This is a genomic window from Methylobacterium sp. BI1 (assembly GCF_056680125.1).
This window is the reverse complement of record NZ_CM155267.1, coordinates 224,207-446,269: the sequence shown is the minus strand read 5'-3', so window position 1 is coordinate 446,269 and position 222,063 is coordinate 224,207. Positions and strand designations below refer to the sequence as shown.

Here is a 222,063-nt window from a genome sequence, read left to right as displayed (position 1 = left end):
AGGGGATCGAGGCGCAGGTCCAGGGGCCGGTCCAGGATGAAGCCGATGCGCCCGCGCAGGTCGCCCAGGGCGCCCGCCTGCTCCGCGTCGAGGCTGCGCCAGCTCACCTGCGGCAGGGCCAGCATGACCCGGCCCGACAGGTCCGGCGCCCCTTCGACAAGGCGTCCGAGCGAGCGCAGGAAGCCCGGCTCGAACAGGGAGCGCGGTGACAGGCCGTAGGCCACCGCCGCCTGGCTGCCGCGCCCGGCCAGGTGCTGGGCGATGGTGGCGACGCGCTGGAGCATACGGCGGTCGAGGTCGGTGGTGCGCCCGTGGCGCTCCAGCACCGGCACGAACGCCTCCGGCATCAGGGTCTCGCCGGCCAGGCGCAGGCGCGCCATCGCCTCGTAGGACACCACCTTGCGCTGGGGAAGGGACACGACGGGCTGGAGGTGGACCTCGAGGCCGGCGGCGTCGAACGCCGCGATCAGGGCCGCGTCGCGTGCGGGATCGCGCACCGGACTCTCGGCCCGGCCGAGGGCGCGCGGCGTCCAGGGCGCGACCGGCGGCGGATCGGGGCGCCGGAGGGGCGGCGCGTCGAAGCGCGGGTCGGGGCGAATCTCAGGGCGCGCATCGGGCTCCGGGGCGGCGACCCGCGGCGCGGGGCGGAGCGGGAGGGCGACGGGCGGAGCGACCGGGGCGGGCGCGGCCTTCAGGCCGGCGATCTCGCCGTCCTGCGCCGCGACCACGGCCGCGAGTTCCCGCACGATGCCGCTGAGGAGACCGATCTCGGCCGTGACCTCCTCGATGCCGGCGCTGAGGTCGCGGGTGTCCGGGCCGGGTGCGCTCGCGGGAAGCCCCGCATCGACGGCACGAACCTGCTGCTCGGCCAGGGCGCGGGTGACCGTCTCCAGCCGGACCAACCGCTGCGACAGCACGTCGACCTCGCCCGACAGCTTCTCGCACCGGACGGTGAGCGTGCCCGCGCGGCGATCGGCAACCAGGGCCGCCACGAGCCCGAGGCCGGCGAGCCCGAGGCTCGCTCCGAGCGGGGAGAAGACCGCGAGCGGCCCGAGAAGGCAGAGCCCGAGCAGACCGAGGGCCCACAGGCTCGTACGCCGGCCGATGATCCGGGCCATCGGAGTCTTCGATCCTCGAAACGACAGGGAAACACGGGTGCCGGTCCGGCCTCGGCCGGTCCGGCGTTCTTTTGTTGCCGAGACGCTGCCGGCCCACAAGCCACCGGACGGCCCTGCAAACGGATTTTCCCGAACTGTGACTTGTGCTTCCGGGTCGTCCCGCACCGTGCGCACCGTGCCGCTTGCATCGGCGTTGCGAGGCGCCACAATGCGCCCCGCGGAACGAGAAGCCCGGAGCGAACCTCATGGACGCGACGCCATCGGACCTCCTGATGCAGGTGGAGGGCATGACCTGCGACGGCTGCGCCGCGGCGGTGTGCCGGGCCATCCAGCGCCTCGACCCCGAGGCCAAGGTCGCGGTCGACCTCGACCATGGACGCGTCGCGGTGACGACCACCGCTCAGGCCCTGAGCATCGCCGAGGCGCTGAACGAGGCCGGGTACACGGCGAGTGCCATGACGGGCTGACACAGGTCTGATCCCAAACAAATTTTTGCCTGCAAATTCAAAATTTCCGACGCGCTTTTGCTTGTCCCTTCACGCAAACTGATGCGATCGATGATGCGTGGCCGCTCGGCCGATCCGCACGGCCCAACGTCGGCGGATCCGGTCCTGGCGGCGAACGACGAAAGCCAGCGGACGGAATGCGGCCTCGCCGGACCCGACCGCGCAAGAACAATCCGGGAGAAACGCAACCATGCCCTCAGATATCGAGATCGCGCGCGCGGCCACGCTTCAGCCGATCACCGAGGTCGCCGCCAAGATCGGCATCCCGGACGACGCGCTGCACCACTACGGCAAGCATATCGCCAAGATCGACCACGCCTTCATCAAGGGTCTGGAAAGCAAGCCCGAGGGTAAGCTCGTCCTCGTGACGGCGATCAGCCCGACGCCGGCCGGCGAGGGCAAGACCACCACCACGGTCGGCCTCGGCGATGCGCTCAACCGCATCGGACAGAAGACCGTGATGTGCCTGCGCGAGCCCTCGCTCGGCCCCTGCTTCGGCATGAAGGGCGGCGCGGCCGGCGGCGGCAAGGCCCAGGTCGTGCCGATGGAGCAGATCAACCTGCACTTCACCGGCGATTTCCACGCCATCACCTCCGCGCACAGCCTGGCCGCCGCCCTGATCGACAATCACGTCTACTGGGCCAACGAGCTCAACATCGACGTGCGCCGCATCCACTGGCGCCGGGTGGTCGACATGAACGACCGGGCCCTGCGCGCCATCACCCAGTCCCTCGGCGGCGTCGCCAACGGCTTCCCCCGCGAGGACGGCTTCGACATCACCGTGGCCTCCGAGGTCATGGCGGTGTTCTGCCTCGCCAAGGACCTCGACGACCTCGAGGCGCGCCTCGGTCGCATCGTCATCGCCGAGACCCGCGACCGCAAGCCGGTGACGCTCAAGGACGTCAAGGCCACTGGCGCCATGACGGTGCTCCTGAAGGACGCCCTGCAGCCCAACCTCGTGCAGACCCTGGAGGGCAACCCGGCCCTCATCCACGGCGGCCCCTTCGCCAACATCGCCCATGGCTGCAACTCGGTGATCGCCACGCGCGCGGGCCTCAAGCTCGGCGACTACGTGGTCACGGAGGCGGGCTTCGGCGCCGATCTCGGTGCCGAGAAGTTCATCGACATCAAGTGTCGTCAGGCCGGCCTGAAGCCTTCCGCGGTGGTCATCGTCGCCACCGTGCGCGCCCTCAAGATGCATGGCGGCGTCTCGAAGAAGGAGCTCGGCTCCGAGAACCTCGACGCCCTGGAGAAGGGCTTCGCGAACCTGGCGCGCCACGTGGCCAACGTGCGCAGCTTCGGCCTGCCCGTCGTCGTGGGCGTCAACCACTTCTACGCCGACACCGATGCCGAGCATGCCAAGCTGAAGGCGCTGTGCCGCGACCAGCTCCAGGTCGAGGCCATCACCTGCAAGCACTGGGCGGAGGGCGGCGCCGGCGCCGAGGAACTCGCTCACGCGGTGGTCAAGCTCGCCGACGGCGAGCAGAAGCCCCTGAACTACGTCTACGAGACCGAGACCAAGCTCACCGACAAGATCCGCGCCATCGCCACCAAGCTCTACGGCGCCGGCGACATCCAGGTGGAGTCGAAGGCCGCCACCAAGCTCGCCCAGTTCGAGAAGGACGGCTACGGCCACCTGCCCGTCTGCATGGCCAAGACGCAGTACTCGTTCTCCACCGACCCGAGCCTGATGGGCGCGCCCTCGGGCCACCTCATCGCGGTGCGCGACGTGCGTCTCTCGGCGGGTGCCGGCTTCGTCGTGGTGATCTGCGGTGAGATCATGACCATGCCGGGTCTGCCCAAGGTCCCGGCCTCGGAGGGCATCCACCTCGATGCCAACGGACAGATCGAGGGGCTGTTCTAGGGGCTGTTCTAAGAGCTTCGCGACGGCCCCCTGTCCGACCGACAGGGGGCCGGCCGCGTGATCCGGCGGGCGGACCGTGCTAGCCGGAGCGGATGACCCTGCGCCCCGAGTCCCGATCGTGATCCCCTGGGTCGTCCTTGACACCGCGCCCGTGCCGGGCGGATCGGAACCCCTGCGCCTGCTGCAGCGGGGCAGCGAGTTCTCGATCCAGCTCGGCCACAACGAGCTGATGAACAGCCGGCTCAGCGGTTCCGAGGAGGCGCTGGCGACCCTGACCGCCGCGCGGCTCGGCAACCGGCCGGAGGTCTGCTGGCTGATCGGCGGCTACGGCATGGGCTTCACCCTCCGGGCGGCCCTCAACGCCCTGCCCGCCGAGGCCCGGATCGTGCTGGCCGAACTCGTGCCGGCGGTTCTGGACTGGGGCCGCGGCCCCTTGGCCGGCGTCTCGTCGGAGGCGCTGTCCGACCCGCGCGCCGAGGCGCGGGTGGCGGACGTCGCCGCGGTGATCCGCGCCGGGCGCGGCAGCTACGACGCGATCCTGCTCGACGTCGACAACGGCCCGGACGGCCTGACGCGCCGCGCCAACGACCAGCTCTACGATGCCGCGGGCCTCGCCGCCGCACGGGCCGCCCTGCGCCCCGGCGGGGTGCTGGCCGTGTGGTCGGCCCATCCCGATCCGGCCTTCACCCAGCGCCTGGCGCGGGGCGGCTTCCGGGTGGAGGCGGTGGGCGTGCGGGCCGGGCGCTCGCGCGGGGCGCGCCACACCATCTGGCTCGCCGAACGACCGGCCGGATGACGGGATCTTGGACGGGATCTCAGGCGGAGGCGCCCCGGCGCTCGCGCTGCCGGCTGAGGCGGGTCGCGCCGTAGACCGCGGCGAGTTGGCGCCGGGCGGCCTTGACGGGGGCTTCGTTCCGCTCGTCGCAGGCGGCCCTGATGATGCGCAGGGCATCGGCCACGGAGCGCTCCAGGCGCGCTTCGGCCGGCCGGCTCAGCGGGCGGAGGGTTTGGGTGGTTTCGGTCCGGTCCATGCTGGGGCCCCTCGTCGGCGAGCCCGTCCTCTCCTGGGGCGGGTCCCGACGGCGACCATCGGCAGCGGGCGGGGCGGCAACAAGGCAGCTTGGCCGTAAGCGCCGGCCCGGGGCGGCGTGGGGAGACGGAGCCCCCGGACCTCAGTCCCGGCCCTGGCCCTCGTTGAACTTGTCGCGACAGGTATAGCCGACGAAGCACTTGGGCTGGTCCCGGGTCGTCTCCCAGGACGGCTGGGTCGTCTCCGGCAGCGGGCAGAACCCGCCATCGCGCACGAAGCGCGCGTAGGTCACCGGCCCCGTACTCAGCACGATGGCGCCGGCCCGGGCCACCAGCGCCGATGCTTCGGCGCAGGTCATCGCGCGGGTGTCGGGACGGGCCTGGGGGTCGGCCTGGGCCAGGGCCGCGCCCGGCAGAAGGGCGGTGCAAGCGAGGAGGACGGACAGGCTCCGCCGCGAAACGTCCATCATGGTGCCCCTTGGCCGAAGCCGGACGGAGGAACCCGTCCGGGCGGCGTCATCGCGGTCACGATACCGCCCGAACCCGGAGCGGCATAGCCGGACTCACGCCGCCGTGAGGGCGAGGGTGAAATCCACCGCCTCGGTGACGCCCTCCTGCCACAGAGAGATCGGGGTCGGGCGGGCGAGATGCAGGGCGCCGTCCGCCTCGCCGCCGGTGATGTGCAGGTCGGCGCCGACCTTGGTGGCGAGTCCCCGCATGGGCCGGTTCCAGGCCAGGCAGCGCACATGCAGGTCGCGCACGCCGCGGTTGCGGGCCGCGGCGGCGATCCGCCGGAACAGTCCCTGGCCGAGGCCGTTGCGGCGAAAGGCCTTCTCCACCGCGAAGGCGGCCTCCGCCTCGGTACCGAGGACGAAGCCGGGCGGCGGCGCGGAGGCGGGACGCAATTCGCCGAGCCCCCGCAGGGTGCCGTCGACGAAGCTGCCGAACATCAGGCCCTCGGCACCCAAGGCGTTGCGCGCATAGGTGAGGGCGGCCGCATCGCTCAGCGCGCCCATGAAGCGGTTGGCCCGCGTCTCCGGGTCGAGCCGCAGGAAGTAGGATTCCACCGCCGGGCCATCGTTGGGCCACAGGCGGCGGATGATCGGTTGAAGGGTCGGATGCGTATCGGGCATCGGGTGCCGGTCTCCGGTTTCGAGGCACGCAGGGCGTGCCGGTTCCGGGCGTAGCCTCCCTCAAGGCGGATCTGATCTGGCATCGCTGCCACGGTTGTGCAATGCAGCAAAGTGACCGGCTGCCGCGCGTCCGGCGCCGGAACCGGGTCCGGGGCTTGATCCCGCGAAGGGGCCGCGTCAGACCGGCAGACCCGCCGGCCGTCCGATCCCCTTATCCTCCGCGAACAGGTCGCCCACACCGTGAACGCCCCCTCCTCCTCGGGCCTCGAGCCATCGAGCCAGGCCAAGGCCGGCGCCGTGTCCCCCGGCCCGGTTTCCGACCGCTACGAGGCCCTGGTGCGCACCGCGGCCATCGAGCGCGACCCGGCGCAGGTCCACCTGGTGCGCGCCCTCGACCGCCTGGTTCTGGAGCTCGGCCGCCGCAAGCGCGCCCGCAAGGGCAGCGCCCTCGGCTGGCTGTTCGGCCGCCGTGACGATGCCGCGACGCCGCCGAAGGGCCTCTACATCTGGGGGTCGGTGGGACGCGGCAAGACTATGCTGATGGATCTCTTCCACGAGGCCGCGCCCGAGCCGAAGCGCCGGGTGCACTTCCACGGCTTCCTCGCCGACGCGCACGAGCGCATCCACGCCCATCGCCAGGCGCTGAAGGCCGGCACCGCGAAGGGCGACGACCCGATCCCGGTGGTGGCCGATGCCCTCGCCGACGAGGCGACGCTGCTCTGCTTCGACGAGTTCACCGTCACCGACATCGCCGACGCGATGATCCTCGGCCGCCTGTTCGGTGCCCTGTTCAAGCGCGGCGTCACCGTGGTGGCGACCTCCAACGTCGAGCCCGACCGGCTCTACGAGGGCGGCCTGAACCGCGCCCTGTTCCTGCCCTTCATCGCCGAACTGCAGGAGCGGGTGGAGGTCCTGCGCCTCGATTCCCGCACCGATTTCCGGCTGGAGAAGCTCGGGGGTGCCTCCGTCTATCACGTGCCCGCGGACGCCACGGCGGCGGCGGCCCTGGCGGCCGCCTTCAAGGGCCTCACCGGCAAGGCCAGGGGCCGGCCCGCGACCCTGCGGGTGAAGGGGCACGACGTGCCCGTGCCCGAGGAGACCGGCGGCGTTGCCCGCTTCAGCTTCGCCGACCTCTGCGCCCAGCCCCTCGGCGCCGCCGACTACATGGCGGTGGCCCGCGCCTTCCACACCGTGATCGTCGCGGACATCCCCGTGATGGGCCCGGATAACCGCAACGAGGCCAAGCGCTTCATCACCCTGGTGGATACGCTCTACGACGCCCACGTGAAGCTCGTCGCCTCGGCCGCGGCCGAGCCCCACGACCTCTACACCGCCACCGAGGGACGTGAGGCCTTCGAATTCGACCGCACGGTCTCCCGCCTGATCGAGATGCGCTCGTCGGAATACCTGGCCCTGCCGCACGGGGCCGGCGATTCCGGTGCGAGCGGGTCGAGCGCCGGCTTGGTGGAAACCTGAGGGTCGTCCATCGCCGGTTGGGAATTGTGGGAAAGGCGGCAAAGGCAACGCACGACCCCTTAGTGGGATCACCCGTCCGGCACCGCCCCGTGCGCAACGGCACATGGAGGCCGGATCGTCCGTCCGGGGGCGGATGACGGAGGCGGCCTGCGGTTGCGCCGCAACAGGCCGGACGTTTAATTGGATTCATTCCGAGGTGCGGGGCGTGGGGGCTTCGTGCGCTGCGACGGCCCTCCCGACCGGAGAGGCCGGATCCGCCGCCGCATCTCAGGACCCTTCCGGGGGGCGGCCCACGCTCCCGACGCCCGACATGTGACCCCGACGGCTTCCCGACGGTTGATGGATTGGCGTGACGCCGATCCCGACCGGCCCGTGGCCTGATCCATGACAGGATACACCGATGATCAAACTGACCGTGAACGGAGCTGAACGCAGCTTCGACGGCGACCCCGACATGCCGCTGCTGTGGTACCTGCGCGACGAGGTCGGGCTCACCGGAACCAAGTTCGGCTGCGGGCAGGCCCTCTGCGGCGCCTGCACCATCCACGTGGGCGGCACGGCCGTGCGCGGCTGCGTCACCCCCGTCTCGGCCGCCGAGGGGCAGGCCGTCGTCACCATCGAGGGCCTGTCCCCCGACGGCAACCACCCGGTCCAGGTCGCCTGGCGCGACCTCAACGTGGCGCAGTGCGGCTACTGCCAGTGCGGGCAGATGATGCAGGCCGCCTCCCTCCTCACCGATACCCCGAAGCCCACCGACGCGCAGATCGACGAGGCCATGAGCGGGAACCTGTGCCGTTGCGGCACCTACCCGCGCATCCGCGCCGCGATCCACCAGGCCGCCGGCCAGACGTCCGGTGCCGGCCAGAAGCCCGCCGCGAACAAGGGAGAGCGCCTGTGATCCACGACGCGCAGACCATGGCGGACAACGCCAACTCCACCGTCGAGGCCGGCCCGAGCGCCCTCGCCAATGTCAGCCGCCGCGCCATGCTCGGCGGCATGGGCGCCCTCGTGCTCGCCCTCTCCTGGCGCGATCCGGCGCGGGCCGAGGACAAGAAGGACGAGCCCAAGAAGTACGGCGCCGATGCCATGCCGCACGGCTGGCAGGACGACCCGAAGGTGTTCGTCGCCATCGCCCCGGACGGCACCGTGACGGTGACCTGCCATCGCTCCGAGATGGGCCAGGGCGTGCGAACCTCGGTCGCCCTGGTGGTGGCCGACGAGCTCGACGCCGACTGGTCGAAGGTGAAGGTCGCCCAGGCCTGGGGTGACGAGGCCCGCTTCGGAAACCAGGACACCGACGGCTCGCGGTCGCTCCGTCACTTCTTCCCGCATCTGCGCCATGCCGGCGCCGCGGCCCGCGCCATGCTGGTCCAGGCCGCCGCCAAGCAATGGGGCGTGCCCGTCGCGGAAGTGAAGGCCGAGAACTCGATCGTCACCCACGCCAAGTCGAAGCGCAGCCTTGGCTACGGCGAGGTCGCGGCCGCCGCCGCCGATCTGCCGGTGCCGGCCCGCGAGAGCGTGACGCTGAAGAAGCAGGAGGCCTTCCGCTATATCGGCAAGGGCAAGATCGGCCTCATCGACAACCACGACTTCACCGTCGGCAAGGCGATGTACGGCATCGACACCCGCCTCGACGGGATGCTCTACGCCCTCGTCGCCCGCCCGCCCGTCTTCGGCGGCAAGGTCGTGAGCTTCGACGACACCGAGGCCAGGAAGGTCGCCGGCGTCGTCAAGATCTTCAAGATCGATGCGCCCGAGATCCCGTCCGAGTTCCAGCCCGTCGGCGGCGTCGCCGTGGTGGCCAAGAACACCTGGGCGGCGATGAAGGCCCGCGAGGCCCTCAAGATCACCTGGGACGACGGCCCGAACGCCGGCTACGATTCCGTCGCCTTCCGGGGCGAGCTGGAGAAGGCGGCGCGCGCGCCCGGCAAGGTCGTGCGCGACCAGGGCGACGTCGCGGGCGCCATGGCCAAGGCGAAGACGAAGCTCGAGGCCGAGTACTTCGTGCCTCACCTCGTCCAGGCCCCGATGGAGCCGCCGGCCGCCACGGTGCGGATCAAGGACGGGTTCTGCGAAGCCTGGGCCTGCACCCAGGCGCCCCAGGCGACCCATGACCGCCTCGCCAAGAAGCTGAACCTGCCCGCCGACAAGGTGCGGGTGAACGTGACGCTGCTCGGCGGCGGCTTCGGCCGCAAGTCCAAGCCCGACTACGTGCTGGAGGCCGCCCTCTGCAGCCAGGCCGTGGACGGCGCGCCCGTCAAGCTGATCTGGACCCGCGACGACGACCTGCACCACGGCTACTACCACACCATCTCGGTGGAGCGCCTGGAGGCCGGGCTCGACGACAAGGGCATGCCGGTCGCTTGGCTGCACCGCTCGGCGGCGCCCACCATCGGGTCGATCTTCGCGCCCGATCCGAAGCACGAGCTGCCCTTCGAGCTCGGCATGGGCCTGACCAACACGCCGTTCGCCGTGCCCAACATCCGCCTCGAGAACCCGGCGGCGGATGCCCACGTGCGCATCGGCTGGTTCCGCTCCGTCTCGAACATCCCGCACGCCTTCGCGATCCAGTCCTTCGTCTCCGAACTCGCCCACGCGGCGGGCAAGGACCCGAAGGAGTACCTGCTCGCGCTGATCGGCCCGGACCGGCTCATCGACCCGACCAGCATCAGCGACGTCTGGAACTATGGCGAGGATCCCGCCCGCTACCCGATCGACACGGGGCGCCTGCGCCGCGTGATTGAGACGGCCGCCAAGGGCATCGGCTGGGGTCGCAAGATGGAGAAGGGCACCGGCCTCGGCATCGCCGGCCACTACAGCTTCGTCACCCATACGGCGGTGGCGGCGGAAGTGGCGGTCGGTCCCAAGGGCGAGGTGCAGGTCAAGCGCGTCGACATCGCCGTCGATTGCGGGCCGCAGGTCAATCCGGAGCGGATCCGTTCGCAGATGGAGGGCGCGGTCGTCATGGGCATGGGTCTCGCGCTCTCGGCCGAGATCACCTTCAAGGACGGACGCGCGCAGCAGAACAACTTCGACGGCTATGAGATCACCCGCATCGATGCGGCGCCGAAGGAGATCCATGTCCACCTGCTGCCGAACCCGGACTACAGCCGTCCCCTCGGGGGCGTCGGCGAGCCCGGCGTTCCCCCCGTGGCGCCGGCGATCGCCAACGCGATCTTCGCCGCCACCGGCCGGCGCATCCGGCAGCTGCCGATCCGCGACCAGCTGAGCGCCTGATCGGGCCTGATCCGACCCTCCCGGGTTCCGGGAGGGTTCGGGGTGCAGGACGCTGTCGTACCGTCCTGCACCCCGATTTTTCTTCGACCCCACCCCCTTCGAACGCCCCCCGAAGGGGGCGAAGGCGTCCGGGCGCCGGCGCGCGCGCGTGCTGATTCGGCCATGATCGGCTTCGGCTATGATCGGCGAACCGCGTGTTCCCCCGACGGTTTTCCCGCCCGCGAAGGGAGCCCGGCCTCGTTCCCGCGGGTTGACCCGCGAGGGAGGCGGCCCTCGTCGGGCCGACCCCAGCTTCCGAATCAAGGACAATCATCGATGACGCGTTTCCTGTGGCCCGTTGCCGGGTGTCTCGCCGCCGGTCTCCTCGCGGCGGGTGCGGCGCCCGCCCTCGCCTCTCCCTGCGGCGACCGCATCGCCAAGCTCGAGGGACCGGTGAAGGATCTGGCCAAGGAGGCGATCTCTGCCAACACCAGCGGCAAGGCCGCGGCCAGCGCGCGCGGCGGTCAGGGCATCACCGGAAGCGGCGGCAGCGCCTCGGCCGAGGCCGCGCCCCCGGAAAAGTCGGCGGAGGCCGGCGCGGGCGGGGACAAGGCGATGCAGGCGAAGGTGGCCCTCGACGAGGCGCGCACGGCCGACAAGAAGGGCGATGCCAAGGCCTGCAGCGAAGCGGTCGATCGGGCACAGAAGCAGGTGGACAGCGCGCCCTGAGGCACGGCCCCCCGGCCTTGGGGCTCGGGGGAGCGCTGGCGCCGTCATCAGGGGCCGGCGCGGGTCTTGCGGGTTGGGTGGATCGGGGCGGCGACGGCTTCCGCCCCATCTGCGGGCTACGCGCCCGCAGGATTTCAGGCGCTGGTGACGGCCGCGAGCGCGTGGTCGTTGCCGTTCAGGCCGGCACAGAGATCATCAATCTCTGCAAGATCAAGGGCTTCTCCGGAATCACTCGCAATAGCATCAATCAAATGATCCTGATGCGGGCTGAAGGGATGACCCTGCAAACGATAAAATTGATAATAGCGAAGCGCGGCTAATACAGCATCACGTTCTCGATCAGTAATGGTAATATTCTGCATGCCGGTTATAATTCCCGTTGATGGTTGCGGGATCTCGAAAAACAACCACTCTGCGGCGCCGTGAGCTTGAATGTTGTAAGCGAATCCGTGCGGATTCGTCCATCACCGGAAAACCTTCGTTAGCCGTTTCAACATCGACCTGAACCGGTCCCGAACGGCCAAGTCTTTGTGCGATCGCCATTTCCGCCGCGGGGTGCGCGCCGAGGTTTTTTTTAGCCTCGCGATTCTATCCTATGCGCTTGACAACGTTTGATAAGGCCCGCCGCGCTCTCGACGGGCGGCTCTCTCGGCCCGTCGCGACGTCAGCTTATCCTTAACCGATCGGTGCCATTGTGGCGCTTCGACCGCCTTGCCGCGTGCGGAGTGCGGGAAGCGGAGGCCGGGGTCCGATTCATGCCCAAGACCTTCATGTCCAAGTCCTCCATCCCCAAGTCCTCCATACCGAAGACCCGAAGCGATTATTCGTCCGGCGCGGATGCGGTGCGGCACGCCACGCCGATGCTCGGCCCCAGCGTCCGGCGCCATCTCGGGCACACCCTCCGCTCCTTCTACGCCGACATCCTGTCCGACCCGCCGGGCGCGCGGCTCGAAGCGCTGTTGGCCCGACTCGGCAAGGGAAAGCGCTGAGCCCACGGGTGTGACCCGTTTACCCCGTTTCTGAATGTTTCCCTCGTGTGTGCGGGAATTCACGGACGGTTCACGCCGGGATCGCTAGTGGTGCGTTGATCCGATGAGCGCGTGCACTCCGCCGTGCTCTCACATGAAGCAGTTCCATGATCACGCTCGCCCTCGTCGTCGTCGGCAACATTCTGCTGGCGTCCCTGTTCTCGCTCATCGCCGTCGCGGCGGACTGAGCGTCCGGACGTCCCGCGCCGAAGCCTGGAGCCGGCGCGCTTTCTTCCTTCGCCTTCCTCACACGCCCGCCTGCCTCCCGCGGCGGGCCGGATCGATGCGGCCGTGATGCGACCGCCGAACGCCCCGAGGCTCTCGCCTGCGGGGCGTTCGGCGTGGCTTCGGCCCGGACCGGGCCGCCCTCGTCCTCATGCGGGACGCGGCGGGCATCGGAGATCCGCGTTCCGGGCTGAAGCCGCCCGATCGGTGTGATCGCCGCCCACCCTGTGCCGGACACGGTGAGACGATTCGAACCCCACTCAAAATGTCCTTTCTATAGAACCCTCGCGAACCCAACACGTTCTTCTCCCGATGGGTACTTGGGGAGTATTCCCTTCTCACGCCGGATAAAATCGTTCTCGAACGCGGGGGATTTGGGGAACGAAGTGACCTCTGCCGCCTTATCCGAACCCGTCCCGACACTTGACAATGTTCGTTAAAACGAACGAAACCAGCGTCGCCGGGGCCGCGATGCGGATGCCTCCGCTCCGGCTGCGCGAGCCAGATTCGGAGCCCCCCGTGAGCCAGACCCCTTCCCGGACCACCGGACGCACCCGCCGCCACGCGGCCCTGCTGGGCGCCGGCCTCGCGGCGGCCCTGCTCGCGCCGACCCTCGCCTGCGCCCAGACGGAGCTTCTCAACGTCTCCTACGATCCGACCCGCGAGCTCTATCGCGAGATCAACGCGGCCTTCTCCGAGGAGTGGAAGGCCAAGACCGGCGAGACCCTGACCGTGCGTGCCGCCCATGGCGGCTCGGGCTCGCAGGCCCGCACGGTGATCGACGGCATTCCGGCCGACGTGGTGACCCTCGGCATTCCGTCCGACATCGACGCGATCAGCCGGATCTCGAAGAAGATCGTCCCCGACTGGCGCACGAAGCTGCCGAACCAGGGCCTGCCCTACACCTCGACCGTGGTGTTCCTCGTGCGCAAGGGCAATCCGAAGGGCGTGAAGGACTGGGGCGACCTCGTGAAGCCCGACATCAAGGTCATCACCCCCAATCCCAAGACCTCCGCCGGGGGCCGCTGGAACTTCCTCGCCGCCTGGGGCTACGCCTACGAGAAGGAGGGCAAGGACGCCGAGAAGGCCAACGCCTTCGTGGGTTCGGTCTACAAGAACGTCCCGGTCCTCGACACCGGCGCGCGCGGCTCCACCGTGACCTTCGCGCAGCGCGGCCTCGGCGACGTGCTGCCGACCTGGGAGAACGAGGCCTACCTCGTGTTCGAGGAGTTCGGCCGCGACAAGTTCGATGTGGTGGTGCCGCCGACCTCGATCTACGCCGAGCCGCCGGTCGCCCTGGTCGACGTCAACGTCGACAAGAAGGGAACCCGCAAACAGGCCGAGGCTTATCTTCAGTTCCTCTATTCCGATCGGGCGCAGGCCATCTTCGCCAAGCACCATTACCGCCCGCTGAACCGCGCGGCGGCCAAGCCCGAGGATCTGGCACAGCTGCCCGAGCTGAAGCTGTTCAAGATCGAGGACCTGCAGGGCGACTGGGACGAGATCCAGAAGAAGAATTTCGACAACGGGGGTCTGTTCGACCAGCTGAGCAAGGCGGGGCGCTGACGCGGCCGCCCTCCCCGCCCCCTCCCCTCTCCGGGAGGGGCCGAGACCTGAGCAGGACACCACCATGGCCCCGCCCATCCGTGCCGAACCCCTCCGCGCCGAACCCCTCCGCGCCAAGCGGCGTTTTCTCCGCCCGAGCGTGATCCCCGGCTTCGGGCTCGCCTTCGGCTACACCCTCACCTGCCTCGGCCTGATCGTGCTGCTGCCGCTCGCCGCCCTGGTGACGCGCGCCTCCGGCCTCGGCTTCGCGGGGATCTGGGAGGTCGCCACCGATCCGCGCGTGGCCAGCGCCCTGCGCGTCAGCTTCGGCGTCTCCCTGGTGGCGGCGCTGACCGCCTCGGTGTTCGGCTTCCTCATCGCCTGGGTGCTGACGCGCTACCGCTTCCCCGGCCGCAAGATCGTCGACGCGGTGGTGGACCTGCCCTTCGCGCTCCCGACCGCGGTCGCCGGCATCGCGCTGGCCGCCCTCTACGCGCCCAACGGCCTCGTCGGCGCGCAGCTGGCGCGGATCGGAATCGAGGCCGCCTACACGCCGGTGGGCATCTACATCGCCATGGTGTTCATCGGCCTGCCCTTCGCGGTGCGCACCGTGCAGCCGCTGATCGCCGAGATCGACAAGGAGATCGAGGAGGCCTCCGCCACCCTCGGGGCGGGGCGCGTCCACACCCTGGTCCGGGTGGTGCTGCCGCCGCTGATCCCGGCGGTGCTCACGGGCTTCGCCCTGGCCTTCGCCCGCGGCGTCGGCGAATACGGCTCGATCATCTTCATCGCCGGCAACCTGCCCTACGTCTCCGAGATCGCGCCGCTCCTCATCGTCATCAAGCTGTCCGAGTACGATTACGGCGGCGCCTGCGCCATCGCCACGATCATGCTCGGCATCTCGTTCCTCACCCTCCTCGCCATCAACCTGATCCAGGCCTGGAGCCGGCGGAGATTCGGCTATGTCTGAGACCTTCGCCCCCGTCGCCCTGGCCGAGGCCCGCCCGGCCAGCGTCGTCACGGAAGGCCGCTGGATCCGCTGGCTGCTGATCGGGATCGCGATCCTGTTCCTGGCGCTGTTCCTGGTGCTGCCGCTGCTCACCGTGTTCGCGCAGGCCTTCGCCAAGGGCTTTGCCGCCTATCTGGCCGCCTTCACGGAAGCCGACGCCCACGCGGCGATCCGGCTGACGCTGCTGACCGCCGCCATCGCGGTGCCGTTCAACCTCGTCTTCGGAATCATGGCCTCCTGGGCCATCGCCAAGTTCGAGTTCTGGGGCAAGAACCTGCTCGTCACCCTGATCGACCTGCCGTTCTCGGTCTCTCCGGTGGTCTCGGGTCTGATCTACGTGCTGGTCTTCGGGGCGCAGGGGCTGCTCGGCCCCTGGCTGCTGGCCCACGACATCCAGGTCATCTTCGCGGTGCCCGGCATCGTGCTGGCGACCATCTTCGTCACCTTCCCGTTCGTCGCCCGCCAGCTCATCCCGCTGATGCAGGAGCAGGGCACGGCGGAGGAAGAGGCGGCGCTGACCCTCGGGGCGTCCGGCTGGCACGCCTTCCGGACGGTGACGCTGCCCAACATCCGCTGGGGCCTCCTCTACAGCGTCCTCCTCTGCAATGCCCGCGCGATGGGCGAGTTCGGCGCGGTCTCGGTGGTCTCGGGCCACATCCGGGGCCTCACCAACACGCTGCCGCTCCACGTGGAGATCCTCTACAATGAGTACAACTTCGTTGCCGCTTTCGCCGTCGCCTCCCTCCTGGCCGGCCTCGCCCTCGTCACCCTCTGCGTCAAATCCCTCCTCGAATGGCGCTACGCCGACGAGATCGCCGCGGGCGCCCGGGGCCACTGAGCGGGTGGGCGGCTCCACCGCCATCCGCGTCGAGGCGCTGTCGAAGACCTTCGATACGGCCGCCGTGCTGCACGACTTCTCCCTCGACGTGCGGGCGGGCGAGCTGTTGGCCCTGCTCGGCCCCTCGGGCTCGGGCAAGACCACGCTGCTGCGCATCATCGCCGGCCTCGACTTCCCCGATGCGGGCCGCATCGTGTTCGGGGCCGAGGACGCGACCCGGCTCCCCGTGCAGCAGCGCGCGGTGGGCTTCGTGTTCCAGCACTACGCCCTGTTCAAGCACATGAGCGTGGCCGAGAACATCGCCTACGGGCTCAACGCCCGGAAGCGTTCCGAGCGCCCGGCCAAGGCCGAGATCAAGCGCCGGGTCGGCGACCTCCTCGACCTCATCAAGCTCTCGGGCTTCGCCGACCGCTATCCGAGCCAGCTCTCCGGCGGCCAGCGCCAGCGCATCGCGCTCGCCCGGGCCCTCGCGGTGGAGCCCCGCGTCCTGCTGCTCGACGAGCCCTTCGGCGCCCTCGACGCCCAGGTGCGCAAGGACCTGCGCCGCTGGCTGCGCGAGATCCACGACCGCACCGGCCAGACCACGATCTTCGTCACCCACGACCAGGACGAGGCCCTGGAGCTCTCCGACCGGGTCGCGGTCCTCGACAAAGGCCGCCTGGAGCAGGTCGGCACCCCGGACGAGGTGCAGGAGGCGCCGGTCTCCGCCACCGTGCTGAAGTTCCTCGGCGACACCATCGAGGTCGAGGCGATCGCGCAGGGCGGCGAGGTCCGCGTCGACGGCCGCCTGACCCCCGTGCGGGCGCCCGTCGGTCTCGTCGGCCCGGTCAAGCTCTATGCCCGGCCCTGGCAGCTTCAGTTCGCCGAGGGCGACCAGGCCCATCTCCAGGGCGTCGTGCGCTCGTCCTACCGGACGCAGGGGCGCCAGCGCATCGAGGTCGACCGGCCCGAGGGCAAGACCGTGGTGGTGGAGGCCGCCGACACCAACCGCTTCGCCGCCGGCAGCCCGGTGGGCCTGCGGATCATCGGCGGCCACGTGTTCCCGAATTAGCGCGGGTGTCTCCGGTGAGCGCGGGTTTCCCGGGCTGACGGGAAAGCGTCTTGCGCTCGCCGGTGCGATCGGGTGTGACTGCCGCCATTCAAATCAGGAGGGGGCAGCATGTCGGGTGGTCATGGGGCGGGCGGCAGTTCGAACAAGCGCGTGGCGCTGCTGATCTCGGTGCTGGCGCTGTTCCTGGCGCTGGCCGAGACCCTGGCCAAGGGCGCGCAGACCGATGCCCTCGGGGCCAATGTCGAGGCCTCCAACCAATGGGCCTACTTCCAGGCGCGCACCATCCGGGGCACGGTCCTCAAGACCGCCGACGAGACCCTGGCGCTGCTGCCGCCGGAGGTCGCGAATTCCGAGGCCGTCAAGGCCAAGCGCGCCGAGTGGGCCAAGACCATGGCCCGCTGGGACAGCGAGCCCGCGACCGGTGAGGGGCGCAAGGAGCTGGCCGAGAAGGCGCGGCACTCCCAGGAGGTGCGCGACCTCGCCCTGCACCGCTACCACCATTACGAGTTCGCCTCGGCCGCCTTCCAGATCGGCATCGTGCTCGCCTCGGCGGAGGTCATCACCGGCATCTTCGCCCTGGTGGTCGGCGGCGGGCTCCTGGGCATCGCCGGCCTGGCCCTCCTGGGCTTCGGCCTCTACGCGCCGCACGCCCTGCCGTTCTTCCACTGAAACCCTGGGCCGGCCGCGGGCCATAGGGCCCGCCGGGCGAATCTGCCCGGAGAGTCGGCCGGGCCTTCAACGCTTCGGCATCCCCTTGGCGAGGGCCGCGCGCCGCAGGGCCTCCGCCATGGCGCCCCCCGCCTCGGGCGCGGGGGCCGCCCGGGGGGCGGGTCTCGCCGACGGAGCGGCCGGCGCCTCGCGGCGGGCGGCGGGACGCGGCGCACCGGCCTCGTCCGAGCGCATCGTGAGGGCGATGCGCTTGCGGTTCGGATCCACCTCGACCACCCGTACCTGCACGACGTCGCCGGGCTTCACCACCGCGCGCGGGTCCTTCACGAAGCGGTCGGCCAGCATCGAGATGTGCACCAGCCCGTCCTGGTGAACCCCGACATCCACGAAGGCGCCGAAGGCGGCCACGTTGGTGACGACGCCCTCGAGACGCATGCCCGGCTTCAGATCGGAGATCGTCTCGACCCCCTCCTGGAAGGTCGCGGTCCGGAAGGCCGGGCGCGGATCGCGACCCGGCTTCTCCAGCTCCGACAGGATGTCGGTGACGGTGGGCAGGCCGAAGGTGGCGTCGGTGAAGGTCTTCGGGTCCAGGCTGCGCAGGGCGCCGGTATTGCCGATCAGCGCCTGGATCGGCTGGCCGGTGGCGGCCAGGATCCGGCGCACCACCGGGTAGGCCTCCGGATGCACGCCCGAGGCGTCGAGCGGGTCGCTCCCGTCGCGGATGCGCAGGAAGCCGGCGGCGAGCTCGTAGGCCTTGGGCCCGAGCCCCGCCACCTTCTTCAGGCTGGCGCGGCTGCGGAATGGGCCGTGGGCGTCCCGGTGCACGACGATGCTGGAGGCGACCCGCGCGGTCAGGCCCGAGACCCGGGCGAGCAGCGGGGCCGAGGCGGTGTTCACGTCGACCCCGACGCCGTTCACGCAATCCTCCACCACCGCGTCGAGGGAGCGTGCGAGCTTCCCCTCGGCCAGATCGTGCTGGTACTGGCCGACGCCGATCGCCTTCGGCTCGATCTTGACGAGTTCGGCCAGGGGATCCTGCAGGCGGCGGGCGATGGAGACCGCGCCGCGGATCGAGACGTCGAGCTCGGGTAGCTCCGCGCTGGCATAGGCCGAGGCCGAATAGACCGAGGCGCCGGCCTCCGAGACCATCACCTTGGTGAGCCTCAGCTCGGGCTGCTTGGCGATGAGCTCGGCGGCGAGCTTGTCGGTCTCCCGCGAGGCGGTGCCGTTGCCGATGGCGACAAGCTCCACCTTGTGCGCCCGGCAGAGTTTCGCCAGGGCGATCAGGGCGCCGTTCCAGTCGCGGCGCGGCTCGTGCGGGTAGATCGTGTCGGTGGCCACCACCTTGCCGGTGGCGTCGACCACCGCGACCTTCACGCCGGTGCGGAAGCCCGGGTCCAGTCCGAGGGTCGGCCGCGCGCCTGCCGGGGCCGCGAGCAGGAGGTCGCGCAGGTTGCCGGCGAAGACCGTGACCGCGCCGGCCTCGGCCACCGCCCAGAGGCGGGCGCGCAGGTCGGTGTCGAGGGCGGGCTTCAGGCGGGTCCGCCAGGCGCGCCGCACCGTCTCCATCAGGAAGGCGTCGCCCGGCCGCCCCTGGTCGCGGATGCCGAACGTCCTGGCGATGCGCAGTTCCTGCGATCCCGGCTGGCCCTTGGCCGGCGCGTCGCCCACCGCATCGGCGATGGCGAGGTCGAGCACCTCCTCCTTCTCGCCGCGGAACAGGGCGAGGATGCGGTGCGAGGGCAGCTTCGCGAGGGCTTCCGCGAAGTCGAAGTAATCCGAGAACTTCTCGCCGGCGACCGTCTTGCCGGCCTTCACCGTGGCGACCATCCGGCCGCGCTGCCAGCCGGTCTCGCGCAGGGAGCCGACCAGTTCCGGGTCCTCGCTGAAGCGCTCGATCAGGATGGCGCGCGCGCCCTCCAGGGCCGCCTCGACGTCGGCGACGCCCTTGCCCGCCTCCACGTAGGCCCGGGCGGCCCCCTCGGGGGACTGGTCGGGGCGGGCGAGAAGCGCCTCGGCCAGGGGTTCGAGGCCGGCCTCGCGGGCGACCTGCGCCTTCGTCCGGCGCTTCAGCTTGAAGGGCAGGTAGAGGTCCTCGAGCCGGGCCTTGGTGTCGGCGGCGAGGATGCGGGCCTTCAGCCCGGCCTCGAGCTTGCCCTGTGCCTCGATCGCCTCCAGCACGGCGGCCCGGCGGGCCTCCAGGTCGCGCAGGTAGGCGAGGCGCTCCTCCAGGGTGCGCAGCTGCGCGTCGTCGAGGGTGCCGGTGACCTCCTTGCGGTAGCGCGCGATGAACGGCACCGTCGCGCCGCCGTCGAGCAGGTCGACCGCGGCCTTCACCTGCCATTCCGCGACGCCGAGTTCGGCGGCGAGACTCGTGTTGATGGCGGCCATGGGGCGTCTCCGGGTGGGGCCGGGTGTCTACAGGGCCGCCCGCGGCCTGGTCAAACCCGGGACCGGCGTGGCCGGATCGTCAGGCGGCCGCGTCCCACGTCTCCGTCACGGCCCGGCCGTCCCGCACGAGGCGGGCGCGCAGGATCACGTCGCCGGGCGGGAGCGGTGTCGGCGGCCGCCACTCGACGTAGAGCCGCCAGCCGCCGGTCTGGGGGACGAACTCCACCACCGGGTCGACCATCGTGCCGGCGCTGGCGGAGACGTCGGCGGACAGGGTCGCCCCCCGGTCTGACGGCAGGCCCGGCCCTTCGAAATCCACGACGTAGAGGCGCCGGCCCGGGCTCGGCGGCGTGGTCGGGCGCAGGCGCTCGGCCGAACCCACCCGTGTCGAGACGACCCGGCCGAGGGTGCCGGGCACGACGCTCGCCGGCTCGGCCCCCACCGTCGTCAGGCTGTAGGACAGGCTCCGCTCGCGCCCGGCCGGCACGGGGGCGCCGGGCACGAAGGCCGCCACGACGTTGTCCATGTACTCCTCGCGCGAGGGGATCTCGAAGAGCCGGACCGCACCGGCCCCGAACCCCGATTCGGGCGTGACCCAGAGCCCGGGCCGGGCCTCGTGCCGGGCCTGCACGTCGAGATAGGCGGGGAAGTCGCGGGCGCGCTGGAGCAGGCCGAAGCCCTCCAGCGGGTCGACGCCGAAGGCCGAGATCTGCGGCTGCGCCCGGCCGTTGACCAGGGGCCGCCAGAGCCGCTCGCCCCGGGTCGCCACCGCCAGCCCGTCGGAATCATGCACCTGCGGACGGAAGTCGTCGAAGGGCTCGGCGCCCCGGGCGCCCGGCCCGTTCGCCCCGTGCAGGAACATGCTGGTGAGGGGGGCGAGCCCGAGATGCTCCAGGGTCGTCCGGGGATGCAGGGACGCCTCGACGCGCATCACCGAGGGATCGCCCGGCGCCACGCGGAAACGGTAGGCCCCGGCGAGGCTCGGGGACTCAAGCAGCGCCCAGATCTCGATGGCGCGGGCATCGGCCTCCGGCTCGCAGATCCAGAAGGCGGTGAAGTCCGGGAACTCCTCCGGGCCCGGCCCCCCCGTGCGGATCGCGGCGCCGCGGGCCGAGAGCCCGTATTCCTGGCCGAACCCGCGCAGCCGGAAGTAGGAGGCGCCGAGGAAGACCAAGAATTCCTCCTGCTCCGCCGGGCGGTCGGCCGCGAAGGCGTAGTGCAGGCGGAAGCCGGCAAAGCCGAGATCCGGCGCGAAGCTCTGGCCCTTCAGGTCCGGCCCGAGGTCGAACAGGTCGGGGGCGTAGGGGATGGGCCGGGCCGGGCCCTCGCGCGGCTGCAGGGAGAGGGCGACCCGCTTGCGCTGCAGGAATCCGCGGTGGAACAGCTGTACCGAGAAGAAGCGGCCGAGGGGCAGGCTCGCCTCCGGCCGGAAGGTGATGGCGCGGTAGCCGTCGTAGGACAGGCCGGCCAGGGCCGGCGGCAGATCGTCCTGCGGCGCCGCATAGGGCTGCGCCGCAAGGGCCCGCGCCTTCGCCTTCACCGCATCGAATGTTATGGGTTCGGGGGCCGCGGCGCGCGTTCGGCCCGCATTCAGATCATGCGCGGTAGGGAGGATCATCCCGACGGCCACGCTCAGCGTGGTCCGCAGGGCCTGCCGCCGCGAGAAGGGTTCGGTCCGCCCGCATCCTTCGAGACCCTCGCCATCGCGCATCGCTTCCCCTTTGCCGGCATCGCGCCCGGTGGTGGATCGCGGTGTCCCTCCTTCGAGTTTCCCGCGCCCCATGTCCCACAGGTTGTCGCACGACGCCCCGGCGGCCGAAATCCCGGGTCCGCTGGAAATCGCACCCGAGGCGTCCGCCGCCCGGCCCGAGCGCTTCCTGGGCCGCCGCCTGCTGCTGGCCCTGCCGCCCCTCGTCCTGGGCGCGGCGGTCACCGCCTTGGCGCTGGCCGCCTACGGGACGCCGTCCGGCCTCCTCGGCGGCGCAGTGCTCGGTCTCTTCGCCCTCGTCATGACCTGGCAGGCCTTCGTGGCCTGGCAATACGTCTACGGCCTCGTGGCCACGGCCTTCGGCGACCGGGCGAAATCCGCCCTGGAGCGGCGCTCCCTCACCGTCCCGGCGGAGGCCTCGGGCCTGAGCCGCACGGCGGCGGTGGTGGCGATCCACGCCGAGGACGCGGTGGCGGTGTTCGCCGCCCTGCGGGTCATGGCGCGCTCGCTGCAGCGGACCGGGGGCGACGGCGGCGACATCGACATCTTCGTCCTCTCCGACACCCGGGACGGCGCCATCGCGGCGATCGAGGAGCATGAATTCGCCCGCATCGAGGCCTGGAGCCGCCAGCACGGCCCCGGCCTGCCGCGCATCCGCTACCGCCGGCGCCGGGACAATGCGGGCCGTAAGGCCGGCAACATCACCGAGTTCTGCAAGACCTACGGCCCCGAATACGACTTCATGATCGTGCTCGACGCCGACAGCCTGATGACCGGCAGCGCCATGCGCCGCCTGGCCCGGCTGATGGAGGAGAGCCCCCGGGTCGGCCTGATCCAGACCGTGTCCTACGCCACCGGGCGCGACACGCTGTTCGCCCGCATCCAGCAATTCGCCGTGCGGCTCTACGCGCCCCTGGCGATCCGCTGCCTGGAGACCTGGCAGGGGCCGGACGGCAGCTACTGGGGCCACAACGCGATCGTGCGGATCGCGGCCTTCGCCGACAACGCCGAACTGCCGGTGCTGCCCGGCAAGGCGCCGCTCGGCGGCGAGATCCTGTGCCACGACATCGTCGAGGGCGCGCTCCTGCGCCGGGCCGGCTGGGAGGTCCGCCTGCTGCCGGAAATGGGCGGCACCTGGGAAGAGATGCCGACGAACCTCGTCGACCTCCTCGGGCGCGAGCGCCGCTGGTGCCAGGGCAACATGCAGCACCTGCGCGTCACCGCCATTCCGGGCCTGCGCCCCGCCAGCCGCTGGCACCTCGCCGTCGGCATCCTGTCCTACATGGCCTGCCCGCTCTGGGTCCTGTTCCTCGCCCTCGGAACGCTCCAGGCGGCGCGGACCGGCGAACTCGGGCTCCTCGGCTACGGCCTCACCGGCACGGGTGCCGCCGCCCATGCCCTCGCCGCCCTCGTCCTGACGATCCTGGCCCTGCCGAAGCTCCTCAGCCTCGGCCATGTCCTGGCGTCCCGCGAGCGCCGGGCGGCCTTCGGCGGCACCGCTTCGCTCCTGAAGAGCGCCGCCCTTGAGCAGGGGATCTGGGTCCTGCTCTGGCCGGTGATGACGCTGTTCGCGGCGGGCGCCGTGGCCACCACCTTCGTCGGCCGCGTGGTGCGCTGGGACGCCCAGGTGCGCGATGATCGCCGGGTGCCGTGGCGGGAGGCGTGCCGGCTCCAGGTCGACACCCTCGTGGCGGGCGGCCTCCTGGCGGGCGGCCTCGCCTGGGCGGGCGACCCCTGGCTCGCCCTGTGGATGGCACCGGTGGCCCTGGGCCTGCTCTCGAGCCCGGCCCAGAGCGTCCTGACGAGCAGCGCGCGGCTTGGCCGGATGTCGCAAGGCCGGTGCCTGTTCCTGACGGTGGACGACACCGCCCGGGCGCCCGAGCTCACCGCCCTGGCACAGAGCCGGGGCGGGGCGGCCGAACCCGGTCGCGGCCGGCCGCAGCCGGCCTGGATCGCCGACGAGGTCCCGGCCTCGTCGAGCTGACCCGGGATCGTCGGCCTACTGGTTCTCGAGCACCTTGATCGGGTCCGTGCGCTGGGCGGGGCTCGGCTCCTTGGTGGCGCTGCTGGTGCCCCGGCCCGCGCGCGAATCATCCGACTGCTTGGGCAGGCCGGTACCGCTCGCGAGTTCGAGGCAGGTCACCATCTCGACGTAGGACGGAAACCCGCCGGCCTCGAACTGCTTCTCGCACTGGTTCTTGGCGGCCGGGGTGAACTCGTTCCAGCGGCGCTTGACCTCGTCGCGCGAGGCGCGCTCGGAGCGCAGGCATCCCTCCTGGCTGGCATTGTCGCTGACGCTCGCGGAGGCCGCCGACTGGCAGGTCCGCTCGATGTTCAGGTCCGGCGGGCCGCTCTCGGCCCGGGCGGCGGTCGCGAGGACCAGGAGGGCGAGGGTTCCGGAAAAGAGGAGGGGCTTCGTCATGGGGAGCGGTCTCTCGCAGCAGGGTCCTGCGCCGCTGTCGGACGGCAGGATCGGGATTTGCCCCACCAACGCGCGAGTTCCGCCCGCGGCACCACCGAAAACGTCACGGCCCCCGCAGGGCGGCGTCGAGATCGGCGAACAGGTCGTCCACCGCCTCGATCCCGGTGGAGAGGCGCAGGAGGTCGGGGGGACACGGGGAATCCGGCCCCTCCACCGAGGCCCGGTGCTCGATCAGGCTCTCGACGCCCCCGAGGGAGGTCGCCCGCTTCCAGAGCCGCACCCGCGCCGCCGTACGGATCGCCGCCGCTTCGCCGTCCCGCACCCGGATCGACAGCATGAAGCCGAAGCCGCCCTCCATCTGCCGGGCCGCGACCGCGTGCCCGGGATCGTCCGGCAGGCCGGGATAGAGCACGTGGGAGATGGCGGGATGCCCCTGGAAGCGGCGGGCGAGCGCGGCGGCGCTCGCGGCCTGCGCCGCCGCCCGCAGCGGCAGGGTGCGCAGGGAGCGCAGCAGCAGATAGGCCTCGAACGGACCCAGGATGGCGCCGCCCCCGGACCGGATCGCGACGAGGCGGTCCCAGAACGCGTCCGCCCGGGCTCCGGCCAGCACCCCCGCCACCACGTCCGAGTGGCCGTTCAGGATCTTGGTGGCCGAGTGCATCACGATGTCGGCGCCCAGCGACAGCGGCCGGGTGTGGATCGGCGAGGCGGCGGTGGAGTCGACGGCGAGCCGCGCCCCCGCCGCGTGCGCGAGGCGGGCCGCCTCCGCGATGTCCGTGATCGTCCAGAGGGGATTGCCCGGCGTCTCGATCCAGACGAGCTTCGTGGCACCGGGCCGGATCGCCCGCGCCAGGGCGGCGAGGTCGTCCATGGCGACGAAATCGACCGCGATCCGCCGGCGCGGCATCTCGGCGTTGAGCCAGCGCTTCAGGCCCCAGTACATCACGCGGGGCGCCACCACGTGGTCGCCGGGCTCCAGGGCGTTGAACACGGCCGTGGCGGCCGCCATGCCGGAGCCGAACAGCAGCGCCCCGGCCGCCGCGTCCTCCAGCATCGCCAGCACCGCCTCCGCCTCGCGCACGGTGGCGTTGTCGGGCCGGGCATAGGAGAAGCCGGAGCTGTAGCCGTTGTCGGGATCCCGCAGGAAGGTGGTGGCCACGTGCAGGGGGGCCACCACGCCTCGCGTCACCGGGTCGACCCGGCCGAGGGCCTGGGCGGCGAGGCTGCGCTTGGTGAAGGCGGGGGCGGCATCCGAAGGGCCGGTCGGCGCGTTCGGTTCTGACTGGGGATCCGGCATGGAGCATGTCCGCGAGGTCGGCGTTCGATGGACCCGGCCTCGCAGACCGGTGCATGGACCGCAAGCCGGAGGCTTCGGGACCCGGTCCCGGGATCCGATTCAGAGGAAAGGAAATCCGTTCGTCATGTCCCGCGCGCCCGCATCGTCACCAATCCACGTCCCCGCCGAGCCCGCCCTCGCCCTGCCCTGGCGGCTGGCGGCGGCGATCCTGCCCGTGGCGCTGACGGCCGTGCTGGGCTCGGCCGCCACGGGGCCGAACATCGAGGGCTGGTATGCGGGCCTGACGAAACCGTCCTTCAACCCGCCGAACTGGGCCTTCCCGGTGGCCTGGACGATCCTCTACGCGATGATCGCGGTCTCGGCGTTCCGGCTGCTGGGGGCGAAGCCCCGCACGGGTCCGACGCGGGAGGGCTGGCGCCTGGCGCTGGCTGCCTTCGCGGTGCAGCTCGCCCTCAACGCCGCCTGGACGCCGACCTTCTTCGCCGCCCACGCGCTGGGGGCCGCCCTGGTGGTCTCGGCCGCGATGTGGGTGATGATCCTCTGGACGATCCGCCTGTCCTGGCGCTTCGACCGGGCGGCGGCGTGGCTGCTGGTGCCCTACGCCGCCTGGGTCGGTTTCGCCACCGTGCTCACCGGCGCGATCTGGCGCCTGAACTGAGGGTGGGCCCGCGGGCGGCCTACTCGGCCGCCTCGACGAAGACGGTCCCGGCCCGGGGCAGGTCCAGGGTGTCCCAGGTCTCGGTCAGGGCCGCCGTGAGCCGGGCGATGCGGGCATCGTCGTGGAAGGGCGACGGCGTGATGCGCAGGCGCTCGGTGCCGCGGGGCACGGTGGGGTAGTTGATCGGCTGGATGTAGATGCCGTGGTGCTCCAGCAGGTGGTCGGCCGCCGCCTTGCACAGCTCGGCGTCGCCCACCATCACGGGGACGATGTGCGTGTCGGTGTGCAGCACCGGCAGGCCGGCGGCTTCCAGGGCGGCCTTGGTCCGGGCGGCCTGGCGCTGGTGCGCCTCGCGCTCGCCGCTCGAGCGCTTGAGATAGCGCACCGAGGCGATGGCGGCCGCCGCGATGGCCGGCGGCAGGGCAGTGGTGAAGATGAAGCCCGGGGCGTGGCTGCGGACCGCGTCGCAGAGGACCGCCGAGCCGGTGATGTAGCCGCCAACGCAGCCGAAGCCCTTGGCGAGGGTGCCCTCGATCACGTCGACCCGGTGCATCACCCCGTCGCGCTCGGCGATGCCGCCGCCGCGGGGACCGTAGAGGCCGACCGCGTGGACCTCGTCGAGGTAGGTCAGGGCGCCGTACCGGTCGGCGAGATCGCAGATCGCGGCGATGTCGGAGACGTCGCCGTCCATCGAGTAGACGCTCTCGAAGGCGATCAGCTTCGGGCGGTCGCCCGCCGCGATCAGCAGCTCCTCGAGATGGGCGAGGTCGTTGTGGCGGAAGACGCGCTTCTCGCAGCCCGAATGGCGGACGCCCTCGATCATCGAGTTGTGGTTGAAGGCGTCCGACAGGATCAGGCAGTTCGGGATCAGCTTGGCGATGGTGGAGATGCCGGCCTGGTTCGAGACGTAGCCCGAGGTGAAGACGAGGCCCGCCTCCTTGCCGTGCAGGTCGGCGAGCTCGCGCTCCAGGTCGACAAGGGGTGAATTGTTGCCCGCGATGTTGCGGGTGCCGCCCGCGCCCACGCCGCAGCGGGCGGCGGTACGGGTCATGGCGCCGACCACGTCCGGGTGCTGGCCCATGCCCAGGTAGTCGTTCGAACACCAGACGGTGATCTCGGAGGTGCCGCCGTCGGGCTTGCGCCAGTGCGCCGTCGGGAAGCGCCCCGCGATGCGCTCGATATCCGCGAAGACCCGGTAGCGGCGCTCGCCGTGCAGGCGGTCCAGCGCGGTGCGGAAATGCGACTCGTAGTCGGTCCGGCCCCGGCCCGACGTCCCAGTGTTGCACCCCTGCCCGGCTTCCTGGCCCGCTCCCTGCTTGGTGTCGCTGATCTTGATCGTCGCGGGCATGCGGTTCACGGGCATCCGTCCTTCACGCTTGGGCTGAGGGGCCTGCGGTAGGGTCGCGGCCTCTGGCGGGATCGTTTCCACGCGGACCCTCGTGCGGGGGCCCTCGATGCAATCGGTCTCGTTGGCGAGCCTGGCGCGCACTCCTGAAGGAGTCGCTGACGACGCTCGCCCTCTGACGCGGGTTTCCCCGGCGCGGTCGCGACGATACAGGTGAACTTGGAATTGGTTCAAGTCGACAACCGCATTCCTGCTTTGCATCCTTCGACCCGAGGCTGCAAAGCCGACACAACGACGTGGCGACGATGCGTCGCGTCGGCCCTCTCCGACCCGGCGCGCTGGGCGCGACGCTCGACCCCCGCACACAGACCGACGCGGCGCATGATGGACGACGAGACCGAGGCCGGAGCATCCCCGCGGGCGACGCCCAAGAATGCGGCCGAGTTCAAGAGTGTGGCCGAGCCCAAGAATGCGGCCGAGCCCAAGAGTGCCGCCGAGCCCAAGAGCGCGGCCGGGCAGCGGGCCGAGCGCCTGAAGGCGGCCCTGCGCGACAACCTGCGCCGGCGCAAGGCGCAGCTGCGCGACCGCGCGGATCCTGCCAAGCCCGGCGAAACACCCGACGAAACATCTGAGACCGGCGAAACACCCGAGCCCGGCGGCGAAGCATAATCGCGCGCCGAAAACCTCCTTTTCGACAAAACTTGGCTATAACGGTGCCGTTTCCACGGGGACGGCTCGCGTCCCGCCAGGTTTCGAGTTCGGAAGTCTCCCGCTCGCAGCGCCGCAGGCGCACCGGGCGCGCAAAGATTTGGGCAAGGTTTTAGAAACAATGGACCGCATCAACATCATCGGCGGCCGGCCGCTGCACGGGGTCATCCCGATCTCGGGCGCCAAGAACGCCGCGCTGCCCCTGATGATCGCCAGCCTGATGACCGGCGAGACGCTGGAGCTCGGCAACGTGCCGCGGCTGGCCGACATCAATGCCCTGCTGCGCATCCTCGGCAATCACGGCGTCGACCACATGGTGGTGGGCAAGCGCCCGGGCCAGACCACCGAGACCGGCCAGACCATCCGCCTCACCGCCTCCAACGTCATCGACACCACGGCGCCCTACGAGCTGGTCTCGACCATGCGGGCCAGCTTCTGGGTGATCGCGCCGCTCCTCGCTCGATTCGGCGAGGCCCGAGTCTCGATGCCGGGCGGCTGCGCCATCGGCACACGCCCCGTCGACCTGCTGCTGATGGCGCTGGAGCGCCTCGGCGCCACCGTAGAGGTCGATGGCGGCTACGTCGTCGCCCGGGCCAAGAACGGCCTGCGGGGCGGCGAGATCCACTTCCCCAAGGTGACGGTGGGCGGCACCCACGTGGCGCTGATGGGGGCGGCCCTGGCCAACGGCTCGACCCTGATCGAGAACGCCGCGCGCGAGCCCGAGGTCGTCGATCTCGCCGCCTGCCTCACCAAGATGGGTGCCCGCATCGAGGGCGCCGGCACGCCCCGCATCACCGTCGAGGGCGTCTCGCGCCTGCACGGCGCCCGCCACGACGTGCTGCCCGACCGGATCGAGACCGGCACCTACGCCATGGCGGTGGCGATGACGGGCGGCGACGTCACCCTCGAGAACACCCGCGCGGACCTGCTGCATTCGGCCCTCGACGTGCTCGCCACCACGGGCGCCGAGATCACGACGGGCACCGACACCATCCGCATCCGCCGCAACGGCGGGGGCATCGCCGCGGTCGACGTCACCACCGACCCGTTCCCCGGCTTCCCCACCGACCTGCAGGCGCAGTTCATGGCGCTGATGACGCTGGCCAAGGGCCAGTCCAACATCCGCGAGACCATCTTCGAGAACCGCTTCATGCACGTGCAGGAGCTGGCCCGCCTCGGCGCCCGGATCCGGCTCGAGGGCGACCTCGCCATCGTCGAGGGCGTCGAGCGGCTCAAGGGCGCGCCCGTGATGGCGACCGACCTGCGCGCCTCCGTCTCCCTCGTCATCGCGGGCCTCGCGGCCGAGGGGGAGACCAGCATCAACCGGGTCTACCACCTGGACCGCGGCTTCGAGGCCCTGGAGGCCAAGCTCGCCCGCTGCGGCGCCGAGATCACCCGCGTCCGCAGCTGACGGCAGCGGCGCTCCGCCCTCCGGGGGCGGCGCGCCGCGGGCGGATCAGCCGCCGATCTCGCCGTGCTTGCGGCCGAAGCCCGGGATGTCGCAGCCGCAGCGCGAGCCGTAGGGCTGCGGGCGGGTGATGCAGTTGCCGCGCTGGGTCAGGCAGAGCCGCCCGAATCCGCCGCCGTAGCCGCGGGGGCGGCGATCGTACCGGTCCTCGTCGTAGCGCCGGCGCTCGTAGCGATCCTCGTCGTAGCGGCGCTCGAAGCGGCGCGGCCGGTCGTCGTCGCCGTAGTATTGCGCCCGCGCCTCGAAGGCTCCGAAGCCGGTGCCGAGCGTCGCCGCCGTGGCGAAGGCGAGAATCGTGGTCTTGATGGTCGTCCTGGACGTGCGGGTCATGGATGGCTCCCCTCGGATGTGCCGTCTCGTCACGGTCCGATCTAGCGCGTCCGGGCTGAACGCTCCCTGAGGGGCCTGCCGTCCTTCGCGGGCTCTCGTTTCAGCCGAGAAATTCAGCCGAGGAACCGCGTGAGGACACGCACCAGCGGAAGCACGGCCCGGGCGAGCCGGATCTGCCCGGGCAGCTGCCGCGGCCCGAGGGGGCGATGGACGAGGCGCGGGCTGGCGCGCTCGGCCTCGGCCACGGCGTGGCCGGCGAGGGGATGGGCCGCGACGCGGGCGGCGTCCGCTTCCGCGATCCGCAGGGCCCGGGCCCAGCCCCGCTCGGTGCCGAGCCGGCCCGCCGCGTGCAGCCGGCGCAGGCGGCGGCGCCAGGCGTAGCGGACGAGCGCCCGCGGCACCGATTCGAGGCGGGCGTCGCACAGGCTCTCGGGCTTCTCGCAGCGCGCCCGGATGGTGTCTGCGACGCCGCCCGGCGCCCGGCCCACGAGCCGCCCCGAGACCGTGACGAGGATGGAGGGGTCGTGCCGGACGTGCAGGCCCTGCGCCAGCAGCAGCGCCACGAAGGCGCCGTCCTCGCCCAGGGCGATGGCGGGCATGCCGCCCACCGCCCGGTAGGCCGCGACGCTGACGCTCAGGGTGGCGCCGATGGTGGTGCGGTGGCAGGGCCAGGGGTCGTGCGGATCGGGGTCGATGCGCGCCTCGGCCTCGGTCAGGAGATCGCTGTAGAGGTCCTCCCGGTCGCCGCGCCAGTGCAGGGACGGCGGCAGCAGGGCCCGCTCGTCCGGATCGAGCTGGATGCGGCCGGCCACCGCGTCGGCGCCGCGGTCGAGGGCGGCCCGGTTGCGCGCCACCCAGTCGGGCGGAACCCGGCTGTCGGCGTCGGTCGAGAGGATCATGCCCGAGAGGATCATGCCCTCGGCGCCGAGCCAGTCGGCCGCCTGGTCCATCGCCGCGCGCCGGGCCCAGCCCGCATGGGCCCCGGCATAGTCCACGTGCGTGACCCGGACCGGCACCGACATCCGCGGCACGAGGTCGGCGACGATGGCCTCGGTGGCATCGGTGCAGTTGTTGAGGAACAGGACCACCCCGAGGCTGCCCGGAGCCAGGCCGGTCTGGGCGTCGATGGCGCCGAGGCAGGCGGCGATGCGCTCGGCCTCGTTGCGCACCGGGATCGCGACCACGGCACGGACCGCGGCGACGGCCTCGGAAGGCGGGCGGGTCTCGCCGGGAAGGGACGGGCCGGCGAGGGACGGGCCGGAGGGAGACAGGGATGCGGCCGACACGTCACGACTCCGTTCGCCGGGGAAGGGGCCGGCGCAGCGCCGGGTCCCTAGCAGGTTCGGCCGGGGCGACAATGGCCGAGCCTCGCTGTGGCTGAGCCTCGCTGTGCCCGAGTCTCGCTGTCCGGATCCTGAATGACGTCCCGGTCCTGGAATGCCGCCCGCCAGTTGCCGTGGGCGGGCCGCCTCGCTACCTACGGCTCCCATCCCCTTGAAGGGTCGAGCCCGCGCCCGGGCCGGCCCGCCGACAGGAGCGCGACACCCGATCATGGAGCTTCTCAGGCTCGCCGCCCTCGATGCCGAAGACCTGGCGGTCGTCTCCGCTCACCTGCAGGACGCGATCCTGAAGGCGAGCGACCTCGCCTATCTGGCGGGCCAGCACCGTTTCGTCCTGGTGGCGCGCCGCTTCGACTGGTCGGCCGAGGAGGGCGCCCCGCCGCGCCGCCGCCTGACCGGGATGCATTTCGACCGGGTGCTGCGCGTGCGCAGCCGCGGGATCACGCCGGGGGCCGAATCGGACGCTCCCCTCGAACTCCTCGCCATCACCTTCGCGCCCACCGAGGCGCCCTCCGGCACCGCCACCCTGGTCTTCGCCGGCGGCGCGGCGATCCAGCTGGACCTCGAATGCATCGAGATGCAGCTCAAGGATCTCGGGCCGGTCTGGGAGGTGGAGGGGCGGCCCGACCACGAGGCCGTGGCCGCCGGCCGCGCCGCGATCGCGGGAAACCCCTCCCGGGAAACCTTCTCCGGGGAAAACCTCTCCCGGGAAACCCTCTCCGGGGACAACGGCTCCGGGGGAACCGCCCCCAAGGGAAACGCCTGATGGTCCGCCTCGATTCCCGCGACGAAGCGTTCGCGGCCGCCTTCGCGCGCCTGCTCAGCGTCAAGCGCGAGATCTCGGAGGATGTCGACGAGACCGTGCGCGGCATCATCGCCGGCGTGATCGCGGGCGGCGACGCGGCGCTGGTCGACTACACCCGCCGCTTCGACCGGTTCGGCGAGGATTTCACCGTCGCCTCCCTGCGGGTGACCCCGGCCGAGATCGAGGCGGCCCTCGCGGCCTGCCCGGCCGAGGCCCTGGAGGCCCTGCGCTTCGCGGCCGAGCGCATCGAGGCGTTCCACGCCGCCCAGGTGCCCGGCGACCACATGGCCACCGACAGCCTCGGGGTCACCGCCGGCTGGCGCTGGACGGCGCTGGAATCCGTCGGCCTCTACGTTCCCGGCGGCACCGCGAGCTATCCCTCCTCGGTGCTGATGAACGCCATTCCCGCCCGCGTCGCCGGGGTGCCCCGCGTCGTGATGGTGGTGCCGATGCCGGAGGGCACCCTGAACCCGCTGGTCCTCGCGGCCGCGCACCTGGCCGGCGTCGACGAGGTCTACCGGGTCGGCGGCGCCCAGGCGGTGGCGGCCCTGGCCTACGGCACGGACACGATCGCGCCGGTGGCCAAGATCGTCGGCCCCGGCAACGCCTGGGTGGCGGCGGCCAAGCGCCGGGTGTTCGGGCAGGTCGGCATCGACATGATCGCCGGCCCGTCCGAGGTGCTGATCCTGGCCGACGCGCATGCCAATCCCGACTGGGTGGCGGCCGACCTCCTGGCCCAGGCCGAGCACGACGCGGCGGCCCAGTCGATCCTCATCACGGATTCCGAGACCCTGGCCGACAACGTCGCCGAGGCGGTGGAGCGCGCCCTGACCACCCTGCCCCGGGCCGAGATCGCCCGGGCGAGCTGGCGAGACTACGGCGCCATCGTGGTGGTGCGCAGCTTCGACGAGGCGGTGCCGCTGGTGGACCGCCTCGCGCCGGAGCACCTGGAGATCGAGACCGTCGACGCCGAGGCGCTGGCCGCCCGGGTGCGCAATGCGGGAGCGATCTTCCTCGGCTCGCACACGCCGGAGGCCATCGGCGACTATGTCGGCGGCCCCAACCACGTCCTGCCCACCGCCCGCTCGGCGCGGTTCTCCTCCGGGCTCGGCGTCCTCGACTTCATGAAGCGCACCACGATCCTGCGCTGCGACCCGGCGGCCCTCCGGGCGCTGGGCCCCTCGGCCATCGCCCTCGGACGGTCGGAGGGCCTGGAGGGCCACGCCCGCTCGGTGGCGATCCGCCTCAACCTGTGAGGGCCTGATGTCCGGCGCGGCCAATTCGAGCGAAGCGAAATCCCGGGACGCCAAGGCGGCGGAGGCCAAGGCGTCGGAGATCAGGGCGGCGGAGGGCAAGGCGGCGGAGGGGAAATCGCCGCATCGCCTCGCGGTGGTGACCCTCGACGAGGAGTCGATCGGGCGGGGCAATCCGGATCAGGAGCACGAGCGCGCCATCGCGATCTTCGATATCCTGGAGGACAACAGCTTCACGGTCCCCGGCCGCGAGGGCCCCTACGCCCTCACCCTCGGACTGGTGGAGAGCAAGCTCGCCCTCGTCATCAAGCGGGAGGACGGCGAGCCGGTGATGACCCACCTCCTGTCGCTGACCCCGTTCCGCCGGGTGATCCGCGACTACGAGATGATCTGCGAGAGCTACTACAACGCCATCCGCACCGCCTCGCCGACCCAGATCGAGGCGATCGACATGGGCCGGCGCGGCCTGCACAACGAGGCGTCCGACCTGCTCCGCCAGCGCCTCGAGGGCAAGGTCGACCTCGACCACGACACCGCGCGCCGCCTTTTCACCCTGGTCTTCGCCTTGCACTGGAAGGCTTAGAGCCGGGACCCCTCTCGAAGTGCGAGGCTGAGACGACCGGATGGCGGACGCGACCGGCCCGAAGAAGACGCGCGTGCAGTCGGCCCTGTTCATGTGCAACTTCAACGCCGTGCGCTCGCTCGCGGCGGAGGCCATCGCGCGCCATTACTTCGGCAAGTCGATCTATGTGCAATCGGCCGGGGTGCGCTCCGGAGAGCCGGCCGACCCCTTCATGGTGGCGGCCCTCGACGAGATCGGCATCGACGCGACGCGCCACAAGCCGCGCACCCTGGCCCAACTCGAGGAGTGGGAGGGTCTGAACTTCGACCTCATCGTCACCCTGGCGCCGGAGGCGCACCACGCCGCCCTGGAATTGACCCGGACCAACGCGGTCGAGGTCGAGTACTGGCCGACCCCCGACCCGACCAACATCCAGGACGGCACCCGCGAGCAGCGCCTCGACGCCTATCGCGACGTCCGCGACGGCCTGGTCTACCGGATCAAGATGCGGCTGAAGGGCTGAGCCGCCGGAGCGAGGTCACCGGGCCGTAGCTCTTCTCCCGGATGCGGGCGACGGCTTCGGCGAGGGGCTCCACCGCCACCGCCATGTGGTGGCCGTTGGCGTGGAGGAGGCGGGTGGCGTCGAGCATCAGCCCGACATGGCCGCGCCAGAACACGAGATCGCCGCGCTCCAGCCCGTCGAAGTTTAGGGGCAGGGCCTCGCCGAGCCCACGCTCCTGCTGGTCGGCGTCCCGCGGCGCCGCGATCCCGGCCTGCGCGAGGCAGAGCTGGACGAGGCCCGAGCAATCGAGGCCGAGGCTCGTACGACCCCCCCAGAGATAGGGCGTGCCGACGAGGCGCTCGGCCGTGGCGGCGTAATCGGGTTCGACCGCGTCGAGGGGCGCGCAGTGCCCGGCATAGACGTAGCCGCCCGCGATCCGCAGATAGTCGCCGTGGGTCTCCGTCGGGCGGAGGCGGGCGCCCAGGGTCAGCCAGCCGCTGGCGGGCTGCTTCAGGTCGGGGCCGGGGTAGAGGAAACTGCGCAGGGCGGTGACGCGGTGCGTCGGCGCCTGCGCGGGCCCGAGGGCGGCCTCGGGCAGGTAGCCGACATAGCCGTCATGGGCGAACTGGACGAAGGCGAAGCCTTCCTCCGCACCGTAGGCGGTCACCGCGTCGCCCATCACCGCCTCGGTCTCGAGACCGGCATCGAAGCGCGGCGTCCTCCGCAAGGGGGCGGCTGGCACCACCACCGAGCGCGCCTCGCCCACGACGTAGCGCTCCGCCGCCACCTGGCCGCGCAGGCGTGCATCGGCGATCTCCGGCCGGGCCGGAACGAGACGCGGGTCGGAGAGATCGAAGAGAGAATCCGCCATGGGCCCACCTGTCATCGCCCCGACTATCGGCGTCTGGCGACCGCATCGCAACAGCGCCGAGGCTTCCGGGGCGGACGCGGCATTTCGACGCCCGGACCTGCCCAATCCCCCGGCAGGACGCCTCACACCCGGGCAGGATGTCGATGCAGGCCCCTCGCGGGCGCGCGAAGGGAGCTGATCGAAAATCCATCACGCCGCCGCGATGCGCCGAACGCGCGGCTCGCCCGCGCAAGTGTGCACTGCACAAATGGCCGGATCGCGCGTATGGTCCGGTGATGCCCCAAGCGAGTCGCGCCGTGAAGAAGCCCTCGAAATCCTTCCAGGATCTCCCGCCGATCCGCGTCCGGCGCGAGCCGCCGACCATTCCCGAGGCCGTTGCCGCGGCCCAGGACCTCGCCGACGACATCGAGCAGCAGGTGGAGATCGCCGCCGGGCTGATCGGCTTGCCGGCGGAGGCGGTCCGCGAGCACGTCGTCGCCGCCGCCAAGGTCCGGTCCGAGGCCAAGCCCGACAGGGTCTCCGAGCGGATGCCGGAGCGCATCCTCACCGCCGCCAGCCCGAGCCGGGCGCCGCGCACCGTCATCGTCGAGCGCCGGACCCGGCCACCGGTGGTGGTCGAGCGGCGCGGACGTCCGCCGATCGGACGCCCCTGAGCCAGAGGGCCGGCGTTCCCCCGGTCCCAGGTCTTTCGCCGTTCTACCAATCCAAAGTCTTGCCGGTGTAGTCGAGATAGGCCGTGCCGGTCCGTCCGAGCTGGGCCGTGATCACGTCCGCCATGCCGGTGACGCTGGTGGCCACGTCGATATCGGCATCGGCCCCGCCCATCTCGGTGCGGACCCAGCCCGGATGCAGCAGCAGCACGCCGAAGCCGGCGTCCCGGTGGCGGATCTCGAAGCTGCGCACCAGGGTGTTGAGGGCGGCCTTGCTCGCCCGGTAATTCTCCCAGCCGCCGGATTCGTTGAGGCCGACGCTGCCGAGGATCGAGCTCATGAAGGCGACGAGGCCCTGGGGGGCGAGCCGGTCCAGGAAGGCCTCGGCGAAGCGCACCGGGCTGATCGCATTGGTCTGATAGACCTGGGCGGCGACCGCGCGCGGCACCCGGTGGAGCGGCTCGTGGGCCTGGGTGGCCACGCCCGCCACCACGAAGATCAGGTCGAAGCTCTGGCTCGCCAGGCGCGCGTGCAGGGCGGACACCGCGCGATCGTCGTCGATGTCGGCCGTCTCGACCGTGAGGGCGTCGGAGGCCAGCGCGGCGAGGCCCGGGGAGGCCGAGCGCTGGGTCGCGGTCACCCGCCAGCCGCGCTGGAGGAAGGTCTCGACGAGGCCGAGGCCGAGGCCGCGGGAGGCCCCGACGATGAGGGCGTTCTTCTGGGATGCCATGGTGATCCGTGTCCCTGGTTCGTGGAAGTGGTTCGTGAAGGGCCTGGCGCCCGGGGGCAGCGCCGCCCGTCCCTGTCCGGGGAGGTTGGACGCATGCGCCGGTCCGGCAATCCGGGCTCCCTGCGCCGAGGTGTGCGGGCGCACCCGCGCGGGCCTCAATCCGCCGTCTGCACCGACCAGGTCGCGTGCTCGATGCCGGGCATCCGGGCCAGGCCCGCCACCACGGCGTCGAGCTCGGCGCCGGCCACCGCCGTCGCCACCAGGGTCGCCACCACCTCGACGGTGTCCTCGCCGCGCTCCACTACCTCGATCCCGCCGACGGGGTACTGCGCCGCCTCGAGGCGCTCGACCAGGAGGTCGCGGGCGGGGCCGGCGCCGTCCGCCTGCACCGTCACCTGGACCTCGTAGGTCGCTTCGGTCTGGCTCTCGTCGATGGGCGCGCGGTTGATGGCGTTGACGAGGGGCCGCAGCAGGGTGTTGCCGGCGAGCACCGCGGCGGTGACGAAGGCCGCCTCCAGGGGAAAGTCGGCCCCCGCGAAGGCGCCCACGGCGGCCGAGCACCACAGGGTCGCGGCGGTGTTGAGGCCGCGGACGTTCATGCCCTCCTTCATGATCACGCCGGCGCCGAGGAAGCCGACGCCCGAGATCACGTAGGCCACGGTGCGGGTGCCGCCGGCCGCCCCTTCGAGGCGCATGCCGAGGTCGACGAAGGCGGCCGCCCCCACCGCCACCAGGACGTTGGTGCGCAGGCCCGCCGTGCGCTGCCGGTACTGGCGCTCGGCCCCGATCAGGGTGCCGAGCCCGAAGGCGACGAGGAGGCTGATCGCCGAATTGACGGCTTCGGGCATCGGCCCGGACAGGAAGGGAATCATCCGCCTGCCCTGCCGCGGTCCCGTGACGGGACCATGACGGCGCGACCGGGCTCAGGCCTGGGGATAGTCGGAGATGCCGCCATGGGCCGCCGACCATTGGGCGGGCTGGTGCAGGAAGCTCTCGACCTCGGCCAGGATCTTCGGATCGAAATGGCCGCTCTCCTTGGCCACCGCCAGCACGTCCCACCAGGTGGTGAGGTAGTGCAGCTGGATGCCGAGGTCGGCCATGAGTTCGCGGCTGTTGGGGAAGATGTCGTAGAAGAACATCACGAAACAGTGGTCGACCTGGGCGCCGGCATCCCGCAGGGCCTTGCAGAACAGCGCCTTGCTGCGCCCGTCGGTGGCGAGGTCCTCCACCAGCAGGGTCCGGGCGCCCTCCACCACCTCGCCCTCGATCTGGGCGTTGCGGCCGAAGCCCTTGGCCTTCTTGCGCACGTACTGCATCGGCAGCATCAGCCGGTCGGAGATCCAGGCGGCGAAGGGGATGCCGGCGGTCTCGCCCCCGGCCACGTGGGTGATCGACTCGTAGCCGATGTCGCGCACGATGGTGGCGGCGGCGAAGTCGTTCAGGGTGGAGCGCAGGCGCGGATACGAGATGATCTTGCGGCAGTCGATGTAGACCGGGCTCGCCCAGCCCGAGGTGAAGGTGAAGGGCTTCTCCTGGTAGAAATGCACCGCCTTGATCTCGAGGAGCATCTTGGCCGCCTCGCGGGCGATCACGGCGCGGTCGATCGGCAGGAAGGAGGTCGTCATGCGCGGGGTTCGCTCTCGTGCGGGTGGCGGCCGCGGTCCCGTCCCGCTCCCGGGAGAGGCCGCGCATCCGTCTGGAGGATGGGCTCTCCTTCCCGCCAACCGCCAGGGGCGTCAACCCTGGAGATCGACGGGAGAGGGGCGCCGTCCCCCGAGCCCTCCTCAGGCCGCCTTCACGTCGGCGAGGAATCCGCCGACCTCGCGGGTCAGGTTCTCGGAGTGCCGGGCGAGCTCCTGGGCGGCGCTGAGCACCTGCGAGGCGGCCGCCCCCGTCTGGCCGGCGCCGTCGCGCACGCCGGCGATGTTGGTGGTCACCTCCTCGGTGCCGCGCGCCGCCTCCTGCACGTTGCGGGTGATCTCCTGGGTGGCGGCCCCCTGCTCCTCCATGGCGGCGGCGATCGAGGCGGCGTAGCGCGACATCTCGGCGATGATCCGGCTGATGGCCTCGATGTCGGTGACGGCCTCCTGGGTCGCGGTGCGGATCTCGGTGATGCGCTCGCCGATCTCCCCCGTGGCCTTGGCGGTCTGGCCGGCGAGCTCCTTGACCTCGGAGGCGACCACGGCGAAGCCGCGCCCGGCTTCCCCGGCCCGGGCCGCCTCGATGGTGGCGTTCAGCGCCAGCAGGTTGGTCTGCGCGGCGATGCTGGAGATCACCTCGACGAAGGCGCCGATGCGCTCGGTGGTGCCGGCGAGGCGGCGCACGGTGGCATCGGTCCGCTGGGCATTCTCCACGGCCTGGTCGGCGATCCGGGCCGACAGGCTGACCTGGCTCACGATCTCCTGCACCGAGGCCGACATCTCCTCGCTGGCCGCGGCCACCGTCTGGACGTTGGCGGAGGTCTGCTCGGCGGCGCCCGCGACGATCACGGTCTGCTGGTTGGTCTGGCCGGCGACGCTGCTCATCGACTGGGCCGTGGCCTCCATCTCGGTGGCGGCGCCCGCCAAGCCCTGGGTCAGGATCGAGACGTTGCGCTCGAAGGCTCGGGTCAGGGCGTCGAGGCGCTGGGCCCGGCGCATCTTGGCCGCGTCCTCGGCCGCCTGCGCCTCGGCGAGGCGCCGGGCCTCCAGGGCATTGTCCTTGAAGACCTGGAGCGCGCGGGCCAGGAGACCGACCTCGTCCCGCCGCTCGGTGCCCGACACCGCCACGGCGAGGTCGCCGGCCGCAAGGCGGCCCATCGCCGCCGTCATGGCGGCGAGCGGACGCGTGACGCCGTAGAGGGTGATCAGGGCGAGCAGGCCGACCGCGACGCCGAGGCCCAGGACGGCGGTGACGACGAGGGTGCGCGTGGCGCTCTCGGCCGTCTCGGTCGCCGCCTGCTTGGCGGCCTCGAGGTCGCGCAGGTTCGAGGCGACGCGGGCCGCCACGCTCTGGGCGATCTTGAGCCGGGCCGGGCGGACCTCCCGCTTCGAGATCTGGGCGGCCGCCTCGTTCTCGTTGCGCAGGCCGAGGGCGATCGAGCGGTCGGCGGTGGCGAAGAACGCCTCCAGCTCGCCGTGCACGCCCTGCAGGATGCCGCGGCGCTCGGGCGTGTCCGCCAGGGCGAGCAGGCGGTCGCTGGCTTCGAGGGCGGCTTTGCGGCTCGCCTGGTAATGGGCGAAGTCCTTCTGCATCAGCGCGTCGTCGGTCTCGATGATGGTGTTCTTCTCGGCGATCACCGCCTCGTCCACGGCCAGGGCCAGTTGCTGCGCCACGGAGAGCCGGGCGGCCCGGACATCGACGATCTGGGTGGTGTTCCGCCCCAGGGTGTCGAGGTTGGCCCGCGCGAGGACCACCAGTCCGATCGCCACCAGGATCAGGATCAGGCTCGGGACGGCGAGCTTTCCCAGAAGCTTGAGGTTGTTGAACGCGCGCATGAAGGCCCCCTCGATCGGCGCCGGCGCGGGACCTTGATCGGTCTCTCAGGACGCGGCGTCGTGCTCACATTTCTGTGATGAGGCGCTGAAATAAGGATTAACGGATGCCGGTTTTGCCGCCGCTGATGGAAATTCGGCGGCATCGTGGTTGTATTCCGAAGCTTTCCGATCCGGCGGGACGATCCCTCATCGGTCATGTCCCCGAAGCCCGCCGAGCATCCTGGCGGGCCGAGTGCGCGAAACCCTTCCCTCGATCTCCCACGGCCACGGAATACGGCTCGAACGCGGGCGAGGATCACGCATGGGAAGCGCAGGTGCAGGGCGTATACGACGCTCTGCCGGTCGTCCCGCTGGCTCACCCGAGGAAGGCTTGCAGGGCCGCCAGGGTCGCGGCGGGGTTCTCCTCGGCCAGGAAATGGCCGGACGTGACCTCGGCGGCGACGGCGCCCGGCGCGAAGGTGCGCTGCCAGGCAGCCAGGGGCGTCTCGGTGCTGCGGTCGAGGTAGCTGTCGCCGGTGAGGATCAGGGTCGGGCAGGCCAGCCGGCGCCCGGCGGCGAGGTCCGCGAGGTCGGCCTCCCGGTCCCGGGTGGCCCCCGCCCGGTAATCCTCGCAGAAGGCGTGGATGCGCTCGGGCACGCCCCAGGCCTGCCGGTAGAGATGCAGGGCGGCGGGCGCGAAGGCCTTGAGGGACGTGTCCCCGCTCCAGTCGCGCAGGAGCCCCTCGAAATAGGCGTCCGGGTCGCGGCCGATGGCCCGCTCCGGCCCCGGCGCGGCCTCGGCCAGGAAGTGCCAGTGCGAGGGCTTGCGCGGGTTGGCCTCGATCCGCTCCCACTGGACCAGGGTCGGCAGGATGTCGAGGAGGGCCAGCCGGGCGATCCGCCCCGGCTCGTCGAGGGCGAGGCGGTAGCCGATGCGGGCGCCGCGGTCGTGTCCCACGAGGGCGAAATGGACGTGGCCGAGGGATTCCATCACCGCCACCACCTCGGCCGCGAGGGTCCGCTTGGCGTAGGCCTCGTGGCGCGGATCGCCCTCGGGGGCGGCCGACCAGCCGTAGCCCTTGAGGTCGAGGCAGATCACGCGATGCCGCTCGGCGAGGGCCGGCGCGATGCCGTGCCAGCAGGCATGGCTCTGCGGGAAGCCGTGGAGGAGCAGCACCGGACTCCCGTCCTCCGGCCCGCCGATGCGGGCGAAGAAGCGGCCGGCCGGGATGTCGATCCACGGGGCGGCGAAGCGGGGGAAGAGATCGGTGGTCACGGGCGGCACCTCCGGGAGGGGCCGGGGGAACGCGCGGGGCGGGGCGCCGGTTCGCGGTCGCGGACGGCGCCGGTCCGACTGGAAGCGGACGGTTTTCCCACTAGATCCGCCCCATCCTCTCCTCCCGACAGGCCTTTCCCGCCTCCCGACAGGACTTTTCCCGATGCAGACATGTGTGACCGCCCTCGCCCTGGCCGCCGGCCTCGCCCTGGCCAGCCTCATCCCCGCCCAGGCCGCCGGGTGCTGCGGAGGCGGCGCCGGCATGATGTGCGGCAAGGGCAAGATGGACATGCGGGCGGGCGCCATGAAGCCGTCCCGGACGAAGAAAGCCGCCTGCTGCTGCGAGGGCATGGCCGGACACGGCGCGGCCCCGATGTCGAAGAAGCTCTGAGCGGGACCGGGCTCGAAGACGAGGCGGCACTCGGCAACGCGATCGGGCCTGCAAGTCAGATCGGGCCTGCGAGCGATATCGGGCTTGCGAAGTTGTGTCCGGACCGGGTGCCCCGGGGGACGCCCTGCGGCCACGCGGATGCCGGGGCGGGATTGACGCCCGCCCCGCGCAGCGGGCACACCCGAAGGCTGCGGATCGCTCAAGAATCCGCACCATAAAAATGTCACCGAGGAGACGCGCATGGACCGGCCCACCGTTCCTGCCCCTGACACGATCCGGGCGCTCCGTCCGGCCGGCGCGAGCCCCTGCGCATGAGCGGCATGGCCCTCGCCGAACGGCCGGCGACCGGCGCCCCGCCCGTGGACGCCGCCCTGCGCGGCCGCATCCTCGCGCTCCGCGACGGCCTTCTGCACGGGCTCATCGGCGCCGACGCGATGGTCGAGCGCCTCCTCATCGGCCTCCTCACCGGCGGCCACCTCCTGATCGAGGGCGCCCCCGGCCTCGCCAAGACCCGCGCGGTCAAGCGCCTGTCGGACGGCCTCGACGGCAGCTTCGCCCGCATCCAGTGCACCCCCGACCTGATGCCCGCCGACCTGACCGGCACCACGGTCTGGCGCCAGGATGCCGGCGACTTCGAATTCCTGCCGGGCCCCCTGTTCCACTCCCTCGTCCTCGTCGACGAGGTGAACCGCGCGCCGCCGAAGGTCCAGTCGGCCCTGCTCGAGGCCATGGCCGAGGGCCAGATCACGGTCTCGGGCCACACCCATGCCCTGCCCGACCCCTTCATGGTGGTGGCGACCCAGAACCCGATCGAGCACGCGGGCACCTTCCCGCTGCCCGAGGCGCAGCTCGACCGCTTCCTCCTCCACGTCCTGGTGGAGATGCCGGACGAGGCCGCCGAGCGCCGCATCCTCGACCTCGTGGAGGGCGAGCTCAACCACCACGCGGAGGCGATGCCGGTGCGGCTCTCCGTGGCGGAGATCCGCGCCGCCCGGGAGGCCGCCCTCAACGTCTACGTCTCCCCGGCGCTCAAGGACTATCTCGTGCGGCTGGTCGCCGGCACCCGCACCGACGCGGCGGCCCCGGACCTGCGCGCCGCCATCGAGCACCCGGCCTCCCCGCGCGGCACCCTGGCGCTGATGCTGGCCGGCAAGGCGCGGGCCTACCTGCACGGCCGCGACCACGTCATCCCGGAGGACGTGGCGGACCTCGCCGCCGACGCCCTCGCCCACCGCATCGGCCTGACCTGGCGCGCCGCCGCCGAGGGCCAGACGGCCCGGGGCATCATCCGCGGCCTCGTCCAGCGGGTGCGGGCCCTCTGAGCGCGACCATGACCGTGCCGAGCCCGGCCCCCGCCGCAGCCGCAGCCCCCCTGCCGGACACCGACCCGCTGATGGCGCCGGGCATCCACCTCTCGGGCGAGGCGCTGATGGGCCTGCGCCATCTCGCCCGGCGCGGCTCCGGGCCGGCCACCCGGACCCTGGCGGGCCTGCCCGGCGGGATCGTGACCCGGCGGCGGGGGCGCGGCTCCGAGCCGGACGACGTGCGCCTCTGGTCCGAGGGCGACGACCGCCGGCACATCGACCGCAACGCCACCGCCCGCACCGGCATCCTGCACGTGCGCACCCATCACGACGAGCGCGACCGGGCCGTGGTGCTCCTCGCCGACCTCCGGCCCTCGATGCTGTTCGGCACCCGGCGCGCCCTGCGCTCGGTGGCGGCGGCCGAGGCCCTGGTCCTGCTCGGCTGGCGCATCGTCGGCGACGGCGGCCGCATCGGCCTCGTGGCGGCGGGGGCCGGCGAGCCCGTGGTGGTCCGCCCGGCCGGCGGCGAGCGGGCCATGACCGCCCTCACCGGCGCCCTGGCGCTGGCCCATGCCCGGGCCCTGGCCGACGGGGCCGCCGCGGACCCGCCCCTGGCGCCGGCCCTGACGCTGGCCCAGAGCCTGCTGCCCTCGGGCGGTCACCTCGTCATCGGCAGCGCCCTCGACGCGCCGGGCCCGGATTTCGAGCCCCTGCTGACGATCATGGCCGAGCGCCTGTCGATCCGCCTCGTCCTGGTCAGCGACGCCTTCGAGCGGGCCCGGCCCCCGGGCTTCTACCCCTTCGCCACGCCGGACGGCCGGCGCGGCACCGTGCAGGCGAGCCGGGGCGACCGGGCCGCCCCGGGCACCGATGCCCGCCTCGTCGCCTATGCCCAGCGCGGCATCGAAGGCCTGCGCCTCGACGTCGAGGCCGGCCCGGAGGCCTACGCGCCGCTGATGGAGCGCCTCGATGCGATGCTGTAGGGCGCCAAGCTCGTCGCGACCGATCTCTTCGGGACCAAGCTCTTCGGGACCGAACTCTTCGGGACCTAGCTCACGGGTGCCACGTCGTCCGGGAGAGGCCCGGTGACGCCCGACGCCCCGCCGGGCCTCGACCAGCTGCGCGGCCTGCACCTGCCCGCCGAGACCGGCGGGGCGCAGGGGGCGGTGATGCTCGCCATCGCGCTGGGCTTCACGGCGGCCCTCGTCCTCGGCCTGCTCCGCCTGTTGCGGGCGCGCCGGCGCGGCTCGGTCCGGCGCGCGGCCCTGGCCGACCTCGCCGCCGCCAACGCCCTGCCGCCGGAGCGCCGCCGGGTGGCGCAGGCGCAGCTCCTGCGCCGCCTCGCCCGCACCCTCCAGGGCGACGCCGCGGCCGACGCCCAGGGCGCCGCCTGGGCCGCCGCCCTCGACCGGCTCTTCGCCACCACCTTCTTCAGCGCCGGCGCGGGCCGGATCTTCGCCGAGGGCCTCTACCAGCGCGGCGCGCCCGAGGCCGGCCCGGTGGAGGCCGAGCTGGCGCGGCTGTTCGCCCGGATCGGGGCCTGAGCCATGCTGACGGGATTCTTGCCGACGGACGTCCTGCCCCACTGGCTCACCGCCCTGGCCTCGGCCTTCGACCTCGCGAGCCCCTATGCCCTGCTGCTCCTGGCCCTGCCGTTCCTGGCGGCCCGGCTGATGCCGCCCGAGCGGGTGGGGGCGAGCGGCGCCCTGCGGGTCCCGCCCTCCCTGGTGGCCGAGGCCGCGCGGGGCGACAGCGTGGCGGCCCGCGGTCGCGGCCGCACCCTCCTGGTCTGGACCCTGTGGACCGCCCTGGTGGTCGCGCTGGCGGGACCGCGCCTCGTCCTGCCGGCCACCGCCCTGCCGGCCTCGGGCCGCGAGATCATGCTGGTGATGGACCTCTCGGGCTCGATGGAGCGGCGCGACTTCGCCCTCGACGGCCAGACCGTGACCCGCCTCGCCGCGGTCAAGCGCGTCGGCACCGACTTCATCCGCCGCCGGGCCGGCGACCGCATCGGCCTCGTCATCTTCGCCAACGAATCCTACGTCGCCGCCAGCCCGAGCTTCGACACCGCCACGGTCGCCCGCGCCCTCGACGACGCGACCATCGGCCTCGTCGGCCGCTCCACCGGCATCGGCGACGGCCTCGGCCTCGCCCTCAAGCGCCTGACCCCGGCGGGGCCGGAGGCCGAGGGCGTGCCGGCCGCCACCGCCAAGGTGGTGATCCTGATGACCGACGGCGCCAACAATGCCGGCCAGACCACGCCCCGGGACGTGGCCGGCCTCGCCAAGGAGCTCGGCGTCCGCGTCCACACCATCGCCCTGGGCCCCCGCGACCTCTCCAACGCCGAGGGCGAGCAGGACGTCGTCGACACCGAGACCCTGCGGGACATCGCGGACCTCACCGGCGGCCGGATGTTCCGCGTGAAGACCACCGACGACCTCATCGCCATGGCGGAGGCCATCGACGCCCTCGAGGGCGGCCGCGCCAAGGCCCCGCCGGTGCCCCTGCGCAAGGACCTCTGGCCCTGGCCCGCCGCCCTCGCCTTCCTGGCCGCGGCTGGCCTCCTCGCGTCGCGGCGAACCGCATGAGCCTCCTCGACACAGCCCTCGACACCGTCGCGGTCCTGCGGCCCTGGTGGCTGGTGGCGATCCCCGTCGTGGCCGCCCTGGCGCTGCGCGCCGCCTGGCGCTCGGCGCCCCTCGGCGACTGGACCCGGACCGTCGATCCACCGCTGATGGCCCTGCTGGCCCGGCGCGGCGCGGTGCTCGGCGGACGCCGGCAGGCGAACCTCGCCGCGGCGATCACGGCCGGACTCGTCGCCCTGGCCCTCACCGGACCGGCGGTAGAGCGCCCGGACGCCGTCACCTTCCGCAACCTCGACGCGACCGTGGTGGTATGCGACCTGTCGCGCTCCATCGCGGAGGGCGGTCATCTCAAGGACGTGCGCCAGGTGGCGCAGGGGGTCGCGGAGGCCGCCGGCACCCGCAGCGTCGCCGTGGTGGTCTATGCCGGCGACGCCTATCTCGCCGCTCCGCCCACCACCGACCGGGACGCCCTGTCCTCGACCCTCTTCGCCCTCGACGGCGACACCGTGCCGGACCGGGGCACCCATCCCGAGCGCGGCCTCGCCCTGGCCCGCCGCACACTGGAGGAGGCCGGCGTGATCGCGGGCGACGTGGTCCTCGTCACCGACGGCGACGGCATCGGCGACGCGGCCCTGCGCGAGGCCACGGCGATCCGGGCCAAGGGCTGGCACCTGCACGGGCTGTTCGTGCCCGCCGGACCCGGCCTGCCGGCGGGCTCGCCCAAGCCCGACCGGGGCGCCCTCGAGCGCCTGGCCGACGCCGGCGCGGGCCGCTTCGCCCTCCTCGACAGCCCCGCCCCGGTGCTCGACGCAGTGGGGGCCAGCACGGCCCAGCACCTCGCCGCCGGGGGCTACACCGTCCTGGCCTTCGCCGATCTCGGGCGCTGGCTCGTGCTGCTGGCCCTGCTGCCGGCCCTCGTCCTGTTCCGCAGGAGCGCCTGATGGTCCTCGGTGTCCTGTCCGACCGCCGGCCCGCCCTCCCCCGCGACTGGACCCGCTGGGCCCGCCTCGCCGCCCTGGGGCTCGCGGGCGCCGGCATCCTGGCCCTCACGGCGACGGCGCAGCCCCGCACCAGCCTCGGCCGCGCCCTGCTGGGAGCCGGCCTGCCCGGGGCCGCCGCCTGGGTGCTCGACGATCCGGCCTGGCGCGGCCCGGCCCTCTACCAGGCGGGGCGCTACGACGAGGCCGCCGCCCTGTTCCGCAACGGCGGCCGGCGCAACGCCTACAACCTCGGCAACGCCCTGGCGAAATCCGGCGACCTGCAGGGGGCGCTGGACGCCTACGACGCCGCGCTCCAGTACAACCCCCGCGATGCCGACGCGCAGGCCAACCGCTCGCTGATCGCCCGCCTCGTGGACGAGGGCGCCGGCGATCCCGGCAAGGGCGGCGGCGTGGCCAACGCCACCGCCACGGTGGGCGCGCGCTACAACAAGACCTCGAACCAGGATCCCAACGACGACACCCAGGCCACCTCCAGCGGCGAGGGCCTGGCCGGCAACAAGGAGGGCGGCACCACCTCCTCGACGCCGGGCAACAGCAAGGTCGCGCGGCGCGGCAAGGCCGAGCAGGTCTCGGTGGATTCCGGCAAGGGCGAGGCCCGCGGCTCGGCCAGCGACGCGGCGGGACGCGGCCGTACCGGGGCGGGCTCCGCCATGGTCGCGGCGGCCCCCGAGCGGGAGGTGCGCCGGGTGACGAAGAGCTTCGAGGCCCACGAGATCCGCCCGGACCGCCTCTGGCTGCAGACTCTGCCGGACGATCCCGGACGCTATCTCAAGCTGCGCCTGAAAGCGGAACAGGCGGCCCGCATCGAGGCCGGCACAGCGGTGCCCGGCGGGAGCAATCCATGGTGAGCCTGCCGAATCGAGACGCGCGATCCCTCTCCCCCCTGCGGGAGAGGGTACCTGCGGAGCAGGCGGGAGAGGGGACGACCTCTCCGGCACCGTCGCTCCCCTCTCCCGACCCGCTGACGCGGGCCCCCCTCCCCCGCGGAGGGGGGAGGGGTTTTGCGGCGTGTCTCACCCTGGTCCTGGCTCTGTTCCTCCCCCTCCCCCTCCGGGCCGAGATCGGCCCCGGCGACCTCACCCTCACGGTGACCCCGGAGCGCAACGGCAACGCCGATCCGTTCTCCCGCGAGATGGTGCTGCTGCGCATCCACGGGGTCTATCGCCAGCCGATCCTGCTGGAGGAGGTGATCCAGCCGTCGCTCGCCAATTTCAGCTGGACGCAGCTCGGCCGCGACGCCTGGTCGAAGACCCGCCTGCCCGACGGGCAGGTGGCCATCGCCTTCGACCGGGTGGTGGCGATCTTCCCGCACCATCCGGGCGACTTCACCATCGATCCGTTCCTGCACCGCCTCACCGTCAACGACGGCGGCAAGCGGGTCGTCGTCGACGTGCCCTCGGCTCCGGTGACCCTGCCCGTCGCGACCTGGACGAAGCCGGTGGGCGGCCCCGACGCCAAGGAGCCCTGGTGGCTGCCGGCCAAGGACGTGACGATCACGGATTCCTGGAGCCCCGACCCCGAGACGGTGAAGCTCGGCGAGACCACCCGGCGCATCGTCACCTTGGAGGCCCAGGGCATGGTCGCCGAGGGGCTGCCGCCCCGCCCGGTGATGCGCACGCGCGGCATCCTCACCTTCGCGGGGCCGGTGACCCGCGAGACGATCATCACCCCCGCCGGCCCGGTGGCGCGGGCAACCTACCAGTGGGACGTGCGCCCGGCGATCGAGGAGATCATCCCCCTCGACGCGATCGTGATCCCGTGGTTCGACACCGTCTCGCGCACCCTGCGCGAGGCCGAGATCCCCGCCCGCCAGATCGGCGGGGGCCTGCCCGACCGGGACGACGAGGCGAAACCCGTCCTGCCGGCCTCTCCCGTCGTGGTGGCGACGGCCGCCCTGGGCGCCTTCGGCCTCGGCCTCGCCCTGCTGGGCTTCGGCACCGGCGGGCGTTCCGGACGGCGGCGCCTCGACGCGCGGACGCGCCGGGCCCTCGGCCGGGCCGCCTCGGCCCGGGATGCCCGGGCCTTCCGCACCCATCTCGACCCCGTCCTCCTGGAGCAGCCCGACCTCGCGCGGGCCTGGCGGGGCCGGCCGGAGATCGCCGCAGGCCTCGACGCCCTCGACGCCCACCTGTACGGCCCCGGCACCGTCGCGGCCCCCGACCTGCCCGGCCTGGCCCGGGCCCTGAACCGGCCGGTGGCTGCGCCAGCGCAGCCGACGGAGGCGCCCTCGCGCCTCGCCCCCCTCGACGGGCCGGCCCGGACCGCACCCTGACCGCGCCACGACACCCCGAGCCCCATCGACCGGAATCGCATGAGCCTGACGCGACGGACTGTCTTCGGAGCGGGTGCCCTCCTGCCCCTGCTGCCACGGCCGAGCTCGGCCCAGGATCGAGGTCGAGACCGGAGCAAAGACCAGAGCCAGACCGATCCCGGATCCACCGACCGGTTCGCCGAGGCCGGGGCGGCGCTGGCGCGGATCGCCCGCGACATCGGTGGACGCGTCGGGATCGCGGTCCTCGACACGGGTGGCCGCCCTGCCCTGCTGCACGACGCCGAGAGCACCTTCCCGCTCTGCAGCACCTTCAAGCTGCCACTCGCCGCCGCGATCCTGGCCCGGGTCGAGGCGGGCCGCGAACGGCTCGACCGGCGCCTCGCCTACGGGGAGGCCGACCTCGACAGCTACGCCCCCGTCACCACCCGCGCCCTGAGGGCGGGCGGCCCGGAGGCCGGGGCGATGTCGGTGGAAGCCCTGTGCGCCGCCGCCCTGGTCTGGAGCGACAACACCGCGGCCAACCTCCTGCTCGGCGCCCTCGGCGGCCCCGCGGCCCTGACCGCCTGGTGCCGGGCGCTCGGCGACCCGGCGACCCGCCTCGACCGGACCGAGCCTGACCTGAATTCGGCCGTGCCCGGCGATCCCCGCGACACCACCCGGCCCGCCGCGATGGCGGCGACCGTCGAGACGATCCTGCTCGGGCCTTCGCTGACGGAGGCCGGCCGCGCCCGGCTCGAGGGCTGGATGACGGCCTCCCGCACCGGAACGAAGCGCCTGCGGGCGGGGCTTCCGGCCGATTGGGGCGTCGGCGACAAGACCGGCAGCGGCGCCTACGGCACCGCCAACGTGGTGGCGCTCCTGCGCCCGCCGGCCCGGGCGCCCCTGGTGGCGGCCGTCTACCTGACGGGGTCGGAGGCCACGAGCGAGGCCCGCGACGCGGCCCACGCGGCGATCGGCCGAGTCATCGCGACGATCTATGGTTAACGGTCGGTTCACGCCTGCCTGCCACCGTCGCCCCGCGAGGAGTGGACCCGATGCGGCGTGGCTTTGTGGCGATCAGACGGGGCGGGCCGGTGCTCGTGCTCCTGGCCGGACTGGCGCCGATCCCCGCCGGGGCGGCAGATTTCGGCGGCCTCGCCTATCCGACGCCCGGCCGCGCGGTGGAGGGCTACGCGGCGGAGCCCGAGGGCCTGCCGCGCTACTTCCCGCGGGCGGAGGAGGAGGGCGGCGTGGTCCACCGCGCACCGGTGCCGCGCCGGCGGCTGGCCGGCTGCATCCCCCGGCGGGTTCCCATCCCCACCGATGCCCCCGGCGACCCGAGCTATGTCGGCTCGGCCTACGGCCTCGGCAAGCCGAGCTATTACGGCTTCACCCCGCCCCTCGGGGTCGACGATCCCTACGGCCGCCCCCTGAGGCCCTATTGTCCCTGAGGCGTCTGGCATCCACGCGGCGGTGCGATTAGGTCTCCCGCCCGAGGCGCGATTCCCCGCCGAGGTTCTGCCGAGGACGACCCGCCGATGTCCGATCCCACGCCCCTGCTCCGGTTCACCGCCGTTGCTCCCCTGCGCGCGGAAGTCACCGCCTGGCGCCTCGCCGGCGAGCGAGTGGTGCTGGTGCCGACGATGGGGGCGCTCCATGCCGGCCACCTCGCCCTGATGGCGCGGGCGCGCAGCCTCGGCCGGCGCGTCGTGGCGAGCATCTTCGTCAATCCGACCCAGTTCGGCCCGAACGAGGATTTTTCGCGCTATCCGCGCGACACCGAGACCGACCTTGCCCTGCTGGCGGAGGCGAGGGTCGATGCCGCCTACCTGCCGGAGGTCTCGGGCATGTATCCCGAGCACTTCTCGACCCGGATCGAGGTGGAGGGGCTCACCGAGGGCCTGTGCGGCGCCTATCGGCCGGGGCACTTCTCCGGTGTCGCCACGGTGGTGACCAAGCTCCTCAACCAGGTCCAGCCGGACTGCGCCCTGTTCGGCGAGAAGGATTACCAGCAGCTCCTAGTGATCCGCCGCGCCGTGCGCGACCTCGACCTGCCCGTGGAAATCCAGGGCGTGCCGACCCTGCGTGAGGCGGACGGCCTCGCCCTGTCGTCGCGCAACCGCTACCTCGCTCCCGAGGAGCGGGCGCGGGCGCCGCGCCTGCACGCCGTCCTGTCCGAGATCGCCGCGGGCCTCGCGGCCGGCGGACGCGCCGGCCCCCTGGTCGCGGAAGGCCGGGCCGCCCTGGCGGCGGCGGGCTTCGCGCCCGTGCAGTATCTCGAGGTCCGCGATGCCGAGACGCTGGCGCCGGTGGAGCACGCCACCCGCCCGGCCCGGGTGCTGGCGGCGGCCTATCTCGGCCGCACGCGCCTCATCGACAACGTCGCGGTGGGCTGAGCCCGCCGGACGCTCAGGCCCGCCCCGCCGCCAGGGGATTGACCCGGAAGAAGTCGAGCATCGCCCGCGTGGCATCCGGCCCGCGCGGATCGGTGTAACTGCCGGCCGCATGGCCGCCGGACCAGGCATGGCCGAGGCCGCGCACGATCCAGCCCTCCACCGCGACCCGGCCGTCCGCATCGGCGTAGCGGGTGCGGGTGTAGGGCAGGCCGCCCGGGCTTACCGCCTCCGCGGCCTCGGGCGTCAGGCCGTCGATGCCGGCCTGGGCCAGAGCCTGCTCGCCGTTGCGCGGGTTCACGGTGCCGTCGCTCTCGCCGTGGAACACGATGGTGGGCACCCGCACCGTGGAGACCGCACCGTCGGTGGCGGCCACGGGGCCGAGGCGCATCACCGTGAGCGCGGTCGAGACGTCGCGGGCACAGCCGGCCGCGAGGCCGGAATGGATGCCCACGGCCGCGTAGAGGTCCGGATAGGCCCGGGCGATGTTCACCGCCGCGGCGCCACCGGCCGACAGGCCGGCGATGTAGACCCGGGTCGGATCGACCCGATGCTCGGCGATGATCGCGCGGGTCAGCCCGGCGATGATCCCGGCCTCGCCGGACTCCCGGCCCTGGTCGACGGGCTGGAACCAGTTCCAGCAGCGCTGGCCGTTGGCGCGCCCGCTCTGGGCCGGGTAGGCCACGAGGAAGCCCTCGGCCTCCGCACGGGCGTTCATGCCGGTGCCGGCGGCGAAATCGTCCGGCGACTGGGTACAGCCGTGCAGCATTACCACCAGGGGCAGGTTCGGACGGGCGTCGCTGGGGACGAACAGCTTGTAGTCCCGTGCCCCGGCCGCGTTGGAGAAGCTGTGCTCCGTGAAGCGGCCGCCCTCGGTGAGGGGCGCGCGGGCCTGGTTGAAGCCCGACGCCCCAAGACCGCCGGCCAGCCCTGAGACCAGACTGCCGAGATTGCCGGCAAGGCCGGAGGGGGTCGCCCCGCCGTGACCGGCCTTGCCGAGGCTCCCGAGCACCGGGGCGATGCCCCGCGTCACCGTGTCCACGACCTTGCGCAGCTTCTCGGGGAGGAGCGCGGCGAGGCGCGCCTCCTCAGCCGCGGCCGAACCCGGCTTGGGTTCGGATTCGAGCCCGGTCTTGAAGGCCGACCGGGATGTCGGCCCGGCCGATGCGCCGGACCGGTCGGATGCCGGGCCGGTCTCGACGCGCTCGGCCACGAGGTCGATGGTGTGGGGCTGGGGCGCCGGAGCGCCGTGGTCGGCCGGAGAACGGGTGGCCGTACCGGCGAAGCCGCGCTGCAGCAGGTCCGTCGCGTCCTGCAGGCGTCCGGCCGCCGTGAGGCGCGTCGCCTCCATCATGTCGGCGAGGCGGTCCTGCATCCGGTTCGAAGAGTCGGTCATGGGGTTCGCTTTCCGGCTCGACGACGGGTCGAACCATGCGAGGTCGGGAACGCGGTTCGTGGAAATCGTCAGAGGAGGCGGTCGGCGAGGGCGGCCTTCACGGCCGGGGTCGCCTGCAGGCTGCCCATGACCTCGATCGACGCGATGGCGTCGCGGGCCAGTTCCGGGGTGACGTCGGGCGCGATGCTGGCGAGCCCGAGGACGCGGATGTCGAGGCGGATGCCGCTGGCGCGCGCGGCCTCGAGTTCGGCCCGGTCGTAGCGGCGCAGGCCGAGTTCGACCCCCTTCCGCGCCACCGACTGCCGGGTCACGTCGCCGTGGCGGGCGATCTGGTTGCGCACGGCGGTGCGGATGAAGTCGCTCCGGTTGGCGTAGACGCTCTCGGACACGAGAAGATCGATATGGCCGAGATCGACGTAGCCGAGATTGATCGTGATCTTCTCGGTGTCGCCGACCCGGATCGGCGCCCTGGGCTTATCTTCGAGATCGAGCATCGGACCTTCCCGTGACCATCCAGTGGGATGGTATATGGGAGGTTTTTGCTGCGATGCAATAAGGGGCCTCGTGCGTCGCAGCATCGGGGCGGCGACGGACTGACCAACCCGCACCGGTCCAGGACGGTTCGCCCGGCCTTCAGGCCGTCTCCTCCTCGCCGAGATAATCGCGCCAGACCGCCCCGCCGCCTCCCAGGGTCGCGATGAAGGCGGCGTGCCGGGTGCGCTCGGCCTCGCTGAGCCGATGGCGCAGCTGGCGCGGGCCCACCGGGACGACCTCGCCGCCATCCCCGATCACCACCACCGCCTCGACCTCCGTCATGGCGAGCCCGAGGCTGGTCTGCTTGCCGCCGAGAAGCTCGACATAGACCTCCGCCAGGATCTGCGCGTCGAGAAGCGCGCCGTGCTTGGTCCGTCGCGTGGTGTCGATGCCGTAGCGCGAGCACAGGGCGTCGAGGTTGTTGGCCGCCCCCGTATGCTTGCGGCGGGCGAGTTGCAGGGTGTCGACGACGGCGGCGAGGTCGATCGGCGGCGGCGCCGCCGCGCCGAGGCGGGCGTATTCCATGTTGAGGAAGCCGACGTCGAAGGGGGCGTTGTGGATCACCAGGGGCGAGTCGCCGCAGAAGTCGCGGAAGGCGTCGACGATGTCGGCGAAGAGCGGCTTGTCGGCCAGGAAGGCGTCGGAGATCCCGTGCACCGCGAAGGCGCCCTGGGAGACCGGCCGGGTCGGGTTGATGAACTGGTGGTAGGACCGGCCGGTCTGGACGTGGTTGATCAGCTCGACGCAGCCGATCTCGATCAGGCGGTCGCCGTTCTTGGCATCCGTGCCGGTGGTCTCGGTGTCGAGGACGATCTCGCGCAGCATCGAAGGATCCTGGAGGGTGGCGTTCGGCCACCGGACCATGCGCCCACTTAAGGCCGCGTCAAGGCGCGGCCGGCCCCGGTCCCGCGGTGAGGTGCCGGATGATCGCCGCCACCTCGGCCTCGGCGTGCTCGAAACCCAGGCCGGTATCGAGGACGAAATCGGCGCGGGCCCGCTTCTCGGCATCGGGCAGCTGCTTGGCGCGGATCGCCTCGAAGGTTGCCGCATCCATGCCGGGCCGGGCGAGCACCCGGGCGCGCTGCACGTCGGGTGGGGCGGTGACCACCAGGACGCGATCGCAGCGGGCCTCGGCGCCGGTCTCGAACAGGAGCGGGATGTCGAGGAGCACCAGGGGCGCCTCGGCGTGGCGGGCGAGGAAGTCCCGGGCCGCGGCCTGGGCCAGGGGATGGACCAGGGCCTCCAGGGCGGCGAGGCGCTCGGGCGCGCCGATCACGGCCTCGCGCAGGCGCGTCCGGTCGACGGCGCCGTCCGCATCCAGGGTACCGGGGAAGGCTGTACCGATGGCGGCCGCCGCCGCGCCGCCGGCGCCGTAGAGGGCATGCACGGCCGCATCCGCATCGTGGACCGGCACGCCATGGCGCGCGAACATCGCCGCGGTGGCGGACTTGCCCATGCCGATGGAGCCGGTGAGCCCGAGGATGACCGGCCGGCTCATGCGGGCACGAGGTCGGCGACGATCCGGGCGCGCAGGGCCGGGGTCACGCGCGGGGTGGTGCGGAACCAGCGGGCGAAGCCCGGCACCGCCTGGTGCAGCAGCATGCCGAGGCCGTCGACGGCGGGCAGGCCCCGCGTCCGCGCCGCGGCGAGGAGGGGCGTCTCCAGGGGGGCGTAGACGATGTCGGCCACCGCCGCGTCCTCGGGCAGGGGCAGGAGGTCGAGGTCGAGGGGCGGATGGCCGACCATGCCGAGGGAGGTGGTGTTCACGAGGAGCCCCGTCCGCGCCAGGGCGTCCGGCAGGTCGTGCCAGGCCACGGCCTCGACCCGGGCCGGATCGAGCGCCACCAGGGCCTCGGCCCGGGCCAGCGTCCGGTTGGCGACCCGGATCCGGGAGAGGCCCCGCTCCAGCAGGCCGACGACGATGGCCCGGGCGGCGCCCCCAGCCCCGAGCACCAGGGCGGTGCCGGCGCCGCGTTCGGTCCAGCCGAGGCCGAGGCTCTGATCGAGATGGGCGACGAAGCCCGGGGCGTCGGTGTTGTCGCCGCAGAGGCGCTCGGAGCCGTCGAAGAACAGGGTGTTGACCGCCCCGATCTTTTCCGCCCGCGGCGTCAGGGACTCGACCAGCCCGAACGCCGCCTCCTTGTGCGGGATGGTGACGTTGCCGCCGGCGAAGCCGTTTGCGCGCAGCCCGGCCAGGAACCCCGGAAAGGCCTCGGGCGCCACGTCGATCCGCTCGTAGCGGCCGTCGATGCCGTGCTCCGCGAGCCAGTGGCCGTGGATCAGGGGCGAGCGCGAATGGGCGATGGGATGTCCGACGACGAAGGCACGGATCATACGGTGCAGTCTCCGGCGAGCGCGCAGGCGGGGCCGCCCGCCTCTTCGATCTGCAGGGTGGCGTGGCCGATGCCGAAGCGGGCCTTCAGCTCGGCGGCCGTGGCGATGAGGAAGCCGTTGCCCGGATGCCCCTCCGCCATGACGAGATGCGCCGTCAGGGCGATGTCGGTGGTGCTCATGGGCCAGATGTGGAGGTCGTGCAGGTCCGCGACGCCGGAGCGCCCGCGCAGGTAGGCACCCACCGCCCCCGGGTCGATGCCGGGGGGCACCGCCGAGAGGGACATCACCACGCTGTCGCGCAGGAGCCCCCAGGTCGCCCAGATGATGAGCCCGGCGATGACGAGGCTGACCAGCGGGTCGATCCAGGCCGCACCCGTCAGCACGATGATGAGGCCGGTCACCACCACGCCGGCCGAGACGGCGGCATCGGCCAGCATGTGCAGGTAGGCACCGCGGATGTTGATGTCCTGGCTGCCCGAGGCGAAGAGCCAGGCGGTGACGCCGTTGACGAGGATGCCGAGGCCGGCCACCACCATCACGGTCAGGCCCGCCACCGGCTGGGGCTCGGGGGCGACCAGGCGGGCGACCGCCTCCCAGGCGATGGCGCCGGTGGCCACCAGCAGGAACACCGCGTTGAACAGGGCCGCGAGGATCGAGGAGCCGCGCAGGCCGTAGGTGAAGCGCGCGGTGGGCGCGCGCTTCACCAGCACCGAGGCGATCCAGGCGACGAGGAGCCCGAGAACGTCCGAGAGGTTGTGGCCGGCATCCGCCACCAGGGCCATGGATTCGCTGGCGAAGCCGTAGATCGCCTCGATGACCACGAAGGCGATGTTCAGGCTGATGCCGATGGCGAAGGCCCGGCCGAAGGTGGCCGGCGCGTGGGCATGGCCGCCATGGGCGAGTCCGCCCCCATGCGAATGACCGCCATGGGAATGGCCGTGCCCGGCAGGGGCGGTGCCGGGCACGGGCGTGGGGGCATGCCCGTGATCGGCGTGGTCGTGGTGATCGTGCCTGTGCTCAGCCATCGGTCCCGCTTTCCGTCCCGCCCCGGGCCCTGTCGGATCGCCGGTTCGCCCCTCGTTGCAGGTTCACCGCATCCCGGCATCCTGTGATCCCGGGATACAGGGCGAACGCCCTCACCAGATAGCCGGCTTCACCGCCGCCAGGATCACGATCAGGATCATGAGGAGCGTCGGCACCTCGTTGAGGACGCGGTAGAATTTGTGTCCGCGCGTGTTCCGGTCGGCGGCGAAGTCCTTGACCATCCGGGCGAGCCAGCCGTGGATGCCGCTCATGGCCAGCACCAGGACGAACTTCGCCTGGAGCCAGCCGGCGGCGTAGTAGCCGCTCATCCAGGCCAGGATCAGCCCGAAGAGCCAGGTGACGATCATGGCCGGGGTCATGATCGCCTTCAGCAGGCGCCGCTCCATGACCTTGAAGGTCTCGGACTGCGCCGCCGCGTGCGGTCCCGGCACGAGGGAGGCGTGGTAGACGAACAGGCGCGGCAGGTAGAGCATCGCCGCCATCCAGGAGATGAGCGCGACGAGGTGCCCGGCCTTGAGCCAGGGATAGAGGCCGTCCATCGCCGCCTCAGCCCCGCAATCGGGCGAGCATGCGCTCGACATGGGCGATCGGCGTCTGCGGCGTGATGCCGTGGCCGAGGTTGAAGATGTGCGGCAGGCCCTCGGTGGCGGCCAGCACCCCGTCCACCGCCGCGTCGAGCGCCGCGCCCCCCGCGATCAGGGTCTCGGGATGAACGTTGCCCTGCGTCACCGTGGTGGCGGGCACCCGGTCGCGCAGGGCCTTGAGGTCCACCGACCAGTCGACGCCGACCGCGTCGGCGGCGGTCTCGGGCACCACCCGGGCATGGCCGTCGAGGCCGGAGCCGCGGGCGAACACGATGATCTTCGCGCCCGGCACCCGGGCGCGGACCCCGGCGATCATCCGGGCGATGGGCTGGAGCGACCAGCGGGTCAGGGCGTCGCGCTCGCCGGCCTCCGGCAGAGCGCTCTCCGAGACGTCGTTGACCGTCTCCTCGGAGGCCTCCTCCGCGCCGCGGGCGTCGGGCAGCGCACCGGCGTGGGATTCGAAGATCTGCACCGCGTCCGCCCCAGCCTCGAGCTGGCGCACCAGATACTCGGTCTGCACGGTGACGAGGCGGTCGATCAGCGCCTCCACCAGGGCGGTGTCGTGCCGGGCCAGCGCCCGGGCCGGGGCGAGATCCGGCGTGCCGCGCCCGCCGATCATGTAGCTCGCCACCGTCCAGGGCGCGCCGCAGAATCCCAGCAGCGTGGTCTCGTGGGGCAATTGCGCGCGCAGGCGGCGCACCGTTTCGAAGACGGGCTCGAGATGGGCGAAGATCGCCGGGTCGCCGGCCTCGCGCAGGCGCTCGAACTCGGCCCGGCCGGCCAGTGCGTCGAGGCGGGGCCCCTCGCCTTCCACGAAGCGGACGTTCTGACCCAGCGCATCCGGGATCACCAGGATGTCCGAGAACAGGATCGAGGCCTCGAAGCCGAAGCGCCGGATCGGCTGCAGCGTCACCTCGGTGGCGAAGTCGGGATTGTAGCAGAGGTCGAGGAAGGACCCGGCCCGGGCCCGCACCTCCCGGTATTCCGGCAGGTAGCGCCCGGCCTGGCGCATCATCCAGGCGGGCGGACGGGGCTGTGCCTCGCCCGCGAGAACCCGCAGGACCGTCCGATCGCCTGAAAGACGGTCCCCTGCAACTGCCTGGCTCATCCGATCTCCGCCGTCCCGTTCTCCGATGGCCGGTATGTAGCACCGAAGCGTCGGATGTCCCTCTCTCGAAAACCCGTGCTCCCGAAAACCTCTCCGCGCTTCCGGGTGCCGAAGGGGAGCTCACGTCGTCATCCCCACACCGGCCCTCTGAAAGGAAAGAGAGATTCTAGGACTCTGTTTTTTCTTTTAGAGGGGCGGATGGCGGGAGCGAAAAACCGTCCACAGGGCGTCCCCGCGGCCGCGGCGTTAATCAGGCTTTAACGGATTGGGTCCAATGTCCCGGATAGGTGATGGCCTACAGTGCCTTGCCCCTGCCCGGCGGTCTCCGACCGGGCCTCGGTCCCGGATTCTCCCAAAACCGTGCGGGAATCGCGCCGGTGTGATCGCGTGTTGACGCCGGAGTCGACAAGCCGGCTGGGCCTCCCGCTGGACCGCCCGGGCAAGCCGGCTTATCCACCCTTATCGACTCCCCTGACCGAGCCCGGTGGACAAGACCCTGCGGCGCGCCGTCGGGGATCCTCTCCGCCGGGCCGGAGGAGACTGCCCCTCGATGAGCCGTAGCTATTTCCACCTGCACCTCGTCTCGGATTCCACCGGCGAGACGCTCATCAACGTGGGCCGCGCGGCCGCCGCCCAGTACGAGGGCGTCTCGGCGATCGAGCACGTCTATCCCCTGGTGCGCTCCGCCCCCCAGCTCGAGCGGGTGATCTCCGAGATCGAGGCCGCGCCCGGGCTCGTGCTCTACACCCTGGTGGGGCATGACCTCACCGAGCGGCTGGAGGCGGCCTGCCGCGAGACCGGCTCGCCCTGCCTCTCGGTGCTCCAGCCGGTGCACGCCCTGCTGCAATCTTATCTCGGAGCGGATTCGACGGCCCGGCCCGGCGCGCAGCACATGCTCAACGCCGAGTACTTCAAGCGCATCGACGCGATGAACTTCACCCTGGCCCATGACGACGGCGTCCTGCCCCTCGACGTGAACGAGGCCGACGTGATCCTCGTGGGCGTCAGCCGCACCTCGAAGACCCCGACCGCGATCTACCTCGCCAATCGCGGCCTGAAGACCGCGAACTTCCCGCTGGTGCCGGGGATGCCCCTGCCCGAGAGCCTGGAGACGGCGCGAAAGCCGCTCCTGGTCGGGCTCCTCGCCAGCCCGGAACGCATCGTCCAGATCCGCCAGAACCGGCTCCTCAGCCTGAAGGCCGACGATTCCTCGCTCTACGTCGATCGCGGCGCCGTGGCCGACGAGATCGCCGCCTGCCGGCGGCTCTGCGCCAAGCACCGCTGGCCGACCATCGACGTGACCCGGCGCTCGATCGAGGAGACGGCGGCCGCCATCCTCGACCTGCACCGGGAGCACCGCCTGAAGTTCATCGCCTCGTGAGCGCCCCGCGCCAGCCGGAGGTCGCCTCGCCCTGGCGCGGGGGCCTGCCCCTCCTCCTCGCCTCCACCAGCGCGACGCGGCGCGCGCTCCTCGAGAGCGCCGGCCTCGCCGTCGACACCGAGAGCCCCGGCGTCGACGAGCGCGCGGTTGAGGCGGACTGCGCCGGCCTGCCACCGGAGGCCCTCGCCCGGCGCCTCGCCGAGGCCAAGGCGGGGGCCGTGGCGGGCCGCCGGCCCGGGCGCGTGGTCGTCGGCGCCGACCAGGTCCTCGCCTGCGACGGCACCCTGTTCCACAAGCCGTCGGATCTCGCTGCCGCCGCCGCGCAGATCGGCGCCCTCGCGGGCCGGACCCACGCGCTGCATGCGGCCGTGGCCCTGGCCGTCGACGGCGCCGTGGTCGAGAGCTTCGTCGAGACCGCACACCTGACCATGCGGCCCCTCGATGCCGCGGCGATCGCGGCCTATGTCGCTCTCGCCGGGCCCGACCGGGTCTGCGCCAGCGTCGGCGGCTATCAGCTGGAAGGCCTCGGCATCCACCTGTTCGCGGCGATCGCGGGCGACCAGTCCACCATCCTCGGCCTGCCGCTGCTGCCGCTCCTGGCACGGCTTCGGGCCCGGGGCTGGCTCAGCTTCTGACGTTTCTTCCGACTTCGCGAGGCCCGCTCCATGGTGACGCTTCTCCGACCGCTCCTCGGCGGCCTGCTCCTCGTCCTCGCGGCCGGCTCGGCCGAGGCCGCCAGCTTCTCCTGCGAGAAGGCGGAAACCGCCGACGAGAAGGCGATCTGCGCCCACCTCCCCCTCAACGACCTCGACGTGGAGATGGCGACCCGCTTCGAGATCCTGCGGGCGATGCTGCCCATGGGCGGCAACGCCAAGCTGCGCGAGGACCAGGAGGCCTGGCTCACCGAGCGCCGCGCCTGCGGTGCCGACGTGGCGTGTCTGAAGCAATCCTACGAAGGCCGGCTGACGGTCTTGCGGGCCGTGTTCTCGGAATTTGCCAAGCAGGGCCCCCTCTGAGGCCGGAACCCCGGCGCTTCAGCCGAGCTGCCAGTCGATCGGGGCGATGCCGTGGGCCGACAGCCAGGCATTGGCGGCGTCGAAGGGGCGCGAGCCGGGAAAGTCCCGCGCGCGGTTGAGCGGCGAGGGATGGCCGCATTCCACGATGCCGTGGCGGCCGGCCTCCACCAGGGCGGCGCGGGCCCGCGCCTGGGCACCCCACAGCAGGAACACCGCCGGCTCCGGGCGGGCCGAGACCGCCGCCACCGCCTGGTCGGTCAGGGCCGCCCAACCGTAGCGCAGGTGCGCGCCGGCCTTGCCGGCCTCCACCGTGAGGGCGGCGTTGAGGAGGAGCACGCCCTGCCGGGCCCAGGGGGTGAGGTCGCCCGTCCGGGGCTTGGCCGGCGGGACGCCCGGTTCGGCGAGCTCGGCCAGGATCACCTTGAGCGAGGCCGGGAGCCGCCGCGGGCCGACATACGAGAAGGCGAGGCCGTTGGCGTCGCCCGGGGTCGGATAGGGATCCTGGCCCAGGATGACGACCTTCACCCGGTCGAGGGGCGTGAGCGCCAGGGCGTTGAAGATGTTTTCCGGCGCCGGCAGCACGGTGGCGCCCGCGGCGATGCGGGCATCGACCCGGGCGGCCACCGCATCGGCGGCCCCGTCGTGGAAGAACGGCAGGGCGAGCCAGGGCGAGCCCGAACTGCGGAAGCGGGTCAGGGCGTCGGCGACGGGCGTCTCGGACATCAGCGAACCAGGATGCGGCCCTCCGCGGGGGCGGGGAGCGGGGCGTTGGCGCGGATATAGGCCATCACCGCATTGGCCACGAGCTGTCCGTCGGTCCGCCCGATCAGGGTCCGGCCCCGGGCGAGGTCGCCGTAGCCGTTGCCGCTGTCGTACAGGAAGTTGTTCGACGCGACCGTATAGGATGCGTCCGGGTCGACGGGGCTGTCCGCCGCGGTCAGCGACAGGATCCGCTTGCCCACCGGCGCGGCGGGATCGAGAGTGACGACGAGGCCGGAGACCTGGGGGAAGCGGCCCGCCGGGCGGCCCCAATCGGCCAGCGCCCCTTCGAGGAGGGCGCGGAGCCGCGCGCCCGTCAGCGAGACCAGCACGACGGTGTTGCCGAACGGCAGCTCGGTGAGGATGTCCCGGCGGGTCAGGGTCGCGCCGGCGGGATAGAGCCGGTTGCCCCGGATGCCGCCGCCGTTGGTGATCGCGATCTGCGCCCCGGTGGCGGCCCGCAGGGCGTCGGCCACGAGGCTGCCGAAGCTCGCCTCGCGGACCCGCACGGCGGCGATGCGGCTGTCGAGGGGCGCGCGGGTCACGCCCACCGGCACGTCGAGTTCCCGTGACAGCGCACCCTGGAGGCGCTGCACCACCGCCAGGGTCTCGGGGTCGGGGGTGACCTGGGCCGAGTCGTGGATGCGGAAGCTCGGGCGCCAGTCCACGCGCCGCTCCCGCCCCGTGCCGGTCACCGTCGCGGTCACGTCGATGGCGGTGACGTAATGGGCGTCGAAGCTCGATTCCGCCATCACGGTCTGGCCGTCGTAGCGCACCACGAGGTCGTGGTCGTGGCCCGAGAGCAGGATATCGACGAGGCGGGCGGCCACGATGGCGTCGTCGGTGGGGCGGGCCGTGTGGCAGACGCCCACCACGAGGTCGACGCCCGTCTCCCGCAGGGCCTGGACCTCGCGGGCCAGGGTCTCGATCTCGGGCGCGAAGCGCAGGTCGCCCGCCTGCGATTTCTCCGGCGTGCTCGCCAGGGCGATCCCCACCACGCCGACCCGGATGCCCCCGAGGGTGACGACCATTCGGTCGCGCAGGCCCGGCAGGGGTTGGCCGGCCCCGTCGCGCAGGTTGGCCGCCAGGACGGGGAAGTTCGCCTCGCCCATGCGCTCGGCGAAGGTCGCCGGGCCGAAATCGAACTCGTGGTTGCCGGGCACGAACACGTCGGGCGGGGCGCGGTTGAGCAGTTCGACGATGTGGGCGCCACGGTCGAAGCCCGACAGCAGCGAGGGCGAGAGGGTGTCTCCCGCATGGGCGTAGAGCATCGGCACGCCCCGGGCCCGCTCGGCCTTCACGATGGCGGCGAGGCGCGCGAAGCCGCCCCGGCCGTCGACCTCGGCCATCTGGTAGAGGTCGTTGACGAGGAGCAGGGTGAAGGTCGGTTCGGGCGTCGCCGCGGGCGCGGCCGCGGCCGTGCCGCCCAGACCGACGGCGAGACCCGCCCCGAGGCCGAGGGTCTGGCGGCGGTTCGGGATCGTCCTGGGGGGATTCGTCACGGCGGCGTCTCGGGCGTCGGGCATGCGGCCGGATGCCGCCTGACACCGCGTTCTAGAACGCCGTTCACGAAGGGGCTACGACGGCCGCGACCGCCGCGCAGGCTTCAGCGCGACACGAAGGTGTCGCGCACCGCCTTGGCGTTGCGGCGGACCATCGGCCAGAGCCAGGCGCCGGAGGCCAGGAAGACGGCGGGCGGCATCGGTTTCAGCTCCACGGCCAGGCGCTCGGCGAGGCCGGGATTGGCCAGGGCCACGGGCGGGGCGTCGGTCTTGGCATAGACCACCGCGGTGTTCTCCCGCGGGTAGTCCGGATGCGGCACGAGGCCGGCCCGGCGGGCGGTGAGGTCGAAGGTCTCGCGTACGAAGCCGTGGACATGAGCGAAGTGGAAGCGCTCGTGCGCCGGCTTGCCCGTGGTGGCCATGTCGGGCACCGCGGCGAAGAGCACGCCGTCCGGCTTTAGCCAGCGGGACAGCCGATCCATCACGTCGGCGGGGTCGCGCAGGTGCTCCAGCACGTGCCGCGTGGTGATGACGTCGAAATGCGATTCCGGGAAGCGCTCGTCGCCGGCATCGTCCAGCACCTCCACGCCGTGATGGGTGCGGGCGTAGTTGGCGTAGTCCCGCCCCGGCTCGATGCCGATCGCCTCGCAGCCCTTCGCGCGGGCCTCGGCCAGGAACTCGCCCGAGCCCGAGCCGAAATCGAGGACCCTGGCGCCGGGCTTCAGCTTGGGCGCCAGGAGGCCGGCGCGGAAGGCGGCCTCGCGGGCCGAGCGCTTGAGGTGGACCCGCGGCGGGCCGCCCGCGAAGGCGAGCTGGTAATCGGCCCGGTAGGCACTGGCGTAGTAGTCCGCGAGCTCGGCCGGCGTCGGCATCGGGTCGGTGCGGATCAGGCCGCACTGGCGGCAGGCGATGGATTTCAGGGTCTTCAGCCGGCGGTCGCTCTCGGCCACCACCACGGACTCGGCCGAGCCGCAGAGATTGCAGGCGGTCGGCCCCCCCGTATAGGGATAACCCGTGAAGGGCATGAAGTGGTTGAGGAAGTACCGGGGAGACGGCATGTCGCGCCTTCATCCATCGCAGGATCGCTGGAAGGCTCCGTGCTCTAGATAGATATCCCCAACGACACAACCTTTGTGAACCCGCCGCTCTCAAGCGCTCACCTCCAGGGCGATACGGAAACCCGATGAACGAACGCGTCGCACCGCCGCTCCCGCAGGACGGCCTGTCGCTCCCGACCCAGACGAGCGTGCCCGGAGGCGCCCCCGCAACGGCGCCTGGAGCCGCTCCCGGGCCCGGACCTGCCACCCTGCCGGCCGAGCATCCGCCGGTGCGCTGGGGCCGGGTCGGCGTCCTCCTGATGAATCTCGGGACGCCGGAGGGCACGAGCTACTGGCCGATGCGCCGCTACCTCAAAGAATTCCTCTCCGACCGCCGGGTGATCGAGGTGCCGCGCCTGATCTGGTGGCCGCTCCTCAACCTCATCATCCTGACGAAGCGCCCGGGGCCCAAGGGCCGCGACTATGCCAGCGTGTGGAACAACGAGCGCGACGAGGGCCCCCTGAAGACGATCACCCGCGGCCAGGCCGAGCGCCTGCAGGCGGCGATGGGTGATTCGGTCGTGGTCGACTGGGCCATGCGCTACGGCAAGCCCGAGGTCTCCGTGCGGATCCAGGCCCTGCTCGACCAGGGCTGCGACCGCATCCTCCTGGTGCCGCTCTACCCGCAATACGCCGCCGCGACCTCGGCCACGGCCTGCGACCAGGCCTTCAAGGCCCTGATGCAGATGCGGTGGCAGCCGACGGTGCGGGTCTCGCCGCCCTATCACGACGACCCCGTCTACATCGACGCGATGGCGACCTCGATCCGCGAGGGCCTGGCCAAGCTCGACTTCGAGCCCGAGGTGATCCTGACCTCGTTCCACGGGGTGCCGAAGAGCTACCTCCTCAAGGGCGACCCCTACCATTGCCAGTGCGTGAAGACCGGGCGCCTGATCCGCGAGGCGCTGGGCTTCTCGCCGGAGACGATGCGCACCACCTTCCAGTCGCGCTTCGGCAACGAGGAATGGCTGCGGCCCTACACCGACGAGACGGTGCAGACGCTGGCCAAGAGCGGCGTCAAGCGCATGGCGATCGTGGCGCCCGGCTTCACCGCCGACTGCCTCGAGACTTTGGAGGAGCTCGACGGCGAGAACCGCCACTACTTCGAGGACAATGGCGGCGAGCAGTTCGCCTACATCCCCTGCCTGAACGACAGCGACCTCGGCATGCGGGTGATCGAGACCGTGGTCCGGCGCGAATTGCAGGGCTGGGTCTAGCGTCCCGGGCCGGAGGGCGGCGCCGAAAGCCATCGCCAAGTGCAGGCCCGGTTGCTACTAGAGCCCGCGACGAGGCGGCAGGCGAGACGATGACGAGACCGGAGGCAGGCGGGGGCACCGCGGGCGAACGATCGCAGGAGCACCTGCGCCTGCTCGCTCATTTCCAGGAGGCCGGCTACGGCGCCGTGACGCCGCCGGTGCTCCAGCCGGTGGAGCCGTTCCTCGAACTCTCCGGCGAGGACATCCGCCGGCGTATCTTCGTGACCCAGGACGCCGGGGGCAGCGAGCTCTGCCTGCGCCCGGAATTCACGATTCCGGTCTGCCGCCACCACCTCGCCCATGCCCCGAAGTTGTCCGCGCCCCGGGACTCGCAGGGGGCCGACTACAGCTATCTCGGACCGGTCTTCCGGCTCGCCGGCGACGAGCCGGACGAGTTTCTCCAGGCCGGCATCGAGTCGGTCGGGCGCACCGACACGCCGGCCGCCGACGCGGAGGTGATCGGCCTCGCCCTGGAGGGCCTCGCCCTGCTCGGGCGCAGCGACGTCGCCGTCCGCCTCGGCGACATGGGCCTGATCGACGCCCTGCTCGACGCCCTCAACGTGCCGCCCACCGCCAAGCGCCGCACCCTGCGGGCGCTGGCGGCCGGCCGTTCCCTCGACGCGGTCACCAACGGTCTGCGCACGGAAGACCCCCATGCGGGTCTCCTCGCGGCGATCCAGGGCCAGGATCCGAAGGGGGTTCGCGCCTTCGTGGAGGACGTCCTGTCGATCGCCGGCATCTCGCGGGTCGGCGGCCGCAGCGCGGGCGAGATCGCCGAACGCTTCCTCGCCAAGGCGTCCGCGCAGGCGAGCGGCGGCTCCGGGCTCAACCCCGAGAACCGCGCCGTCATCGACCGCTATCGCGCCATCGCGGGCGATCCCGACAGCGCCGCCGCCGCGGTGCGGGCCCTGGTGCAGGAGGCCGGCCTCGACCACCCGCCTCTCGACGCGGCCCTCGACCTGTTCGAGGAGCGCACCGGCTTCATGGCCGCCCGCGGTCTCGCCGTGGAGCGCTTCCGCTTCTCCGGCGGCTTCGCCCGCAACCTCGACTACTACACCGGCTTCATCTTCGAGGGCACGGCCCCCGATGCGCCGAAGCTGCCGCTGGTGGGCGGCGGCCGCTACGACGGCCTGCTCCAGCACCTCGGGAGCCCCGTGCCCGTGCCCGCCGTCGGGTGCGCCGTCTGGCTCTCGCGGGTCGTCGCGGACGCCCCCACCGACAAGGACGCGACCGTTGGCTGAACCGGATTCCCTCGTCCTCGCGGTCCCCTCCAAGGGCCGGCTGCAGGAGAACGCCGCCGCCTTCTTCGCCCGGGCCGGCCTCAAGCTCGCCCAGAACACCGGCGCGCGCGACTACCGCGGAAAGCTCGTGGGCGTGCCCGGCGTCGAGGTGCGCTACCTCTCGGCCTCCGAGATCGCGGCGCAGCTCGCCAGCGGGGCAGCCCATCTCGGCATCACCGGCGAGGACCTGATCCGCGAATCGCTGCCCGACGCCCGCGGCCAGGTCGAGCTCCTGACGCCGCTGGGCTTCGGCCAGGCCACCGTGGTGGTCGCCGTGCCCCAGGCCTGGATCGACGTCCGCGCCATGAGCGACCTCGACGAGGTCGCCGCCGAGATGCGGGTCCGCCACGGCAAGCGCCTGCGCATCGCCACGAAGTACATCAACCTCACCCGCCGGTTCTTCGCCGAGCACGGGGTGGCGGATTACCGCATCGTCGAGAGCCTGGGTGCCACCGAGGGGGCGCCGGCGGCCGGTTCGGCCGAGATCATCGTCGACATCACCACCACGGGGGCGACGCTGGCCGCCAACGCCCTGAAGATCCTGGAGGACGGGATCATCCTGCGCTCGGAGGCGAACCTCGTCGCCTCCCTGAACGCGCCGTGGGGCGAGTCCCAGCGCCGGGCCCTGCGCGCCGTCCTCGGCCGCATCCAGGCGGAGGAGCGCGCCCGCACCACCCGGGAGGTCCGCGCCGCCATGCCGGACGACGGCGACATCGACCTCGCCGGCATCGCCGCCCTGCACGACGCGGCCCTGCCCTACGGCGCCCCCGAGGGCCGCGGCGAGATGGTGCTGCACTGCCCGGTCGATGCGGTGTTCGACCTCGCCGACGCCCTGGTGAAGGCCGGGGCGGGCGCCGTGAACGTGCGCAAGATCGACTACGCCTTCACGCCGGACAACCCGCTGATGGACCGGCTGCTGAGCCGCCTCGGCTGAGTCTTGCATCTGAAAGACTCCCGTTCGGAAGACTCGCATCCGGGCCGGCGTTTGACGCGCCGCGCCCGGGGCCTATCTCAGCGCGCAAGCGGAGCGTGAAGCCTCCGCGCCTGAGGAAACCCCACGCATGTCCGCTCGCCTCCCGCAGGCCGCAGGCCTCCTTGCCTGCCTCGCCACCAGTCTCGCGCTGCCGCTCGCCGCGCAGGCCCAGATCCGCAACGCGCCCGCGCCTCGCGCCCTGGAATTCGCCGCCTACATCTTCGCGGCCGCCAACGTCTGCGGCTACCGCATCGGCACGGAAGAGTTCGACGCCCTCCTCGAGAAGCAGAACGTGCGCGCCGCCGACGTCAGCCCGCGCGGACCGTTCGGCGGGCGGGTGCAGACCATGTTCGCCCTGATGTCGAACCAGATGCAGCTCAACCGCGAGAAGGCCTGCGTCGCGGTCGCGGGGGAGTACGGTCCCGAGGGCAGCATCAGCAAGAACGTCCTCCTGCCCGCCCCGCCCGCCGAAGCGCCCGCCGCCGGCGCATCCCCGAGCGAAGCCAAGCCCGGTGAAACCAAGCCGGCACAGTGAGCATCCGCCGGCCGGGCGGCGAGCGCCGTCCGGCCTGGCCGATCGGTCCGGGACGCGGCCTGCGCCGGGGCACCCGCCCGCATGATTCCGGCGCAGCCCCGCTCCGCATTCGCGTTTTGGAGCCGAATCCCCTATATCGGACCCATTCCAAGTCCGAAGGTTCATCCAGATCATGGCGACGGCGTCGTTCGACACCGCCCGGCGCGACGCGAGCGCCGTTCCCGCAATCGAGAAGCTGCCCGAGTTCGAGCCCCAGGCCGGGGGCCCGGCGCTGCCGCAGGGGCGCGCGTCCCTGGTGGGGCTCACCCGCGAGCAGCTGAAGGCCCGGCTCGGCGCCATCGGCGTCTCCGAGCGCGAGCAGCGCATGCGCTCCGGCCAGATCTGGCACTGGCTCAACGTGCGCGGCGCCAAGGCCTTCGACGAGATGACCAATGTGGGCAAGGGCCTGAAGGCCCAGCTCGCCGACGCCTACACCCTCGACCGGCCCGAGGTGGTCACCGAGCAGGTGTCCCGCGACGGCACCCGCAAGTGGCTGATGCGCATGGCCCCGACGGGCAAGCACGACCACAACCGCGGCGCCGAGATCGAGTGCGTCTACATCCCGGGGCGCGGGCGCGGCACCCTCTGCGTCTCGAGCCAGGTCGGCTGCACCCTCACCTGCTCGTTCTGCCACACCGGCACGCAGCGCCTCGTGCGCAACCTGACGGCGGCCGAGATCACCGCGCAGCTCGTCGTCGCCCGCGACCATCTCAACGACTGGGCCGGCCAGAACCCCACCGCCCCCGGCGCGGACGAGACCCGGCGCAAGGTCACCAACATCGTCTTCATGGGCATGGGCGAGCCCCTCTACAATCTCGACAACGTGGTCGACGCCGTCGGCGTCATGGCCGACCAGGAAGGCCTCGGCCTCTCCCGCCGGCGCATCACCGTCTCGACCTCCGGCGTGGTGCCGCAGATGCAGCGCCTCGGCGACGAGGCCCACGCCATGCTGGCGATCTCCCTGCACGCGGTGCGCGACGACATCCGCGACACCCTCGTGCCCCTGAACCGCAAGTATCCCCTCGCCGAGCTGCTGGCCGCCTGCCGGTCCTATCCCGGCCTGAACAACGCCCGCCGCATCACCTTCGAGTACGTGATGCTGAAGGGCGTGAACGACAGCGACGCCGATGCGCGGGAACTGGTGCGCCTGCTCAAGGGTATCCCGGCCAAGATCAACCTGATCCCCTTCAACCCCTGGCCGGGCAGCGCCTACGAATGCTCCGACTGGGAGCGGATCGAACGGTTCTCGGAAATCATTTACGAAGCCGGCTACGCGTCCCCCGTGCGCACCCCGCGCGGTCGCGATATCCTGGCGGCCTGTGGCCAGCTCAAGAGCGAGACCGAGAAGCTGCGCGCCCGGGCCCGGATGATGCTGGAGGACGGCATCGGCGCCGAGGGCGTCTATGCGGGCGCCGACGACGGCGACGAAGACTGACGGGTGCGTCTCCTCGGCGACCTGTTCATCGCGAGCCTCGCCCTGATCCTGGCGATCCCCTGCGGGGCGGCCGTGCTCGCCCTCGGCGCGATGCTCGATCCGGCCACCAGCGAGACCCTGTCCCGCCTCGGCCTCGTCGGGCTGTTCTCCGGTTTGACCGACCTCGCCTCCGGGATCGGCCCCGAGACCCTGCTGTTCGCCCTGGCCGCCATCGCCCGTGCGCTGTTCGTGCTCCTGGTGGTGCCGCCGGTCCTGGTGGCCGTTCTCGGGGCGGTCCTGAACTGGCGCGCGGCCACCTGGTACGGCGCCGGGACCGGGCTCCTCACCGCCTCCGTGCCCTGGCTCGCCCGCGGCCTGTCGCGCACCGGGGCGAGCGCCGAGGCCCTGGCCCTGGAGGGGCGCATCACCGCGGTGCTGTTCCTCACCGGCGCGGCGTCCGGCCTCGTCTACTGGTTGATCGCGGGGCGCCACAGCGGCGCGCCCGCCCTTCCGCCCCGCGACAACGGACGCGCCTGACATGCGGCTGACCTCCTCGCGCATCGCCCTCGCCCTGGTTCTGGCCGCCACGGGGCCGGGTCTCGCGCAAGGGGGAGGTAGCCCGGCGCCGGCCCCGCCCGAGCCGCCGCCGATCCAGTCCGACGACGCCCGCCTGCTGCCGGTGCTCGGCGCCCACGGCATGGTCGCGTCGCAGGAGGCGCGGGCCACCCGCGTCGGCGTCGCGATCCTGCGGGCGGGCGGCAACGCCATCGACGCCGCGGTGGCGGTCGGCTTCGCCCTCGCCGTGACCCTGCCGCGGGCCGGCAACCTCGGCGGCGGCGGCTTCATGATGATCCACCGGGCGGAGGGCGACGAGACGATCGCCCTCGATTACCGCGAGACCGCCCCGGCCGCTGCCCGCTCCGACATGTTCCTCGATCCCCGGGGCGAGCCCGACCGCGCCGCCTCCACCCGCACCGGCAAGGCGGTGGGCGTGCCCGGCACCGTGCGGGGGCTGGCCGAGGCCCACCGCCTCTATGGCTCGGGCCGTTTCACCCTGGCCGACCTGATCGCCCCGGCCGAGAGGCTCGCCCGCGAGGGCATTCCGGTGGAAGCGGGCCTCGCCGACTCGCTGCCCCGTGCCGCCGGCCTGCTCGGCCGCTGGCCCTCCTCGCGAAAAATCTTCTTTGCCGGCGACAGACCTCTGGAGCGGGGTGAACGGCTGGTCCAGACCGACCTTGCCGACACCCTCGCGGCCATCGCGAAATCCGGCCCCGACGCCTTCCATACCGGCGCCATCGCGGAGCGCATCGCCGCGGCTGTGCGCGCCGCGGGCGGCGTGATGACGGCGGAGGACCTGGCCGCCTATCGCCCGGTGCTGCGCGAGCCGGTGCGCGGCACCTACCGGGGCTACGCCATCGCGTCGATGCCGCCGCCGAGCTCCGGCGGCATCCACCTCATCGAGATCCTGAACGTGCTGGAGGGCTTCGACCTCGCCCGCATGGGGGCCGGCAGCGCCGATGCCCTCCACATCCTGGCCGAGGCCATGAAGCCGGCCTATGCCGACCGGGCGACCTGGCTCGGCGACCCCGCCCGCACGCAGGTGCCGGTGGAGGGCCTGATCGCCAAGCCCTACGCGGCCACCGTGCGGGCCGGGATCGATCCCGCCCGCGCCCGGCCCGCCGCCGAGGTGAAGGCGGGCGATCCCCTCCCCTTCGAATCCGACCAGACCACGCATTTCTCCGTGGTGGACAGCGCCGGCAACGCGGTCTCGAACACCACCACCCTGAACTTCTCCTACGGGCTCGGCCTCGTGGCGGAGGGCACCGGCGTCCTCCTGAACAACGAGATGGACGACTTCTCCGCCAAGCCCGGCGCCCTCAACGCCTACGGCCTCGTCGGCAGCGTCGCCAACGCGGTCTCGCCCGGGGCCCGGCCACTCTCCTCGATGACCCCGGCCTTCGTCTTCCGCGACGGCCGGCTCGTCCTGGTGACGGGCAGCCCCGGCGGCAGCCGCATCATCTCGACGGTGCTGCAGGTCATCGTCAACGTGCTCGACTTCCGCATGAACCTCGCCGAGGCCGTGGCCGCGCCGCGCATCCACCACCAGTGGCAGCCGGACGTGCTGATGGCCGAGGAGGGCCTCTCCCCCGACACGCTGGCCCTGCTCCGGGCCCGCGGCCACCGCGTCAAGGTCGGGGCGACCTCCGGCTCGGCCAACTCGGTGCAGGTCGGAGACGGGCTGCTGGCGGGCGCCGCCGATCCGCGCCAGCGCGGCACCCTGGCGGAGGGCGACTGAGGGGGCGGATAATCCCGCACTCGGATGGTCTGTGACGAGATCGCACGCTACACGGGAGCTGGGCCGCGCCCTGTCCCGGGCTGTCTCATCCAGGTTCCCGATGCTTCTCGTCCGCTCCCTCGCGTTCAACCTCGCCTTCTACGTCGCCACCACCCTCATCGCGATCGGCGGGCTGCCGACCCTCGTCTCCCGGCGGGGCGTGATCCGGTTGGCCCAGCTCTGGGGGCGCGTCACCCTGTGGCTGCTGCGCGTGGTGGGCGGCATCACGGTGGAGTTCCGGGGCGTCGAGAACATCCCGCCCGGTCCCCTCCTGGTGGCGGCCAAGCACCAGTCGGCCCTGGAGACCCTGGCCCTCGTCACGGCCTTCCCGGACTTCGCCTACATCCTGAAGCGCGAGCTGCTCTGGATCCCGCTGATCGGGTGGTTCCTCTCGCGCTCCGGCATGGTCGCCATCGACCGCAGCAAGGGTGCCCGGGCGATGGCCGCCATGAACGAGGCCGCCGCCCAGGCCATCCGGGACGGGCGCCAGCTCATCATCTTCCCCGAGGGCACCCGTCGTCCGCCGGGGGCCCCCCCCGCCTACAAGCTCGGCATCACCCACCTGTACGCCGCCCTCGGCGTGCCCTGCCTGCCGGTCGCCCTCAACACGGGGCTGCACTGGCCCCGCCGGCGCCTGGTGCGCCGGCCCGGCACCTCGGTGATCGAGTTCCTGCCCCCGATCCCGCCGGGCCTGGACCGGGCCCGCTTCCTGGAGGTGGTCCAGGGTCGGATCGAATCGGCTTCCGACGCGCTGCTGGCCGCCGGCCGGGGCGAACTCGCGGCCGCCGGGCACGTGGTTCCGGACGCTGGTCCGACGTCTCCCCTGACATCTCCGGCCAAGGCCCGGGGGAACGGATCGCCCGTCGCCTGAGGTGTCGCCGGGGCCGGTTTGACCCTGTGCATGACTTGTGGATAACTCCCGTCATCCCCATCTCATTGGAGGCTGAGGCGTCGTCCTTGACGCCAACGAAACGTTAAGATTAATGTGGAACAAATGGCGAACAAGAGAGCCCTGTCCTGGTCGGCCGCACTCCGCGACCTGAAGGACGATCGAGCACGGAGACAGGATGTGCGCGAGGAACGCCTGAGGACGACGGCCGGCCTGCGCGGGACCCCCGCCCTGGTGCTCAGCGCTTGGCGTGGCCGGTCCGGCCGCCGCTACGTGGTCGGCATCCACGAGCTGGCCGAGCCCGAGCTCGACGACATGGGCGAGGCCGTGGTGATGGCCGTGCGCCGCGACGCCGCGGGCGTCGGCGAACTCGTCTCGGTGGCCTCCGCCGGGCAGAGCCCGCGGGAGCGCCTGCACCGGAACTGGATCGCCCGGGCCCGGCACAAGGGCGCAACCGAGATGCACGTCCACCGACTCGCCGAGGACGAGGCCGAGCGCGAGGCCATCGTGGCCGATCTCGGCAGCGAGCAGAAGGCCGACGCCGCGAATTGACCGCGGCGAAGCGGTCGCGCTCCGCTGGCTTCACGGCTTCGCATTTTGCGGCGCTCCGGCGCCCCTGCCATGCTTTCGCCGCCGAGACCCTGCCAAGCCTTGCCTCCGGGCTGCCCTGACGATGGCCGCAGGCCCGTGACGCGAGCGCAGGATACCGACACGCGATGGCGCAAAGCCCGACCCCGACCCGTCCCCCCTCGCGCAAGGGGCTGTTCCTCCCCTACATCCTCCTCGCCATCCTGGTGATCGCCTGGTCCCTCGGGTGGGTCTACATCCGCCATCGGGCCGCCTCCGAGATGGATGGCTGGATCGCGCAGGAAGCGGCCGCGGGCCGGACCTGGACCTGCGCCGACCGCAGCATCACCGGCTACCCCTTCCGCATCGAGCTGCGCTGCGCCTCCCTGGCCTTCAGCCGCTCCGACAGCCGCTTCACCCTCGGGCCCGTCACGGCGGTGACCCAGGTCTACCAGCCGCGCCAGGGCATCCTCGAGGTGGGCGGGCCGTTCCACGTCGAGCAGGGCGACCTCACGGCGGACGCGACCTGGACCTCCCTGGAGGGCAGCTTCCACGGCGCGTCCGACGGCTTCGTGCGCGCCTCCGTGGTGGCCAACGGCGCCAAGGGCGTGGTGCGCGGCGCCGGCCCCGAGCCGATCGACTTCGACACGCAGCACCTCGAGCTCCACGCCCGTCCGACCCCGGGGCGCTTCGAATCGGAGGGAGCCATCGACACCAGCCTGCGGGTGAACCGGATCCGCCTGCCCCTGGCCGACGCGGCCCTGGGCAATGCCGATCCGGCCGACCTCGCCCTCGACGCCACCGTGAACCGCGCCACGGCCCTCGGCACCGGCACCGTTGCGAAGGAACTCGAGGACTGGCGCCAGGCCGGCGGAAGCCTCGACATCGCCCTCCTGTCCCTCGCCAAGGGCGAGCGCCGGCTCCAGGCCAAGGGCCGCCTCGACCTCGATGCGGCGCATCGGCTCCAGGGCCAGCTCGACTTGCGTGCAGCCGGCGTCGAGGCCCTGGTCGGCCAGGTCATGGGCCAGCGCTTCGGGGCCGAGAAGGGCGCGCTGATCGGCAGCCTGGTCGGCCAGCTCCTCGGCCGCCGCAGCCAGCCCGCCGTCGAGGCCGGCGTCGCGGCCCCGGCCGAGGAGGCGCTGAAGCCCCTGCCGCCCCTGCGCCTGGCTGACGGGCGCCTGATGCTCGGGCCGTTCCCGATCCCCAACGTGCAGCTGCCGCCGCTCTACTGAGCGGCGCCACGCCGTCGGGCGGTTCCGCCGTCAGGCCGCCGGGTCGCTCGGGCGGCCGCGACCGAAATCGGCCTCGGCGGTCTCCTGGCCCATGGCGACGATGCCCCGGCGGATGGCGCGGGTGCGGGTGAAGAGGTCGTGCAGGGCCTCGCCGTCGCCCCAGCGGATCGCGCGGGCTAGGGCCGCCAGGTCCTCGTTGAAGCGCCCCAGCATCTCCAGCACCGCGTCCTTGTTGGTCAGGAACACGTCCCGCCACATGGTCGGGTCGGAGGCGGCGATGCGGGTGAAGTCGCGAAACCCGCCGGCGGAGAACTTGATCACCTCGGACTGGGTCACCGCCTCCAGGTCGGCGGCGGTGCCGACGATGTTGTAGGCGATGAGGTGCGGCACGTGGCTGGTGATCGCCAGGACGAGGTCGTGATGCTCCGGCGTCATCGTCTCGACGATGGCGCGCAGGCCCTCCCAGAAGGCCTGGACCCGCGCCGTCGCCGCCGGGTCGGTGTCCTCGGCGGGAGTGAGGATGCACCAACGCCCGGAGAACAGGGTCGAGAACCCGGCATCCGGTCCGGAATACTCGGTGCCGGCCACCGGATGCGCCGGCACGAAATGCACGCCGGCGGGCAGGTGGGGCGCGACGGCCGCCACCACCGAGGCCTTGACCGAGCCGACGTCCGACACGATGGCCCCCGGTTTCAGGGCCGGCCCCATGATCTCCGCCACCGCCCCCACGGCGCCCACGGGGACGCACAGGATGACGAGGTCGGCCGCCGCCACGCCCGCGGCAAGGTCGTCCGTGGCCGTGTCCGCGAGGCCGAGCGCGCGCACGCGCTCCAGCACCGCGGGGTCGCGGTCGATGGCGACGATGCGCCGGGCCAGGCCGAACTGCCGGGCGCCCCGGGCGATCGAGGAGCCGATCAGCCCGAGCCCGACGATCGCGAGGGTCTCGAGGGAATGCGTGTCGATCTCAGCCACGGTTCTCGCCCCGCACGAAGGCGGTCAGGGCCTCGAGGAAGGCGGTGTTCGCCTCCTCGCTGCCGATGGTGACGCGCAGGGCGTGGGGCAGGCCGTAGGACGAGACCCGCCGGGTGATGACGCCCCGGGCGGAGAGGAACAGGTCGGCCTCGGCGGCCGTCCGGCCCGGCGCATCGGGGAAGTGGACGAGGATGAAGTTCGCGACGCTTGGCGTCACGGTCAGCCCGAGCCCCTGCACCGCCCGCGTCATCGTGGCGAGCCAAGCGTCGTTGTGGGCGACGGCGGCGGCCACGTGCACGTCGTCCGCGATGGCGGCGGCACCCGCGGCGATGCCGGCCCCGGACAGGTTGAAGGGCCCCCGGATGCGGTTGACCGCGTCGACCACCTCGGCGGGGCCGACCATCCAGCCGATGCGGAGGGCGGCCAGCCCGTGGATCTTCGAGAAGGTGCGGGTCATCACGACGTTGTTGGCCTCGAGCACGAGGTCGAGGCCGGCACTGTAGTCGTTCGCCCGCACGTATTCCGCGTAGGCGCCGTCGAGGACGAGGAGGACGTGGGGCGGCAGGCCCGCATGCAGCCGCCGGATCTCGTCGAAGGGCAGGTAGGTCCCGGTCGGGTTGTTGGGGTTGGCGAGGTAGACGATCTTGGTGCGCGGTGTGACGGCGGCCAGCAGCGCGTCCACATCGGCGCGCAGGTCGCGCTCGGCCACCACCACGGGGGTGCCGCCCGCGGCCAGGATCGCGATCCGGTAGACCAGGAAGCCGTGCTCGGTGAAGATCCCCTCGTCGCCGGCCCCGAGATAGGCATAGGCCAGGAAGGACAGGAGCTCGTCCGAGCCGGCGCCGCAGACGATCCGCGCCGGGTCGAGGCCGTAGCGGGCGGCGATCGCCTCGCGCAGCACCCGCGACGTGCCCTCCGGGTAGAGTTCGAGCTTGGCCGCCTCCGCCCGCATCGCCGCCACCGCCTTCGGGCTCGGGCCGAGCGGGGTCTCGTTCGAGGAGAGCTTGTGCACCTTGGCATGGCCGGGCGCGCCGCTCTTGCCCGGCACGTAGGCCTCGATGGCGAGGACGCCGGGACGGGGCACCGGGCGTGAGGGAGCGACGGGGGCAGAGGACGGGGACGAGGACATGGAGGAGGACCTGGCGGCCGCCGCTGGATCGGCGAAGCGCCCGTCTAACAAAGCTGGCCCGGCTTTGCGAGCGGGCCCCGTGCTTCAGGCCCACGCAGGTCAGACCCGTGGAAGTCAGATCCGCGCAGCTCAGACTCGGAAACGGGCGGCGTGACTGCCGATCTCGTCGAGGGCCTCGGGCGCGGCACCGGCCCGGGTCAGGGCCTCCTGCAACTGCCGGGCGCTGACCCCGCCGGGGACGGCTAGGAGCAGGCCGTGTCCGCCCGGTCCGGGCGCGCGGGCGACGACCTCGCCGTAGAGATCCTGCAGGGCGCGCATGGCCTCCGGCTCCCAGGCGGCGACGCGGGTGGCGTGCAGGACCCAGTCGCGCTGGGCCGCCGCCGGGTCATCGAGCGGGTTCGAGACCACGAAGACCGGCGTGCCGGCCGGGTGGGTGGGCCGCTCGATGAAGGGCAGGCGCGCGATGACCTTAGGCCGGCCGTCGCCCACGAGCCCTTCCCACCAGGGCGCCGCGTCGGTCGACGCGCCCGAGCCGTCCGGGTCGAGGCGGAAGATGCCGAGGTCGCCGCGGGAGGCGGCCACCGCCTCGATCACCGCGAGGCAGGTGGGGTGGGGCCGGTAGGGCACCGTGAAGCCGAAATGGAAGCGGGCGGAATCGCGCATCGGCGCATCCCCGCCCGAGATGTCGGCATGGACCGAGAACGGCGCCTGCACGTAGGTGAAGGTGGCGATGATGACCCGCCAGATCCCCTCCACGGTGTCGAGGGGCAGGAGTCCGCGATGGCGCTCGGCGACGCGCCGCATCATCGAGGCCTCGCGTCCGGGCCGGAAGGCCGAGCCGCTGGCCGAGGTGCGCTTGACCGCGATCAGCCGGTCGATGATCGACCCGCGCTGGATCAGCAGGGCGTGCATCTCGGCGTCGATCCGATCGATCTCGGCGCGCAGGTCGCCGAGGTTGTCGAGGGGCGGCGCGGGTCTCGTCGTGAAGCGCATCGGGGGCTCGCGAGGGTGCGGTGGGGACGATCGGGGGAGCCGGCGCCGGGGTCTCGCCTCCCGGGCGCCATCGCCCGGTCTACGATCGCGCGCGCCGAAGGGCCAGAGCCCTTTGCCCCGAACCGCCGCGTCCGGGCGCTTCTGAAACCGGAAGCCGCGCCGGCCGGGCGCGTGGCCCTTTCGTTGACGCGTGAGGGAGCGCACACTACCTGAACGCCTCACGACGCATGGTCTTCTCTCCGGACGGCACGCCGAGCCGTCCCTTCCGTCCCGCCCGGACCGACGCGCCGTCTCCTCCAACCCGTTTCATGACCATGTCGCTGGATACCGCCCTCAAGCCAGGCACGCCCGCAGACGAGTCGGCGCGCGCCGACGCGCCGGGCGCCGAGCTCTCCCAGGCCCGCGAGCCCAAGGGCCTCGTGGCGCAGTTCGGCCTGGACGAGCCCCTGGCCATGGATGCCGGCGTGCAGCTCGCACCCTTCCAGATCGCCTACCAGACCGCGGGCACCCTCAATGCGGACCGCTCCAACGCCGTCCTGATCTGCCACGCGCTCACGGGCGACCAGCACTTCGCCCATACCCATCCGGTGACGGGCAAGCGCGGCTGGTGGGAGACCCTGGTGGGGCCGGGCAAGCCCGTGGACACCGACCGCTACTTCGTCGTCTGCTCAAACGTCATCGGCTCCTGCATGGGCTCCACCGGCCCGGCCTCGATCGACCCGGCCACGGGCCGGGCCTACGGCCTGGACTTCCCCCTGGTGACCATCCGCGACATGGTCCGGGCCCAGGCCATGCTGCTCGACCGGCTCGGCATCCGCGACCTGTTCCTCTGCATCGGCGGCTCCATGGGCGGCATGCAGGTGCTGCAATGGGCGGCGAGCTACCCCGAGCGGGTCTTCGCCGCGATGCCGATCGCCACGGGACCCCGCCACTCGGCGCAGAACATCGCCTTCCACGAGGTCGGCCGGCAGGCGATCATGGCCGATCCCGCCTGGGCGGAGGGGCGCTACCTGGAGGCCGGCACCCGGCCGGCCAAGGGCCTGGGTGTCGCCCGCATGGGCGCGCACATCACCTACCTGTCGGAGCCGGCCCTGCACCGCAAGTTCGGCCGCCGCTTCCAGGGCGGCTCCGCGCCGACCTTCTCGTTCAACGCCGACTTCCAGATCGAGAGCTACCTGCGCCACCAGGGCCTCAGCTTCGTCGAGCGCTTCGATGCCAACGCCTATCTCTACCTCACCCGGGCGATGGATTACTTCGACCTCGCCGCCGACCGGGGCGGGGTGCTGGCCAACGCCTTCAAGGGCACCCGGACCCGGTTCTGCGTGATCTCCTTCACCTCCGACTGGCTGTTCCCCACCTCCGAATCCCGCGCCATCGTCCATGCCCTGAACGCGGCCTCGGCCCCGGTCGCCTTCGTGGAGGTCGAGAGCGACAAGGGGCACGACGCCTTCCTCCTCGACGAGCCGGCGATGTTCGCTGCCGCGCGCGGCTACATCGACGCCGCCGCCCGGGCCCGCGGCCTGTGACGGGATCGGAGATGTCCGCCCACCGGCCCTGGGAATCGGCGGAGACGCTGCCCCGGGGCGAGGCCGGCAATACCCGCGTCGACCACCTCGTGGTGCTCGACCTCGTCCCGGCGAATGCCCGGGTCCTCGACATCGGCTGCGGCGACGGCGCCCTGCTCGCCCTGCTGCGCGACCGGCGCGGCGTCGACGGGCGCGGCATCGAGCTGTCGCGGGAGGGGGTCAACGCCTGCCTCGCGCGCGGCCTGCCGGTGATCCAGGGCGATGCCGACACCGACCTGGCGAACTATCCCGACGACGCCTTCGACGTGGTCGTCCTGTCCCAGACCATCCAGGCCACGCGCAACCCCCGCATCGTGCTGGAACACCTCCTGCGCATCGGCCGGCAGGTGATCATCTCGTTCCCGAATTTCGGTCACTGGCGTGTCCGCTCCGAGCTCGCCCTGCGCGGTCGCATGCCGGTCACGGCCCTGATGCCCGAGGAATGGTACGAGACCCAGAACATCCACCATTGCACGATCCGCGACTTCGTCGGCCTGTGCCGGACGGTGAATGCCGAGATCGAGAAGGCCACTGCGCTCGACGCCAGCGGCCGGCCGATGCGCTTCGCGATGCCCTGGTGGGTCTGGAACCTGATGGGCGCGCAGGGCGTGTTCCTGCTGCGCCGGGGCGGCCCGGGCGGTGATACCAGGCCCGCGGCCTGAGCCGCTGTTGCACGTGAAAACCCTTAACCCTGTGGCTCGCGCCGGATGAGGAGCGTCGCGACCTCGTAGGTGACCTGCGCACCCCCCGCCGCGAAGCCCCGCAGCACCCGCCGCATCGCGCCCGGCGAGAGGGTCCGCGCCGCGCCGGGCGTCCCGGCGCCGATGGCCCGCAGCGACGCCAGGAAGGCCCGGCCGTCGGCATGGGCTTCGACCAGGGGCTCTGCGGAGACCGTGAGGGTGCAGCCGGGACAGGTCAGCCCGGCGAGGTCCTGCAGCGAGGGGTAGACGGGTGTCGCCGCGTCCAGCCCCAGGGCCGCGTGAGCCGCCCGCCACTCGGCGAAGGTGCCGGAGCCCAGCGTCGCCACCGCCAGCAGGCCGCCGGGCGCCAGCAGGGCGGCGAGGCGCGCCAGGGTTCCGGGCAGGTCCTCGAACCATTGCGCGGCGAGGCTCGACGCGATGAGGTCGAAGCCGGGCGCGCAGGCCGGCCGCTCGGCATCCATGACGACGAAGCGCAGGTCCGCCGCCCCGGCGAGGCGGACGCGGCAGCGCTGCACCATGGCGGGGGCGAGGTCCGAGGCGACGAGCACGCCGTTCGGCAGACGCCGGCGCAGCTGCGTGGTCAGCAGGCCGGTGCCGCAGCCGATCTCGAGGATGCGCGGCGCCGGCGCCAGGGGCTCGGCCCCGATGCGCCGCGCAAGACGCTGCGCGACCTCGGCCTGGATCGCCGCCGCACCGTCATAGCCCTCGGCCCCGTCGAAGGCCCGGGCCACGGCCTGTTTCCAGGAATGCATCGGGGCGATCGTCTGTGGCACGGGCTGTGACGAGGGGGCGCTCGTCGTTCGGTTTCGTCGGCTCACGGCGTCGGGGCGCTACGCCGCCAGGGCCTGCTCGATCATCCGGGCCACGGCCAGCGCCCGGCCGTCGTCGCCGAAGCGGGCGACGATCTGCACGCCCAGGGGCAGGCCGTCGCCGGGGACCGGGACGGTGACGCAGGGCACGCCCATCAGCGTCCACAGGCGGTTGAAGCGCGCATCGCCCGTGGTGCCGAGGCCGGCCGGCGCCCGGCCCGGGGCCGACAGGGTCAGGATCGCGTCGAAGTCTCCGAACAGGTCCTTCAAGGCACGCCGGGCCCGGTGCGCCGCGCGCCGTGCCGCGTCGTACTGGGCGGCGACGAGATCCTGGGCGGCGTCGAGCTGCTCGCCGAGTTCCGGGCTGAGCCGTGCCCGGTGGTGAGCGTATTCCCAGGCCAGCGCCTGGCGGGCCTCGTAATCCTGGATCACCGGATGCTGCGCCCAGGCCTCGGGCAGCGGATCCGGCAGGACGAGGTCGACGAGGCGGGCGCCGGCGGCCTCGGCCGCGCGGGCGGCCCGGTGCAGGGCGGCCAGGGCGTCCGGGTCGGGGGCGTCCGCGAAGTCCTGCAGGCAGAGGCCGAGACGCAGGGGCCGCGGGGCCGCGTCGCCGTCGAGGTCGAGGGCGGGCCGGTCGGCGATCAGGCTCAGGCCCTGGGCGATGTCGCGGATCCCGGCGCCGAACAGGCCGACGGTGTCGAGGGCCCAGGAGAAGGTCTTCACGCCGACCGTCGGCAGCAGGCGGAAGGACGGCTTGATCGCCGCCACTCCGCAGAAGGCCGCCGGGCGGATCACCGAGCCGCCGGTCTGGGTGCCGAGGGCCAGGGGCACCATCCCGGCGGCGACGGCCGCGGCCGACCCCGCCGAGGAGCCGCCCGGCGTGTGGCCGGGGTCGCGCGGATTCACGGTCGCGGTGGGATCGTGACTGGCGAAGGGCGAGGTGCTGGTCTTGACCAGGGGCACCGCGCCCAGCGCCCGGAGCCGCGCCACGATGGCGGCATCCGCCTTCGGCTGCCAGCCGGCATAGATCGGCGACCCCATCTGCGTCGGCAGGTCGGCGGTGTCGATGATGTCCTTGACCCCCACCGCGATGCCCGCCAGCGGCCCGGAGCCGGCGATCGCCGGGGCGGGATTCCGGCTGACGATGGCCCCGATGCCGGGGTCGCGGGCCGCGATGGCAGCCTCGGCGAGACGGATGGCACCGGCGGGGTCGAGGGTGCCGGCGGCGATGCGGGTGCGAAGATCGACGAGGGAGAGCATGGGGGCTTGGTCCGGCCTCGGCCGCCGTCTGTCAACACCCGTCCACAGGGACGCCGCCCGCACCGCATCGTTGACGCAACGTTTACGGAACCCGGCGCATCGTCCGCATCATGTGGCGTAGCGTATTCGCGTTCTCGGCCCTGACGCTGTTCGGCGCGGGCCTCACCGGCTGTGCTCTCAACAAGTTTGAGCAGCGCGAGCCCTGGCGTGACCAGACCGAGCAGGCCTGCAACGCCAAGCGTCTCGTCGAGACGACGGAGTTCGTCACCCCCGTCAAGGAGATCAGCGGTCCGGGCGTCTGCGGCATGCTGCAGCCCTACCGCGTCACCCGCCTCGGCAAGGGCACCGTCGCCCTGAAGCAGCGGGTGACCCTGGCCTGCCCGGCGCTGACGGAGGCCGAGGCCTGGCTCGCCGACACGATCCAGCCGGCCGCCAACCTGTATTTCGGCCAGCCCGTGGCCGAGATCAACGCCGGCACCTACGCCTGCCGCGGCCGCAACAACCAGGCCGGCGCCAAGCTCTCCGAGCATTCCTTCGGCAATGCCGTCGACATCATGTCGTTCAAGCTCGCCGACGGCTACGTCATCACCGTGAAGGGCGGCTGGCGCGGCACCGAGGCCGAGCAGGGCTTCCTGCGCGAGGTCTTCCTCGGGGCCTGCGCCCGGTTCTCCACCGTGCTGGCGCCGGGCTCGAACGTGTTCCACTACGACCACATCCACGTCGACCTCGCCCGACACGACCCGCGCGGCCTGCGCCGCATCTGCCAGCCGCTGATCAAGTTCACGCCGCAGCTCGGCGCCGACGGCGTGCCGCGCGCCACGGCCCGTCCCCGTCCGCCCGAGCGCCTGCCGGCCCCGCCCCAGGCCCCGATCGACGTCGAGGAGGACGATCCCTACGGCGTCACCCCGATGTCGGCGCGCCAGCCGACCCGGCCTCCCGCGGCGCAGCTCGCCCACAGCGCGGGCCCTGTCCGCCCCTCCACGCCGCCGGTGGCCTACGCCGCCGCCCCGCGGGCTCCGGTGCCGCGCGCGCCGGCGCCCCGGGTCGCGGCCGCCCTCCCCCCGGAGGATTTCGCCGCCGAGCCGCTCTCGCTCGCCGCCCCCGGACTCGCCGAACCGATCTACTGAGCCCCGTCCCGGTCCGGCGTTCGGGGTGTGCCCGGCGCACCCCAGGGGCTGCGGAAAGCGACGGCGCGGCCGGCCTCATGCTTGACAGGGCGGGCCGAGCCGCCATCGTTCCGGACAGCTTCACGGACTCCAGCGGAACAAAGACGCCGGCATGCGCCCGAATCCCCTCTCCACCGCCTTCGCCCTCGGCCTCGTCCTGGCGGGCGCCCTACAGCCGGCCCTCGCCCGGTCCGGCCGCGAGGAGATCACCCCCGCCGAGGAGCGCGAGTTCAACTACGACGCCAACATCCCCGGCTGCCAGGCCCCCGAGGTGCTGGAGCGGCTCTCGACGCACTTCGCCGAGAAGGAGGCGAAGTTCTGGAACTCCTCCCTCACCATCCTGCGCTACGAGCACATCGAGCGCACGGCCTGGCGACCCTGGGGCCTCGACTACGTCCCGCGCCGCTTCTGCAGCGCCGTGGCCACCACCTCGGACGGCATCCGCCGCAAGGTCGATTACTCGGTGCGCGACGGGCTCGGGATCATCGGCGCCGACTGGGGCATCGAGTTCTGCGTCCACGGCCTCGACCGCAACCTCGCCTACGCCTATTCCTCGGCCTGCCGCGAAGCCCGTCCGTGAGCCCGAGCCTTTGGCGCCGGGGCGTGCCGCGCCTCGCCGCCGCCGGCCTGGCCCTCGCGCTGGCCCAGGGGGCCGGACCTCCGCGCGCCCTGGCGCAGGGCTTCGAGCGCGGCGGCACGCCGGGCACCTTCGACTTCTACGTCCTGGCCCTGTCCTGGTCGCCGACCTATTGCGAGGGCCCCGGCGCCCGGCGCGAGGCGGAGGGCCAGTGCCGTCCGGGCCGCGGCCTCGGCTTCGTCGTGCACGGGCTCTGGCCGCAATACACCCGGGGCTACCCCGCGAACTGTTCCTCGGTCGAGCGTTCGCCCACCCGGCAGGCGATCACGGTGGCGGGTCAGGTCTATCCGAGCGAGGGCCTAGCCCGGCACGAGTGGCGCACCCACGGCACCTGCTCCGGCCTCGACCCGGTCTCGTACTTCCAGGCGGCCCGGGACGCCCGGGCGGCGGTGACCGTCCCGGACGCCTTCAAGGCCCCCGAGCGCGACACCCGGATGCCGCCGATCGAGATCGCCCGGCAGTTCGTGGCGGCCAACCGGGGCCTGCGCCCCGACATGATGTCGGTGACCTGCCGGGGCGGCCAGCTCCAGGAGGTGCGGATCTGCTTTGCCAAGGATCTGCGCGGCTTCACCCCCTGCCCCGAGGTGGCGCGCCAGAATTGCCGCGCGGGCGAGGTTGCCATCGACGCCGCGCGGTAGATGATGCCGCGCTCCGACCCCGGGCGGGACCGCCGGGGCGTGCGCTGAGACGGGCCCGGACCTGATGAATTACCGCCACGCCTTCCACGCCGGCAACTTCGCCGACGTCCTGAAGCACCTCGTGCTCAGCCGCGTGCTGGCCCATCTCTGCCTGAAGCCCACGGGCTTCCGGGCGATCGACACCCATGCGGGCCTCGGCTTCTACGACCTCACCGCCGACGAGGCCGGCCGCACGGGCGAGTGGCACGAGGGCTGGGGCCGCCTCGCCACGCCGTTTCCGGAGGCGGTCGAGATCCTGCTCGCCCCCTATCGCGCGGCGGTGGCGGCGGTGCAGGACCGGCACGGAGCCGAGACCTATCCGGGCTCGCCCGCGATCATCCGGGAGTTCCTGCGCCCCAGCGACCAGGGCGTCTTCGTGGAGCTGCACCCGGCCGACGCCGAGATCCTGCGGGCGCGCTTCAACCAGGATTCCCTCTCGAAGGTGATGCATCTCGACGGCTGGACGGCGCTCAACGCGATGATCCCGCCCCCCGAGCGCCGCGGCCTCGTCCTGATCGACCCGCCCTACGAGGAACTCGGCGAGATCGACCGCCTCGGGGCGGCCCTCGCCAAGGCGGCGCGCAAGTGGCCGACCGGGATCTATCTCGGCTGGTACCCGATCAAGGACGTCGCCAAGGTCGACCACATGGTGGCCCAGCTGGACCGGGACCTCGCCCGCCCGGCCCTGCGCCTGGACCTGATGGTCTCCGAGCCCGACCCGACGCGGCTCAACGGCACCGGCCTCGTCGTCATCAACCCGCCCTGGCGCCTCGCCGAGGAGGCGATGCTGTTCCTGCCGGCACTGGCCGAGCGCCTGGCCCGCACCGATTACGGCGCCTTCCGCTGCGAGGCCTTCGGCGCCGAGGCGTAAGGCTTAGGCGACCAGGCGCCCCTCCAGGGGGAACACCTTGGCGGGGTTCATCAGCCAGTGCGGATCGAACACGTTCCGCACCCGCATCTGCTGCTCGAGATCGGCCTGGGCGTACTGGAAGCGCATGAGCTCGCGCTTCTCGATGCCGACGCCGTGCTCGCCCGTCAGGCAGCCGCCGACCTCGACGCAGAGCTTGAGGATCTCGTCGCCGGCGGCCTCCGCCTTCTCCATCTCGCCCGGCTTGTTGATGTCGAACAGGATCAGCGGGTGCAGGTTGCCGTCGCCGGCATGGAACACGTTGGCGACCCGCAGGCCCTTCTCGGCGCAGATCGCCCCGATGCGCTCCAGCACCCCGGGGAGCTGCCCGGTGGGGATGGTGCCGTCCATGCAGATGTAGTCCGAGATCCGGCCGGTGGCGCCGAAGGCGGACTTGCGGCCCTTCCAGATCGCGGCGCTCTCGGCCTCGGATTTCGAGACGCGGATGCTCGTCGGGTTGAAGTCGCTGGCGATGGCCTCGATGCGGGCCAGCATCGCCGTGCACTCGGCATCCGAGCCCTCGACCTCGATGATCAGCATGGCCTCGGCGTCGCGCGGATAGCCGGCTTGCGCGAAATCCTCGGTGATCAGGATCGCCTCCCGGTCCATGTACTCGATCGCCACCGGGATGATGCCCGCCCCGATGATCGCCGCCGTGCAGGCGCCCGCATCCTCCACCGAGCCGAAGCCGACGAGGGCCGGGCGCGCGCCCTCCGCCGCCCGCAGGATGCGCACGGTGGCCTCGGTGACGATGCCGAGCTGCCCCTCGGAGCCGCAGACGAGGCCGAGGAGGTCGTAGCCGGGCGCGTCGAGATGCGCGCCCCCGATCGTCACCACGGTGCCGTCGTTCATCACCAGGGTGACGCCCAGGAGGTTGTTGGTGGTCACCCCGTACTTGAGGCAGTGCGCCCCGCCGGAATTCATCGCGATGTTGCCCGCGATGGTGCAGGCGAGCTGGCTCGACGGGTCGGGGGCGTAGAAGAAGCCTTCGTGGCTCACGGCGCCGGAGATGGCGAGGTTGGTGATGCCGGCCTCGACCCGCGCGGTGCGGTTCTCGAAATCGATGTCGAGGATGCGGTTCATCTTCGAAATACCGAGGATCACCGCATCCTCCTGCGCGATGGCGCCGCCGGCCAGCGAGGTGCCGGCGCCCCGCGGCACCACCCGGACGCCGTTGGCGTGGCAGAACGCCATCACGGCCGAGACCTCGGCGGTCGTCGAGGGCAGCACCACGGCGAGCGGCATCTTGCGGTAGGCGGTGAGCCCGTCGGTCTCGAAGGCGCGGCGCTCGTCCTCGGTCGTGACCAGGGCCTCCGGCGCGACCAGGGGGGCGAGGCCCGCGATGATCGCCTCGCGGCGGGCGACGATGGCGGCATCGGGCACGGGAAAGGCGATCGACATGGGCATGTCCTCCGGGGGCGCGCCATCTTCATCATCCGCTCAGCCGGGATCGCCTATGAGGGAGCGGCGGGGAGAGACGGAGGACGGACGGTGCTTTGCGATGGACCTTAGGACAAACACCGGCCCGGCGCATCCGGTTCGTGGCGTCGGCCGCGGCGGCGGAACCGAACGCCGCCGGGAAAGCTTCCTTTGGCCGCAGCGCATCGCAGCCGGCCTTGCGCGTTCTTGTCTCAATCTGTTCTAAACGGGTAAGCTCTGCCATAAGCCCAAGCGGCTGAAACCGCTTCAAGGAGGAAAAACACGATGCGTCATGTCATGTTCGGCGCCGCCCTGGCCCTGCTGCTGCCTCTGTCGGCTCACGCCGAGGGCGACGCCGCCGCCGGCGAGAAGGCTTTCGCCCCCTGCAAGGCCTGCCACAACTTCGAGAAGAACGGCGTCGGCCCGACCCTGAAGGGCGTCGTGGGCTCGAAGGCCGGCGAAGGTGCCGATGGCTACGCCTTCTCGGCCGCCATGAAGAGCTCCGGCATCACCTGGGACGAGGCCAACCTCCACGAGTGGCTGACCGACCCGAAGAAGAAGGTTCCGGGCACCAAGATGGTCTTCCCGGGCGTCAAGGACCCCAAGAAGGTCGACGACATCATCGCCTACCTCAAGACCAAGTCCTGAATCTGACGGCCTGATTCCGAGGCCAGGGTTCCAGGTTCGGTTCGGCCTGCCCCTCCGGGGCTGGCCGGGATCGACCCCCCGGGCACGCTCAGGTGTCATGATCCGGAAAGCCGTTCCCGCCCTGGCGGGAGCGGCTTTTTTTACAGGCTCCGCCTCGATCGGGACGTGCCCCTGTCAGAACCTGCGACTGTCAGGCCCCGCGATTGTCAGGACCTGCGACTTGCGGTTTCGGGGCCGGCGGAGCGGTCGTCGGCCTCGCCGAGGCCCGCATGCAGCGCGCCGCGCAGGTTCATCAGGATGTCGAGGAGAGCCCGGCGCCCGTCGAGATCGAGGCCGGTCAGGCCGCCCACCTCGTCCGGCACGCATTCCATCCGGCCGCGCAGGGCCCGGCTCTGCTCGGTCAGGAAGATGCTCACCTGCCGCTCGTCGGCCCGGTCCCGGGCCCGCTTCACGTGGCCCGCCGCCTCCAGGCGCTTGAGCAGGGGCGTCAGGGTGCCGGAATCCAGGAACAGGCGCTGGCCGATCTCCTTGACCGTCAGCCCCTCCTCCTCCCACAGAACCAGCAGGACGAGGTATTGCGGGTAGGTCAGGTCATGGGCGGCCAGGAGGGCGCGATAGGCCCGTCCGAAGGCATGGGCCGTAGCATAGACGGCAAAGCAGAGCTGGCTGTCCAGGCTCAGGGCGTCCGGGGTTGCCGGTTCCGCCACCGGCTCCCGGCGCGTGCGGGTCTGCCGTCCCGACATATTCAACGATCCTTCCCGCTGCAGCGCGCGCCGAAATCAGGCCGCGAAACCGATCTTATTCAAATTTCATATTGCGCACAATCAAGTTCTATGCGAGGAAATAACTAGGTTGCGCGCAATCGATATGGGCCGGCTCAGGCTGGCCCGCGGCGCCCGATCCGTTCGTCCGTTCAGCAGGAGAGACCGACATGAAGGCCCTCTACACCGCCCATGCCCACGCCACCGGTGGCCGCGAAGGCTCCGCCGCGACCGACGACGCCAAGGTGGACGTCAAGCTCTCGACCCCGAAGGAACTCGGTGGCGGCGGTGGCGCCGGCACCAACCCGGAGCAGCTCTTCGCGGCCGGCTACGCCGCCTGCTTCCTCGGCGCGATCAAGTTCGTCGCCGGCAAGGACAAGATCACGGTCTCGGAGGATTCCAAGATCGAGTCGAGCGTCGGCATCGGCCCGCGCGACGACGGCACCGGCTTCGGCCTCGTCGTCGCCCTCAAGGCGACCCTGCCGGGCCTCGACCGGGCGGTGGCCGAGGATCTCGTGAAGCGCGCCGACGTGGTGTGCCCCTATTCCCACGCCACCCGTGGCAACATCCAGGTCGACATCTCGGTCGCCTGATCGCGTTCGGCCGCCTCGGATAACCCGGCCGTGGCGCAGGCCTCCACGGCCGCGCCGCGGTGCTGGAACATCAGACTCGGAACACATCAGACCTGGGACGTCAGAAATGGCGTCCCAGGACTTCGCGCACCCGCTCGACCATCTCGGCCACCGGCACCGAAAACTGCGCCGGGCGCGCGGCCTTCCACTCGGCATTGCTGGTGATGGCAGCGGCCGCCTTGGCGCCCTCGATCAGGTCCTTGATCTGGACCTCGCCGGCCTCGCGCTCGTTCGAGCCCTGGATGATGGCGCAGGGGGATCCGCGCCGGTCGGCATATTTCATCTGGGCCTTCATGCCCGAGCCGCCGAGATAGAGTTCGGCCCGGATGCCGGCCGCGCGCAGGTTGGCGACGAGCCGCTGGTAGTCGGCGATGTTGTCCCGGTCGAGCACCAGGACCACCACGGGGCCGGGCTTGGTGATGCCCTCCAGCAGCGGGCTCTTCACGAGCTGCAGCGCCGAGAACAGGCGCGAGACGCCGATGGAGAAGCCGGTCGCCGGCACCGGCTCGCTGCGGAAACGCCCGACGAGGCCGTCGTAGCGCCCGCCGCCCGAGACCGAGCCGAAGCGCACCACCTGCCCCTCCTCGTTGGTGACCGGGAAGGTCAGCTCCGCCTCGTAGACCGGGCCGGTGTAGTATTCGAGCCCGCGCACCACGGAGGGGTCGATGCGGATGCGGTCGTCATAGCCGGCCGCGGCGAAGAGGGCCGCCATGTCGGCCAGTTCCCGCACGCCCTCCAGGCCGATGGCGCTGCCCGCGAGCGACGCCTCGAAATTCGCGAGCGTGGTGGCGTTGTCGGCCGGCGCCGTTCCCGCTCCGGTCCAGCCGGTGAAGGCCAGGACGCGCCCGATCGCCTCGTCCGCCAGCCCGGCGCCCTTGGTGAAGTCGCCGCTCTCGTCCTTGCGGCCGGCACCCAGCAATTCGCGCACGCCGGCATCGCCCAGGCGATCGAGCTTGTCGATGGCGCGCAGCACGGTCAGGCGCTGGCCGGCCTTGTCGGCGCCCGCGAGGCCGATCGACTCCATCAGGCCGTCGAGGACCTTCCGGTTGTTGACCTTCACCACGTACTGGCCGGTGAGCCCGAGCTTCTCGAGCGTGTCGGCCATCAGCATGCAGATCTCGGCATCGGCGGCCACCGAGCCGGCCCCGACGATGTCGGCGTCGAACTGCATGAACTGGCGGAAGCGGCCCGGGCCCGGCTTCTCGTTGCGGAAGACGTAGCCGGCGCGGAAGCTGCGGTAGGGCTTCGGGATCGCGTCGAAGTGCTCGGCCACGTGCCGGGCCAGGGGCGCGGTCAGGTCGTAGCGCAGCGAGAGCCAGGATTCGTCGTCGTCCTGGAAGGAGAACACCCCCTCGTTCGGCCGGTCGAGATCGGGCAGGAACTTGCCCAGCGCCTCGGTGTACTCGACGAAGGGCGTCTCCAGCGCCTCGAAGCCGTAGAGCTCGAAGCTCTGCCGGATCGTCTCCAGCATGCGGTGCTGGGCGGCGATCTCATCCGCGCGCCGGTCGACGAAACCGCGCGGCAGGCGCGGCTTCAGGGTGTCGGCCTTGTTCGAATCGGCCTTGGCCATGGTGATCTTCGCGTCCGTCGGGGCTGTTCGGGGTCCCGGGGGCTCTATCCCGGGTGGCCGGGGGCGGCAAGCGCGTCGGGCATCGGCGCGCCGGGCATCAGAGCGCCAGGGCGAGGAGCGCCGCGAGGCTCAGGATGGCGATGGGGATCTGCACCGGGCGCAGGCGGGCGAAGAACAGCGGGGCCTCCCCGCGCCGGGCGGCGATCGGATCGAGGAACGCGATCGCCGTGAAGCCGAGGAGGAGCAGGACCAGGGCGGGCACGGCCCGATCTAGGGTCGCCAGCACCAGGGCGGCGAAGCCGAGGCTGAACAGGCCGATCATGGTGGCGATCTGGGCGACGGTCGCCCCGCCCTCGGTGCGGAAGCTGACGCCGCGGCGCACGCCGGACAGGAACAGCAGGATGGCGCAGCCCCACAGGATCGTCAGCGCGGCGGCCGCCTGCCCGAGGGGCACGCCGCGCCAGCCCCAGGCGGCCAGCGCACCGGCGGCGAAGGGCAGCATCGGGCCGTAGCCGAACACGATGCTGAGCCAGGGGACGGCGCGCGGTTCGGTGACCCGCAGGGTCCGTCCGTCGGGTCGATCGTGCATCGTCGAGGGGCTCCGGTGGCTGAGGCTCCCTCGCCAAACCGGGGCGGGGGCGGCCTGTTCCGCCCGGCGGCAATCCGCCCTCAGGCCGTCTCCGGCTGGGGCGCGCGCCGGGTCGGGCCGGTCCCCGCGCCGGCCTCGACCGCCGCGTCGGACCCCTTCGGTCCGGACGCCGTCTCCGGCGCGGCGTCGCCCTTGCGCCCGCCGCGGCCCTCGCTGGTGGTGTCGAGCCACAGGACGAGGGCGAGGGCGAGGAGGGCCGGGGCCCCGAGGGCCAGGAAGGCGCCGGTCCAGCCGAGCATCGCCTGGGCGAGGCCGCCGTACCAGGCCGAGAGGGCGCCGCCGATGCCCTGGATGGCGTTGAGGGAGCCCAGGGCCGTCTGGGTGCGGCCGGAGCCCCAGGTCAGGTCGGCCACCACCACCGGCACCGCGACGCCGATGATGCCGGAGGCGACGCCGTCGAGGATCTCGGCGGAGATCAGCCAGAGGGGATCGTCGATGAAGGCCGAGAGTGCGGCGCGCACCGGCAGCACCGCGCAGGCGGCGAGGAGGAGCTGGCGCCGGCCGCGCCGGTCGGCCAGGGAGCCGGCGAACAGCGCCACCGGGATCATCACCAGCTGCGCCACCATGACGTAGCGGGCGGTCCAGCTGGTGGCGTCGACGGCGGTGGCCACCAGCTTCTGGCCGAGCAGGGAGAGCATGCCGCCGTTGCCGAGGTTGAACAGGGCCAGGGCCACGGCGAGGACCAGGAGCTTGCGGTTGGCCACGATGCTGCGCAGGCCGGCGCGCTCCGGCTTGTCGTCACCATCCTCCTGCCAGCCCACGGCCCGGCGCTCGTTGTAGCAGTGGCCCGGGGTGGTGACGGTGGCGAGGATGGCCAGGACCGCCATGCCGCCGAGCACCCAGAAGGCGATGGCCGGGCCGAACCAGCCGGTGCCGAGGCTGATGCCGCCGGCCGCGAGCAGGATGCCGAGGTGGTTGAAGGCTTGGTTGCGGCCCTGCTGGCGGGGAAAGCGGTCCTTGCCGACGATGCCGAGGGTGAGGGCGGTGACCGCCGGCAGCAGCAACGTGCCGCCCGCCGCCGCCATCATCTGCGCGGCGAAGACCGGGATCACGCCCCGGGCCGGCAGCAGCAGCAGGGTGCCGCACAGGATCGCCCCGCAGGCGACGGCGATCAGCATCCGGGGCCGGCCGAGGCGGTCGACCAGGGCGCCGAAGGGGCCGCTGAGGAGGAGGGAGCCGATGCCCACCAGGGTGGTGACGAAGCCCACCCGCGAGGGGCTCCAGGAGGCCGACTCGGCGAGCCAAGTGCCGAGGAAGGGGCCGAGCCCGCCCTGGATGTCGCCCGTGAAGACGTTGATCAGGGCGAGGTGGTGTGTGGCGAGCATGCGATCCCGGGGCTGAGGCGATCCGGCGACCGGCGGCAGGAGGGGCCGCGGCCGGACCGGCTGCGAGTAACGGCCAAGTCCGACCTTCGATCCTCAAGTCCGACCTTCGATCCTCAAGCCCGGCGATCCCGCCTCGGAACCCCGGATCCCGCCCCGGGCGGACGGGCCGCTTGGCGCGCCCTCAGGCGTTGAGCGGTCCGGCCTCGCCCTGGGCCTGGGCTTCCATGGCCTTCTGGCGGTAGAGGCCGACGAAGTCGATCGGGTCGATGTAGAGGGGCGGGAAGCCGCCGTTGCGCACGGCCTCGGCGACGATCTGGCGCGCGAAGGGGAAGAGCAGGCGCGGGCACTCGATCATCACGGCCGGGTGGAGCTGGTCCTGCGGGATGTTGCGCATGCGGAAGATGCCCGCATAGGTCAGCTCGAAGGCGAACAGCACCTCGTTGGCGATCTTGGCATCGCCCTCCAGGGTCAGGTCGACCTCGAAGTCGAACTCGGCCACCTGCTTGGCGTTAACGTTCACCTGGATGTTGATCTGCGGCCCGCTCTCCTGCGGCTGCAGGGAGCGCGGCGCATTCGGATTCTCGAAGGAGAGATCCTTGGTGTACTGCGCGAGCGAGTTGATCGTCGGCGTGGCGTCGTCGGTCTGCGCCGTGGCGCCACCGTTGCCGTTCGGTGCCGGAGTGTCGGCCATGGCGTTCTGTCCTCTTCCTGGATCGTCGGGGCGCGGTGGGGCCCGGGTCTGATGCGCTCAGGTCCTGGGGGCGAACCCGTGACGGGCGCCCATCCCGGCCGCCCGGAACCGGGTGCACCGGCATGCCACCCCCGCCCGGCCCGCGCGATAGCGCGCTATCACGCTCGCCCGCACGGGACAAGGCGAGCCCCGGGGCCGGGAGGGCGGACCGGTCGGGGCCGCCACCGGGTCGAGGCGGCGCCGGTGCGCCCGCGCGCCGGGTCAAGGCGGCGCAGGTGCGCGCCCTCGCCTGGAATCGCCGCCCGCGATATCCATATCTCCGCACGACCCCGGAGGTTCGACCCCGATCGAGACTCTGCGCGTCTGAACCCGGCCTGTGCCTTGCGCGGGGCCCGGGGAATGCGCGACATGGCCAGATCTTTCTTGGCCAGATCTTTCCCGGCCAGATCTCTCATGGCCGGGCGTGTCTCGGCCACGCATGTCAGCCGAGGACCCGGGCCGGGTTTCCAGAGCCCCGTGAAGTAACGTATTCGTGCCACGGCCACGATCGGATCAGTGATGCAGGACTCCTTCGACTTGACGACCCTGATCTTCCTCGCGCTGGCGGTCTTCGTCATCTGGCGCCTGCGCTCGGTGCTCGGGCAGAAGACCGGTACGGAGCGCTCGCCCTTCAAGCCGGTGGACCGCAGCCGCACCGAGCCGCCGGCCGGCCGCGGGGACGGCGACAACGTCGTGCGCCTGCCCGGCGCCGACCGGGTCCAGCCCCAGGCCGATCGCGGCCAGACCGCGGTGAAGACCGACGTGCGCGACTGGCGCGGCATCGCCGAGCCCGGCTCGGCCATCGCCCACGGCCTCGAAGCCGTCGTCCAGGTGGAGCCCGCCTTCGATCCGCGCGCCTTCGTGGAGGGCGCCCGCAGCGCCTACGAGGCCATCGTGATCGCCTTCGCCAAGGGCGACCGCAAGACCCTGCGCAGCCTGCTCTCCCGCGAGGTCTGCGAGGGCTTCGAGCGCGAGATCGACGCCCGCGAGGCCCGCCGCGAGACCGTGGAGACCACCTTCGTCTCCCTCGACAAGGCCGAGATCGTGGCCGTCGACGTGAAGAACCGCGTCGCGCAGATCACCGTGCACTTCCTCTCCCACCTCATCACCGCCACCCGCAACGCGCAGGGTCAGGTGACCGACGGCAGCGCCGAGGCCGTGGTCGAGGTGCCGGACGTCTGGACCTTTGCCCGGACCCTCGGCACCCGCGACCCGAACTGGCAGCTCGTCGCCACGGAAGCCGGCGCCTGAGCCCGACGCCGCACAGGATCGCGTGAACCGGTTCTCCCGTCCCGCGGCGGGTCTCCTCGTCGCCCTCAGCCTCCCCTCCCCCGGCTCGGCCGCCCCTGCGGCCGAGCCGTTTCGCGTGGGTGGGGCCGTGCTGGAGCCCGTCGATCCCGCAACCCTGCCGGGGTTCCCCGGCCCCGACGCCGCGGCGACCCTCGCGGCCTTCCGCCGGACCTGCCGGACGCCGCCGGCGACGCCCCAGCCCGCCACCGTCGCGGGCTCGCCCGAGGCGCTCCGGGCCGCCTGCGCCCGGGCCGAGGCCATGCCCGAGTCCGGACCCGAGGCGGACGCGGCCCGCTTCTTCGCCGAGGCGTTCACGCCCTACCGGGTCGTCAGGCCCCCGGCCGGGGACAAGCCCGAGCAGCGCACGGGCTTCCTGACCGGCTATTTCGAGCCGGAACTCGTCGGCGCCGCCGCCCCGAGCCCGGATTTCACCGCCGCGGTGCTGGCCCGGCCCGACGACCTCGTCAGCCTGGAGCCCGGCGAGACGCGGCCCGGCCTCGACCCGTCCTTGCGCGCCGCGCGCCGGACCGGCGACGGCTTCGAGGCCTATCCCGACCGGGCCGCGATCGAGGACGGCGCCCTGGGCGCCCGCGCCCGCCCCCTCCTCTACCTGCGCGACGCCGTCGACCTGTTCGTGCTCCAGGTCCAGGGCTCCGGCCGGGTCCGCCTGACCGACGGGCGCTCGGTCCGGGTCCTCTACGACGGCCGCAACGGCCGGCCCTACACCTCCATCGGCAAGCTCATCGTGGCGGAGGGGCACCTGCCCCTCGACGGGCTCACCCTGGCCCGCTGGACCGGCTGGCTGCGGGCCAACCCCCGGCACGCCGCCCGGCTGATGCGGGCCAACGCCTCCTACATCTTCTTCCGCCTGGCGGAGATCGACGACCCGAGCCTCGGGCCTCCCGGCGGGGCCGGCGTGCCCCTGAGCCCCGGCCGCAACCTCGCGGTGGACGCCACCCTCTGGCGCTACGGCCTGCCGTTCTGGCTCGAGGGCCGGATCGCCGGATCCCCCGGGCCGGGGCGCCTCGTCGTCGCCGCCGATACCGGCTCGGCCATCGTCGGCCCGGCGCGCGGCGACCTCTATCTCGGCACCGGCGCGGAGGCCGGGATCGCCGCCGGCAACCTGCGCGACGCGGTCGGCTTCGTGGTCCTGCTCCCGAAGTCCGGGGCGCCCGCCCCATGAAGACGCCCCGGCGCCCGCGCGGCCTCTCGGGGGAGGACGCCTATCTCTGGGGCGAGATCGCCCGGCTGATCACGCCCCTGCGCGGCCGCATCACCGGGCGTGGCGCGGCGGGCAAGCCCTCCGAAGCCACGCCCGCTCCGGCGACGACGCCCGCCTCGGCCAAGGGTGCGCCCCCGAAAGCCGTGCCGACCAAGGCTGTCTCGACGAAGCCCGCGCCCCCGAAGCCGATGCCCCGGACGCTGGCCAAGCGCGCGGCGCTGAAGCCGAACCCGCCGCCCGTGCCGCCCGCGCCCGTCCTGGCCCCCGCGCCCCCGACCGCGCCGGGCCTGGAGCGCCGCGTCCGTCTCGCCCTGCGCCGGGGCGCCCTCCAGGTCGATGCCCGGATCGATCTCCACGGGATGTACCAGGCGGAGGCGCACGGGGCGCTGATCGGCTTCCTGATGCGGGCCCGCGCATCCGGTCACACCCACGTCCTCGTGGTCACCGGCAAGGGCGGCCCGACCTACGACGACGCCTTCTCCGAACGCGGCGTGCTCCGCCGCAGCGTGCCGCACTGGCTGCGCGCGCCGGAGCTGCGCACCGTCGTCCTCGGCTTCGAGGAGGCGGCCCGCCATCATGGCGGCGCCGGGGCCCTCTACGTCCGTCTGCGCCGCCGCTGAGGGGACCTCGTGGGGCACCCCAGCGGGCGTCCCGGCGGGCAGACCTTGCGAAACGCCGCGAAACGCGCTACCGCTGGGCCCTCTCCTCGTTACGCCGCGTTGCATCCGTGAGCCCCCGGCTCCGCCAAGACGATGCGCGGAGCCGTCTTTCCCCAGGACGGACCGACTGATCGGCGCCGAAACGGCGCCCGGCGACCAAACTCCCCGACTGCCATTTCCGACCCTCTGCCCCGCCTCGCCCTTCCCGCCGGTTCTGAATCCCCCATGACGTCACCGTACGAGACCCTCCCCGTGGAAAGCCCGGCCGAGGGCGGAATCGTCGCCGCCGATCTCGACGGCATGCGCGAGGTCAAGCTCCAGGACCTCAAGTCCAAGACGCCGACCGATCTGATCGCCTTCGCCGAAGAGGTCGAGGTCGAGAACGCCTCGACCATGCGCAAGCAGGAACTGATGTTCGCGATCCTGAAGCAGCTCGCTGCCAAGGAGGTCGAGATCATCGGGGCCGGCACCGTCGAGGTGCTTCAGGACGGCTTCGGCTTCCTGCGCTCGTCCGATTCGAACTACCTGCCGGGTCCCGACGACATCTACATCTCGCCGACCCAGATCCGGCGCTTCGGCCTGCGCACCGGCGACACCGTCGAGGGGCCGATCCGCGGACCCAAGGACGGCGAGCGCTACTTCGCGCTGCTGAAGGTCAACACGATCAACTTCGAGAACCCGGAGAAGATCAAGCACAAGGTCCATTTCGACAACCTGACGCCGCTCTTCCCGACGCAGCGGTTCAAGCTCGAATTGGACAATCCGCCCAAGAAGGATTTCTCGCCGCGGATCATCGACATCGTCGCCCCGATCGGCAAGGGCCAGCGCGCCCTGATCGTGGCGCCGCCGCGCACCGGCAAGACCGTGCTGATGCAGAACATCGCGCAGTCGATCACCATCAACCACCCGGAATGCTACCTCATCGTGCTGCTCATCGACGAGCGCCCCGAGGAAGTCACCGACATGATCCGCTCGGTGAAGGGCGAGGTCATCGCCTCCACCTTCGACGAGCCGGCCACCCGCCACGTGCAGGTCGCCGAGATGGTGATCGAGAAGGCCAAGCGCCTCGTCGAGCACGGCCGCGACGTGGTCATCCTGCTGGATTCGATCACGCGCCTTGGCCGCGCCTACAACACCGTGGTGCCGTCGTCGGGCAAGGTGCTCACGGGCGGCGTCGACGCCAACGCGCTGCAGCGCCCGAAGCGCTTCTTCGGTGCGGCCCGCAACATCGAGGAGGGCGGCTCGCTCTCGATCATCGCCACCGCGCTCATCGACACCGGCTCGCGCATGGACGAGGTGATCTTCGAGGAGTTCAAGGGCACCGGCAACTCCGAGATCATTCTCGACCGCAAGGTCTCCGACAAGCGCATCTTCCCGGCCATCGACATCACCCGTTCGGGCACCCGCAAGGAAGAGCTCCTGGTGCCGCCGGACGCGCTCAAGAAGACCTACGTCCTGCGCCGGATCCTCAACCCGATGGGCGTCACCGACGCGATCGAGTTCCTCATGGACAAGCTGCGCCAGACGAAGAGCAACAACGACTTCTTCGACTCGATGAACACCTGAGACCGAACTGGCCGGACCCGTGTTGCGACAGCATCCGGGTCCGGTCGCGGTGCCTGGGTCCAAGACAATTTCCAGGCGAAAATAGTTTGTTAGCTGGTTAACGATTGCCTGACGGATCAGGTGTCGGCTTCCAGGGCGCCGCCCCGATGACCGAAACCCCTACCCTTTTCGCACCCGCCACCGGCCCCGGCCGATCGGCCGTCGGCGTGATCCGGATCTCCGGCCCGGCCTCGGCCGCAGTGATCCACGCCCTCGCCGGCCCCCTCCCCGCGCCCCGCCGCCTGTCCCTGCGTACCCTGCGCGCGGCTGACGGCACGCCCCTCGACCAAGCCCTCGTCGCCTGGATGCCAGGGCCAGCGAGCTTCACCGGCGAGGACATGGTGGAGCTGCACCTGCATGGCGGCCTCGCCGTCCGCAGCGCGGTCCTGCAGGCCCTGGCCGCGATCCCACATTGCCGACCGGCGGAGCCCGGGGCCTTCACCCGTCGCGCCTTCCTCAACGGCCGCCTGGACCTCACCGAGGCCGAGGGGATCGCCGACCTCATCGACGCCGAGACCGAGGCGCAGCGGCGCCAGGCCCTGCGCCAGCTCGACGGGGCGCTGGGCCGGCAGGTGGCCGATTGGCGCGAACGGCTCATCGACCTGCTCGCGGGCGTGGAAGCGGCCCTCGATTTCTCCGACGAGGGGGATGTCGACGACGTGGCCCTCGACGCGGCCCTGGCGCGGAAGGCGCGGGCGATCCGCGACGCGGTGGCGGCGGTCCTGGCCGATGCCCGGCGCGGCGAGCGCCTGCGGGACGGTTTCACCGTCGTCCTGGCCGGACCTCCCAATGCCGGCAAGTCGACGTTGCTGAACGCCCTGAGCCGGCGCGAGGCGGCGATCGTCTCGGCCATCCCCGGCACGACCCGGGACGTCATCGAGGTGCGCTGTGACCTCGGTGGGTTGCCGGTGATCCTCGTGGACACCGCCGGCCTGCGCGAGGCGGCGGATGCCCTCGAGGCGGAGGGCATCCGCCGGACACGCGCCCGGATGCAGCAGGCCGACCTCGTCCTGCTGCTCGACGGCCCGGACGCGGTGGCGTCGCAGACCGAGCCGATGCCGGACGCACCCGTGCTCCGGGTCCGGACGAAGGGCGACCTCGCCCCCGACGTCTCTCTGCCGGTCGGCGTGATCGGCATCTCGGCGATGATGGGTGCCGGCCTGGACCAGCTGCTGGCGGCCATCGAGGCTCAGGCCTCCCAGGCGGTCGGCAACGGCGACGCCCTGATCACCCGCGAGCGGCACCGCCTGGGCCTGACGCGCTGCCGCGATCATCTCGACCGCCTGCTGGCGGGTGCGGCCCTGCCAGAACTTGCGGCCGAGGACCTGCGGCTCGCCGTACGCGCTCTCGGGGAAGTGGCGGGACATGTGGGTGTCGAGGAGATGCTGGATCGGCTGTTCTCCGGCTTCTGCATCGGCAAGTGAACGTGTCCTCCGCCGGGCCTGTGACCCGGGGATCACGCGGGTTCGGTTTCACGTGAAAACCACGCGGCCGACCATCTGTCGATTGACCATCGGTGCTTCAGCCGCTTAATCGATCCCATGCACCACACACCTGATTCCTACGACGTGATCGTCGTCGGTGGAGGCCATGCCGGCGTGGAGGCGGCGGCCGCCGCCGCGCGGATCGGCGCGCGCACGGCGCTCGTCACCCATCAGGCGGCCACCATCGGTGCGATGTCCTGCAACCCCGCCATCGGCGGCCTGGGCAAGGGGCATCTGGTCTGCGAGGTCGATGCCCTCGACGGGTTGATGGGGCGCGTCGCCGACGCGGCCGGCATCCAGTTCCGCCTGCTCAACAGGCGCAAGGGTCCGGCCGTCCGCGGTCCGCGGACCCAGGCCGATCGCAAGCTCTACGCCCGCGCCATGCAGGCGGCCATCGCTGAGACCGCGAACCTGCGGGTGATCGAGGGGGAGGTGGCCGACCTCGCTCTGGTCGGGGGCCGCGTCTCCGCCGTGATCCTGGCCGATGGGCGCACCCTCCCCTGCGGCGCCGTCGTGCTCACCACCGGCACCTTCCTGCGCGGCCTCATCCATATCGGCGAGACCCAGATCCCGGCCGGCCGCGTCGGCGAGGCCCCGTCCGTGGGCCTGGCGCAGACCCTGGACCGCGCCGGCTTCGCCCTCGGACGCCTCAAGACGGGCACACCGGCCCGCCTCGACGGACGCACCATCGACTGGTCCGGCCTGGAGATGCAGTCGGCCGACGCGGACCCCGTCCCGTTCTCGACCCTGACCGAGCGGATCACCACCCCGCAGATCCAGTGCGGCATCACCCGCACGACCCAACCGGTGCACGACCTCATCCGCGCCAACCTGCATCGCTCGCCGATGTATTCCGGCGGCATCGCCAGCCGGGGCCCGCGCTACTGCCCGTCCATCGAGGACAAGGTCGTCCGCTTCGGCGACCGCGAGGGCCACCAGATCTTCCTGGAGCCGGAAGGCCTCGACAATCCGACTGTCTACCCCAACGGCATCTCCACCGCCCTCCCCGAGAGCGTCCAGCGCGACGTCATCGCGCTGATTCCGGGCCTGGAGCGGGCGACCATCCTGCGGCCCGGCTATGCCATCGAGTACGATTACGTCGATCCGCGCGAGCTCGATGCCACCCTCCAGGCCAAGCGCCTGCCGGGCCTGTTCCTGGCCGGCCAGATCAACGGCACCACGGGCTACGAGGAGGCGGCCGGGCAGGGGCTTGTGGCCGGCATCAACGCGGCGCGCCTTGCGGGCGGCTCGGCCCTTGCGACCTTCGACCGGGCCGAATCCTATCTCGGCGTGATGATCGACGACCTCGTCACCCACGGGGTGAGCGAGCCCTACCGCATGTTCACCTCGCGCTCGGAGTACCGTCTCTCGCTGCGCATCGACAACGCCGACGAGCGCCTGACCCCGAAGGGCGCTGCCCTCGGCTGCGTCGGTGGGCACCGTGCCGCGCATTTCGCGGCGGCCCAGGCTTCCCTCGATACCGCGCGCGCGCAGCTCGATCGCTTGAGCCTGACGCCGAACCAGGCCCGCGCCGTCGGCATCGACCTCAACCAGGACGGCATCCGTCGCTCCGCCTTCCAGCTGCTGTCCTACCCGGACATCGATTGGACGCGTCTCTGCGCGGTCTGGCCGGAACTCTCCGCGGTGCCGCCCCGCGTGGCCGAGCGGCTCTGCACCGATGCCACTTACGCCGTCTATCTCGACCGGCAGCAGGCGGATATCGCCGCCTTCCGCCGGGACGAGGCGGTCGCCCTGCCGATCCGGCTGGACTATGCAGGCATCCCCGGCCTGTCGAACGAGATGCGGCTGAAGCTCGAAGCCGTGCGCCCGGGGACGCTGGGGCAGGCGGCCCGCATCGAGGGTGTCACGCCGGCCGCCCTCACCCTCCTCGCGGCCCATGCCCGCCGGGCCGAGCGCGGGGCCGTCCATGGCCTCTGATCGCGACCGCGATCGGGTCCTGGCCGCTGCAGGTGTTTCACGTGAAACAGCGCAGCGCCTCGACCTCTATGTCGAGCAGCTCCGGCGCTGGCAGAGCGTGAAGAACCTCGTCGGTCCCGCGACCCTGTCCGAGGTCTGGACTCGCCACATCGCCGATGCACTTCAGCTTCGGGAGATCGCCCCGGAGGCGGAGACTTGGCTCGACCTCGGGGCGGGAGCGGGTCTCCCAGGACTCGTCCTCGCCATCGCGGGCCATGCGCGTCCGGGCTTCCGGGTCAATCTCGTGGAGAGCAACGCGCGCAAATGCGCCTTCCTCACCGAGACTGCCCGCCTCACCGGCGCACCCGCGAAGGTGCACAACGCCCGGATCGAAGGGGTCATCGGCGCGCATCGCGGCGTCGCGGTGGTCTGCGCCCGGGCGCTGGCGCCCCTCACCCAGCTGCTCGCCTGGGCGGAGCCGCTGTTGACAACCGGCACGGTCGGACTGTTTCCGAAAGGACGGGATGTCCAATCGGAATTGACCGAGGCCGCGCAACGGTGGAGATTCGTTTACGATCTCGTGCCGAGCCGAACCGAGTCGGAAGCGCGGATCGTCCGCGTCACGACCCTATCTCGCGTGGATTCATGACAAGCGATCCGACTCCCGTACCGACGACCGGAGGCAATCCGGATCGGCCGCTGCGCATCCTGGCCCTGGCCAACCAGAAGGGCGGCGTCGGTAAGACGACGACGGCGATCAACCTCGGCACGGCCCTGGCCGCCATCGGCGAGAGCGTGCTGGTGATCGACCTCGATCCGCAGGGCAACGCCTCGACGGGCCTCGGCATCGACCGGCGCCAGCGCAAGGTCTCGACCTACCACGTGCTCGCGGGCGAGGCGTCCCTGGGCCAGGCCTGCATTCCGACGGCGGTGCCGCGCCTGATGGTGGCCCCCTCGACCATGGACCTCCTCGGCCTGGAACTGGAGATGGCGAGCGCACCGGACCGCGCCCATCGCCTGCGCAACGTCCTGAAGGGCGTCGGCGAGGCGGGCGCCACGGCGGGCGTCACCTACGTGCTGATCGATTGCCCACCCTCCCTGAACCTCCTCACCATCAACGCCCTGGCCGCCTCGGACGCGGTGCTGGTGCCCCTGCAATGCGAGTTCTTCGCCCTGGAGGGATTGAGCCAGCTGCTGCGCACGGTGGAGCAGGTGCGCGGCGCCCTCAATCCGCGCCTGACCATCCAGGGCATCGTCCTGACCATGTTCGATCCACGCAACAACCTGTCGGCGCAGGTGGTGGCGGATGTGCGCAGCTTCATGGGCGAGAAGGTCTACGAGACCATGATCCCGCGCAACGTGCGCGTGTCCGAGGCGCCGTCGCACGGCAAGCCGGTGCTGCTCTACGATCTCAAATGCGCGGGCTCGCAGGCCTATCTGCGCCTCGCCTCCGAGATCATCCAGCGCGAGGGGCGCCTGCCCGTCGCCGCGTAACGAGGCGGGGGCGCCCTGCCCCGGCTGTGTGACAAGCGTTTCCCGAAGGTTCGGAGTTGAAGCAGGTGGCGATGGCGGATGATGTGGTGCGGCCCCGGCTCGGGCGCGGCCTCGCGGCCCTGATTGGTGATTTCGGCGACGACAACGCCGCGGCGAGCAAGTCGCAGGAGCAGCGCAAGGTCGCGGTGGAGTTTCTGCGCCCGAACCCGCGCAATCCGCGCCGTCGCTTCCACGAGTCGGATCTTGAGGAGCTGTCGGCCTCGATCAAGGTGCGGGGCATCATTCAGCCCATCGTGGTCCGGGCCCTGGCCGGCGTGCCGGACACCTACGAGATCGTGGCCGGCGAGCGCCGCTGGCGCGCGGCCCAGCGGGCCGGCCTCCACGAGGTCCCGGTGGTCACGGTGGAGATCGACGACCGCACCTCGCTGGAATTCGCCATCCTGGAGAACGTCCAGCGCACGGACCTCAACGCGATCGAGGAAGCCGCGGGCTACGAGCGGCTGATGAGCGAGTTCCAGTACAGCCAGAGCGAGCTTGCCGAGATCCTCGGCAAGAGCCGCAGCCACCTCGCCAACACCCTGCGCCTGCTCCAGCTTGCTCCGACGATCCAGGACCGGGTCGTGGCTGGCGAGATCACGGCCGGCCATGCCCGGGCGCTCCTGGCGGTGCGGGACGCCGAAGGCGTTGCCCGCCGGATCGTGGAGGAGGGCCTGTCCGTGCGCGAGGTCGAGGCCCTGGCCTCCGCCGAGGTGCCCGAAGGCGACGGTCCTCGCCCCGGCCGGCCCCGGCGCACGGCCGAGAAGGATGCCGAGATCCGCACCCTGGAACAGGCCATGGCCCGCGCCCTCGGGATGAACGTCGCTGTGAAGACCAAGGTGGCCGGTGCGGGCGAGATCCGCATCCGCTACGAGAATGCGGCCGAGCTCGAAGCCCTGTGCCGGCGCTTCAACCTGGGGCAAGCGGGCGCCTGATCCCGGCCTGAATGCTAGCGCCGCCGGGCGGCCTCGGTGGCGATGCGCAAGAGGGTGCTCGAGGCGTGGGCGTGGGCCAGTTCCGGGTCCGCGCGGCGGCAGGCCAGGACGGAATCCTGAAGCAGCTGGATCGCGTGGCGCAGGGCCGGGGGAGACCAGCGGGCAAGCTGCGTCTCCACCAGCGCCTTGCGCCGGAAATGCAGGCCGCGCCAGTTCGCCACCATCGCGCTGGCGCTCTGCCCCTCCCCGGCGAGCCGGGTGGCCAGCAGCGTGAGGGCGTGCCGCAGCGCCGAGCCGAGCATCACCGAGGGGTCCATGCCCTCGTGGCGGAAGCGGCGATAGTCGCGCTCCACCTCGCCGCTGCGCCCGGCGAAGGCCGCATCGATCAGCGTGTTGAGCACGCTGCCGGCGACGTCGCTGACCACCGCCTCGACATCTTCGAGGCTGACGCTGCCCTGGCCCCGGGCGTAGAGCGCGAGCTTCTCGATCTCCGACAGGCTGGCGCCGCGGTCGCCCCCGAGGCTGGTGGCAAGCACGTCCCGGGCCTCGCGGGCGATGCGCAGACCCTGGTCCTGCAGGGTGCGGTCGATGAGGTCGCCCAGCGCCCGCTCGTCGTCCGGGTAGCAGGGCAGGGCGAGGGCCTTGGGCGACTTCTCGCAGAGCGTCCGCAGGGGCGCACTCTTGGCGAGGTCGCCGCCCTCCACGACGATGCGGGCGTTCTGGATCTCGGCCTTCAGCGCCGCCTCGACGGCGGGGGCGTAGTTGCGGCTGCCGGAGCGGACCCAGATCGTGCGGGTGCCGCCGAACAGCCCGACGGTGCCGGCCTCGTCCACGAGGCGTCCGGGGTCCTGGGCCAGCACGTCCCCGTCGATCTTGACCATGGCGAAGGGGTCGCCCGGATCGCTGACGAAGGCTTCCGCCAGGGCCTTGGCACGGGTGAAGACGAGGCCCGTATCCGGGCCGTAGACGAGCAGGATCGCGATGCGCGGGTCGGGCCCGCGCCGGATCAGCCCATCGACGTCGCTGGCCTTGACGGCGGTCACGGGGCGGTCCGGCTCAGGGCTTCGTCACCAGCACGGAGGCGATGCGGGTCTTGATCTGCTCGGCCAGGACCTTGGCGAGGCGGATCTCGGCGTCGCGGGCGGCCCGCAAGCTGGCGAAGCGCTGGATCGAGCGGTCGTAGGTGGCGGTGGAGGTCGCCACGCCCTCGCTGATGATCTTCGTGCCGCTCAGGTCTTCCAGGGCGTACTTCACCGTACCCACGATGGTGCCCGCCTCGGCGCGACCGGTCTGCGAGGACACGATCGGGGTCTGCACCGACTCGCTGCCCTGCATCTTCAGGCGATAGCGCTTGGTGGAGGGCTGGCCCGAGCCGTCGAGATCGAAGATGAGTTCGCTGCGCAGGTAATGCCCGAGGCGCTCCTGGCCCTGCGCCATCGCCACGTCGTCCACCTGGACGGAGGCGAGGAGGGCAGCCATCGGCTCGCCCGAGGCGGTGGGTCCGTAGAGGGGGCGAAAGCAGGCCGACAGGTTCAGCGCCAGGGCGGCGACGGCCGCGACCCGCACGGCGCGGCCGATCGGACCGGTTGCCGTGACTCGAACCGCCATTGCCCCGTTTGCCAAGCGCATCATGCCCGCCGCCGTCCCGCTGTCTCGTCCCGCCCGTCTGTACGGCGAACCGAAGTCCGACGACAGCCTATTCGCCCCAAGCTTTACGTTTCCTATCCGGCAGGATCATGGTCGCCGGATCGGGGGTGTGGACAGCGTGAGTGTCCTCCTCGCCCTCATCGGGGTGCGGGACGGTGGGATGTTCGGGGGGCCTCGCGGCTCGCGGCCAGCGAAGCCACCCCCTCAGACGACGAGGTTCACGATCCGGCCCGGGACCACGATGACCTTCTTCGGGGCGCGGCCCTCCAGGGCGCGCTGCACCGCCTCGTCGGCCAGCACCAGGGCCTGGACTGCCGCGACGTCGGCGCTGCGCGGGACCGTGACGTCCGCCCGCTTCTTGCCGTTGAGCTGGACGGGGAGGGTGACGCTGTCCTCAACGAGGAGACCGCGATCGACCTCCGGCCAGGGCGCCTGCGCGGCCAGGCCATCGCGGCCCAGCGCCTGCCAGCATTCCTCGGCGAGGTGCGGCATCATCGGGGCGATGAGCTGGGTCAGGATGCCGGCCGCCTCCCCGGCGATGCCCCGCGAGACGCCGCCGCGCAGGGCCTCGTCGAGGGCGTTGGCCAGGGTGTAGATGTGCGCGACGCAGCGGTTGAAGCGCAGGCGCTCCACGTCCTCCTCCACCGCGGCCAGGGCCTTGTGGGCGGCCTTGCGCAGGGCGGCGTCGCCCGCCCCCGTCGTGGTCTCCACGGCGCTCGCCAGGGAGACGAGGCGCCAGACGCGCTGGACGAAGCGGGCGGCGCCCTGGACGCCGTCCTCGGTCCAGATCACGTCGCGCTCGGGCGGCGAGTCGGAGAGCATGAACCAGCGGGCGGTGTCGGCTCCGTAGCTGGCGATGATGTCGTCCGGGTCGACGACGTTCTTCTTCGACTTCGACATCTTCTCGATGGCGCCGATGGTGATCGGCTCCGCCGTTTTCACGTGAAACGCTTCGCGCGTGCCGGACTCGGCCGAGATCCGGATGTCGGCCGGCGGCACCCAGGCCCCGGCGGCATCCTTGTAGGTCTCGTGGACCACCATGCCCTGCGTGAACAGGCCGTCGAAGGGCTCCGAGACGCCGGACCAGTCAGTGGCCTTCATCGCCCGCATGAAGAAGCGGGCGTAGAGCAGGTGCAAAATCGCGTGCTCGATGCCGCCGATATACTGGTCGACGGCGAGCCACTGGTCGACCGCCTTGCGGTCGGTGGGGGCATCCTGCAGCCAGGGCGCGGTGAAGCGGGCATAATACCAGGACGAATCCACGAAGGTGTCCATGGTGTCGGTCTCGCGCCGCGCCGGCTGCCCACAGGTGGGGCAGGGAACGTTGCGCCAGGTGTGGTCGCGCTCCAACGGGTTGCCGGGCACGTCGAAGGAGACCTCCTCGGGCAGCTTCACCGGTAGGTCGGCCACCGGCACGGACACGGGTCCGCAGGCCTCGCAATGGATGATCGGGATCGGGCAGCCCCAGTAGCGCTGGCGCGAGACGCCCCAGTCGCGCAGGCGGAACTGCACCTTGCGCTGCGCCACCGGTTCCCCGTCGAGGATCTCCGCCTCCAGGCGGTTGGCCACCGCGTGGAAGGCCTCGTCGGTGGTCATGTCGTCGAGGAAGCGGGAGTTGATCATCCGCCCGTCGCCGTCATAGGCGGTGTCGGTGATGACGAAGCCGGCCGCGTCCTGGTCCTCCGGGCAGACCACGGGCGTGTTGCCGAGACCGTACTTGTTGGCGAAGTCCAGGTCGCGCTGGTCGTGGGCCGGGCAGCCGAACACCGCGCCGGTGCCGTACTCCATGAGCACGAAGTTCGCGACGTAGACCGGCAGCAGCCAGGACGGGTCGAGGGGATGGCGGACCTTCAGCCCGGTGTCGAAGCCGAGCTTCTCCGCCGTGTCGATGGCGGCCTGGGCCGTGCCCGTGCGCCGGCACTCCTCGATGAAGCTCTGAAGGGCCGGGTGGGCCGGGGCCAGGGCGGCGGCGATCGGGTGGTCGGCGGCGATGGCCAGGAACTTCGCCCCGAACAGGGTGTCGGGCCGGGTGGTGTAGACCGTCACCTCGGGGTCGACATGGGCCGGCGGCGCCTCCAGGGCGAAGCGGACTTCCAGCCCTTCGGAACGGCCGATCCAGTTCTTCTGCATCACCCGGACCTTCTCCGGCCAGCGCTCCAGGCCGCCGAGCGCGTCGTAGAGGTCCTGCGCGAAGTCGGTGATCTTGAAGAACCACTGAGTCAGCTCGCGCTGCTCCACCAGGGCGCCCGAGCGCCAGCCGCGCCCGTCGATGACCTGCTCGTTGGCCAGCACGGTGTGGTCCACCGGGTCCCAGTTCACCTTCGCGGTGCGGCGCGTCACCAGCCCCTTGGCCAGGAAGTCGAGGAACATGCGCTGCTGGTGCTTGTAGTAGTCGGGATCGCAGGTCGCGATCTCGCGGCTCCAGTCCAGCGACAGGCCCATGCTTTGCAGTTGCCCGCGCATCGTCGCGATGTTGGCGTAGGTCCAGTCGCGCGGGTTGACCTTGCGCTCCATGGCGGCGTTCTCGGCCGGCAGGCCGAAGGCGTCCCAGCCCATCGGATGCAGCACGTTGAAGCCGCGCGCCCGCTTGTAGCGCGCCACCACGTCGCCCATGGCGTAGTTGCGCACGTGGCCCATGTGGATGCGCCCCGACGGGTAGGGGAACATCTCCAGCACGTAGTATTTCGGCTTCGGATCGTCGTTCTTCGTGGCGTAGATGCCCGCCTCGGCCCAGGCCTGCTGCCAGCGCGGCTCGGTCTCCTTGGCGTTGTAGCGCTCGGGAGCGGGTTTGGGGGCGGGGGGGATCGTCATGGGCCGGGCGCCGGGGTTCTGGGGTGAGGGGCGGCCCCTGCGCGACGCGGGGCTGCCCTGAGAGGCTGGGGGCCGGACTACCACGGGGAGGGGAGGGGTCAACACGGATCGGGGCGCACCGCCCGCGCGGGGCCCCCTTCGGCGCGCCGCGCGTTGTCCTTGCGGCCCGCGCCCGGGATGGTAGTCCCCGGGCCGACCGGTTCACCGAACCCCTTCCCTGCGAGGCAGCATGGCCGACACAGTCTCCGACGACGCCGCTCCCGAGGCTCTTCCTGAGGCCATGCCCGAAACCTCGTCCGACGCGGCCCCGCCCGCGCCGCGCGCCGCCGACGTGGTGGCCGGGCTGGCCGCCGTGCGCCACCAGATCGCCCAGGCGGCGGAGGATGCGGAGCGCGACCCCGCCTCGGTCGCCCTGGTGGCGGTGTCGAAGACGATTCCCGCGGCGGGGATCCTGCCGGCCCTCGAGGCCGGGCAGCGCCTGTTCGGCGAGAACTACGTCCAGGAATCCAAGGCCAAGTGGCCGGCCCTGCGCGAACGCTACCCGGACGTGGAGCTCCACCTCGTGGGTCCGCTGCAATCCAACAAGGCCCGGGAGGCGGTGGAGCTGTTCGACGTCATCCACGGCCTCGACCGGCTCTCCCTGGCCGCGGCGCTCGCCAAGGAGATCGCGCGGGCCGGCCGCGCGCCCAAGCTCCTGATCCAGGTCAATACCGGCGACGAGCCGCAGAAGGGCGGCGTCTCTCCGGCCCAGGTCGACACCCTGCTCTCCGCGTGCCGCGAGACCCACGGCCTCGCGATCCAGGGGCTGATGTGCATCCCGCCCGCCGAGGCGCCGCCGTCGCCGCACTTCGCCCTGCTGGCCCGCATCGCCGAGCGCCACGACCTGCCGATCCTCTCGATGGGCATGAGCGCCGACTACCCCGCGGCGATCCAGATGGGCGCGACCCACGTCCGGGTCGGCACCGCGATCTTCGGCGCCCGCGCGCGCAAGGGATAGGGCGTTGCCTCACACCGCCCGGACCACCCGCGCCAGGGCGGCGCGAAGGTCGGACGCCGCCGCCGCGCCGTAGCGCGCCTCGAAGCCCGCCTGCGCCGCGCGCCAGAGGGGCTCGGCCTCGGCGATGCGCTGGCGACCGGCCTCGGTGAGGTCCAGGGCCCGGGTCCGCCCGTCCGGACCCGGGCCGACGGCGAGGAGACCGTCGCGCTCCAGGGGTTTCAGGGCCCGTCCCATGGTGGTGCGGTCCATCGCCATCGCGTCGGCGAAGACCGCGATGGCGATCGGGCCGAGCCGCGCCAGGCCCACCAGCATCGAATATTGTGACGTGCGCAGGCCCGCCGGCGCCAGGTGCCGGTCGTAGAACTGCGTCACCTGCCGCGCGCCCTGGCGGATCGCGTTGCAGTGGCAGAGCACGGCGGGGGAGGCGGGATCGGCCATGGTGGGTCCCTGCGGTCGGAGCCCTTGTCTAAAGCGTGCATATGCGCTTATGCAAGGCTCCAGCGTCGCGGTCGCCGGCGCGCCGGAGCACCGTGCCATGGCCACCGACCCGACCCTGCGCCTGTCCGACGCCGTCGCGACGGGGCTCGCCCGCCGCGGCATCCATTACGGCTGGGCCGTGGCCGGCGTGACCTTCCTGACCATGCTGGTGACCGCGGGCGCGGTCGGGGCGCCGGGGGTGCTGATCCTGCCCCTGCAGAAGGAGTTCGGCTGGGACACGGCGACGATCGGCTCGGCGCTCGCCGTGCGCCTCGTCCTGTTCGGCCTGATGGGGCCCTTCGCCGCCGCCCTGATGAACCGCTACGGCCCGCGCCGGATCGTGCTCATGGCCCTGGCGCTCATCGCCGGCGGCCTGCTGGCCTCCTTGGGGATGACCCAGGTCTGGCAGCTCGTGCTGCTCTGGGGCGTGGTGGTGGGCATCGGCACGGGGCTCACCGCCCTGGTGCTGGGGGCCACGGTGGCGACGCGCTGGTTCTCGCGATCGCGCGGCCTCGTGGTCGGGCTCCTCACCGCCAGTTCCGCCACGGGGCAGCTCGTCGTGCTGCCCCTGCTCGCCGCCCTCACGGAGGCGCTCGGCTGGCGCGCCGCCCTCCTGGTGATCTGCGCGCTCCTCCTCACGGCCGGCCTCGGCGTCGTCGCCCTGATGCGCGACCGGCCGGAGGATCTCGGCCTCGCGCCCTACGGCGAGGCCCGCCCGAACGGGGCCCCGGCCGCTCCGGGCTCAGATGCGACCGGCCCGAGCGCGAACGGCGCCCTGTCCGCCCTGCGCGACGCCGCCCGCACCCGCGTGTTCTGGGTGCTGTTCGCCACCTTCTTCATCTGTGGGGCCAGCACCAACGGGCTGATCCAGACCCACTTCATCCCCCTCTGCGCCGATTACGGCATCGGGCCGGTGCAGGGGGCCAGCGTGCTCGCCGCCATGGGGGTGTTCGACTTTATCGGCACCGTGGCCTCGGGCTGGCTCTCCGACCGCTACGACAACCGCTGGCTCCTGTTCTGGTATTACGGCCTGCGCGGCCTCTCGCTGATGTTCCTGCCGTTCTCGGACTTCTCCTTCGTGGGCCTGTCGCTGTTCGCGGTGTTCTACGGCCTCGACTGGATCGCCACGGTGCCGCCCACCGTGCGGCTGACGGCGGCGCGGTTCGGGCGCGAGCGCGCCAACCTCGTCTTCGGCTGGGTCTTCGCCGGGCATCAGCTCGGCGCGGCGACGATCGCTTACGGGGCCGGCCTCTCGCGGGCCGAGCTCGCCACCTACCTGCCGGCCTTCTTCGCCGCCGGGGCGCTCTGCCTCGCCGCCGCCCTGCTGATCCTCACCCTGGCCCGGCCCGCGCCGCAGGGTGTCCCGGCGGCCACACCGGCCCGGGCCTGAGCCGCGGGCCGGCCCGCCCCCTCGGGCTCTGGTCCGGATGATGCTAGGGGCGGGCACCGATGTGCCGCCCTGGGTCCCGTCCGATCCGTCTCAGCCCCCTCCGTGCCCGGCCGAATCGCCCGAGGGCCGCCGCGCCGCCCCCGCCGGGCGGGTCGGCGGCCGTCGCGTGGCGTGCGCCGGGTCGTGCCCGGAAAAGCAGCAAATCTTTGGAAATGTCAGTGTGGGACCGGGGCGCGACCCTCAAGGCCCTGGACCTTCCGCTCAAGGTCTCGGCACTGTCCGACACAGCACCGCCACATTCACGGGCGTTCGCCCGCCTTCATGCCACGGGCGCTCGCCCGGATGCCCGATCACAGGGGACGACGACGCGATGAACTACAACTGGAACTGGGGCATCTTCCTCGAACCGTCCCCGGAAGGCACCGGCACCTACGCGGACATGCTGCTCTCGGGCCTGATGTGGACGGTGGTGACGGCCCTCTGCGCCTGGGTGATCGCGTTCTTCCTCGGCTCGGTCATCGGCGTGATGCGCACCCTGCCGTCGAAGCTCGCCAACGCCATCGGCACCACCTACGTCGAGCTGTTCCGCAACATCCCCCTGCTGGTGCAGATGTTCCTCTGGTACTTCGTCCTGCCGGAGGTGCTGCCGGAATCCTGGGGCGGCTGGATCAAGCAGCTGCCCAACGCGCCGTTCTACACGGCGGTGGTGTGCCTGGGCTTCTTCACCGCCTCCCGCGTCGCCGAGCAGGTGCGCGCCGGCATCCAGGCCCTCCCGCGCGGGCAGAAGATGGCCGGCACCGCCATGGGCCTGACGGTCTACCAGACCTACCGCTACGTGCTGCTCCCCAGCGCCTACCGGATGATCCTGCCGCCGCTGACCTCGGAATTCCTGAACAACCTCAAGAACACCTCGGTCGCCCTCACCATCGGCCTGCTCGAGCTCACCGCCCGCGCCCGCGCCATGCAGGAATTCTCGTTCCAGGTGTTCGAGGCCTTCACCGCCGCCACCATCCTGTACGTCCTGATCAACGTCGTGGTGATCTTCACCTCCGGCTGGATCGAGCGCCGCGTCGCCGTCCCGGGCCATCGCTGAGGGGCCGCCCTCCGCCTTCTCCTCCTCAAGGATCGCCGCGATGCTCGCGAATTTCGACTTCTCCGTCATCACCTCCGCGCTGCCGTACCTGTTCCTGGACGGCATGCGCTTCACCCTGACGCTGACGGCGCTCGCCGCCATCGGCGGCATCGTCCTCGGCACGCTCATCGCCATGATGCGGCTCTCCAGCCTGCCGGTGATCCCGCTGGTGGCCAAGGGCTACGTCAACCTGATGCGGTCGCTGCCCCTCGTGCTGGTGATCTTCTGGTTCTACTTCCTGGTGCCCTATCTCGGGCAGTGGATCACCGGGGCCGACCGGCCGATGACGGTGGGCGCCTTCACCTCGTCGCTGGTGACCTTCACCCTGTTCGAGGCGGCCTACTTCTCCGAGATCATGCGCGCCGGCATCCAGTCGATCCCCAAGGGGCAGGCGGCGGCGGCCTCGGCGCTGGGCCTGACCTACTTCGCCTCCATGCGCAGCGTGATCCTGCCCCAGGTGTTCCGCAACATGACGCCGATCCTGCTGACCCAGACCATCGTGCTCTTCCAGGACACCTCGCTGGTCTACGTCCTCTCGGTGACCGACTTCCTCGGCGCGGCCTCGAAGATCGCCCAGCGCGACGGCCGCCTCGTGGAAATGTACCTGTTCGCGGCCGTGGTCTACTTCGCGGTCTGCTTCGTGGCCTCCATGGCGGTGCGCCGCCTCCAGAAGAAGATCGCCATCATCCGCTGACGCCGGCCGTCCCGCGGACGAGGCGTCGCCGCACCCCAGACGAGGATTTTCGCCATGACCACGTCGCTCAACACCGCCCAGGCCCCCGTGACCACGGGGCCCATGATCACCATGAAGTCCGTCAGCAAATGGTACGGCGACTTCCAGGTCCTGACCGATTGCAGCACCGCCGTGAACAAGGGCGAGGTGGTCGTGGTCTGCGGGCCCTCGGGCTCCGGCAAGTCGACCCTGATCAAGTGCGTCAACGCCCTCGAGCCCTTCCAGAAGGGCGAGATCGTCGTCGACGGCACGCCCGTGCACGACAAGAAGACCAACCTGCCGAAGCTGCGGGCCCGGGTCGGCATGGTGTTCCAGCACTTCGAGCTGTTCCCGCACCTCTCCATCACGGAGAACCTGACCCTGGCGCAGCGCAAGGTGCTCAAGCGCGACGAGGACACCGCCCTCAAGACGGGCCTGGCACTCCTCGACCGGGTCGGCCTCTCGGCCCATGCCAAGAAGTTTCCCGGCCAGCTCTCGGGCGGCCAGCAGCAGCGCGTGGCCATCGCCCGGGCGCTCGCCATGAACCCGGTGGTGATGCTGTTCGACGAGCCGACCTCGGCCCTCGATCCCGAGATGGTCGGCGAGGTGCTCGACGTCATGGTCCAGCTCGCCCGCGAGGGCATGACCATGATGTGCGTCACCCACGAGATGGGCTTCGCCCGCAAGGTCGCGAACCGGGTGATCTTCATGGACAAGGGCGAGATCGTCGAGGACGCCACCAAGGAAGACTTCTTCGCCAACGCCCGCTCCGAGCGCGCCCAGAACTTCCTGTCGAAGATCCTGGTGCACTGAGGGCCGGCGCCGGTCTCGGCGCCCCACCCCGCCGCACCCAGGCCCGCCACGCACGAGCCGGTTCCGCCAAGACGGAACCGGCTCGTCGTCGTTTCGGGGTCCCCGCCGCCGGGGCCCCCGCGCGGCATCCCCAGAAGGGGCACGCGTCCGGCCGTCCGGGGGCTGCCCCGACGTTCCGGCCGGTCAACGCCCGCAGCGCCGGTCTGGAAAGCCAGACAAAAAAATTCAAACCCGTAACAAAATTCGCAGACCAAAAACGTTCTGCTCGGCAGAAGCCATTGCCCCATAACGCAAAACGCGTTTGGGTAGCGTTGGCACGAACGCTGCTGAAGGGTAGCGCGACACAGGGTGGCCCGTGAGAGCCGCCGGGAAAAACCCAAGGAGGATGCCATGGAGCGTAGCCGCGACCTCGATCCCGTCGAGACGCAGGAATGGCTCGATTCGCTGGACGGCGTCCTCGACGTCGACGGGCCGGAGCGGGCGCATTACCTGATCGAGCAGGTGATCGACGGGGCCCGCAAGAAGGGCGCACCCGTCCCCTACTCGGCCAACACCGCCTACCTGAACACGATCCTGCCCGAGAAGCAGGACCCGCATCCCGGCGACCGGGCGATCGAGCACCGCATCCGCTCGGCCATCCGCTGGAACGCCATCGCGATCATCCTGCGGGCGAACAAGGACTCCTCCGAGCTCGGCGGCCACATCGCCAGCTTCCAGTCCGCCGCGACCCTCTACGACACCGGCTTCATGCATTTCTGGCGGGCGGCCGACGCGAGCCACGGCGGCGACCTCATCTACGTGCAGGGCCATTCCTCGCCCGGCGTCTATGCCCGCGCCTTCCTGGAGGGGCGCCTCACCGAGGAGCAGCTCCTCGGCTTCCGGCAGGAGGTCGGCGGCAAGGGCCTGTCGTCCTATCCGCATCCCTGGCTGATGCCGGATTTCTGGCAGTTCCCCACCGTCTCCATGGGCCTCGGCCCCCTGATGGCGATCTACCAGGCGCGCTTCCTGCGCTACCTGCATCACCGCAACCTCGCGCAGACGGACGGCCGCAAGGTCTGGGCCTTCATGGGCGACGGCGAGATGGACGAGCCGGAGAGCCTCGGCGCCATCGCGCTCGCGGCCCGTGAGAAGCTCGACAACCTCGTCTTCGTCATCAACTGCAACCTGCAGCGCCTCGACGGCCCGGTGCGCGGCAACGGCAAGATCGTCCAGGAGCTGGAGGCCGATTTCCGCGGGGCCGGCTGGAACGTCATCAAGGTGCTGTGGGGCTCGGGCTGGGACGCCCTGATCCAGCGCGACGGCACCGGCATGCTGGCACGCCTGATGGAGGAGTGCGTCGACGGCGAGTACCAGGACTTCAAGTCGAAGAACGGCGCCTACATCCGCGAGCACTTCTTCGGGCGCTACCCCGAGACCGCGGCCCTGGTGGCCGACATGAGCGACGACGACATCTGGCGCCTCACCCGCGGCGGCCACGACCCGCGCAAGGTCTTCGCCGCCTACAGCGCCGCCTCCAAGCATAAGGGCCAGCCGACCCTCATCCTCGCCAAGACCGTCAAGGGCTACGGCATGGGCGAGTCCGGCGAGGGCCAGAACATCACCCACCAGCAGAAGAAGATGGGCGAGGCGGTCCTGCGCCAGTTCCGGGACCGCTTCCAGATCGACCTCTCGGACGACCAGCTGAAGGAGATCCCCTTCATCAAGTTCCCCGAGGGCAGCCCCGAGCACCGCTACCTGATGGCGCGGCGCGAGGCCCTCGGCGGCCCGCTCCCGGCCCGGCGGCGCACCTCGCAGGCCCTGGAGATCCCGCCGCTCTCGGCCTTCTCGGCCCAGCTCAAGGAGACCGCGGGCCGCGAGATCTCCACCACCATGGCCTTCGTGCGCATCCTCAACACGCTGCTGCGCGACAAGAACATCGGCAACCGCATCGTGCCGATCGTGCCCGACGAGAGCCGCACCTTCGGCATGGAGGGCATGTTCCGGCAATTCGGCATCTTCTCCCAGGTCGGCCAGCTCTACCGGCCGGAGGATGCCAATCAGCTGATGTACTACAAGGAGGACAAGAACGGTCAGATGCTCCAAGAGGGCATCAACGAGCCGGGCGCCATGTCGTCCTGGATCGCGGCCGCGACCTCCTACTCGCACTCCGACGCGCCGACGATCCCGTTCTACGTCTACTACTCGATGTTCGGCTTCCAGCGGGTCGGCGACCTCGCCTGGGCGGCGGGCGACATGCGGGCGCGGGGCTTCCTCATCGGCGGCACGGCGGGGCGCACCACCCTCAACGGCGAGGGCCTGCAGCACGAGGACGGCCACAGCCACCTGATCTCGTCCACCATCCCGAACTGCGTCTCCTACGACCCGACCTTCTCGTATGAGGTGGCGGTGATCGTGCAGGACGGCCTGCGCCGGATGTATGCCGAGCAGGAGGACGTGTTCTACTACATCACCGTGATGAACGAGAACTACGAGCACCCCGGCATGCCGGAGGGCGCGGAGGCCGACATCATCAAGGGCATGTACCTCTTCAAGGAGGGCGCCAAGGAGACCACCCAGGGGCACCGGGTGCAGCTCCTCGGCTCCGGCACCATCCTGCGGGAGGTCATCGCCGCGGCCGCCCTGCTGGAGCAGGATTTCGGGATCAGCGCCGACATCTGGAGCTGCCCGAGCTTCACTGAACTGCGCCGCGACGCGATGGCGGCGGAGCGCTGGAACCTCCTGCACCCGCTGGAGGGCCGGCGCCTCTCCCATGTCGAGACCTGCCTGGCCGGCCGCACCGGCCCGGTGGTGGCCGCCACCGACTACATGCGCCTGTTCGCCGACCAGATCCGCACCTGGGTGCCCGGACGCTACCGCGTGCTCGGCACCGACGGCTTCGGCCGCTCGGACTACCGGGCCCGCCTGCGCGACTTCTTCGAGGTCAACCGGCACTGGGTCGTGGTGGCGGCGCTGCACAGCCTCGCCGAGGAGGGCGTGATCCCGGCCCAGACCGTGGCCGACGCCATCGCCCGCTACGGCATCGACACGGACCGGCCGGCACCCTGGACCGTCTGATGGGCATTCCGGTCGATCCCGTTGGGTCGCGGGCGCGTCCGCCCCAGCTGTGGTGATCGACCGGACCCAGCCTGATTCCCCGCCGGCCGCCTGACCGAGGCGACCGGCGCCCCCAAGAACCCAATCCTATCCAATCGAACAGACCGGACGAGGGGGCCCGCGAGAGGCTCCGACTCAGCCAGGGAGAACGCGCAGTGGGCATCGAGATCCAGATCCCGGACATCGGCGACTTCAAGGACATCCCGATCATCGAGATCCACGTGAAGGAGGGCGACACGATCGGGCCCGACGACCCGCTGGTCTCGCTGGAATCCGACAAGGCCACCATGGACGTGCCCTCGCCGAGCGCCGGCGTGGTCGAGAAGATCCTGGTCAAGCTCGGCGACAAGGTCAGCGAAGGCTCGCCGCTCCTGGTGTTCAAGGGCGAGGCGTCCCAGGGTGAGGTCAAGGGTGCCGAGAAGGCCGCCGAGGCCCCCGCCGGCGCCGACAGCGCCGCCCTGCTGGCCAAGCAGGAGCCGGCCCCGAGCGCCGCCCCGGCCGCCACTGCGCCCGCCCCGTCGGCCCCGGCCGCCGGCACCCTGCCCGATTTCTCCCAGGTCCATGCCAGCCCCGGCGTGCGGCGGCTGGCCCGCGAGCTCGGCCTCGACCTGACGGCGGTGAAGGGCACCGGCGAGAAGGGCCGGATCACCAAGGAGGACGTGAAGGGCCACCTCACCCGCGCGGCGGCGCCCGCGCCCTCCGGCACGGCCGCCTTCTCCGGCGGCGGCATGGGCATCCCGGAGATCCCGGCGGTGGACTTCGCCAAGTTCGGCCCGGTCGAGACGCAACCCCTGTCGCGGATCAAGAAGATCTCCGGCGCGCACCTGCACCGGTCCTGGCTCAACGTGCCGCTGGTCACCCACCAGGACGAGTCGGACATCACCGAGACCGACGCCTACCGCCGGGAACTCGACGCCCAGGGCAAGGAGCTCAAGGACAAGGGCTACCGCGTCACCCTGCTGGCCTTCCTGATCAAGGCCGCGGTCTCTGCCTTACGCAAGCACCCCGAGTTCAACGCCTCGCTGTCGCCTGAGAAGGACGCGCTGATCCTCAAGCGCTACTACAACATCGGCGTCGCGGTCGACACGCCGGACGGCCTCGTGGTGCCGGTGATCAAGGAGGCCGACCGCAAGGGCCTCGTGGAGATCAGCCGCGACCTCGGGGCGATCTCGGCCAAGGCCCGCGACGGCAAGCTCGCCGCCGCCGACATGCAGGGCGCCACCTTCTCGATCTCGAGCCTGGGCGGCATCGGCGGCACCGCCTTCACGCCGCTGGTCAACGCGCCGGAAGTCGCGATCCTGGGCGTCGCCCGCTCCAAGATGAGCCCGGTCTGGAACGGCACCGAGTTCGCGCCGCGCCTGATCGTGCCGCTCTCGCTCTCCTACGACCACCGCGTCATCGACGGGGCGCTCGCCGCGCGCTTCACCCGCCACCTCGCCCACGTCCTCGAGGACGTCCGGCGCCTCGTCGTCTGACGAAGGCCGGTTGCGCGACCCAACGAGCGAGGTGAAGCGATGAGCAGCAACGACGTCCACCTGCCGGATATCGGCGACTTCAAGAACGTGCCCGTGATCGAGGTCAGCGTCAGCCCCGGCGACGTGATCTCGGTCGACGACGTCATCATCGTGCTGGAATCCGACAAGGCCACCATGGACATCCCGTCCCCGGTGGCCGGCACGGTGGCCGAGGTGCGGATCAAGCCCGGCGACGCGGTGAGCCAGGGCGACCTGATCCTGGTCATGGCCGAGGCCGCAGGGGCCGGCGCGCCCAAGCCTACGGTCACGGACACCACCAAGGCGGGCGCGCGCGCGCCCGCGAACGCTGCGCCCGCCCACGCCCCGGGCGAGGGCCAGGCCGGCTACGGCTCCTCCGCCACCGCCACCGGCGGGGCGGCGCCCGCGCCGGCCCCGAAGGCGGCGGCCCCCGTCTCCGGCGAGGCGATGCGGGCCCAGGTCCTCGTCATCGGCGCGGGTCCGGGCGGCTACACCGCCGCCTTCCGGGCGGCCGATCTCGGGCAGTCGGTGGTGCTGGTCGAGCGCTGGCCGAGCCTCGGCGGCGTCTGCCTCAACGTGGGCTGCATCCCCTCGAAGGCCTTGCTGCACGCCGCCAAGGTCATCGACGAGAGCCACGCCATGGCGGCGCACGGCATCAGCTTCACCGCGCCGCAGATCGACATCGACAAGCTGCGCAGCTGGAAGGACGGGGTGGTCAAGCGCCTCACCGGCGGCCTCAACGGGCTCGCCAAGCAGCGCAAGGTCACGGTGGTGACGGGCGAGGCCCGCTTCGTCAGCCCGAACCAGGTCGCGGTCGCGCACGAGGGCCAGACCCGGGTGATCGGCTTCGACCACGCCATCATCGCGGCCGGCTCCGAGCCGGTGCAGATGCCCTTCATCCCGCACGACGACCCGCGGGTCCTCGATTCGACGGGGGCGCTGGAGCTCGACGGCGTGCCGGCCCGCCTGCTCGTCATCGGCGGCGGCATCATCGGCCTGGAGATGGCCACGGTCTACCACGCGCTCGGCGCGAAGGTGACCATCGTCGAGCTGATGGACCAGATCATCCCCGGCGCCGACAAGGACCTGGTCACGCCGCTGATGAAGCGGATCAGCAAGCAGTACGAGGCGATCCACCTCAAGGCCAAGGTCACCGCCGTGGAGGCGACGCCGGAGGGGCTGAAGGTCTCGTTCGAGGGCGGCACCGCTCCGGCCAGCGACACCTTCGACAAGGTGCTTGTCTCGGTCGGGCGGCGCCCCAACGGCCATCGCATCGGCGCGGAGGCGGCGGGCGTCGCCGTCGACGCGCGCGGCTTCATCGCCGTCGACAAGCAGATGCGCACCAACGTGCCCCACATCTTCGCCATCGGCGACGTGGTCGGCCAGCCGATGCTGGCCCACAAGGCGACGCACGAGGGCAAGGTCGCGGCGGAGGTCGCCGCCGGCAAGGCCAGCGCCTTCGACGCCAAGGTCATCCCCTCGGTGGCCTATACCGACCCCGAGGTGGCCTGGGTCGGCATGACCGAGACCGAGGCCAAGGCGAAGGGCGTGAAGGTCGGCAAGGGCGTCTTCCCCTGGGCCGCCTCCGGGCGCTCCCTGGCGCTCGGCCGCGAGGAGGGCCTGACCAAGGTCCTGTTCGACCCCGAGACCGATCGCATCCTCGGCTGCGGCATCGTCGGCCCCTCCGCCGGCGACCTGATCGCGGAGGCGGCGCTGGCCATCGAGCTGGGGGCGGATGCCGAGGATATCGGCCTGACCATCCACCCGCACCCCACCCTGTCGGAGACGATCGGCTTGGCGGCGGAGGCCTTCGAGGGCACCATCACCGACCTCTACATGCCCCGGAAGGACGGCCCCAAGAAAGCGGGTCACTGAAGCGGGTCACTGAGGCGGGTCACTGAGGCGGGTCACGGGAGCCCGGGCCACCCGGGGTTCGGGATCGGGCGGCGCCCGCCGGACGGACGCCGCCGCATCAGGAAGACAGGACCGCGCCGCGCCCGGCGCGATCCTCGCGGAGCCCCTTCGGGCTCCGGCTTCGGGAGACGCGCCGATGTCATCGAACGAACCCGACACCACACCCGACCCGACCCCGGAGCCCGATCCGGCCCTCCGGCGCGCCGAGGCCGCCCGCGACGCCGTCACGGAGGCCCTGGAAGACCATCTGGATCGCCTCGCCACGTTGAGCCGGACGGCCCGCACCGACATCGATGCCGACCTGCAGGCCGCCGGCCGGCTGGTGGCCCGCACCACCCACCGGCAGCTCGCCGCCAACCTCACCCTGGTCCAGGGCCTGATGGCGGCGCGCAGCCTCCCCGCGATGCTCCAGCTCCAGCAGGATTTCCTGCGCCGGCAAATGGACTGGGTCCTGGGCGACTGGGAGCGGATGCGGGCCCAGACCCTCGACCTGCTGAAGGCAGGTCGGCCGGGAGCGGAGGAGCCGGATGCGGATCCGCCCGTCTCCGGCGCGGACCGGCCCGGCCCGTCCTGAACCCGGGAGCGTCCCACGCTCGGGCCGACCCCACCTCCGGGCCGTCATCCCGGTTCAGGACGGACATCTCGCCCTTGGCCGGCGCAGGGTCTCCTCTCCCGGGAGGAGAGGGGACCCGTCGCGCCCGACCGGGTCGCAGGCGATGGCCCGAACCCCGTCTCACGACACGAGCCGGCCGCCCCGCGCGGGGCGACCGGCGCCCTCACGCCGACACTTCCAGACTCTCCGACACTTCCAGACTCTCCGACACTTCCAGACTCTCCGACACTTCTAGATTCTTCGAGACTTCAGGACCGACGACCATGAGCAAAGACACCGACCTGCGCGCGCCGGGCGCCGCCGCCAACGCCGATGCCGGCACCGAGGCCGCCCTGAACCGGGCCGCCCTCGACTATCACCGCTTCCCCACCCCGGGAAAAATCTCGGTCCAGCCGACCAAGGACATGAGCACCCAGCGCGACCTCGCGCTCGCCTATTCCCCGGGGGTCGCCGCCGCCTGCATGGCCATCCACCACGCGCCCGACGAGGCCTTCAGCCTGACCTCCCGTGGCAACCTCGTGGCGGTCATCACCAACGGCACGGCCGTGCTCGGCCTCGGCAACATCGGCGCGCTCGCGGGCAAGCCCGTGATGGAGGGCAAGGGCTGCCTGTTCAAGAAGTTCGCCGGCATCGACGTGTTCGACATCGAGGTCGACGAGACCGACCCGGAGAAGTTCATCGAGACCGTCGCCCGCCTGGAGCCGACCTTCGGCGGCATCAACCTCGAGGACATCAAGGCCCCCGAATGCTTCGTCATCGAGACGAAGCTGCGCGAGCGCATGAAGATCCCGGTCTTCCACGACGACCAGCACGGCACCGCCATCGTGGCCGCCGCCGCGCTCATCAACGCCCTCGCGGTGGTGGGCAAGCCGATCGAGTCCGCCACCCTGGTCTGCTCGGGCGCGGGCGCGGCGGCCATCGCCTGCCTCAACATCCTGGTGGGCCTCGGCCTGAAGCGCGAGAACATCCTCGTCTGCGATTCCCGCGGCGTGGTCTCCACCGACCGGATGGCCTCCCTCGACGCGCAGAAGCGGGCCTATGCGCGGGACACCCAGGCCAAGACCCTCGGTGACGCCGTCAAGGGCGCCGACATCTTCCTCGGCGTCTCCCAGGGCGGGGTGCTCAAGCCCGAGATGGTCGCCGGCATGGCCGACAGGCCGATCATCCTGGCGCTCGCCAACCCCGAGCCGGAGATCCTGCCGGCGCTGGCCAAGCAGGTGCGGCCGGACTGCCTCATCGCCACCGGGCGCTCGGACTATCCGAACCAGGTCAACAACGTCCTGTGCTTCCCCTTCATCTTCCGGGGCGCCCTCGATGTCGGCGCCACCGAGATCAACGAGGCCATGAAGCTCGCCGCCGTGCGCGCCCTGGCCGACCTCGTCCATGCCGAGCAGTCGGACGTGGTGGCGGCCGCCTACGGCGCCCACGACCTGCGCTTCGGCCCCGACTACCTGATCCCGCGCCCCTTCGACCCGCGCCTCATCACCACCGTCGCCCCGGCGGTGGCCCAGGCCGCCATCGACAGCGGCGTCGCCACCCGGCCGTTCCGGGACATCGAGACCTACCGCCGCTCCCTGGAGCGCCTGGTCTACACCTCCGGCACGGTGATGCAGCCGGTCTTCGCCGCCGCCTCGGAGGCCGGGGCCAAGCGGATCGCCTACGCGGAGGGCGAGGAGGACCGGGTGCTCCGCGCCGCCCAGGTGGTGGTGGAGGAGCGCCTCGCCACCCCCGTCCTGGTCGGCCGGGCCGAGGCCATCGCCGCGCGGATCGCCGGCCTCGGCCTGCGCCTGCGCCTCGGCACCGACGTGCACGTGGCCGAGACCGCCCCCGGGGCCGACGCCACCGTCCGGGCCGCCGAGCTCCTCGCGGCCGGCGAGGTCGACGGCATGCTCTGCGGCACCACCGGCACCTACCCGGACCACCTCGCCGCAGTGACCCGGGTGATCGGCCGCAAGCCCGGCGCCGAGGGCCTCGCCGCCAAGGGCCTCGCCGCCATGGGCCTGCTGCAATTGCCCCGGCACACCCTGTTCGTCTGCGATCCCTACATCCACCGCGATCCCAGCGCCGCGGAGATCGCCGACATGACGGTGCTGGCCGCCGCGGAGATGCGCCGCTTCGGCCAGACCCCGCACGTCGCCCTGGTCTCGTCGGCGAATTTCGGCAGCGTCGACGACCCGGTCTCGCGCAAGATGCGGGAGGCCCTGGCGCTCATCCGCGCCCAGGCACCGGACCTCGAGATCGACGGCGAGATGTCGGCCGACACGGCGCTGAGCCGGACCATCCTCACGCGACTGCGGCCGGATTCGGCCCTCACGGCCGAGGCCAACCTCCTCGTGATGCCGAACCTGGAGGCGGCCAACATCACCTTCAACGCCCTCAAGGTGGTGGCTGGCCAGAGCGTCTCCGTCGGGCCGATCCTGCTCGGCGCCGCCCGGCCGGTGCACATCCTCACCCCCACCGCCACCGTCCGCGGCCTCGTCAACATGACGGCCCTGACGGCGGCCTCGGCCGAGGTGGGCTGACCGGGGCAGGGGAGGGGGCCTGCCTGTCTCCCTGTCTGGCTTCGCGTGCGCAGCGCCGGCTGCGCACGCGCTCCGTCCCGACGGCAAGCGGATACAGCCTCCACCGGTCCGTCATTCCGGGGCGCCGCAGGCGCGCCCGGACCCGCAGGGGCGCGCCGGAGGTGTGCAATCCAGAACCGCCGACGGTGCAACGTCTTGCGCAACCTGCGGTTCTGGATCCCGGGCTCCGCTGCGCGGCCCCGGGATGACGAAGTGCTGTGAGCGGCCCTCGTGGGTGTGACCCGGCCAGGTGCGAGGAAGAAAAGAAAACCTCACTCAAGAAAAGTCGGCTACACGCTTACTAAGCCGGCAATTCTTCTCCGAGATACCCCGCCAAGCCCGCTGCCAGATGGTCGAACAGCGCGCGGATGCGGCGGGTGGTGCGCAGGTCCTCGTGCATGACCAGCCAGACCCCGATCTCGGCGAGCACGAGGTCGGGCAGGACCGGGACGAGGTCCGGGTCGCGGCGGGCGACGCCCTGCTGGCAATAGCCGATGCCGAAGCCGGCGCGGAGGGCGGCCAGCAGGCCGAGGTCGTCGTCGCAGGCGAAGGCGAAGGTGAGGTCGTGGCCCAGGGTCGGGCGCACCTGCGCCGCGTGGACCGCCCGGCCGATCAGGCTGTGGCGCCCGAGTTCCGCCGCCGTCGCCGGAAGGCCGCGGCGCGCGGCGTAGCTGCGGTGGGCATAGAACCGGATCGGCGCCGTGCCGATGCGCCGGGCCACCAGGGCGCCCTGGGTCGGGGCCACGTTGCGCACGGCGAGATCGGCGTCCCGGCGCAGCAGGTCTTCGGTGCGGTCGCTGAGCGAGAGTTCGAGGTCGACCCCCGGATGGGCTTCGTGGAAGCGGGCCAGGATCGGCGGCAGCACCACGCCGCCCAGGAAGGTGCTGGCCGTGAGGCGGACGCGGCCCCGCATGGCGTCGGTCTCGCCGGAGGCCCGGCGCAGGAGGGAAGCCGCCGCCGCGGCCATGGCCTCCGCCTGGGGCACGAGGGCGAGGGCCCGGTCGGTGGGCCGCAGGCCGTCGCGGGCCCGGGTGAACAGGGTCGCGCCGAGGTCGCGTTCCAGGACGGCGATCTGCCGGCCGAGGGTCGGCTGGGTCAGCCGCAGGTCGCGCGCCGCGCCGGACAGGCTGCCCGCCCGCATCACCCCGAGAAACGCCCGCCACAGGTGCCAGTCCGGCTCAGCCATACGATTTCGTATGGCAACCCGCCGCCTTTCGGCAATATGCGTTGAGCCCCGTCCCCCACATCCTCGGCGGCGTTCTGAAACGAGGAGACGGCGATGACGGACAGGCTGGCCCTGGTGACCGGGGCGACGGGGGGCATCGGCGGGGCGGTGGCGGAGGCGCTGCTCCGGCACGGCTGGCGGGTGCGGGGGCTGGCCCGCGACCCCGAGCGGGCGCGGCGGACCGCCCCGGCGGGCGTCGACTGGATCGCGGGCGACGCTTTGCGGGCGGCCGACGTGGCGGCAGCGGTGCAGGGCGCCCGCATCTTGTTCCACGGGGTGAACCCGCCCGGCTACCGCGACTGGCGCGGCCTTGCCCTGCCCATGCTGGCCCACGCCATCACGGCAGCGCGCGGGGCGGGTGCCCGCCTCGTCATGCCGGGCAATCTCTACGTCTACGGTCCCGAGGCCGGGCCGCGCATCGCCGAGGACGCGCCGCGCCGGCCCCGCACCCGCAAGGGCGCGGTCCGCGTCGAGATGGAGGCGATGCTGGAGGCCGCCGAGGGGCTCGCCCACCTGATCGTCTGCGCCGGCGACTTCTTCGGGCCCCGCGCCCCGAGTTCCTGGGTCACCACCGTGCTGATGCGGGAGGGCCGGCCCCTGCGGCGGGTGGTGACGCCCGAGATCCCGGGGGCGGGGCACGCCTGGGCCTACCTGCCCGACCTCGCCGAGACCTTCGCGCGCCTCCTCGACGGGGAGGCGGCCCTGCCGCGCCACCTGCGCCTCAACTTCCGGGGACATCACCTGCAGGGACGCGGCATGGCCGAGGCGGTGGCGGCGGCGGCGCCGGCGGACGGTCGCCCGCTGCCGGTCCGGCCCTTCGCCTGGGCGCCGGTCTATCTCGGGGCGCCCTTCGTCACCTTCCTGCGCGAGGTGATCGAGATGCGCTATCTCTGGTCGACCACCCTGGAGCTCGACAATGCCCGCCTGGTCGCCCGTCTCGGGGCGGAGCCGCACACGCCCCTCGCCGACGCGGTGGCGGCGAGCCTCGCCGCCCTGCGCGCCCGGGCGGCCTGAGGCCGCTCAGCCGATCCGCATCCGGGTGCCCGACCCGACCCGGCGCAGCAGGCGCACGAGGTCGGCCCGGCGCAGGGCGACGCAGCCCTCGGTGGGCAGGAAGCCGCCCCGCGCCACGTGCAGGAAGATCGCCGAGCCGCGGCCCGGCCGGATCGGCCCGCGATTGTAGTCGAGGTCGACCACGAGGTCGTAGAGCCCGTCCTCCCGCCACATCCGCTCGTGCCCGACCCCCGGGGCGGGCAGGCGGAGCGGCCGGTTGTAGCGCCGGTCCCGGGCGTCGTCGCACCAGCCGTCGCCGGGGGCGCTCGGGCGCAGGGGGAGGGGGCTCGCCGGCCGGCCGGCGAAATGGTCCGGCCGGTAGACCCCGCCGCGCAGGCGGAACGCGCCCCGGGGCGAGGCGCCGTCGCCCTCGCGCTTGACCTGCGCGATCCCGCTCCGCCCGAGGGCGCAGGGGATGACGGCGGCGCCGGCGAGGAGTTGCCCCCGGCTCCGGTCGGTCACCAGGGCGCGGACGCGCAGGCGGGGGAGGGTGGTCCGCTTCATCGTCGTCGGCTTGATCATCGTCCGCTTATCGCGCGCAGGCGAGACCCTGCCAATCGCACATCCAGCGTGAAACTTTTCGCGGGACTGCGTCGTTTCCCGGGCGTTAGGCTGCGCACAACCGTATTGTGCGCTGCCCGGATTGTTGGTTTAATGTGCATAGCGTGATTTACAGAAGGCAAGACGATGCCGGCGTGTCATCATCCTGCCGAGGGACCGCGTTGCAACCTTTGATCCTCTCCGATACCGCCCGCCTGCGGAGTTTCAAGACCCGCCAGTGCGTCCTGCAAACTGCCTGAAAGTCCTTCGGTCGATGCCGAATACCCATCGCCTGCTGATCTGCGACGACGACGCCTCGCTGCGCGAGACGCTGATGGAACAGCTCGATCTCTACGACGAATTCACCGTGCTGACCGCCCTGGACGGACAGAGCGCCGTCACGCGCGTCATCGAGGACCGGATCGACCTGGCGGTGATGGATGTCGGCCTGCCCGACATGGACGGGCGCGAGGCCGTGCGGGCCATGCGCCGCGGCGGCTATCGCGGCCCCGTCATCATGCTGACGGCGCAGGATTCCGAGGACGACACCGTCGAGGGCCTGGAGGCGGGCGCCAACGACTACGTCACCAAGCCCTTCAAGTTCGCCGTCCTGCTGGCGCGCATCCGCGCCCACCTGCGCAGCCACGAGGCCAGCGAGGACGCGGTGTTCCAGATCGGCCCCTACACCTTCCGGCCCGGCGCCAAGCTGCTGGTGGGCGAGCGCGGCTCGAAGCTGAAGCTCACGGAAAAGGAAACCGCGATCCTGCGCTTCCTCTACCGGGCGGGCCGCGAGGTGGTCGGCCGCGACACGCTGCTGGCCGAGGTCTGGGGCTACAACGCCCAGGTCACCACCCACACCCTCGAGACGCACATCTACCGCCTGCGCCAGAAGATCGAGCCGAATCCGGCGCTCGCCGCGATCCTCGTGACCGAGGGCGGCGGCTACAAGCTGCTGCCGTAAGGTCGCCGGCGCCCGAGACCTCAGCGAGACCTCAGAACGCGTCCGGCACCGTGTCGGCGAAGGGGAGCGTGAAGACCCGCTCCCCGGCCTCGTCCGTCACCTCGACGCTGCAGGCGAACCAGTCCCGGATCAGGCTCATGCGGTGCCGGGCGATCAGGTCCTGCGCCAACGCGCGGGCGTGCCGCCGCGCCGCGGCGACGTCGGGCAGCTCGTCGCCCTCCTCGTCCAGGGCGAGGCCCGGAGGGCCGGTGTCGGAGCGGATGCTGAAGAAGTAGCGCGGCATCCCCCCGGGCCTCCGCTAGGGGGTCGCGATCAGGCGGGCGTACTCCGCCTCGGCCGAGCCGTAGCTGCCGTCGGCCATCTCCAGCAGGCGCCCCCGGTCCCGGATCGTCACGCGGCCGCGCTGGGCCCGGATGAGCCCGTTGCCCTCCAGGGTCTGGACCGCGATCGTCGCGCTGGCGCGCTGCACCCCCAGCATCATCGCCATGAAGTCGTGGGTGATGCGGATCTCGTCGCCCTCGACCCGGTCGTGGCACATCAGCAGCCAGCGGGCGAGGCGCACGTCGATGGTGTAGGTCGCGTTGCTGAAGGCGGTCGAGGCCACCTGCAGGCTCTGCACGTGAACGTAGCGCATGAGGAAGCGCCGCAGGGTCTCGCTGCGGGCGACGGCTTCGGCCAGGGCGGAAGCCGGAAGGCTCAGCATCGTGCCCGCCTGCTGGACCAGGGTGCGGTGCGGCGTGCGGTCGACATCCAGCAGGATCGGGGCGGCCCCGATCACGCCCTCCCGCCCGATCAGCCCGATCTCGATGCCGCCCCCGCCCGCGCCGTTGCCGCCGGCGATCACCGAGCCGTAGCCGCTCTCGGGGAAGTAGACGGTCGCGACGGGCTCGCCCGGGGCGACCAGGACGTCGAGCAGATCCACCTCGACCCGCTGGAGGTCGGAGGCGAGGAGGTCGAAATCCCCGGGGGTGAGCCGCCGGAGCAGCCCGTTGACGGATGGAGCGTGCTGAAGCCGTGTCATGGTCCCTGTCCGACAGGCAAGGGCACCCAACGCAGCCTGGGCATCGTCACCTCGTGTCACCGTAAAACGCCGCGACAGCCTAGCATCGTTCGCCCTGTGAAACAGTCTTCGGCCGCCTTTGTCGGGTGCCGGACGGTCCGGCACCCTGAGGCCGGTCCGTCGGCCGCGGAAGGCCCTGCGCCCCCGCTCCCGGCACGGGGGCGTTAACCTCCGGCTGCGACACTCCCCGGCATCTCGGGAGCCCCGCCGCCGCCGACGGCGACCGGGGCCATGGACGCGAGCCCGGACCGGTGAGACCCAGCCATTCTTTTCGCGCCCCGGTGCCGGCGGTCCCGGCCCCGTCCGCCGGATCGCTCCTCGACAGCCCGGCGCTGCTCTGGCTCCTCGTGGCGCTCGGGCTCTGGGTCCTCTACCCCCTGTCCGGCTTGCGCGCGGTCGTCGGGCACCTGGACCTGCCGGATACCGACGACGCGATGCGCCTCGTCCAGGTCCGCGACCTCCTGGCCGGGCAGGGCTGGTTCGACCTCAACCAGGCCCGGCTGATGCCGCCGGCCGGCGTGCCCCTGCACTGGTCCCGCCTCGTCGACGCGCCCCTCGCCGGCCTCATCGGCCTCGCGACCCCGTGGCTGGGCCGGCCCCTGGCGGAGGGCCTCGTCGCGGCCCTGTGGCCGCCGGTCCTGTTCGGGCTCTACCTCGCCCTGGTGTTCCGGGCCGTGCGGGCCCGGTTCGGGACCCGCGCCGCCCTGCTGTCGCTCTTTTCCGCCGCCCACGCGGTGGGGCTGGGCAGCCTGTTCGCCTTCGGGCGGATCGACCACCACAACGTCCAGGTCCTGCTGATCCTCGCCCTCGGCCTCGCCCTGGCCGAACCGGCGCGCACGGCCCGGTGGACCGCCCTCGGCGGGGTCGCGGCCGCGCTCTCCCTGGCGGTCGGCCTCGAAGCCCTGCCGTTCATCGCCCTGGCGGGCATGTTCCTCCTCCTCGACTGGATCCTGGCGGGACCGGCGGCCCTGCCGGCCCTGCGGGGATTCGCCCTGGCGCTCGCGGGCGCGAGCCTCGTCCTGTTCGCCGGGCAGACCGCTCCGGCCCTGTGGCCGGCCGCGCGCTGCGACGCGCTCTCGCCCCCCTGGCTCTGGCTGGTCCTCGCGGGCGCCGCCCTCGCGACGGGGGCGAAGGCCCTCGGCCCGCGCCTCGACAGCCAAACCCGTCGCGCCGCCTTCGCGGCGGCCTGCGGGACCGCCGGCATCGGCGGGTTCCTGGTCCTGGCGCCCCAGTGCCTGTCGGGCCCGTTCCACGACCTTCCGGCGGGGGTCCGGGCGGCGTGGCTCGACCAGGTCGTCGAGATGCAGCCCCTCCACCGCCTCCTGCGCACCCTGCCGGGCGACGCCCTCGCGTACACGACGCCGGTGCTCCTGGCCGGCCTGCTCGCCGCCGGGACGGCCCTGCGCGGCGCCCCCGAGCGCCGCCGCGCCGCGATCCTGGCGGCGATTTTCCTCCTCGCCGGCGTCGGCCTGAGCCTGTTCCAGGCCCGCGGCCTCTACGTGGCGGTCGGCATCCTCCCCCTGGTGGTCGGGCCGCTCCTCGACCGGGCCATCGGGCTCCTGAACCGGCCGGTGCCGGCCTGGCGCGCGGGGGCGCCGGCCCTGGTCCTGGCCCTGCTCCTGTGGGGGCACGTCTGGGCCGCCCTCGCGGCGGCCCTGACCGGCGGGGCGCCGGCGACGGACCGGACCCTCCTCGACGACCGAGCCTGCCTCGGCGCGGCCGCCCTCTCCGCCCTGGCGACGGTCCCGCCCGGCACCATCCTGGCCCCCGTGGACCTCGGCCCGGCCCTCCTGCTCCGCACCCGCCACGCCGTGGTGGCGGCCCCCTACCACCGGGCGATCGCCGGGCTGACGGCCTCCGTCACGGGCCTGACCGGCGACGCGGCCGACCTCAGGCGGGCCCTGGCCGGGACGGGGGCGACCTACCTAGCGCTCTGCGCCGCGGGGAGCCCCGGCGAAGCCCCCGGCAAGGCCTCTGAAGAAGCCCCCGGCAAGGCCCCCCAAGATTCCCCCGGCACCGCGGCGCCCTTCGCCCGCCGGCTCGCCGGGGGGACCGCGACGGCGCCCTGGCTCGAACGGCTGACCCCCGCCGACGCCCCCCTGGCCCTGTGGCGCGTCCGCTGATCCGCCGCGTGTTCCAACACGTCCGCCGACATCGCCTCGGCGCCGAGCCGGATCCGGCCGGGCGCCCGACGGCCCCTGTCCGGCGCCGGTGTCGCGCCCCCGCCGTTTCGCGGCCCCGCCGGTTCGGCTAAGCTCCCCCGACAGCGTTGCAGGGATCGGCGCGGCGAGGACCAGCGCGGCGGGAGCCGGCGCAGAGAGGAAGGGACGGACGGTGGCGCTCGACGACGACATCGCGATTCTGAGCGCCGCGCCGCTGTTCGGCTTCCTGGGCCGGGACGCCCTGCGCCTGCTCTCCTTCGCCGCCGAGCGCCGCAGCCTCGCGGCGGGCGAGCGCCTGTTCGCCCAGGGGGAGCGCGGCGACGGCGGCTACGTGGTGATGTCGGGCACCCTGACGCTGACCCCCCGGGGGGGGCGCGCCACCCCCGTCACGGTCGGGCGCTCCAGCCTGATCGGGCGCCTCGCCCTGTTCCAGCGTGGCGAGCGCCCCTGCGACGCCGACGCGGCGAGCCCCGCCGAGGTGGTCCGCATCACCCCGACCCTGATGCGCCGGGTGCTGGAGGAGTTTCCCGACGCCGCCCGCGCGATCCACGGCGAACTGAGCGCCGACCTCGCCGGGTTCGCGGGCGACCTCGTCAGCCTCGGCGACCGGTTCGACCGCATCGCGCCGTAACCGCCAAGTCCGGCATCCAAGTCCGGCCGCCGAGTCCGGCCGCCGAGTCCGGCCGCCGAGTCCGGCCGCCGAGTCCGGCATCCAAGTCCGGCCGCCGGGTCCGGTTTCCCCCGGCTGCCTCCCGGGCCGACCTCCATGCGCATCGAACCCCGTCGCGGAAACCCGTCGTGGAAACCCTTTGTGATGGAATCGGGCGCAAGGTCGACCCGACGTGACATCCGGCGCACGTGACGCCCCGGCATTCGGCCGGGGCTCACGCGCCCGGGCCCCGCGCGCCTCCGGGCCCGGGGCGGCGCCCTGCGGGAGGGGCATGCGAATGGCGGAGCGCCAGGACGATCGACCGATGAACCGGCGGACGCAGGTGGCGACCATCGCCTTCTTCGCGCTGGCCGTCGTCGGGGCGGGTTACCTGATCTACGCGCAGTCGACCCGCCTGCTGGTCTGCTACGAGACCAACGCGACCCTGCCCGACGAGGCCTATATCGACATCATGATCCGCGACATCGTCAAGAACGGCGATCACGGCGGGCGGGCCTATGCCAACCGGCTCGACTATCTCGGGGACAAGACCGAGTGCTGCACCATCGAGCGGGTGCCCAGCGCCACCACGGAGGGGCGGCCGGTCCGGCGCGAGGTCTCGATCTCGGCCAAGTACTACAACACCGCCCTGAAGGACTACGTCTTCATCCAGCGCCGCTACGACGCCTGCGGCCATGCCAGCGCCAAGCCCATGACCGCCGGCTGAGTCCGGTGGCCCGAGTCCGGCGGCCCGAGTCCGGTGGGCGGTTCCGGCGCGTCGCGTCCCGCCCGCGGCCGCGAAGGTGACAGGCCGGACGGGCTTTTGTAAGCACGGGGCCCGTCCCGATCCGTTGCCGGAACCTGCCCCATGTCGCACCCCGCGTCCCCCACCGACCTCGCCGCCACCATCGAGACCGCCTGGGAGGAGCGCGCCGGCATCGACACCGGCACCAAGGGCGCCGTGCGCGAGGCCGTCGACGCGGCCCTCGACCTCCTGGATTCCGGCAAGGCCCGGGTCGCCGAGAAGGTCGGCGACGACTGGCAGGTCAACCAGTGGCTCAAGAAGGCGGTGCTGCTCTCCTTCCGCCTCAACGACATGGAGATCATCCATGGCGGCCCCGACGGCGCGACCTGGTGGGACAAGGTGCCGTCGAAGTTCGAGGGCTGGAAGAAGAAGCATTTTCGCGAGGCCGGCTTCCGGGCGGTGCCCGGCTGCGTGGTGCGCCGCGGCTCCTACATCGCCCCCGGCGCGGTGCTGATGCCGAGCTTCATCAACCTCGGCGCCCATGTGGGCGAGGGCACCATGGTCGACACCTGGGTCACCATCGGCTCCTGCGCCCAGGTGGGGAAGAACTGCCACATCTCCGGCGGCGCCGGCATCGCGGGCGTGCTCGAGCCGCTGCAGGCCAACCCGGTCATCATCGAGGACAACTGCTTCATCGGCGCCCGCGCCGAGGTGGCCGAGGGCGTGATCGTCGGCGAGGGCAGCGTGCTCTCCATGGGCGTCTATATCGGCGCCTCCACCAAGATCATCGACCGGACCACCGGCGAGGTGATGTACGGCCGCGTGCCGCCCTACTCGGTGGTGGTCTCCGGCACCACGCCGGGCAAGGACCTGCCCGACGGCAGCCCCGGCCCGGGCCTCTACTGCGCCGTCATCGTCAAGCGCGTCGATGCCGGCACCCGCTCCAAGACCGCCATCAACGAGCTCCTGCGCACCTGATCCCGGGGCGTCGCCGGGTCGTTTGACCCGGTTCCGAGCAATGCCCCTCGTGGGGGGTCGCCGGGTCGCTTGACCGAGATCCGAGCGAAGCCCCTCTTGGGGCGGCGCTCGGTCGCGTGCCGGTGCGGCAGGCCCTGCCCCATCTGGGGCCGGTGAGATCGTTCCGGATGCGAGGGAGAGGCGTACGATGATCGACCCGGCCCATTCCGCCCGCAGCTTCGCGCTGACCTTCGCCGGGCGTCGCGTGCCGACCCCCTACGACGTTGTCGGCAGCGGTCCCGACGCCCTGCTGCTGCCCGCCCTGTCCTCGATCTCGGCCCGGGTCGAGATGCGGCCCCTGGCCAAGGACCTCGGCCACGCCTATCGCTGCCTCGTGCCGGACTGGCCGGGCTTCGGCGACCATGTCCGCGCCCGGGTGCCGATGAACCCAGAGACGATGCACGCCTTCCTCGACGCCCTGCTGGCGGCGGCCCCCGGGCCCTACGCCCTCGGGGTCGGGGCCGGCCACGCCGCCGGCTACCTCGTGGCCGCCGCCCGGCGCCACCCGGGGCTGTTCGCCCGCCTCGTCCTCGTCGCCCCGACCTGGCGGGGCCCCCTGCCCACCGCCCTCGGGCCGGAGCGCCAGGGCCTGTTCGCCGGCCTGCGCCGGGCCGTCGAGCTGCCGCTCCTCGGCGACGCCCTCTACCGCATCAACATCAGCCGCCCCGTCATCGGCCGGATGATGCGCGCCCACGTCTATGCCGACCCCGACCACGTCACCCCCGGGGTCATCGCCGACAAGCACGCCATCACCCGCCAGAACGGCGGCCGCTTCGGCACCGCCGCCTTCGTCACCGGCGGCCTCGACCCGTTCGCGAATCGCCGGGACTTCCTCGCCCTGTTCGAGACCCCCGGCCTGCCGCCGGTCCTGGTCCTGCGGCCGGAGCGGGCCCCGCGCCGCTCCGGCGCCGAGATGGACGCGCTGATCGCCACCGGCCGGGTCGCCCGGGCCTCGGTGCCGGGCGCGCTCAGCCCGCACGAGGAGTATCCGGGCGAGGTCGCGGCCGCGATCCGCGCCGGCTGAGCGGCGCCGGGCGAAACCCCCGCGACCTCGCCGCGACCCCTTTGGTATACCGGCGCGTTCCCGACCCCGCCCCCGCGGCTCTCAGCCCCGCCGCAGCAGGCGTCCGCCGGCCAGGCCGTTGGCCCCGATCACGAGGCCGACCACGAGCGCGTGGAGGAGGAGGTCCGTCGCGGTGGCGTCGTGCGGATGGAACGGGACCAGCAGCGCCGCCGCGGCCGCCGCCGCCGAGAGCCCCGCCAGCGCCGCTGTGAGGTTGGGCCGCAGGGGACAGGCCCGCCGCAGCATCCCGACGAGGACCAGCGACAACGGAAGCGAGACGGTGAGCAGGAAGGCGACGCATCCCCCGGTCTGGTGCAGGTCGGCGGGGTCGGCCCCGGGCACCGCCCAGTCGCGCAGGCAGCCGACGCCGCTGGCCCCGATCCAGAGCGCGGCCGGCGCCAGGGGCAGCAGCGCCCAGGCGGAGGTGCGCCCCGGCACGCTGGTCTGGAACGCCGCGACCGCCGCCGCGACGGCGGTCAGCACCGCGCCGAGGGCGGCGTAGCGCAGGTCGGCTACCGCCATGCGGGTGCGCAGGGCCTCCAGATCGGCGAAGGGCATCAGGGCGAGCCCCAATCCGGCGGCGGCCGCGCACCAGGCGAGCGCCCGGAAGGCCGGTCCGGGCAGGCGCCGGACGGGCCGCAGACCGCCGGCCAGGCTGTCCACCAGACGGTCATGCGAAGAGGTGCGGGCCGTGTCAGACATCGTGGGGTCCTCGCTCGCCCGGCCGGGACGCGGCCTCGTCCCGGTCTGTGGGATCCGCTCCCAGCGTCCGCCGCAGGGCCTTCAGGGCCCGGTGCAGGTTGACCTTCAGGGCACCCTTGGTGCGCCCCGTCAGGGCGGCCGTCTCGTCCAGGCTGCGCTCCTGCAGGGCGAGGTGCTCCACGGCCTGGCGCTGGCCTTCCGGCAGGGCGGCGACGGCCCGGGCCAGCACCCGCTCCCGGTCGCGCGCCTCCAGGCCCTGGCCCGGTGCCGGCCCGCGATCGACCTCCGCCTCGTAGGCGATGGGATCGTGGACTTCCCGCGGGCGGCGACCGGCCCGGCGCATCCTATCGATGGCCCGGCGCTGGGTGATGGCGCGCAGCCAGGGCAGGAAGGGCCGGGCCGGATCGTAGGTCGCCCGCGCCCGGTGAATCGTCAGCAGCACGTCCTGCACCACGTCGTCCACCGCATCCGCCCGGACGCCCTGCGCCCGCGCCAGTCCGGCAATCACCGGAAGGCAGTCGCGCAGAAGGCGGCGATAGGCCTCCGCATCGCCCGCCTGGGCGGCCGCCATGTCGGACGCCAGAGCCTCATCCCGTCTCATGCGCGCGCTGAACCCGCTGGCCGCCGCGGCGGGCCGGGCGACCGTCGCCCAGCCGAAGGCGTCGCGGCCCGGTAGGGTCGGCCGATCAAGTCCGGCCGTGACGGCACAGGCCATCGGGAGTGCTCCATGATCCGGGAGGTCGACCTTCCGATGGTCGACACGCGCGCATCAGGCTTGTTCGCGCCGGACTCCCGCGAGGTTACGGCGTGCATGGGACCGATCTCACATGATTCGCCCTCTCACTCGGCCAGACGGAAGCGGTCGACGTCGCGCAGGAGTTCGAGGAAGGCACGGGCGCCGTGGTCGAGGGCACGATCCCCCGCCGCCGCAGTGCCGAGCCGGGCGTCGCCGATGGCGCCGGCCGGGTTGAGGTCTTCCGCCCGCCAGGCGAAGGCGGCGGGACGGCCCGCGCGCAGATGGGTGAAGGTCCGCTCCATCGCTAACGTGCGCGGCGTGAAATCCGTGATCTCCGAGCGGCGCACCAGATCCGGCCGCAGGGCCAGCATCAGGGCGGTCTCGATGCCGCCGCCATGGATGCCGTAACGGATCTCCGCCTCGGGGAACAGCCCGTCAGGATAGCCGAAGCGACTCCAGGCCGTGGTCACCGCCACCATGGCGTGACGCCCGCGCAGGTCCCCGGCCACGAGGTCGATCAGGCCGCTGTTGCCGCCGTGCGAGGTCACGATGACGAGCTTGCCGCAGCCCGTGCGGCGGACGGCATCGCCGATCCCGGTCCAGGCCTGCAGGGCCGTCGCGGTGGCCAGGGACAGGGTCCCGGGAAAACCCTCATGCTCGTCGGACTTGCCGACGACTTGGACCGGCAGGAGCAGGACGTCGAGATCGTCGGCCGACAGCGCCGTGAGGCGCGCGAGATAGCCCTCGGCGATGATCGCGTCGGTGGCCAGCGGCAGGTGCGGGCCGTGCTGCTCGATGGCGGCGACGGGCAGCACCGCGATGGCGCGACCCATGTCGCGATCCCGGATTTCGTCCGTCGTCAATTCGGCCCAGTGGCGTATCGGCATCTCCGCACTCCTCGGGCGAAGCGATCGAGACGCCGCGCGCCGCCCTGCGTGCCACGGAAACCCCGCTTCCTCCAAGGGGCGCACCGTGCCGGGCTGCCGAACGCGCAGAGGGCCGGGACGTGTGAACGCCCCAGCCCTCTTTCAGCTATCCGTTCGCCGGTTCAGCGGGTGCGGCGCAGGAGCCAGCCGGCACCGAAAGCGGCCGCGGCTACGAGGAGGAGCGTGGCACCCTTGTTCTCGTCGGCCCGGCGCGCGACGGCGCGGCCGCGTCGCACGGCCTCGTCCTGATAAAGCCGACCACGGTCCTGAAGGTCGTCAGCGATCGCCCGGCCCCGATAGCGGGCCTCGTCGACGAGGTGAGCTCCGTCGCGCTGCAGGTCGTCGGCCGTGTTGCGGGCTCGGCCATAGGCCGCTTGGACGGCTCCGGCCGCCTGATCGTAAGCGCCCTCGGCCTGCGGACGGACCCGTCCGGTCACGGCGCCGAGTGCGGAGCGCCCACGGCCTCGGATGTTCCGGATTCCACCCTCGATCTGGTCGCGGTTCATCTTCAAGATCCTTCTCGTCTCGGCCCCTGCCAGACCACCCGAACGTACTTTCGGTCGCTCCGGCCAGGACTGTTTCGATGATGCTGTGGGTTGGCGCTACGGCGCGCCGTCTCGGCCCGTCGGAAGTCCGACGCGCAGGGGCGACCCACTCAGATCTTCTTGACGGCGTCGGCCGCGCTCTGGGCCGCGCCCTTGATGCCGTCCTTGGCGTCGCCGACGGTCTTCTGGGCTTCGCCCTTCAATTCCTGAGCCTTGCCCTCGGCCTGCAGCTTCTCATTGCCGGTGGCCGAACCGATGCCCTGCTTGATGTTGCCGACGGCCTCGTTGGCGAGACCCTTGATCTTGTCCGTCGTGCTGCTCATCGAACGCTCCGTAAGGTTGGTGTCAGGCTGAACGTCCGGTCGCAGGATGCGACCCGGCGTCGTCTGGCAACCGTAACGGTGCCTGCTGCCGTTGGTTCCCTTCCCGACAGTTCTCCGCCCACCTGGAGCCTGCCCGCTGCGCCTTCCCGCGACGCACCGCAAACATCGTTCTTGCACTGCGAGAGAAGCCGCGGGCCGGATGCCGTAGACGTGCAGCATCTCAAATTTTTTAGCGGCTTAACCCAAAAATTTTGCAGACGAACTGAAGGTTTGGCCGAGGTATAGATCCTTGAATTCAAAATAATTGCCGATAAAACCGAAACTCGTAAACAAGAGTTGAGTCGAGGAAGACGCCCATGACCGCGCGTAGTGCTGCGCCCGTCTCGCCCGGGACGACGTCGATCGCGCCACCCGACGGCGCCGCCAGCCGCATGGGGCTCGCTGCGAAGGTGGATGCGCCACCGCTCGGTCGGTGGGGGCAGCTCGTCCTCGGCGTGCTGTGCATGTCGATGATCGCCAACCTGCAGTATGGCTGGACGCTGTTCGTCGATCCGATCCAGCAGAAATTCGGCTGGGAACGCACCGCGATCCAGTGGGCCTTCACAATCTTCGTGGTGATGGAGACCTGGTTGGTGCCGATCGAAGGCTGGTTCGTCGACAAGTACGGCCCGCGCCTCGTGACCATCTTCGGCGGCGCCCTCTGCGCCCTCGGCTGGGTGATGAACTCCTACGCCGACTCCCTCGGCATGCTGTATGCGGCCGCCGCCATCAGCGGCGTCGGCGCGGGCGCGGTCTACGGCACCTGCGTCGGCAACGCCCTGAAGTGGTTTCCCGATCGGCGCGGCTTCGCCGCCGGCCTCACCGCGGCCGGTTTCGGCGCGGGCTCGGCCCTGACCGTGATCCCGATCGCCAACATGATCCGCGATTCCGGCTATCAGCACACGTTCTTCGTGTTCGGCCTCGGACAGGGCTTGGTCGTCATGCTGGCGGCCCTGCTCCTCGTCTCGCCGAGCGCCGCGTTCAAGGATCGGATGCTGGCCGGCCGCACCGCGATCGTGAACACCGTCACCCGACGCCAGTACTCGACCGCCGAGATGGTCCGGACGCCTGTCTTCTGGCTTCTCTACCTGATGTTCGTGATGATGGCCGCCGGTGGCCTGATGGCGGCCGCCTCCCTTGCGCCCATCGCCAAGGACTTCAAGGTCGCGGGCGTCGAGGTCTCGCTCATCGGCATCACCCTGCCCGCCCTGACCTTCGCGCTCACCATCGACCGGGTGCTCAACGGTGTGACCCGACCGTTCTTCGGCTGGGTCTCGGACAAGATCGGGCGCGAGAACACGATGGTCATCGCCTTCATGATCGAGGGGGCCGGCATCCTGGCGCTCGGCATGTTCGCCCACATCCCCATGGCCTTCGTGCTGCTCACCGGCCTCGTGTTCTTCGCCTGGGGCGAAATCTACTCTCTGTTTCCGGCCACCTGCAGCGACACCTACGGCGACAAGAATGCGGCGGCCAATGCCGGCCTCCTCTACACCGCCAAGGGCACCGCCGCCCTGCTGCTGCCGATCCTGCTCATGATCCAGGCCAAGACCGGCAGCTGGCAGAACGTGTTCTATGCCGCTTCCGGCATGGCCTTCCTGGCCGGGTTCCTCGCGCTCTTCGTGCTGAAGCCGATGCGCGCCCGGTTCATTGCCCGGAGCTGACCCGATGGCACGCTGGCTTCGCTACCTCCACGACGGCGCGAGCGGCTTCGGCCGCCTCGACGGCGAGACCATCCAGGTTCACGCGGGCGATCTGTTCGCTGATCCGACGCCCACCGGCGCAACCCTGCCGTTGTCCGAGGTCACCCTCGACCTGCCGTGCCGGCCCTCGAAGTACATCGCCCTGTGGAACAACTTCCATGCTTCGGCGGAGAAGCAGGGACTGACCCGGCCCGACGTGCCGCTGTACTTCGTGAAGCCGGCGAGCTGCTACCTCGCGAGCGGGCAGACGATCACCGCGCCCGAGGGCGTCGGCCGACTGCTCTTCGAGGGGGAGCTCGGGATCGTGATCGGCCGGCGGGGCCGAGACCTCACGCCGGAGACGGCGGCCGGGCACATCTTCGGCTACACCTGCGTGAACGACGTCACCGCGTTGGAGACGCTGAAGGCCGACCCGAGCTTCGTGCACTGGACCCGATCCAAGGGCTTCGACGGCTTCGGCCCCTTCGGTCCGGTGATTGCCACCGACATCGATCCCGAGGTGCTCGATGTGGCGGTGCGGGTGAACGGGCGCGAGCGCCAGCGCTATCCTCTCGCCGACATGATGCGCCGCCCCGCCGAACTCGTGGCCGAGCTCTCGCGGGACATGACTCTGGAGCCCGGCGACCTCATCGCCTGCGGCACCTCGGTGGGCAGCGGCCCGATCCCCCGGGGCGCCACGGTGGAGGTGGAGATCTCCGGCATCGGCGTGTTGTCGAACGGCGTTTCATGACACACCCGACGCCTACGAAGCGGACGTGATCAGGACAGGTTTTAAGGACACCCATATGAGCATCGCGATCGTCGGCGCCGGCGCCATCGGAGGATTTCTCGGCGTGCGCCTCGCCCATGCGGGCGAGGACGTCACTTTCATCGCGCGCGGCGCCAATCTCGACGCCATCCAGCGGAACGGCATGCGGCTGATCGAGGAGGATGGCTCCGAGATCCATGTGACGAACCTCAAGGCGACCAAGTCGATGGCCGAGGCGGGCCGGCACGACATCGTGCTCCTCACCGTCAAGGCGCATCAGGTCGGGCCGATCGCGGCCGACCTGCACCACCTCATCGGACCCGAGACGATGGTGGTGACGATGCAGAACGGCATCCCGTGGTGGTACTTTTCGCAGGGGCACGGCGGAGACCTGACGGGTACGCACCTGGAGACCGCCGATCCGGGCGGCCTCATCGCCCAGCACCTCGACCCGAAGCACGTCATCGGGTCGGTGGTGTACCCGGCCGCCGTGCTGACCGAGCCCGGTGTGGTGCAGGTGGTGGAGGGCCATCGCTTCGGACTCGGTGAGCTCGACGGCTCGATGTCACCGCGGGTGCAGTCCCTGGCCCAGACCCTGATCAAGGCGGGTTTCCGCGCGCCGGTAACCAGCGACATCCGGGCGGAGATCTGGCTCAAGCTCTGGGGCAACCTCAGCTTCAACCCGATCTCGGCGCTGGCCCACGCCACCCTGGTGGACATCTGCCAGTTTCCCGAGACCCGGGCGCTCGCCGCCGACATGATGCGGGAAGCGGAGACGATCGCGAACCGCCTCGGCGTCACCTTCAAGCTCGGCATCGAGCGCCGCATCGCGGGGGCCGAGAAGGTCGGCGCCCACAAGACCTCGATGCTGCAGGACGTGGAGGCCGGCCGGCCGATCGAGCTCGAGGCCCTGGTCGGCTCGATCATCGAGCTCGGGCGCCTCACCGACACCCCGACGCCGCACATTGATACCGTTTACGCCCTGATGCGCCTTCTCGCCCAGAGCCTGGAGCGGGCGCAGGGGCGCCTCTCCATCACGCCGGCCTGAACCCCAGACATTCGAGGACGATGACCATGGCCGAGACCGCCGCACCGACGACCGCCGCCACCACGCTCCACGGCCTGATCCGCGCCGGGGCCGAGGAGGCCACCGCCCTGTCGAGCCCCGGTGGCGCGCCGCTGACCTTCGGCCAGCTCCGCACGCTCACGGACCGGACGATCGCGGCCCTCAATGCGCAGGGCATCGGTCGGAACGATCGGGTCGGCATCGTCCTCGACAACGGGCCGGAGATGGCGGCCGCCTTCATCGCGATCGGGGCCGGCACGACGGCCGCCCCCCTGAATCCGAGCTACAAGGCGGACGAGTTCACGTTCTATCTCTCCGACCTCAACGCCCGCCTGCTGGTCGTCGCGGCAGGCTCCGAGAGCCCGGCCGTGGCCGTGGCCGCGCGCCTCGGGGTGCCGGTGGTGCGTCTCACCCCCACCCCGGAAGAGGGCGCGGGCTGCTTCACCCTATCCTTCGAGGGCTCTGCCGCTGCCTCGGCGTCGCAGGGCGGCCCAGCCCATCCCGACGATATCGGCCTCGTGCTGCACACCTCCGGCACCACCTCGCGCCCGAAGATCGTGCCCCTGAAGCAGTCGAACGTCTGCGCCTCGGCCCGCAACATCCGCGCCACCCTGGCCTTCACGGCCGAGGATCGCGGCCTCAACATCATGCCGCTCTTCCACATCCACGGGCTGATCGCCGGTATCCTGGCGCCGCTCTCGGCCGGAGGCCAGGTCTGCTGCACCCCGGGCTTCAACGCCCTGAAGTTCTTCGGTTGGATGAGCGAGGTCCGCCCGACCTGGTACACGGCGGTGCCGACGATGCACCAGGCGATCCTCGGACGCGCTTCCCGCAACCGGGAGATCATCGAGGCCAATCCCCTCCGCTTCATCCGCTCGTCCTCCTCCTCCATGCCGCCGCAGGTCATGAAGGAGATTGAGGAGGTCTTCGGCGCGCCCCTGATCGAGGCCTACGGCATGACGGAGGCCTCTCACCAGATGGCCTCGAACCCGCTGCCGCCGCGTCCGCACTACGCCGGCTCGGTCGGTCTCGCGGCCGGTCCGGAGATCGCCATCGTGGACGAGGACGGCGAGCCCCTGCCCGCCGGCGAGACCGGCGAGATCGTCATCCGCGGCGACAACGTGATGTCGGGCTACGAGAACAACGACAAGGCCAATGCGGAGGCCTTCACCAAGCAGGGCTGGTTCCGGACCGGCGACCAGGGCTCGCTCAGCGCGGAAGGCTACCTGACCATCACGGGCCGCCTCAAGGAGATCATCAACCGGGGCGGCGAGAAGATTTCGCCCCGTGAAGTCGACGAGATCCTGATGGACCACCCGGCGGTGTCGCAGTGCGTCACCTTCGCGATGCCGCACGACAAGCTCGGTGAGGACGTCTGCGCCGCGATCGTGCTACGCGAGGGACACCACCTCGTCGAGAAGGAGTTGCGCGGCTTCGCCTCGGAGCGGCTCGCCGCCTTCAAGGTGCCGGCCAAGATCATGATCCTGGACGAGATCCCGAAGGGAGCTACCGGCAAGCTCCAGCGGATCGGCCTCGCGCAGAAGCTGGGGCTGGTCTGAGGCCGGATTCCACGCGGCAGGGCCTGGGGAAAGCCCGGGCCCTGCCGCTCAACGCTTCAGGGGGCAGGGGCCGCTCAGGCCGACAGGACCTTGCCAACGCGACCCTCGATCGCATCCCAGACCGAGACCGCCAGATCCGGCCCCCCGAGTCGCTTGATCGCCCGGATGCCGGTCGGCGACGTCACGTTGATCTCGGTCAGGTTGCCGTCGATCACGTCGATCCCGACGAGGATCAAGCCCCGGCGCTTCAGCTCCGGGCCGATGGTGGCGCAGATCGCACGCTCGCGCTCGGTGAGATCCGAGGCCGCCGCGGCTCCGCCCCGCACCATGTTCGAGCGGATGTCGTTCAGGGCAGGTACCCGGTTGATCGCACCCTTCGGCTCGCCGTCCACCAGGATAATGCGCTTGTCGCCCTCGGTGATGCGCGGCAGGAAACGCTGCACGACCCATTGTTCGCGGAACGTCACCGAGAACAGGTCGAACATCGACCCGAAATTCGCGTCTTCCGGCAGGACCCGAAACACCGCAGCTCCGCCATGCCCGTGCAGGGGCTTCATCACGATGGCGCCATGCTCGGCCCGGAACGCCTCGATCTCCGCCTTGTCGCGGGTAATCAGGGTCGGGGGCATCAATTCGGGGAAGTCGAGGACGAACAGCTTCTCGGGCGCATTACGCACCTCGGCAGGGTTGTTCACCACGAGGGTCCGCGGGTGAATCCGCTCGAGCATGTGGGTCGCGGTGATGTAGGCCATGTCGAAGGGCGGATCCTGACGCATCAGAACCACGTCCACGCTCGACAGGTCGATGCGCTCGATCGGTCCGAGGGTGGCGTGCGCCCCCTCCACATCCTGAACCGTGAGGGCCTCGACGCGGGCCGTCACGACCTGACCCTGCATCGACAGCCGATCCGGCGTGTAGTGCAGCAGCCGGTGTCCCCGCGCCTGGGCCTCGAGCAGGAGCGCGAAGGTGGTGTCCCCGGCGACCCGGATCGCCTGGATCGGGTCCATCTGCACCGCGACGGTCAGGGTCATGCTGTCAAACCTCTGTCTTGGGACGGACCGCGTGGATGCCCGTCCCGACCGTGATGCGGTGTGCCGTGCGGCACCTTACTTCTGCGATTTCCCGCCGGTGCGACGATCGTAGTCGCCGATGGCGGCCTTGCATTCGGGGGACAGGCGAGAGCGGTTGCGATCCATGCAGCGCTCGGCATCCTGGCTGTTGGGATCCACGCCGGCGCAGAGGCGGAAATAGTCGTTGGCACATCCCAGCTGAAGGCCCTGATCCTCGCGCTGGGCCTGGGCCGGGCTGACCGCCACCATCAGGAGAGCGAACGGCGCAATCCGCAGGGCCGTGCTGAGTCCTTTGGTCGAGCTCAAGAGTCGGGAGATAACCACGCGCATCCGGCGGTGTCCTTCAATCGAAAGTGGGGTGTGCGAAAGGGATGAGGTGTGGGACGAAAAGGTGCGTTCGCGAAAAGTCAGGCCGTTCGAACGGAAGCGACACGGCATATCGGGCGCGACCGGCCCTTAGCAAGCGCTCCCGCCGCCGCGTGTTCCATGCCGTCGATCCTGAGTGCAGCGAGGTTGGAAGCGTCGCGATGACGCCGATCCCGCAAAAAAGCCCCGCTCGCCGGGCGAGCGGGGCCGAGTACAAGGGAGGAAATGCCCGCCATGGGCAGCCCATCGCGTAGCAAATCGCGGGCCATGCCATGGGTCGAAGGGCGTGGCAGGGAAGCCACGCCCGACCGGTCCGCTATGACCGAGCCACGGAAGACGAAGCCGCTCCGGCCATCGCAAGGTTCCGTTAACCACCCCATGCTGATCTCTGACGGCATCACCCCGATACCGGAGCGGCCCGGATGCGGCGGTGGCAGGCCCGGCGACGGCTCGCCTTAGAGATCGAATGGAATCGGAAACCAGCCGATGAACACCCACAGGTTGCCCGACACCGGCGGCACCGACCGCCGCCCAGAGCGCTCGACGGCCACGGTCGTGACGTTCCCGGCCACGGCGCGTCGCTTCCGGAGAGCGGACGCGGAGGCGCCGCGGGGCGCCATCCTGCTCTTCACCGGAATTCGTTACGAGCGCATGCCCGAGCCGGAAGCTCCCGCGCCGCGCCTGCGCCGCCGGTCCTGACCCTCGGCTGACGCGCCCGGATGGTGCCCTCCTCCTGGACCGGACGCCGGCAGGCCCTGCGCCTGATCCCCCTCGCGACCCTGGCGCTTCTCGCCGGCTGCGCGCAGGAGGGCGATTTCGGGCGGCCCAAGGCCGGCGCCTGGAACAGCTTGATCGAGACCACCGGGACCCTGGCGGCGCGGGAGCGCGAGGAGCCGGCCGCAACCTTTCCCTTCACCGACGAGGAACGCGTCCTGCGCGATCGCGCCTGGCGCTTCCTCATGCCGGCGGCCGGGCACGACGCGTTCACGGACATTCTCGCCAATCTCACGCGCGCCCGGGTGCTGCCCGCCTCCTGGCGGATCGACGATCCGGCGGCCTATCACGACACCCTGATGGCAGAGAGCTTTCGCTCGCCGGTCTCGCGTTACCGGCGCCTGTCGGAAGATATCGGCATCGATGCCCGGCTGATCCCGCAATTCGCAGCCCTGGCGATGCGGGTGAAGGAGGGGGATGCCCTGCGCTTGCGCAGCCTGCCCTTCGCCAAGAGTCTGGACGACGGCGACGTGCACCAGGCCGCCATGCGGGTGGCCGAGAACCGCTGCCTCATCGCCTGGGTCCGCTTCGAGACCGGACGCCGCTCCCGCCGCTACCACTATGCTCTCGAGCATCTCCTGATCGCGGCGCCAGGGCCGGAGGGCGTGTCGGTGGAACGGACCCTGGCCGCCCTCGACGGACGGCGTCCCCTGCTCGATCCGTTGGTGCCACCCGAAGCCGAGGCCCGATGCGGGCTCCTGCCGGAGACGGAGGGCGTGGTCGCGGTCGCTGCACCGAGGCCGATCGTCGCCAAGAACTGAGCGCTGCCTCAGCCGCCGGTCTTCTCGTCGCCGGGGCTGTCGACGGTGCAGGAGACCGCCTGTACCGCCGCGTCGGCTGCCGCGCGCTGGCTCGGCAGGGCCGCGATCACCCGCACCACCACGAACCCCCGGGTGTCGCCGGCGACGATGCGGACATCGTGGCTGACCTCGTCCTCGTCGGCATTGGCGAGCGCCTCGTCGTATTGGGCCCGGGTGAGCACCACGAGGTCGAGGGCACCGCGCACCGCCGCCTGGTCGGTCACCGCATAGAAAGCTCCCCGCGGTCCGTGTACCGCCAGCGACAGCATCAGTGAGCCTGTACGGGCCGAAACCCGCATCGGTCCCTCGGAGAGGTCATAGGCGCAGAGCCCGACCGCCACCGCCGGGTCCGGAATCGGAAGCCAGGCCTCCACGGGCGGGGTGGCGTCGCCGGCCGCCACGGTGTTGATCGCCAGCGGATGGTCGAGGTTCTCCCCGGAACGCGCCCGCGACAGCGCATCGGACTCCGCCAAGCGTGGAATGAGCAGGACGGTGGCCCCGTGTACGAGGCCGGCGAGGACCAGTCCCGAGAGGGTGGCGACGAGGAAGCGGCCCCGCGGCGTCATGCGGCGCACCCGGTCCGGATGATGGCCGGCACAGCCGAGCGATCGAGACTGCCCGCGCTGGCTGCCACGGGCGTATCGTACAGGCGCAGGGCGAGCCGTACCGGCCCCTTGGCACGCGGCATCGGCAGCCAGTTGCCCGGTTGGACCTCCGGCGACAGGGTGATCACGAACTGCCCGTCGGTCTCGCGCAGGATCTCCGTGGCGGTGAAGCCTTCGCGCATGGGGGCGGTGTCCGAGTCGCGCGGCCCGCGGCCGGCCACCGTCACGGTCCAGGCGCGGGCCGGCGGCGTCACGCCCGCCACGCGGTAGGTGCAGGCGGCATCGAGTCCCCGTCCGGATTCGTCCTGTTCGGCCGTGAGCAGCATGCCTTCACCGATCGCCAGGGGAATCTCGCCGCGTCGCGCGTTGACCGCGCGGGCGTAGGGATCCGCACTCACGGAGCCGACTTTCGGCCAGGCGATCCAGGCGCCCACCCGGACGCCGCCGAAGGGATAGCCACCGCGCGTGGCATAATCGGCGGTCGCGAGGCCGAGGCCCGCCCCCAGCGCGAGGGCGTAGAGCATCAGCGTCACGGTCGAGGCCTTGCGCACGCCGCGTCGCAGCGCGCGCGTCAGGCGTCCGCCGGTCCCGGAGACCGAATCCGTTTCGCGGCTCCGCGGGTCGGACGAGCGTGTTCGGGTCTGGTCCGGACGCAACCGCGCGACCGTCTCGGCGAATGTCATGCGCATGATCGCCGGTTACGGTGTGCCGATGCGGCCATCGACGGCGCGGACCCCATCCGCCACCGGGCCGGGCGCGCTCAGGGGCTCGAGGGCGGAGGTTTTCTCGGGTGCCTTCAGGGAGGACTTCTCCACCTGGCGGAACAGGCCGTTCATGCTGCCGATGACCTCGAAGGAGCGCCGGGAGAGTTTGCCGGCTGCGCTCGCCGCTGCGTTCACGGGCGCTGCGCTCTGCCCCGACTGCGCCACTGCACGGCCCGGATCCTTCAAGCCCGGCATGGGTTTGAGCTCGATACCCTGGTGGGCGACTTCCATCACGTCGTGCCACGTCATGGCCGGCAGCGAGCCGCCGGTCATCTTGTTGGTGGACGTGTGATCGTCGTTGCCGAACCAGACAGCACCGACGTAATTGCCCGTGTAACCGACGAACCAGGCATCCCGATAGGCGTTCGTGGTGCCGGATTTGCCAGCGACCTTGATGCCTTCCAGCGCCGCGCGCTTGCCGGTGCCTTCCTCGACCACCTTGGTCAGCATGTAGTTCATGTCGGCGACCACCTGGGTCGACAGCACCTGCTGCATCGGCTCGTCGGCATGGCGGTAGATCACATCACCGGACGAGTTGCGGACCTCCATGGCCGCGTAGGGCTTGGCCCTGCGGCCGCCATTGGCGAACACCGCGTAGCCGGCAGCCTGGTCGATGACGTTCACCTCCGCCGAGCCGATCGGCAGGGAGACGGAATCGGTCAGCTGCGTGGTGATGCCCATGGCATGGGCGGTCTCGATGATCTTCTTGCGCCCGGCGGCGGCCGCCCGCGCTTCGTGGGAGATGCCCATCGCCTTGCCCAGGGCGATCGAGACCTGGATCGGAATGGTGTTGATGGATTTCGCCACCGCGACGGTGAGCGTCGTGGCGCCCGAGAACGAGCGACCGTAATTCTGCGGACACCAGTTGCCGATGCAGACGGGCCGATCGACGACGCGCGTGTCCGGGCGATATAGGCCTGAGGCGAGACCGGCGGCATAGACGTAGGGCTTGAACGACGAGCCGGGCTGGCGAAGGGCGTCGGTGGCGCGGTTGAACTGGCTCTCGCCGTAATCGGCACCGCCGACCATCGCCCGCAGGGCCCCGTCCGGATCGAGGATCACCATCGCAGCCTCGTCGACCTCGTACTGGTCGCCGAAGCGGCGCAGGGTGTTCTGCACCACCTCGTCGGCCCGGCGCTGGATGGTCAGGTCGAGGGGCGTCTTCACGGTGAGGACGCGGTCGCTGCGGAAGCGGCCGGCATCGGCCATCTGCTTGATCTCGCCGAAGGCCCAGTCAAGATAATAGTCTGCCGTGATGTCGCGGGTTCGGGTCACCGGCGTCGCGGGGTTGCGCAGGGCGGTCTGGATCTGGCCCTCGGTCAGGAAGCCGGCCTCGACCATGTTGTGCAGCACGTCGCCGGCCCGGGCGCGGGCCGCCGGCAGGTTCACGTGGGGCGCATACTTGGTCGGCGCCTTGAACAGGCCTGCGAGCATCGCGGCCTCGGCCAGGGTGATGTCCTTGAGCGGCTTCCCGAAATAATAGTCTGCCGCCGCCACGGCTCCGAAGGTGCCGCCGCCCATGTAGGCCCGGTCGAGGTAGAGCTTCAGGATCTCGTTCTTGGAGAGGTGGCTCTCCAGCCAGAGCGCCAGGAAGGCCTCGTTGATCTTGCGCTCGAGGGAGCGCTCGTTGGTCAGGAACAGGTTCTTGGCGAGCTGCTGCGTGATCGACGAGCCACCCTGGGTGTTGCCGCCGCCGCGCGAGTTGGACACCAGCGCACGGGCTGTGCCGATGGGATCGATGCCCCAGTGCTCGTAGAAGCGCCGGTCCTCGGTGGAGACCAGGGCCTTGATCATGATGTCGGGAAAATCGTCGAGCTTCAGCGAATCGTCGTGCTTGATGCCGCGCCGTCCGACCTCGGTGCCGTAGCGGTCGAGGAAGGTCACGGCGAGGTCCTGGGCCTTCAACCAGTTGTCGCTGGTCAGGTTGAAGGCCGGCTGCGCCAGGGCGAGCATCAGGACCGCGCCACCGGTACCGAGGGTCACCGCCTCGCTGGTCAGGTCGAGGGCGAACCGTTTCCAGCCCCGCACCGAGAAGACGTTCATGCGCTCCTGGAAGCGCTCGTAGGTCTCTCCCGCCGTGCGGCCGCCGTCGTACAGGCTCGCATTCACCCAGGCGTCGAAGGCGAGGGCGGCGTGCTTGATCCGTGTCGTGAGGGAGGTCGCTTTGGGCAGGCGCACCTGAGTTCCAGTCCTTCCGCACCCGGCTCCGGCACGACGCCGGTCCGCGCGATCCTACCAACACCCGCGCTCGGCCGCGAGGCTTCGTTCATGGGAACGTCCGACAAGGGCGAGCGTCCCGCCGCCTCAGGCCATAACCTGTTCTTAACCTTGATGCCGGATTGGGGCGACCCAGTGGCGCGGGACCTCCGAACGCGGCGCGGCGTCGTGCCGTGCGCCGGCAACGCTTGCTCCAGGGCCCGCGTTGCGGCACAGGAGCGGATCATCCGGATCCTCGCCGCTCCCAGCCCAAGGTGTTCCCCATGCGGGACCGCTCGGCCGCGCGTTCCCCGACGCTGCAGGCCTTCCCCGAATCCGTTCGCTCCGAGCCACCCGCTGCCCCGGCTGCGGAGCCGTTCTGGCGGACCAAGACCCTGGAGGCGATGTCGCCGGCCGAGTGGGAGAGCCTGTGCGACGGCTGCGGTCGTTGCTGCCTCCTCAAGCTCGAGGACGAGGACACGGCGGAAGTCTATCACACCGATGTCGGCTGCACCCTGCTCGACGGTCATGGCTGCCGCTGTCGCGACTATGCGCGGCGCCAGAAGCGCGTGCCCGACTGCGTGCGCCTCACACCCGAGGCGGTCCGCACGATCCCCTGGCTGCCGCCGACCTGCGCTTATCGCCTGATCCGCGAGGGCCGCGATCTCTATGCCTGGCATCCGCTGGTTTCGGGCCGCGCCGCCAGCGTGCACGAGGCCGGCATCTCGGTGCGCGGCCGCGTCTCCGGCAACGAGGAGGAATTCACCGCCGACGAACTCCTCGACCGGATCGTGACCTGGCCCAATCGCACGCCGGACACCGAGGACGACACGGAATAGGCGCGGCTTCAGGCGTCGAGCATCGAGGGGGCGGTATTCTCGGCGATGATCCGGCGGGCCTCGGCCGCATCGCGATGCATCTGGGCGATCAGGGCGTCGGCTCCCTCGAAGCGGACCTCGCCGCGGAGATAGTCCAGGAACTCCACGGCGATCGTCCGGCCATAGAGGTCGCCGGAGAAATCGAACAGGTTGACCTCGAGGAGCGGGGCGCCGTCGTCGAAGGTCGGGCGCCGGCCGTAGCTGGCAACCCCGTCCTTCACGAGGCCGTCGGGCAGGCGCACCCGGACCGCGTAGATGCCGTGGGCGAGGTTGCAGGCGGGTAGGGCCACGTTGGCGGTGGGATAGCCGAGGGTGCGTCCGCGCTTGTCGCCGTGGCGGACCTCGCCGGAGACGAACCAGCGGTAGCCGAGGAGCGCATTGGCCCGCGCCACCGCCCCCTCGGCGAGGGCCACCCGGATCGCGCTCGACGAGACCGGTTCCGTCCCCGTGCTCAGGGCGACAGGCGGGATGATTCGGCAGCTCAGGCCTGCTTGCGCGCAGAGATCGGCGAGGACCGCCGGCGTGCCCTCGCGCCCGCGGCCGAAATGGAAGTCGTGGCCGATGACGACGCCCGCCACGCCGAGGTCGCGCACCAGCAACCCCTCAACGAAGTCGCGTGCGCCGGTTCCCGCCAGGGTGGCGTCGAACCGGCGCACGATCAGCCCGTCGAGGCCGAGATGGGCGAAGACGGTCTCCTTCGCGTCCGCGTCGGTGAGCCGGAACATGGGGAGATGCGGGGCGAAATAGGCGCGCGGATGCGGTTCGAACGTGAGGGCGACCGCCGGGCGGCCGGCCGCCCGTGCGGTCTCGCGCACGGCGGCGATCAGGGCCCGATGGCCGAGATGCACCCCGTCGAAATTGCCGATCGCCGCGATGGCTCCGGCGATCGCGGGCGGCACCGGCTGGTCCTCGCGGCAGATCGTGAAGCGTCGCTCGTGCGCGGATGCGGCGGGCGGGACGGCGGATTCGTCGCCAGACGACATCGGATCTCGGCGGTTGCAGCGGTCGGGGTCGGGAGCTGTGGCGGCGGAACCTGTCGAAAACCGGTCAGGGGGTCAAGCGCGCGGACCGAGCGCGGAGGTCGCGGTCCGGCCCGCCCCCGTCTGCACGCGCCGCCGCGCCTTCGCCGCGCGGCGCCCGAGGTAGAGCAGCAAGCCCGTCGCCAGGAAGAGCGGCATCAGCAGTGCCGCAACGAGGAAGATCGGTGGCCCGAGGAGGCCGAAGATGCGCCCGCTGTGCACATCGAGCATGTTGCCGGCGATGCGGATCCCGAGCGGGCGCTCCCCGCCGATCTCGTGCCCGAGGATACGCCCGCTGGATGCCTCGATCCGGGTGTCGTCGCGCCAGCCGTTCCCGTTCTCGGAGCGGATGCGCACCGGCCCGGTGTAACCCGCCGGCAGGAGCAGGGTCGCACGGGTGAAGTGTCCGTCATCGGCCGTACGGAAGGCCAACCAGGCCGCGTCGAGACTCGGCGCTCCGGGGCCTCCCAACCCGTCCTCGCGCCGACCGGGCCTGCCTTCACCGCGGGGCGCGCCTTCCTTGGGTCCACTCGCCTGGGGTCCGCTTGCCTTCGGTTCACTCGCCTTGGACCCGCCCGGATTGGCGACCGGGGCCGGCGGTGTGCTCTCGGCCGTCCGGGTGTTGGTCTCGCCGCCGGTGAGGAGGGCGGTGACGACCTCGCGATAGCCGTCGAAGGACCACCACAGCCCGCTCAGGGCGATGACGAGGTAGATCGGGAGCACCCAGGTTCCGGCCACCGCGTGCAGCGACCAGTAGGTCGGTCGGCCCCATTGCCGGAGATGGGGCTTCAGCCAGATCCGTAGGGACATCACCTTCGGCCAGCGCAGGTAGAGCCCGGTGCAGAGCAGAACGAGGAGCGCGAGGACGCTGGCGCCGGTCAGGGTCCGGCCCCAGCCCTTGCCGTCGCCGGGCAGGAGCAGCCAGCGATGCAGGCGCCGGATGGTGGCGAAGACTTCCTCCGTCCGCGCCGCGCCCCGCACCGTGCCGTCATAGGGGTCGAGGTAGAGGGACGGCGGCCGTCGGCCGGTGGCAGGATCGCGCCCGAGCCGCACCAACGCGGCGGTGGCAGGCTCGGCCGAGAGCGTCAGGTTCGCCACCGTGTCGGACCGCTGCGCATGGAAACGGGCCAGGAGGGCATCCGGAGCGAGCGGATCCTCCGCCCGGGGGGCGACCCGGATCAGGTCCGCATCGAAGGCCTCGCCGATGGCATCCTCGTAGCTGAGGAGCGCACCCGTGACGCCCGCCACGGCCAGGATCAGCCCGGCCCCGAGCCCCAGCAGCCAGTGCAGTTGGAACAGGACGGCGCGCAGGTGCCTCACCACGCCACCCGTGCCGTCACGAGGGCTTGGAAGGGCTCGCCCACCGCCACCAGCAGGTTGCTGCCCCCCGAGGAGGGGTAGTAGGTGCGGTCGAACAGGTTCTTGAGGTTGAGCTGGAGCGTGGTCGGCAAGCCGTTCACCTGGGTGTTGTAGGCGAGGAACGCATCGCAGACGACGTAGTCGGGCAGGGCGAAGCTGTTGGCGGCGTCCCCCGGCCGTGCGCCGACGTAGCGCGCGCCGAAGCCCGCTTCCAGGAAGCCGGCGCCCAGCTGCGTCGCGCCGAACTCCGCGGCCTCGGCGACGGCGCCGAACTGATGTGTGAGGAAGGCCGAGGCTGTGACCCGCGGGGTGTTGAGGAGCTGCTTGCCCACCAGCAGCGGGTCCTGGGTCACCTCGGCCTGGGTGAAGCCGTAGCTGGTGATCACCGCCCAGTCGGGCAGGATCTGGCCGGCGACGTCGAGCTCGAACCCGCGCGAGCGCACCTTGCCGGCGGTGGTCGCCACGGTAAGGCCCTGGCCGTTGACCTGCGTCACCAGCACGTTCGCCTTGTCGATGTCGAACATCGCGCCCGTCACGGTCAGCCCGGCGGCGATGTCCGCCTTCACGCCGACCTCGAAGGCCTCGCCCTCCTCGGGCGGCAGGGCGCCGACGATGTTGGCCAGCGAGGTGTTGGGTTTGAACGACTGCGAATAGCTCCCGTAGAGCGACAGGTTGGGGGCGAGCTTGTAGACGAGGCCGACCCGCGGCAGGACGCGCACCCCGTCGATGTCGGTGTAGGCCACCGCCGGCGTCCCCTTGGCGCCGAACTGGTCGAAGATCTGCGTGCTGACGCCGGCGACCAGAATCCACTGGTCGCCGAGGTGCAGGGAGTCCTGCAAATACACGCTGGTATTCACTAAGCGTTCGCGGAGGTTGCTGTCGGCGGGCGAGATCACCGGCACCGTCGCGAGGGTGCCGTAGACCGGCCGGAACGGGTTGAACCCCGCCCGGTTCGGACCCCGGATGATGTCGGGCCGGCCGTAATCGATGTTCTCGTAGGTGACGCCGGCCAGGAGGTCGTTGCGCAGGCCGAAGGTGTCGAAGCGGCCGGTCAGGTCGAGGCGGGCGACGTGGGCGTTGAAATCGGCGTTGCGGGTGCCGTCGGCCCGGCGGGTGAGGAGGCCGGTGGCCGGAAAGTAGGTGACCGGCCGGATCTGGTCCTCGTCGTAGCCGAGATGGGAGTAGGTGTAGCCGAAGTGGAGCGTCCAGTCGTTGTCGAAGCGGTGATCGACGTCGAGGGTGGCGAGATGGCTGGTGGCCTCGTGCTGGCTCGAGCGCTCGTCGAAGCGCCGGTCGCGCGGCACCCGCAGGGGGCGCCCGGTGCGCGGGTCGAAGATCGTGCCGCGGTCGTAGGGCACGCGGTAATGCCCGAACTCGTAGCCCACCGTCACGGTGGTGTCGTCGCCCTTCCAGGTGAGCGAGGGGGCCACGACCTGCCGGCTGAGATGGCCGAAGTTGCGCCAGTAGGCGTAGCTCTGGATGTCGGCCACCATGCGGTAGGCGAGGTTGGTGCCCGCGATGGGCCCGGTGAGGTCGCCCTGGACGAGGCCGCCGTCGAAGCTCGTCCCCGTGAGGTTGAGGGAGCCGTGCGGGGTGAAGTCCGGCCGCTTCGAGACGAGGTTGATCAGCCCGCCCGGGTCGGTGATGCCGTAGAGGAGCGAGGCCGGACCCTTGAGCACCTCCACGCGCTCGATGGCGTAGCTGAAGTTCTGCTGCAGCACCGTGCGCCGGCCGTCCCGCAGGATCGAGTCGTCGCGGAAGGTGCCGAAGCCGCGCCGCACCACGGCTTCCTGGGTGCCGCCGACGCTGTTGGTCTGGGCGATGCCGCTGACGTTGCGCAGGGCCTCGTCGAGGGAGATCACGCGCTGGTCGCGCAACACCTGGGCGGAGACCACGGCGATGTTCGCCGGGGTGTCGAGGATGGCGGTGTCGGCGCCCGCCCCGAAGGTCGAGCGCTTGGGCTGGTATCCGACGGTCGCGAGTCCGTTGTCGAGGCCCGCGACGCTGAGTTCCTCGAGGGTGACGGTGGACTGCGCCTCCTGCGCCGAGCCCGCACCGGCGGACAGCAGCCAGAGGGCGCCCCCGGCCAACCGGCGGTGCCGGGACGGATGGCGGGAGGTTCGGGCGGCGCGCGGCATATCGGATCTCGGACGAAGCAGAAGCTTCGCCGTAGTGCGCCGCAACATCATTTGCAAGGTGTCGTGTAAAGATTAGAACCTCTCAAATGAATGAATAGCCGCAGCATAGACAGGGATATACTTTTGTCGATCACAAGATGAAGGTTCGTGTGTGCAGTCTCGTCGCGGCGGCGATCGGCGGCGATCGGCGGCGAAGGGTCGGCTTGACCCGGCGGTCCCGCGCTCACATCCCTGTCCGATCATGACGAGCCCGCGCGAATCCCCCGGACGGCACCATCTCTGGCGGCCCTACACGCAGATGCAGGGGGCGGCCCCGCCTCTGGAGGCCGTGCGCACCCACGGGTCGCGCATCGTCCTCGCCGACGGGCGCGCATTGATCGACGGCATCGCCTCCTGGTGGACGGCGGCCCACGGCTACAACCATCCCCACATCCGGGCGGCCGTGGCCGCGCAGCTGGAGACGATGCCGCACGTGATGTTCGGCGGTCTCACCCACGCTCCGGCGGAGCGGCTGGCGGCGCGCCTCGCGACCCTGCTGCCCGGCGACCTCGACCACGTCTTCTTCACCGATTCCGGCTCGGTGGCCGTGGAGGTCGCCCTGAAGATGGCGGTGCAGATGTGGATCAACCGGGGCGTCGCCGGGCGCACCCGCATCCTGGCCTTCCGGGAGGGCTATCACGGCGACACCCTGGGGGCGATGTCGGTCTGCGACCCGGACGAGGGCATGCACCGGCGCTTCGGCGCCTACCTGCCGGCCCAGCTCTTCTGCGACCTGCCCCGGACGGCGGCGCAGGTCGCCGCCCTCGACGCGACCCTGGCGGCCGCCCGCGAGACCCTGGCGGCGGTGATCGTCGAGCCCCTGGTCCAGGGGGCCGGCGGCATGCGCATGCACCCGCCCGAGGTGCTGGCGACGGTGGCCCGGCTCGCACGGGGCCACGGGCTGCCCCTCATCGCCGACGAGATCTTCACCGGGTTCGGGCGCACCGGCACCCTGTTCGCCTGCACGCAGGCCGGCATCGTGCCGGACATCCTGTGCCTGTCGAAGGCCCTCACCGGGGGCACGATGGCGCTGGCCGCCACGGTGGCCACGGGGGCGGTGTTCGAGAGCTTCCTCTCCGACGATGCCGCCGCCGCCCTCATGCACGGGCCGACCTTCATGGCCAACCCGCTCGCCTGCGCGGCGGCCAATGCCAGCCTCGACCTGTTCGACCGCGAGCCGCGCCTCGATCAGGTCGCGGCCCTCGCGGCGGCCTTGGCGGACGGCCTCGAACCCTTGCGTGGGCTGCCCCACGTCGCCGACGTGCGGGTCCTGGGGGCGATCGGCGTGGTGCAGTTCCGCCAGCCCCCCGACCTCGCCGACCTGAAGCGCCGCTTCCTGGCGCAGGGCACCTGGGTCCGTCCCTTCGGCGACATCGTCTACCTGACGCCGGCGCTCACGATCGCGCCGCAGGACCTGGCCGAGCTTCTCGCGGCCATGCGGACGGTGGTGCGGGCGGTCGCCCCCTGACGGCGAGACCCTGCCTCCGGTGCAACCCACGCCCCCGTCGCTCGTTGGGATGACGTTGCGCTGGCCCCGTGTCCAGGATCCCCGGAGTCCCTGATCGCGCCGTGCGGGCCCCCGGGCTTCACGCGAGGGTTCCGGTCCCGGACGGGGCCCGCGGCCAGACAGGCTGGAGGGTGCATCGTGGTGGATGAGGCGAAGGCGAACGACGACCGGCCGGTGATCCTGCTGGTGGAGGACGAGGCCCTGACGATCATGGACCTCGGCGACGTTCTGGAGAATGGCGGCTACGAGACCGTGCAATGCGCCTCGGCCGAGCGGGCGCTCGGCATCATCCAGGCCCGCCCCGACATCTGCGGCCTGATCACGGATGTCGAATTGTCGGGCAAGACCAACGGATTCGAGCTCGCGACCGCGGTGTCCGAGGCCCGGCCGAAGCTGCCCATCGTCATCGTCTCGGGGCGCGCCGCCCCCGACCCCGAGCGGATGCCGAAGGGCGCCAAGTTCATCGCCCGGCCCTGCACTGGCGAGGACATCCTGTCCCAGCTCAAGGGCCTGCTGCCCTGCTGAGGGCTTCCCGCTCTGCTGGGGGCTTCCCGCTCCGTTGAAGGCTTGGCGCTCCGCTGAAAGCTTGACGCCCTACGGCAAGGCCTGACCCGTCAGCCCGGGGTGTTTTCCCGGGCGCGCCACCAGGCGACGGTGTCGTCGAGGCCCCGCGCCAGGTCGAAGCGCGGCCGGAACCCGACCTCCTCCGTCAGGATGCGGGTCCCGGCCTCGATCACCGCCGGCTCCGTCGGGCTCAGGGGACGGGCTCCGAAACCCAGGTGCTCGGCGCCCCCGATCCGGGCGGCGAGCGCGTCGAGGAGCGTGCGCACCGGGATCGCCGCGCCCGAGCCGATGTTCACCGGCCCGGCCACGTCCCCCGCCACCAAGGCGGCCAGGGCCGCGGCGGCATCCGCGACGTGCAGGAAGTCGCGGCGCTGGTGTCCGTGCGAGGTCGGGAACGCCGTGCCGGTCGTCAGCGCCCGGATCGCGTCCGAGACCAGCCGCCCGTGGCGCTCGCCGGGGCCGTAGAGGTAGAACAGCCGGCCCCAGGCGAAGCCCACGGCGTTCTGGCGGGCGAAGGCCTCCAGGATGCGTCGCGTCCCGTCCTTGGCGGCGCCGTAGAGCGTCGCGGGTCGGCAGGGCGTCGTCGCCTCCTCGAAGCGCGCCGCGCCCCAGGCGTATTCGGCGCAGGTGCCGACCCCGACGAACCGGCGGCCCCCCGCCGCCGCGAAGGCCTGGGCGAGGTCCAGGGTCGCCGCGACCCAGTCGAGGTTGCGCGCCGAGGTCCAGTAGCGGCCGGGCTCCGCGTCCCAGGCGAGGTGGAGGCAGTGGCTCGGCCGGATCGTCGCGATCAGCGCCCGCCGTTCCTCGGGCACGAGCAGGTCGGCCGCGTGCCAGGTCGCGTCCGCCGAGGAGCTGCGGCCGACGCCGTGAACCTCGAACCCGCGCGCCCGCAGGGCCGGCACGGCGTGCTGGCCGACGAAGCCGGCCGCACCCGTGACGAGGACGCGCGCCCTCACCGCACCCAGTCGGGATAGGCGAGATCGCGCGCGGCGATCACCGTGACGGGCTCCGGCCAGGCGACGTCGAGGCTCGGATCGGTCCAGCGCAGGCCCCGGGCGCTGCCGGCCACGTAGGGGCGGTCGATCATGTAGAGCACTTCCGCATCGTCGCTGAGGGCCTGGAAGCCGTGGCCGAAGCCCACCGGGATGTAGAGCGCGTGGCGATTCCCGGCGCTGAGCTCGGTCCCGTAGGACCGGAGGTAGGTCGCGGAATCCGGCCGCAGGTCGACGATCACGTCGTGAATCGCGCCGGCCGTGCAGCGCACGAGCTTGGTCTCCGCGTGGGGCTCGGCGGCGAAGTGCAGGCCCCGCACGGTGCCGCGCCGGGCATTGTAGGAGACGCTGGACTGCGCGAAGGCGCCGACGAGGCCCCGCGCGGCGAAGTCCTCCGCGCAGGCGGTGCGGGCGAAGAAGCCGCGCGCGTCGGCCTGGGGTTCCGGGACGACCCGGTACGCGCCGGCGAGCGGCAGAGCCTCGAAGCGCATGGGCTCAGAACACCGCGAGCCGCGGGATCGCGGTGACGAAGCGCCCACCCCAGTCCCGGATGGCGGCCATCTCGCCGGCGATCTCGTCCTTCAGGTTCCAGGGCAGGATCAGGACGTAGTCCGGCCGCCGCGCCAGGAGGGCCTCCGGCGCGACCACCGGGATGCGGCTGCCCGGCAGCAGCGTGCCCTGCTTGTGCGGCGAGCGGTCCGCCACGACCTGCACCAGCTCGGGGCCGATGCCGCAATAATTCAGGAAGGTGTTGCCCTTGGCCGCCGCCCCGTAGGCGCAGACGGTCTGTCCCGTCAGCCGCAGCTCCGCCAGGAAGGCGAGGGTGGCGCATTTGATGCGCACCACGTCCTCCGCGAAGGCGGCGTAACCGCCGGCCTCGAACAGGCCCCCGGCGCGCTCCTCCGCCCGCACCCGGGCCACGGCCGGACCCTGCGGGTGTGCCGCCGCCGCGTGGCAGGCGAAGACCCGGAGGGAGCCGCCATGGGTCGGCCAGGCCTCCACGTCGAAGACCCGCATGCCGTGCGCCGCCAGGATCTCCGAGACGACCCCGAGGGAGAGGTACGAGAAGTGCTCATGGTAGATGGTGTCGAACTGGCGCTCCGCGATCATCCGCAGGAGGTGCGGGAACTCGAAGGTGGCGACGCCCTCGGGCTTCAGGAGAACCCGGAAGCCCTCCACGAAGTCGTGGATGTCGGGCACGTGGGCGAGCACGTTGTTGGCCGCCATGAGATCGGCGGCGTGGCCCTCCGCCCGCAGGCGCCGGGCGGTCTCCGCCCCGAAGAACGCCACCTCGGTGGGGATGCCGCTTGCGCGCGCCACCGCGGCCACGTTGGCGGCCGGCTCGACGCCGAGGGCCGGGATGCCGCGGGCCACGACGGCGCGCAGCAGGTATCCGTCGTTGCTCGCCACCTCCACGACCCGGCTGTCCGGCCCGAGACCGAAGCGCGCCTGCATGGCCGCGACGTAGGCCTCCGCATGGGCGAGCCAGCCGGCGGAGAAGCCGGAGAAATAGGCGTAGTCCGAGAAGATCGCCTCCGGTGTCTCGAAGGCTTCGAGCTGCACCAGCCAGCAGGCCTCGCAGACGAAGGCGTGGAGGGGATGGACCATCTCGCCCCGGTCGGCGCGCGTCGCCGGCACGTAGGCGTTGGCCAGGGGCGACAGGCCGAGATCGGCCACGCTCCGGTGCAGGGGCGCCCCGCAGGCGCGGCAGCCTCGGGTCGGGGTCGGGGTCGGGCTCGGAGTCGCTGTCGGGGTCATCATGCGGCGAGCGCCTCGTAGGCGCCGATCTGCGCCAGGGTCAGGTCGCGGGCGCAGGCCCCGCCGGCCTGCGCCCGGTGCCAGGCGGCGGTCCAGGCGAGCGCCGCGTCGAGGCGCAGGCGCCGGTCCCAGCCGAGATGGCTGCGGGCCTTGGCCGAATCGACCTTGAGGAAGGTCGCCTCGTGCGGGTGGATCGCCTCCGACAGGTGCCACAGGGCCTCGGAGCCCCAGGCCTGGGCGAGCGCGTCCACGAGGTGGGCCACCGGCCGGCAATCCTCGTCCGCCGGGCCGAAATTCCAGGCCTCGGCGTAGCGCGCCCCGTCCGCCCCCGACAGGCATTCGGCGAGGCGGAGGTAGCCGCTCAGGGGTTCGAGCACGTGCTGCCAGGGCCGCGTCGCGTGGGGCGCGCGGATCTCCACCGACTCGCCCCGCGCGAAGGCGCGGACGATGTCGGGCACCAGCCGGTCCTCGGACCAGTCGCCGCCGCCGATGACGTTGCCCGCCCGGGCGGTGGCGACCCGGCAATCCCGTTCACTGAGGAACGAGGCCCGGTAGGCCGCCGCCACCAGCTCGGTGCAGCCCTTGGAGCTGCTGTAGGGGTCGTGGCCGCCGAGGGCCTCCGTCTCGCGGTAGCCCCAGGCCCATTCGCGGTTCGCGTAGGCCTTGTCGCTCGTCACCACCACGACGGCCCGGACGGAGGGCGTCGCCCGCACCGCCTCCAGCACGTGGGCGGTGCCCATCACGTTGGTGGCGTAGGTGGCGAGCGGATCGCGGTAGGCGGCGCGCACCAGCGCCTGGGCGGCCATGTGGATGACGATCTCGGGCTCCGTGGCGGCCAGGCAGGCCCGGACCGCCGCCGCGTCGCGGATGTCGCCGAGATGCGAATCGAGGCCGGCGTCGACGGCCGCCGCCGCGAACAGGCTCGGGCTGGTCCCGGGGGCGAGCGACAGGCCGCTCACCCGGGCGCCCAGGCGCTCCAGCCACAGGCAGAGCCAGCCGCCCTTGAAGCCGGTATGGCCGGTGACGAGCACCCGCCGCCCGGCCCAGAAGGCGGGATCGGGATTCGGGCCGCGCGCGCGCGGCAGGGGGAAGGGCGAGGGCTGCGGGAAGGGCGAGGGCTGCACGCTCTGAAACGATCTCCGGAAACGATCTTCGCTGGGGCGCCAGACTACCAGCACTTCCAGGGCGGCGCGTCCCCCGCCCACAGGGCTTCGAGGTGGTTCTTGTCGCGCAGGGTGTCCATGGCCTGCCAGAACCCCGCATGGACGTAGGCCGCGAGCTGCCCGTCGGCGGCGAGGCCCTCCAGGGGCTCCGCCTCCCAGACGGTGGCGTCGCCCGCGATCCGGTCGAGCACCCGCGGCGAGAGCACGAAGAAGCCGCCGTTGATCGTCGCCCCGTCCCCGGCGGGCTTCTCGCGGAAGCGCCGCACCGTGCCGTCCTCCAGTTCCAGCGCGCCGAAGCGGCCCGGCGGCGTCACCGCCGTGAGGGTGGCGAGCTTGCCGTGGGCCCGGTGGAAGGCCGCCAGGGCCGTCAGGTCGACGTCGGCGACGCCGTCGCCGTAGGTCATGAAGAAGTCGTCGTCGCCGAGATAGTCGCGCACCCGCTTCAGGCGACCGCCCGTCATCGTGGTCTCGCCGGTCTCGATCAGCGAGACGCGCCAGTCCTCGGCGGTGCTGCGGTGGAAGTCGACATGGCCGCGCCCGATGTCGACGGTCACGTCGGACAGGTGCAGCCGGTAGTTCAGGAAGAACTCCTTGATGACGTAGCCCTTGTAGCCGAGGCAGATCACGAACTCGCGCACCCCGTGGGCGGCGAAGATCTGCATGATGTGCCAGAGGATCGGCCGGCCGCCGATCTCCAGCATGGGCTTGGGGCGGGTCACCGTCTCCTCCGAGAGGCGCGTGCCGAGACCGCCTGCGAGGATGACTGCCTTCATGGATTCCTGAGCGGTCTTCGGAGGGTCTGGTGCGGGAGAAGGGTCTGGCGCGGGAAGGGTCGCGCTGCGGACGCGTGCGCCCCGTCGCGCAAGGCTCACCCCGTCGCGCAAGGCTTAATCGAGGGGTCGGCCTTCGTCCAGGCGCGGGGCCGGCGGGGGGGGCAGCGGGGGGCGGCCCCGGACGGAGGGGGCTTTTAGCCGACTTTTCCAGCCCGCTCGGCCCCCGGGGCGGGGCATTGTCATCCCAGCTTCATACGGGCCGGTCATGCCCCGGGGACGGTGGGACGTCCCCGTTGTCGGTGGATGCGCCCGGATTGACCGGCGCGGGCCCATCGTTCGCGGGGTATGAGAGCGGAAGGGCACGAGCGATGCGGGCGGCTGACGAGCGCGGGATGGTCGAACCCCGCGAGGGCTTGACCCGCGCGGTGATGGCGTCGCTCCCCGGGACGAGCGGTGACACGGATGGCGAGCGGAGCATGAGCAAGTCCGACAAGCGCCTGCGGCCCCCGGGCGCGAAGAGCGTGGGCTGGGCCCTGGTCCAGGCCGCGCGCCTGCACCGCTCCCGCGTGGGCGACCGGCTGGCCAGCCTCGACCTCTTCGCCGGACAGGAACAGGTGGTCCAGGCGCTCGCCGCGGCCGGGACCATGACGATGGGCGACCTCGCCGCGACCCTGCGGGTGCGTCCGCCGACCGCCTCCAAGACCATCTCGCGGCTGGCGGCCCTGGGCTTCGTCGAGCGCCGTGCCGAGGCCGGCGACGGCCGCATCGTCCGCGTGCGCCTGACCGAGACGGGCCTCGCCAAGGCCGCCGCCATCGAGCGGCTGTGGGACGAGGTCGAGGCCGAGCTCCTCGAGGGGTTCGACGGCAAGGAGAAGCGCCGCCTGCGCAAGCTCCTGCGCAAGGCCGCCCGCAACCTCGCGGAGGCCTCGGGCGTCACCGGCCACGAGGTCGAGGGCGATTCCGAGATGGACGAGGACGAGGCGGACGGGCTCGCCGTCCCGGAGGCGCTGTAGCGCCGCCGACCCGGACCGGGCGTCCCCCGAACCGATCCCCTAGAGAGGCGCGGTCCTCGGTGCCGGCGCGGCGCCTTTGGCCTTTAGCGCGACCTTGGCCTTCGGGGCCTTCGCCTTGCGCATCATGCCGGAGCCCGCATGCACGGCCCGCCGGCGCCGGAACAGGCGCTCGCCGGTCCGCTCCATCAGGAGGGCCAGGCGGGTGGCGGCCCGGTCGAACAGCCAGATCGCCGCGCAGATCACGATGGTGATCGCGCAGCCGAGGCCGATCATCAGGCCCAGGATTCCCGGTGCGGGGAGAACCATCAGGCAGATCAGCCCAAACGTGGCCAGCAACGGTATCGTCTTCGTCATGGATGGCCCTCCACCAGGAACGCTCGCCGGCGAGCATGGACGGACATCGATAAGAATTGGTTCCGGCGACGCGATTCGCACGGACGATCGCAACTGAGAGTCACCATCTGGTTTCGCGCGGGAGGGGGGTCGCGCCGCGGATCGATGCTCCGGTGCCGTGGCCGACCCGATCCCCACGCGGGTGTGCGCTCCCCCGCACCTGCTTTAAAGCTCCCCCGTCGCCCCGGTCACACCGGGTGAAACGCCGTCGCGGATCGGGATCACGTCGTTGAGGTCACAACCAGAGGGCGCCGCGCCCACGAACCGGCGCCTAGCCGGCATCGCGCTGATGTGCGGCACGCTGGCGTTCTTCGCCTGCCTCGACGCCTCGGCCAAGACCCTGGCGGGCCGGGGCGTCGATCCGCTGCTCTCGACCTTCATGCGCTACGCGGTGAACGTCTCGCTGGTGCTGATGGTCCTCAATCCGGTCCGGACGCCCGGGGTGGCGCGGACGAACCGGCTCACGCTCCAAGTCCTGCGCTCGCTGCTGCTGTTCGGGTCGACGGCCCTCAACTTCCTGGCCCTGCGCAAGCTCCAGCTCGCCGAGACCCTGTCGATCCAGTTCGCCACGCCCCTGATGGTGGCGCTGCTGGCGGGGCCGCTGCTGGGCGAATGGTCGTCGCCGCGGCGCCTGGTGGCGGTGGCGATCGGCTTCCTCGGCGTGCTGGTCATCGTGCGTCCGGGCGTCGGGGCCTTCCAGCCCGCCGTGCTCCTGAGCATCGGCAACATGCTGTGCTACGCGTTCTACGTGCTGACCACGCGCAAGCTCGCGAGCGTCGATTCGACGGCCACGACGGTGTTCTATTCGGGGCTGGCCGGCCTCGCGGTGATGAGCCCGCTCCTGCCCTGGATCTGGACCACGCCGACGGCCTGGAGCACCTGGGCACTCCTGATCGGGGTCGGGCTGTTCGGCACCCTCGGGCACTGGCTGCTGGTCCTGGCCCATGCCCGGGCGCCGGCCAACGTGCTGGCCCCCTTCATCTACACCCAGCTGCTCTGGTCGGTGATGCTGGGCTACCTGATCTTCGGAGACGTGCCGAACCGATGGACGCTGATCGGCGCGTCCATCGTGATCGGGTCCGGGCTCTACCTGCTGGCCCATGAGTCCAAGGCCCATGAGTCTAAGGCCCATGAGTCCAAGGCACAGGAGGCCAAGGACTGGGAATCCCGGGGGGGCCGCCACCCGGACGACGGGCACGCGCCACGGGATCCCGCATCGCCTCAGCGGTGACGGCGGTGATGCGAGTGGCGGCGGGACTTCATGCGGGTGCGGTAGGCGCGACGGCCCGGATCGATGCCGAGCGCCCCGTTCACGGTTCCAACCGCGCCGCCGACGGCGCCGCCGACGATACCGCCCACCGGACCGGCGACCCGGTCGCCCTCGGCCGCGCCGCGGCGGATTCCGCCCGGAAGGCCCTGCGCTTCGGCTGCGCCCGACAAGGCGAAGGCGGACAGGACGAGGCTGGCGGCGAGCAGAGCTTTTCTCATGATGGTGTCTCCCAATGACGCCGCGTCTCGGTCACCCCTCGGATTTGGTCCCCGGCCGAAGCCGGACGGCGCCCGAACGCGTGCGGGACAACGGCCGAGCTTGAAATAAGGTCCCGGCGAAGTTGATCGGGCGTGTCGGCGGCGGAAAGCTCGCTGGTCTCGCGCCTGCGCCGCTGCTAGAAGCCGCCGAATGTGCGTTGATGGTGATCCACGCGGGCGGTTCGGCGTGCCGGGCGCGTCCCGGCCTCGAATTATGAGCCCGGCCTGCGCCTGAGGGCCGCCGCGGCGGACCGATGCGAAGGCCGGGAGGGCGATGCCTCGCCTCCGTTCCGCCGGCCCCGGGGGCAGTCCTGCCCACCGACCGCCTCAATGCCGATCCGCGCCGAAGACCTCACAGACAGCCCATGAGCGACCAGACCTCTCACGCCGCGGCCCCCGCCCGCGACTACTCGAAGACCCTGTTCCTGCCCCAGACCGACTTCCCGATGCGGGCCGGCCTGCCGGTGCGCGAGCCCCTGCTGCTGGAGCGCTGGGCCGCCACCGACCTCTACGGGCAGATCCGCACGCAGGCCGCTGGCCGGCCGAAATTCGTGCTGCATGACGGGCCGCCCTACGCCAACGGCAACATCCACATCGGCACGGCGCTGAACAAGATCCTCAAGGACGTCATCGTCCGCGCGCAGGGCGCCCTCGGCTACGACGCGAACTACGTGCCGGGCTGGGACTGTCACGGCCTGCCCATCGAGTGGAAGATCGAGGAGCAGTACCGCGCCAAGGGCCGCAACAAGGACGACGTGCCGGTCATCGAGTTCCGCCAGGAATGCCGGACCTTCGCGGCCCACTGGCTCAATGTGCAGCGCGGGGAGTTCAAGCGCCTCGGCGTCACCGGCGACTGGGACCATCCCTACGTCACAATGTCGTTTCCGGCCGAGGCGGCGATCGCCCGCGAACTCATGACCTTCGCGACGACGGGCCAGCTCTATCGCGGCTCGAAGCCGGTGATGTGGTCGGTGGTGGAGAAGACCGCCCTGGCCGAGGCCGAGGTCGAGTACGAGGACCACGTCAGCGACACGATCTTCGCCGCGTTCCGGCCCATCGCGGGCGCGGGCCCGGATCTCGCCGAGGCGCGGGTGGTGATCTGGACCACGACGCCCTGGACCATGCCGGGTAACCGTGCCGTCGCCTATTCGCGCAAGGTCGCCTACGGCCTCTATCGGGTCACGGCGGCGGCCGACGACAACTGGGCGAAGGTCGGCGACCGTTACGTCCTCGCCGATGCCCTGGCCGCCTCGGTCTTCGCCAGCGCCCGGGTCGAGGCCTTCGAGCGCCTGCGCGACGTTGCCCCGGACGAACTCGCCCCCCTGACCCTGAGCCATCCCCTGGCCGGCCACGTGCCCGGCTACGATTTCGCCGTGCCGCTCCTCGAGGGCGAGCACGTCACCGACGAGGCGGGCACCGGCTTCGTCCACACGGCGCCGGGCCATGGCCGCGAGGATTTCGAGGTCTGGATGGCCAACGGCCGGGCGCTCGCCCAGCGGGGCATCGAGACCCGCATCCCCTACACGGTGGATGCCGACGGAGCGCTCACCGAGGAGGCCCCCGGTTTCACGGGAAAACTCGTTCTTAACCACAAGGGCGAGAAGGGCGACGCCAACAAGGCGGTCATCGCCGCCCTGACGGAGGCCGGCACCCTGGTGGCGCGCGGCACCCTCAAGCACAGCTACCCGCATTCCTGGCGCTCGAAGAAGCCGGTCATCTTCCGCAATACGCCGCAATGGTTCATCGCGATGGACAAGCCGGTGGAGTCCCTCGCGGGCCGCACCCTGCGCGATGTCGCCCTGCGGTCCATCGAAGAGACCCAGTGGGTGCCGCCGCAGGGAAAGAACCGGATCAACGGCATGGTCGGCAACCGGCCCGATTGGGTGGTGTCGCGCCAGCGCGCCTGGGGCGTGCCGATCACCGTCTTCGTGAAGCGCGGCACCCACGAGGTCCTGCGCGACGCGGCGGTGAATGCCCGCATCGAAGCCGCCTTCCATGACGAGGGGGCCGATGCCTGGTTCACGGATGCCGACGGCGCCCGCTTTCTGGCGCCCGACTACGATCCTGCGGACTACGAGAAGGTCACGGACGTCCTCGACGTCTGGTTCGATTCCGGCTCGACCCATGCCTTCGTGCTGGACGATCCGGAGCAGTTCCCGGGCCTGTCCGGCGTCAGGCGCAAGCGCGACGGCGGCACCGACACGGTGATGTACCTGGAGGGATCGGACCAGCATCGCGGCTGGTTCCAGTCGTCCCTGCTCGAATCCGCCGGCACCCGCGGCCGCGCCCCCTACGACATCGTCCTGACCCACGGGTTTGTCCTCGACCCGAAGGGCCTCAAGATGTCGAAGTCGAAGGGCAACGTCGTCGCGCCCCAGAACGTCATCAAGGATTCGGGCGCCGACATCCTGCGACTCTGGGTGGCGGCCTCCGACTACGCGGACGACCTGCGCATCGGCCCGGAGATAATCAAGACCTTCGCGGAGACCTATCGGAAGCTGCGCAATTCGGTGCGCTGGATGCTCGGCTCGCTGGCACATTTCGAGCCCGGCACCGAGATCCCGCACGCCGCGCTGCCCGAGCTGGAGCGCCTGATCCGGCACAGGCTGTCCGAGCTCGACGGCGAGATCCGCGAGGCCTACGCCACCTTCGACACCAAGCGGGTGGTGGCGCTCCTCAACGGCTTCATGACCGGCGACCTCTCGGCCTTCTACTTCGACGTGCGCAAGGACGTGCTCTACTGCGACCCGGCCTCCTCGCCGGTGCGCCGGGCCGCCCTCCAGGTCATTGACGAGACCTTCCGCCGGGTCACGATCTGGCTCGCCCCCGTTCTGGCCTTCACGGCGGAGGAAGCCTGGCTCGACCGCTACCCGTCCGAGACCGGCTCGGTCCATCTCCAGACGCTGCCGGAGACGCCGGCCGCCTGGCGGGACGAGGCCCTCGCGGCCCGCTGGCAGACCATCCGCCGGGTGCGCCGGGTCGTCACCGGCGCCCTGGAGATCGAGCGCACGGCCAAGCGCATCGGGGCGAGCCTGGAGGCGGCGCCCACCGTCCACATCGCGGATGCGGATCTGCGGGCCGTGGTCGAGGGCGTCGACTTCGCCGATGTCTGCATCACCTCCGCCATCCGCATCGCGGCGGGCGAGGGCCCGGCCGAGGCCTTCCGCCTCGACGACGTCCGGGGCGTCGCCGTGGTGCCGGCCCTGGCCGAGGGCCGCAAATGCGCCCGCTCCTGGCGGGTGACGCCCGAGGTCGGCAGCGACCCGGACTATCCCGACGTGACGCCCCGCGACGCCCGCGCCCTGCGCGAGTGGGATGCGGCGCATGCCGGTTCGAACGCCGGTTCGAACGCCGCGTGACGCGGATGCCGCCCCGCGCCTTCCCCCATCCCGGGGGGAGGCCCCGTTCTCGCCGGTGACGTTCTCCCGCATGACCCCCTTCCGCCTGGGCCTCGTCGCGCTCCTCGTCACCCTGGTCGTCGACCAGGCTTCGAAGCTCTGGCTCTACCTCGGCACCGATCTGGTGCTGACGCAGCCCTGGCGGATCACGCCCTTCGCCGAGTTCCTCGTCGTGTGGAACCGCGGCGTCTCCTACGGGATGTTCCAGCAGGAGGGGGGCCTCGGGCGCTGGGTGCTGGTGGGCGTGTCCGGCCTCGCCGCCCTGGGCCTGTCGCTCTGGATGCGGCGGGCGGAATCCCGCCTGCTGGCGGTGGCGCTCGGGCTGGTCGCGGGCGGCGCCCTCGGCAACGCCATCGACCGCGCGGCCTACGGCGCGGTGTTCGACTTCGTCCACCTCCACTGGCGCAGCTGGTCCTGGTACGTCTTCAACATCGCCGATGCGGCCATCGTCGCCGGCGTCGTCGGGCTGATCCTCGACAGCCTGCGGCCGGCCCCCCGCAGCACGGGTTCCAAGCTCTGAAGCCCCGCCGTCCAATTCCCGCGACCTGTGATCCGTAAACCACAACCGGGATCGTTGTGCCGGCGAGGCTGGTGCACTGCGGTCAAGGCGCCATACGATCGCCTGAAACCGGGATCAGGCCGAGGAGGTCGGATCAGGGTCGCGGCACAAGGCGATCATCCGGGCTCGGGGAACCGGGACCCACAACCGGGCGGAGAGCGGGGATAGCATGATCGGACATCGGGGTTTGCTGGTGGTGGCGGGCATCCTGACCGCCGGGAGCGCGCAGGCGCAGCAGGGCGTGTTCATGCGCGACACCCTCAGCAGCATCGGCCTGATCGAGCCCGAGAAGCCCGCGATCACCTATCGCGAGCGCGCCCCCCTGGTGATGCCGCCCAAGCTCGACGGCAAGTCCCTACCGCCGCCGCGCCAGCCGGAAGCCTCGGCCCAGTGGCCGAAGGACCCCGAGGTCGTCCAGCGCGAGCGCGAGCGCGAGGAGGCCCGGAAGCCGATCGTCCGCGGCGCCCAGGGCCGGATGAACGACAACAACATGACGCTCTCCATCGACGAGATGCGCGGCGGACGCCGTGCGAGCGCCCAGGGCCGCACCGAGCCGGGCCGGCCCGAGGGCGAGAACGACGACCGCAACTCCTTCTGGGCGAACCCCTTCGGCCTGCGCTCCGCCGAGGTCTCGGAGCCTTCGCAGGTCGAGCCCGACCGCGACGTCCTCACCGATCCGCCCACCGGCTACCGCAAGCCGCCGCGCAAGGTCGCCAAGACCAACGGCGACCCCGTGAACAACCCGTATCGCGAGCGTGAGGAGTCCGATCCGGGCGCCTACGTGCGCGCGCGCTCCGCGAACTGAACCCCGGGTCCGGCCCGGTGCCGCAGGGGCGGCGGGTCACCGCACGCGGACCCGTTCCCTGCCCCTCCGACGCACCCCCGTGGCGCGGAGCCGGCGCAATGCCAACATGACGGGCGGCCCTCGCCAGCGGCCGACCGCGGAAGGAAGAGCTTCGATGCACCTGTTCAGGAAGGACATGCCCCTCTTCGGACCCTCGCGCGGCCATGCCAGCGCGGGCCGGGCCGAAGCCGCGCCCTTCGGGCGCTCCGAGGCGGGCGGCCCCGAAGTCAGTGCCTTCGCCCTCGACAACGGCCTCGACGTCGTGGTCGTGCCCGATCACCGCGCCCCGGTCGTCACCCACATGGTGTGGTACCGCAATGGCTCGGCCGATGATCCGCTCGGCCAGTCGGGCATCGCCCACTTCCTCGAGCACCTGATGTTCAAGGGCACCGAGCGGCACCCGATCGGCGCCTTCTCGAAGGCCGTCTCGGGCCTCGGCGGCCAGGAGAACGCCTTCACCTCCTACGACTACACGGCCTATTTCCAGCGCGTCGCCCGCGATCACCTGCGGACCATGATGGAGTTCGAGGCCGACCGCATGACCGGCCTGGTCCTCGACGACGCCGTGGTGGCGCCCGAGCGCGACGTGGTGCTGGAGGAGCGCCGCATGCGGGTCGAGACCGACCCTTCGGCGCAGCTCTCCGAGGCGATGGCCGCCTCCCTGTTCGTGCACCATCCCTACGGCACGCCGATCATCGGCTGGATGCACGAGATCGAGGAGCTGAACCGCACCCACGCCCTCGACTACTACAAGCGCTTCTACACGCCGGAGAACGCCATCCTGGTGGTGGCGGGCGACGTGACCCCGGACGACGTCCGCCGCATGGCCGACGACACCTACGGCCGCGTCACCCCGCAGGGCGCCCGGCCCGTGCGCGTCCGCGCCAAGGAGCCGGAGCCCCGGGCGCTGCGCCGCCTCGCCGTGGCCGATCCGAAGGTCGAGCAGCCGACCCTGCAGCGGCTCTACCTCACCCCCTCCTGCATCACCGCGCGGGACGGCGAGTGCCACGCCCTCGAGCTTCTGGCGGAAGTGATGGGCGGCGGCTCCACCTCCTACCTCTACCGCAAGCTGGTGATGGAGCTCGGCGTCGCCGTGAATGCCGGCGCCTGGTACATGGGCTCGGCCATCGACGACACCCGCTTCTCCGTCTACGCGATCCCCGCCGAGGGGGTCAGCCTGGAGACGCTGGAGGAGGAGGTCGACCGCGTCCTGCGTCGCGTCCCCTCCGAGGCCCTGGAGCCCGAGGCGATCGAGCGGGCCAAGACCCGGCTCGTGGCCGAGACGGTCTATTCCTCTGACAGCCAGTCCTCCCTCGCCCGCATCTACGGTTCGGCCCTGGCCATCGGCGAGAGCATCGAGGAGGTCCGCCGCTGGCCCTCCGACATCGAGGGAGTGACGAAGGCGCGGCTCGTGGCCGTGGCCGAGCGCTACCTGACGCCCTCGCGCTCCGTCACCGGCTACCTGACCAAGGCCCGCGAGGCCGACGCGGCCTGACGGCCGCTCCCGGCCCCGCGGCCGGACCACACCTTTCGGGAAGCCGCGGCGCCCGCCGCCGCGCGCCCCGCGCACAGCATGAGGTTCCCATGACCGTGGCCACCACCGACCTGCTCGACTCCGCCACCCGCTCCGCGACCTCGCCGACCCAGGCGGTTCCCGTCGCGGCGGCCCCCGGCATCGAGGCGTGGCACGTCGAATCCCCGGTGGTGCCGCTGATCGCCCTGGCCTTCACCTTCGAGGGCGGCGCGGCGCAGGACCCCGAGGGCAAGGCCGGCGTCGCCCAGATGCTCGCCCGCCTCCTCGACGAGGGGGCCGGCGACCTCTCCTCCGACGCCTTCCAGGAGCGCCTCGCGGCCCGGGCCATCGAGCTCTCCTTCCATGCCGGCTCCGACGCGCTGGGCGGCTCCCTCAAGATGCTGGTCAAGCACGCCGATGAGGCGATCGACCTCCTGGCCCTGGCCCTGGCCAAGCCCCGCCTCGACCCCGACGCCATCGAGCGGGTCCGGGCCCAGACCCTGGCCGGCCTGCGCTACCAGCAGAACGATCCGGGCGTGATGGCCTCGCGCCGTTTCTTCGCCGAGGCCTATGCCGGGCATCCCTATGCCCGTCCGTCCTCCGGCACGCCCGAGAGCATCGCGGCGATCACCCGCGACGACCTCGTGACGATGCATCGCCAGATCATTGGCCGCGGCGGCGTCAAGGTCGCGGCGGTGGGCGCCATCGACGCCACGCGCCTGGCGGAGAGCCTCGACCGGGCCTTCGGCAAGCTCGACATGGCCGCGCCCCTCAAGGCGGTGCCCCAGACCCGGATGCAGAACATCGGCGCCCGCCACGTGGTCGATCTCGACGTGCCGCAATCCGTGATCCGTTTCGGCATGAACGGCGTGCCGTGGTGCGACCCGGACTTCATCCCGGCCTATGTCCTGAACCACATCCTGGGCGGCGGCTCCTTCACCTCCCGCCTGTTCCAGGAGGTGCGCGAGAAGCGCGGCCTAGCCTATTCGGTGGGCACCTCCCTCGTCAGCCACCGCGCCGCCTCGATGACCTGGGGCTACACCGCCACCAAGAACGAGCGCGTCGGCGAGGCCCTGTCGGTGATCGGCGAGGAGATCGGCCGCCTGATCACGGACGGCCCCTCGGACGAGGAACTGCAGAAGGCCAAAGACTACCTGACCGGGTCCTACGCGCTCGGCTTCGACACCTCGACCAAGATCGCGCACCAGCTCGTGCAGATCGCCTTCGAAGGTCTCGGCATGGACTACATCGCCCGCCGCAACGATCTCGTGGCCAACGTGACCCAGGCCGACATCCGCCGCGCCGGGGCCCGCACCTTCGCGGACGGGAAGATGCTGGTGGTCGCGGCCGGCCGGCCGACGGACTTCTGAGGGCTTCCGGACCGTTCGGGGAGCGCTGGACGAACCGCCGCGCCCGGGCGCGCCGTTCTGGGACTGTACGCGGGCACGGCGGTTGCTAGTTTCCGCCGGGGCGGCGACGATGCTGCACCGCTGGTTTTCAAGCTCGGGACAGACCGGATGACATCACGCCTCGCCTCCCTGCCGGCACGCCTCGCCCTCGTGACGGCCCTGGGCCTCGCCGCGACGCCGGCCCTGGCCCATCCCGGCCACGAGGCCGCCACCGGCCTGACGCAGGGCTTCCTCCATCCCCTGAGCGGCCTCGACCACGTCCTCGCCATGGTGGCGGTGGGGCTGATCGCGGCCCGCATCGGCGGACGCGCCCTCGTTCTCGTTCCCCTGTCCTTCCTCGGCATGATGGCCGTCGGCGGCGCCCTCGGGGTTGCCGGCATCGGGCTGCCCTTCGTCGAGGTCGGGATCGCCCTCTCGGTGGTGGTGCTCGGCGCCTCCCTGGCCCTGCGCCCGGCCCTGCCGGTCGCCGCCGCCATGGCTCTCGTGGGCGCCTTCGCGGTGTTCCACGGCCACGCCCACGGCGCCGAGATGCCGGAGACCGGCTCGGGCCTCGCCTACGGCCTCGGCTTCCTCGGGGCGAGCGCGCTCCTGCACGCGGTGGGCCTCGGACTCGGGCTCTCGGCCGGACGGCTCGTGCAGAGCCTCACCGCCCTGCGGGTGACCGGTGCGGGCCTCGCGGTCGCGGGCCTCGGCCTTCTCGCCGGCGCCCTCTGAGATCTCCTGCCCGACGTCGTCGAACGGCCCCCTTTTCGGGGGCCGTTTTGTTTTCCGGCCTGCCGCCCCATCTGACGGGTCCGCCCGCAGATCAGGGATCAGCCGATGCAGCTCACTGGACTTCACCACCTCACCGCCATCACCGCCCAGGCCGCCGACAACCTGGCCTTCTACACGCGGGTCCTCGGCCTCCGGTTGGTGAAGAAGACGGTCAACCAGGACGACGTCTCGGCCTATCACCTGTTCTACGCCGACGGCCTCGCCTCGCCCGGCACCGACATCACCTTCTTCGACTGGCCCGCCCCGCCGGAGCGACGGGGCACCGACAGCATCAGCCGCACCGGCCTGCGCGTTGCCGGCGCCGACGCGATCGGCTGGTGGCGCGAGCATCTGGCGCGGCAAGGGGTGAACCATGCCGTACCGGTGGAGCGCGATGGGCGCCTGACACTCGATTTCGAGGATGGCGAAGGTCAGCGGCTGATGCTGGTGGAGGATGGCGGCGTCGGCGAGGCCCATCCCTGGGCGCAGAGTCCCGTGCCGGCGGCGCACCAGATCCGCGGCCTCGGCCCCATTCGACTCAGCGTGGCGCGGATCGAGGAGACCGAGGCCGTCCTCACCGAGATCCTCGGCATGCGCCGCGACCGGATCTACGAGCTCCCCGAGGGTGAGGTTCGGGTCTACCGCATGGGGGCGGGCGGACCCGCCGCCGAACTCCACCTCGTGGCCGAGCCGAACCTGCCGCCCGCACGCCAGGGCGCCGGGGCCGTGCACCACGTGGCCTTCCGCATCCCGGACACCGACTACGCGGCCTGGGCCGACCGCCTCAAGCAACGCCGCATGCCCTCCAGCGGGCCGGTGGACCGGTACTATTTCCGCAGCCTGTACTTCCGGGAGCCCAATGGGATCCTGTTCGAGATCGCGACCGACGGGCCGGGCTTCGCGACCGACGAGCCGATGGAGACCCTGGGTGAGCGCCTTGCCCTGCCGCCCTTCCTGGAAGGCCGCCGAGCCGAGATCGAGGCAGGGTTGAAACCGCTCTAAAGTATCATTTGATCGTCATAAACTTTGGATTCAGTAGAATGTCCAGCGGATCCAGAGCGTGACTGATAAAGGAGTTATTTAATCGAATTTTAATCAACCAATGCAACTCTTGGTTCGGTAAGAATTTGACCATCTCAGTCGAGGTGTCGAATTTTTTGCGGATGCCACCTGTGGCACAAGAGCATTGGAACTGGCAGATGCTACGGTTGTCGATAGCAAAAAAACTGAACCTCTTTTCGGGACTCGGCATTGTTCTGGCGATAGGAATGGTTGGCAACCAGATCTGGAGTAATCACAAGATTACCGAGTCCATTGCGGTCGTCGGTCGTGAGCAGACGATTCTCGACGGTATCAAGAACGCGCAACGCGCCCTGTCGCTGATCGAGGTCGCCAGCCGGGACATGCGCCTCGCGGAGACGGAGGCCGAGCTCAAGGGGGCCGTGGATGCGGTCCAGACGAGTTTCGCCTCCGCACGCGACGGGCTCCAGACCCCGATCCGCCTCGCGGTCAAGCCCGATGTCCTCAAGGATATCGTGACCGCGATGGCGCAGTTCTCCACCAACGTGACGAAGAGTGCGGAAGCCATCACCTTCGACCAGGGTCGCAGGCATGCCGACGAGGCCGTTCTCGCCGGCTCGTCTGCCGCGCGGCGGACCGCCCGGCAGACGGCCCTGGTGGCCATCGACCAGTCGCTCGGCAACGCGCAGCATTTCACGGATGAGGCTCGCCACATGTCGCAGGAGACGGTGGCAACGGCCGCCTTCCTGGGGCTTCTGATCGGCGCAATCACGATTTTGGTCCAGGGCGCGTCGAGTCTCTTTTCCCTCCTGCTGATCGCCCGCCCGATCCGTCTGATGACCACCGCCATGAGGCGGCTCGCCGACGGCGATACCGAAGCGACGATCCCGGGGCGGACCCGGACGGACGAACTCGGCGCCATGGCCTCCGCCGTGCAGGTCTTCAAGGACAGCATGCTCCAGAACCGTGCCCTGGAGACGGAGGCCGAGACGGCCCGCGAGGACGGAGAGGTTCGGCGCAAAGCCGGGATGCGGAGCCTGGCCGACGAATTCGAAGCGGCCGTCGGCGGGATCGTCGGGATGGTGTCCGCTGCGGCCACCGAGATGCAGGCGACCGCCTCGCAACTGACCGCCTCGGCCGAGGAAACGGCGACCCAGGCGCATGCGGTCATGTCGGCGGCGGAGGAGGCTTCGACGAACGTCACCACCGTTGCGGGGTCCGCCGAGGAACTCGGCAGCTCGGTGGCGGAGATCGGGCGTCAGGTCGCCCGGTCGGCCCAGATGTCCGGTGCCGCCGTCCGGGAGGCGGAGCAATCCGCCGGGGCGGTCGCCACCTTGCGCGAGGTTGCGGCCAGCATCGGCGACGTGGTGAACCTGATCTCCAACCTCGCCGGACAGACGAACCTGCTGGCCCTGAATGCGACGATCGAGGCCGCGCGAGCGGGTGAAGCGGGGCGGGGCTTCGCGGTGGTCGCCTCCGAGGTCAAGGAACTCGCCAACCAGACGGCGAAGGCGACCACGGAGATTTCCGCGAAGATCGCGGCCATCCAGGCCTCGACCCACGAGGCGGCCGGTGCGATCGATGGCATCTCCTCGACGATCCGCGGGATCGACGAGACCGCCTCGGCCATCTCCTCCGCCGTCTCGCAGCAGGAGGCCGCGACCAGGGAGATCGTCGGTTCGGTGGCCCAGGCCTCGGTCGGCACGGGCGAGGTCAGCGCCAACATCACCGGCGTCGCCCGCGCGGCGCAGGAGACCGGCACGGGGGCCCATCAGGTCTTCACCGCCGCGTCCGAACTCGCCCTTCAGGCCGAGCGCCTGCGGGCCGAGGTTCAGAACTTCCTCGCGACGGTCCGTGCCGCCTGAGCCCGGACGCTCACGGATGCGGCGCCTGTCCCTCGGGAGCCGCATCCCCCTCACGATCGACGCCGCGTTCCGCGATTCAGAGCGATTCCAGACTGTTGACCGTTTCCGGGCCTGCGCGCCTGCTATGCCTTGACGGGCGTGCCGCACCTGCGAAAAGACGCGGCTGACAGCCGAGATTCGCACGAGAGTTTGAGACGGACCGTCGATGAGCAAGTTCAACGAGGAGCGTGTGCTGAGCGTCCACCACTGGACCGACACGCTGTTCTCCTTCCGCACCACCCGCGATCCCGCCTTCCGTTTCCGCAACGGCGAGTTCGTGATGATGGGCCTCGAGGTCGAGGGCCGGCCTTTGCTACGCGCCTACAGCGTCGTCTCGGCCAATTACGAGGAGGAGCTGGAGTTCTTCTCGATCAAGGTTCCGAACGGCCCGCTCACCTCGAAGCTGCAGCACCTCAAGGTCGGTGACCCGATCATCGTCGGCAAGAAGCCCACCGGCACCCTGGTGCTCGACAACCTGATGCCGGGCAAGAACCTCTATCTCCTCGGCACCGGCACCGGCCTCGCGCCCTTCATGTCGATCATCAAGGACCCGGAGACCTACGAGCGCTTCGAAAAGGTCGTCCTCGTCCATGGCTGCCGCCAGGTGCAGGAACTGGCCTACGGCGAGACCATCACCAAGGACCTGCCGAACCACGAGTTCCTCGGCGAGGTGATCAGCGCCGGGCTGATCTACTACCCGACCGTGACCCGCGAGCCCTTCCGCAACCGCGGCCGCATCACCGACCTGATGACCTCGGGCAAGCTGTTCGAGGATATCGGCCTGCCGCCGATGTCGGTGGAGAACGACCGCTTCATGCTCTGCGGTTCGCCCGACATGATCCGCGATACCCGCCAGCTTCTCACCGATGGCGGCTACGAGGAGGGCAATCACGGCGAGGCTGGCCACTACGTCATCGAGAAGGCCTTCGTCGAGAAGTGAGCGACGCGCGCGCCGTCTTCGTCGCCGGCGCCGGGACCGAGATCGGCAAGACCTACGTCACCGCCGCCCTGACGCGGCGGCTGCGCGCCCTGGGCCGCGGCGTGCGCACCCTCAAGCCCCTGGCGAGCGGCGTCCCGCCCCTCGACGCCGCGGATTTCGCTGAGAGCGACACCGGGCGCCTGCTCGCGGCGCAGGGCCTGGCCGTGACGCCCGAGACGGTCGCCGCCTGCTCGCCCTGGCGCTTCGCCGCCCCCCTGAGCCCCGACCTCGCCGCGACCCGCGAGGGCCGGACCCTGGCCCTCGACGAACTCCTGGGCTGGTGCCGGCGAGAGATCGACATCACGCCGCCCGACACCACGCTGCTGATCGAGGGGGTCGGCGGCGTGATGAGCCCGGTGACGGGGGAGGCGACCGGCCTCGACTGGCTGACGGCGCTCCGCCTGCCCGCACTCCTCGTCTCGGGCTCCTATCTCGGGGCGATCAGCCATGCCCTCACGGCGGCCGAGACCCTGCACGCCCACGGCGTCCCCCTCCTCGGCATCGTCGTCTGCGCCAGCCCCGATGCGCCGACCCCGCCTACCTTCGTGGCGGCGGCGATCGCCCGGCACCAGGCGGTCCCGGTGATGGTCATCGCCCGCGACGGCGACTGCCCGGTCGACCTCGCCGATCTCGTGCACCCGACCTCCGCCGCCTGAACGCCCGCCGTCCTTCCGAGGGAGCCTCAGACCACCCGAAGCGCGAGCGCGCCGGCCGGGCAGAGCCGCAGCACGTGCGGGCGCTCCGGCAGGACGTCCCAGATCCGCGCCTCCGCGTAACGCAGCAGCACCGCGCCCCCGGGGCCCGGGCCGTGGAAGCACGCCTCCAGGGCGAGGACCAGGGTGGGGCGGGGCGGATGGGGGCGCAGGGTCGTGTCGATCGCCAGGGTGAGCGCATCGGCGGCGGAGTCCGGGAAGGCGTCGAAGCTCTGGACCAGGCCGTCGATCTCGCTCCCGTCGAGGGTCAGCACGAGGCAGAGCCGTGGCAGGTAGCTGGGGCAGGCCGAGACCGGCACGTCCCGCCGCAGGGTCAGGGCGAAGCGGGGCGAGGCTTGCGCCGGATAGGCCCAGCGATGGGCCTCGCGCACCCCCTGAAAGGGCACCCATTCCTCCGGCTGCGAGGCGGAGGGTGCCGCCACGCGCCCTTCCGCCCGCCCGTCCTGTCGGTAATGCACCAGGGGGTTGACCCCGGTCAGCCCGACATCGGGGTAGCGCGCCACGTACATCAGGGTGCTGAAGGCGGGGTTCGGATCGAGGCCGGCCGTCGCCCCCATGCGCAGGTAGTGCCGCACCGGGTCGAGGCGGGTCGGGCCGCTCTGGCGCCGATAGAAGGCGGTGTCGAAATCGGCGCTGGGATCGCGGTCCTGCGCCGCGCCGCGCCAGACGTAGTGCAGGAACGGGTCGATGCCGGAGCGGGCGACGTCCGGGTTGTTCGCGCGATAGTAGGCCGGGTCGAACAGGCGGGGCACGCGGCCGAGGATCACCCGGCGGATCAGGGGCGTGACGAGGCGGACGGCGTGGAACGTCGGGCTGCGGGTCATGTGAAGGTCGGTGCCTCGCACAGGCGGCGCAGGACGGCGCGGTAGGCCTCGGGGTCCTCGTCGCGGCCGACCTGCGCGAGGCCGGCGCGCTGCACCTGCGTCCAGGCCGCCGCGTCCTCGTGGAGTTGCGCCAGCGTCTCGGCGAAGCCCCGGGGATCGTGCCAGTCGTGGACCCGGTATCCGGTGCCGTCGGGCCAGCCCATTTGCCCCGCCAGGACGGGGGTGACGACGCTCGGCAGGCCGCGCGCCACGGTCTCCAGCACCTTGTGTGGGATTCCGGCGGCGAACCGCGTCGGCGCGAGGGCGACGCGGGCGGCATCGAGGGCGGGGCCGATGTCGTCGAGGCGGCCGCGCACGGTGACGCCGGGCCGGGTCAGCCGCTCGGCGATGGAGGGCGCGACCGCACCGACGATGGTGACGTGGGCCTCCGGCAGGCGTGCCCGCAGGGATTCCCAGACCTGCCCGAAGAACCAGTCGAGCGAATCGATGTTCGGCTCCCCCTCGCGGGCGAGGGACCCGAGGAAGACGAACCCCCGGCGGGCGACGAATCCGGGCGGGTTCGGATGGGGTGTCTGGACGTGGCCGAGGACCACCGGATCGGCGACCCCGGCCCGGCGCAGCAGGCGCGCGTCGGCCGGGGAGACGCAGACCACCCGGTCGGCCCTCGCGATCGTCCGGAGTTCGAGGGCGGTGGCCCGGGCGAGGGCGGGTCCCGGCGCCGGGCGGCCCTTGAGGGCGTCGACGACGAACTCGCGCAGGGCGTAGAGGGATTCGGAATCGAACACCACGCGGGCGCGGCCCACGTCCCGGGGGCTCAGGCCCAGATCCGCCAGGACCTCGCAGACCATGCGGATGTGCGGCGGCCGGCTGACCCAGAGCACGTCGTAGGCCCCGGCCCGCTCGGTGACGAGGCGCCGGAAGCCCTCCCGCCCGCAGGGCTCGATGACTTCGATCCGGTCCGAGAGATCGCGGTAGGTCGCCGCCGGCTCCTCGCGCTCGCCGTAGACCGAGCACATCGTCACGGCGTAGCCGAGATCCGCCATGGCGTTGAGGATGGTGTTGGCCCGCGGTAGCCCCGCCCCGAGATCCTGATGGGGCGCCCGGTCGTCGACGTAGAGGACGCGCAGGGCGAAGGGGGCGTCGTCGCGGGGCCCGAAGCCCGTGCGGCGCGGCCCCTGCCCGAAGAGCCAGGCGCCGTGGCGCTCGCGGAAGCGCACCCGGTTGCGGTCGAGGAGCGCCTCGACGTCGGCGCGCCGGACGCTGGTGCCGCTCTCTACGTGGATGGCGAGAGCGCGCGGCTGGTAGACGACCCGCCGCCCGGCCTGCTGGCAGCGCACGCAGAGGTCGGTGTCCTCGAAATAGGCCGGGGCGAACAGGTCGTCGAAGCCACCCAGCTCCGCGAACAGCCGGGCCTCGATCATCAGCAGGGCGCCGGAGACGTAGCCCGCGTCGCGGGTGTAGGACGCCTCCGGCGCCAGGGGATCGAGGCTGCCGCGGCCCGCCGGATGGGTGAGCTGCGGGTCGTCCTGGAAGCCGGCCCCGGCCTCCTGCAGGATGCCCCCGGGGAACACCAGCCGCCCGCCGACGATGCCGATGTCGTCAGCCTCGGCGAAGGTGCGGACCAGGGCCGCTAGGGCGCCGGGCATCAGGTCGATGTCGGGGTTGAGGAACAGCAGGTAGCGGCCGCGGGCCTCGGCGGCGCCCTGGTTGCAGGCGGGGCCGAAGCCGGTGTTCTCCGGATTGCGCAGGATCCGGGCGCCGTCGATCCGGTCGAAGAGCGTCCGGGTCTCGGCGTCGGAGGCGTTGTCGACCAGGATCACCTCGAAGGCCGGCCCGGCGAAGGCCTGGTGCCCGGCGAGCTTCGCCAGGGTCCAGGCCAGGAGGTGCCGGGCCCCGCGCGCGACGATCACGACCGAGACCACGGGCTCCTCATCTGGGCGGAACGCGATGCGGATGTCGTTGAGAAACAACGCGTTCCAGATCAGGGCGGCCTCGACCAGGGCCGCCTTGCGGCCGGCGGGCGCGTCGAGGATGTCGGGGGCCGCCATCATGGCAGGGGCTCCGGGCCCGGCACGGGGTCGGGCAGGACCGTGATGCGGCCGATGAGGTCGTCGTGCAGGAACAGGATCGTGGAGGCCTCCGCGCCGGCCCCGAGTCCCGTGAAGGTCACGGCCGCCGGCGCGCCCGGGAGGTCCGCGCGGGCGCTGGTATACGCGCTGATATACGGGCTGGAATTCATCGAAACCGGGCTGGTATTCAGAAGGGTGACGCGTCCGAGCGCGATCTCGCGCGTCGGCGTGCCGATCCGGAAGGCGGCGTGGGGATGCGCGCCGAACGCGAGGTGGCGCGGCAGGGTCAGGGCCAGGGTCGTCCTGTCTTCGACGGTGCCGATGCGGACCGCCCGGGCCTCCCAATCCGCCGCGATGTCCGCCAGCTGTGCCGCGAGCTCCGCCCGGAGGGGCGGGGGCAGGCGCCGGTCGCGGACCCATTCCGGCGAGAGGGCGAGCCGGAGCCCGGCCAGGCCGGCCTCCACCCGGCCGGTCTCCGGCGAGCCGGCCGCGTCCGCCCTGGCGAACCAGCGTCGGCGGGCGGGGGTATAGGGATCGGCGCCGGGCGGGGCATCGCGCTCGGTGGCCACCAGGAGGCCGAGGTCGGGATCGTCGCGCAGGTCCGACCGCAGGGAGGTTTCGCGGCTGAGGCGTCCGCTCGACAGGGCGGTGACCACCCGGTCCGGGTCGGGGCCCACAGGGGGCGAAGCCGGCCCAGCGGCCCCCGATGGCTTCCCGTCGGAAACAGAGAGCATTGCCAGCAAATCGGTTTCGGCCCGCTCGGCGCGGACGTTGTAGCCGGCAAACAGATCTTCGCAGGCGCGGGTGAGGGCAGCGAGGGCGGTCGCATCGGCGGCCAGCGCCAGCACCGCCGCCGTCACGGCCTCGGCGGAGTCCAGGCGGTGCGCCGGCGCGACGGGGTCGAAGCCCTCGAAGGCGAGCGCCGTGCCGACGACCGGCTTACCGAAGGAGAGGGCCTCGGCGACCTTCATCTTCAGGCCGCTGCCCATGAGGATCGGCGCCACCACGAGATCGACGTCGTCGTAGAAGGCCTCGAGCTCGGGCAGGTAGCCGGCGAGCCGCACGCCGGCCCCCGCGGTCGGGCCGAGGCTGTTGCTGATCTCGCCCGCGATGACGAGTTCCGGGCGAGACGGGGTCCAGCCCGCGCTCCAGGCCGCGGCGAAGCGCCGGATCGAGACCAGGTTCGGATCGTTGCCGTGGCCGAGGAAGCCGATCCGCGCCACCCGCGCCGGGGCCGCGAAGGGCCGGCGGCCGGGAAAGCGCGGCGGCAGCAGGTGGACGCGCCGCTCGGTGATCGTGCGAAAATAGGCGGCCTCCTCGGACTGGATCGCCAGCACGATGTCGGCCCGGGCGAGCCCCGCCGCCTCGCCGGCCCGGTCGGTGTAGAAGAAGTTCGGCTCGGCCCGGAACGGCCGGTACTGCCGCTGCCGGTCGGCGAAGCGGTCGTGGGTATCGATGAGCGTCAGCGTGCCCGGCGGCGCCGCCTCGAGCGCCCGCGACAGGAACACGTAGTTCATCAGGATCGCGCGGGTCTCGGGGTAGGCCGTCCCGTACCAGGCGACGAAGGCGCCGACCGCCTCGGGACACCAGTCGTCGATGCCGAAGCACCGCGACCGGGTGGTGAGGGGGATGGTTGCCGGCGGCTCGATCCGGAAGGTGTGCCGGAACAGGCCCGCCGCCGCGGCCGCGTCGGTGGGCGGGTGCTGCCCGAAGCGGCGGTAGATCTGGTCCTCGTGGGCGTAATAGGCGAGGTCGACGGCGTAGCCGCCGCGCTGCAGGGCGGCGCAGGTGGTGAGCAGCCGGCGCCGGTTGCCGGCGCTGGTCGGAAACGCCGGCATCGGCGCCACCACGAGGATCGCGGGGCCGCTCACCGGCCGCCCTCGCGGCGGAGGCGCGCCGGCGTGACGGTGCCGGGGCCGAGGAGGAAGGCGGTCTCGACGGTCGCCCCGCGCGGGTTGCCCCAGGCCGGCGCCAGGGTGAGGTCGATCGCCGGAGCCGGGCCGAAGCGGAGCTCAGCCGTCGCCACCCGGGCGCAGCTCCAGGTGCTGCCGGCCCGCAGCAGCAGGTAGTTCGGCACCGTGGAGCCCGCGAGGGTGGCCCGGTCCGCGGCGTCGCCCGCGAGGGCGAGGCGGGGCGCCGTCTCGGGCACCGGAGTCTCCGCGACGGCGGGGGCCAGCAGCGGAAACAGCGTCGCCAGGGCGTCGAGAGTGTCCGGCCTCACCGCCGCCAGCACCGCCTCCCCGAGGGCGGCGCGCTCGGGCCGGGCCAGCTCCGCCACGGGCCGGGGCTTCGGGCAGGCGATCGCCTGATCGCGAAAATGCGTCTCCAGGGTCAAGGTGCCGCCCTGCGCCAGCGCCGCTTGCGCATCGTGCAGCACGAGGAGCCCGGCGGGATCGGACTCGGGCCCGCCGAAGCCGGTGAAGGCCCAGGTCAGCAGGCCGAGGCCGGCCGGCGCCAGGACCGCGAGGGGGATCGGCAGGTCGGTGCCGACCGGGTACCGGCAGACCAGCACGCCGTGGCCGGCCGCGAACAGGCGGCCCGCGATCGGAGCGTGCGGTTCGGGGGTGTCTGTCATGCGGCCTTGGCGCGGGAGCGGGCGGTCGGGACGGCCCCGGTCGAGGGAATGCGGAACGGGCGGACGGCCTCAGCCGGCCCGCTGGCCCCCGAAGGCGGCCAGGATGCGGGCCCAGGAGCGGGTGCCCTTGTGGAAGCTGTTCAGGTCGTACTTCTCGTTGGGCGAGTGGATGCGGTCGTCGTCGAGGCCGAAGCCGATCAGCAGCGTGTTGCGGTCGAGGAGGCGCTTGAAGTCGCCCACGATTGGGATCGAGCCGCCGGCGCCGATGGTCACGGCGGGCACGCCCCATTCCTCGGCCAGGGCCGCGCGGGCGGTCTCGAGTTCGGGCATGTCGAAGGGCAGGCTGATGGCGCGGCTGCCCTTGTAGCAGATCACCTCCACCGCGCAGTCGGCCGGGATGCGTTCGCGCACGAAGGCCTCGAAGGTGCGGGCGAGCTGCTCCGGGTCCTGGTCGTCGACGAGGCGGAACGAGACCTTGGCGCTGGCCTGCCCGGCGATCACCGTCTTGGTGCCCTCGCCGGTATAGCCGCCGATGATGCCGTTGACGTCGCAGGCGGGGCGGGACTGGATCAGCTCGATCAGCATGCGGCCGCGCTCGCCGGCCGGCTCCGACAGGCCGATGGGCCCGAGGAACTTGTCCGCCGTGAAGTCGAGGCCGCGCCACTGCTCCAGCACCTCCGGCGGCGTCTCGCGCACGCCCTCGTAGAATCCCGGCAGCGCGACCCGTCCGTCGGCGTCGTGCAGGTCGGCGATGATCTTGGACAGGACGTGGATCGGGTTGCGCGCGGCGCCACCGAAGAAGCCCGAATGCAGGTCGCGGTCGGCGCAGGTCACCTTGACCTCGAAATAGGCGAGGCCGCGCAGGGAGGTGGTGATGGCCGGGGTGGTCGGATTCCACATGCTGGTGTCGCAGACGAGCACGATGTCGGCGCCGAGCTTGTCGCGGTTGGCCGCGACCCATTCGGGCAGGCCCTGGGAGCCGTTCTCCTCGGCGCCCTCGACCAGGATGGTGACGCCGCAGGGAAGCTCGCCCGCCATCGCCAGATGCGCCCGGCAGGCCTCCACGAAGGTCATCACCTGGCCCTTGTCGTCCGAGGCGCCGCGCCCGACGATCGTCCGCTTCCCGGCGGCGTCGGTGGCGAGGCGCGGCTCGAAGGGGGGCGTCTCCCAGAGGGCCAGGGGGTCCACCGGCTGCACGTCGTAATGCCCGTAGAACAGCACGTGCGGGAAGCCGGGCTTCGGCTTGTGGGCCAGCACCACCGGGTGCAGGGAGGTCTCGTGGATCCCGGTCTCGAAGCCCAGGGCCGTCAGGGTGCCGGCGAGCCAGGTCGCGGCCTCGCGGCACTGCGGGGCGAAGGCCGGATCGGTGGAGATCGAGGGGATGCGCAGGAAGGCGAAGAGCCGCTCCAGGGCGCCGTCGAGGTCGCGGTCGATGTCGTTGAGAACGGGGGCGAGCGCGGTCATCGGGCGTCCTTGAGCGAAGGCGGGCGGCGGCTCCCGGGTTAGCCCATGGCGGCTGGGCCAAGCAACCTCGGGCAAGCAACCTCAGCCAGGCAACCTCAGCCAGGCAACCTCGGCCAGGCAACCGCGGCCAAGCCTCCTCGGGCAAGCAACCTCGCCGAGCGGCGGCGAACGCGACGGCCCCGGCCGGCGGAGGGCGGACGCCTCCGGTCGAAACCGACCGGCGCAGTGCTGCGCCCGTCAAACGTGAACCCGGCGCTGAATACCCGGCGGGAACACCGGCTTTTTGGAACTGTTATCGAGTGGACCGGGACGGGGCGGATGTTTTTTCCCCGCCGCTGCCCCCGCGCGTTTCCTCGAACACCAGCGGCGACGCGCCTTTCGCGCCGCGCAAGCCACGGATACCGCCATGCTCATCGAAAGCGGCTCCACCCATGCTGCGAACACCATCGGGATCACCCTGACGATCAACGGCGAGAGCCGGTCGCTCCAGGTCGCTCCCTGGACCACCCTCCTCGACCTCCTGCGCGAGGATCTCGACCTCACCGGCACCAAGAAGGGCTGCGACCACGGCCAGTGCGGCGCCTGCACGGTGCTGGTGAACGGCACGCGCATCAATTCCTGCCTCACCCTGGCGGTGATGAAGGACGGGGCCAGCATCACCACGGTCGAGGGATTGGCCGGGTCGGACGGGCTGCACCCGCTCCAGGCGGCCTTCGTCGAGCACGACGCCTTCCAGTGCGGCTACTGCACGCCCGGCCAGCTCTGCTCGGCGGTGGGCATGCTCTCCGAGGGCCATGCCCACTCCCGGGACGAGATCCGCGAGGCGATGAGCGGCAACATCTGCCGCTGCGGCGCCTACACCAACATCGTCGACGCCATCGAGGACGTGATGCACGCGGGAGCCGCAAAATGAACCGCTTCGATTACGTCCGCCCGACCACCGTCGACGAGGCAGTGCGCGCCATCGCGTCCGGCGCCCAGGCCCGCTTCATCGCCGGCGGGACCAACCTCGTCGACCTGATGAAGTACAATGTCGAGCGGCCCGAGCGCCTCGTCGACATCACCCGGCTGCCCCTGGACCGGATCGAGGCGCGCGACGGCGGCCTCAGCCTCGGCGCCCTGGTGACGAACGCGACCGTGGCCTACGACGACCGGGTCAAGGCACGCTATCCGCTGCTGTCGAGCGCGATCCTGGCCGGCGCCTCGGGCCAGCTGCGCAACGCCGCCACCACCGGCGGCAACCTGCTGCAGCGCACCCGCTGCTATTATTTCTACGACGACGCCACGCCCTGCAACAAGCGCGAGCCCGGCACCGGCTGCGCCGCCATCGGCGGCGTCAACCGCATCCACGCCATCTTCGGGACGAGCCCGTCCTGCATCGCCACGCACCCCTCCGACATGTGCGTGGCCCTGGCCGCCCTGGAGGCCACGGTCCGGGTCGCCGGGCCGGGGGGCGAGCGCACGATCCCCTTCGCGGAGTTCCACCGCCTGCCTGGCGACACGCCGGAGCGGGACGCCAATCTCGCCGCCGACGAGATCGTGCTGTCGGTCGACCTGCCCGACGAGGATTTCGGCGCCCACCACACCTACCTGAAGCTGCGCGACCGGCTCTCCTACGCCTTCGCCCTCGTCTCGGTGGCGGCGGTGATCAAGCTCGACGGCGACACCATCCAGACCGCGCGCTTCGCCCTGGGCGGGGTCGCCCACAAGCCCTGGCGCAACCGGGAGGCCGAGGCCTCGCTCATCGGCAAGCCGGCGACGCCCGAGACCTTCGTGGCGGCCGCCGACATTGTCGTGGCCGAGGCGCAGCCCCAATCCGAGAACGCATTCAAGATCGAACTCGCGCGGCGCGCCATCGCCCGCGGCCTCGCCCAGGCCGCCGCCGGCACGCCCCAGTCGCAGTCCGACAAGCGCATCGCCTGAAGGAACCCCCATGGCCCACAGCATCAGCACCTCAGGCACCGACACCTATGTCGGCACCGCTCAGAGCCGCGTCGACGGCCCGGCCAAGGTCACCGGCCAGGCGAAGTATGCCGGCGAGTTCGCCGCCCCCGACCTGACCCACGGCTACGTGGTCTCGAGCGGCATCGCCCGCGGCCGCATCCTGTCCATCGACACGGCCGCCGCCGAGGCGGTGCCGGGCGTCCTCAAGGTGTTCACCCACGCGAACCGGCCGCGCACGGCCTGGCTCGATTACAATTACCAGGACCAGGTCGCGCCCCCCGGCTCGCCCTTCCGGCCCCTCTACGACGACACGGTGCACTACAGCGGCCAGCCCGTGGCCCTGGTGGTGGCGGAGGATTTCGGCACGGCCCGTTACGCCGCCTCGCTGGTGAAGCTCACCTACGAGGCCGAGGCGCCGACCACGGACCTGCGGACCCTCGAGGACGTGGCCTACGTGCCGCCGAAGAAGCGCTCCGGCATCAAGCCGCCGCCGGCCCCCTGGGGCGATGCGGACGGCGCCTACAAGGCCGCCCCGGTCCAGCTCACCAACCACTACCACATGGCCGTGGAGCACCATAACCCGATGGAGCCCCACGCCTCGACCGTGGTCTGGGAGGGCGACGGCAAGCTCACGGTCTACGACAAGATCCAGGGCGTCTCGAACAGCCTGGGCTACATCACCGGCGTGTTCGGGATGAAGAAGGACGACGTCCACGTCCTGAATCCCTATCTCGGCGGCGGCTTCGGCTCCGGCTTGCGCCCGCAGTACCAGCTCTTCCTCGCCGTGATGGCCGCGCGGGAGCTGGAGCGTTCGGTGCGGGTGACCCTGACCCGCGACCAGATGTTCACCTTCGGCTACCGCCCCGACGTGCGCCAGACCGTCGCCCTCGGGGCCGAGGCCGACGGCGCCCTGACCTCCGTCCGGCACGAGGCGATCTCCGGCACCTCCGGCTTCGAGGATTACCAGGAGGTCGTCGTGAACTGGTCGGGCGTCCTCTACGACTGCCCGAACGTCGCCCTCGACTACCGGCTCGCCAAGATCGACACCTACACCCCCTCCGACATGCGGGCCCCGGGGGCCGTGACCGGCGTGTTCGCCCTCGAGGTCGCGATGGACGAGCTCGCCCACGAGACCGGCCAGGACCCGATCGACCTGCGCCTGCGCAACTACGCCGAGAAGGACCGGACCCAGGACAAGCCGTTCAGCTCCAAGTCCCTGCGGGCGGCCTACGCCCAGGGGGCCGAGCGCTTCGGCTGGTCGACCCGCAACCCGGAGCCGCGCTCGATGAAGGACGGGCGCGAGCTCGTCGGCTGGGGCATGGCCACCGGCATCTGGGAATCGATGATGATGCAGTCGAGCGCCCAGGCGACCCTGACCGCCGACGGCAAGCTCGTGGTCGGCAACCAGACCGGCGACATCGGCACCGGCACCTACACCATCCTGACCCAGATCGCCGCCGACGCGCTCGGCCTGAAGATGTCGGACGTGACGACGAAGCTCGGCGATTCGAAGCTCGCCGACGCGCCGATCGCCGGCGGCTCCTGGACTGCGGCCTCCTCGGGCACGGCGGTGATGAAGGCCTGCCGCGACATCGCCGCCCAGGTCTTCACCCTGGCCCGCGGCCTCGACGATTCGCCGCTGGCCAACGTCGATTTCGAGCGCGCGGTCTTCAAGGACGGGCGCATCGCGGTGGCGGGCGACCCGTCCCGCAGCATCGCCCTCACGGAGGTGATGGCGAAGGGGGGCATGGAGAAGATCGAGGCCACCGGCTCGGCCGGCCCGGATTCCAACCACGCGCAGGACTTCGCCGGCTACACGCACTCGGCCGTCTTCGCCGAGGTGAAGGTCGACGAGGAGCTCGGCGTGGTGCGCGTCACCCGCGTCGTCTCGGCGATCGCGGCGGGCAAGATCCTCAACACCAAGACGGCGCGCAGCCAGATCCTCGGCGGGGTGGTGATGGGTATCGGCTCGGCGCTGGAGGAGGAATCCATGCTCGACCACACCATCGGCCGGTTCATGAACCACAATCTCGGCGAGTACCACGTGCCGGTGAACGCCGACATCCACGACATCGACGTGATCTTCGTGGACGAGGAGGACAAGGCCAACCCGATGGGCGTGAAGGGCCTGGGCGAGATCGGCATCGTCGGCACGGCCGCGGCGGTGGCCAACGCGGTGTTCCACGCCACCGGCAAGCGCATCCGCGAGCTGCCGATCACCATCGACAAGATCATCGGCTGAGCCTGCGCCGCAGGACCCGACGATCGCGCGCCGCGCACCTCCGGGTGCGCGGCGCTTCTTTTTCAGCGCGTGGCGCGTCCGAACAGGCGCTCGGCGAAGGTCGGGCCGGCATCGCTCCGTCCGGCGACCACCACGAGGCGGCGGACCTCGCCGCGGAGATAGGCCTGGAGGAAGCGGTTGTAGTCCTTGAAGGAGACGCAGCCGTTCGAGGCGCCGCTCGGGCCGAGCATGTAGGTGTGGGCCAGGATGCCGTCGCGGCCGTGGATCGCCGCGCTCCCGCCCACCGGGTTGAGGCGGATCGCCCGCACGCCGTGGAACAGGGCCTCGCGCTCGGTGAGGTCGTAGGTGCCCGGCGGGGTCGAGCCGCGCATCCGGCGGTGGACGTGGCGCGGGTTGTCCATGCTCTCGCCGAGGCCGGAATGGGCCTCGAGGCGCTCGCCGCTGGGCAGGGTCACGGTGCGGGCGGTGATGTCGTAGACGGCCGTGCCGGCCCCGACCACCGGGCTGCTCTCGATCACCCGGCGCGGACCCGGATCGAGGCCGGGATCCACGGAGGCGTAGGCGAGGGTGGTGCGCGGCGCGGGCTCGGGCTCGGGACGCGTCCCGAACACCGTGTCGAAGAACGAGCGCTCGGCCGCCGCGTCGGCGCTGGCGCGGGCGACCTGGGTCCGGCGGGTGGCGAGCGAGCGCAGGGCGGGCGCCGCGCGGAGCGCCAGGCGCGCCGGCTCGGCCTGGGCCACGAGGCCGGCCGGGCGCGACACCGGCAGCGGGATGGTCTGGGGCAGCGCCTGCGCGGTCCGGACCGGGCCGGCGGCCGGGGTGGCCGGGGCGGGCGCGGGGCGCGGGGCCGCCATCGCCAGCATCGTCCGCGCCGCCCCCGCGGGGGGCACCAGGGCGGCGCTGAGCGGGACGCCTTGCGCGAGACCGCGGGTCGCCGGACCGAGGACCGGGGTCGGATCGAGCATCCACGCATAGGCGCTCGGCGCCGTCGCGGTCGCCAGGACCGGCCGTGCCGGGCCGGCCGGGACGGGGGCGTCCGGGGCGGTCAGGTGCGGGAAGGCGGCGCAGAGGAGCGCCACGGCGGAGGTCCGCAGGAGCATCGGCCCGTGGAGCCGGCGACGACGGAGGAGGCGGCGGCTGGACGGGTACACAGCGTCGTTCATGCGGGCGAACTCGGATACGCAGTTCCCGAACTGGCACAGCCCCATCTCTGCCGACCTCAAGAAAAGGTTAAGCGAAGAGGCGGGTTGCGAAAGGTGCCTGTTAGGAAAACATCAACCTTAACTGACCCTATTCAGCAGCAACTTGGTTAATCGCGGATAAACCGCGGCGCATTGTGTGGAGAAATCTTCCGCTTCGCTGTTCTCCCGTCCCCCGGCAGCCTCCTTCCACGGTCATCGAGGTGGGGGATTGCGATGCGCCGGCCCGCAGGCGCGCCGGAATCCGGTCCGTGCCCTGTGGACCTCGGGGGCAAGCCGGGCCGGACCGGCGAACCACGCGAATTTTATGCGTATCCTGAGCTTTGGGCCGGGCCGGCGGCCGGCTGCAGGGGGATCGTACCCGCCATGGGGTTTCTCATCGTCTTTCTCGGAGCCGGCCTGGGCGGCATGGCCCGGCACGGCGTCGGGCTCGCCGCCCTGCGCTTCGGCACGGCCTTTCCCTACGGCACGATGGGCATCAACATCCTGGGCTCGATTTTGATGGGGGTGCTGGCGGGCTGGTACGCCATGCGCAGCGGCAGCCAGCCGGTGCGGCTGTTCCTCGCCACCGGCGTGCTCGGGGGCTTCACCACCTTCTCGTCCTATGCCCTCGACGGCATCCTCCTCCTGGAGCGCGGCGAAGTGGCCGCCGCCATCATCTACATCCTGGGCTCGGTGGTGCTGGGCCTCGCCGGCCTGCTCCTCGGCCTGATGGTCATGCGGATGGTCCTGTGAGGCCGGCACCGCCCCGATGCTGAGCGCGCTGCTGCACTCCTGGCGGTTCTGGGCCCTGCTCTCGGCCGCCTTCGCCGCGCTGACCGCGATCCTGGCGAAGGTCGGCGTCACCGGCGTGCCCCCGGACGTGGCGACCTTCGTCCGGACCGTGGTGATCCTCGCCCTGACCGGCGCGATCCTGCTCGCCACCGGGCAGGCGCCGGGCCTCGCGGCGATCCCGGGCCGCAGCGTCGGCTTCCTCGTGGCCTCGGGCCTCGCCACCGGCGCCTCCTGGCTCTGCTACTTCCGGGCCCTCGCCCTCGGGGATGCCGCGCGGGTGGCGCCCCTCGACAAGCTCAGCGTCGTCCTCGTGGCGATCCTCGGGGTGATTCTCCTCGGCGAGAGCCTCACCCTGCCGAACTGGATCGGCGTCGCCCTGATCGCGGCCGGGGCCATCCTGGTGGGCTACCGGGGCTGAGAACCGCCCGGCACCGCGCTGTCGCAGGATCAAGCCCCGGCCAGGGCGCTGTTTTTCCCGGCACATGGAATTCTTCCAAATCGAAGACAGTAAATCTTCGGCCGTGCGCAAGATTCAATCGATTCCAATGTTCTGAGAATTGCTTGCCAAGCGCAGACTAAGCTTTCAAACCCTCTCTCAGGAACGCGGATCGCGAGAGGAGAGAGGGATCATGGAACGCACGCTGGACTGGCTGCGCGGCGCCGTGCGGATCGCCTGGTGGGACGGCTCGGCCCTCGACCTGCGTCTGCATCGCTTCACCGATCTCATCGACGCCCTGGCGGGCGCTCCGGAAACGGATCCCGCCCTGGTCCCGGCCCACTGGCGGGAACGCCTGTTCGACCGGACCTCGGGAGGCGCGGCATGAGCGGGCGGGACGAGCGGATGGAGGCCCCGGCCCACCCGGCGCCGGCCTGCGCCGAGCCCGCGTCGCCCGAGGCCCATCTCGACGAGGCCCTGCGCCGCGCCTTCTGGCAGAGCCTCAACCGGGCGCCCCTGCCGGCCCTCACGGCCCTGGAGGTGGCGGCCCGGGTCGTCGGTGCCCTCTATCGCCAGGTCGCCCAGGCCCATGAGGGGCCGCAGGGCTGCCGCTGCGGCTGGGAGCCGGATCCCGATTGCGACCTGATCGTGCTGGAAGCCAACCTCGCCGCCGCCCTGATGCAGCCGCCCGAGCCCGATCTCGCCCGCATGACGCCCCTTGGGCGCGCCTGAGCCGCGACGGTTACGATTCTCTCATACTCCCGGGCCGAACATGGCGCCTGAGCCGAACACGGGTCCCGAGCCGAGCATGGCGGGCGGGAGCCCGATGCCGGCCTCGGGTCAGCGCGCCAGGAGTGTGAGATGGACGGGTTCTATCGCGGCATCGAGACCAGCCTCCTGGCCTTCACGCTCGTCCTCGGGCTCGGCGCCCTGGTCCTGTCGGACCGTGCCCTGCCGCGGCCGGCCGTGACCCAGCTCGCGGTCACCCTGCCGATGATTTCGGTATCGGCGCTGCCCTGAGTGCACATCGGGCCGTAACCGGAATTCCGCTCAAGGATTCCTGATCGGCCGACCCTCTTGACTGCAACCCTTCCGGCCCCTCGCGACTTAACAGTCCAAGACGCAACGCACGCCGTTGCACGATCCTGACATGTTGAGGGCACGTCCATCGAGGGATGTGCGAGCGAGACTTTTCGATGGTAGCGAATCGACTGTGCGTGTCCGCCATCGCGGGCGCTTTCGTCTTGGTGGGAACAGTCCTGACCGGAGCCGGTTTCTCGGGCACCCTGGTCACCGGCGCTGTGGCGGCCCCGGTCGCCAACCAGGGACCGGGCAAGGCCTCGGTGGCGGCGCCCACCGTCACCCCCGTGGTGGCCGTGACCGAATCCGAGGACGAGTCGGTGAATTGCAGCCGCTCGCGCAAGCGCCTCTGGATCGAGGGCGAGGGCTGGATCGTTCGGCGCGTCACTACCTGCCGCTGACGCGGGACCAAGTCCTCCAGATAAACTAGATTCTCCGCGACGGACCCGACCCTGCCCTGCGGCAGGGTTTTTCGTGTCGCGAGGCCCGTCGCCCACCCGCCGAGGCGGCTCCTGGCCCGGTCGGACGCCCGACCTAAGCACTCTTCGACCTCGGAGGCCGCCGGGATTTCGGGAACGACGGATGCTTCCGTCGGTTCTTTCCCGAATCGGCCAGTGTGGGAGTCCGGCGTCGCATGACCCGTCATTCGAAGATCGCGACGTTGAAAGTTTTGCCGCCGAACATCTTGCCGCCGAGCATCTTGCAGCGAAGGGTCGGCCGGCTCCGGGCGGCCGGCCTCGCGGGCGCCCTGGTGCTCTCCGGCCTGGCCGGCACGGCGCAGGGCCAGGATCTCGCCTACGGCGCCTATCCCTATGCCGGCTATGAGACCGGCTATGGCGGGCCGCTGATCCACGGCGATTACGTGGGTGCGCCGCTCACCCGCTTCCCCCGCCCGAGCGAACTTGTGCCCAGCGCCTGGGGCTACGGCACCTACGGCATCCCCACGGTGGCGGGAATCCGCAGCGCCTCCGTCGGCACGCCGACGGTCTATGTCATCGACGGGCCGCCGTCCGCCGTCCGCACCGCGGCCCCGGCACGCGCCCGGGTCCTGACGCGCAACCGGCAGGTGCGCTGGTCGGACGCCGCCGGCGCCGAGGGGCGCCAAGCCCGCGGCGGGCCGTTCCAGGCGGCCGCCCCGGTCGCCGAGACGGGCGGGGGCGCCCGCGTGATTCCGGTTCGGGTTTCGCCGGTTTACGTCTCGCGCCGCTAGGGCGCGCGGCGGAAAGACGTCGGCGCGGGCTTTCGCAAGCGGTTAATCTGTTCGTGCCACTCTCACGTCAAGAACCGTGAAGGTGGTCAGGCCGCGCCATGCATATCGTCCTCGTCGACACCAGTCGGGTCGTCCTCAAGATGATCGCGGCGCTGCTCGAACCCAACGGCCACACCGTCTCGGCCTTCACGGATTCCGCCGAGGCCCTGAACTTCGTGGAGAATACCGGCTCGGTCCGGGTGCTGATCACCAGCCTCGAGGTCCGGCCGCTGGGCGGCCTCGAACTGTGCTGGTCCGCCCGCCTGCTCGCCGAGGCCAATCGCCCCCTCTACGTCATCACCATGTCGTCGGCCCGGAACGCCCGGAACCTGGCCGAGGCCCTCGACAGCGGGGCCGACGACTTCATCGAGAAGCCGCCGGGACCGGAGGAGCTGCACGCCCGCCTGCGGGCCGCCGAGCGCCTCACCACGATGCAGAGCGAACTGATCCGCCTCGCGGACACGGACTCGCTGACGGGCCTGCTCAATCGGCGCGCCTTCCTGCAGAAATCGCGCGATGCGGCCGAGCGCGTGGGCGATCACGGCAAGATGTCGGCCATCCTCCTCGACATCGACCACTTCAAGCGCATCAACGACGAGTACGGCCATGACGTCGGCGATGCGGCGATCCAGGCCGTGTGCCGGGAACTCGCCCTCGATGGCATCGTCGGCCGCCTCGGCGGCGAGGAGTTCGGGATCATCCTGCCCCACCGCTCCGGCACGGAGGCCGAAGGGGTTGCGACCCGCCTGCGGCGGTCGATGGAGGCCCTGCGCATCCGTGGCGGCCGGGTTCCGATCCGCCTCACCTGCAGTTTCGGCGTCAGCGAATGGTCGGAGGGCGACACCATCGAGGGTCTGCTCAAGCGGGCCGACATCGCCCTCTACGAGGCCAAGACGACGGGACGCAACCGCGTCGTCAGCGCCGCTTCCGACCTGGTGCTGGCCCGGGCCGGCTGACCCGGTCCCTGTCCCGAAGCGAGGGTTCGGCCGGCGGCGTCCCTGTGCCGTTGCGAGACGCCCGCATTCCCGATCCGGTCGCGAGAGGCGGCCGTTTACCAAAGTCCCTCCGGCTTTTACCATGTGTCGTGGCCAGTGTTCGGGGGATTCCATCAGAATCCAGACCGAGTCTTTCCCAGTAAAGCCGTGGAACGGAACTTGATCTGAACCTCCCAGGGAACGCCGCGGTGTGTCGCGGTGGAACAATGGGGAGTGTGGCGGCATGACTGACGCCGTGGGAGTTCTGATCGTCGGCGAGCCCCTCGGGCTCGAGCCGGCATTTCGCGCCGTCATCGAGCATGAGCCGCGCCTGCAGACCTTAAGCGAGGGGGAGCTCGCGTCCGGGTCGGACGGGCCGTCGCGCAAGGTCGCCCTGCTGTTCGTCGGCGCCGAGCCCGAGCCGGGCCTTGCCGGCCGGATCGCCGCCCTGAAGGGCCGGGCGCCGGGCCTCGCCGTCCTCGTCGGCTTCGAGGTGCTGCGGGCCGGCCTCCTGACCCGGCTGGTGGATGCGGGTGCCGATGCCTTCATCGCCCGCTCGGCCACGCCGCGCGACATCTGCCAGGCCCTCCTGAGCCTCGCCGCCGGCCCGGCCGAACCGGCCTGGGACGCGGAAATCCCGGCGCCCGCCGACGGCCTGACCCCGCGCGAGGCCGAGATTCTGCGCTTCCTCAGCGCCGGCTTCAGCAACAAGGAGGTGGCCCGCCGCCTGAACCTGAGCGTCCGCACGGTGGAGACCCACCGCCTCAACCTGCGGCGCAAGACCCAGACCGGCCGCCTCAAGGACCTCGTCGCCCTGGCCCGCCACCTCGGCCTCACGCCCGTGGTCGATGCCGCGCCGGTCCGGTCGACGGGCGGCGACCGCCCCCGGGGCCAGCACGCGAGCGAGTCCGTGGCCCGGCTCTGAGCCGGGCCACGACGCCCCCCGGGCGGACAGGACGTTTCTCAAGCAGGCAGGACGCCCCTCAGGCGGGGGTCAGGCTTTCGTTGACGGCGGAGAGGGGACGCTTCGGCTTCTGGGCCACGTCGCCGCCGCGGATGGCCTCCTCCAGCGGCTCCGGACCTTTGCGCAGGAGCTTGGCGAGATAGTAGCTGCCGAAGCCGAAGATGAAGGCGTAGGCGACCAGGAACGCGACCAGCGAGGTCGTCACGGCGTTGACCGTCAGGGGCGAGTGGGCGTCCGCCGTGCGCAGCTGCCCGTAGACGATGTAGGGCTGGCGCCCGATCTCGGCGGTGAACCAGCCGAACAGGACCGCGCCGAAGCCGGACGGCGTCATCAGCATCGCCGCGTTGAGGAACCAGCGGTTCGAGAAGAGCGTGCCCTTCCAGCGCAGGTAGAGGCTCCACAGGCTCAGGCCCAGCATCGCCATGCCGATCGCGACCATGATGCGGAACGAGTAGAACACCGGCCAGACCGGCGGGCGCTGGTCGCGCGGCACATCCTTCAGGCCCGGCACCACGCCGGAGAAGTCGTGGGTGAGGATGAAGCTGCCGAGGCGCGGGATGCCGATCTCGAAGTCGTTCTTCTCCGCCTCCATGTTGGGAATCGCGAAGAGCAGCAGGGGCATGTTGTCCTGCCGGTCCCAGTTCGCCTCGATCGCCGCGAGCTTGGTCGGCTGCAGCTTGAGCACCGCGAGCCCGTGGGTGTCGCCCACGAAGATCTGGATCGGGGTGAAGATCACCGCGAACCACAGGGCCATGGAGAGCGAGAGCCGGGCGCCCGCCACCTTCTCGGCCGGCTCCTTTCGGGCCCGCAGGATCATCCATGCCGACATGCCCGCCACCGCGAAGGCGGTGGTGAGGAAGCAGCCCAGCACCATGTGGGCGTAGCGGATCGGGAAGGACGGGTTGAAGATCACCTTCCACCAGTCGGTGGCGATGGCGCGGCCGTTCTCGACGGTGAAGCCGTCCGGCGTCTGCATCCAGGAATTGGCCGACAGGATCCAGAAGGCCGAGATCAGCGTGCCGATCGCCACCATGCAGGTGGAGACGAAGTGCAGCCGGTCGCCGACCCGGTCCCAGCCGAACAGCATGATTCCGAGGAAGCCCGCCTCCAGGAAGAAGGCCGTGATGACCTCGTACTGGATCAGCGGCCCGAGTACGTTGCCGGTGAAGTCGGAGTAGCGCGACCAGTTGGTGCCGAGCTGGTAGCTCATCACGATGCCGGAGACGACGCCGAGGCCGAACGAGACCGCGAAGACCTTCACCCAGAACCGGTAGAGGTTCCGGTACATCGGGTTGCCGGTCCAGAGCCACTGCGCCTCCAGCCGGGCGAGGAAGCTCGCCAGCCCGATGGTGAAGGCCGGGAAGATGATGTGGAAGGCCATGGTGAAGCCGAACTGGATGCGCGAGAGCAGCAGCGCGTCGACGTCCATGGCTAAACCCTCATGCGGAGCGGGGTCCCCGACGGGAGGGAACCCTGGAACAGCTATAGCGTGAAGACGCCGAAGCTGCACCCGGTTCGCGGCGGGCGACCGGGTCGCAGGGCCCTGCGGTCCGGCGGCTCAGCGCCGCGGCAGCAGGCGGCGCGGGGCGCGGGCCAGGGTCGCCACCCCGAACAGGCCGAGGGCCACCACGCCGGTCAGGCCCGCCACGAGCAGGTCGCGGTCGCGGCTCGTCCAATAGGCGCTGCGCGTGGACTTGGTCCGGTCCGAGAAGCGCCCGTCGATGCCCACAGGGCCCGGCACCGGCGCGAACAGGTTGCCGGCCTTGTCGGGCGCGGGTTCGTCGGTGAGCTGGGCCGACCACATCGTGGCGGCCTTCCTGTCGGCGTAGCCCGGCATTAGCGCCTGGGCGGCGGCCATCATCACCGTGCTGTGGCCGACCCAGACCTCGCGGCTCGGATTCTCGGCCGCCGCGACGATGGCCTCGGCGCAGAGGCGTGGATCGTAGACCGGATCGGGGGCGTACTGGCCGTGGCCGGTGCGGTTGCGGGCCCAGTTGAACTGCGGGGTGTTGACGGCGGGCAGGTAGACCACGCTGAGGGAGACATCCACCTTGTCGTGGATCAGCTCGGAGCGCAGGGCGTCGGTGAAGCCCGAGACCGCGAACTTCGCCGCGCAATAGGGCGCCTGGAGCGGCGCGGCGCGGATGCCGAGGCCCGACGAGACTTGGATGATGGCGCCGCGGTTGCGCGGCTTCATGTGGCGCAGGGCGGCCAGGGTCCCGTAGACCTGGCTGAGATAGGTCGTCTCGGTGACGCGCCGGTACTCCGCGGGCGTGATCCGGTCGGCCGGGTTCACGATGGTCGCCATCGCGTTGTTGACCCAGGCCCGGATCGGCCCGAATTCCCGCTCGATCCGCTCGGCGGCGGCGTCGACCGCCTCCGCATCCGCGACATCGGCCGAGATCGCCAGGACGGGACGGCCATAGGCGATGAGATCCGCCTCCGCGTCGCGCAGGCGATCGGCGTCGCGGGCGATGACCGCCACGGCCCAGCCCCGCCGGGCGAAGAGATGGGCGGTGGCGAGCCCGATTCCGGCGGTTCCCCCGGTGACGACCGCGACCTTCATGATGTTCCTGTTCCCGTTCCACGACAGCCGGTCCAACGGCTCAGGGCAGGGGCCGTTGCCTGAAGGCCCGCGTGCCCAAACGACACGGGGGAAGCGGGGTCGTCATGGCCGATGCCCTCCGCGACGCTCCCTCTCCCCTCCGCGGGAGAGGGTGGCCCGCGAAGCGGGTCGGTTGAGGGGAGCGCCTCATGCGGAGAGGTCGCCCTCTCTCCCGCCCGCTCCGCAGAGGGGGGAGGGGGGAATCCGTCGATGCCAAGCGGTCTTCGAACGTCGAATCAGGCAGCCTGGGAATCAGGCAGCCTGGCCCTGGCCGGATTCCGGTGCCGCCGCACGGGTCATGGACGCCTTCGCGACCCGCTTGCGCGCCGCCGTCCCGCCCTTCTTGACCGCTCCGGCACCCGAGAGATCCCGGCCCTTGCCGTCCTTCACCTCGGCGAGGCGCGCCTGGAGCAGGCCGAGCACGGCAGCCTCCTCGGGCTTCAGGCCGCTGAGGTCGTCGCGCAGTTCGTCCTCCACCGCGTCCTTGATCTGCAGGAGGAGGGCGCCCTCGAGGTAGCAGTCGAGCACCTGGGGGTGGATGTAGCACTTGCGGCAGATGGTCGGCGTGTTGCCGAGCCGGGCGGCGACGCCCTCGATGGCGGCGCGCAGGTTCTTCTTGGCCTTGGCCTCGCTGTCGAAGGCCTCGAATTCCTGCAGCGCCAGGGCGGCCAGTACCGTCCCGGCCCAGGTCCGGAAATCTTTCGCCGTGATGTCCTGGCCGGTGATCTCGCGCAGGTAGGCGTTCACGTCCGCCGAGGTCACGTCGCGCACGGTGCCGTCGGCGTCGCGATACTGGAACAGCTCCTGGCCGGGCAGGTCCTGGCAGGCCTTGACGATGCGGGCGACGCGCCGGTCCTTGAGGCCGAGGTCCCAGGTCTTGCCGCTCTTGCCCTTGAACCGGAAGGTGAGCGCCGAGCCCTCGATCCGGGCGTGCCGGTCGCGCAGCGTCGTCAGGCCGAAGCTCTTGTTGGTGCGGGCGTAATCGTCGTTGCCGACCCGGATCAGCGTGGTCTCCAGGAGGTGGACCACGGTGGCCAGCACCTTCTCGCGCGGGAGGTCGCGCTTGCCCATGTCGGCATCGACCCGGGCGCGGATGGCCGGGAGCGCGTCGGCGAAGGCCATGACGTGCTCGAACTTGGTGAGGTCGCGGGCGGCGCGGAAATCCGGGTGGTAGCGGTACTGCTTGCGCCCCTTCGCGTCGCGGCCCGTCGCCTGGATGTGGCCGTTGGCGCGCGGGCAGATCCAGACGTCGGTATAGGCCGGCGGGATCGCCAGCGACCGGATCCGCGCGAGGGTCTTCGCGTCCCGCACCGGCTGGCCCCGGGCGTCGCGATAGGCGAAGCCCGTCCCGCTCTTCCGGCGCGTCAGCCCCGGCATGGCGTCGTCGACGTAGCGCAGGCCGGCTTCCTCGGCGGCGTCGCGCGGGTCGGCGACCGTGCCCTCTTCGTCGCGCGCCGTGGCCATGCCGGTCCCGTCCCTGCGGTTTCTGGTTTGCCGTCAACGGGGTCGCGCCATGCCCTGTTCCCCCCATGCCCTGTTCCCCCCGTGCCCTGTTCCCCCAATGCCCCGTTCCCCCCAATGCCCCGTTCCGGGCGGGGCGTGCTACAGGCCGTCCCATGGATACCCCCGCTTCCGGCGCCGCGCCCCGCCGCCTCGTCCTCCTCGCCCCCGACGATGCCGGTTTCGCGGCCCGCGACCTCCCCCTCGTCGCGGCGGCCCGGGCCGCCGGGCTGTCCGTCACGGTGGTGACGCGGGTGGACGCCCAGCGCGGGGCGATCGAGGCGGCGGGCGCCCGGGTGGTGCCCTTCGCCCTCGGGACCTCGCGCATCAACCCGATGGCGGCGGGCTACGAGGCGGGCCAGCTCGCCGGCATCCTGAAGGCCCTGGAAGCCGACCTCCTCCACGCCATCGGCCTGCGGGCGATCGTGGTCGGCGGCACGGCGGCGGCCATGTCGGGGATCGCGGCGCGGATCTACCAGCCCGACGACCTCGCGGCCCTGAACGCCCGCACGGACGCCGCCGGGCGCCTGACGCGCTTCGGCCTGCGCCAGGCGCTGCGGGGTCCCCTCGCCACCCGCAGCACCCGATACCTCTGCGCGACCCCGGCCGAGGCCGCCGCCCTGGGGCTCGACCCGGCCGATACGGCCCTGGCGCTGGCGGGTGCGGACGGGCTCGCCGCCGCCGCAGGCACCCTCTACGGCGAGTTCGCCCGGGCATGAAACGGCAGGACGAGCACGCCAGCAGAGGTACGCCCGCATGAGCACGCCCGCATGAGCACGCCCGCATGAGCACGCCCACATGACGCCCTCGGCCGATCCCCGCGCCTTCATCCGGGCCAACACCCGGCTGCGCCCGGTGCCGCACGCGCCCGAGATCGTCCTGCACGTGGCCGACGAGGCCACCGAGCTGTGGCAGAAGACCGAGGACGAACTGGAAGCGATCGGCCTGCCGCCGCCGTTCTGGGCCTTCGCCTGGGCCGGCGGGCAGGCCCTGGCCCGCTACATCCTCGACAATCCCGGCCTCGTGGCGGGGCGCCGGGTGCTCGACTTCGCCTCGGGCTCGGGCCTCGTCGCCATCGCGGCGGCCCGGGCCGGCGCCGTCCACGTCACGGCCAGCGACCTCGACCCCTTCGCGATCCCAGCCATCGGCCTCAACGCGGCGGCCAACGGCGTGGCGGAGCGGATCGAGGCGGTGTCGCGCGACCTGATCGGGTCCGACCCGGGCTCGGCCGTGGTTCTGGCCGCCGACATCTTCTACGAGCAGGACCTCGCCGGGCGGGTCACCGACTGGCTCTCCGGCCTGCACGGGCGCGGCGCCACCGTGCTGGTGGGCGATCCCGGCCGCTCCTACCTGCCCCGCGACCGGCTCACCGAGCTCGCCGCCTACACGGTGCCGGTGAGCCGCTCCCTGGAGGATGCCGAGATCAAGCGCAGCAGCGTCTGGCGCTTCAGCGCCTGAGCCGCGCCCCGCGCGGAGGCCGGCTCAGAACCGGCCGCGGCGCTGCGCGTCGAGGCTCCAGGGGCCGGCGCCGGCGGCGGCGAGGTAGAGGAAGACGAAGCAGAACAGGATCGCGGCATCGCCCCCGTTGAGCGCCGGGAACGGGCTCTTGGGGTGATGGGCGATGAAATACGCGACCGCCATCTGGCCCGAGAGCAGGAACGCCACCGGCCGCGTGAACAGGCCCAGGATGACGAGCGCGCCGCCCAGGGTCTCGAGGATGGCGGCGAACCACAGCAGCGAGAGCATCGCGGGGCCGGCGCCGCCGCCCATCCGCACGGGAAAGCCGAACAGCTTCTGGGTGCCGTGCTCCAGGAAGAGCAGGCCGGCCACGATGCGCAGGACGCTGAGGAGGCGCGGGGCCCAGGTCGTCGAGAGGCTGGCGAGGGACATGGTCGAAGGGTCTCCGGCGGGACGGGCGTGCCGACGGCGCCCGCGCGAGTCCGCCGAGCCATACCGCGCGGCGCCGGACGGAGCGAGCCTCCACGGGCAACGGCGCGGGGATATCGCGCGCCGCCGGACCCGTCACATTCCGTCGTCGAAATCCGGCGGTCCGAGGCGGCGCCAGGCGGCGGCGATGCGCTCGGGCTTGGTGTCGAGAGCCTCCGCGCAGGCGAGGAGCGTCGCCTCGTCACCCATGATATGATCGAGGATGCCCGCCAGGAAGCCGGGATCCTGCGCGCTGGCCCGCAGGGTCTCGGGCGTCGCCCCGGTGGCGTTGAGGAAAGCGAACAGGCGCTCGTCGTCGGTGGCCATCCAGGCGAGGGCCGCCAGGGCCACGCCCTCGGCGGAATCGTCTCCGCTATTGGGTTTGCGTTTCATCAACATGTATCCGCTAATTCTCCTCAGGCGGGGCATGCGTCGAACGACAATGGGCCGTCCACGCACCGGGAACAACGGGCCATGAAGAAGACCGTGCTCATCGTTGAGGACAACGAACTCAATATGAAGCTCTTCAACGACCTGTTGGAGGGCCATGGCTACGCAACCCTCAAGACGGCCAACGGCATCGAGGCGATCGAGCTCGCGCGGGCGCACCGCCCCGACCTGATCCTCATGGACATCCAGCTGCCCGAGGTCTCCGGCCTCGAAGTCACGAAGTGGCTCAAGGAAGACGACGACCTCAAAGCCATCCCGGTGATCGCGATCACGGCCTTCGCCATGAAGGGCGACGAGGAGCGTATCCGCGAGGGCGGCTGCGAAGCCTACCTGTCGAAACCGATCTCGGTGGCGAAGTTCCTCGCCACCGTCCGCCAGTATCTCGGCGACGCCAGGACTGCCTGACCCGCCCACCGCGCTCATAGCCTTCCCGATGGCCCGAAGTACGACCCTGCGCGAGGACCGATGTCGGCCCGAATCCTGATCGTCGATGATCTCTTTCCGAACGTGAAGCTCCTGGAGACCAAGCTCTCCATGGAATACTTCGACGTTCTGGCGGCGATGAACGGCCCCGACGCACTGACGATCTGCGAGAAGGGTCTCTGCGACCTCGTCCTCCTCGACGTGATGATGCCCGGCATGGACGGGTTCGAGGTCTGCCGCCGGCTCAAGAGCAACCCCAACACGGCCCACCTGCCCGTCGTGATGGTCACCGCCCTCGACCAGCCCTCCGACCGCCTGCGCGGGCTCGATGCGGGCGCCGACGACTTCCTGACGAAGCCCATCGACGACACGGCCCTGTTCGCCCGCGTGCGCAGCCTCGTGCGCCTCAAGGCGGTGACGGACGAGCTGCGCTCCCGCGCCATGGCCTCGCGGGATTTCGGGATCGGCGACCCCCTGGCCCTCGCCGCCGCCGAGACCGGCCTCAACGCCGCGATCCTCCTCGTCGAGGACCGTCCCGGCTCGGCCGACCGCCTCGCGGCGGCCCTGGGCCAGCACCACACGCTCACGGTCGAGCCCGATCCGCACAAGGCCCTGGTGCTGGCGGCGGAGGGCGCGTTCGACCTGACCCTGGTCAGCCTCGACATCCAGGGGTTCGACGGCCTGCGCCTGTGCAGCCAGCTCCGGTCCCTCGACCGGACCCGCCTGATGCCCGTGATGATGATCGCCGAGGAGCACGACCGGGCCCGGGTGATCCGGGGCCTCGAATTCGGCGTGCACGACTACCTGATGCGGCCCGTGGACCGGAACGAGCTCGTGGCCCGGGTGCGCACCCAGGTGCGCCGCCGCCGCTTCTCGGAGGCCCTGCGGGGCGCCGTCCAGGCCTCGATGGAACTCGCGGTCACCGACGGCCTCACCGGCCTTCACAACCGGCGCTACCTCGACAGCCACCTCGGCGCGCTGTTCGGCGAGGCGGCCCTGCGCAACCGGCCGGTGGCGGCGCTGATGCTCGACATCGACCGCTTCAAGTCGATCAACGACACCTACGGCCACGAGGCCGGCGACGAGGTGCTCAAGGCCTTCGCCGAGCGCATCCGCACCCATACCCGCGGCATCGACATCGTGGCCCGCTACGGGGGCGAGGAGATCGTCATCATCCTGCCGGACGCCGAGGCCGAGGGGGCCTACGCCATCGCCGAGCGCATCCGCGAGCGGATCGAGGCGGTGCCGTTCTCGATCCAGCGCGACACCCGCACGGTGCCGGTGACGGTCTCCATCGGCGTGGCCTGGCGCCGGGCCGAGGATGCCGGGCCGGCCGACATGCTCAAGCGGGCCGACCTCGCCCTGTACCGGGCCAAGAGCACCGGCCGGAACCGCGTCGAGGCGGCGGCGGCCTGAAAGCCTGCCTACTGCAGCTGGTGGCCCTTCTTGGCCATCTCGGCGCGCACCCGCACCATGATGTATTCCGAGACGTCCTGGGTCCAGGTCTGCATGGCCTGGACCATCTCGTCGAGCACCTGCGGCTGGGTCTCGACGTAGCGCTTGCCGGCGGGCGAGCGGAAGAAGGTCGCGATCTCGTTCAGCTCGGCCTCGGACAGGCGCGAGGCGTAGATCCGGGCCGCGGTGTCGATCATCGCCTGCTTCTGCAGCTCCATCTCGGGCTCGAGGGAGGCCAGCACGGTATCGAGGTCCTTGGTCAGCTCGGGCCGGGTCACGGCGCCCTGACGGATGCGCTCGCTGAAGGCCGGGATGATCGAGTCGAACGACCGGGCGATGCCGGAATTCAGCATGACCTCGCGGGCGAGGGCGAGGTGGTTCGCCGAGTAGGCCGGGGTCTGGGCGGCGGGGGTGCTCGGCGCCGGCGCGGCGGCGGGCGGCTTGGCGCCGGGCTTGGCCGCCGGCGGCTTCTGGGCGGGGGTTTGGGCCAGGGCGCCGGGGGCGCCGGCGAGGATGAGGGCGCCCAGGGGGGCGCCGGCGAGGACGAGGGCGGCCAGGGCGGCGAGGCGGCGGGACATGGCGGACGCTCCGGGAGGGGTTCGGCGAAGGGGAAGACGGGAAGGGCGAGGGATGGGGCGATCGCCTCAGACGGTTCCGAGCCGGCTCACCACCGCCTGTCCGTCCCGCGCCTCGGCCAGGATGGCGCCGGTGGCGAGGCCGAGGAACAGGCCGTGCTCGACGACGCCCGGCACGGCCCATAGGGCCCCCGACAGGGCCTCGGGATCCGGGATGCGTCCGAGATGGGCGTCGAGGATGTGGTGGCCGCCATCGGTGACGAAGGGCGCGCCGTCCCGGGACCGCAGGACGAGCTCGCCGGTGCAGCCGCCCGCCCGCAGGGCGGCGGCCACGGCCCGCCGGGTGGCGCCGAGGCCGAAGGCGTTGACCTCAATCGGCAGGGGAAATGCCCCGAGGGTCTCGACGCGCTTGGCGGCATCCGCGATCACCACCATCCGGTGGCTGGCGAAGGCGACGATCTTTTCGCGCAGCAGCGCGCCGCCGCCGCCCTTCACCAGGCGCATCGCCCCGTCGATCTCGTCGGCGCCGTCGATGGTCAGGTCGAGTTCGGGCAACGCCTCCAGGGTGGCGAGGCGGATGCCGGCGGCCTCGGCCGCGACCCGGGTCGCCTCGGAGGTGGGCACGCCGACGACGTCGAGGCCGGCCCGGACGCGGGCGCCCAGGAGTTCGACGAAGACGTTGGCGGTGGAGCCGGTGCCGATTCCGAGCCGCATCCCCGGGGTGACCAGCCCGACGGCGACCTCGGCCGCCGCGCGGCGCAGATCCGGCCCGCTCACGCGAAGGCTCCGGCGGCCGGGAAGGGGAGGGCGTGCGGCATGGGACGGCTCGGGCCTGGGACGAATCGGGCGGGGACGGATCGGACGCCGCGCTCCGCCGCTGGGCGGGCGCGACCGGGTGCCCCTAGCACGCCGGGCCGGCCGGTCCAACGCGGCGCGTCGCCGGGCGCGGTCAGGGGCGGGCGCTCTGAGGCGGCGTGGCGCTCGGGCCCACCCGGCCCGGGGCGGCGCCGGTGGCCGGGACCTCGTCGGCTCCCGGGCTCGCCGGATTCGCCTGCGCGGTGCAGACCACCGCCTCCTTCTGCAGCTGCACGTAGCAGATGCTCATCTCGCCCGTGCGGTAATTGACCCGGAACACCCCCGCCTCGCGGGTGTGGCGGGAGGCGACGAGGCCGTATTCCGACGGGGCCTGGGCGCTGGCGCCCTCGCCGGCGCCGTAGCAGACGGTGACGCCGACGCTGCCCACCGCGCCTTCGCGCAGGCCGTACTGGCAGGAGGTCACCTCGCCCGTGACCTTGTCGACGCGATAGACCCGGTTGAGGTCGATCTGGGGCGCCGGCACGAACTCGAAGGACGCCGCCCAGGCCGGCCCGGCGAGGGCCGGGAGCAGGCCGGCCAGGGCGACGAGGGCCCGGGCGGAGCGGGCAGACATCGGACACAGGGTCGTCGGACGCAGGATCGAACGCATCGGGGGCCTTCGTGGGTGCTGAGGTGCGCGGGGCGGTGGGGTTCGGACGGGAACCGATGCAGCGCTAGCGCCGGCTTGCGGCGCAACCGTGGCCCGACGGCGCGGCGCGCGCGGGCATGCGGCACGCCGCGACCGCCGGGGCGCCGGTCGAAAAGGCGCCGCGATCCCGCACCTGTGCGGGCCCCGCGCGGTGATGCCGCTGGCGTCATTCTGCCAACATGCTAACGGGGTTGGCCATGTTCGACGCCGTCGCCGCCCTCCACGACATCCTCGAGAACCTGGACCGCGACGCCCGCGAGGCGACGCGCCTGCGGGCGGTCCTGGTGCCGGAGCTGCGCCGGGTGATCGAGCTCGGGCGCGCCGATGCCGAGGCGCGGCTCCTGGAGGAGCGCGACGGCATCGCCTGCGCCCAGCGCCTGAGCCGGCTGACCGACGCGGTGATCCGCACCATCCACGACGCCGTGGTGTGGCGGCTCTATCCGAACGACAATCCCTCCACCGGCGAGCAGCTCGCCGTGGTGGCCACCGGCGGCTACGGCCGGGGCACCATGGCCCCGGGCTCGGACATCGATCTCCTGTTCCTGCTGCCCTACAAGCAGACCGCCTGGTCCGAGAGCGTCGTCGAGGCGATGCTCTACGTGCTCTGGGACCTCAAGCTGAAGGTCGGCCACGCCACCCGCTCGGTGGAGGAGTGCCTGCGCGAGGGCCGGGCCGACATGACCATCCGGACCTCGCTCCTCGAGGCCCGCTACCTGTTCGGCACCCGCGCCCTGTTCGAGGAGCTCGTCACCCGGTTCGACACCGAGCTGGTGATGTGGACCGCGCCGGAATTCGTCGAGGCGAAGCTGCGCGAGCGCGACGCGCGGGTCTCGAAGGCGGGCGCCTCGCGCTACCTCGTCGAGCCCAACGTCAAGGACGGCAAGGGAGGCCTGCGCGACCTCAACACCCTGTTCTGGATCGCCAAGTACACCTACAGGGTCCGCGACCAGAGCGAGCTCGTGGCGGCCGGCCTGTTCACGCCCGAGGAGTACCGGGTGTTCGAGCGCTGCGACGAGCTCCTGTGGCGGGTGCGCTGCCACATGCACTTCGTCACCGGCCGGGCCGAGGAGCGCCTGTCCTTCGGCCTGCAGCCGCGGATCGCCGAGCGCTTCGGCTACGAGCCGCGCGGCGGGCTCTCCGGCGTCGAGCGCTTCATGAAAGCGTATTTCCTGATCGCCAAGGAGGTCGGGGACCTCACCGCCATCGTCTGCGCGGCGCTAGAGGCGCGCCACGCCAAGCGCACCCCGGTGCTCGACCGCTGGATCGGCCGGTTCCGCGACCGCTTCCGCGCCACCGCCATCGAGGCGGAGGACTTCGTCGACGACCACGGCCGCATCAACCTGCGCGACACGGACGCCTTCAGCCGCGATCCCGTGAACCTGATCCGGCTGTTCTGGCTCGCCGACCGGCACAACCTGCCGATCCACCCCGACGCCACCCGGGCGGCCAACCGCTCCCTGCGCCTGATCGGCCCGTCCCTGCGGGCGGACGAGGAGGCTAACCGGCTCTTCCTCGACATCCTGACCTCGAAAAACTCGCCCGAGACCATCCTGCGGCTGATGAACGAGGCCGGCGTGCTCGGCCGCTTCATCCCGGATTTCGGCCGCATCGTCGCGATGATGCAGTTCAACATGTACCACCACTTCACGGTGGACGAGCACCTGCTGCGCGCCATCGGGGTGCTCTCGGCCATCGAGTCCGGGCGCACCGAGGAGGAGCATCCCCTCGCCACCCGCCTGATCAACACCATCAGCAACCGGCGCGCCCTCTACGTCACGGTGCTGCTGCACGACATCGCCAAGGGCCGGCCCGAGGACCATTCCATCGCGGGCGCCGCCATCGCGGAGAAGCTCGGGCCGCGCTTCGGCCTGACGCCGGCCGAGACCGAACTGATGGCCTGGCTGGTGGAGCACCACCTGCTGATGTCGATGACCGCCCAGAGCCGCGACCTCTCGGACCCGAAGACCATCGAGAAGTTCGCCGGCGTGGTGCAGACCCTGGAGCGCCTGAAGCTCCTCACCATCCTGACGGTGGCCGACATCAAGGCCGTGGGGCCCGGCGTCTGGACCGCCTGGAAGGGCACCCTGATCCGCACCCTCTACGACGAGACCGAGGTCGTGCTGTCCGGCGGCCATTCCGAGATCGCGCGCACCGACCGGGTGCGCCTGATCCAGATGGCCCTGCGCGAGCAGCTCAGCGACTGGCAGGCCGACGTGTTCGACGCCTACGCGGCGCGCCACAACCAGGCCTACTGGCTGAAGGTCGACACCACCCGGCAGTACAAGCATGCGGGCTTCGTCAAGGCGCTGACGGCCGAGGGGCGCACGGTGGCCACCGCCGCGGAGACCGACCCGGTCCGCGGCGTCACGGAGCTGACGATCTACTCGCCGGATCATCCGCGCCTGCTTGCCATCGTCACCGGGGCCTGCGCGGCCTCGGGGGGCAACATCGTCGACGCGCAGATCTTCACCACCACGGACGGCTTCGCCCTCGATTCGATCTTCATCTCGCGCGCCTTCGAGCGGGACGAGGACGAGCTGCGCCGGGCCGGCCGCATCACCGTCGCGATCGAGAAGGCCCTGCGCGGCGAGATCCGCATCGCCGACCTCGTGGCCGACAAGCACCCGCCGAGCGAGCGGGCGCGGACCTTCCTGGTGCCGCCCGACATGGCGATCGACAATGCCCTGTCGAGCCGCGAGACCGTGATCGAAATCACCGGCCTCGACCGCCCGGGCCTCCTCTACGAGCTGACCACGGCCCTCAGCCGGCTCAGCCTCAACATCACCTCGGCCCATGTGGCGACCTTCGGCGAGCGGGCGGTGGACGTCTTCTACGTCACCGACCTCACCGGCACCCGGGTGACCCAGCCCGACCGCCAGGTGGCGATTCGGACCGCCGTGATGGAGGTCTTCGCCAGCGACGTGGCCGCCCTCCGGGCCGAGGGACTCGATGCGCTGATCGATTCCCCGCCCCCGCGCGAGGCGTGAGCGGGGCCCCCGCGGCGGCGCGCGCTTGATTTCAGAGCGTGACCGCCTGATATCAGCGCCAACCCCGACACCGATCGTTTTCGACGAAACCACATGATGGCGAACGACATGCACGATGAGCGGCGCGACCCGGCCCAGGCGGTCGACGAGACCCCGGGGGCCGCGCAGGCCGAGTCCGCCGGCTCCGGCGAGGCGATGCAGGCCGATGCGCTGGCCACCCTCGTGGCCGAGCGCGACGAGCTGAAGGACCGGGTCCTGCGCACCCTGGCCGAGATGGAGAACCTGCGCCGGCGCACCGAGCGCGAGGTGGCCGATGCCCGCGCCTACGCGGTGACCAACTTCGCCCGCGACCTCCTGAATTCCGCCGACAACATCCGGCGGGCCCTCGAGAGCATTCCTGAAGCGGACCGGACCGGTGCCGACGGCGCCTTCAAGGCCCTGATCGACGGGATCGAGCTCACCGAGCGCGATCTCGCCAAGACCCTGGAGCGGCACGGCGTCAAGGTGATCGAGCCGAAGGGCCAGCGCTTCGACCCCAACCGCCACCAGGCGATGTTCGAGGTGCCCGACCCCGAGGTGCCCACCGGCACGGTCGTGCAGGTGATGCAGGCCGGCTACATCATCGGCGACCGCGTCCTGCGCCCGGCCCTGGTGGGCGTGGCCAAGGGCGGCCCGAAGCCGACCGCCAACCCGGCCGACGCGGCCTGAAGGGGCGTCTCCTGAAGGGGCGTCTTCGGGTCGCGCGCCGTCGGTCCGGGCACCGCTGCGCGGCCCCGGGATGACTCGGTGCTGCGTCTGGGTTTCCGGCCTGATCGCAGCCGATACCACACCGTCATTCCGAGCCGCCGCAGGCATTCCGGGCCGCCGCAGGCGAACCCGGAATCCGGCGCCGCCGACGGTAGGACGACGGTAGGACATCCTGCACCACCTGCCGGTGGGGCAACCGGCCGAACGGTCTGCACACGCCCCTTCGGATCGGCGATTACGCCCGCCCGCCGTGGGAGGGGGCGTGCTGCTACCGCAACTGCACGCTGTCCACGACCTCGCGGAACTTCGCGAGGACGCCCTCGCGGTTCTCGGCCTTTACGACGCCGACGGCGCGCAGGTAGCCGTCCGGGGCGAAGCGGATCGTCTGCGAGATGACCACCGGCGTGCCGGACGCCGAATCCACCGCCCGCGCCACGATCTCGTGCCAGTCGACGCCGTTCTGGCGGTAGCTCTGGGCCCGCTCGATCACGAAGTCCTTCATGGTCTGGTTGGAATAGAGCGCGGCGCGCGCGAAGGCGTCGCGCTGGTCCGTGGCCGGCGGCGGCTGCACCGCCTGGGCCAGAACCAGGATCGGCTGCTCCAGGCCGAGCATCTCGTCCTTGGTGCCCTGCGTCAGCAGCACCGAATTACCGGCCAGCACCCGCACCGGGCGGAAGCCGGCATCGTTGCCGATGCGGAAGGGCAGGGCGGCGACCTGCTGCTCCAGGGTCAGCGCCGGCCGGATGTGGATGCCGGTCAGCAGCCGCTTCATGGTCTCCTCGGTCTCGGCATCGGGCGTCGCCTGCGCGATGATGATGCCGGTGACGGTCGGATCGCCGACGAGGAGCATCCACTTCTTGATCGCCGGGGTCCCGGCCGATTCCACCGCCGGCTGCTCGCCGGTGAACAGCACCGCGTCGACGTCGCCCGCGACCTTGATGGCCTGCCGGCTGGAGACGATGAAGCCCTGGGCCTTCAGGTTCGCGTCGGTGAAGTTCGTCTCGAGGTCGGCGAAGGCGTTGGCCGGCAGCTCGACCACCGAGACCGTGGCGCCCCCTTCCAGCCGCTCGAGGCCGGAGAAGCGCTTGGAATTGACCATGTCGGAGGGCGGGTCGAAGCCGAAGCGCGAACTCGGCGGGAAGACGGGATCGGCCGCCAGGGCGGACCCTGCCAGCCCCAGGGCCAGGACCAGGAGGGAAACGGGACGAACGAGGTTACGCAGACGCATCGTATCGAATCTCCGCAAGGCCCCGGTCTCGGACGGGGCAGGTCCACTGGGCAGGTCCACTGGGCAAGTCCACCGGGCAGGTCCACCAGGCAGGTCCGCCGCCCGTCCCGGGGCGGGAGCGGTCCGGCGGTGAGGCTGACGCGATGGGTCGGCTCAACACCCCGCCGCTGTCAAGCGCCCGGGGGTCGCGTCACGCGTCGCAGGGTCAGGTTGCAGCGTCCGCCCGGGGGCAGGAAATCCGGCGGCAGGCCGGGGGCGGCGCCCTGGAGCAGGTCCGGCGCTTCCGCGACGAGGCGGTCGACGCCGTGATGGATCAGCCGGGCGGGGCCGCCGATCACGAGCGCGTCACCGGCCCGCAGGCGCACCGAGCGGGTCGGGTCCGTGCGCCGGAGGCCGCCGTAGCGGAAGAGGGCGGTGGCGCCGAGGGAGAGCGACAGGACGGGCGCGTCGAGGGCGTCCTCGTCCCGGTCCTGGTGCAGGCCCATGCGGGTGCCGGCCGCGTACAGGTTGACGAGGCAGGCCTCGGGCGGAGCGCCGTATCCCGACAGGGCGTCCCAGGCGGCCCGGGCCGTGGGTGGAATCTCCGGCCACGGGGTCTCCGTCACGGGATGGCGCGCCTGGTAGCGGTAGCCCGCCCGGTCGGAGACCCAGCCGAGGGGGCCGCAATTCGACATCCGCACCGAGAAGGGCCGGTCGGTGCGCGGCATCCGCGGCGTGTAGGGCGGGGCGGCCCGCAGCGCCGTCGCGAGTTCGGCGGCGAGGCGCGCCTGCGCCGCCCCGTCGAGGTAGCCCGGCAGGTGGAGCAGGCCGGGAACGAGGACGATCCCGGCCGGATCGCGGGACGCCATCGGCGCCGCGCTCAGACCTTGTGGTCGATGTCGTGCTCCAGCACCGTCTTGCTCTCCACCGTGGTGTCGGCCTTGAGCTGGTAGACGAGCGGGATGCCGGTCGCGATCTCGAGGCTCGCGATGGTCTTCGTGGTCATGCCGTCGAGCACCATCACCAGGGCGCGCAGCGAGTTGCCGTGGGCCGCCACCAGCACGCGCTCGCCCGCCATCACGCGGGGCAGGATGAACTGGATGTAGTAGGGCAGGACGCGCGCGGCGGTGTCCTTCAGGCTCTCGCCGCCGGGCGGCGGCACGTCGTAGGACCGGCGCCACTGGTGCACCTGGGCGTCGCCCCAGCGCTCGCGGGCATCGTCCTTGTTGAGGCCGGAGAGATCGCCGTAGTCGCGCTCGTTCAGCGCCTCGTTGCGGATCGTCTCGACCCCCTCCAGGCCCATCTCCTCAAGGATCAGCGCGCAGGTGCGCTGGGCGCGCTTCAGGTTGGAGGTGAAGGCCACGTCGAAGCCGTAGCCCTGCTCCTTGAGCCAGCGCCCGGCATTGCGGGCTTCCTCGACGCCGAGATCCGTCAGCTCGGGATCACGCCAGCCCGTGAACAGCTTCTTGAGGTTCCATTCGCTCTGGCCATGGCGAGCGAGGACGAGAAGGCGATCCATCGGGGGATGATCCTCTTGGTCTTTGAGAGGGCACGGCCTCGGCGGAGGCGCGGGCGCAGGATGATGTTGCAGCGCAGCGAACGCGCATCGGGCGGCTCATGCGTGCGTGAATCTGAACGGCAGATGACGAAACCTACCTGCCAAACGTGGGCTCCGTATTAAAGTCCGGGGACGACGGGACGCCCGAGGCCCGCCTAGAGGCCGAGGACATCGTCCATCCCGTACAGGCCGGGCGGCTTGGCGAAGGCCCAGAGCGCGGCCCGGACCGCGCCGCGGGCGAAGATCGCCCGGTCCTCGGCGTGGTGGCCGACGGTGATGCGCTCGCCCGGGCCGGCGAAGACCACGCTGTGGTCGCCCACCACCGTGCCGCCGCGCAGGGTGGCGAAGCCGATGTCGCCGGGCCGGCGCGCGCCGGTATGTCCGTCACGGGTGGAGACCCGGGTGTCGGCGAGCGCGACCCCGCGCCCCTCCGCCGCGGCCTCGCCGAGAAGGAGGGCGGTGCCGGAGGGGGCGTCGACCTTCATGCGGTGGTGCATCTCGACGATCTCGATGTCGAACTCCTCCCCGAGGGCCGCCGCCATCCGGCGCACGAGGCCGGCGACGAGGTTGACCCCGAGGGACATGTTGCCCGAGCGCACGATGCGGGCATGGTGCGCGGCCGCCGCGAGCTTGGCGAGGTCGGCCTCCTGCAGGCCCGTGGTGCCGACCACGTGGACGATGCGGGCCTGGGCGGCGAGCTCGGCGAAGAAGGTGGTGGCGGCGGGCGCCGTGAAGTCGAGGACGCCCTCGGCGGCGGCGAAGATCGGCAGCGGATCGTCCGTCACCGCGACCCCGAGGGGCGCGAGGCCCGCGAGTGTGCCGGCATCCTGCCCGAGCGCGGGGGAGCCGGCGCGCTCGATGGCGCCCGACAGGGTGCAGCCCTCGGTCTCCGCCACCGCGCGGATCAGCATCCGCCCCATGCGCCCGTCGGCGCCGACCACCACGAGCCGCATCGTCCTCAGCCTCCAGAGCGTGTTGCCACCTGTCGCGTCCGCGTTGCGGTACAGCCTCCGGCCGGACCGGACAAGGATCAGCGCCCCGCCTGCGCCAGCAGGGGGCCGAGCACGTCCGTGACGCCGTTCACGGTGATCTGGGTGCCGACGCAGAGGAGCAGGAAGGCGAAGAGGCGCCCGAGCACCCGCGCGCCGACGGGGCCGATCCAGGTCACCACCCGGTCGGCCGAGCCGTAGGTGAAACGCACCAGCACGGCGATCGCGAGGGCTGCCAGGGACATGCCCACGTAGAAGCCGATCCGGTCGGGACCCGGTGCCGGGCGGTTGGAGCCGAGCGCGATCGCCACCGCGATGGTGCCGGGTCCGGTGGTGAAGGGCAGCGTCAGGGGAAAGAAGGCGATCTCGGCCAAGTTCCCGGCCGGGTTTCCCGCCGCGTTCCCGGCCGGTTCCCGGGTCGCCTCCGCCTGCTTGCGCGCCTCCCGCGCCTCGGGCGCCGTCAGCAGGGTCCAGGCCGAGGCCGCCACCACGAGGCCCCCGGCGATGCGCAGGGCCGCCAGGGAGACCCCGAAGAAGTTGAGGATCGGCGCGCCGGCCCAGAGCGTCGAGAGCATGATCAGGGCGGCGTAGAACCCGATGCGCTTGGCGAGCTCCAGGCGCTCGGCATGGGAGTTCAGGGCCGTCACCTGCGCGAAGATCAGCGACGAGCCGACCGGGTTCACGATGGAGAACAGCGAGGAGAAGGCGAGCACGAAGCTCTGCAGCGCCGCCTCGGGCGCGATCAGGCTCAGCATCCGCTCAGCCCGGCGAGGGGGCGGGCACCAGCACGCGGGCCGGTGCAAGTCGGGCGACCTTGCGCACCCGGCGCACGGCGACGGGGCGGTAGAGCTGCTTGGTGGCGTCGATCACGTGCAGCCCGGCGAAGGGCAGCGACAGGCTCGTGCCCATCCGCTCCCAGGCGCCGGCGGTGCGCAGCAGCAGCCGGTTCTCCACCGGGGGCATGTAGAGGGTCTCGGCCCAGCCCTCGGGAGAGAACTGGGTGGTGCGCATCAGCCGGGCGAGCTGCGAGCGGCTGTAGGGCTGGCCGTGGCCGAAGGGCGTCGCGTCGCGCCGGGCCCAGACGCCCCTTCGGTTCGGCACCACCAGGATCATGCGCCCGCCCGGGGTCAGAACCCGCCAGACGTCCTGCAGGAGCTCGGTCGGGCTCTCGACCGATTCCAGCGCGTGGACGAGGATCACCCGGTCCACGGCCGCCTCCGGCAGGGGCATCACGGTCGGGTCGACCAGGGCCGAGCAGGAGCGACCGCTACCGGGCCAGTTCACCACCCCCTGCGTCGCCGGCATGAAGGCCAGGGTCCGTTCGGCGATGACGTGGACAGGGCCGAGATAGGGCGTGGCGTAGCCGAGCCCGAGGACGCGCAGGCCGGAGACCGAGCCGAGGAAGCCGTGGATCGCGCGCGCCACGATGCGGTGCGTCACGCCCCCGAGGGGGCTCGCATAGAAGGCGCGCAGATCGGTGACGTCGAGGCGCATGGCTCGGGTCGCATGGCTCGGGTTTCGGTACGATCGCGCGGCTCGGATCGGGGGCGGTTCGAGGGCGCGCGACGGGAAAGGCTCACTCCCATCAATGGGGGCCGATGCCCGGCCCGACAAGCCCGGATCGGCGCCGGGCCCGGCAAGGACCGGGGAAAGGGCCCCTGGACCTGTCTCCGCGCGCGCCCATCTTCCTGTCCCGCACCGATGGTTCGCCGCACGCCGCTTCGGCGCGGCCCATCCGCCGTCCGGAAGGAAGCCCCATGACCGCCCCGAAGCCCGAGATCCGCACCTTCCTGTGCCGCAGCGACAACATCGGGGTCCTGATCCGCGATCCCGCCACCGGCGCCTGCGCCGCCATCGACGTGCCCGAGGCCGGCCCCGTGCTGGCGGCCCTCGACGAGACCGGCTGGACCCTCACGGACATCCTCGTCACGCACCGGCACGCCGACCACGTGGAGGGCATCCCGGAGGTGAAGCGTCGCACGGGTGCGCGGGTGACGGCGCCCCTGAAGGCCGGTGACGCCGTCCCGGAGGTCGACGCCACGGTCTCGGAGGGCGACGTGGTCCGGATCGGCGACCTCGCCGCGCGGGTCTGGGAGACGCCGGGGCACTGCGCCGACCACGTCACCTACTGGTTCGAGGCGGCGGGCGTGGCCTTTGCCGGCGACACCCTGTTCACCCTCGGCTGCGGCCGGGTGATGGAGGCGGAGCCCGCCACCCTGTGGCGCTCCCTGGAACGCTTCCTGCCGCTGCCCGACGAGACGCAAATCTATAGCGGCCACGACTACGTCCTCTCCAATGCCCGCTTCGCGCTGGCGGCCGAGCCGGGCAACGCCGCCCTCGCCGCCCGGGCCGCCGAGGCCGAGCGCGCCCAGGCGGAGGGCCGCTTCCTGATTCCCACCACCCTGGGGGCGGAGCGCGCGACCAATCCGTTCCTGCGCGCCGGCGAGCCGAGCCTCGCCCAAAGCGTGGATCTCGCCCCCGGCACCCAGCCGTCGGTTGTCTTTGCCGCATTGAGGGCCTGGAAGAACCGGTTCTGAGTCGTTAAAGGGGCGTTACAGCGGGGCTGGTGCTGTCATTGATATTGGCCTCGTTGGACTTTCCGGGGGGAGGTCCGCTTCGCGCGAAGCGGATCCGCCCGGGAGGGTCCATCCTGTCCATCCACGAGCCCCGGTGTCCGATTTGATGCAGCCGCCCGGCCCGCCCTTCGCCTTCGGGCACGAGATCGACCTCGGCGAAAGCCGGGGAAGCGACGCTTCGGACGACCAGAAAGCCCCGGAGAGCGCCGTCCGCATCACGGTGCCGCGCGTCGCGCGTCCGGCGCCGCGGGCCGCGGCCCCCCTGGCCGTCGATGCGCGGCTGCTCGCCGTGGCGACGGAGCACCTGCGGCGCCTCGGTCCCAAGCGGGTGACCGTGGTGGCCGTCGCCGCCGAAGCGGGCATGACCCACGCCAACGTCTACCGCTACTTCCCCTCCAAGGATGCGCTTCTGGATGCCGTGGCGGGGCGGTGGCTGCGCGACGTCGAGGCGGAGCTCGCCCGCATCGCCGATGCCCCGGACCCGGCCGACGACAAGATCGAGCGCCTGCTCACCGCCCTGGCCAGCGTCCAGCGCGAGACCCTGGTCCACGAGCCGAACCTCTTCGCCGTCCATCTCGACGCCACCGTGGGCGCCCGGCCCATCGCCCGGCGCCACCGGGTCCGTCTACGCAGCCTGGTCGAGCGGGTCGTCGAGGAAGGGATCGGGGCCGGTGCCTTCATCGCCCGCGACCGCGAGCGGGCCATCGCCCATATCTTCGACGCCAGCTACCGCTTCACCCACCCGCTGGCGATTCAGCACGATGCCGACCTGCCGCGCGACCTCGTGGAAGCCCGCCTCGGCGCCGTGATTCTGGCGATCCAGAAGGTGTTGCGGACGGGAACGCTCTGAGCCTCGGTGACAGATTTTCCCCTCTGTCACTTGGCCTTCGCCCGAGCGGTAATTCCGCACCCCTTCCGCTAACCCACCATCATTGCTCGCTTTTCCAATGCCGGCCGTGAACCCGCCGCGTCCCGGTTCTGGCCCGGGCCCTGCTTTGCCCTTCGTGTCTCGGTTGAAGCTCTGGGCCTTTTCCGCCACACACCGCCGCAGCAACGCGCCGGTGGTTTTCGAGAAAGCCTCCCGGCGCCGCGACCGCCACGCAAGGACCGGAGGTTCGTTTCCCCCATGGCACGCAGCAAGATCGCGCTCATCGGCGCTGGACAGATCGGTGGAACCCTCGCGCACCTCGCCGGCCTGAAGGAACTCGGCGACGTCGTGCTGTTCGACATCGCCGACGGCGTTCCCCAGGGCAAGGGCCTCGACATCGCGGAATCCGCCCCCGTCGACGGCTTCGATGCGACCTACACGGGCGCCAGCGACTATGCGGCGATCGCCGGGGCCGACGTGGTGATCGTCACCGCCGGCGTGCCGCGCAAGCCCGGCATGAGCCGCGACGACCTGATCGGGATCAACCTGAAGGTCATGGAGGCCGTCGGCACCGGCATCAAGCAGCACGCGCCGGACGCCTTCGTGATCTGCATCACCAATCCCCTCGATGCGATGGTCTGGGCCCTACAGAAGTTCTCCGGGCTCCCCACCCACAAGGTGGTCGGCATGGCCGGCGTCCTCGATTCCGCCCGCTTCCGCCACTTCCTCGCCGACGAGTTCAAGGTCTCGGTGGAGGACGTCACCGCCTTCGTGCTCGGCGGCCACGGCGACGACATGGTCCCGCTGGTGCGCTACTCCACGGTGGCCGGCGTGCCGCTCCCCGACCTGGTCAAGCTCGGCTGGACCACCCAGGAGAAGCTCGACGCCATGGTCGAGCGCACCCGCAAGGGCGGCGGCGAGATCGTCAACCTGCTCAAGACCGGCTCGGCCTTCTACGCCCCCGCCGCCTCCGCCATCGCCATGGCCGAGAGCTACCTGCGCGACAAGCGCCGCGTGCTCCCCTGCGCCGCCTACCTCAACGGCGAGTACGGCGTCTCCGACATGTATGTCGGCGTGCCGATCGTGATCGGCGCCAACGGTGTCGAGCGCGTCCTCGAGGTCGAATTCAACGGCGACGAGAAGGCGATGTTCGACAAGTCGGTCGGCGCCGTGAAGACCCTGATCGAGGCCTGCAAGGGCGTGAACCCCGCGCTCGCCTAGTTCGACCGTCATTCCGGGGCGCCGCGGGCGCCCCCGGATTCCAGGGCCGCCGACGCGGCAGGCTGGATCGCAACCTGTGTTTCTGGATCCCGGGCCCCGTTGCGCGGCCCCGGGATGACGCTGAGGTTCTCATCCATGAACATTCACGAGTACCAGGCCAAGGCGGTGCTGAAGGAATTCGGCCTGCCCGTTTCCAAGGGTGTGGCGATCTTCAAGCCGGAGGAGGCCGAGGCGGCCGCCAAGGAACTCGGCGGCCCGGTTTGGGTGGTGAAGTCGCAGATCCACGCGGGTGGCCGCGGCAAGGGCACCTTCAAGGGCGCGCCCGCCGGCGCCAAGGGCGGCGTGCGCGTCACCAAGTCCCTCGACGAGGTCAAGCAGTTCGCCGGCGAGATGCTGGGTCAGACCCTGGTCACGATCCAGACCGGCGAGGCCGGCAAGCAGGTCAACCGCCTCTACATCGAGGAGGGTGCCCAGATCGAGGCGGAATTCTACCTCTCGATGCTGGTCGACCGCGAGACCGGCCGGGTCGCCTACGTCGTCTCGACGGAAGGCGGCATGGACATCGAGACGGTGGCGCACGACACGCCGGAGAAGATCGTCACCTTCTCGGTCGATCCCGCCACCGGCGTGATGCCCCATCACGGCCGCCTCGTCGCCAAGACGCTCGGCCTCACAGGCGCCCAGGCCAAGGAAGCCGGCGACCTCACCACGCGGCTCTACGCGGCGTTCACCGCCAAGGACATGAGCATGCTGGAGATCAATCCGCTCGTGCTCACCGGCGACGGCCACCTCAAGTGCCTCGACGCCAAGATCTCCTTCGACTCGAACGCCCTCTACCGCCACCCCGACATCGTCGCGCTCCGCGACGAGACCGAGGAGGACGCCAAGGAGATCGAGGCCTCGAAGTACGATCTCGCCTACATCGCCCTCGACGGCACCATCGGCTGCATGGTCAACGGCGCCGGCCTCGCCATGGCGACCCTCGACATCATCAAGCTCTACGGCGAGGAGCCGGCGAACTTCCTCGACGTGGGCGGCGGCGCCTCGGAGGAGAAGGTCACGGCGGCCTTCAAGATCATCACCGCCGACCCGCAGGTGAAGGGCATCCTGGTCAACATCTTCGGCGGCATCATGAAGTGCGACGTGATCGCCAACGGCGTGATCGCGGCGGTGAAGGCGGTCGGCCTGCAGGTGCCCCTGGTGGTGCGCCTCGAGGGCACCAACGTCGAGAAGGGCAAGGAGATCATCCGGAATTCCGGCCTGAACGTGATCCCGGCCGACGATCTCGACGACGCCGCGCAAAAAATCGTCGCCGCCGTGAAGAAGGGCTGAGAGTACCCATGTCCATCCTGATCGACGCGAACACCAAGGTCCTCTGCCAGGGTTTTACCGGCAAGAACGGGACCTTCCACTCCGAGCAGGCCATCGCCTACGGCACCAAGATGGTCGGCGGCACCAGCCCGGGTAAGGGCGGCTCCAAGCACCTCAACCTGCCGGTCTTCGACACGGTGGCGGAGGCCCGCGAGGCCACGGGTGCCGACGCGTCCGTGGTCTACGTGCCGCCGCCGGGCGCGGCGGACGCCATCTGCGAGGCGATCCAGGCGGAGATCCCACTCATCGTCTGCATCACCGAGGGCATCCCGGTCCTCGACATGGTGCGGGTCAAGCGCGCACTCGAAGGCTCGAAGTCCCGCCTCGTCGGCCCGAACTGCCCCGGCATCGTCACCGCCGGCCAGTGCAAGATCGGCATCATGCCGGCCAACATCTTCAAGCCGGGCTCGGTGGGCATCGTCTCCCGCTCCGGCACGCTGACCTACGAGGCCGTGTTCCAGACCACCAATGCGGGCCTCGGCCAGACCACCGCGGTCGGCATCGGCGGCGACCCGGTGAAGGGCACGGAGTTCATCTCCATGCTCGAGCTGTTCCTCGCCGACGACAAGACCGAGTCGATCGTGATGATCGGCGAGATCGGCGGCTCCGCCGAGGAAGAGGCGGCGCAGTTCCTCGCCGACGAGGCCAAGCGCGGCCGCAAGAAGCCCATGGTCGGCTTCATCGCCGGCCGCACGGCGCCTCCGGGCCGCCGCATGGGCCATGCGGGCGCCATCATCTCGGGCGGCAAGGGCGGCGCGGAGGACAAGATCGCCGCGATGGAAGCGGCCGGCATCCGGGTCTCGCCCTCGCCGGCCCGCCTCGGCAGCACCCTCGTCGAGGTCCTGCGCGGCTGACACGCACGGGACGCGGGCCTCGCGTTGTACGAGGTTCAGGTCCGCGACCCCATCTGACGACTGAGCGACGCGAGCCCGCTGAGGCCCGCGTCTTTCCCGGTACATCCGACCCCGGCCGCGTTCCGCGCGGAGGGGGTCGGGCAGGGGGCCTTCCCGGCGGAGGACCCCGCACAGCGGCAGGATGACCCGAACGATGGCACGCCAGGACGCGCTCGAAACCTCGTTCCTCTACGGCGGCAACGCCGCCTACATCGAGGAGCTGCAGGCGGCTTACGCCCGTGATCCGAACTCGGTCGATCCCGAGTGGCAGACGTTCTTCCGGTCCCTGAACGAGGACAAGGGGCTGGCCGAGAAGAACGCGGCCGGCGCCTCGTGGGAGCGGCCGAACTGGCCAATCCACGCCAACGGCGAGATCGTCTCGGCGCTGGACGGCAACTGGGCCACCGTCGAGAAGGCGATCGGCGACAAGATCCGCGCCAAGTCCGACACCGCGACGGCGCCGGCCAAGGGCACCGTCATCGCCTCCGCTCCCGGCATCTCGGTCGAGCAGGCGACGAAGGACTCGGTCCGCGCGATCATGCTGATCCGCGCCTACCGCATGCGCGGCCACCTGCACGCCAAGCTCGATCCCCTCGGCCTCGCCCCCCGCGGCGACCACGAGGAGCTGCATCCGCAGCATTACGGCTTCGAGGAGAAGGACTGGGACCGCCCGATCTTCCTCGACAACGTGCTCGGGCTCGAATTCTCGACCATCCGCGAGATCGTCGAGATCCTGGAGCGCACCTACTGCCAGACGCTCGGCGTCGAGTTCATGCACATCTCCAACCCGGAGGAGAAGGCCTGGATCCAGGAGCGCATCGAGGGCAAGGGCAAGGAGATCACCTTCACCCCCGAGGGCCGCCGCGCGATCCTCAACAAGCTGATCGAGGCCGAGGGCTTCGAGAAGTTCCTCGACCTCAAGTACACCGGCACCAAGCGCTTCGGCCTCGACGGCTCCGAGGCGATGATCCCGGCGCTCGAACAAATCATCAAGCGCGGCGGCGCGCTGGGCGCCGAGGAGATCGTCGTGGGCATGGCCCATCGCGGCCGCCTCAACGTGCTCACCAACGTGATGGCCAAGCCCTTCCGGGCGGTGTTCAACGAGTTCAAGGGCGGCTCGGCGAACCCGGCCGAGGTCGAGGGCTCCGGCGACGTGAAGTACCATCTCGGTGCCTCGTCGGACCGCGCCTTCGACGGCAACAACGTCCACCTCTCGCTCACCGCCAACCCGTCGCACCTCGAGATCGTCGATCCCGTCGTGCTCGGCAAGGTCCGCGCCAAGCAGGACCAGCGGGCCAAGCCCACGGTGGAGCGCACCCGCGTGGTGCCGCTGCTCATCCACGGCGACGCGGCCTTCGCGGGCCAGGGTGTGGTGGCCGAGTGCCTCGGCCTGTCCGGCCTGAAGGGCCACCGCACCGGCGGCTCGATCCACTTCATCATCAACAACCAGATCGGCTTCACCACCGATCCGCGCTTCTCGCGCTCCTCGCCCTATCCGTCCGACGTGGCGAAGATGGTCGAGGCGCCGATCTTCCACTGCAACGGCGACGACCCGGAGGTCGTGACCTTCGCGGCCAAGATCGCGATCGAGTACCGCCAGAAGTTCGGCAAGCCCGTCGTCATCGACATGCTCTGCTACCGCCGCTTCGGCCACAACGAGGGCGACGAGCCGGCCTTCACCCAGCCGAAGATGTACCAGCGCATCCGCAAGCACCCGACCGCGCTGGAGACCTACGGCAAGAAGCTCGTCGCCGAGGGCGTGCTGAGCCAGGAGCAGCTCGACGCCCGCAAGGCCGAGTTCCGCGCCATGCTCGATGCCGAGCTGGAGGTCGCGACGAACTACAAGGCCAACAAGGCCGACTGGCTCGACGGCCGCTGGGCCGGCTTCAAGGCCGTGCGCGAGGACGTGGACGATCCGCGCCGCGGCAAGACCGGCGTGCCGGTGGAGACCCTGCGGGAGATCGCCCAGCGCATCACCACGCCGCCGCCCGGCTTCCACCTGCACCGCACGATCCAGCGCTTCTTCGACAACCGCGCCAAGGCGGTGGAGTCGGGCCAGGGCATCGATTGGGCGACCGCCGAGGCCCTGGCCTTCGGCTCGCTCCTCATCGAGGGCCACCGCGTCCGCCTCTCGGGCCAGGACGTGGAGCGCGGCACCTTCTCGCAGCGCCACGCGGTGGTGATCGACCAGGAGAACGAGCAGCGCTACACCTCGCTGAACTCGATCCGCGAGGGCCAGGCGAGCCTGGAGGTCATCAACTCGATGCTCTCCGAGGAGGCGGTGCTCGGCTTCGAGTACGGCTACTCCGCGGCCGAGCCCAACGCCCTGGTGCTATGGGAGGCGCAGTTCGGCGACTTCGCCAATGGCGCCCAGGTGGTCATCGACCAGTTCATCTCGTCGGGCGAGCGCAAGTGGCTGCGCATGTCGGGCCTGACCCTGCTGCTGCCGCACGGCTACGAGGGCCAGGGGCCGGAGCACTCCTCCGCCCGCCTGGAGCGCTTCCTGCAGATGTGCGCCGAGGACAACATGCAGGTCGCCAACTGCACGAC

The 222,063-nt window shown here is 71.6% G+C and carries 213 protein-coding genes (2 of these 213 only partly in view); 125 read left to right on the top strand and 88 right to left on the bottom strand.

What is annotated here, in order from left to right; translation table 11 throughout:
- Window positions 1-1,118, bottom strand: partial view of an EAL domain-containing protein gene (locus tag AC1MGR_RS02160; RefSeq protein ID WP_480233502.1) — the 5' portion only. 352 nt of this gene lie to the left of the window's left edge; 1,118 of the gene's 1,470 nt are visible here — the first part of the coding sequence; its start codon is at window positions 1,116-1,118; its stop codon lies beyond the left edge, outside the window.
- Between the two features lie 245 nt (window positions 1,119-1,363).
- On the opposite strand from AC1MGR_RS02160, the gene AC1MGR_RS02155 reads away from it, so the two are divergent.
- The 3 genes from AC1MGR_RS02155 (at window position 1,364) to AC1MGR_RS02145 (ending at window position 4,284) form a co-directional block, all read left to right on the top strand.
- The gene (locus AC1MGR_RS02155) at window positions 1,364-1,585 is read left to right on the top strand and encodes a heavy-metal-associated domain-containing protein (protein ID WP_056218669.1); all 222 of its coding nucleotides are present in this window, start codon (window positions 1,364-1,366) and stop codon (window positions 1,583-1,585) included.
- Window positions 1,586-1,814: 229 nt separating this feature from the next.
- Window positions 1,815-3,488, top strand: coding sequence for a formate--tetrahydrofolate ligase (locus AC1MGR_RS02150; RefSeq protein WP_108035936.1), 1,674 nt, complete (start codon window positions 1,815-1,817; stop codon window positions 3,486-3,488).
- Between the two features lie 118 nt (window positions 3,489-3,606).
- Complete coding sequence (locus AC1MGR_RS02145) at window positions 3,607-4,284, top strand: polyamine aminopropyltransferase (protein WP_480233501.1); 678 nt, start codon at window positions 3,607-3,609, stop codon at window positions 4,282-4,284.
- Between the two features lie 19 nt (window positions 4,285-4,303).
- On the opposite strand, the gene AC1MGR_RS02140 is transcribed toward AC1MGR_RS02145, so the two are convergent.
- The 3 genes from AC1MGR_RS02140 to AC1MGR_RS02130 all read right to left on the bottom strand — a co-directional run bounded on the left by AC1MGR_RS02140 (window position 4,304) and on the right by AC1MGR_RS02130 (window position 5,650).
- A complete protein-coding gene (locus AC1MGR_RS02140; RefSeq protein WP_108035932.1) occupies window positions 4,304-4,519 on the bottom strand; it encodes a hypothetical protein in 216 nt (71 codons plus the stop codon).
- Between the two features lie 141 nt (window positions 4,520-4,660).
- The gene (locus AC1MGR_RS02135) at window positions 4,661-4,987 is read right to left on the bottom strand and encodes a hypothetical protein (protein WP_480233500.1); all 327 of its coding nucleotides are present in this window, start codon (window positions 4,985-4,987) and stop codon (window positions 4,661-4,663) included.
- Window positions 4,988-5,080: 93 nt separating this feature from the next.
- Window positions 5,081-5,650, bottom strand: a complete 570-nt coding sequence (locus AC1MGR_RS02130; RefSeq protein ID WP_108035930.1) for a GNAT family N-acetyltransferase — start codon at window positions 5,648-5,650, stop codon at window positions 5,081-5,083.
- Between the two features lie 240 nt (window positions 5,651-5,890).
- Between AC1MGR_RS02130 and zapE the strand changes: the two genes are divergently transcribed.
- From zapE to AC1MGR_RS02110, 4 genes are all read left to right on the top strand, one after another.
- Window positions 5,891-7,126 (top strand): cell division protein ZapE, encoded by a 1,236-nt coding sequence (gene zapE / locus AC1MGR_RS02125; RefSeq protein ID WP_480233499.1) that lies wholly within the window; start codon window positions 5,891-5,893, stop codon window positions 7,124-7,126.
- Window positions 7,127-7,526: 400 nt separating this feature from the next.
- On the top strand, window positions 7,527-8,024 hold the full coding sequence (locus AC1MGR_RS02120; protein WP_108035926.1) for a (2Fe-2S)-binding protein: 498 nt from the start codon (window positions 7,527-7,529) through the stop codon (window positions 8,022-8,024).
- A complete protein-coding gene (locus tag AC1MGR_RS02115; protein WP_480233498.1) occupies window positions 8,021-10,363 on the top strand; it encodes a xanthine dehydrogenase family protein molybdopterin-binding subunit in 2,343 nt (780 codons plus the stop codon). Before AC1MGR_RS02120 ends, AC1MGR_RS02115 begins: the two co-directional genes overlap by 4 nt.
- A gap of 315 nt (window positions 10,364-10,678) precedes the next feature.
- Window positions 10,679-11,071, top strand: a complete 393-nt coding sequence (locus AC1MGR_RS02110; RefSeq protein ID WP_480233497.1) for a hypothetical protein — start codon at window positions 10,679-10,681, stop codon at window positions 11,069-11,071.
- Window positions 11,072-11,205: 134 nt separating this feature from the next.
- Here AC1MGR_RS02110 and AC1MGR_RS02105 read toward each other — a convergent pair whose 3' ends face one another.
- Window positions 11,206-11,433: a hypothetical protein gene (locus AC1MGR_RS02105; RefSeq protein ID WP_082487457.1), complete on the bottom strand. Its 228-nt coding sequence runs from the start codon at window positions 11,431-11,433 to the stop codon at window positions 11,206-11,208.
- Between the two features lie 393 nt (window positions 11,434-11,826).
- Here AC1MGR_RS02105 and AC1MGR_RS02100 point away from each other — a divergent pair, with 393 nt between their 5' ends.
- The 6 genes from AC1MGR_RS02100 (at window position 11,827) to AC1MGR_RS02075 (ending at window position 17,436) form a co-directional block, all read left to right on the top strand.
- Entirely contained in the window at window positions 11,827-12,060 is a 234-nt protein-coding gene (locus tag AC1MGR_RS02100; protein ID WP_110522160.1) for a hypothetical protein, read from the top strand.
- A 783-nt stretch (window positions 12,061-12,843) separates the two neighbouring features.
- Window positions 12,844-13,890 carry a sulfate ABC transporter substrate-binding protein gene (locus tag AC1MGR_RS02095; RefSeq protein WP_480233496.1) on the top strand — a complete coding sequence of 349 codons (1,047 nt, stop codon included), beginning with the start codon at window positions 12,844-12,846 and terminating at the stop codon, window positions 13,888-13,890.
- Between the two features lie 64 nt (window positions 13,891-13,954).
- Window positions 13,955-14,839 carry a sulfate ABC transporter permease subunit CysT gene (gene cysT, locus AC1MGR_RS02090; RefSeq protein WP_108035918.1) on the top strand — a complete coding sequence of 295 codons (885 nt, stop codon included), beginning with the start codon at window positions 13,955-13,957 and terminating at the stop codon, window positions 14,837-14,839.
- Complete coding sequence (cysW, locus tag AC1MGR_RS02085; RefSeq protein WP_108035916.1) at window positions 14,832-15,716, top strand: sulfate ABC transporter permease subunit CysW; 885 nt, start codon at window positions 14,832-14,834, stop codon at window positions 15,714-15,716. Before cysT ends, cysW begins: the two co-directional genes overlap by 8 nt.
- Window positions 15,717-15,720: 4 nt before the next feature.
- On the top strand, window positions 15,721-16,767 hold the full coding sequence (locus AC1MGR_RS02080; protein ID WP_108035914.1) for a sulfate/molybdate ABC transporter ATP-binding protein: 1,047 nt from the start codon (window positions 15,721-15,723) through the stop codon (window positions 16,765-16,767).
- Window positions 16,768-16,875: 108 nt separating this feature from the next.
- Complete coding sequence (locus AC1MGR_RS02075) at window positions 16,876-17,436, top strand: DUF4337 domain-containing protein (RefSeq protein ID WP_056472524.1); 561 nt, start codon at window positions 16,876-16,878, stop codon at window positions 17,434-17,436.
- Between the two features lie 66 nt (window positions 17,437-17,502).
- Here the strand turns inward: AC1MGR_RS02075 and AC1MGR_RS02070 are convergent, their stop codons facing one another.
- Together AC1MGR_RS02070 and AC1MGR_RS02065 are read right to left on the bottom strand one after the other, a co-directional pair.
- Entirely contained in the window at window positions 17,503-19,827 is a 2,325-nt protein-coding gene (locus AC1MGR_RS02070; RefSeq protein WP_480233495.1) for a Tex family protein, read from the bottom strand.
- A gap of 79 nt (window positions 19,828-19,906) precedes the next feature.
- Window positions 19,907-21,382: an OpgD/OpgG family glucan biosynthesis protein gene (locus AC1MGR_RS02065; RefSeq protein WP_480234910.1), complete on the bottom strand. Its 1,476-nt coding sequence runs from the start codon at window positions 21,380-21,382 to the stop codon at window positions 19,907-19,909.
- A gap of 226 nt (window positions 21,383-21,608) precedes the next feature.
- Here AC1MGR_RS02065 and mdoH point away from each other — a divergent pair, with 226 nt between their 5' ends.
- Window positions 21,609-23,519: a glucans biosynthesis glucosyltransferase MdoH gene (gene mdoH / locus AC1MGR_RS02060; RefSeq protein WP_480233494.1), complete on the top strand. Its 1,911-nt coding sequence runs from the start codon at window positions 21,609-21,611 to the stop codon at window positions 23,517-23,519.
- Between the two features lie 15 nt (window positions 23,520-23,534).
- Here mdoH and AC1MGR_RS02055 read toward each other — a convergent pair whose 3' ends face one another.
- The gene (locus AC1MGR_RS02055; RefSeq protein WP_480233493.1) at window positions 23,535-23,957 is read right to left on the bottom strand and encodes a hypothetical protein; all 423 of its coding nucleotides are present in this window, start codon (window positions 23,955-23,957) and stop codon (window positions 23,535-23,537) included.
- Window positions 23,958-24,060: 103 nt separating this feature from the next.
- Window positions 24,061-25,254 (bottom strand): trans-sulfuration enzyme family protein, encoded by a 1,194-nt coding sequence (locus tag AC1MGR_RS02050; protein WP_480233492.1) that lies wholly within the window; start codon window positions 25,252-25,254, stop codon window positions 24,061-24,063.
- A 124-nt stretch (window positions 25,255-25,378) separates the two neighbouring features.
- On the opposite strand from AC1MGR_RS02050, the gene AC1MGR_RS02045 reads away from it, so the two are divergent.
- Window positions 25,379-25,912 carry a TspO/MBR family protein gene (locus AC1MGR_RS02045; RefSeq protein WP_480233491.1) on the top strand — a complete coding sequence of 178 codons (534 nt, stop codon included), beginning with the start codon at window positions 25,379-25,381 and terminating at the stop codon, window positions 25,910-25,912.
- A gap of 19 nt (window positions 25,913-25,931) precedes the next feature.
- Here the strand turns inward: AC1MGR_RS02045 and hemA are convergent, their stop codons facing one another.
- Window positions 25,932-27,275, bottom strand: a complete 1,344-nt coding sequence (gene hemA, locus AC1MGR_RS02040) for a 5-aminolevulinate synthase (RefSeq protein WP_108035900.1) — start codon at window positions 27,273-27,275, stop codon at window positions 25,932-25,934.
- 363 nt (window positions 27,276-27,638) lie between these two features.
- On the opposite strand from hemA, the gene AC1MGR_RS02035 reads away from it, so the two are divergent.
- On the top strand, window positions 27,639-27,926 hold the full coding sequence (locus AC1MGR_RS02035; protein WP_480234934.1) for a hypothetical protein: 288 nt from the start codon (window positions 27,639-27,641) through the stop codon (window positions 27,924-27,926).
- 160 nt (window positions 27,927-28,086) lie between these two features.
- Complete coding sequence (murA, locus tag AC1MGR_RS02030; RefSeq protein WP_108035897.1) at window positions 28,087-29,376, top strand: UDP-N-acetylglucosamine 1-carboxyvinyltransferase; 1,290 nt, start codon at window positions 28,087-28,089, stop codon at window positions 29,374-29,376.
- Between the two features lie 45 nt (window positions 29,377-29,421).
- Here the strand turns inward: murA and AC1MGR_RS02025 are convergent, their stop codons facing one another.
- Both AC1MGR_RS02025 and AC1MGR_RS02020 read right to left on the bottom strand, forming a co-directional pair.
- A complete protein-coding gene (locus AC1MGR_RS02025; protein ID WP_480233490.1) occupies window positions 29,422-29,763 on the bottom strand; it encodes a hypothetical protein in 342 nt (113 codons plus the stop codon).
- Between the two features lie 113 nt (window positions 29,764-29,876).
- On the bottom strand, window positions 29,877-30,947 hold the full coding sequence (locus AC1MGR_RS02020; RefSeq protein ID WP_480234909.1) for a glycosyltransferase family 2 protein: 1,071 nt from the start codon (window positions 30,945-30,947) through the stop codon (window positions 29,877-29,879).
- A gap of 367 nt (window positions 30,948-31,314) precedes the next feature.
- Here AC1MGR_RS02020 and AC1MGR_RS02015 point away from each other — a divergent pair, with 367 nt between their 5' ends.
- From AC1MGR_RS02015 to AC1MGR_RS02000, 4 genes are read left to right on the top strand one after another with little or no spacing between them, the layout of a single operon-like run.
- The gene (locus AC1MGR_RS02015; RefSeq protein WP_480233489.1) at window positions 31,315-31,869 is read left to right on the top strand and encodes a DUF2948 family protein; all 555 of its coding nucleotides are present in this window, start codon (window positions 31,315-31,317) and stop codon (window positions 31,867-31,869) included.
- Window positions 31,869-33,164 carry a histidinol dehydrogenase gene (hisD, locus tag AC1MGR_RS02010; protein WP_480233488.1) on the top strand — a complete coding sequence of 432 codons (1,296 nt, stop codon included), beginning with the start codon at window positions 31,869-31,871 and terminating at the stop codon, window positions 33,162-33,164. Before AC1MGR_RS02015 ends, hisD begins: the two co-directional genes overlap by 1 nt.
- A 7-nt stretch (window positions 33,165-33,171) precedes the next feature.
- Entirely contained in the window at window positions 33,172-33,744 is a 573-nt protein-coding gene (locus AC1MGR_RS02005; protein ID WP_480233487.1) for a UPF0262 family protein, read from the top strand.
- Window positions 33,745-33,784: 40 nt separating this feature from the next.
- Complete coding sequence (locus tag AC1MGR_RS02000; RefSeq protein WP_108035886.1) at window positions 33,785-34,246, top strand: arsenate-mycothiol transferase ArsC; 462 nt, start codon at window positions 33,785-33,787, stop codon at window positions 34,244-34,246.
- Here the strand turns inward: AC1MGR_RS02000 and AC1MGR_RS01995 are convergent.
- Entirely contained in the window at window positions 34,224-35,096 is an 873-nt protein-coding gene (locus AC1MGR_RS01995; RefSeq protein WP_480233486.1) for a C40 family peptidase, read from the bottom strand. The two genes, AC1MGR_RS02000 and AC1MGR_RS01995, sit on opposite strands and share 23 nt — an antisense overlap.
- Before the next feature lie 296 nt (window positions 35,097-35,392).
- On the opposite strand from AC1MGR_RS01995, the gene AC1MGR_RS01990 reads away from it, so the two are divergent.
- Complete coding sequence (locus AC1MGR_RS01990) at window positions 35,393-35,749, top strand: hypothetical protein (RefSeq protein WP_480233485.1); 357 nt, start codon at window positions 35,393-35,395, stop codon at window positions 35,747-35,749.
- 43 nt (window positions 35,750-35,792) lie between these two features.
- Here AC1MGR_RS01990 and AC1MGR_RS01985 read toward each other — a convergent pair whose 3' ends face one another.
- The 5 genes from AC1MGR_RS01985 to AC1MGR_RS01965 all read right to left on the bottom strand — a co-directional run bounded on the left by AC1MGR_RS01985 (window position 35,793) and on the right by AC1MGR_RS01965 (window position 41,207).
- A complete protein-coding gene (locus AC1MGR_RS01985) occupies window positions 35,793-36,476 on the bottom strand; it encodes an SDR family oxidoreductase (RefSeq protein WP_480233484.1) in 684 nt (227 codons plus the stop codon).
- 155 nt (window positions 36,477-36,631) lie between these two features.
- Entirely contained in the window at window positions 36,632-37,348 is a 717-nt protein-coding gene (locus tag AC1MGR_RS01980; protein WP_108035878.1) for an MgtC/SapB family protein, read from the bottom strand.
- 51 nt (window positions 37,349-37,399) lie between these two features.
- Window positions 37,400-38,101 carry an orotate phosphoribosyltransferase gene (locus AC1MGR_RS01975; RefSeq protein ID WP_108035876.1) on the bottom strand — a complete coding sequence of 234 codons (702 nt, stop codon included), beginning with the start codon at window positions 38,099-38,101 and terminating at the stop codon, window positions 37,400-37,402.
- 159 nt (window positions 38,102-38,260) lie between these two features.
- Window positions 38,261-39,952: a methyl-accepting chemotaxis protein gene (locus tag AC1MGR_RS01970; RefSeq protein WP_108035874.1), complete on the bottom strand. Its 1,692-nt coding sequence runs from the start codon at window positions 39,950-39,952 to the stop codon at window positions 38,261-38,263.
- A gap of 355 nt (window positions 39,953-40,307) precedes the next feature.
- Window positions 40,308-41,207 carry an alpha/beta fold hydrolase gene (locus AC1MGR_RS01965; protein WP_480233483.1) on the bottom strand — a complete coding sequence of 300 codons (900 nt, stop codon included), beginning with the start codon at window positions 41,205-41,207 and terminating at the stop codon, window positions 40,308-40,310.
- A gap of 163 nt (window positions 41,208-41,370) precedes the next feature.
- Here AC1MGR_RS01965 and AC1MGR_RS01960 point away from each other — a divergent pair, with 163 nt between their 5' ends.
- From AC1MGR_RS01960 to panC, 11 genes are all read left to right on the top strand, one after another.
- The gene (locus AC1MGR_RS01960; protein ID WP_480233482.1) at window positions 41,371-41,598 is read left to right on the top strand and encodes a hypothetical protein; all 228 of its coding nucleotides are present in this window, start codon (window positions 41,371-41,373) and stop codon (window positions 41,596-41,598) included.
- A 311-nt stretch (window positions 41,599-41,909) separates the two neighbouring features.
- Window positions 41,910-42,920, top strand: a complete 1,011-nt coding sequence (locus AC1MGR_RS01955; protein WP_480233481.1) for an AAA family ATPase — start codon at window positions 41,910-41,912, stop codon at window positions 42,918-42,920.
- Between the two features lie 107 nt (window positions 42,921-43,027).
- Window positions 43,028-43,885 carry a DUF58 domain-containing protein gene (locus AC1MGR_RS01950; RefSeq protein ID WP_480234908.1) on the top strand — a complete coding sequence of 286 codons (858 nt, stop codon included), beginning with the start codon at window positions 43,028-43,030 and terminating at the stop codon, window positions 43,883-43,885.
- A gap of 102 nt (window positions 43,886-43,987) precedes the next feature.
- Window positions 43,988-44,446 carry a DUF4381 family protein gene (locus tag AC1MGR_RS01945; RefSeq protein ID WP_480233480.1) on the top strand — a complete coding sequence of 153 codons (459 nt, stop codon included), beginning with the start codon at window positions 43,988-43,990 and terminating at the stop codon, window positions 44,444-44,446.
- Between the two features lie 33 nt (window positions 44,447-44,479).
- Entirely contained in the window at window positions 44,480-45,490 is a 1,011-nt protein-coding gene (locus AC1MGR_RS01940; RefSeq protein ID WP_108035998.1) for a VWA domain-containing protein, read from the top strand.
- The gene (locus tag AC1MGR_RS01935; RefSeq protein WP_480233479.1) at window positions 45,487-46,428 is read left to right on the top strand and encodes a vWA domain-containing protein; all 942 of its coding nucleotides are present in this window, start codon (window positions 45,487-45,489) and stop codon (window positions 46,426-46,428) included. Before AC1MGR_RS01940 ends, AC1MGR_RS01935 begins: the two co-directional genes overlap by 4 nt.
- Window positions 46,428-47,336 carry a tetratricopeptide repeat protein gene (locus AC1MGR_RS01930; RefSeq protein ID WP_480233478.1) on the top strand — a complete coding sequence of 303 codons (909 nt, stop codon included), beginning with the start codon at window positions 46,428-46,430 and terminating at the stop codon, window positions 47,334-47,336. The genes AC1MGR_RS01935 and AC1MGR_RS01930 overlap by 1 nt, the downstream gene beginning before the upstream one ends.
- Window positions 47,330-48,760, top strand: a complete 1,431-nt coding sequence (locus AC1MGR_RS01925) for a hypothetical protein (RefSeq protein ID WP_480233477.1) — start codon at window positions 47,330-47,332, stop codon at window positions 48,758-48,760. Before AC1MGR_RS01930 ends, AC1MGR_RS01925 begins: the two co-directional genes overlap by 7 nt.
- Window positions 48,761-48,799: 39 nt before the next feature.
- The gene (bla, locus tag AC1MGR_RS01920; RefSeq protein WP_480233476.1) at window positions 48,800-49,744 is read left to right on the top strand and encodes a class A beta-lactamase; all 945 of its coding nucleotides are present in this window, start codon (window positions 48,800-48,802) and stop codon (window positions 49,742-49,744) included.
- Window positions 49,745-49,794: 50 nt separating this feature from the next.
- Window positions 49,795-50,190 carry a hypothetical protein gene (locus AC1MGR_RS01915; RefSeq protein ID WP_480233475.1) on the top strand — a complete coding sequence of 132 codons (396 nt, stop codon included), beginning with the start codon at window positions 49,795-49,797 and terminating at the stop codon, window positions 50,188-50,190.
- Between the two features lie 87 nt (window positions 50,191-50,277).
- Window positions 50,278-51,135, top strand: coding sequence for a pantoate--beta-alanine ligase (panC, locus tag AC1MGR_RS01910; protein WP_480233474.1), 858 nt, complete (start codon window positions 50,278-50,280; stop codon window positions 51,133-51,135).
- 13 nt (window positions 51,136-51,148) lie between these two features.
- Here the strand turns inward: panC and AC1MGR_RS01905 are convergent, their stop codons facing one another.
- The 8 genes from AC1MGR_RS01905 to AC1MGR_RS01870 form a co-directional block, all read right to left on the bottom strand.
- Window positions 51,149-52,528 (bottom strand): extracellular catalytic domain type 1 short-chain-length polyhydroxyalkanoate depolymerase, encoded by a 1,380-nt coding sequence (locus tag AC1MGR_RS01905; RefSeq protein ID WP_480233473.1) that lies wholly within the window; start codon window positions 52,526-52,528, stop codon window positions 51,149-51,151.
- 68 nt (window positions 52,529-52,596) lie between these two features.
- Entirely contained in the window at window positions 52,597-53,022 is a 426-nt protein-coding gene (locus AC1MGR_RS01900; RefSeq protein ID WP_108035852.1) for a CopG family transcriptional regulator, read from the bottom strand.
- A 139-nt stretch (window positions 53,023-53,161) separates the two neighbouring features.
- Complete coding sequence (dnaQ, locus tag AC1MGR_RS01895; RefSeq protein WP_108035850.1) at window positions 53,162-53,887, bottom strand: DNA polymerase III subunit epsilon; 726 nt, start codon at window positions 53,885-53,887, stop codon at window positions 53,162-53,164.
- Between the two features lie 58 nt (window positions 53,888-53,945).
- Window positions 53,946-54,560: a dephospho-CoA kinase gene (gene coaE / locus AC1MGR_RS01890; RefSeq protein WP_480233472.1), complete on the bottom strand. Its 615-nt coding sequence runs from the start codon at window positions 54,558-54,560 to the stop codon at window positions 53,946-53,948.
- Window positions 54,557-55,396, bottom strand: coding sequence for a shikimate dehydrogenase (locus AC1MGR_RS01885; protein WP_480233471.1), 840 nt, complete (start codon window positions 55,394-55,396; stop codon window positions 54,557-54,559). The genes coaE and AC1MGR_RS01885 overlap by 4 nt, the downstream gene beginning before the upstream one ends.
- Window positions 55,393-56,421 (bottom strand): cation diffusion facilitator family transporter, encoded by a 1,029-nt coding sequence (locus AC1MGR_RS01880; protein WP_480233470.1) that lies wholly within the window; start codon window positions 56,419-56,421, stop codon window positions 55,393-55,395. The genes AC1MGR_RS01885 and AC1MGR_RS01880 overlap by 4 nt, the downstream gene beginning before the upstream one ends.
- A gap of 111 nt (window positions 56,422-56,532) precedes the next feature.
- Entirely contained in the window at window positions 56,533-56,979 is a 447-nt protein-coding gene (gene hemJ / locus AC1MGR_RS01875) for a protoporphyrinogen oxidase HemJ (RefSeq protein WP_480233469.1), read from the bottom strand.
- 7 nt (window positions 56,980-56,986) lie between these two features.
- Window positions 56,987-58,132 carry a uroporphyrinogen decarboxylase gene (locus tag AC1MGR_RS01870; RefSeq protein ID WP_480233468.1) on the bottom strand — a complete coding sequence of 382 codons (1,146 nt, stop codon included), beginning with the start codon at window positions 58,130-58,132 and terminating at the stop codon, window positions 56,987-56,989.
- 550 nt (window positions 58,133-58,682) lie between these two features.
- Here AC1MGR_RS01870 and AC1MGR_RS01865 point away from each other — a divergent pair.
- From AC1MGR_RS01865 to AC1MGR_RS01855, 3 genes are read left to right on the top strand one after another with little or no spacing between them, the layout of a single operon-like run.
- A complete protein-coding gene (locus tag AC1MGR_RS01865; protein WP_108035838.1) occupies window positions 58,683-59,513 on the top strand; it encodes a pyruvate, water dikinase regulatory protein in 831 nt (276 codons plus the stop codon).
- Window positions 59,510-60,148: a Maf family protein gene (locus AC1MGR_RS01860; RefSeq protein ID WP_108035836.1), complete on the top strand. Its 639-nt coding sequence runs from the start codon at window positions 59,510-59,512 to the stop codon at window positions 60,146-60,148. Before AC1MGR_RS01865 ends, AC1MGR_RS01860 begins: the two co-directional genes overlap by 4 nt.
- A gap of 30 nt (window positions 60,149-60,178) precedes the next feature.
- Complete coding sequence (locus tag AC1MGR_RS01855; RefSeq protein WP_108035834.1) at window positions 60,179-60,529, top strand: lysozyme inhibitor LprI family protein; 351 nt, start codon at window positions 60,179-60,181, stop codon at window positions 60,527-60,529.
- Between the two features lie 18 nt (window positions 60,530-60,547).
- Here AC1MGR_RS01855 and AC1MGR_RS01850 read toward each other — a convergent pair whose 3' ends face one another.
- From AC1MGR_RS01850 to AC1MGR_RS01840, 3 genes are all read right to left on the bottom strand, one after another.
- Window positions 60,548-61,252: a uracil-DNA glycosylase gene (locus AC1MGR_RS01850; protein WP_480233467.1), complete on the bottom strand. Its 705-nt coding sequence runs from the start codon at window positions 61,250-61,252 to the stop codon at window positions 60,548-60,550.
- Window positions 61,252-62,790, bottom strand: coding sequence for a bifunctional metallophosphatase/5'-nucleotidase (locus tag AC1MGR_RS01845; protein WP_480233466.1), 1,539 nt, complete (start codon window positions 62,788-62,790; stop codon window positions 61,252-61,254). The genes AC1MGR_RS01850 and AC1MGR_RS01845 overlap by 1 nt, the downstream gene beginning before the upstream one ends.
- A gap of 104 nt (window positions 62,791-62,894) precedes the next feature.
- Window positions 62,895-63,848, bottom strand: coding sequence for a class I SAM-dependent methyltransferase (locus AC1MGR_RS01840; protein ID WP_108035828.1), 954 nt, complete (start codon window positions 63,846-63,848; stop codon window positions 62,895-62,897).
- 125 nt (window positions 63,849-63,973) lie between these two features.
- On the opposite strand from AC1MGR_RS01840, the gene hemH reads away from it, so the two are divergent.
- From hemH to AC1MGR_RS01790, 10 genes are all read left to right on the top strand, one after another.
- Window positions 63,974-65,104: a ferrochelatase gene (gene hemH / locus AC1MGR_RS01835; protein WP_480233465.1), complete on the top strand. Its 1,131-nt coding sequence runs from the start codon at window positions 63,974-63,976 to the stop codon at window positions 65,102-65,104.
- A gap of 89 nt (window positions 65,105-65,193) precedes the next feature.
- Window positions 65,194-66,384 carry an ATP phosphoribosyltransferase regulatory subunit gene (locus tag AC1MGR_RS01830; RefSeq protein ID WP_108035826.1) on the top strand — a complete coding sequence of 397 codons (1,191 nt, stop codon included), beginning with the start codon at window positions 65,194-65,196 and terminating at the stop codon, window positions 66,382-66,384.
- Complete coding sequence (gene hisG, locus AC1MGR_RS01825) at window positions 66,377-67,357, top strand: ATP phosphoribosyltransferase (protein ID WP_108035824.1); 981 nt, start codon at window positions 66,377-66,379, stop codon at window positions 67,355-67,357. The genes AC1MGR_RS01830 and hisG overlap by 8 nt, the downstream gene beginning before the upstream one ends.
- Before the next feature lie 127 nt (window positions 67,358-67,484).
- Complete coding sequence (locus AC1MGR_RS01820) at window positions 67,485-67,931, top strand: hypothetical protein (protein WP_480233464.1); 447 nt, start codon at window positions 67,485-67,487, stop codon at window positions 67,929-67,931.
- A gap of 172 nt (window positions 67,932-68,103) precedes the next feature.
- Complete coding sequence (gene rlmN / locus AC1MGR_RS01815) at window positions 68,104-69,405, top strand: dual-specificity RNA methyltransferase RlmN (protein WP_480233463.1); 1,302 nt, start codon at window positions 68,104-68,106, stop codon at window positions 69,403-69,405.
- A 3-nt stretch (window positions 69,406-69,408) separates the two neighbouring features.
- Window positions 69,409-69,921 carry a hypothetical protein gene (locus AC1MGR_RS01810; RefSeq protein ID WP_108035818.1) on the top strand — a complete coding sequence of 171 codons (513 nt, stop codon included), beginning with the start codon at window positions 69,409-69,411 and terminating at the stop codon, window positions 69,919-69,921.
- Window position 69,922: 1 nt separating this feature from the next.
- Entirely contained in the window at window positions 69,923-71,680 is a 1,758-nt protein-coding gene (gene ggt / locus AC1MGR_RS01805) for a gamma-glutamyltransferase (protein WP_108035816.1), read from the top strand.
- A gap of 100 nt (window positions 71,681-71,780) precedes the next feature.
- Window positions 71,781-72,590, top strand: a complete 810-nt coding sequence (locus AC1MGR_RS01800) for a lysophospholipid acyltransferase family protein (protein ID WP_480233462.1) — start codon at window positions 71,781-71,783, stop codon at window positions 72,588-72,590.
- Window positions 72,591-72,713: 123 nt separating this feature from the next.
- A complete protein-coding gene (locus tag AC1MGR_RS01795; RefSeq protein WP_480233461.1) occupies window positions 72,714-73,160 on the top strand; it encodes a hypothetical protein in 447 nt (148 codons plus the stop codon).
- A gap of 164 nt (window positions 73,161-73,324) precedes the next feature.
- Window positions 73,325-74,407, top strand: a complete 1,083-nt coding sequence (locus tag AC1MGR_RS01790; protein ID WP_480233460.1) for a DUF2125 domain-containing protein — start codon at window positions 73,325-73,327, stop codon at window positions 74,405-74,407.
- Between the two features lie 30 nt (window positions 74,408-74,437).
- On the opposite strand, the gene AC1MGR_RS01785 is transcribed toward AC1MGR_RS01790, so the two are convergent.
- The 3 genes from AC1MGR_RS01785 to AC1MGR_RS01775 form a co-directional block, all read right to left on the bottom strand.
- A complete protein-coding gene (locus AC1MGR_RS01785) occupies window positions 74,438-75,370 on the bottom strand; it encodes a prephenate/arogenate dehydrogenase family protein (protein WP_480234907.1) in 933 nt (310 codons plus the stop codon).
- Between the two features lies 1 nt (window position 75,371).
- On the bottom strand, window positions 75,372-76,508 hold the full coding sequence (locus tag AC1MGR_RS01780) for a histidinol-phosphate transaminase (RefSeq protein ID WP_108035808.1): 1,137 nt from the start codon (window positions 76,506-76,508) through the stop codon (window positions 75,372-75,374).
- Between the two features lie 129 nt (window positions 76,509-76,637).
- The gene (locus AC1MGR_RS01775) at window positions 76,638-77,501 is read right to left on the bottom strand and encodes a chorismate mutase (protein ID WP_480233459.1); all 864 of its coding nucleotides are present in this window, start codon (window positions 77,499-77,501) and stop codon (window positions 76,638-76,640) included.
- Window positions 77,502-77,815: 314 nt separating this feature from the next.
- On the opposite strand from AC1MGR_RS01775, the gene metX reads away from it, so the two are divergent.
- Entirely contained in the window at window positions 77,816-79,027 is a 1,212-nt protein-coding gene (gene metX / locus AC1MGR_RS01770) for a homoserine O-acetyltransferase MetX (protein ID WP_480233458.1), read from the top strand.
- A gap of 11 nt (window positions 79,028-79,038) precedes the next feature.
- Window positions 79,039-79,728 (top strand): methionine biosynthesis protein MetW, encoded by a 690-nt coding sequence (metW, locus tag AC1MGR_RS01765; protein WP_480233457.1) that lies wholly within the window; start codon window positions 79,039-79,041, stop codon window positions 79,726-79,728.
- 23 nt (window positions 79,729-79,751) lie between these two features.
- Here the strand turns inward: metW and AC1MGR_RS01760 are convergent, their stop codons facing one another.
- Window positions 79,752-80,519: a methyltransferase domain-containing protein gene (locus AC1MGR_RS01760; protein WP_480233456.1), complete on the bottom strand. Its 768-nt coding sequence runs from the start codon at window positions 80,517-80,519 to the stop codon at window positions 79,752-79,754.
- A 78-nt stretch (window positions 80,520-80,597) separates the two neighbouring features.
- Window positions 80,598-81,836, bottom strand: coding sequence for an amidase (locus tag AC1MGR_RS01755; RefSeq protein ID WP_108035799.1), 1,239 nt, complete (start codon window positions 81,834-81,836; stop codon window positions 80,598-80,600).
- A 110-nt stretch (window positions 81,837-81,946) separates the two neighbouring features.
- On the opposite strand from AC1MGR_RS01755, the gene AC1MGR_RS01750 reads away from it, so the two are divergent.
- The 4 genes from AC1MGR_RS01750 (at window position 81,947) to AC1MGR_RS01735 (ending at window position 85,187) form a co-directional block, all read left to right on the top strand.
- Entirely contained in the window at window positions 81,947-82,963 is a 1,017-nt protein-coding gene (locus AC1MGR_RS01750) for an extensin-like domain-containing protein (protein WP_480233455.1), read from the top strand.
- Between the two features lie 151 nt (window positions 82,964-83,114).
- On the top strand, window positions 83,115-83,582 hold the full coding sequence (locus AC1MGR_RS01745; protein ID WP_056472339.1) for a hypothetical protein: 468 nt from the start codon (window positions 83,115-83,117) through the stop codon (window positions 83,580-83,582).
- Between the two features lie 23 nt (window positions 83,583-83,605).
- The gene (locus AC1MGR_RS01740; protein WP_480234906.1) at window positions 83,606-84,277 is read left to right on the top strand and encodes a ribonuclease T2 family protein; all 672 of its coding nucleotides are present in this window, start codon (window positions 83,606-83,608) and stop codon (window positions 84,275-84,277) included.
- A 64-nt stretch (window positions 84,278-84,341) separates the two neighbouring features.
- Window positions 84,342-85,187, top strand: a complete 846-nt coding sequence (locus AC1MGR_RS01735) for a 23S rRNA (adenine(2030)-N(6))-methyltransferase RlmJ (RefSeq protein ID WP_480233454.1) — start codon at window positions 84,342-84,344, stop codon at window positions 85,185-85,187.
- 3 nt (window positions 85,188-85,190) lie between these two features.
- Here the strand turns inward: AC1MGR_RS01735 and AC1MGR_RS01730 are convergent, their stop codons facing one another.
- Window positions 85,191-86,624 carry an FAD-linked oxidase C-terminal domain-containing protein gene (locus AC1MGR_RS01730; RefSeq protein ID WP_108035792.1) on the bottom strand — a complete coding sequence of 478 codons (1,434 nt, stop codon included), beginning with the start codon at window positions 86,622-86,624 and terminating at the stop codon, window positions 85,191-85,193.
- A gap of 303 nt (window positions 86,625-86,927) precedes the next feature.
- Here AC1MGR_RS01730 and AC1MGR_RS01725 point away from each other — a divergent pair, with 303 nt between their 5' ends.
- The gene (locus tag AC1MGR_RS01725) at window positions 86,928-87,290 is read left to right on the top strand and encodes a c-type cytochrome (RefSeq protein WP_108035790.1); all 363 of its coding nucleotides are present in this window, start codon (window positions 86,928-86,930) and stop codon (window positions 87,288-87,290) included.
- A gap of 206 nt (window positions 87,291-87,496) precedes the next feature.
- On the opposite strand, the gene AC1MGR_RS01720 is transcribed toward AC1MGR_RS01725, so the two are convergent.
- Window positions 87,497-88,033, bottom strand: coding sequence for a MarR family transcriptional regulator (locus AC1MGR_RS01720; protein ID WP_108035788.1), 537 nt, complete (start codon window positions 88,031-88,033; stop codon window positions 87,497-87,499).
- A gap of 188 nt (window positions 88,034-88,221) precedes the next feature.
- On the opposite strand from AC1MGR_RS01720, the gene AC1MGR_RS01715 reads away from it, so the two are divergent.
- Window positions 88,222-88,644: an organic hydroperoxide resistance protein gene (locus tag AC1MGR_RS01715; RefSeq protein WP_108035786.1), complete on the top strand. Its 423-nt coding sequence runs from the start codon at window positions 88,222-88,224 to the stop codon at window positions 88,642-88,644.
- Between the two features lie 100 nt (window positions 88,645-88,744).
- On the opposite strand, the gene hisS is transcribed toward AC1MGR_RS01715, so the two are convergent.
- From hisS to secB, 4 genes are all read right to left on the bottom strand, one after another.
- Complete coding sequence (gene hisS, locus AC1MGR_RS01710; RefSeq protein WP_480233453.1) at window positions 88,745-90,253, bottom strand: histidine--tRNA ligase; 1,509 nt, start codon at window positions 90,251-90,253, stop codon at window positions 88,745-88,747.
- 97 nt (window positions 90,254-90,350) lie between these two features.
- Window positions 90,351-90,842: a DUF3429 domain-containing protein gene (locus AC1MGR_RS01705; RefSeq protein ID WP_480233452.1), complete on the bottom strand. Its 492-nt coding sequence runs from the start codon at window positions 90,840-90,842 to the stop codon at window positions 90,351-90,353.
- Between the two features lie 80 nt (window positions 90,843-90,922).
- Window positions 90,923-92,227: an MFS transporter gene (locus AC1MGR_RS01700; RefSeq protein ID WP_480233451.1), complete on the bottom strand. Its 1,305-nt coding sequence runs from the start codon at window positions 92,225-92,227 to the stop codon at window positions 90,923-90,925.
- Between the two features lie 181 nt (window positions 92,228-92,408).
- Window positions 92,409-92,918: a protein-export chaperone SecB gene (secB, locus tag AC1MGR_RS01695; RefSeq protein ID WP_108035779.1), complete on the bottom strand. Its 510-nt coding sequence runs from the start codon at window positions 92,916-92,918 to the stop codon at window positions 92,409-92,411.
- Window positions 92,919-93,476: 558 nt separating this feature from the next.
- Between secB and AC1MGR_RS01690 the strand changes: the two genes are divergently transcribed.
- The 9 genes from AC1MGR_RS01690 (at window position 93,477) to AC1MGR_RS01650 (ending at window position 103,599) form a co-directional block, all read left to right on the top strand.
- Window positions 93,477-94,208 carry a Tim44/TimA family putative adaptor protein gene (locus tag AC1MGR_RS01690; protein ID WP_108035777.1) on the top strand — a complete coding sequence of 244 codons (732 nt, stop codon included), beginning with the start codon at window positions 93,477-93,479 and terminating at the stop codon, window positions 94,206-94,208.
- A 22-nt stretch (window positions 94,209-94,230) separates the two neighbouring features.
- A complete protein-coding gene (mltA, locus tag AC1MGR_RS01685) occupies window positions 94,231-95,430 on the top strand; it encodes a murein transglycosylase A (RefSeq protein ID WP_480233450.1) in 1,200 nt (399 codons plus the stop codon).
- Window positions 95,427-96,089: a Smr/MutS family protein gene (locus tag AC1MGR_RS01680; protein ID WP_480233449.1), complete on the top strand. Its 663-nt coding sequence runs from the start codon at window positions 95,427-95,429 to the stop codon at window positions 96,087-96,089. Before mltA ends, AC1MGR_RS01680 begins: the two co-directional genes overlap by 4 nt.
- A 264-nt stretch (window positions 96,090-96,353) precedes the next feature.
- Window positions 96,354-97,694 carry a transcription termination factor Rho gene (gene rho, locus AC1MGR_RS01675; RefSeq protein ID WP_055946483.1) on the top strand — a complete coding sequence of 447 codons (1,341 nt, stop codon included), beginning with the start codon at window positions 96,354-96,356 and terminating at the stop codon, window positions 97,692-97,694.
- A 146-nt stretch (window positions 97,695-97,840) separates the two neighbouring features.
- A complete protein-coding gene (mnmE, locus tag AC1MGR_RS01670; RefSeq protein ID WP_480233448.1) occupies window positions 97,841-99,157 on the top strand; it encodes a tRNA uridine-5-carboxymethylaminomethyl(34) synthesis GTPase MnmE in 1,317 nt (438 codons plus the stop codon).
- A gap of 117 nt (window positions 99,158-99,274) precedes the next feature.
- Entirely contained in the window at window positions 99,275-101,155 is a 1,881-nt protein-coding gene (gene mnmG, locus AC1MGR_RS01665) for a tRNA uridine-5-carboxymethylaminomethyl(34) synthesis enzyme MnmG (RefSeq protein WP_480233447.1), read from the top strand.
- Window positions 101,145-101,783, top strand: coding sequence for a 16S rRNA (guanine(527)-N(7))-methyltransferase RsmG (gene rsmG / locus AC1MGR_RS01660; protein WP_480233446.1), 639 nt, complete (start codon window positions 101,145-101,147; stop codon window positions 101,781-101,783). The genes mnmG and rsmG overlap by 11 nt, the downstream gene beginning before the upstream one ends.
- Window positions 101,780-102,628: a ParA family protein gene (locus AC1MGR_RS01655; RefSeq protein ID WP_108035765.1), complete on the top strand. Its 849-nt coding sequence runs from the start codon at window positions 101,780-101,782 to the stop codon at window positions 102,626-102,628. Before rsmG ends, AC1MGR_RS01655 begins: the two co-directional genes overlap by 4 nt.
- Before the next feature lie 71 nt (window positions 102,629-102,699).
- Window positions 102,700-103,599, top strand: coding sequence for a ParB/RepB/Spo0J family partition protein (locus tag AC1MGR_RS01650; protein WP_480234905.1), 900 nt, complete (start codon window positions 102,700-102,702; stop codon window positions 103,597-103,599).
- A 14-nt stretch (window positions 103,600-103,613) separates the two neighbouring features.
- Here AC1MGR_RS01650 and holA read toward each other — a convergent pair whose 3' ends face one another.
- The 3 genes from holA to leuS all read right to left on the bottom strand — a co-directional run bounded on the left by holA (window position 103,614) and on the right by leuS (window position 108,057).
- Window positions 103,614-104,642 carry a DNA polymerase III subunit delta gene (gene holA, locus AC1MGR_RS01645; RefSeq protein WP_480233445.1) on the bottom strand — a complete coding sequence of 343 codons (1,029 nt, stop codon included), beginning with the start codon at window positions 104,640-104,642 and terminating at the stop codon, window positions 103,614-103,616.
- A gap of 13 nt (window positions 104,643-104,655) precedes the next feature.
- Window positions 104,656-105,207: an LPS assembly lipoprotein LptE gene (lptE, locus tag AC1MGR_RS01640; RefSeq protein WP_480234904.1), complete on the bottom strand. Its 552-nt coding sequence runs from the start codon at window positions 105,205-105,207 to the stop codon at window positions 104,656-104,658.
- A 243-nt stretch (window positions 105,208-105,450) separates the two neighbouring features.
- On the bottom strand, window positions 105,451-108,057 hold the full coding sequence (gene leuS / locus AC1MGR_RS01635) for a leucine--tRNA ligase (protein ID WP_480233444.1): 2,607 nt from the start codon (window positions 108,055-108,057) through the stop codon (window positions 105,451-105,453).
- 280 nt (window positions 108,058-108,337) lie between these two features.
- Between leuS and AC1MGR_RS01630 the strand changes: the two genes are divergently transcribed.
- The gene (locus tag AC1MGR_RS01630) at window positions 108,338-109,054 is read left to right on the top strand and encodes a YggS family pyridoxal phosphate-dependent enzyme (RefSeq protein ID WP_480234903.1); all 717 of its coding nucleotides are present in this window, start codon (window positions 108,338-108,340) and stop codon (window positions 109,052-109,054) included.
- A 9-nt stretch (window positions 109,055-109,063) separates the two neighbouring features.
- Here the strand turns inward: AC1MGR_RS01630 and AC1MGR_RS01625 are convergent, their stop codons facing one another.
- Window positions 109,064-109,492 carry a MarR family winged helix-turn-helix transcriptional regulator gene (locus tag AC1MGR_RS01625; protein ID WP_480233443.1) on the bottom strand — a complete coding sequence of 143 codons (429 nt, stop codon included), beginning with the start codon at window positions 109,490-109,492 and terminating at the stop codon, window positions 109,064-109,066.
- 97 nt (window positions 109,493-109,589) lie between these two features.
- Between AC1MGR_RS01625 and AC1MGR_RS01620 the strand changes: the two genes are divergently transcribed.
- From AC1MGR_RS01620 to AC1MGR_RS01580, 9 genes are all read left to right on the top strand, one after another.
- A complete protein-coding gene (locus AC1MGR_RS01620) occupies window positions 109,590-110,921 on the top strand; it encodes an MFS transporter (RefSeq protein WP_480233442.1) in 1,332 nt (443 codons plus the stop codon).
- A 370-nt stretch (window positions 110,922-111,291) separates the two neighbouring features.
- Complete coding sequence (locus tag AC1MGR_RS01615; RefSeq protein WP_108035753.1) at window positions 111,292-112,014, top strand: amino acid ABC transporter permease; 723 nt, start codon at window positions 111,292-111,294, stop codon at window positions 112,012-112,014.
- Between the two features lie 40 nt (window positions 112,015-112,054).
- Window positions 112,055-112,747 (top strand): ABC transporter permease subunit, encoded by a 693-nt coding sequence (locus AC1MGR_RS01610; protein ID WP_108035751.1) that lies wholly within the window; start codon window positions 112,055-112,057, stop codon window positions 112,745-112,747.
- A gap of 102 nt (window positions 112,748-112,849) precedes the next feature.
- Entirely contained in the window at window positions 112,850-113,578 is a 729-nt protein-coding gene (locus AC1MGR_RS01605) for an amino acid ABC transporter ATP-binding protein (RefSeq protein WP_056219417.1), read from the top strand.
- Window positions 113,579-113,968: 390 nt separating this feature from the next.
- A complete protein-coding gene (gene aceE, locus AC1MGR_RS01600; protein ID WP_480233441.1) occupies window positions 113,969-116,632 on the top strand; it encodes a pyruvate dehydrogenase (acetyl-transferring), homodimeric type in 2,664 nt (887 codons plus the stop codon).
- A gap of 128 nt (window positions 116,633-116,760) precedes the next feature.
- Window positions 116,761-118,146, top strand: coding sequence for a dihydrolipoyllysine-residue acetyltransferase (gene aceF, locus AC1MGR_RS01595; protein WP_480234902.1), 1,386 nt, complete (start codon window positions 116,761-116,763; stop codon window positions 118,144-118,146).
- 39 nt (window positions 118,147-118,185) lie between these two features.
- On the top strand, window positions 118,186-120,039 hold the full coding sequence (lpdA, locus tag AC1MGR_RS01590) for a dihydrolipoyl dehydrogenase (RefSeq protein ID WP_480233440.1): 1,854 nt from the start codon (window positions 118,186-118,188) through the stop codon (window positions 120,037-120,039).
- A 175-nt stretch (window positions 120,040-120,214) separates the two neighbouring features.
- Entirely contained in the window at window positions 120,215-120,652 is a 438-nt protein-coding gene (locus AC1MGR_RS01585) for a hypothetical protein (protein ID WP_480233439.1), read from the top strand.
- 302 nt (window positions 120,653-120,954) lie between these two features.
- Window positions 120,955-123,213, top strand: a complete 2,259-nt coding sequence (locus AC1MGR_RS01580; RefSeq protein WP_480233438.1) for an NADP-dependent malic enzyme — start codon at window positions 120,955-120,957, stop codon at window positions 123,211-123,213.
- Window positions 123,214-123,553: 340 nt separating this feature from the next.
- Here the strand turns inward: AC1MGR_RS01580 and AC1MGR_RS01575 are convergent, their stop codons facing one another.
- Complete coding sequence (locus AC1MGR_RS01575) at window positions 123,554-124,438, bottom strand: LysR family transcriptional regulator (RefSeq protein WP_480233437.1); 885 nt, start codon at window positions 124,436-124,438, stop codon at window positions 123,554-123,556.
- 93 nt (window positions 124,439-124,531) lie between these two features.
- Between AC1MGR_RS01575 and AC1MGR_RS01570 the strand changes: the two genes are divergently transcribed.
- Window positions 124,532-125,491, top strand: a complete 960-nt coding sequence (locus AC1MGR_RS01570) for an NAD(P)H-binding protein (protein ID WP_480233436.1) — start codon at window positions 124,532-124,534, stop codon at window positions 125,489-125,491.
- A gap of 6 nt (window positions 125,492-125,497) precedes the next feature.
- On the opposite strand, the gene AC1MGR_RS01565 is transcribed toward AC1MGR_RS01570, so the two are convergent.
- On the bottom strand, window positions 125,498-126,034 hold the full coding sequence (locus AC1MGR_RS01565; RefSeq protein ID WP_480234901.1) for a L,D-transpeptidase family protein: 537 nt from the start codon (window positions 126,032-126,034) through the stop codon (window positions 125,498-125,500).
- 310 nt (window positions 126,035-126,344) lie between these two features.
- On the opposite strand from AC1MGR_RS01565, the gene AC1MGR_RS01560 reads away from it, so the two are divergent.
- Complete coding sequence (locus tag AC1MGR_RS01560) at window positions 126,345-127,031, top strand: response regulator transcription factor (RefSeq protein ID WP_108035736.1); 687 nt, start codon at window positions 126,345-126,347, stop codon at window positions 127,029-127,031.
- A 31-nt stretch (window positions 127,032-127,062) separates the two neighbouring features.
- Here AC1MGR_RS01560 and AC1MGR_RS01555 read toward each other — a convergent pair whose 3' ends face one another.
- Both AC1MGR_RS01555 and AC1MGR_RS01550 read right to left on the bottom strand, forming a co-directional pair.
- Window positions 127,063-127,314 (bottom strand): DUF6894 family protein, encoded by a 252-nt coding sequence (locus tag AC1MGR_RS01555; protein WP_480233435.1) that lies wholly within the window; start codon window positions 127,312-127,314, stop codon window positions 127,063-127,065.
- Between the two features lie 15 nt (window positions 127,315-127,329).
- A complete protein-coding gene (locus AC1MGR_RS01550) occupies window positions 127,330-128,052 on the bottom strand; it encodes a Crp/Fnr family transcriptional regulator (protein WP_480233434.1) in 723 nt (240 codons plus the stop codon).
- Window positions 128,053-128,372: 320 nt separating this feature from the next.
- On the opposite strand from AC1MGR_RS01550, the gene AC1MGR_RS01545 reads away from it, so the two are divergent.
- From AC1MGR_RS01545 to AC1MGR_RS01525, 5 genes are all read left to right on the top strand, one after another.
- Entirely contained in the window at window positions 128,373-130,214 is a 1,842-nt protein-coding gene (locus tag AC1MGR_RS01545) for a hypothetical protein (protein ID WP_480233433.1), read from the top strand.
- 211 nt (window positions 130,215-130,425) lie between these two features.
- Complete coding sequence (locus tag AC1MGR_RS01540) at window positions 130,426-130,884, top strand: Crp/Fnr family transcriptional regulator (RefSeq protein WP_108035728.1); 459 nt, start codon at window positions 130,426-130,428, stop codon at window positions 130,882-130,884.
- Between the two features lie 343 nt (window positions 130,885-131,227).
- The gene (locus tag AC1MGR_RS01535; protein WP_480233432.1) at window positions 131,228-131,629 is read left to right on the top strand and encodes a hypothetical protein; all 402 of its coding nucleotides are present in this window, start codon (window positions 131,228-131,230) and stop codon (window positions 131,627-131,629) included.
- Between the two features lie 141 nt (window positions 131,630-131,770).
- A complete protein-coding gene (gene dapD / locus AC1MGR_RS01530) occupies window positions 131,771-132,625 on the top strand; it encodes a 2,3,4,5-tetrahydropyridine-2,6-dicarboxylate N-succinyltransferase (RefSeq protein ID WP_055946411.1) in 855 nt (284 codons plus the stop codon).
- Window positions 132,626-132,812: 187 nt separating this feature from the next.
- Window positions 132,813-133,688, top strand: coding sequence for an alpha/beta fold hydrolase (locus AC1MGR_RS01525; protein ID WP_480233431.1), 876 nt, complete (start codon window positions 132,813-132,815; stop codon window positions 133,686-133,688).
- 81 nt (window positions 133,689-133,769) lie between these two features.
- Here AC1MGR_RS01525 and AC1MGR_RS01520 read toward each other — a convergent pair whose 3' ends face one another.
- From AC1MGR_RS01520 to AC1MGR_RS01500, 5 genes are all read right to left on the bottom strand, one after another.
- Window positions 133,770-134,429: an NrsF family protein gene (locus AC1MGR_RS01520; RefSeq protein ID WP_108035720.1), complete on the bottom strand. Its 660-nt coding sequence runs from the start codon at window positions 134,427-134,429 to the stop codon at window positions 133,770-133,772.
- Window positions 134,422-135,030, bottom strand: coding sequence for a sigma-70 family RNA polymerase sigma factor (locus AC1MGR_RS01515; protein ID WP_480234900.1), 609 nt, complete (start codon window positions 135,028-135,030; stop codon window positions 134,422-134,424). The genes AC1MGR_RS01520 and AC1MGR_RS01515 overlap by 8 nt, the downstream gene beginning before the upstream one ends.
- A gap of 239 nt (window positions 135,031-135,269) precedes the next feature.
- Window positions 135,270-136,052 (bottom strand): creatininase family protein, encoded by a 783-nt coding sequence (locus tag AC1MGR_RS01510; protein ID WP_480233430.1) that lies wholly within the window; start codon window positions 136,050-136,052, stop codon window positions 135,270-135,272.
- 161 nt (window positions 136,053-136,213) lie between these two features.
- Window positions 136,214-136,597, bottom strand: a complete 384-nt coding sequence (locus AC1MGR_RS01505; protein WP_480233429.1) for a CsbD family protein — start codon at window positions 136,595-136,597, stop codon at window positions 136,214-136,216.
- A gap of 149 nt (window positions 136,598-136,746) precedes the next feature.
- On the bottom strand, window positions 136,747-136,959 hold the full coding sequence (locus AC1MGR_RS01500) for a CsbD family protein (protein ID WP_055946396.1): 213 nt from the start codon (window positions 136,957-136,959) through the stop codon (window positions 136,747-136,749).
- 431 nt (window positions 136,960-137,390) lie between these two features.
- On the opposite strand from AC1MGR_RS01500, the gene oxlT reads away from it, so the two are divergent.
- Genes oxlT through AC1MGR_RS01480 form a run of 4 tightly spaced genes read left to right on the top strand, consistent with a single transcriptional unit; the run spans window position 137,391 to window position 142,074 of the window.
- Complete coding sequence (gene oxlT, locus AC1MGR_RS01495) at window positions 137,391-138,662, top strand: oxalate/formate MFS antiporter (RefSeq protein WP_108035714.1); 1,272 nt, start codon at window positions 137,391-137,393, stop codon at window positions 138,660-138,662.
- Between the two features lie 4 nt (window positions 138,663-138,666).
- Complete coding sequence (locus AC1MGR_RS01490) at window positions 138,667-139,431, top strand: fumarylacetoacetate hydrolase family protein (protein WP_480233428.1); 765 nt, start codon at window positions 138,667-138,669, stop codon at window positions 139,429-139,431.
- Between the two features lie 55 nt (window positions 139,432-139,486).
- The gene (locus AC1MGR_RS01485; RefSeq protein ID WP_108035710.1) at window positions 139,487-140,497 is read left to right on the top strand and encodes a 2-dehydropantoate 2-reductase; all 1,011 of its coding nucleotides are present in this window, start codon (window positions 139,487-139,489) and stop codon (window positions 140,495-140,497) included.
- Between the two features lie 20 nt (window positions 140,498-140,517).
- Window positions 140,518-142,074 (top strand): acyl--CoA ligase, encoded by a 1,557-nt coding sequence (locus tag AC1MGR_RS01480; RefSeq protein WP_480233427.1) that lies wholly within the window; start codon window positions 140,518-140,520, stop codon window positions 142,072-142,074.
- A gap of 74 nt (window positions 142,075-142,148) precedes the next feature.
- On the opposite strand, the gene gshB is transcribed toward AC1MGR_RS01480, so the two are convergent.
- Together gshB and AC1MGR_RS01470 are read right to left on the bottom strand one after the other, a co-directional pair.
- Complete coding sequence (gene gshB, locus AC1MGR_RS01475) at window positions 142,149-143,105, bottom strand: glutathione synthase (protein ID WP_480233426.1); 957 nt, start codon at window positions 143,103-143,105, stop codon at window positions 142,149-142,151.
- Between the two features lie 75 nt (window positions 143,106-143,180).
- A complete protein-coding gene (locus tag AC1MGR_RS01470; protein WP_480233425.1) occupies window positions 143,181-143,474 on the bottom strand; it encodes a hypothetical protein in 294 nt (97 codons plus the stop codon).
- Window positions 143,475-143,996: 522 nt separating this feature from the next.
- Between AC1MGR_RS01470 and AC1MGR_RS01465 the strand changes: the two genes are divergently transcribed.
- Together AC1MGR_RS01465 and AC1MGR_RS01460 are read left to right on the top strand one after the other, a co-directional pair.
- Window positions 143,997-144,209, top strand: a complete 213-nt coding sequence (locus AC1MGR_RS01465) for a hypothetical protein (protein WP_108035702.1) — start codon at window positions 143,997-143,999, stop codon at window positions 144,207-144,209.
- 20 nt (window positions 144,210-144,229) lie between these two features.
- On the top strand, window positions 144,230-145,045 hold the full coding sequence (locus AC1MGR_RS01460) for a hypothetical protein (RefSeq protein ID WP_480233424.1): 816 nt from the start codon (window positions 144,230-144,232) through the stop codon (window positions 145,043-145,045).
- Between the two features lie 8 nt (window positions 145,046-145,053).
- On the opposite strand, the gene AC1MGR_RS01455 is transcribed toward AC1MGR_RS01460, so the two are convergent.
- Genes AC1MGR_RS01455 through AC1MGR_RS01445 form a run of 3 tightly spaced genes read right to left on the bottom strand, consistent with a single transcriptional unit; the run spans window position 145,054 to window position 148,631 of the window.
- Complete coding sequence (locus AC1MGR_RS01455) at window positions 145,054-145,650, bottom strand: DUF1254 domain-containing protein (RefSeq protein ID WP_480233423.1); 597 nt, start codon at window positions 145,648-145,650, stop codon at window positions 145,054-145,056.
- Window positions 145,647-146,372, bottom strand: a complete 726-nt coding sequence (locus tag AC1MGR_RS01450; RefSeq protein ID WP_480233422.1) for a DUF1214 domain-containing protein — start codon at window positions 146,370-146,372, stop codon at window positions 145,647-145,649. The genes AC1MGR_RS01455 and AC1MGR_RS01450 overlap by 4 nt, the downstream gene beginning before the upstream one ends.
- A gap of 15 nt (window positions 146,373-146,387) precedes the next feature.
- Window positions 146,388-148,631, bottom strand: coding sequence for a transglycosylase domain-containing protein (locus AC1MGR_RS01445; protein ID WP_480233421.1), 2,244 nt, complete (start codon window positions 148,629-148,631; stop codon window positions 146,388-146,390).
- 302 nt (window positions 148,632-148,933) lie between these two features.
- Here AC1MGR_RS01445 and AC1MGR_RS01440 point away from each other — a divergent pair, with 302 nt between their 5' ends.
- Entirely contained in the window at window positions 148,934-149,488 is a 555-nt protein-coding gene (locus AC1MGR_RS01440) for a YcgN family cysteine cluster protein (protein ID WP_480233420.1), read from the top strand.
- Between the two features lie 8 nt (window positions 149,489-149,496).
- On the opposite strand, the gene AC1MGR_RS01435 is transcribed toward AC1MGR_RS01440, so the two are convergent.
- The 3 genes from AC1MGR_RS01435 to AC1MGR_RS01425 form a co-directional block, all read right to left on the bottom strand.
- The gene (locus AC1MGR_RS01435; protein WP_480233419.1) at window positions 149,497-150,510 is read right to left on the bottom strand and encodes a bifunctional riboflavin kinase/FAD synthetase; all 1,014 of its coding nucleotides are present in this window, start codon (window positions 150,508-150,510) and stop codon (window positions 149,497-149,499) included.
- A gap of 72 nt (window positions 150,511-150,582) precedes the next feature.
- On the bottom strand, window positions 150,583-151,866 hold the full coding sequence (locus tag AC1MGR_RS01430; protein WP_480233418.1) for a PepSY-associated TM helix domain-containing protein: 1,284 nt from the start codon (window positions 151,864-151,866) through the stop codon (window positions 150,583-150,585).
- Entirely contained in the window at window positions 151,863-154,043 is a 2,181-nt protein-coding gene (locus tag AC1MGR_RS01425) for a TonB-dependent siderophore receptor (RefSeq protein WP_480233417.1), read from the bottom strand. The genes AC1MGR_RS01430 and AC1MGR_RS01425 overlap by 4 nt, the downstream gene beginning before the upstream one ends.
- Before the next feature lie 241 nt (window positions 154,044-154,284).
- Between AC1MGR_RS01425 and AC1MGR_RS01420 the strand changes: the two genes are divergently transcribed.
- Together AC1MGR_RS01420 and AC1MGR_RS01415 are read left to right on the top strand one after the other, a co-directional pair.
- Window positions 154,285-155,550 (top strand): adenosylmethionine--8-amino-7-oxononanoate transaminase, encoded by a 1,266-nt coding sequence (locus AC1MGR_RS01420; RefSeq protein WP_480233416.1) that lies wholly within the window; start codon window positions 154,285-154,287, stop codon window positions 155,548-155,550.
- Window positions 155,551-155,727: 177 nt separating this feature from the next.
- The gene (locus AC1MGR_RS01415) at window positions 155,728-156,114 is read left to right on the top strand and encodes a response regulator (RefSeq protein ID WP_480233415.1); all 387 of its coding nucleotides are present in this window, start codon (window positions 155,728-155,730) and stop codon (window positions 156,112-156,114) included.
- Window positions 156,115-156,203: 89 nt separating this feature from the next.
- On the opposite strand, the gene AC1MGR_RS01410 is transcribed toward AC1MGR_RS01415, so the two are convergent.
- From AC1MGR_RS01410 to rfbF, 5 genes are read right to left on the bottom strand one after another with little or no spacing between them, the layout of a single operon-like run.
- Complete coding sequence (locus AC1MGR_RS01410) at window positions 156,204-157,109, bottom strand: NAD-dependent epimerase/dehydratase family protein (RefSeq protein WP_480233414.1); 906 nt, start codon at window positions 157,107-157,109, stop codon at window positions 156,204-156,206.
- On the bottom strand, window positions 157,106-157,636 hold the full coding sequence (locus AC1MGR_RS01405) for a dTDP-4-dehydrorhamnose 3,5-epimerase family protein (protein WP_480233413.1): 531 nt from the start codon (window positions 157,634-157,636) through the stop codon (window positions 157,106-157,108). The genes AC1MGR_RS01410 and AC1MGR_RS01405 overlap by 4 nt, the downstream gene beginning before the upstream one ends.
- A 4-nt stretch (window positions 157,637-157,640) precedes the next feature.
- Window positions 157,641-158,903, bottom strand: a complete 1,263-nt coding sequence (locus tag AC1MGR_RS01400; RefSeq protein ID WP_480234899.1) for a methyltransferase domain-containing protein — start codon at window positions 158,901-158,903, stop codon at window positions 157,641-157,643.
- Window positions 158,903-160,027, bottom strand: a complete 1,125-nt coding sequence (gene rfbG / locus AC1MGR_RS01395) for a CDP-glucose 4,6-dehydratase (RefSeq protein WP_480233412.1) — start codon at window positions 160,025-160,027, stop codon at window positions 158,903-158,905. Before rfbG ends, AC1MGR_RS01400 begins: the two co-directional genes overlap by 1 nt.
- A gap of 44 nt (window positions 160,028-160,071) precedes the next feature.
- Window positions 160,072-160,839: a glucose-1-phosphate cytidylyltransferase gene (rfbF, locus tag AC1MGR_RS01390; protein WP_055946355.1), complete on the bottom strand. Its 768-nt coding sequence runs from the start codon at window positions 160,837-160,839 to the stop codon at window positions 160,072-160,074.
- Between the two features lie 428 nt (window positions 160,840-161,267).
- On the opposite strand from rfbF, the gene AC1MGR_RS01385 reads away from it, so the two are divergent.
- Entirely contained in the window at window positions 161,268-161,852 is a 585-nt protein-coding gene (locus AC1MGR_RS01385) for a MarR family winged helix-turn-helix transcriptional regulator (protein WP_108035971.1), read from the top strand.
- Between the two features lie 39 nt (window positions 161,853-161,891).
- On the opposite strand, the gene AC1MGR_RS01380 is transcribed toward AC1MGR_RS01385, so the two are convergent.
- Complete coding sequence (locus AC1MGR_RS01380) at window positions 161,892-162,206, bottom strand: hypothetical protein (protein WP_181259641.1); 315 nt, start codon at window positions 162,204-162,206, stop codon at window positions 161,892-161,894.
- Window positions 162,207-162,474: 268 nt separating this feature from the next.
- On the opposite strand from AC1MGR_RS01380, the gene AC1MGR_RS01375 reads away from it, so the two are divergent.
- Entirely contained in the window at window positions 162,475-163,476 is a 1,002-nt protein-coding gene (locus tag AC1MGR_RS01375) for a DMT family transporter (RefSeq protein ID WP_480233411.1), read from the top strand.
- Here the strand turns inward: AC1MGR_RS01375 and AC1MGR_RS01370 are convergent.
- Window positions 163,467-163,733, bottom strand: a complete 267-nt coding sequence (locus tag AC1MGR_RS01370; protein WP_056218320.1) for a hypothetical protein — start codon at window positions 163,731-163,733, stop codon at window positions 163,467-163,469. The two genes, AC1MGR_RS01375 and AC1MGR_RS01370, sit on opposite strands and share 10 nt — an antisense overlap.
- A gap of 404 nt (window positions 163,734-164,137) precedes the next feature.
- Between AC1MGR_RS01370 and ileS the strand changes: the two genes are divergently transcribed.
- The 10 genes from ileS (at window position 164,138) to bioD (ending at window position 176,807) form a co-directional block, all read left to right on the top strand.
- Complete coding sequence (gene ileS, locus AC1MGR_RS01365; protein ID WP_480233410.1) at window positions 164,138-167,131, top strand: isoleucine--tRNA ligase; 2,994 nt, start codon at window positions 164,138-164,140, stop codon at window positions 167,129-167,131.
- 70 nt (window positions 167,132-167,201) lie between these two features.
- Entirely contained in the window at window positions 167,202-167,690 is a 489-nt protein-coding gene (gene lspA / locus AC1MGR_RS01360) for a signal peptidase II (RefSeq protein WP_480233409.1), read from the top strand.
- A 208-nt stretch (window positions 167,691-167,898) separates the two neighbouring features.
- Window positions 167,899-168,534: a hypothetical protein gene (locus AC1MGR_RS01355; protein WP_108035676.1), complete on the top strand. Its 636-nt coding sequence runs from the start codon at window positions 167,899-167,901 to the stop codon at window positions 168,532-168,534.
- Between the two features lie 154 nt (window positions 168,535-168,688).
- Entirely contained in the window at window positions 168,689-170,068 is a 1,380-nt protein-coding gene (locus tag AC1MGR_RS01350) for a M16 family metallopeptidase (RefSeq protein WP_108035674.1), read from the top strand.
- Window positions 170,069-170,157: 89 nt separating this feature from the next.
- The gene (locus AC1MGR_RS01345; protein WP_108035672.1) at window positions 170,158-171,456 is read left to right on the top strand and encodes a M16 family metallopeptidase; all 1,299 of its coding nucleotides are present in this window, start codon (window positions 170,158-170,160) and stop codon (window positions 171,454-171,456) included.
- A 147-nt stretch (window positions 171,457-171,603) separates the two neighbouring features.
- On the top strand, window positions 171,604-172,209 hold the full coding sequence (locus AC1MGR_RS01340) for a HupE/UreJ family protein (RefSeq protein WP_480233408.1): 606 nt from the start codon (window positions 171,604-171,606) through the stop codon (window positions 172,207-172,209).
- 105 nt (window positions 172,210-172,314) lie between these two features.
- A complete protein-coding gene (locus AC1MGR_RS01335) occupies window positions 172,315-173,250 on the top strand; it encodes a ring-cleaving dioxygenase (protein ID WP_480233407.1) in 936 nt (311 codons plus the stop codon).
- Window positions 173,251-173,516: 266 nt separating this feature from the next.
- On the top strand, window positions 173,517-175,133 hold the full coding sequence (locus tag AC1MGR_RS01330; protein WP_108035666.1) for a methyl-accepting chemotaxis protein: 1,617 nt from the start codon (window positions 173,517-173,519) through the stop codon (window positions 175,131-175,133).
- A gap of 205 nt (window positions 175,134-175,338) precedes the next feature.
- Window positions 175,339-176,112: a ferredoxin--NADP reductase gene (locus tag AC1MGR_RS01325; RefSeq protein ID WP_108035664.1), complete on the top strand. Its 774-nt coding sequence runs from the start codon at window positions 175,339-175,341 to the stop codon at window positions 176,110-176,112.
- A complete protein-coding gene (gene bioD, locus AC1MGR_RS01320; protein ID WP_480233406.1) occupies window positions 176,109-176,807 on the top strand; it encodes a dethiobiotin synthase in 699 nt (232 codons plus the stop codon). Before AC1MGR_RS01325 ends, bioD begins: the two co-directional genes overlap by 4 nt.
- 26 nt (window positions 176,808-176,833) lie before the next feature.
- Here bioD and AC1MGR_RS01315 read toward each other — a convergent pair whose 3' ends face one another.
- The 5 genes from AC1MGR_RS01315 to AC1MGR_RS01295 all read right to left on the bottom strand — a co-directional run bounded on the left by AC1MGR_RS01315 (window position 176,834) and on the right by AC1MGR_RS01295 (window position 183,796).
- A complete protein-coding gene (locus tag AC1MGR_RS01315; protein WP_480233405.1) occupies window positions 176,834-177,688 on the bottom strand; it encodes a hypothetical protein in 855 nt (284 codons plus the stop codon).
- Window positions 177,685-179,739 (bottom strand): glycosyltransferase, encoded by a 2,055-nt coding sequence (locus AC1MGR_RS01310; RefSeq protein ID WP_480233404.1) that lies wholly within the window; start codon window positions 179,737-179,739, stop codon window positions 177,685-177,687. The genes AC1MGR_RS01315 and AC1MGR_RS01310 overlap by 4 nt, the downstream gene beginning before the upstream one ends.
- Complete coding sequence (locus AC1MGR_RS01305; RefSeq protein ID WP_480233403.1) at window positions 179,736-181,628, bottom strand: glycosyltransferase; 1,893 nt, start codon at window positions 181,626-181,628, stop codon at window positions 179,736-179,738. Before AC1MGR_RS01305 ends, AC1MGR_RS01310 begins: the two co-directional genes overlap by 4 nt.
- On the bottom strand, window positions 181,625-182,332 hold the full coding sequence (locus AC1MGR_RS01300) for a hypothetical protein (RefSeq protein ID WP_108035657.1): 708 nt from the start codon (window positions 182,330-182,332) through the stop codon (window positions 181,625-181,627). The genes AC1MGR_RS01305 and AC1MGR_RS01300 overlap by 4 nt, the downstream gene beginning before the upstream one ends.
- Before the next feature lie 69 nt (window positions 182,333-182,401).
- Window positions 182,402-183,796, bottom strand: a complete 1,395-nt coding sequence (locus tag AC1MGR_RS01295) for a M20/M25/M40 family metallo-hydrolase (RefSeq protein ID WP_480233402.1) — start codon at window positions 183,794-183,796, stop codon at window positions 182,402-182,404.
- Between the two features lie 406 nt (window positions 183,797-184,202).
- Between AC1MGR_RS01295 and AC1MGR_RS01290 the strand changes: the two genes are divergently transcribed.
- From AC1MGR_RS01290 to AC1MGR_RS01280, 3 genes are read left to right on the top strand one after another with little or no spacing between them, the layout of a single operon-like run.
- Window positions 184,203-184,709 carry a (2Fe-2S)-binding protein gene (locus AC1MGR_RS01290; RefSeq protein ID WP_108035655.1) on the top strand — a complete coding sequence of 169 codons (507 nt, stop codon included), beginning with the start codon at window positions 184,203-184,205 and terminating at the stop codon, window positions 184,707-184,709.
- Window positions 184,706-185,719 (top strand): FAD binding domain-containing protein, encoded by a 1,014-nt coding sequence (locus AC1MGR_RS01285; RefSeq protein ID WP_480233401.1) that lies wholly within the window; start codon window positions 184,706-184,708, stop codon window positions 185,717-185,719. Before AC1MGR_RS01290 ends, AC1MGR_RS01285 begins: the two co-directional genes overlap by 4 nt.
- A 10-nt stretch (window positions 185,720-185,729) precedes the next feature.
- On the top strand, window positions 185,730-187,982 hold the full coding sequence (locus tag AC1MGR_RS01280) for a xanthine dehydrogenase family protein molybdopterin-binding subunit (RefSeq protein ID WP_108035653.1): 2,253 nt from the start codon (window positions 185,730-185,732) through the stop codon (window positions 187,980-187,982).
- A 62-nt stretch (window positions 187,983-188,044) separates the two neighbouring features.
- Here AC1MGR_RS01280 and AC1MGR_RS01275 read toward each other — a convergent pair whose 3' ends face one another.
- The gene (locus tag AC1MGR_RS01275; RefSeq protein WP_480233400.1) at window positions 188,045-189,145 is read right to left on the bottom strand and encodes a DUF2778 domain-containing protein; all 1,101 of its coding nucleotides are present in this window, start codon (window positions 189,143-189,145) and stop codon (window positions 188,045-188,047) included.
- Between the two features lie 402 nt (window positions 189,146-189,547).
- On the opposite strand from AC1MGR_RS01275, the gene crcB reads away from it, so the two are divergent.
- From crcB to AC1MGR_RS01230, 9 genes are all read left to right on the top strand, one after another.
- The gene (crcB, locus tag AC1MGR_RS01270; RefSeq protein ID WP_108035652.1) at window positions 189,548-189,916 is read left to right on the top strand and encodes a fluoride efflux transporter CrcB; all 369 of its coding nucleotides are present in this window, start codon (window positions 189,548-189,550) and stop codon (window positions 189,914-189,916) included.
- Window positions 189,917-189,935: 19 nt separating this feature from the next.
- Complete coding sequence (locus tag AC1MGR_RS01265) at window positions 189,936-190,373, top strand: EamA family transporter (protein ID WP_480234898.1); 438 nt, start codon at window positions 189,936-189,938, stop codon at window positions 190,371-190,373.
- 211 nt (window positions 190,374-190,584) lie between these two features.
- Window positions 190,585-190,779, top strand: coding sequence for a hypothetical protein (locus tag AC1MGR_RS01260; protein ID WP_108035651.1), 195 nt, complete (start codon window positions 190,585-190,587; stop codon window positions 190,777-190,779).
- Entirely contained in the window at window positions 190,776-191,123 is a 348-nt protein-coding gene (locus tag AC1MGR_RS01255) for a hypothetical protein (protein WP_480233399.1), read from the top strand. The genes AC1MGR_RS01260 and AC1MGR_RS01255 overlap by 4 nt, the downstream gene beginning before the upstream one ends.
- 129 nt (window positions 191,124-191,252) lie before the next feature.
- Entirely contained in the window at window positions 191,253-191,411 is a 159-nt protein-coding gene (locus tag AC1MGR_RS01250) for a hypothetical protein (protein WP_181259640.1), read from the top strand.
- A gap of 176 nt (window positions 191,412-191,587) precedes the next feature.
- Window positions 191,588-191,872 (top strand): hypothetical protein, encoded by a 285-nt coding sequence (locus AC1MGR_RS01245; protein WP_480233398.1) that lies wholly within the window; start codon window positions 191,588-191,590, stop codon window positions 191,870-191,872.
- 233 nt (window positions 191,873-192,105) lie between these two features.
- A complete protein-coding gene (locus AC1MGR_RS01240; protein ID WP_480233397.1) occupies window positions 192,106-192,681 on the top strand; it encodes a hypothetical protein in 576 nt (191 codons plus the stop codon).
- Window positions 192,682-192,779: 98 nt separating this feature from the next.
- Window positions 192,780-193,676 (top strand): diguanylate cyclase domain-containing protein, encoded by an 897-nt coding sequence (locus AC1MGR_RS01235; RefSeq protein ID WP_108035649.1) that lies wholly within the window; start codon window positions 192,780-192,782, stop codon window positions 193,674-193,676.
- A 262-nt stretch (window positions 193,677-193,938) separates the two neighbouring features.
- On the top strand, window positions 193,939-194,619 hold the full coding sequence (locus AC1MGR_RS01230) for a LuxR C-terminal-related transcriptional regulator (protein WP_480233396.1): 681 nt from the start codon (window positions 193,939-193,941) through the stop codon (window positions 194,617-194,619).
- 58 nt (window positions 194,620-194,677) lie between these two features.
- Here AC1MGR_RS01230 and AC1MGR_RS01225 read toward each other — a convergent pair whose 3' ends face one another.
- The 3 genes from AC1MGR_RS01225 to AC1MGR_RS01215 all read right to left on the bottom strand — a co-directional run bounded on the left by AC1MGR_RS01225 (window position 194,678) and on the right by AC1MGR_RS01215 (window position 198,727).
- Window positions 194,678-196,087, bottom strand: coding sequence for a cytochrome ubiquinol oxidase subunit I (locus AC1MGR_RS01225; protein ID WP_480233395.1), 1,410 nt, complete (start codon window positions 196,085-196,087; stop codon window positions 194,678-194,680).
- 129 nt (window positions 196,088-196,216) lie between these two features.
- A complete protein-coding gene (locus tag AC1MGR_RS01220; RefSeq protein ID WP_480234897.1) occupies window positions 196,217-197,227 on the bottom strand; it encodes an SDR family oxidoreductase in 1,011 nt (336 codons plus the stop codon).
- Window positions 197,228-197,515: 288 nt separating this feature from the next.
- Entirely contained in the window at window positions 197,516-198,727 is a 1,212-nt protein-coding gene (locus AC1MGR_RS01215; RefSeq protein WP_108035645.1) for a DNA topoisomerase IB, read from the bottom strand.
- 152 nt (window positions 198,728-198,879) lie between these two features.
- Here AC1MGR_RS01215 and AC1MGR_RS01210 point away from each other — a divergent pair, with 152 nt between their 5' ends.
- The gene (locus AC1MGR_RS01210) at window positions 198,880-199,482 is read left to right on the top strand and encodes a hypothetical protein (protein ID WP_480233394.1); all 603 of its coding nucleotides are present in this window, start codon (window positions 198,880-198,882) and stop codon (window positions 199,480-199,482) included.
- 79 nt (window positions 199,483-199,561) lie between these two features.
- On the top strand, window positions 199,562-200,221 hold the full coding sequence (locus tag AC1MGR_RS01205) for a class I SAM-dependent methyltransferase (protein WP_480233393.1): 660 nt from the start codon (window positions 199,562-199,564) through the stop codon (window positions 200,219-200,221).
- 24 nt (window positions 200,222-200,245) lie between these two features.
- Here AC1MGR_RS01205 and AC1MGR_RS01200 read toward each other — a convergent pair whose 3' ends face one another.
- Complete coding sequence (locus AC1MGR_RS01200; RefSeq protein ID WP_480233392.1) at window positions 200,246-200,653, bottom strand: DoxX family protein; 408 nt, start codon at window positions 200,651-200,653, stop codon at window positions 200,246-200,248.
- Window positions 200,654-200,785: 132 nt separating this feature from the next.
- Entirely contained in the window at window positions 200,786-201,082 is a 297-nt protein-coding gene (locus tag AC1MGR_RS01195) for a DUF3572 domain-containing protein (RefSeq protein WP_108035641.1), read from the bottom strand.
- An 81-nt stretch (window positions 201,083-201,163) separates the two neighbouring features.
- On the opposite strand from AC1MGR_RS01195, the gene AC1MGR_RS01190 reads away from it, so the two are divergent.
- Together AC1MGR_RS01190 and AC1MGR_RS01185 are read left to right on the top strand one after the other, a co-directional pair.
- Window positions 201,164-201,544, top strand: coding sequence for a response regulator (locus AC1MGR_RS01190; protein ID WP_055946254.1), 381 nt, complete (start codon window positions 201,164-201,166; stop codon window positions 201,542-201,544).
- Window positions 201,545-201,604: 60 nt separating this feature from the next.
- Complete coding sequence (locus AC1MGR_RS01185; RefSeq protein WP_480233391.1) at window positions 201,605-202,978, top strand: PleD family two-component system response regulator; 1,374 nt, start codon at window positions 201,605-201,607, stop codon at window positions 202,976-202,978.
- A gap of 8 nt (window positions 202,979-202,986) precedes the next feature.
- Here AC1MGR_RS01185 and AC1MGR_RS01180 read toward each other — a convergent pair whose 3' ends face one another.
- The 3 genes from AC1MGR_RS01180 to AC1MGR_RS01170 form a co-directional block, all read right to left on the bottom strand.
- Entirely contained in the window at window positions 202,987-203,595 is a 609-nt protein-coding gene (locus AC1MGR_RS01180; RefSeq protein ID WP_108035639.1) for a DUF2059 domain-containing protein, read from the bottom strand.
- A 66-nt stretch (window positions 203,596-203,661) separates the two neighbouring features.
- Window positions 203,662-204,369 (bottom strand): ribose-5-phosphate isomerase RpiA, encoded by a 708-nt coding sequence (gene rpiA / locus AC1MGR_RS01175; RefSeq protein WP_108035638.1) that lies wholly within the window; start codon window positions 204,367-204,369, stop codon window positions 203,662-203,664.
- 172 nt (window positions 204,370-204,541) lie between these two features.
- A complete protein-coding gene (locus AC1MGR_RS01170; protein WP_480233390.1) occupies window positions 204,542-205,021 on the bottom strand; it encodes a hypothetical protein in 480 nt (159 codons plus the stop codon).
- A 272-nt stretch (window positions 205,022-205,293) separates the two neighbouring features.
- Here AC1MGR_RS01170 and AC1MGR_RS01165 point away from each other — a divergent pair, with 272 nt between their 5' ends.
- Together AC1MGR_RS01165 and grpE are read left to right on the top strand one after the other, a co-directional pair.
- A complete protein-coding gene (locus AC1MGR_RS01165) occupies window positions 205,294-208,083 on the top strand; it encodes a [protein-PII] uridylyltransferase (protein ID WP_108035957.1) in 2,790 nt (929 codons plus the stop codon).
- A 93-nt stretch (window positions 208,084-208,176) separates the two neighbouring features.
- On the top strand, window positions 208,177-208,791 hold the full coding sequence (gene grpE, locus AC1MGR_RS01160) for a nucleotide exchange factor GrpE (protein ID WP_108035637.1): 615 nt from the start codon (window positions 208,177-208,179) through the stop codon (window positions 208,789-208,791).
- 307 nt (window positions 208,792-209,098) lie between these two features.
- Here the strand turns inward: grpE and AC1MGR_RS01155 are convergent, their stop codons facing one another.
- The 6 genes from AC1MGR_RS01155 to AC1MGR_RS01130 all read right to left on the bottom strand — a co-directional run bounded on the left by AC1MGR_RS01155 (window position 209,099) and on the right by AC1MGR_RS01130 (window position 214,078).
- Complete coding sequence (locus AC1MGR_RS01155) at window positions 209,099-210,058, bottom strand: hypothetical protein (protein WP_108035636.1); 960 nt, start codon at window positions 210,056-210,058, stop codon at window positions 209,099-209,101.
- A gap of 170 nt (window positions 210,059-210,228) precedes the next feature.
- Complete coding sequence (locus AC1MGR_RS01150) at window positions 210,229-210,906, bottom strand: alpha-ketoglutarate-dependent dioxygenase AlkB (protein ID WP_480233389.1); 678 nt, start codon at window positions 210,904-210,906, stop codon at window positions 210,229-210,231.
- 11 nt (window positions 210,907-210,917) lie between these two features.
- On the bottom strand, window positions 210,918-211,556 hold the full coding sequence (locus AC1MGR_RS01145) for a 2,3-bisphosphoglycerate-dependent phosphoglycerate mutase (protein WP_055946230.1): 639 nt from the start codon (window positions 211,554-211,556) through the stop codon (window positions 210,918-210,920).
- Window positions 211,557-211,750: 194 nt separating this feature from the next.
- On the bottom strand, window positions 211,751-212,548 hold the full coding sequence (dapB, locus tag AC1MGR_RS01140; RefSeq protein WP_108035634.1) for a 4-hydroxy-tetrahydrodipicolinate reductase: 798 nt from the start codon (window positions 212,546-212,548) through the stop codon (window positions 211,751-211,753).
- 77 nt (window positions 212,549-212,625) lie between these two features.
- Entirely contained in the window at window positions 212,626-213,339 is a 714-nt protein-coding gene (locus AC1MGR_RS01135; protein ID WP_108035633.1) for a MarC family protein, read from the bottom strand.
- Window positions 213,340-213,343: 4 nt separating this feature from the next.
- Window positions 213,344-214,078 (bottom strand): methyltransferase domain-containing protein, encoded by a 735-nt coding sequence (locus tag AC1MGR_RS01130; RefSeq protein WP_108035632.1) that lies wholly within the window; start codon window positions 214,076-214,078, stop codon window positions 213,344-213,346.
- A 263-nt stretch (window positions 214,079-214,341) separates the two neighbouring features.
- Between AC1MGR_RS01130 and gloB the strand changes: the two genes are divergently transcribed.
- From gloB to AC1MGR_RS01100, 6 genes are all read left to right on the top strand, one after another.
- On the top strand, window positions 214,342-215,121 hold the full coding sequence (gene gloB / locus AC1MGR_RS01125; protein ID WP_480233388.1) for a hydroxyacylglutathione hydrolase: 780 nt from the start codon (window positions 214,342-214,344) through the stop codon (window positions 215,119-215,121).
- A 142-nt stretch (window positions 215,122-215,263) separates the two neighbouring features.
- Complete coding sequence (locus AC1MGR_RS01120) at window positions 215,264-216,010, top strand: TetR family transcriptional regulator (protein ID WP_480234896.1); 747 nt, start codon at window positions 215,264-215,266, stop codon at window positions 216,008-216,010.
- 276 nt (window positions 216,011-216,286) lie between these two features.
- Complete coding sequence (gene mdh, locus AC1MGR_RS01115) at window positions 216,287-217,249, top strand: malate dehydrogenase (protein ID WP_055946216.1); 963 nt, start codon at window positions 216,287-216,289, stop codon at window positions 217,247-217,249.
- Between the two features lie 135 nt (window positions 217,250-217,384).
- The gene (gene sucC / locus AC1MGR_RS01110; protein ID WP_480233387.1) at window positions 217,385-218,581 is read left to right on the top strand and encodes an ADP-forming succinate--CoA ligase subunit beta; all 1,197 of its coding nucleotides are present in this window, start codon (window positions 217,385-217,387) and stop codon (window positions 218,579-218,581) included.
- Between the two features lie 8 nt (window positions 218,582-218,589).
- Window positions 218,590-219,474 (top strand): succinate--CoA ligase subunit alpha, encoded by an 885-nt coding sequence (gene sucD, locus AC1MGR_RS01105; RefSeq protein WP_108035628.1) that lies wholly within the window; start codon window positions 218,590-218,592, stop codon window positions 219,472-219,474.
- A gap of 193 nt (window positions 219,475-219,667) precedes the next feature.
- Window positions 219,668-222,063, top strand: the 5' portion of a protein-coding gene (locus tag AC1MGR_RS01100; RefSeq protein WP_108035627.1) for a 2-oxoglutarate dehydrogenase E1 component. 577 nt of this gene lie beyond the right edge of the window; only the first 2,396 of its 2,973 coding nucleotides appear in the window; its start codon is at window positions 219,668-219,670; its stop codon lies beyond the right edge, outside the window.

Excerpts from the sequence above, each read along its gene's own strand:
- AC1MGR_RS02025 (WP_480233490.1), bottom strand. The coding sequence starts at position 29,763 with ATGACCCGCACGTCCAGGACGACCATCAAGACCACGATTCTCGCCTTC.
- AC1MGR_RS01680 (WP_480233449.1), top strand. The coding sequence starts at position 95,427 with ATGAAGACGCCCCGGCGCCCGCGCGGCCTCTCGGGGGAGGACGCCTAT.
- AC1MGR_RS01795 (WP_480233461.1), top strand. The coding sequence starts at position 72,714 with ATGGCGAACAAGAGAGCCCTGTCCTGGTCGGCCGCACTCCGCGACCTG.
- crcB (WP_108035652.1), top strand. The coding sequence starts at position 189,548 with ATGGGGTTTCTCATCGTCTTTCTCGGAGCCGGCCTGGGCGGCATGGCC.
- gshB (WP_480233426.1), bottom strand. The coding sequence starts at position 143,105 with ATGACCCTGACCGTCGCGGTGCAGATGGACCCGATCCAGGCGATCCGG.
- mnmE (WP_480233448.1), top strand. The coding sequence starts at position 97,841 with ATGACCGAAACCCCTACCCTTTTCGCACCCGCCACCGGCCCCGGCCGA.
- AC1MGR_RS01960 (WP_480233482.1), top strand. The coding sequence starts at position 41,371 with ATGCAGACATGTGTGACCGCCCTCGCCCTGGCCGCCGGCCTCGCCCTG.
- AC1MGR_RS01180 (WP_108035639.1), bottom strand. The coding sequence starts at position 203,595 with ATGTCCCGCCGCCTCGCCGCCCTGGCCGCCCTCGTCCTCGCCGGCGCC.
- AC1MGR_RS01185 (WP_480233391.1), top strand. The coding sequence starts at position 201,605 with ATGTCGGCCCGAATCCTGATCGTCGATGATCTCTTTCCGAACGTGAAG.
- AC1MGR_RS01315 (WP_480233405.1), bottom strand. The coding sequence starts at position 177,688 with ATGACCCGCAGCCCGACGTTCCACGCCGTCCGCCTCGTCACGCCCCTG.
- AC1MGR_RS01345 (WP_108035672.1), top strand. The coding sequence starts at position 170,158 with ATGACCGTGGCCACCACCGACCTGCTCGACTCCGCCACCCGCTCCGCG.
- AC1MGR_RS01905 (WP_480233473.1), bottom strand. The coding sequence starts at position 52,528 with ATGACCGACTCTTCGAACCGGATGCAGGACCGCCTCGCCGACATGATG.
- AC1MGR_RS01620 (WP_480233442.1), top strand. The coding sequence starts at position 109,590 with ATGGCCACCGACCCGACCCTGCGCCTGTCCGACGCCGTCGCGACGGGG.
- AC1MGR_RS01580 (WP_480233438.1), top strand. The coding sequence starts at position 120,955 with ATGAGCAAAGACACCGACCTGCGCGCGCCGGGCGCCGCCGCCAACGCC.
- AC1MGR_RS01405 (WP_480233413.1), bottom strand. The coding sequence starts at position 157,636 with ATGCGCTTCGAGGCTCTGCCGCTCGCCGGCGCGTACCGGGTCGTCCCG.
- AC1MGR_RS01485 (WP_108035710.1), top strand. The coding sequence starts at position 139,487 with ATGAGCATCGCGATCGTCGGCGCCGGCGCCATCGGAGGATTTCTCGGC.
- AC1MGR_RS01830 (WP_108035826.1), top strand. The coding sequence starts at position 65,194 with ATGACGAGACCGGAGGCAGGCGGGGGCACCGCGGGCGAACGATCGCAG.
- AC1MGR_RS02050 (WP_480233492.1), bottom strand. The coding sequence starts at position 25,254 with ATGCCGGATCCCCAGTCAGAACCGAACGCGCCGACCGGCCCTTCGGAT.
- AC1MGR_RS01720 (WP_108035788.1), bottom strand. The coding sequence starts at position 88,033 with ATGTCGGGACGGCAGACCCGCACGCGCCGGGAGCCGGTGGCGGAACCG.
- AC1MGR_RS01970 (WP_108035874.1), bottom strand. The coding sequence starts at position 39,952 with ATGCGCGCGTTCAACAACCTCAAGCTTCTGGGAAAGCTCGCCGTCCCG.
- AC1MGR_RS01130 (WP_108035632.1), bottom strand. The coding sequence starts at position 214,078 with ATGCGCCTCGACGTCACCGATCTGCGCGCCTTCTATGCGAGCCCCCTC.
- AC1MGR_RS01525 (WP_480233431.1), top strand. The coding sequence starts at position 132,813 with ATGATCGACCCGGCCCATTCCGCCCGCAGCTTCGCGCTGACCTTCGCC.
- AC1MGR_RS01400 (WP_480234899.1), bottom strand. The coding sequence starts at position 158,903 with ATGACCCCGACAGCGACTCCGAGCCCGACCCCGACCCCGACCCGAGGC.
- AC1MGR_RS01650 (WP_480234905.1), top strand. The coding sequence starts at position 102,700 with ATGGCGGATGATGTGGTGCGGCCCCGGCTCGGGCGCGGCCTCGCGGCC.
- AC1MGR_RS01425 (WP_480233417.1), bottom strand. The coding sequence starts at position 154,043 with ATGCCGCGCGCCGCCCGAACCTCCCGCCATCCGTCCCGGCACCGCCGG.
- AC1MGR_RS01150 (WP_480233389.1), bottom strand. The coding sequence starts at position 210,906 with ATGGCGTCCCGCGATCCGGCCGGGATCGTCCTCGTTCCCGGCCTGCTC.
- AC1MGR_RS01155 (WP_108035636.1), bottom strand. The coding sequence starts at position 210,058 with ATGCGTCTGCGTAACCTCGTTCGTCCCGTTTCCCTCCTGGTCCTGGCC.
- AC1MGR_RS01250 (WP_181259640.1), top strand. The coding sequence starts at position 191,253 with ATGGACGGGTTCTATCGCGGCATCGAGACCAGCCTCCTGGCCTTCACG.
- oxlT (WP_108035714.1), top strand. The coding sequence starts at position 137,391 with ATGGGGCTCGCTGCGAAGGTGGATGCGCCACCGCTCGGTCGGTGGGGG.
- AC1MGR_RS02035 (WP_480234934.1), top strand. The coding sequence starts at position 27,639 with ATGATGGACGACGAGACCGAGGCCGGAGCATCCCCGCGGGCGACGCCC.
- AC1MGR_RS01615 (WP_108035753.1), top strand. The coding sequence starts at position 111,292 with ATGAACTACAACTGGAACTGGGGCATCTTCCTCGAACCGTCCCCGGAA.
- panC (WP_480233474.1), top strand. The coding sequence starts at position 50,278 with ATGTCCGATCCCACGCCCCTGCTCCGGTTCACCGCCGTTGCTCCCCTG.
- AC1MGR_RS01995 (WP_480233486.1), bottom strand. The coding sequence starts at position 35,096 with ATGGCGGATTCTCTCTTCGATCTCTCCGACCCGCGTCTCGTTCCGGCC.
- AC1MGR_RS01725 (WP_108035790.1), top strand. The coding sequence starts at position 86,928 with ATGCGTCATGTCATGTTCGGCGCCGCCCTGGCCCTGCTGCTGCCTCTG.
- lpdA (WP_480233440.1), top strand. The coding sequence starts at position 118,186 with ATGAGCAGCAACGACGTCCACCTGCCGGATATCGGCGACTTCAAGAAC.
- AC1MGR_RS01275 (WP_480233400.1), bottom strand. The coding sequence starts at position 189,145 with ATGAACGACGCTGTGTACCCGTCCAGCCGCCGCCTCCTCCGTCGTCGC.
- AC1MGR_RS01780 (WP_108035808.1), bottom strand. The coding sequence starts at position 76,508 with ATGTCCTCGTCCCCGTCCTCTGCCCCCGTCGCTCCCTCACGCCCGGTG.
- AC1MGR_RS01300 (WP_108035657.1), bottom strand. The coding sequence starts at position 182,332 with ATGACAGACACCCCCGAACCGCACGCTCCGATCGCGGGCCGCCTGTTC.
- AC1MGR_RS01885 (WP_480233471.1), bottom strand. The coding sequence starts at position 55,396 with ATGATCCGTGCCTTCGTCGTCGGACATCCCATCGCCCATTCGCGCTCG.
- AC1MGR_RS01630 (WP_480234903.1), top strand. The coding sequence starts at position 108,338 with ATGCCCGAAACCTCGTCCGACGCGGCCCCGCCCGCGCCGCGCGCCGCC.
- AC1MGR_RS01325 (WP_108035664.1), top strand. The coding sequence starts at position 175,339 with ATGAGCAAGTTCAACGAGGAGCGTGTGCTGAGCGTCCACCACTGGACC.
- metX (WP_480233458.1), top strand. The coding sequence starts at position 77,816 with ATGTCGCTGGATACCGCCCTCAAGCCAGGCACGCCCGCAGACGAGTCG.
- AC1MGR_RS01950 (WP_480234908.1), top strand. The coding sequence starts at position 43,028 with ATGGGCCTGCGCCATCTCGCCCGGCGCGGCTCCGGGCCGGCCACCCGG.
- AC1MGR_RS01210 (WP_480233394.1), top strand. The coding sequence starts at position 198,880 with ATGGATACCCCCGCTTCCGGCGCCGCGCCCCGCCGCCTCGTCCTCCTC.
- AC1MGR_RS01715 (WP_108035786.1), top strand. The coding sequence starts at position 88,222 with ATGAAGGCCCTCTACACCGCCCATGCCCACGCCACCGGTGGCCGCGAA.
- AC1MGR_RS01205 (WP_480233393.1), top strand. The coding sequence starts at position 199,562 with ATGACGCCCTCGGCCGATCCCCGCGCCTTCATCCGGGCCAACACCCGG.
- AC1MGR_RS02155 (WP_056218669.1), top strand. The coding sequence starts at position 1,364 with ATGGACGCGACGCCATCGGACCTCCTGATGCAGGTGGAGGGCATGACC.
- AC1MGR_RS01255 (WP_480233399.1), top strand. The coding sequence starts at position 190,776 with ATGAGCGGGCGGGACGAGCGGATGGAGGCCCCGGCCCACCCGGCGCCG.
- AC1MGR_RS01930 (WP_480233478.1), top strand. The coding sequence starts at position 46,428 with ATGGTCCTCGGTGTCCTGTCCGACCGCCGGCCCGCCCTCCCCCGCGAC.
- cysT (WP_108035918.1), top strand. The coding sequence starts at position 13,955 with ATGGCCCCGCCCATCCGTGCCGAACCCCTCCGCGCCGAACCCCTCCGC.
- AC1MGR_RS01515 (WP_480234900.1), bottom strand. The coding sequence starts at position 135,030 with ATGAGACGGGATGAGGCTCTGGCGTCCGACATGGCGGCCGCCCAGGCG.
- AC1MGR_RS01200 (WP_480233392.1), bottom strand. The coding sequence starts at position 200,653 with ATGTCCCTCGCCAGCCTCTCGACGACCTGGGCCCCGCGCCTCCTCAGC.
- AC1MGR_RS01760 (WP_480233456.1), bottom strand. The coding sequence starts at position 80,519 with ATGCATTCCTGGAAACAGGCCGTGGCCCGGGCCTTCGACGGGGCCGAG.
- AC1MGR_RS01690 (WP_108035777.1), top strand. The coding sequence starts at position 93,477 with ATGCAGGACTCCTTCGACTTGACGACCCTGATCTTCCTCGCGCTGGCG.
- AC1MGR_RS01605 (WP_056219417.1), top strand. The coding sequence starts at position 112,850 with ATGATCACCATGAAGTCCGTCAGCAAATGGTACGGCGACTTCCAGGTC.
- secB (WP_108035779.1), bottom strand. The coding sequence starts at position 92,918 with ATGGCCGACACTCCGGCACCGAACGGCAACGGTGGCGCCACGGCGCAG.
- AC1MGR_RS02055 (WP_480233493.1), bottom strand. The coding sequence starts at position 23,957 with ATGACGAAGCCCCTCCTCTTTTCCGGAACCCTCGCCCTCCTGGTCCTC.
- AC1MGR_RS01565 (WP_480234901.1), bottom strand. The coding sequence starts at position 126,034 with ATGAAGCGGACCACCCTCCCCCGCCTGCGCGTCCGCGCCCTGGTGACC.
- AC1MGR_RS02100 (WP_110522160.1), top strand. The coding sequence starts at position 11,827 with ATGCCCAAGACCTTCATGTCCAAGTCCTCCATCCCCAAGTCCTCCATA.
- hemH (WP_480233465.1), top strand. The coding sequence starts at position 63,974 with ATGAACGAACGCGTCGCACCGCCGCTCCCGCAGGACGGCCTGTCGCTC.
- AC1MGR_RS02075 (WP_056472524.1), top strand. The coding sequence starts at position 16,876 with ATGTCGGGTGGTCATGGGGCGGGCGGCAGTTCGAACAAGCGCGTGGCG.
- dnaQ (WP_108035850.1), bottom strand. The coding sequence starts at position 53,887 with ATGCTGCGCGAGATCGTCCTCGACACCGAGACCACCGGCACGGATGCC.
- AC1MGR_RS01730 (WP_108035792.1), bottom strand. The coding sequence starts at position 86,624 with ATGTCGATCGCCTTTCCCGTGCCCGATGCCGCCATCGTCGCCCGCCGC.
- AC1MGR_RS01310 (WP_480233404.1), bottom strand. The coding sequence starts at position 179,739 with ATGATGGCGGCCCCCGACATCCTCGACGCGCCCGCCGGCCGCAAGGCG.
- AC1MGR_RS01585 (WP_480233439.1), top strand. The coding sequence starts at position 120,215 with ATGTCATCGAACGAACCCGACACCACACCCGACCCGACCCCGGAGCCC.
- AC1MGR_RS01575 (WP_480233437.1), bottom strand. The coding sequence starts at position 124,438 with ATGGCTGAGCCGGACTGGCACCTGTGGCGGGCGTTTCTCGGGGTGATG.
- AC1MGR_RS02000 (WP_108035886.1), top strand. The coding sequence starts at position 33,785 with ATGGCGGACGCGACCGGCCCGAAGAAGACGCGCGTGCAGTCGGCCCTG.
- AC1MGR_RS01915 (WP_480233475.1), top strand. The coding sequence starts at position 49,795 with ATGCGGCGTGGCTTTGTGGCGATCAGACGGGGCGGGCCGGTGCTCGTG.
- rho (WP_055946483.1), top strand. The coding sequence starts at position 96,354 with ATGACGTCACCGTACGAGACCCTCCCCGTGGAAAGCCCGGCCGAGGGC.
- AC1MGR_RS01480 (WP_480233427.1), top strand. The coding sequence starts at position 140,518 with ATGACCATGGCCGAGACCGCCGCACCGACGACCGCCGCCACCACGCTC.
- AC1MGR_RS01980 (WP_108035878.1), bottom strand. The coding sequence starts at position 37,348 with ATGATTCCCTTCCTGTCCGGGCCGATGCCCGAAGCCGTCAATTCGGCG.
- AC1MGR_RS01865 (WP_108035838.1), top strand. The coding sequence starts at position 58,683 with ATGAGCCGTAGCTATTTCCACCTGCACCTCGTCTCGGATTCCACCGGC.
- AC1MGR_RS01880 (WP_480233470.1), bottom strand. The coding sequence starts at position 56,421 with ATGGCTGAGCACAGGCACGATCACCACGACCACGCCGATCACGGGCAT.
- AC1MGR_RS01165 (WP_108035957.1), top strand. The coding sequence starts at position 205,294 with ATGTTCGACGCCGTCGCCGCCCTCCACGACATCCTCGAGAACCTGGAC.
- AC1MGR_RS01625 (WP_480233443.1), bottom strand. The coding sequence starts at position 109,492 with ATGGCCGATCCCGCCTCCCCCGCCGTGCTCTGCCACTGCAACGCGATC.
- AC1MGR_RS01820 (WP_480233464.1), top strand. The coding sequence starts at position 67,485 with ATGTCCGCTCGCCTCCCGCAGGCCGCAGGCCTCCTTGCCTGCCTCGCC.
- AC1MGR_RS01955 (WP_480233481.1), top strand. The coding sequence starts at position 41,910 with ATGAGCGGCATGGCCCTCGCCGAACGGCCGGCGACCGGCGCCCCGCCC.
- AC1MGR_RS01470 (WP_480233425.1), bottom strand. The coding sequence starts at position 143,474 with ATGCGCGTGGTTATCTCCCGACTCTTGAGCTCGACCAAAGGACTCAGC.
- AC1MGR_RS01225 (WP_480233395.1), bottom strand. The coding sequence starts at position 196,087 with ATGGACGTCGACGCGCTGCTGCTCTCGCGCATCCAGTTCGGCTTCACC.
- AC1MGR_RS01855 (WP_108035834.1), top strand. The coding sequence starts at position 60,179 with ATGGTGACGCTTCTCCGACCGCTCCTCGGCGGCCTGCTCCTCGTCCTC.
- AC1MGR_RS01705 (WP_480233452.1), bottom strand. The coding sequence starts at position 90,842 with ATGCACGATCGACCCGACGGACGGACCCTGCGGGTCACCGAACCGCGC.
- grpE (WP_108035637.1), top strand. The coding sequence starts at position 208,177 with ATGATGGCGAACGACATGCACGATGAGCGGCGCGACCCGGCCCAGGCG.
- AC1MGR_RS01195 (WP_108035641.1), bottom strand. The coding sequence starts at position 201,082 with ATGAAACGCAAACCCAATAGCGGAGACGATTCCGCCGAGGGCGTGGCC.
- AC1MGR_RS01800 (WP_480233462.1), top strand. The coding sequence starts at position 71,781 with ATGCTTCTCGTCCGCTCCCTCGCGTTCAACCTCGCCTTCTACGTCGCC.
- AC1MGR_RS02070 (WP_480233495.1), bottom strand. The coding sequence starts at position 19,827 with ATGGCCGCCATCAACACGAGTCTCGCCGCCGAACTCGGCGTCGCGGAA.
- AC1MGR_RS01245 (WP_480233398.1), top strand. The coding sequence starts at position 191,588 with ATGGTAGCGAATCGACTGTGCGTGTCCGCCATCGCGGGCGCTTTCGTC.
- AC1MGR_RS01610 (WP_108035751.1), top strand. The coding sequence starts at position 112,055 with ATGCTCGCGAATTTCGACTTCTCCGTCATCACCTCCGCGCTGCCGTAC.
- AC1MGR_RS01840 (WP_108035828.1), bottom strand. The coding sequence starts at position 63,848 with ATGCCGTCTCCCCGGTACTTCCTCAACCACTTCATGCCCTTCACGGGT.
- AC1MGR_RS01190 (WP_055946254.1), top strand. The coding sequence starts at position 201,164 with ATGAAGAAGACCGTGCTCATCGTTGAGGACAACGAACTCAATATGAAG.
- bla (WP_480233476.1), top strand. The coding sequence starts at position 48,800 with ATGAGCCTGACGCGACGGACTGTCTTCGGAGCGGGTGCCCTCCTGCCC.
- AC1MGR_RS01775 (WP_480233459.1), bottom strand. The coding sequence starts at position 77,501 with ATGCGCTTCACGACGAGACCCGCGCCGCCCCTCGACAACCTCGGCGAC.
- coaE (WP_480233472.1), bottom strand. The coding sequence starts at position 54,560 with ATGAGCCGGCCGGTCATCCTCGGGCTCACCGGCTCCATCGGCATGGGC.
- AC1MGR_RS01145 (WP_055946230.1), bottom strand. The coding sequence starts at position 211,556 with ATGGATCGCCTTCTCGTCCTCGCTCGCCATGGCCAGAGCGAATGGAAC.
- aceE (WP_480233441.1), top strand. The coding sequence starts at position 113,969 with ATGGAGCGTAGCCGCGACCTCGATCCCGTCGAGACGCAGGAATGGCTC.
- AC1MGR_RS01170 (WP_480233390.1), bottom strand. The coding sequence starts at position 205,021 with ATGTCTGCCCGCTCCGCCCGGGCCCTCGTCGCCCTGGCCGGCCTGCTC.
- AC1MGR_RS01330 (WP_108035666.1), top strand. The coding sequence starts at position 173,517 with ATGGTTGGCAACCAGATCTGGAGTAATCACAAGATTACCGAGTCCATT.
- gloB (WP_480233388.1), top strand. The coding sequence starts at position 214,342 with ATGACCGCCCCGAAGCCCGAGATCCGCACCTTCCTGTGCCGCAGCGAC.
- AC1MGR_RS02105 (WP_082487457.1), bottom strand. The coding sequence starts at position 11,433 with ATGCAGAATATTACCATTACTGATCGAGAACGTGATGCTGTATTAGCC.
- AC1MGR_RS01735 (WP_480233454.1), top strand. The coding sequence starts at position 84,342 with ATGAATTACCGCCACGCCTTCCACGCCGGCAACTTCGCCGACGTCCTG.
- AC1MGR_RS02130 (WP_108035930.1), bottom strand. The coding sequence starts at position 5,650 with ATGCCCGATACGCATCCGACCCTTCAACCGATCATCCGCCGCCTGTGG.
- AC1MGR_RS02140 (WP_108035932.1), bottom strand. The coding sequence starts at position 4,519 with ATGGACCGGACCGAAACCACCCAAACCCTCCGCCCGCTGAGCCGGCCG.
- dapB (WP_108035634.1), bottom strand. The coding sequence starts at position 212,548 with ATGCGGCTCGTGGTGGTCGGCGCCGACGGGCGCATGGGGCGGATGCTG.
- AC1MGR_RS01745 (WP_056472339.1), top strand. The coding sequence starts at position 83,115 with ATGCGCCCGAATCCCCTCTCCACCGCCTTCGCCCTCGGCCTCGTCCTG.
- AC1MGR_RS01505 (WP_480233429.1), bottom strand. The coding sequence starts at position 136,597 with ATGAACCGCGACCAGATCGAGGGTGGAATCCGGAACATCCGAGGCCGT.
- AC1MGR_RS01510 (WP_480233430.1), bottom strand. The coding sequence starts at position 136,052 with ATGCCGATACGCCACTGGGCCGAATTGACGACGGACGAAATCCGGGAT.
- AC1MGR_RS01285 (WP_480233401.1), top strand. The coding sequence starts at position 184,706 with ATGAACCGCTTCGATTACGTCCGCCCGACCACCGTCGACGAGGCAGTG.
- AC1MGR_RS01385 (WP_108035971.1), top strand. The coding sequence starts at position 161,268 with ATGGCGTCGCTCCCCGGGACGAGCGGTGACACGGATGGCGAGCGGAGC.
- AC1MGR_RS01850 (WP_480233467.1), bottom strand. The coding sequence starts at position 61,252 with ATGTCCGAGACGCCCGTCGCCGACGCCCTGACCCGCTTCCGCAGTTCG.
- cysW (WP_108035916.1), top strand. The coding sequence starts at position 14,832 with ATGTCTGAGACCTTCGCCCCCGTCGCCCTGGCCGAGGCCCGCCCGGCC.
- murA (WP_108035897.1), top strand. The coding sequence starts at position 28,087 with ATGGACCGCATCAACATCATCGGCGGCCGGCCGCTGCACGGGGTCATC.
- AC1MGR_RS01450 (WP_480233422.1), bottom strand. The coding sequence starts at position 146,372 with ATGACATTCGCCGAGACGGTCGCGCGGTTGCGTCCGGACCAGACCCGA.
- AC1MGR_RS01535 (WP_480233432.1), top strand. The coding sequence starts at position 131,228 with ATGAACCGGCGGACGCAGGTGGCGACCATCGCCTTCTTCGCGCTGGCC.
- AC1MGR_RS01655 (WP_108035765.1), top strand. The coding sequence starts at position 101,780 with ATGACAAGCGATCCGACTCCCGTACCGACGACCGGAGGCAATCCGGAT.
- AC1MGR_RS01135 (WP_108035633.1), bottom strand. The coding sequence starts at position 213,339 with ATGCTGAGCCTGATCGCGCCCGAGGCGGCGCTGCAGAGCTTCGTGCTC.
- AC1MGR_RS01560 (WP_108035736.1), top strand. The coding sequence starts at position 126,345 with ATGCCGAATACCCATCGCCTGCTGATCTGCGACGACGACGCCTCGCTG.
- AC1MGR_RS01440 (WP_480233420.1), top strand. The coding sequence starts at position 148,934 with ATGCGGGACCGCTCGGCCGCGCGTTCCCCGACGCTGCAGGCCTTCCCC.
- sucC (WP_480233387.1), top strand. The coding sequence starts at position 217,385 with ATGAACATTCACGAGTACCAGGCCAAGGCGGTGCTGAAGGAATTCGGC.
- AC1MGR_RS01420 (WP_480233416.1), top strand. The coding sequence starts at position 154,285 with ATGACGAGCCCGCGCGAATCCCCCGGACGGCACCATCTCTGGCGGCCC.
- hisD (WP_480233488.1), top strand. The coding sequence starts at position 31,869 with ATGGTCCGCCTCGATTCCCGCGACGAAGCGTTCGCGGCCGCCTTCGCG.
- AC1MGR_RS01215 (WP_108035645.1), bottom strand. The coding sequence starts at position 198,727 with ATGGCCACGGCGCGCGACGAAGAGGGCACGGTCGCCGACCCGCGCGAC.
- AC1MGR_RS01460 (WP_480233424.1), top strand. The coding sequence starts at position 144,230 with ATGGTGCCCTCCTCCTGGACCGGACGCCGGCAGGCCCTGCGCCTGATC.
- AC1MGR_RS01295 (WP_480233402.1), bottom strand. The coding sequence starts at position 183,796 with ATGACCGCGCTCGCCCCCGTTCTCAACGACATCGACCGCGACCTCGAC.
- AC1MGR_RS01925 (WP_480233477.1), top strand. The coding sequence starts at position 47,330 with ATGGTGAGCCTGCCGAATCGAGACGCGCGATCCCTCTCCCCCCTGCGG.
- AC1MGR_RS01935 (WP_480233479.1), top strand. The coding sequence starts at position 45,487 with ATGAGCCTCCTCGACACAGCCCTCGACACCGTCGCGGTCCTGCGGCCC.
- AC1MGR_RS01370 (WP_056218320.1), bottom strand. The coding sequence starts at position 163,733 with ATGAGAAAAGCTCTGCTCGCCGCCAGCCTCGTCCTGTCCGCCTTCGCC.
- ggt (WP_108035816.1), top strand. The coding sequence starts at position 69,923 with ATGCGGCTGACCTCCTCGCGCATCGCCCTCGCCCTGGTTCTGGCCGCC.
- AC1MGR_RS02120 (WP_108035926.1), top strand. The coding sequence starts at position 7,527 with ATGATCAAACTGACCGTGAACGGAGCTGAACGCAGCTTCGACGGCGAC.
- AC1MGR_RS01435 (WP_480233419.1), bottom strand. The coding sequence starts at position 150,510 with ATGTCGTCTGGCGACGAATCCGCCGTCCCGCCCGCCGCATCCGCGCAC.
- AC1MGR_RS02015 (WP_480233489.1), top strand. The coding sequence starts at position 31,315 with ATGGAGCTTCTCAGGCTCGCCGCCCTCGATGCCGAAGACCTGGCGGTC.
- AC1MGR_RS01260 (WP_108035651.1), top strand. The coding sequence starts at position 190,585 with ATGGAACGCACGCTGGACTGGCTGCGCGGCGCCGTGCGGATCGCCTGG.
- AC1MGR_RS01290 (WP_108035655.1), top strand. The coding sequence starts at position 184,203 with ATGCTCATCGAAAGCGGCTCCACCCATGCTGCGAACACCATCGGGATC.
- hisS (WP_480233453.1), bottom strand. The coding sequence starts at position 90,253 with ATGGCCAAGGCCGATTCGAACAAGGCCGACACCCTGAAGCCGCGCCTG.
- AC1MGR_RS01355 (WP_108035676.1), top strand. The coding sequence starts at position 167,899 with ATGATCGGACATCGGGGTTTGCTGGTGGTGGCGGGCATCCTGACCGCC.
- mdoH (WP_480233494.1), top strand. The coding sequence starts at position 21,609 with ATGTCCCACAGGTTGTCGCACGACGCCCCGGCGGCCGAAATCCCGGGT.
- rlmN (WP_480233463.1), top strand. The coding sequence starts at position 68,104 with ATGGCGACGGCGTCGTTCGACACCGCCCGGCGCGACGCGAGCGCCGTT.
- rfbF (WP_055946355.1), bottom strand. The coding sequence starts at position 160,839 with ATGAAGGCAGTCATCCTCGCAGGCGGTCTCGGCACGCGCCTCTCGGAG.
- AC1MGR_RS01755 (WP_108035799.1), bottom strand. The coding sequence starts at position 81,836 with ATGCTCTCCCTCGTCGATCTTCGCACCCGCATCGCCGCCGGCACCCTC.
- lspA (WP_480233409.1), top strand. The coding sequence starts at position 167,202 with ATGACCCCCTTCCGCCTGGGCCTCGTCGCGCTCCTCGTCACCCTGGTC.
- dapD (WP_055946411.1), top strand. The coding sequence starts at position 131,771 with ATGTCGCACCCCGCGTCCCCCACCGACCTCGCCGCCACCATCGAGACC.
- mdh (WP_055946216.1), top strand. The coding sequence starts at position 216,287 with ATGGCACGCAGCAAGATCGCGCTCATCGGCGCTGGACAGATCGGTGGA.
- AC1MGR_RS01350 (WP_108035674.1), top strand. The coding sequence starts at position 168,689 with ATGCACCTGTTCAGGAAGGACATGCCCCTCTTCGGACCCTCGCGCGGC.
- lptE (WP_480234904.1), bottom strand. The coding sequence starts at position 105,207 with ATGGCGGTTCGAGTCACGGCAACCGGTCCGATCGGCCGCGCCGTGCGG.
- hemJ (WP_480233469.1), bottom strand. The coding sequence starts at position 56,979 with ATGGACGGCCTCTATCCCTGGCTCAAGGCCGGGCACCTCGTCGCGCTC.
- AC1MGR_RS01790 (WP_480233460.1), top strand. The coding sequence starts at position 73,325 with ATGGCGCAAAGCCCGACCCCGACCCGTCCCCCCTCGCGCAAGGGGCTG.
- AC1MGR_RS01870 (WP_480233468.1), bottom strand. The coding sequence starts at position 58,132 with ATGAGCCAGGCAGTTGCAGGGGACCGTCTTTCAGGCGATCGGACGGTC.
- AC1MGR_RS01750 (WP_480233455.1), top strand. The coding sequence starts at position 81,947 with ATGTGGCGTAGCGTATTCGCGTTCTCGGCCCTGACGCTGTTCGGCGCG.
- AC1MGR_RS01500 (WP_055946396.1), bottom strand. The coding sequence starts at position 136,959 with ATGAGCAGCACGACGGACAAGATCAAGGGTCTCGCCAACGAGGCCGTC.
- AC1MGR_RS01570 (WP_480233436.1), top strand. The coding sequence starts at position 124,532 with ATGACGGACAGGCTGGCCCTGGTGACCGGGGCGACGGGGGGCATCGGC.
- AC1MGR_RS01900 (WP_108035852.1), bottom strand. The coding sequence starts at position 53,022 with ATGCTCGATCTCGAAGATAAGCCCAGGGCGCCGATCCGGGTCGGCGAC.
- AC1MGR_RS02045 (WP_480233491.1), top strand. The coding sequence starts at position 25,379 with ATGTCCCGCGCGCCCGCATCGTCACCAATCCACGTCCCCGCCGAGCCC.
- leuS (WP_480233444.1), bottom strand. The coding sequence starts at position 108,057 with ATGACGATCCCCCCCGCCCCCAAACCCGCTCCCGAGCGCTACAACGCC.
- AC1MGR_RS01335 (WP_480233407.1), top strand. The coding sequence starts at position 172,315 with ATGCAGCTCACTGGACTTCACCACCTCACCGCCATCACCGCCCAGGCC.
- AC1MGR_RS01235 (WP_108035649.1), top strand. The coding sequence starts at position 192,780 with ATGCATATCGTCCTCGTCGACACCAGTCGGGTCGTCCTCAAGATGATC.
- AC1MGR_RS01550 (WP_480233434.1), bottom strand. The coding sequence starts at position 128,052 with ATGACACGGCTTCAGCACGCTCCATCCGTCAACGGGCTGCTCCGGCGG.
- AC1MGR_RS01555 (WP_480233435.1), bottom strand. The coding sequence starts at position 127,314 with ATGCCGCGCTACTTCTTCAGCATCCGCTCCGACACCGGCCCTCCGGGC.
- AC1MGR_RS01280 (WP_108035653.1), top strand. The coding sequence starts at position 185,730 with ATGGCCCACAGCATCAGCACCTCAGGCACCGACACCTATGTCGGCACC.
- AC1MGR_RS01340 (WP_480233408.1), top strand. The coding sequence starts at position 171,604 with ATGACATCACGCCTCGCCTCCCTGCCGGCACGCCTCGCCCTCGTGACG.
- AC1MGR_RS02150 (WP_108035936.1), top strand. The coding sequence starts at position 1,815 with ATGCCCTCAGATATCGAGATCGCGCGCGCGGCCACGCTTCAGCCGATC.
- metW (WP_480233457.1), top strand. The coding sequence starts at position 79,039 with ATGTCCGCCCACCGGCCCTGGGAATCGGCGGAGACGCTGCCCCGGGGC.
- AC1MGR_RS02005 (WP_480233487.1), top strand. The coding sequence starts at position 33,172 with ATGTCCGGCGCGGCCAATTCGAGCGAAGCGAAATCCCGGGACGCCAAG.
- AC1MGR_RS01455 (WP_480233423.1), bottom strand. The coding sequence starts at position 145,650 with ATGACGCCGCGGGGCCGCTTCCTCGTCGCCACCCTCTCGGGACTGGTC.
- hemA (WP_108035900.1), bottom strand. The coding sequence starts at position 27,275 with ATGCCCGTGAACCGCATGCCCGCGACGATCAAGATCAGCGACACCAAG.
- sucD (WP_108035628.1), top strand. The coding sequence starts at position 218,590 with ATGTCCATCCTGATCGACGCGAACACCAAGGTCCTCTGCCAGGGTTTT.
- AC1MGR_RS01520 (WP_108035720.1), bottom strand. The coding sequence starts at position 134,429 with ATGTCTGACACGGCCCGCACCTCTTCGCATGACCGTCTGGTGGACAGC.
- AC1MGR_RS01380 (WP_181259641.1), bottom strand. The coding sequence starts at position 162,206 with ATGACGAAGACGATACCGTTGCTGGCCACGTTTGGGCTGATCTGCCTG.
- AC1MGR_RS01240 (WP_480233397.1), top strand. The coding sequence starts at position 192,106 with ATGACCCGTCATTCGAAGATCGCGACGTTGAAAGTTTTGCCGCCGAAC.
- ileS (WP_480233410.1), top strand. The coding sequence starts at position 164,138 with ATGAGCGACCAGACCTCTCACGCCGCGGCCCCCGCCCGCGACTACTCG.
- AC1MGR_RS01975 (WP_108035876.1), bottom strand. The coding sequence starts at position 38,101 with ATGACGACCTCCTTCCTGCCGATCGACCGCGCCGTGATCGCCCGCGAG.
- rsmG (WP_480233446.1), top strand. The coding sequence starts at position 101,145 with ATGGCCTCTGATCGCGACCGCGATCGGGTCCTGGCCGCTGCAGGTGTT.
- AC1MGR_RS02110 (WP_480233497.1), top strand. The coding sequence starts at position 10,679 with ATGACGCGTTTCCTGTGGCCCGTTGCCGGGTGTCTCGCCGCCGGTCTC.
- AC1MGR_RS01985 (WP_480233484.1), bottom strand. The coding sequence starts at position 36,476 with ATGGCATCCCAGAAGAACGCCCTCATCGTCGGGGCCTCCCGCGGCCTC.
- AC1MGR_RS01230 (WP_480233396.1), top strand. The coding sequence starts at position 193,939 with ATGACTGACGCCGTGGGAGTTCTGATCGTCGGCGAGCCCCTCGGGCTC.
- AC1MGR_RS02135 (WP_480233500.1), bottom strand. The coding sequence starts at position 4,987 with ATGATGGACGTTTCGCGGCGGAGCCTGTCCGTCCTCCTCGCTTGCACC.
- mnmG (WP_480233447.1), top strand. The coding sequence starts at position 99,275 with ATGCACCACACACCTGATTCCTACGACGTGATCGTCGTCGGTGGAGGC.
- AC1MGR_RS01700 (WP_480233451.1), bottom strand. The coding sequence starts at position 92,227 with ATGCTCGCCACACACCACCTCGCCCTGATCAACGTCTTCACGGGCGAC.
- AC1MGR_RS01465 (WP_108035702.1), top strand. The coding sequence starts at position 143,997 with ATGAACACCCACAGGTTGCCCGACACCGGCGGCACCGACCGCCGCCCA.
- AC1MGR_RS01490 (WP_480233428.1), top strand. The coding sequence starts at position 138,667 with ATGGCACGCTGGCTTCGCTACCTCCACGACGGCGCGAGCGGCTTCGGC.